The 229,580-nt window shown below is 66.4% G+C and carries 195 protein-coding genes, 6 tRNA genes, 4 pseudogenes and 1 riboswitch (1 of these 206 running past the window's edge); of the genes and pseudogenes, 148 read left to right on the top strand and 57 right to left on the bottom strand.

All coding sequences use genetic code 11. From position 1 onward, the window contains the following. Positions 1 to 393, top strand: partial view of a hypothetical protein gene (locus BLU04_RS16185; RefSeq protein WP_157895007.1) — the 3' portion only. It extends 87 nt beyond the left edge of the window; the window shows 393 of its 480 coding nt (coding positions 88-480); the start codon falls outside the window, past its left edge; it ends in the stop codon at positions 391 to 393. Here the strand turns inward: BLU04_RS16185 and thiD are convergent. Next, the gene (thiD, locus tag BLU04_RS00995) at positions 296 to 1,114 is read right to left on the bottom strand and encodes a bifunctional hydroxymethylpyrimidine kinase/phosphomethylpyrimidine kinase (protein ID WP_231964884.1); all 819 of its coding nucleotides are present in this window, start codon (positions 1,112 to 1,114) and stop codon (positions 296 to 298) included. The genes BLU04_RS16185 and thiD overlap by 98 nt on opposite strands. Positions 1,115 to 1,226: 112 nt before the next feature. On the opposite strand from thiD, the gene BLU04_RS00990 reads away from it, so the two are divergent. The 4 genes from BLU04_RS00990 to mnmE all read left to right on the top strand — a co-directional run bounded on the left by BLU04_RS00990 (position 1,227) and on the right by mnmE (position 4,843). Continuing rightward, positions 1,227 to 1,625 (top strand): ApaG domain, encoded by a 399-nt coding sequence (locus tag BLU04_RS00990; protein ID WP_157895006.1) that lies wholly within the window; start codon positions 1,227 to 1,229, stop codon positions 1,623 to 1,625. Between the two features lie 128 nt (positions 1,626 to 1,753). Next, complete coding sequence (locus BLU04_RS00985; protein WP_093281072.1) at positions 1,754 to 2,428, top strand: aquaporin; 675 nt, start codon at positions 1,754 to 1,756, stop codon at positions 2,426 to 2,428. Between the two features lie 198 nt (positions 2,429 to 2,626). Next, entirely contained in the window at positions 2,627 to 3,382 is a 756-nt protein-coding gene (locus BLU04_RS00980; RefSeq protein ID WP_093281071.1) for a hypothetical protein, read from the top strand. A 108-nt stretch (positions 3,383 to 3,490) separates the two neighbouring features. After that, a complete protein-coding gene (mnmE, locus tag BLU04_RS00975; RefSeq protein WP_093281068.1) occupies positions 3,491 to 4,843 on the top strand; it encodes a tRNA uridine-5-carboxymethylaminomethyl(34) synthesis GTPase MnmE in 1,353 nt (450 codons plus the stop codon). Between the two features lie 6 nt (positions 4,844 to 4,849). Here mnmE and BLU04_RS00970 read toward each other — a convergent pair whose 3' ends face one another. Next, positions 4,850 to 5,464: an HD domain-containing protein gene (locus BLU04_RS00970; protein WP_093281065.1), complete on the bottom strand. Its 615-nt coding sequence runs from the start codon at positions 5,462 to 5,464 to the stop codon at positions 4,850 to 4,852. Between the two features lie 260 nt (positions 5,465 to 5,724). On the opposite strand from BLU04_RS00970, the gene BLU04_RS00965 reads away from it, so the two are divergent. Then, positions 5,725 to 6,846, top strand: a complete 1,122-nt coding sequence (locus BLU04_RS00965) for a MotA/TolQ/ExbB proton channel family protein (RefSeq protein ID WP_093281062.1) — start codon at positions 5,725 to 5,727, stop codon at positions 6,844 to 6,846. Positions 6,847 to 7,004: 158 nt separating this feature from the next. Then, positions 7,005 to 7,142: a hypothetical protein gene (locus BLU04_RS00960; RefSeq protein ID WP_197672990.1), complete on the top strand. Its 138-nt coding sequence runs from the start codon at positions 7,005 to 7,007 to the stop codon at positions 7,140 to 7,142. Positions 7,143 to 7,952: 810 nt separating this feature from the next. Here BLU04_RS00960 and BLU04_RS00955 read toward each other — a convergent pair. Together BLU04_RS00955 and gyrB are read right to left on the bottom strand one after the other, a co-directional pair. Next, positions 7,953 to 8,282 (bottom strand): hypothetical protein, encoded by a 330-nt coding sequence (locus BLU04_RS00955; protein WP_093281060.1) that lies wholly within the window; start codon positions 8,280 to 8,282, stop codon positions 7,953 to 7,955. Positions 8,283 to 8,302: 20 nt separating this feature from the next. Next, positions 8,303 to 10,870 (bottom strand): DNA topoisomerase (ATP-hydrolyzing) subunit B, encoded by a 2,568-nt coding sequence (gyrB, locus tag BLU04_RS00950; protein WP_093281057.1) that lies wholly within the window; start codon positions 10,868 to 10,870, stop codon positions 8,303 to 8,305. Positions 10,871 to 11,325: 455 nt separating this feature from the next. On the opposite strand from gyrB, the gene BLU04_RS00945 reads away from it, so the two are divergent. Together BLU04_RS00945 and BLU04_RS00940 are read left to right on the top strand one after the other, a co-directional pair. Continuing rightward, positions 11,326 to 12,030, top strand: a complete 705-nt coding sequence (locus BLU04_RS00945; protein WP_093281055.1) for a response regulator transcription factor — start codon at positions 11,326 to 11,328, stop codon at positions 12,028 to 12,030. A gap of 55 nt (positions 12,031 to 12,085) precedes the next feature. Continuing rightward, positions 12,086 to 13,411, top strand: a complete 1,326-nt coding sequence (locus BLU04_RS00940) for an ATP-binding protein (protein ID WP_093281052.1) — start codon at positions 12,086 to 12,088, stop codon at positions 13,409 to 13,411. A 55-nt stretch (positions 13,412 to 13,466) separates the two neighbouring features. Here the strand turns inward: BLU04_RS00940 and BLU04_RS00935 are convergent, their stop codons facing one another. Next, positions 13,467 to 14,468 carry an HDOD domain-containing protein gene (locus BLU04_RS00935; protein ID WP_093281050.1) on the bottom strand — a complete coding sequence of 334 codons (1,002 nt, stop codon included), beginning with the start codon at positions 14,466 to 14,468 and terminating at the stop codon, positions 13,467 to 13,469. Positions 14,469 to 14,586: 118 nt separating this feature from the next. On the opposite strand from BLU04_RS00935, the gene BLU04_RS16180 reads away from it, so the two are divergent. The 4 genes from BLU04_RS16180 to BLU04_RS00920 are packed head-to-tail and all read left to right on the top strand — an operon-like array spanning position 14,587 to position 17,397. After that, positions 14,587 to 15,099 (top strand): hypothetical protein, encoded by a 513-nt coding sequence (locus BLU04_RS16180; protein WP_157895005.1) that lies wholly within the window; start codon positions 14,587 to 14,589, stop codon positions 15,097 to 15,099. Beyond that, entirely contained in the window at positions 15,036 to 15,755 is a 720-nt protein-coding gene (locus tag BLU04_RS00930; RefSeq protein ID WP_157895004.1) for a 4'-phosphopantetheinyl transferase superfamily protein, read from the top strand. The genes BLU04_RS16180 and BLU04_RS00930 overlap by 64 nt, the downstream gene beginning before the upstream one ends. Continuing rightward, positions 15,752 to 16,354: a methyltransferase domain-containing protein gene (locus BLU04_RS00925; RefSeq protein ID WP_093281045.1), complete on the top strand. Its 603-nt coding sequence runs from the start codon at positions 15,752 to 15,754 to the stop codon at positions 16,352 to 16,354. Before BLU04_RS00930 ends, BLU04_RS00925 begins: the two co-directional genes overlap by 4 nt. 47 nt (positions 16,355 to 16,401) lie before the next feature. Next, on the top strand, positions 16,402 to 17,397 hold the full coding sequence (locus tag BLU04_RS00920) for a methyltransferase (RefSeq protein ID WP_162274605.1): 996 nt from the start codon (positions 16,402 to 16,404) through the stop codon (positions 17,395 to 17,397). 322 nt (positions 17,398 to 17,719) lie between these two features. Here the strand turns inward: BLU04_RS00920 and carB are convergent, their stop codons facing one another. The 6 genes from carB to BLU04_RS00890 form a co-directional block, all read right to left on the bottom strand. Then, a complete protein-coding gene (gene carB / locus BLU04_RS00915; RefSeq protein ID WP_093281040.1) occupies positions 17,720 to 20,953 on the bottom strand; it encodes a carbamoyl-phosphate synthase large subunit in 3,234 nt (1,077 codons plus the stop codon). A 505-nt stretch (positions 20,954 to 21,458) separates the two neighbouring features. Beyond that, positions 21,459 to 22,019, bottom strand: a complete 561-nt coding sequence (gene frr, locus BLU04_RS00910; RefSeq protein ID WP_093281037.1) for a ribosome recycling factor — start codon at positions 22,017 to 22,019, stop codon at positions 21,459 to 21,461. 627 nt (positions 22,020 to 22,646) lie between these two features. After that, complete coding sequence (locus tag BLU04_RS00905) at positions 22,647 to 23,309, bottom strand: peptidylprolyl isomerase (protein WP_231964883.1); 663 nt, start codon at positions 23,307 to 23,309, stop codon at positions 22,647 to 22,649. Positions 23,310 to 23,319: 10 nt separating this feature from the next. Then, positions 23,320 to 25,059, bottom strand: a complete 1,740-nt coding sequence (locus tag BLU04_RS00900) for a hypothetical protein (protein WP_093281035.1) — start codon at positions 25,057 to 25,059, stop codon at positions 23,320 to 23,322. A gap of 362 nt (positions 25,060 to 25,421) precedes the next feature. Continuing rightward, entirely contained in the window at positions 25,422 to 26,000 is a 579-nt protein-coding gene (locus BLU04_RS00895) for a type II secretion system protein GspG (RefSeq protein ID WP_093288356.1), read from the bottom strand. Next, the gene (locus tag BLU04_RS00890) at positions 25,994 to 26,710 is read right to left on the bottom strand and encodes a type II secretion system protein (RefSeq protein ID WP_162274604.1); all 717 of its coding nucleotides are present in this window, start codon (positions 26,708 to 26,710) and stop codon (positions 25,994 to 25,996) included. The genes BLU04_RS00895 and BLU04_RS00890 overlap by 7 nt, the downstream gene beginning before the upstream one ends. 102 nt (positions 26,711 to 26,812) lie before the next feature. Here BLU04_RS00890 and BLU04_RS00885 point away from each other — a divergent pair, with 102 nt between their 5' ends. The 22 genes and pseudogenes from BLU04_RS00885 (at position 26,813) to BLU04_RS00775 (ending at position 62,912) form a co-directional block, all read left to right on the top strand. Then, a complete protein-coding gene (locus BLU04_RS00885) occupies positions 26,813 to 27,304 on the top strand; it encodes an adenylyltransferase/cytidyltransferase family protein (RefSeq protein ID WP_093281030.1) in 492 nt (163 codons plus the stop codon). 25 nt (positions 27,305 to 27,329) lie between these two features. After that, a complete protein-coding gene (purN, locus tag BLU04_RS00880) occupies positions 27,330 to 27,926 on the top strand; it encodes a phosphoribosylglycinamide formyltransferase (protein ID WP_173862559.1) in 597 nt (198 codons plus the stop codon). Positions 27,927 to 27,939: 13 nt separating this feature from the next. Continuing rightward, the gene (gene xseA / locus BLU04_RS00875) at positions 27,940 to 29,283 is read left to right on the top strand and encodes an exodeoxyribonuclease VII large subunit (RefSeq protein ID WP_093281027.1); all 1,344 of its coding nucleotides are present in this window, start codon (positions 27,940 to 27,942) and stop codon (positions 29,281 to 29,283) included. A gap of 1,004 nt (positions 29,284 to 30,287) precedes the next feature. Further along, positions 30,288 to 30,363, top strand: a tRNA-Thr gene (locus tag BLU04_RS00870). Between the two features lie 150 nt (positions 30,364 to 30,513). Further along, complete coding sequence (tuf, locus tag BLU04_RS00865; protein WP_093281025.1) at positions 30,514 to 31,698, top strand: elongation factor Tu; 1,185 nt, start codon at positions 30,514 to 30,516, stop codon at positions 31,696 to 31,698. A gap of 36 nt (positions 31,699 to 31,734) precedes the next feature. Beyond that, positions 31,735 to 31,807: transfer RNA gene (locus BLU04_RS00860), tRNA-Trp, on the top strand. Positions 31,808 to 31,847: 40 nt separating this feature from the next. Next, the gene (secE, locus tag BLU04_RS00855) at positions 31,848 to 32,156 is read left to right on the top strand and encodes a preprotein translocase subunit SecE (RefSeq protein WP_093281022.1); all 309 of its coding nucleotides are present in this window, start codon (positions 31,848 to 31,850) and stop codon (positions 32,154 to 32,156) included. A 35-nt stretch (positions 32,157 to 32,191) separates the two neighbouring features. After that, positions 32,192 to 32,800: a transcription termination/antitermination protein NusG gene (nusG, locus tag BLU04_RS00850; protein ID WP_093281019.1), complete on the top strand. Its 609-nt coding sequence runs from the start codon at positions 32,192 to 32,194 to the stop codon at positions 32,798 to 32,800. Between the two features lie 48 nt (positions 32,801 to 32,848). Further along, positions 32,849 to 33,274, top strand: coding sequence for a 50S ribosomal protein L11 (gene rplK, locus BLU04_RS00845; protein WP_093281017.1), 426 nt, complete (start codon positions 32,849 to 32,851; stop codon positions 33,272 to 33,274). A gap of 84 nt (positions 33,275 to 33,358) precedes the next feature. Next, on the top strand, positions 33,359 to 34,057 hold the full coding sequence (rplA, locus tag BLU04_RS00840) for a 50S ribosomal protein L1 (protein WP_093281014.1): 699 nt from the start codon (positions 33,359 to 33,361) through the stop codon (positions 34,055 to 34,057). A 17-nt stretch (positions 34,058 to 34,074) separates the two neighbouring features. After that, entirely contained in the window at positions 34,075 to 34,590 is a 516-nt protein-coding gene (gene rplJ, locus BLU04_RS00835) for a 50S ribosomal protein L10 (protein ID WP_093281012.1), read from the top strand. 183 nt (positions 34,591 to 34,773) lie between these two features. Continuing rightward, a complete protein-coding gene (rplL, locus tag BLU04_RS00830; RefSeq protein WP_093281009.1) occupies positions 34,774 to 35,157 on the top strand; it encodes a 50S ribosomal protein L7/L12 in 384 nt (127 codons plus the stop codon). A gap of 342 nt (positions 35,158 to 35,499) precedes the next feature. Then, positions 35,500 to 39,348, top strand: coding sequence for a DNA-directed RNA polymerase subunit beta (rpoB, locus tag BLU04_RS00825; protein ID WP_093281007.1), 3,849 nt, complete (start codon positions 35,500 to 35,502; stop codon positions 39,346 to 39,348). A 63-nt stretch (positions 39,349 to 39,411) separates the two neighbouring features. Continuing rightward, positions 39,412 to 43,596, top strand: coding sequence for a DNA-directed RNA polymerase subunit beta' (gene rpoC, locus BLU04_RS00820; protein WP_093281004.1), 4,185 nt, complete (start codon positions 39,412 to 39,414; stop codon positions 43,594 to 43,596). A gap of 452 nt (positions 43,597 to 44,048) precedes the next feature. Next, the gene (locus BLU04_RS00815) at positions 44,049 to 44,648 is read left to right on the top strand and encodes a hypothetical protein (RefSeq protein WP_093281002.1); all 600 of its coding nucleotides are present in this window, start codon (positions 44,049 to 44,051) and stop codon (positions 44,646 to 44,648) included. A 77-nt stretch (positions 44,649 to 44,725) separates the two neighbouring features. Further along, positions 44,726 to 46,417 carry a hypothetical protein gene (locus BLU04_RS00810; protein ID WP_093280999.1) on the top strand — a complete coding sequence of 564 codons (1,692 nt, stop codon included), beginning with the start codon at positions 44,726 to 44,728 and terminating at the stop codon, positions 46,415 to 46,417. A 27-nt stretch (positions 46,418 to 46,444) separates the two neighbouring features. After that, a riboswitch (TPP riboswitch) is annotated at positions 46,445 to 46,529 on the top strand. Between the two features lie 147 nt (positions 46,530 to 46,676). Then, positions 46,677 to 48,575 carry a phosphomethylpyrimidine synthase ThiC gene (gene thiC, locus BLU04_RS00805; RefSeq protein ID WP_197673075.1) on the top strand — a complete coding sequence of 633 codons (1,899 nt, stop codon included), beginning with the start codon at positions 46,677 to 46,679 and terminating at the stop codon, positions 48,573 to 48,575. Between the two features lie 233 nt (positions 48,576 to 48,808). Continuing rightward, positions 48,809 to 58,495: a filamentous hemagglutinin N-terminal domain-containing protein gene (locus BLU04_RS00800; RefSeq protein ID WP_162274603.1), complete on the top strand. Its 9,687-nt coding sequence runs from the start codon at positions 48,809 to 48,811 to the stop codon at positions 58,493 to 58,495. Between the two features lie 233 nt (positions 58,496 to 58,728). Beyond that, entirely contained in the window at positions 58,729 to 60,027 is a 1,299-nt protein-coding gene (locus tag BLU04_RS00795; RefSeq protein WP_093280992.1) for a CmpA/NrtA family ABC transporter substrate-binding protein, read from the top strand. A 7-nt stretch (positions 60,028 to 60,034) separates the two neighbouring features. Next, positions 60,035 to 60,832, top strand: coding sequence for a nitrate ABC transporter permease (gene ntrB, locus BLU04_RS00790; RefSeq protein ID WP_093280989.1), 798 nt, complete (start codon positions 60,035 to 60,037; stop codon positions 60,830 to 60,832). 2 nt (positions 60,833 to 60,834) lie between these two features. Further along, positions 60,835 to 62,560: pseudogene (locus BLU04_RS17205) on the top strand (nitrate ABC transporter ATP-binding protein). 46 nt (positions 62,561 to 62,606) lie between these two features. Next, entirely contained in the window at positions 62,607 to 62,912 is a 306-nt protein-coding gene (locus BLU04_RS00775) for a twin-arginine translocase TatA/TatE family subunit (RefSeq protein ID WP_197672988.1), read from the top strand. A gap of 234 nt (positions 62,913 to 63,146) precedes the next feature. Here the strand turns inward: BLU04_RS00775 and BLU04_RS00770 are convergent, their stop codons facing one another. The 6 genes from BLU04_RS00770 to trpS are packed head-to-tail and all read right to left on the bottom strand — an operon-like array spanning position 63,147 to position 69,611. Beyond that, entirely contained in the window at positions 63,147 to 64,148 is a 1,002-nt protein-coding gene (locus BLU04_RS00770; RefSeq protein ID WP_093280981.1) for a bile acid:sodium symporter family protein, read from the bottom strand. 19 nt (positions 64,149 to 64,167) lie between these two features. Then, entirely contained in the window at positions 64,168 to 65,763 is a 1,596-nt protein-coding gene (locus tag BLU04_RS00765) for a hypothetical protein (protein WP_093280979.1), read from the bottom strand. Positions 65,764 to 65,772: 9 nt separating this feature from the next. Beyond that, on the bottom strand, positions 65,773 to 66,723 hold the full coding sequence (locus tag BLU04_RS00760; protein WP_093280976.1) for a chorismate mutase: 951 nt from the start codon (positions 66,721 to 66,723) through the stop codon (positions 65,773 to 65,775). A 5-nt stretch (positions 66,724 to 66,728) separates the two neighbouring features. Next, on the bottom strand, positions 66,729 to 67,700 hold the full coding sequence (scpB, locus tag BLU04_RS00755; protein ID WP_093280974.1) for an SMC-Scp complex subunit ScpB: 972 nt from the start codon (positions 67,698 to 67,700) through the stop codon (positions 66,729 to 66,731). After that, positions 67,697 to 68,623 carry a segregation/condensation protein A gene (locus BLU04_RS00750; protein WP_093280972.1) on the bottom strand — a complete coding sequence of 309 codons (927 nt, stop codon included), beginning with the start codon at positions 68,621 to 68,623 and terminating at the stop codon, positions 67,697 to 67,699. The genes scpB and BLU04_RS00750 overlap by 4 nt, the downstream gene beginning before the upstream one ends. A 10-nt stretch (positions 68,624 to 68,633) precedes the next feature. Beyond that, positions 68,634 to 69,611 (bottom strand): tryptophan--tRNA ligase, encoded by a 978-nt coding sequence (trpS, locus tag BLU04_RS00745; RefSeq protein ID WP_093280969.1) that lies wholly within the window; start codon positions 69,609 to 69,611, stop codon positions 68,634 to 68,636. A 101-nt stretch (positions 69,612 to 69,712) separates the two neighbouring features. Here trpS and ndk point away from each other — a divergent pair, with 101 nt between their 5' ends. From ndk to BLU04_RS00680, 13 genes are all read left to right on the top strand, one after another. Beyond that, positions 69,713 to 70,141: a nucleoside-diphosphate kinase gene (gene ndk / locus BLU04_RS00740; RefSeq protein ID WP_093280965.1), complete on the top strand. Its 429-nt coding sequence runs from the start codon at positions 69,713 to 69,715 to the stop codon at positions 70,139 to 70,141. Between the two features lie 63 nt (positions 70,142 to 70,204). Then, a complete protein-coding gene (panD, locus tag BLU04_RS00735) occupies positions 70,205 to 70,564 on the top strand; it encodes an aspartate 1-decarboxylase (RefSeq protein WP_093280963.1) in 360 nt (119 codons plus the stop codon). Between the two features lie 520 nt (positions 70,565 to 71,084). Further along, entirely contained in the window at positions 71,085 to 73,388 is a 2,304-nt protein-coding gene (locus BLU04_RS00730) for a FecR domain-containing protein (protein WP_157895003.1), read from the top strand. A gap of 98 nt (positions 73,389 to 73,486) precedes the next feature. Further along, on the top strand, positions 73,487 to 75,433 hold the full coding sequence (locus tag BLU04_RS00725) for a hypothetical protein (RefSeq protein ID WP_157895002.1): 1,947 nt from the start codon (positions 73,487 to 73,489) through the stop codon (positions 75,431 to 75,433). Next, positions 75,423 to 76,643: an SLBB domain-containing protein gene (locus tag BLU04_RS00720; RefSeq protein ID WP_093280957.1), complete on the top strand. Its 1,221-nt coding sequence runs from the start codon at positions 75,423 to 75,425 to the stop codon at positions 76,641 to 76,643. Before BLU04_RS00725 ends, BLU04_RS00720 begins: the two co-directional genes overlap by 11 nt. Positions 76,644 to 76,650: 7 nt before the next feature. Further along, positions 76,651 to 78,864: a polysaccharide biosynthesis tyrosine autokinase gene (locus BLU04_RS00715; protein ID WP_093280954.1), complete on the top strand. Its 2,214-nt coding sequence runs from the start codon at positions 76,651 to 76,653 to the stop codon at positions 78,862 to 78,864. Continuing rightward, complete coding sequence (locus BLU04_RS00710; protein ID WP_093280952.1) at positions 78,861 to 79,754, top strand: ABC transporter permease; 894 nt, start codon at positions 78,861 to 78,863, stop codon at positions 79,752 to 79,754. Before BLU04_RS00715 ends, BLU04_RS00710 begins: the two co-directional genes overlap by 4 nt. Positions 79,755 to 79,768: 14 nt before the next feature. Further along, on the top strand, positions 79,769 to 81,058 hold the full coding sequence (locus BLU04_RS00705) for an ABC transporter ATP-binding protein (protein WP_093280949.1): 1,290 nt from the start codon (positions 79,769 to 79,771) through the stop codon (positions 81,056 to 81,058). Then, positions 81,055 to 82,008 carry a sulfotransferase gene (locus tag BLU04_RS00700; RefSeq protein WP_093280947.1) on the top strand — a complete coding sequence of 318 codons (954 nt, stop codon included), beginning with the start codon at positions 81,055 to 81,057 and terminating at the stop codon, positions 82,006 to 82,008. The genes BLU04_RS00705 and BLU04_RS00700 overlap by 4 nt, the downstream gene beginning before the upstream one ends. Positions 82,009 to 82,011: 3 nt before the next feature. After that, the gene (locus BLU04_RS00695; protein WP_157895001.1) at positions 82,012 to 83,037 is read left to right on the top strand and encodes a glycosyltransferase family 2 protein; all 1,026 of its coding nucleotides are present in this window, start codon (positions 82,012 to 82,014) and stop codon (positions 83,035 to 83,037) included. 96 nt (positions 83,038 to 83,133) lie between these two features. Continuing rightward, a complete protein-coding gene (locus tag BLU04_RS00690) occupies positions 83,134 to 84,177 on the top strand; it encodes a polysaccharide deacetylase family protein (RefSeq protein ID WP_093280942.1) in 1,044 nt (347 codons plus the stop codon). Positions 84,178 to 84,187: 10 nt separating this feature from the next. Beyond that, entirely contained in the window at positions 84,188 to 84,922 is a 735-nt protein-coding gene (locus BLU04_RS00685) for a methyltransferase domain-containing protein (RefSeq protein WP_093280939.1), read from the top strand. A gap of 28 nt (positions 84,923 to 84,950) precedes the next feature. Beyond that, positions 84,951 to 86,237 (top strand): glycosyltransferase, encoded by a 1,287-nt coding sequence (locus tag BLU04_RS00680; RefSeq protein WP_093280937.1) that lies wholly within the window; start codon positions 84,951 to 84,953, stop codon positions 86,235 to 86,237. Here BLU04_RS00680 and BLU04_RS00675 read toward each other — a convergent pair. Continuing rightward, positions 86,183 to 87,763, bottom strand: a complete 1,581-nt coding sequence (locus BLU04_RS00675) for a hypothetical protein (RefSeq protein WP_093280934.1) — start codon at positions 87,761 to 87,763, stop codon at positions 86,183 to 86,185. The genes BLU04_RS00680 and BLU04_RS00675 overlap by 55 nt on opposite strands. Positions 87,764 to 87,903: 140 nt before the next feature. On the opposite strand from BLU04_RS00675, the gene BLU04_RS00670 reads away from it, so the two are divergent. From BLU04_RS00670 to BLU04_RS00640, 8 genes are read left to right on the top strand one after another with little or no spacing between them, the layout of a single operon-like run. Next, entirely contained in the window at positions 87,904 to 88,785 is an 882-nt protein-coding gene (locus BLU04_RS00670) for a glycosyltransferase family A protein (protein WP_093280931.1), read from the top strand. Beyond that, on the top strand, positions 88,785 to 89,768 hold the full coding sequence (locus BLU04_RS00665; protein WP_093280929.1) for a hypothetical protein: 984 nt from the start codon (positions 88,785 to 88,787) through the stop codon (positions 89,766 to 89,768). The genes BLU04_RS00670 and BLU04_RS00665 overlap by 1 nt, the downstream gene beginning before the upstream one ends. Further along, positions 89,765 to 90,913 carry a glycosyltransferase family 9 protein gene (locus BLU04_RS00660; RefSeq protein ID WP_093280926.1) on the top strand — a complete coding sequence of 383 codons (1,149 nt, stop codon included), beginning with the start codon at positions 89,765 to 89,767 and terminating at the stop codon, positions 90,911 to 90,913. Before BLU04_RS00665 ends, BLU04_RS00660 begins: the two co-directional genes overlap by 4 nt. Position 90,914: 1 nt before the next feature. Continuing rightward, a complete protein-coding gene (locus BLU04_RS16175) occupies positions 90,915 to 92,051 on the top strand; it encodes a hypothetical protein (protein WP_157895000.1) in 1,137 nt (378 codons plus the stop codon). Next, the gene (locus BLU04_RS00655) at positions 92,048 to 93,085 is read left to right on the top strand and encodes a glycosyltransferase family 4 protein (protein WP_157894999.1); all 1,038 of its coding nucleotides are present in this window, start codon (positions 92,048 to 92,050) and stop codon (positions 93,083 to 93,085) included. Before BLU04_RS16175 ends, BLU04_RS00655 begins: the two co-directional genes overlap by 4 nt. After that, positions 93,082 to 94,308 (top strand): glycosyltransferase family 4 protein, encoded by a 1,227-nt coding sequence (locus BLU04_RS00650; protein WP_093280921.1) that lies wholly within the window; start codon positions 93,082 to 93,084, stop codon positions 94,306 to 94,308. The genes BLU04_RS00655 and BLU04_RS00650 overlap by 4 nt, the downstream gene beginning before the upstream one ends. A gap of 22 nt (positions 94,309 to 94,330) precedes the next feature. Beyond that, positions 94,331 to 95,350 carry a hypothetical protein gene (locus tag BLU04_RS00645; RefSeq protein WP_093280919.1) on the top strand — a complete coding sequence of 340 codons (1,020 nt, stop codon included), beginning with the start codon at positions 94,331 to 94,333 and terminating at the stop codon, positions 95,348 to 95,350. A gap of 28 nt (positions 95,351 to 95,378) precedes the next feature. After that, positions 95,379 to 96,326: an FkbM family methyltransferase gene (locus tag BLU04_RS00640; RefSeq protein ID WP_093280916.1), complete on the top strand. Its 948-nt coding sequence runs from the start codon at positions 95,379 to 95,381 to the stop codon at positions 96,324 to 96,326. A 15-nt stretch (positions 96,327 to 96,341) separates the two neighbouring features. On the opposite strand, the gene BLU04_RS00635 is transcribed toward BLU04_RS00640, so the two are convergent. Further along, entirely contained in the window at positions 96,342 to 97,901 is a 1,560-nt protein-coding gene (locus BLU04_RS00635) for a hypothetical protein (RefSeq protein ID WP_093280914.1), read from the bottom strand. A 110-nt stretch (positions 97,902 to 98,011) separates the two neighbouring features. Here BLU04_RS00635 and BLU04_RS16170 point away from each other — a divergent pair, with 110 nt between their 5' ends. Genes BLU04_RS16170 through BLU04_RS00580 form a run of 12 tightly spaced genes read left to right on the top strand, consistent with a single transcriptional unit; the run spans position 98,012 to position 111,093 of the window. Beyond that, positions 98,012 to 99,445, top strand: coding sequence for a hypothetical protein (locus BLU04_RS16170; RefSeq protein WP_157894998.1), 1,434 nt, complete (start codon positions 98,012 to 98,014; stop codon positions 99,443 to 99,445). Between the two features lie 8 nt (positions 99,446 to 99,453). Further along, positions 99,454 to 100,269, top strand: coding sequence for an FkbM family methyltransferase (locus BLU04_RS00630; protein ID WP_157894997.1), 816 nt, complete (start codon positions 99,454 to 99,456; stop codon positions 100,267 to 100,269). After that, on the top strand, positions 100,266 to 101,507 hold the full coding sequence (locus BLU04_RS00625; protein WP_162274602.1) for a glycosyltransferase family 1 protein: 1,242 nt from the start codon (positions 100,266 to 100,268) through the stop codon (positions 101,505 to 101,507). The genes BLU04_RS00630 and BLU04_RS00625 overlap by 4 nt, the downstream gene beginning before the upstream one ends. Then, positions 101,432 to 103,375, top strand: coding sequence for an asparagine synthase (glutamine-hydrolyzing) (gene asnB, locus BLU04_RS00620; RefSeq protein ID WP_093280909.1), 1,944 nt, complete (start codon positions 101,432 to 101,434; stop codon positions 103,373 to 103,375). The genes BLU04_RS00625 and asnB overlap by 76 nt, the downstream gene beginning before the upstream one ends. Before the next feature lie 18 nt (positions 103,376 to 103,393). Beyond that, positions 103,394 to 104,620: a glycosyltransferase gene (locus BLU04_RS00615; RefSeq protein WP_093280906.1), complete on the top strand. Its 1,227-nt coding sequence runs from the start codon at positions 103,394 to 103,396 to the stop codon at positions 104,618 to 104,620. 8 nt (positions 104,621 to 104,628) lie between these two features. Then, complete coding sequence (locus BLU04_RS00610) at positions 104,629 to 105,762, top strand: glycosyltransferase family 4 protein (protein WP_162274601.1); 1,134 nt, start codon at positions 104,629 to 104,631, stop codon at positions 105,760 to 105,762. Positions 105,763 to 105,797: 35 nt separating this feature from the next. Beyond that, complete coding sequence (locus BLU04_RS00605) at positions 105,798 to 107,465, top strand: hypothetical protein (protein WP_093280901.1); 1,668 nt, start codon at positions 105,798 to 105,800, stop codon at positions 107,463 to 107,465. Then, on the top strand, positions 107,462 to 108,016 hold the full coding sequence (locus tag BLU04_RS17135; RefSeq protein WP_093280899.1) for a DapH/DapD/GlmU-related protein: 555 nt from the start codon (positions 107,462 to 107,464) through the stop codon (positions 108,014 to 108,016). Before BLU04_RS00605 ends, BLU04_RS17135 begins: the two co-directional genes overlap by 4 nt. Beyond that, positions 108,013 to 108,834 carry a glycosyltransferase family 2 protein gene (locus BLU04_RS00595; protein WP_093280896.1) on the top strand — a complete coding sequence of 274 codons (822 nt, stop codon included), beginning with the start codon at positions 108,013 to 108,015 and terminating at the stop codon, positions 108,832 to 108,834. The genes BLU04_RS17135 and BLU04_RS00595 overlap by 4 nt, the downstream gene beginning before the upstream one ends. After that, entirely contained in the window at positions 108,831 to 110,087 is a 1,257-nt protein-coding gene (locus BLU04_RS00590) for a glycosyltransferase (protein WP_162274600.1), read from the top strand. The genes BLU04_RS00595 and BLU04_RS00590 overlap by 4 nt, the downstream gene beginning before the upstream one ends. A 23-nt stretch (positions 110,088 to 110,110) precedes the next feature. Next, positions 110,111 to 110,740, top strand: a complete 630-nt coding sequence (locus tag BLU04_RS00585) for a DUF2238 domain-containing protein (RefSeq protein WP_093280892.1) — start codon at positions 110,111 to 110,113, stop codon at positions 110,738 to 110,740. Further along, complete coding sequence (locus BLU04_RS00580; protein ID WP_093280889.1) at positions 110,740 to 111,093, top strand: diacylglycerol kinase family protein; 354 nt, start codon at positions 110,740 to 110,742, stop codon at positions 111,091 to 111,093. Before BLU04_RS00585 ends, BLU04_RS00580 begins: the two co-directional genes overlap by 1 nt. Positions 111,094 to 111,341: 248 nt before the next feature. Here the strand turns inward: BLU04_RS00580 and BLU04_RS00575 are convergent, their stop codons facing one another. Then, positions 111,342 to 112,355, bottom strand: a complete 1,014-nt coding sequence (locus tag BLU04_RS00575; RefSeq protein ID WP_093280886.1) for a DUF6268 family outer membrane beta-barrel protein — start codon at positions 112,353 to 112,355, stop codon at positions 111,342 to 111,344. Positions 112,356 to 112,542: 187 nt separating this feature from the next. Here BLU04_RS00575 and BLU04_RS00570 point away from each other — a divergent pair, with 187 nt between their 5' ends. After that, complete coding sequence (locus BLU04_RS00570) at positions 112,543 to 113,895, top strand: MBL fold metallo-hydrolase (protein ID WP_197672986.1); 1,353 nt, start codon at positions 112,543 to 112,545, stop codon at positions 113,893 to 113,895. Between the two features lie 474 nt (positions 113,896 to 114,369). On the opposite strand, the gene BLU04_RS00565 is transcribed toward BLU04_RS00570, so the two are convergent. Further along, positions 114,370 to 114,443 (bottom strand) — tRNA-Pro (locus BLU04_RS00565). A gap of 231 nt (positions 114,444 to 114,674) precedes the next feature. Between BLU04_RS00565 and sufC the strand changes: the two genes are divergently transcribed. From sufC to BLU04_RS00540, 5 genes are all read left to right on the top strand, one after another. Then, the gene (gene sufC, locus BLU04_RS00560) at positions 114,675 to 115,415 is read left to right on the top strand and encodes a Fe-S cluster assembly ATPase SufC (RefSeq protein ID WP_093280881.1); all 741 of its coding nucleotides are present in this window, start codon (positions 114,675 to 114,677) and stop codon (positions 115,413 to 115,415) included. A gap of 22 nt (positions 115,416 to 115,437) precedes the next feature. Continuing rightward, the gene (gene sufB / locus BLU04_RS00555; protein ID WP_093280879.1) at positions 115,438 to 116,865 is read left to right on the top strand and encodes a Fe-S cluster assembly protein SufB; all 1,428 of its coding nucleotides are present in this window, start codon (positions 115,438 to 115,440) and stop codon (positions 116,863 to 116,865) included. A gap of 30 nt (positions 116,866 to 116,895) precedes the next feature. Next, positions 116,896 to 118,266 carry a Fe-S cluster assembly protein SufD gene (sufD, locus tag BLU04_RS00550; protein WP_093280876.1) on the top strand — a complete coding sequence of 457 codons (1,371 nt, stop codon included), beginning with the start codon at positions 116,896 to 116,898 and terminating at the stop codon, positions 118,264 to 118,266. A 336-nt stretch (positions 118,267 to 118,602) separates the two neighbouring features. Further along, positions 118,603 to 119,157, top strand: a complete 555-nt coding sequence (gene sufT, locus BLU04_RS00545) for a putative Fe-S cluster assembly protein SufT (protein WP_093280874.1) — start codon at positions 118,603 to 118,605, stop codon at positions 119,155 to 119,157. A 17-nt stretch (positions 119,158 to 119,174) separates the two neighbouring features. Then, complete coding sequence (locus BLU04_RS00540) at positions 119,175 to 120,161, top strand: ATP-binding cassette domain-containing protein (RefSeq protein WP_231964882.1); 987 nt, start codon at positions 119,175 to 119,177, stop codon at positions 120,159 to 120,161. Between the two features lie 4 nt (positions 120,162 to 120,165). On the opposite strand, the gene BLU04_RS00535 is transcribed toward BLU04_RS00540, so the two are convergent. Continuing rightward, positions 120,166 to 120,918 carry an ion transporter gene (locus tag BLU04_RS00535; RefSeq protein WP_093280871.1) on the bottom strand — a complete coding sequence of 251 codons (753 nt, stop codon included), beginning with the start codon at positions 120,916 to 120,918 and terminating at the stop codon, positions 120,166 to 120,168. Positions 120,919 to 120,976: 58 nt separating this feature from the next. On the opposite strand from BLU04_RS00535, the gene BLU04_RS00530 reads away from it, so the two are divergent. After that, a complete protein-coding gene (locus BLU04_RS00530; RefSeq protein WP_157894996.1) occupies positions 120,977 to 121,906 on the top strand; it encodes a GYF domain-containing protein in 930 nt (309 codons plus the stop codon). A gap of 87 nt (positions 121,907 to 121,993) precedes the next feature. Here BLU04_RS00530 and BLU04_RS00525 read toward each other — a convergent pair whose 3' ends face one another. Then, positions 121,994 to 124,588, bottom strand: coding sequence for a PEGA domain-containing protein (locus BLU04_RS00525; RefSeq protein ID WP_093280866.1), 2,595 nt, complete (start codon positions 124,586 to 124,588; stop codon positions 121,994 to 121,996). Between the two features lie 125 nt (positions 124,589 to 124,713). Continuing rightward, on the bottom strand, positions 124,714 to 125,475 hold the full coding sequence (locus BLU04_RS00520) for a hypothetical protein (RefSeq protein WP_157894995.1): 762 nt from the start codon (positions 125,473 to 125,475) through the stop codon (positions 124,714 to 124,716). Positions 125,476 to 125,741: 266 nt separating this feature from the next. On the opposite strand from BLU04_RS00520, the gene BLU04_RS00515 reads away from it, so the two are divergent. Beyond that, positions 125,742 to 127,199: a response regulator gene (locus BLU04_RS00515; RefSeq protein ID WP_093280860.1), complete on the top strand. Its 1,458-nt coding sequence runs from the start codon at positions 125,742 to 125,744 to the stop codon at positions 127,197 to 127,199. 367 nt (positions 127,200 to 127,566) lie between these two features. Here BLU04_RS00515 and BLU04_RS00510 read toward each other — a convergent pair whose 3' ends face one another. The 4 genes from BLU04_RS00510 to BLU04_RS00495 all read right to left on the bottom strand — a co-directional run bounded on the left by BLU04_RS00510 (position 127,567) and on the right by BLU04_RS00495 (position 131,661). Beyond that, entirely contained in the window at positions 127,567 to 128,634 is a 1,068-nt protein-coding gene (locus tag BLU04_RS00510; RefSeq protein WP_093280858.1) for an NAD-dependent epimerase/dehydratase family protein, read from the bottom strand. A gap of 25 nt (positions 128,635 to 128,659) precedes the next feature. Next, positions 128,660 to 129,439, bottom strand: coding sequence for a glycosyltransferase family 2 protein (locus tag BLU04_RS00505; RefSeq protein WP_093280855.1), 780 nt, complete (start codon positions 129,437 to 129,439; stop codon positions 128,660 to 128,662). Between the two features lie 40 nt (positions 129,440 to 129,479). Further along, entirely contained in the window at positions 129,480 to 130,574 is a 1,095-nt protein-coding gene (locus BLU04_RS00500; protein ID WP_173862558.1) for an NAD-dependent epimerase/dehydratase family protein, read from the bottom strand. Between the two features lie 211 nt (positions 130,575 to 130,785). Beyond that, entirely contained in the window at positions 130,786 to 131,661 is an 876-nt protein-coding gene (locus BLU04_RS00495; RefSeq protein ID WP_093280850.1) for a helix-turn-helix domain-containing protein, read from the bottom strand. A 100-nt stretch (positions 131,662 to 131,761) separates the two neighbouring features. Here BLU04_RS00495 and BLU04_RS00490 point away from each other — a divergent pair, with 100 nt between their 5' ends. The 6 genes from BLU04_RS00490 to eda are packed head-to-tail and all read left to right on the top strand — an operon-like array spanning position 131,762 to position 137,750. After that, positions 131,762 to 132,571, top strand: coding sequence for a 3-ketoacyl-ACP reductase (locus BLU04_RS00490; RefSeq protein ID WP_173862557.1), 810 nt, complete (start codon positions 131,762 to 131,764; stop codon positions 132,569 to 132,571). 33 nt (positions 132,572 to 132,604) lie between these two features. After that, positions 132,605 to 133,990 carry a glycosyl hydrolase gene (locus BLU04_RS00485; protein ID WP_173862573.1) on the top strand — a complete coding sequence of 462 codons (1,386 nt, stop codon included), beginning with the start codon at positions 132,605 to 132,607 and terminating at the stop codon, positions 133,988 to 133,990. A 2-nt stretch (positions 133,991 to 133,992) separates the two neighbouring features. After that, entirely contained in the window at positions 133,993 to 134,835 is an 843-nt protein-coding gene (locus tag BLU04_RS00480; protein WP_093280843.1) for a sugar phosphate isomerase/epimerase family protein, read from the top strand. Positions 134,836 to 134,869: 34 nt separating this feature from the next. Beyond that, positions 134,870 to 136,027 (top strand): Gfo/Idh/MocA family oxidoreductase, encoded by a 1,158-nt coding sequence (locus BLU04_RS00475; RefSeq protein WP_093280840.1) that lies wholly within the window; start codon positions 134,870 to 134,872, stop codon positions 136,025 to 136,027. Between the two features lie 29 nt (positions 136,028 to 136,056). Continuing rightward, positions 136,057 to 137,070: a sugar kinase gene (locus tag BLU04_RS00470; RefSeq protein WP_093280838.1), complete on the top strand. Its 1,014-nt coding sequence runs from the start codon at positions 136,057 to 136,059 to the stop codon at positions 137,068 to 137,070. Positions 137,071 to 137,102: 32 nt separating this feature from the next. Next, positions 137,103 to 137,750, top strand: a complete 648-nt coding sequence (eda, locus tag BLU04_RS00465) for a bifunctional 4-hydroxy-2-oxoglutarate aldolase/2-dehydro-3-deoxy-phosphogluconate aldolase (protein ID WP_093280835.1) — start codon at positions 137,103 to 137,105, stop codon at positions 137,748 to 137,750. A 7-nt stretch (positions 137,751 to 137,757) separates the two neighbouring features. Here eda and BLU04_RS00460 read toward each other — a convergent pair whose 3' ends face one another. Then, entirely contained in the window at positions 137,758 to 138,432 is a 675-nt protein-coding gene (locus BLU04_RS00460) for a TetR family transcriptional regulator (RefSeq protein ID WP_093280833.1), read from the bottom strand. A 91-nt stretch (positions 138,433 to 138,523) separates the two neighbouring features. Between BLU04_RS00460 and BLU04_RS00455 the strand changes: the two genes are divergently transcribed. The 10 genes from BLU04_RS00455 to BLU04_RS00410 all read left to right on the top strand — a co-directional run bounded on the left by BLU04_RS00455 (position 138,524) and on the right by BLU04_RS00410 (position 151,246). Beyond that, entirely contained in the window at positions 138,524 to 139,645 is a 1,122-nt protein-coding gene (locus tag BLU04_RS00455; protein WP_093280830.1) for an NAD(P)/FAD-dependent oxidoreductase, read from the top strand. A gap of 248 nt (positions 139,646 to 139,893) precedes the next feature. Then, positions 139,894 to 140,364 (top strand): metallophosphoesterase family protein, encoded by a 471-nt coding sequence (locus BLU04_RS00450; RefSeq protein ID WP_093288341.1) that lies wholly within the window; start codon positions 139,894 to 139,896, stop codon positions 140,362 to 140,364. A gap of 81 nt (positions 140,365 to 140,445) precedes the next feature. Further along, positions 140,446 to 142,041, top strand: coding sequence for a Do family serine endopeptidase (locus tag BLU04_RS00445; protein WP_093280828.1), 1,596 nt, complete (start codon positions 140,446 to 140,448; stop codon positions 142,039 to 142,041). Between the two features lie 47 nt (positions 142,042 to 142,088). Continuing rightward, the gene (locus tag BLU04_RS00440) at positions 142,089 to 143,735 is read left to right on the top strand and encodes a hypothetical protein (protein ID WP_093280825.1); all 1,647 of its coding nucleotides are present in this window, start codon (positions 142,089 to 142,091) and stop codon (positions 143,733 to 143,735) included. A gap of 132 nt (positions 143,736 to 143,867) precedes the next feature. After that, positions 143,868 to 144,641, top strand: coding sequence for a DeoR/GlpR family DNA-binding transcription regulator (locus tag BLU04_RS00435; protein WP_162274599.1), 774 nt, complete (start codon positions 143,868 to 143,870; stop codon positions 144,639 to 144,641). An 11-nt stretch (positions 144,642 to 144,652) separates the two neighbouring features. After that, the gene (locus tag BLU04_RS00430) at positions 144,653 to 146,143 is read left to right on the top strand and encodes a rhamnulokinase family protein (protein ID WP_093280820.1); all 1,491 of its coding nucleotides are present in this window, start codon (positions 144,653 to 144,655) and stop codon (positions 146,141 to 146,143) included. 30 nt (positions 146,144 to 146,173) lie between these two features. Beyond that, a complete protein-coding gene (locus BLU04_RS00425) occupies positions 146,174 to 148,354 on the top strand; it encodes a bifunctional rhamnulose-1-phosphate aldolase/short-chain dehydrogenase (protein WP_093280818.1) in 2,181 nt (726 codons plus the stop codon). Between the two features lie 30 nt (positions 148,355 to 148,384). Continuing rightward, entirely contained in the window at positions 148,385 to 149,110 is a 726-nt protein-coding gene (locus tag BLU04_RS00420; RefSeq protein WP_093280816.1) for a (Fe-S)-binding protein, read from the top strand. A 4-nt stretch (positions 149,111 to 149,114) separates the two neighbouring features. Continuing rightward, a complete protein-coding gene (locus BLU04_RS00415) occupies positions 149,115 to 150,533 on the top strand; it encodes a LutB/LldF family L-lactate oxidation iron-sulfur protein (protein ID WP_093280814.1) in 1,419 nt (472 codons plus the stop codon). After that, positions 150,530 to 151,246: a lactate utilization protein gene (locus BLU04_RS00410; protein ID WP_093280812.1), complete on the top strand. Its 717-nt coding sequence runs from the start codon at positions 150,530 to 150,532 to the stop codon at positions 151,244 to 151,246. Before BLU04_RS00415 ends, BLU04_RS00410 begins: the two co-directional genes overlap by 4 nt. Positions 151,247 to 151,263: 17 nt before the next feature. Here the strand turns inward: BLU04_RS00410 and BLU04_RS00405 are convergent, their stop codons facing one another. After that, positions 151,264 to 151,794 (bottom strand): chemotaxis protein CheW, encoded by a 531-nt coding sequence (locus tag BLU04_RS00405; RefSeq protein WP_157894994.1) that lies wholly within the window; start codon positions 151,792 to 151,794, stop codon positions 151,264 to 151,266. Positions 151,795 to 152,094: 300 nt separating this feature from the next. Here BLU04_RS00405 and BLU04_RS00400 point away from each other — a divergent pair, with 300 nt between their 5' ends. The 7 genes from BLU04_RS00400 (at position 152,095) to BLU04_RS00370 (ending at position 161,818) form a co-directional block, all read left to right on the top strand. Next, positions 152,095 to 154,719 (top strand): circularly permuted type 2 ATP-grasp protein, encoded by a 2,625-nt coding sequence (locus BLU04_RS00400; RefSeq protein WP_093280808.1) that lies wholly within the window; start codon positions 152,095 to 152,097, stop codon positions 154,717 to 154,719. A gap of 12 nt (positions 154,720 to 154,731) precedes the next feature. After that, positions 154,732 to 155,733 carry a transglutaminase family protein gene (locus BLU04_RS00395; protein ID WP_093280806.1) on the top strand — a complete coding sequence of 334 codons (1,002 nt, stop codon included), beginning with the start codon at positions 154,732 to 154,734 and terminating at the stop codon, positions 155,731 to 155,733. After that, positions 155,730 to 158,078, top strand: a complete 2,349-nt coding sequence (locus BLU04_RS00390) for a transglutaminase family protein (protein ID WP_093280804.1) — start codon at positions 155,730 to 155,732, stop codon at positions 158,076 to 158,078. The genes BLU04_RS00395 and BLU04_RS00390 overlap by 4 nt, the downstream gene beginning before the upstream one ends. A 16-nt stretch (positions 158,079 to 158,094) precedes the next feature. Beyond that, positions 158,095 to 158,643, top strand: a complete 549-nt coding sequence (locus BLU04_RS00385; RefSeq protein WP_093280802.1) for an energy transducer TonB — start codon at positions 158,095 to 158,097, stop codon at positions 158,641 to 158,643. 211 nt (positions 158,644 to 158,854) lie between these two features. After that, positions 158,855 to 160,537, top strand: coding sequence for a methyl-accepting chemotaxis protein (locus tag BLU04_RS00380; protein ID WP_093280800.1), 1,683 nt, complete (start codon positions 158,855 to 158,857; stop codon positions 160,535 to 160,537). Between the two features lie 221 nt (positions 160,538 to 160,758). After that, positions 160,759 to 160,968 (top strand): hypothetical protein, encoded by a 210-nt coding sequence (locus tag BLU04_RS00375; protein WP_093280798.1) that lies wholly within the window; start codon positions 160,759 to 160,761, stop codon positions 160,966 to 160,968. A 64-nt stretch (positions 160,969 to 161,032) separates the two neighbouring features. Further along, positions 161,033 to 161,818 carry an RluA family pseudouridine synthase gene (locus tag BLU04_RS00370; RefSeq protein ID WP_231964881.1) on the top strand — a complete coding sequence of 262 codons (786 nt, stop codon included), beginning with the start codon at positions 161,033 to 161,035 and terminating at the stop codon, positions 161,816 to 161,818. Here BLU04_RS00370 and dinB read toward each other — a convergent pair. Beyond that, positions 161,790 to 162,911 carry a DNA polymerase IV gene (dinB, locus tag BLU04_RS00365; RefSeq protein ID WP_093280796.1) on the bottom strand — a complete coding sequence of 374 codons (1,122 nt, stop codon included), beginning with the start codon at positions 162,909 to 162,911 and terminating at the stop codon, positions 161,790 to 161,792. The genes BLU04_RS00370 and dinB overlap by 29 nt on opposite strands. Before the next feature lie 69 nt (positions 162,912 to 162,980). On the opposite strand from dinB, the gene bioA reads away from it, so the two are divergent. Together bioA and BLU04_RS00355 are read left to right on the top strand one after the other, a co-directional pair. Further along, the gene (gene bioA / locus BLU04_RS00360) at positions 162,981 to 164,384 is read left to right on the top strand and encodes an adenosylmethionine--8-amino-7-oxononanoate transaminase (protein WP_093280793.1); all 1,404 of its coding nucleotides are present in this window, start codon (positions 162,981 to 162,983) and stop codon (positions 164,382 to 164,384) included. A 6-nt stretch (positions 164,385 to 164,390) separates the two neighbouring features. Next, entirely contained in the window at positions 164,391 to 165,212 is an 822-nt protein-coding gene (locus BLU04_RS00355) for a hypothetical protein (RefSeq protein WP_093280791.1), read from the top strand. 15 nt (positions 165,213 to 165,227) lie between these two features. Here the strand turns inward: BLU04_RS00355 and pgl are convergent, their stop codons facing one another. The 3 genes from pgl to BLU04_RS00340 form a co-directional block, all read right to left on the bottom strand. After that, the gene (pgl, locus tag BLU04_RS00350) at positions 165,228 to 166,001 is read right to left on the bottom strand and encodes a 6-phosphogluconolactonase (RefSeq protein ID WP_157894993.1); all 774 of its coding nucleotides are present in this window, start codon (positions 165,999 to 166,001) and stop codon (positions 165,228 to 165,230) included. Between the two features lie 154 nt (positions 166,002 to 166,155). Further along, on the bottom strand, positions 166,156 to 166,842 hold the full coding sequence (locus BLU04_RS00345) for an acyloxyacyl hydrolase (RefSeq protein ID WP_093280786.1): 687 nt from the start codon (positions 166,840 to 166,842) through the stop codon (positions 166,156 to 166,158). Positions 166,843 to 167,142: 300 nt separating this feature from the next. Beyond that, positions 167,143 to 167,556 (bottom strand): polymer-forming cytoskeletal protein, encoded by a 414-nt coding sequence (locus BLU04_RS00340; protein ID WP_093280783.1) that lies wholly within the window; start codon positions 167,554 to 167,556, stop codon positions 167,143 to 167,145. A 256-nt stretch (positions 167,557 to 167,812) separates the two neighbouring features. Here BLU04_RS00340 and BLU04_RS00335 point away from each other — a divergent pair, with 256 nt between their 5' ends. Then, positions 167,813 to 168,793 carry a cyclic nucleotide-binding domain-containing protein gene (locus BLU04_RS00335; RefSeq protein ID WP_093280780.1) on the top strand — a complete coding sequence of 327 codons (981 nt, stop codon included), beginning with the start codon at positions 167,813 to 167,815 and terminating at the stop codon, positions 168,791 to 168,793. A 15-nt stretch (positions 168,794 to 168,808) separates the two neighbouring features. Here the strand turns inward: BLU04_RS00335 and upp are convergent, their stop codons facing one another. After that, on the bottom strand, positions 168,809 to 169,438 hold the full coding sequence (upp, locus tag BLU04_RS00330; protein WP_093280777.1) for a uracil phosphoribosyltransferase: 630 nt from the start codon (positions 169,436 to 169,438) through the stop codon (positions 168,809 to 168,811). A 10-nt stretch (positions 169,439 to 169,448) separates the two neighbouring features. Continuing rightward, positions 169,449 to 170,309 (bottom strand): hypothetical protein, encoded by an 861-nt coding sequence (locus BLU04_RS00325; protein WP_093280774.1) that lies wholly within the window; start codon positions 170,307 to 170,309, stop codon positions 169,449 to 169,451. A 153-nt stretch (positions 170,310 to 170,462) separates the two neighbouring features. Between BLU04_RS00325 and hemB the strand changes: the two genes are divergently transcribed. Beyond that, positions 170,463 to 171,482 carry a porphobilinogen synthase gene (hemB, locus tag BLU04_RS00320; RefSeq protein WP_093280771.1) on the top strand — a complete coding sequence of 340 codons (1,020 nt, stop codon included), beginning with the start codon at positions 170,463 to 170,465 and terminating at the stop codon, positions 171,480 to 171,482. Between the two features lie 21 nt (positions 171,483 to 171,503). After that, the gene (locus tag BLU04_RS00315; RefSeq protein WP_093280769.1) at positions 171,504 to 172,247 is read left to right on the top strand and encodes a sulfite exporter TauE/SafE family protein; all 744 of its coding nucleotides are present in this window, start codon (positions 171,504 to 171,506) and stop codon (positions 172,245 to 172,247) included. A gap of 267 nt (positions 172,248 to 172,514) precedes the next feature. On the opposite strand, the gene rnc is transcribed toward BLU04_RS00315, so the two are convergent. The 4 genes from rnc to BLU04_RS00295 all read right to left on the bottom strand — a co-directional run bounded on the left by rnc (position 172,515) and on the right by BLU04_RS00295 (position 175,981). Continuing rightward, on the bottom strand, positions 172,515 to 173,240 hold the full coding sequence (gene rnc / locus BLU04_RS00310; RefSeq protein WP_093280766.1) for a ribonuclease III: 726 nt from the start codon (positions 173,238 to 173,240) through the stop codon (positions 172,515 to 172,517). A 1-nt stretch (position 173,241) separates the two neighbouring features. Continuing rightward, positions 173,242 to 174,213 (bottom strand): tyrosine recombinase, encoded by a 972-nt coding sequence (locus BLU04_RS00305; RefSeq protein WP_093280764.1) that lies wholly within the window; start codon positions 174,211 to 174,213, stop codon positions 173,242 to 173,244. Positions 174,214 to 174,228: 15 nt separating this feature from the next. Continuing rightward, positions 174,229 to 174,972, bottom strand: coding sequence for a nucleotidyltransferase family protein (locus tag BLU04_RS00300; RefSeq protein ID WP_093280761.1), 744 nt, complete (start codon positions 174,970 to 174,972; stop codon positions 174,229 to 174,231). A gap of 97 nt (positions 174,973 to 175,069) precedes the next feature. Beyond that, positions 175,070 to 175,981 carry a LysR substrate-binding domain-containing protein gene (locus BLU04_RS00295; RefSeq protein ID WP_093280759.1) on the bottom strand — a complete coding sequence of 304 codons (912 nt, stop codon included), beginning with the start codon at positions 175,979 to 175,981 and terminating at the stop codon, positions 175,070 to 175,072. A gap of 84 nt (positions 175,982 to 176,065) precedes the next feature. On the opposite strand from BLU04_RS00295, the gene BLU04_RS00290 reads away from it, so the two are divergent. The 3 genes from BLU04_RS00290 to BLU04_RS00280 all read left to right on the top strand — a co-directional run bounded on the left by BLU04_RS00290 (position 176,066) and on the right by BLU04_RS00280 (position 178,762). Continuing rightward, entirely contained in the window at positions 176,066 to 176,809 is a 744-nt protein-coding gene (locus BLU04_RS00290) for a pirin family protein (RefSeq protein WP_093280756.1), read from the top strand. Between the two features lie 51 nt (positions 176,810 to 176,860). Further along, the gene (locus tag BLU04_RS00285) at positions 176,861 to 177,325 is read left to right on the top strand and encodes a DoxX family protein (protein WP_093280754.1); all 465 of its coding nucleotides are present in this window, start codon (positions 176,861 to 176,863) and stop codon (positions 177,323 to 177,325) included. A gap of 183 nt (positions 177,326 to 177,508) precedes the next feature. After that, entirely contained in the window at positions 177,509 to 178,762 is a 1,254-nt protein-coding gene (locus tag BLU04_RS00280) for an ATP-binding protein (protein ID WP_093280751.1), read from the top strand. 634 nt (positions 178,763 to 179,396) lie between these two features. On the opposite strand, the gene BLU04_RS00275 is transcribed toward BLU04_RS00280, so the two are convergent. From BLU04_RS00275 to BLU04_RS00255, 5 genes are all read right to left on the bottom strand, one after another. Next, a tRNA-Pro gene (locus tag BLU04_RS00275) sits at positions 179,397 to 179,470 on the bottom strand. Positions 179,471 to 179,537: 67 nt separating this feature from the next. Beyond that, on the bottom strand, positions 179,538 to 181,463 hold the full coding sequence (locus tag BLU04_RS00270) for a KUP/HAK/KT family potassium transporter (protein ID WP_197672982.1): 1,926 nt from the start codon (positions 181,461 to 181,463) through the stop codon (positions 179,538 to 179,540). An 83-nt stretch (positions 181,464 to 181,546) separates the two neighbouring features. After that, positions 181,547 to 181,618 (bottom strand) — tRNA-Met (locus tag BLU04_RS00265). A 373-nt stretch (positions 181,619 to 181,991) separates the two neighbouring features. Further along, the gene (locus tag BLU04_RS00260; RefSeq protein WP_093280748.1) at positions 181,992 to 182,333 is read right to left on the bottom strand and encodes a ferredoxin family protein; all 342 of its coding nucleotides are present in this window, start codon (positions 182,331 to 182,333) and stop codon (positions 181,992 to 181,994) included. Further along, entirely contained in the window at positions 182,330 to 183,973 is a 1,644-nt protein-coding gene (locus tag BLU04_RS00255; RefSeq protein WP_093280745.1) for an FAD-binding protein, read from the bottom strand. The genes BLU04_RS00260 and BLU04_RS00255 overlap by 4 nt, the downstream gene beginning before the upstream one ends. Before the next feature lie 220 nt (positions 183,974 to 184,193). Between BLU04_RS00255 and BLU04_RS00250 the strand changes: the two genes are divergently transcribed. The 4 genes from BLU04_RS00250 to BLU04_RS00235 all read left to right on the top strand — a co-directional run bounded on the left by BLU04_RS00250 (position 184,194) and on the right by BLU04_RS00235 (position 186,748). After that, positions 184,194 to 184,871 (top strand): MotA/TolQ/ExbB proton channel family protein, encoded by a 678-nt coding sequence (locus BLU04_RS00250; protein WP_093280743.1) that lies wholly within the window; start codon positions 184,194 to 184,196, stop codon positions 184,869 to 184,871. Next, complete coding sequence (locus BLU04_RS00245) at positions 184,843 to 185,274, top strand: biopolymer transporter ExbD (RefSeq protein ID WP_093280740.1); 432 nt, start codon at positions 184,843 to 184,845, stop codon at positions 185,272 to 185,274. The genes BLU04_RS00250 and BLU04_RS00245 overlap by 29 nt, the downstream gene beginning before the upstream one ends. Positions 185,275 to 185,301: 27 nt before the next feature. Then, positions 185,302 to 185,976: an energy transducer TonB gene (locus BLU04_RS00240; protein WP_093280738.1), complete on the top strand. Its 675-nt coding sequence runs from the start codon at positions 185,302 to 185,304 to the stop codon at positions 185,974 to 185,976. A 91-nt stretch (positions 185,977 to 186,067) separates the two neighbouring features. Next, positions 186,068 to 186,748, top strand: a complete 681-nt coding sequence (locus tag BLU04_RS00235; protein WP_157894992.1) for an energy transducer TonB — start codon at positions 186,068 to 186,070, stop codon at positions 186,746 to 186,748. Positions 186,749 to 186,788: 40 nt separating this feature from the next. Here the strand turns inward: BLU04_RS00235 and BLU04_RS00230 are convergent, their stop codons facing one another. The 3 genes from BLU04_RS00230 to BLU04_RS00220 are packed head-to-tail and all read right to left on the bottom strand — an operon-like array spanning position 186,789 to position 189,348. Further along, a complete protein-coding gene (locus BLU04_RS00230) occupies positions 186,789 to 187,607 on the bottom strand; it encodes a class I SAM-dependent methyltransferase (RefSeq protein ID WP_093280732.1) in 819 nt (272 codons plus the stop codon). Continuing rightward, positions 187,604 to 188,875 (bottom strand): bifunctional 3,4-dihydroxy-2-butanone-4-phosphate synthase/GTP cyclohydrolase II, encoded by a 1,272-nt coding sequence (locus BLU04_RS00225; protein ID WP_093280729.1) that lies wholly within the window; start codon positions 188,873 to 188,875, stop codon positions 187,604 to 187,606. The genes BLU04_RS00230 and BLU04_RS00225 overlap by 4 nt, the downstream gene beginning before the upstream one ends. Before the next feature lie 14 nt (positions 188,876 to 188,889). Next, positions 188,890 to 189,348: a DUF5069 domain-containing protein gene (locus BLU04_RS00220; RefSeq protein ID WP_093280726.1), complete on the bottom strand. Its 459-nt coding sequence runs from the start codon at positions 189,346 to 189,348 to the stop codon at positions 188,890 to 188,892. Positions 189,349 to 189,471: 123 nt separating this feature from the next. Between BLU04_RS00220 and BLU04_RS00215 the strand changes: the two genes are divergently transcribed. The 8 genes from BLU04_RS00215 to BLU04_RS00180 all read left to right on the top strand — a co-directional run bounded on the left by BLU04_RS00215 (position 189,472) and on the right by BLU04_RS00180 (position 198,881). Next, positions 189,472 to 190,812: an MFS transporter gene (locus BLU04_RS00215; protein WP_093280723.1), complete on the top strand. Its 1,341-nt coding sequence runs from the start codon at positions 189,472 to 189,474 to the stop codon at positions 190,810 to 190,812. Positions 190,813 to 190,831: 19 nt separating this feature from the next. Then, positions 190,832 to 192,670, top strand: coding sequence for an ABC transporter ATP-binding protein (locus BLU04_RS00210; protein WP_093280721.1), 1,839 nt, complete (start codon positions 190,832 to 190,834; stop codon positions 192,668 to 192,670). 82 nt (positions 192,671 to 192,752) lie between these two features. Next, complete coding sequence (locus BLU04_RS00205; RefSeq protein ID WP_093280718.1) at positions 192,753 to 193,997, top strand: acyl-CoA dehydrogenase family protein; 1,245 nt, start codon at positions 192,753 to 192,755, stop codon at positions 193,995 to 193,997. A gap of 11 nt (positions 193,998 to 194,008) precedes the next feature. Then, positions 194,009 to 194,857 carry an ABC transporter ATP-binding protein gene (locus BLU04_RS00200; RefSeq protein WP_093280716.1) on the top strand — a complete coding sequence of 283 codons (849 nt, stop codon included), beginning with the start codon at positions 194,009 to 194,011 and terminating at the stop codon, positions 194,855 to 194,857. Between the two features lie 29 nt (positions 194,858 to 194,886). Continuing rightward, positions 194,887 to 195,753 (top strand): ABC transporter permease, encoded by an 867-nt coding sequence (locus BLU04_RS00195; protein ID WP_197672980.1) that lies wholly within the window; start codon positions 194,887 to 194,889, stop codon positions 195,751 to 195,753. After that, positions 195,750 to 196,526: an ABC transporter permease subunit gene (locus tag BLU04_RS00190; RefSeq protein ID WP_093280710.1), complete on the top strand. Its 777-nt coding sequence runs from the start codon at positions 195,750 to 195,752 to the stop codon at positions 196,524 to 196,526. The genes BLU04_RS00195 and BLU04_RS00190 overlap by 4 nt, the downstream gene beginning before the upstream one ends. 38 nt (positions 196,527 to 196,564) lie before the next feature. Then, the gene (locus tag BLU04_RS00185) at positions 196,565 to 197,656 is read left to right on the top strand and encodes an ABC transporter substrate-binding protein (protein ID WP_093280707.1); all 1,092 of its coding nucleotides are present in this window, start codon (positions 196,565 to 196,567) and stop codon (positions 197,654 to 197,656) included. A gap of 127 nt (positions 197,657 to 197,783) precedes the next feature. After that, positions 197,784 to 198,881, top strand: a complete 1,098-nt coding sequence (locus BLU04_RS00180) for an ABC transporter substrate-binding protein (protein WP_093280704.1) — start codon at positions 197,784 to 197,786, stop codon at positions 198,879 to 198,881. A gap of 199 nt (positions 198,882 to 199,080) precedes the next feature. Here BLU04_RS00180 and BLU04_RS00175 read toward each other — a convergent pair whose 3' ends face one another. Then, positions 199,081 to 201,336 (bottom strand): TonB-dependent receptor, encoded by a 2,256-nt coding sequence (locus BLU04_RS00175; protein WP_093280701.1) that lies wholly within the window; start codon positions 201,334 to 201,336, stop codon positions 199,081 to 199,083. A gap of 233 nt (positions 201,337 to 201,569) precedes the next feature. Beyond that, positions 201,570 to 202,265: a TetR/AcrR family transcriptional regulator gene (locus tag BLU04_RS00170; protein ID WP_162274598.1), complete on the bottom strand. Its 696-nt coding sequence runs from the start codon at positions 202,263 to 202,265 to the stop codon at positions 201,570 to 201,572. A gap of 191 nt (positions 202,266 to 202,456) precedes the next feature. Here BLU04_RS00170 and BLU04_RS00165 point away from each other — a divergent pair, with 191 nt between their 5' ends. The 4 genes from BLU04_RS00165 (at position 202,457) to BLU04_RS16165 (ending at position 206,496) form a co-directional block, all read left to right on the top strand. Further along, the gene (locus BLU04_RS00165; protein WP_093280695.1) at positions 202,457 to 203,965 is read left to right on the top strand and encodes an NAD(P)/FAD-dependent oxidoreductase; all 1,509 of its coding nucleotides are present in this window, start codon (positions 202,457 to 202,459) and stop codon (positions 203,963 to 203,965) included. Between the two features lie 40 nt (positions 203,966 to 204,005). Further along, positions 204,006 to 205,118, top strand: coding sequence for an LLM class flavin-dependent oxidoreductase (locus tag BLU04_RS00160; protein WP_093280692.1), 1,113 nt, complete (start codon positions 204,006 to 204,008; stop codon positions 205,116 to 205,118). An 18-nt stretch (positions 205,119 to 205,136) separates the two neighbouring features. Beyond that, the gene (locus tag BLU04_RS00155) at positions 205,137 to 206,204 is read left to right on the top strand and encodes an amidohydrolase family protein (RefSeq protein WP_093280690.1); all 1,068 of its coding nucleotides are present in this window, start codon (positions 205,137 to 205,139) and stop codon (positions 206,202 to 206,204) included. 154 nt (positions 206,205 to 206,358) lie between these two features. Continuing rightward, positions 206,359 to 206,496 (top strand): hypothetical protein, encoded by a 138-nt coding sequence (locus BLU04_RS16165; protein ID WP_157894990.1) that lies wholly within the window; start codon positions 206,359 to 206,361, stop codon positions 206,494 to 206,496. Between the two features lie 21 nt (positions 206,497 to 206,517). On the opposite strand, the gene BLU04_RS00150 is transcribed toward BLU04_RS16165, so the two are convergent. Further along, a complete protein-coding gene (locus tag BLU04_RS00150; protein WP_093280687.1) occupies positions 206,518 to 207,384 on the bottom strand; it encodes a hypothetical protein in 867 nt (288 codons plus the stop codon). Between the two features lie 539 nt (positions 207,385 to 207,923). Between BLU04_RS00150 and BLU04_RS00145 the strand changes: the two genes are divergently transcribed. From BLU04_RS00145 to BLU04_RS00130, 4 genes are all read left to right on the top strand, one after another. Next, the gene (locus BLU04_RS00145; protein WP_093280684.1) at positions 207,924 to 209,270 is read left to right on the top strand and encodes a HAMP domain-containing sensor histidine kinase; all 1,347 of its coding nucleotides are present in this window, start codon (positions 207,924 to 207,926) and stop codon (positions 209,268 to 209,270) included. 132 nt (positions 209,271 to 209,402) lie between these two features. Then, on the top strand, positions 209,403 to 210,233 hold the full coding sequence (locus tag BLU04_RS00140) for a protein-glutamate O-methyltransferase CheR (protein ID WP_093280681.1): 831 nt from the start codon (positions 209,403 to 209,405) through the stop codon (positions 210,231 to 210,233). Positions 210,234 to 210,337: 104 nt separating this feature from the next. Further along, complete coding sequence (locus BLU04_RS00135) at positions 210,338 to 211,465, top strand: chemotaxis response regulator protein-glutamate methylesterase (protein WP_173862556.1); 1,128 nt, start codon at positions 210,338 to 210,340, stop codon at positions 211,463 to 211,465. A gap of 39 nt (positions 211,466 to 211,504) precedes the next feature. Next, complete coding sequence (locus BLU04_RS00130; protein WP_093280678.1) at positions 211,505 to 213,025, top strand: phytoene desaturase; 1,521 nt, start codon at positions 211,505 to 211,507, stop codon at positions 213,023 to 213,025. A gap of 258 nt (positions 213,026 to 213,283) precedes the next feature. Here the strand turns inward: BLU04_RS00130 and BLU04_RS00125 are convergent, their stop codons facing one another. The 3 genes from BLU04_RS00125 to BLU04_RS00115 are packed head-to-tail and all read right to left on the bottom strand — an operon-like array spanning position 213,284 to position 215,913. Beyond that, positions 213,284 to 213,781: a hypothetical protein gene (locus BLU04_RS00125; protein WP_093280675.1), complete on the bottom strand. Its 498-nt coding sequence runs from the start codon at positions 213,779 to 213,781 to the stop codon at positions 213,284 to 213,286. Between the two features lie 48 nt (positions 213,782 to 213,829). Continuing rightward, positions 213,830 to 215,512, bottom strand: a complete 1,683-nt coding sequence (locus tag BLU04_RS00120) for a DUF4019 domain-containing protein (protein WP_157894989.1) — start codon at positions 215,510 to 215,512, stop codon at positions 213,830 to 213,832. A gap of 11 nt (positions 215,513 to 215,523) precedes the next feature. After that, positions 215,524 to 215,913: a BlaI/MecI/CopY family transcriptional regulator gene (locus tag BLU04_RS00115; RefSeq protein WP_093280670.1), complete on the bottom strand. Its 390-nt coding sequence runs from the start codon at positions 215,911 to 215,913 to the stop codon at positions 215,524 to 215,526. Positions 215,914 to 216,080: 167 nt separating this feature from the next. On the opposite strand from BLU04_RS00115, the gene BLU04_RS00110 reads away from it, so the two are divergent. The 3 genes from BLU04_RS00110 (at position 216,081) to BLU04_RS00100 (ending at position 218,389) form a co-directional block, all read left to right on the top strand. Further along, complete coding sequence (locus BLU04_RS00110; protein WP_093280667.1) at positions 216,081 to 216,938, top strand: rhomboid family intramembrane serine protease; 858 nt, start codon at positions 216,081 to 216,083, stop codon at positions 216,936 to 216,938. Between the two features lie 79 nt (positions 216,939 to 217,017). After that, positions 217,018 to 217,094: transfer RNA gene (locus tag BLU04_RS00105), tRNA-Arg, on the top strand. A gap of 314 nt (positions 217,095 to 217,408) precedes the next feature. Then, positions 217,409 to 218,389 (top strand): hypothetical protein, encoded by a 981-nt coding sequence (locus BLU04_RS00100; protein WP_157894988.1) that lies wholly within the window; start codon positions 217,409 to 217,411, stop codon positions 218,387 to 218,389. An 83-nt stretch (positions 218,390 to 218,472) separates the two neighbouring features. Here BLU04_RS00100 and BLU04_RS00090 read toward each other — a convergent pair whose 3' ends face one another. The 3 genes from BLU04_RS00090 to BLU04_RS00085 form a co-directional block, all read right to left on the bottom strand. Then, positions 218,473 to 219,099 carry an ImmA/IrrE family metallo-endopeptidase gene (locus BLU04_RS00090; protein WP_093280661.1) on the bottom strand — a complete coding sequence of 209 codons (627 nt, stop codon included), beginning with the start codon at positions 219,097 to 219,099 and terminating at the stop codon, positions 218,473 to 218,475. Continuing rightward, positions 219,083 to 219,283, bottom strand: a complete 201-nt coding sequence (locus BLU04_RS16160; protein WP_157894987.1) for a hypothetical protein — start codon at positions 219,281 to 219,283, stop codon at positions 219,083 to 219,085. The genes BLU04_RS00090 and BLU04_RS16160 overlap by 17 nt, the downstream gene beginning before the upstream one ends. A gap of 151 nt (positions 219,284 to 219,434) precedes the next feature. Then, positions 219,435 to 219,917, bottom strand: a complete 483-nt coding sequence (locus BLU04_RS00085) for a hypothetical protein (protein ID WP_093280658.1) — start codon at positions 219,915 to 219,917, stop codon at positions 219,435 to 219,437. 782 nt (positions 219,918 to 220,699) lie between these two features. On the opposite strand from BLU04_RS00085, the gene BLU04_RS00075 reads away from it, so the two are divergent. The 18 genes and pseudogenes from BLU04_RS00075 to BLU04_RS00005 all read left to right on the top strand — a co-directional run. Continuing rightward, positions 220,700 to 220,909, top strand: a complete 210-nt coding sequence (locus tag BLU04_RS00075; RefSeq protein ID WP_093280650.1) for a hypothetical protein — start codon at positions 220,700 to 220,702, stop codon at positions 220,907 to 220,909. Further along, positions 220,902 to 221,144 carry a hypothetical protein gene (locus tag BLU04_RS00070; protein WP_093280647.1) on the top strand — a complete coding sequence of 81 codons (243 nt, stop codon included), beginning with the start codon at positions 220,902 to 220,904 and terminating at the stop codon, positions 221,142 to 221,144. The genes BLU04_RS00075 and BLU04_RS00070 overlap by 8 nt, the downstream gene beginning before the upstream one ends. After that, entirely contained in the window at positions 221,141 to 221,335 is a 195-nt protein-coding gene (locus tag BLU04_RS00065) for a hypothetical protein (protein WP_093280646.1), read from the top strand. Before BLU04_RS00070 ends, BLU04_RS00065 begins: the two co-directional genes overlap by 4 nt. After that, positions 221,332 to 221,508: a hypothetical protein gene (locus tag BLU04_RS16155; protein WP_157894986.1), complete on the top strand. Its 177-nt coding sequence runs from the start codon at positions 221,332 to 221,334 to the stop codon at positions 221,506 to 221,508. Before BLU04_RS00065 ends, BLU04_RS16155 begins: the two co-directional genes overlap by 4 nt. After that, complete coding sequence (locus BLU04_RS16150) at positions 221,505 to 221,648, top strand: hypothetical protein (protein WP_157894985.1); 144 nt, start codon at positions 221,505 to 221,507, stop codon at positions 221,646 to 221,648. The genes BLU04_RS16155 and BLU04_RS16150 overlap by 4 nt, the downstream gene beginning before the upstream one ends. 34 nt (positions 221,649 to 221,682) lie before the next feature. Beyond that, positions 221,683 to 222,813, top strand: coding sequence for a hypothetical protein (locus BLU04_RS00060; protein WP_093280631.1), 1,131 nt, complete (start codon positions 221,683 to 221,685; stop codon positions 222,811 to 222,813). Next, positions 222,813 to 223,262, top strand: coding sequence for a hypothetical protein (locus BLU04_RS00055; RefSeq protein ID WP_093280629.1), 450 nt, complete (start codon positions 222,813 to 222,815; stop codon positions 223,260 to 223,262). The genes BLU04_RS00060 and BLU04_RS00055 overlap by 1 nt, the downstream gene beginning before the upstream one ends. 118 nt (positions 223,263 to 223,380) lie before the next feature. Then, positions 223,381 to 224,412 (top strand): hypothetical protein, encoded by a 1,032-nt coding sequence (locus BLU04_RS00050; RefSeq protein ID WP_093280628.1) that lies wholly within the window; start codon positions 223,381 to 223,383, stop codon positions 224,410 to 224,412. Further along, complete coding sequence (locus BLU04_RS00045; RefSeq protein ID WP_093280622.1) at positions 224,412 to 225,317, top strand: PD-(D/E)XK nuclease-like domain-containing protein; 906 nt, start codon at positions 224,412 to 224,414, stop codon at positions 225,315 to 225,317. Before BLU04_RS00050 ends, BLU04_RS00045 begins: the two co-directional genes overlap by 1 nt. Next, positions 225,314 to 225,670, top strand: a complete 357-nt coding sequence (locus tag BLU04_RS00040; protein ID WP_093280620.1) for a hypothetical protein — start codon at positions 225,314 to 225,316, stop codon at positions 225,668 to 225,670. The genes BLU04_RS00045 and BLU04_RS00040 overlap by 4 nt, the downstream gene beginning before the upstream one ends. Before the next feature lie 18 nt (positions 225,671 to 225,688). After that, positions 225,689 to 225,862, top strand: coding sequence for a hypothetical protein (locus tag BLU04_RS16145; protein WP_157894984.1), 174 nt, complete (start codon positions 225,689 to 225,691; stop codon positions 225,860 to 225,862). Beyond that, entirely contained in the window at positions 225,859 to 226,182 is a 324-nt protein-coding gene (locus BLU04_RS00035; protein ID WP_093280618.1) for a hypothetical protein, read from the top strand. Before BLU04_RS16145 ends, BLU04_RS00035 begins: the two co-directional genes overlap by 4 nt. Next, positions 226,179 to 226,400, top strand: coding sequence for a hypothetical protein (locus BLU04_RS00030; protein WP_093280616.1), 222 nt, complete (start codon positions 226,179 to 226,181; stop codon positions 226,398 to 226,400). The genes BLU04_RS00035 and BLU04_RS00030 overlap by 4 nt, the downstream gene beginning before the upstream one ends. Positions 226,401 to 226,431: 31 nt before the next feature. Continuing rightward, positions 226,432 to 226,936: pseudogene (locus tag BLU04_RS17200) on the top strand (DNA cytosine methyltransferase); the annotation flags it as partial. 544 nt (positions 226,937 to 227,480) lie between these two features. Beyond that, positions 227,481 to 227,693 (top strand): annotated as a pseudogene (locus tag BLU04_RS17195) (DNA cytosine methyltransferase); the annotation flags it as partial. 41 nt (positions 227,694 to 227,734) lie between these two features. After that, a complete protein-coding gene (locus BLU04_RS16140; RefSeq protein ID WP_157894983.1) occupies positions 227,735 to 227,959 on the top strand; it encodes a hypothetical protein in 225 nt (74 codons plus the stop codon). Positions 227,960 to 228,245: 286 nt separating this feature from the next. Continuing rightward, positions 228,246 to 228,578 (top strand): hypothetical protein, encoded by a 333-nt coding sequence (locus BLU04_RS00010; protein WP_157894982.1) that lies wholly within the window; start codon positions 228,246 to 228,248, stop codon positions 228,576 to 228,578. A 660-nt stretch (positions 228,579 to 229,238) separates the two neighbouring features. Next, positions 229,239 to 229,580: pseudogene (locus tag BLU04_RS00005) on the top strand (hypothetical protein); the annotation flags it as partial.

The raw sequence follows: 229,580 nt of genomic DNA, 5'->3' as shown, positions 1-229,580 counted from the left end.
GCGATTCGCAACCTGAGGGAGGAGAAGGGTGAGACCAAGGCCCTGCAAGGCGAACTCGAAGGCTACCATCGCCTCCGTGTCGGGAGCTACAGGGTCATCTATCAATACGAGGTGGAAAACGGACGCCGCATCATCGGCTGCGTTTTCGCCGAACGCCGTTCCACGATCTACGACCTCTTCATCGACATGGTCTCCGACCGCCTCCGCGAGAAGCGAATGGGCGAGCCCGAGGTCGTCGACAAGGCCGCTCCAGCGAAGGGAAAGCCCTATCGGATTCCGCGTGCCCCGAAGGAAGCTACTCCGCCGAAGAAACGAAGTGGTTCAAAAGCTGATAAGGCTTCCCCGCCCCGTCCTGCCCGTACAAAAACCGCCCCCCGATCGCCCGGGAAATAAAGCGTTTCCCCGCCGCCACCGCCTCCGGTAGCGCGACGCCCCGCGCCAGTCCTGCGGCCACGGCGGCGGAGAACGTGCAGCCGGTGCCGTGCGGGTTCACCCCCGCAAGCATCGGCGCGAGATAATGGCGTTCCTCCGTGCCGTCATGGAGGATATCGATCGCCTCCTCGCCGCGCAGGTGACCCCCCTTCACGAGGAAGGGGACGCCGAAGCGGAGCGCCAGTTCCCGCGCCGCTTCGCGAAGCGATTCGGGATCGGTGATCTTTTTTCCCCCTCCGAGGAGGAGTTCCGCCTCGTCCCGGTTCGGCGTCACCAGCGCGGCGTGGGGGAGGAGGCGCGTCCTCAAGGTCTTGATCGCCTCGGGCTTCAGCAGCACGGCCCCGCTGCTGGCGACCATCACCGGATCGATCACGAGGGGGACGCGGGCGAGCTTGGCGGCGAGCGTCGCGGCGACCGTCTCGATGATCTCCGTCGAGTAGAGCATCCCCGTCTTCACCGCCGCGACGGGATAGGCCTCTGCCGTCAGCGCGATCTGCTCCGCGACCGAGGCGGGCGGCAGCGCGTCGATCCGCGAGACGCGGCCCGGATGCTCGGCGACGACGCAGGTCACCGCCGTCGTCCCGAAGAGGCCGAAGGCGGCGAACGTCTTGAGATCGGCCTGGAGGCCCGCGCCTCCGCTGTTGTCCGATCCGGCGATGGTGAGGGCGACGGGGGCGGGCAAGGCGGGACGATCTTCCAGCGCTGTCTGTAGGTAAATATGCTTTGCTGAAATCTGCATTGATGCGGACATGGTTTGTTTTGCCTTTTACGAAAATCCCGTTTTAAAATCCGACGTGCCGGTTGCCCTCCGAGAACTCCCCGAAGTGCGCGTCGCCCTCGACCGCCTTGAACTCAGCACCGTATTCGACGGGACCCCGGAACGTCCCTACGCCTTCATCTACCATATTACGATTCACAACGAATCGGAAGAAATTGTGACATTGAAGGGCCGGAAGTGGGTCGTCCGCGACACGCGCGACGAGGTCTCCATCCACGAAGGCGACGGCGTCGCCGGGGAATTCCCCCGCCTCGCCCCCGGAGAGAGCTTCCACTACAGCAGCTACCACCTCGTCTCCGGCAGCAGCAGCGCCGAGGGCGCCTACCTCGCCTCCGGCGAGCGGGGCGAGGGCTTCCTTATCCGGATTCCCCGGTTCATGATGGAAGTCCCCGGTGCCGTCCAGGTCCGCGCCTAGGCGCCCCCTTCCGGCCTCCCTGCGGGCCGTTTTCCCCTCCGCCGCCCGCCCTTTCCCCTGGGGAATGAGGGAAAATGGTCATTGCCACACCCTGGGATTCTCCCTAAAACTTAAGGTTCCTAAACTTGATGAAGGCTTACATTGCTGAAGCGATTGGCACCTTTGCTCTGACATTCGTCAGCATCGGGGCGATATCCAATCAGCCGTTTGGGGGCGACCTGCTATTGGTCTCCCTCGCATACGGGCTGACGGTCGCCGTATTTGTCTCCGCGACAGCAGCCATCTCAGGCGGGCAACTGAATCCAGCCATCACATTGGGCGTCTGGCTTGCGGGTAAGATCCGCGGCCCCGAAGCGCTCCGATACTGGATTGCCCAGCTTACGGGAGCCGTCCTTGCCGGCTTCGCCGCCAAATATCTTTTTGGCGACGTCGCGGTATTGAAGGGCACCCCCACGCTTCAGGTCACGTGGTTCCAGGGTTTTTTCCTGGAAGCCATAACGACGTTTTTCCTGGTCTTCGTCGTCTTCGGTACCGCAGTCGATTCCCGCGCCCCCCGTCTGGGTGGCTTGGCGATCGGCCTGACCGTGACGCTCGGCGTTCTTGCCGCCTTCCCCCTGACGGGCGCGGCGATGAACCCCGCGCGCGTCTTCGGTCCGGCCATCGCGTCGGGTTCCCTGCGCTCCTGGGCGGCGATCGTCGAACACTTCGTTTATTGGCTCGGACCACTGGCTGGAGGCGCTGCGGGAGGTTATCTCTACGGACGCTACCTGATTCAGCCGGAGGACACGAGACGGAGCAGCTAAACGAACGAGAACGAAACGACGCGTCGCGACTACCGACGACGCGAGAGAGAGCGCGGGGATTCCTCCCGTGCCGTCGCCCCTTCCGGGCGGACGGCCCTTCCCGCCTCGGTTTCCCGTTCCCCTCCTCCCCATCCTGACCTGCGGCTTGAGAGAGGGCTTTGAAAAAGGCCTTCATCCAACACAAGAAAACATAAGACAATGAGTTCCGATTATTCCCCCCGTTCCGGTGGTCGCCGGCGTCGTCGCGGCGGTCGCGGCAATCAGGCCGGTCAGGGCGCCCAGGGCGGCGGCCGTTCCCACAGCTTCAACAAGGACAGCGCCCCCCGCGAAGGCGGCAAGCGCGACGGTGCCAAGACCGGCGGCGGCCTCTGGTGCAAGATCAAGAGCCTCTTCGGCCTTGGCAAGAAGAAGGACGCCCGTTCCAGCGAGCCCCGCGCTCCCCGTTCCGAGCATCCCACCCTCCGCCGCGCCGAAGAGCAGAAGCAGCGCGAGCCCCGCGGTGAGCGTGGCGAACGTTCCGAACGCGGCCCCCGCCAGCCCCGCGAGGAGCGTGCCCCCCGCCAGCCGCGCGAAGAGCGCGAGCCGCGTGAGCCCCGCGCCCCCCGCAACGCCGAGCCGCAGAAGACCGAGCTGGAAGAAGCCAACCCCGATGCGGTGACGATTCCCCGCCTCTACATCGGCAACCTGGCCTACGAGACCGCCGAGAGCGACATCTTCGACCTCTTCTCCAAGGTCGGCAGCGTCCGCAACGTCGAGCTCGTCATGGACCGCCGCTCGAACCGCTCGAAGGGCTTCGGCTTCGTCGAGATGGCCGACCTCGAGGTCGCCAAGAAGGCCGTCGTTACCCTCCACCGTTCCGACTTCATGGGCCGCCAGCTCATCGTCAGCGGTGCCAAGTCCGAGCGCCGCATCGAGGCCGCCCCTGTCACCCAGGAGCTCCCCCCGATCGAGTAAGCCTTTCGGCGTCTCCACGCTGAATTCCAAAAACCGCGTCCCGCAAGGGGCGCGGTTTTTTCGTTTCCGGTTTGAAGCCGTCGGGAAACCGGAGGAGACTGGGAGGGAATGTCCCCCGACACGATCATCGCCCCCGCCACGCCGCCCGGCACCTCGGCCCTCGCCCTGATCCGCGTCTCGGGGCCGGAGGCCCGCGCCGTCGTCGGGACGCTGCTGCGGAAGCCGGTGCCGTGGCAGCCCCAGCGGGTTTATTACCGGGAGCTCTTCTCTCCCGCCGACGGCAGCCTCCTCGACGAAGTCGTCCTGACGTTCTGGCAGGCCCCCCATTCGTTCACGGGGGAAGACCTCGTCGAGGTCTCGTGCCACGGCAATCCCCTCCTCGTCTCGCGCCTCCTCGCGGCCTGCCTCGCCTTCGGGCCGGAGGTCCGTTCCGCCCGCGCCGGGGAATTCGCCCGCCGCGCCTTCCTCAACGGGAAGATCGACCTCACCCAGGCCGAGGCGATCGGCGACCTCCTCGCCGCCGGGACCGACCGTGAGATCGCCGGGGCCCAGGCAATGCGGGCGGGCCGCCTCGGGGAGCGGATCGGCGGCGTCCGGGAACGGATCATCGACCTCCTCGCGAACCTCGAGGCCTGGATCGATTTCCCCGACGAGGATATCTCCCCCGAGACCGGGGCCGCCTTCGCCGCCCGCGTCCGGGAGGCCGAGGCCGAGGTCGCCCGCCTGATCGCCACCGCCCCGCTGGGCCGCATCCTGCGGCAGGGCATCCCCACCGCCCTCGTCGGCGCGCCGAACGCGGGGAAATCGAGCCTCTTCAACGCCCTCCTCCGCGAGGACCGCGCCATCGTCTCCCCCATCCCGGGGACGACGCGCGACGTGATCGAGACCGAGGCCCGCGTCGGCTCCCTCCGCCTCCGCCTCCTCGACACGGCGGGCCACCGGGAGACCGGCGACGCCGTCGAGGCCGAGGGCGTCCGCCGCGCCCACCGCGCCGCCGAGGGGGCCGACCTCATCCTCCACCTCTTCGAGGCCTCGGTGCCGCGCGAGGCCCGCGACTTCCCGATGCCCGCCGAGGGCCTTCATCCCGGGCAGGTCATCCTCCCCGTCGCCACGAAGGCCGACCTCGGCATCGCGCCGGAGAACGAGGACTACCTCGCCGTCTCCGTCGTCACCGGCGCGGGCCTCGACCAGCTCGCCCGACGGATCGAAGTCCTCCTCCTCGGCGCGAATCTTTCGGAGAACGACGACCCGCTCACCGTCAACACGCGCCAGGAGGGTGCCCTGCGCGCGGCCCAGGCGGCCTTTGGGAAGGCTTTGGAGGGGCTCGGGGCCTCGCACCCGCCCGAGCTCACCAGCCTCGCCCTGCGCGAAGCGGCAGCGGCCTTGGCCGCCGTCGTCGGGGAGACGACGAACGAGGATGTGCTCGACGCGTTGTTCTTGAAGTTTTGTATCGGGAAGTAGGGGCCGTCACGCCAGCCATCCCTGCGCCTCCGCCCAATCGATCTGGCGCACGATTTCCTCCCACAGCCCCGGGAATGCCTTGCCGATCTTGGCGTTGCGTTCCAGCACCTGCGCCTTCGTCACGCCGTGCTCCCGCCAGGTGATTCCCTCGGTGTGGAGGTTCTGGAGGAGGGCCGCCATCCGGTCGAGGGCCTGGGCGGCTTTCGACTCGGCGCTCTCTCCGGCCTCGAACTCGTCCCACCACGCCCGCAGCTCGGCGGCCTGGTCGGCGGGGAGGAGGGGGAAGAGGCGGGCGGCGGCGGCGAGTTCCCGCTCGGCCTTCGAGGCGTTCCCCGCCGTGTCGTAGATGAAGGTGTCCCCGGCGTCGATCTCGATGATGTCGTGGACGAGGACCATTTTGACGATCTTCCCGAGATCGAGCGGGACGGGGGAATGCTCCGCCAGCACCACGGCGAGCATCGCGAGATGCCACGAGTGCTCGGCCGAGTTCTCCCGCCGCCCGATCGTGCCGTCCCGCGTCGTGACGACGCTCTGCCGGAGGATCTCCTTCAGCTTGTCGATCTCGGCGAGGAAGGCGATCTGGCGGACGAGGCGGGGGGAGGAGAAAACGGGTGAGGGCATGCGGGGACGGTAGGGTGAAGAGGAACTTTTGAAAAGAAGAGGGCCACTTCGGTTCCCTCATCTCTCCCCAGGCCATGGCATCCCATCGAGGTTAGATTCAGCGGAGTAGAGCGGGCTTATGGGAGACAGGCCTTTTGGGTTGCGCCTTACATGCACCAAGGCCTATCAGACCGGAGGGGAACTATCCGTCCTCGTGCTGGCGCATCGAAGCGGTTTCAACTCTTGTCCTGAATACGGATTCGACCTAAACAAAACTACCCGTGAGCGATCCTGCCGACACCCCGACTCTCAGCGCCCTCCTCCCCGCGCGGGAAACCTTCGGGGACCTCTGGCTTCACGCGGGGCCGACGGCGTGGATCTCCCTTCTCCTCCTCGCCGGGACGACGGCGCTGGCCGTCGAGTGCCTCCTCCGCTTCCGTTCCCGCAGCATCGTCCCGGAGGAGGAATGGAACCATCTGCGCGCCCTCCTGGCGGCCGGCTGCCACGAGGAGGCCCTCGCCTATTGCCGCCCCCGCAGCTCCTTCCTCTGCGCCGTCGCCGAGACGGTGATCGAGATGGAGGTCTCCCCCCGTCCCTCCGATCCCGCCGCGAAGGCGGAGCGGCTCGAGGAGGCGTGCCGCCGCCAGTCGTCCCTGGCCTGCCGCCCCCTCCTCCTCTTCTCCCTCATCGGCGTCCTCGCCCCCCTCATCGGCCTCACCGGCTCCGTCGTCGGGATCATGCGCGCCTTCGCGGGCTTCGCCGGGGCGGGCGAGGAATCGTCCCTCGTCCCGCTCGCCGGATCGATCGGCCCCGTCCTCACCTCGACGGCCTGCGGCCTCCTCGCCGCGATTCCCGCCTTCGTCGCCTACTACGTCTTCCGCGCGCGGGCCGACCGGGTGCTGATGACGGCGGAGGGCGCCGCCTTCGACCTCTTCCCCGCGCTCCCCCGCACCTACCGCGCCCAATCGCTGCGCCGCCGCTACGACGAGGACCGCGAGTTCGGCCTGCAGATCGCCCCCCTCATCGACCTCCTCTTTGTTCTCCTCCTCTTCTTCATGGTGATCGCGGCGGGCCGCGGCGCCGAATCGGAGCTCTCCCTCCGCCTCGCCGGGCCGGCCTCCGCGAGCGCGAAGGCGAAGCTCGCCGAGAACGCCGCGGCGGTCCGCATCGAGATCGACGCGACGGGACAGGTCTTCCTCAACCGCATGCCGATCGACGCGGCGACCGATCCCGCGCTCCCCGCGTTGAGAAAAAGATTGGGCGAAATTTTCGGCAAGAATTCGGACGCGCCGGTCGTCCTGATCCCGAACGCAAAAGCCAAGCAAAATCGTGTCATCGATGTCCTCCAAGCCTGTGAATCCGCGGGTGCGCGGCATATTGCCTTTGGCGTACCGGTTCAGTAGGATTGTGAACAAGTAGTGCCGCGGACGAACAGGCGGCGGACCGTAATTTCTCATCCGCTGCGATTAATCGCCGACCGAAGAAGTGAATTTAATAAAATAATTCTTGCCTATTTTATTCTCTTTTTCTTATATACCTGCCCATGGCTACCAAACCTGCTGTGAAGAAGACCGTTGCTAAGAAACCCGCCGTCAAGAAGGTCGTTAAGGCCGTCAAGAAGGTCGTCAAGAAAGTCGCCCCCGCGAAGAAGGCCCCTGCGAAGAAGGCCCCCGCGAAGAAGGTTGTTAAGAAGAAGTAAATCTTCTTTCTCTTCACTTCAGGACTCGTCCCCGGCTTGCCGGGGCGAGTCTGAAAAGTGGGTGGAATAAGATTCGTTTCTTTTTAATAAATTCTGGGATTGCCGGGGAAGCGGTCAGCGTTGCAAAACGCCGATTGCTGTTCTTGTCCAATCAAACCAAATTACCTCATTTGGGGTAGGGTGGGTGTCCGCTGGTTCTACCGGTCGGATATGATTGGTGTCTCGAAAAGAGTTTGTCCGGGATTCTTTTGAATCCCATTCGGGTTCCTTTCGGGTGTCGGCGGCTCATCGATTTTTGATCGATGGGCGTTCGGGTGACGCTACGGTTCGTTTTCGGGTTTCTCCTGAAACGCGAAAATGGACTTAAACGAGTGTCGCTCGCTTCAAATTCCCTTTTTTGACTCTCCGGGTTTCCCGGCTTCCGCTCATTGAGTTGAACGGCGTCTTCAGCTTTCTTCTTTTCCTCGATTTTCGAGGGGAAGAAGAAGCTCTCATTTTCCTCCCAGCCGCCTCTCCTTGAGGGGGCCGGGAACACTCCTCCCGCGCCTCTCCGCACCCAGTGCGTCGAGGGGAGCGGTCGAGCTCGTCCTTGCCGCTCTAAAAGGCGCTCCGGCTTCGTCCGCACTCGGACGCATTGTTCCTCCCAAGCGGACAAGGGATCTAGCGGACGATATCCAACGGGAAGCGATCTCCGCTCCGGGGCGCAATGAAATAACGGCTTCCTTCCGGTGGTACCACCGGCTACCGGCTGCGATCCCTCCGGGACCGGACCCTATAAGGAAGATCGGGCTCTCAAGCAGCGTAAGGCTTCTACGCCCCCTCGGCCGCCGGCGGAATCCCCTTCAGGATCTCTTCCGCCTGCGCGATCTGTTCCAGGATGTTCTCCTGTTCCCGCTCCAGGTCGGCATGGACCCGCTTCATCGCGGCGATGTAGACCCGGACGGCTTCCTCTTCGGAGCGGGGGATCGGGTCGATCCCCTTCACGAGGATCTTCTTGGCCACGAGGTTGCCGGGGAGGAAGACCCCCTCGGCCATGTGGACGATCTTCTCCGTCTGATGGAGGATGGGAATGGTCTTGATGGTGATGCGGCGACCCGCATCGCTGACCATATAAAGGACCTGGTTCCCTCCGTCAGGCATTGCCCTGGATGGTTGAGCGGTTAGACGTCGAGGTTCCGCACGTTGAGGGCGTTATCTTCGATGAACCGGCGACGCGGTTCGACCTCGTCCCCCATCAGCTTGGTGAAGATGTCCTCGGCCTCGATGGCGTCGGTGATGTCGACCTTGAGGAGACGGCGCTTGAGCGGGTCCATCGTCGTCTCGAAGAGCTGCTTCGGGTTCATTTCCCCGAGACCCTTGAATCGCTTGATCTCAAGGCCGTTCCGGCCGACTTCCTTGATCGAGTCGAGGATGTCGGCGATCGAGAAGAGGGCCTTGCGGCGCTGGTTCTCGCCGCTGCCTTCGAGGAGCTCGTAGAGGGGCTGGTCCTGCGCGGAGTAGTGCTCGATGTCGAGGCCCTTCAGCGAGAGGCGGTGGAGGATCTCGGCGACGGCCTTGCTCTCGTGCAGCTCGACGTGGATGAAGCGGCGGCGGGGCTTGTCCGATTTCTCGGCCTTTTCCGGCTTGGCGGCGGCGGCCTCCTCGCCCTCGGCGGGGACGACGGGGGCGGGCGCGCCGAAGATCTGGAGGTCGGCGTTCTCCTCGGCGAAGCGGGCGAGGTCGCCCTCGCCGTGGAAGTAGAGGACCGATTCCTCGTTCCCCGCCCGGATCTTTACCAGGTGCTTCGGGAGATCGACGTGGCTCCCGGTGTGGGTGCCGGCCTCGATGTAGGCGTTGAAGTCGCCGCCGTGGCGCTCGATCGCCTTCTTGAACTTGTCGAGCGACTCGAGGAGGTCGAGTACCTCGGTGAGGTGCTTCTCGCTGAATTCCTTATTCGCCTTGAGGTCGACGATCTTCACCTCGCCGGCGCCGAGGCCGATGAGCATCCGGTTCAGTTCCTGGTCGTTGTCGACGTACTGTTCCTTCTTCTTGCGGGTGACCTGGTAGAGGGGCGGCTGGGCGATGTAGATGAAGCCCTTGCGGACGAGCTCCGGCATCTGGCGGAAGAAGAACGTCAGCAGCAGCGTGCGGATGTGCGAGCCGTCGACGTCCGCGTCGGTCATGATGATGATCTTGTGGTATTTCAGCCGCTCGATCTGGAACGCGCCCTCGCCGTCGCCGTTGCCGATGCCGGTGCCGATCGCGGTGATCAGCGTCCGGATTTCGTCGTTCTGGAGGACCTTGTCGAGGCGGGCCTTCTCGACGTTGATGATCTTGCCCTTGATCGGGAGGATCGCCTGGTATTGCCGGTTGCGGCCCTGCTTCGCGGAGCCGCCTGCGGAATCGCCCTCGACGATGAAGACTTCGGAGTCTTCCGGGTTGCGGCTGGAGCAGTCGGCCAGCTTGCCGGGGAGGCCGCCGCCGGTGAGGGCCGACTTGCGGACGACCTCGCGGGCCTTGCGCGCGGCCTCGCGGGCGCGGGAGGCGGTGAGGCCCTTCTCGACGACTTTCTTCGCGACGGCCGGGTTGGCGTCGAAGAACGACATGAGGGCCTCGTAGATGCACGAGGCGACGACGCCCTCGACCTCGGTGTTGACGAGCTTCACCTTCGTCTGGGACTCGAAGCTCGGGTGGGGATGCTTCAGCGAGAGGACGCAGACGAGGCCCTCGCGGACGTCGTCGCCGGTGATGGCGGGATCCTTGTCCTTGATGAGGCCGTTCGACTTTGCGTACTGGTTGATCGAACGGGTCAGCGCGGTGCGGAAGCCGGAGAGGTGGGTGCCGCCGTCGGGGTTCGGGATCCCGTTCGTGTAGCAGAGGATCTGGTCGGTGAAGCCGTCGTTGTATTGAAGGACGCAGTCGAGGATGATCTCGTCCCGCTCCTTGGCGACGACGATCGGCTTCGGGTGGATCGGCTGGCGGTTCTTGGCGAACTCCTTGACGAATTCCTCGATGCCGTTCTTGAAGAGGAACCGCTCGAAGCGGCCCGCGCCCTCGGGGGCGATTTCGCCCTCGCCGTGGGAGCCGGGGATGGCGGCGGCCCGCTCGTCGCCGAGGATGATCTCGAGGCCGGGGTTGAGGAAGGCGAGCTCGCGGAGGCGGTTCGCCAGCAGCTCGAACTTGAATTCGAGGGTGATCGTGAAGATCTCGGCGTCGGGCTTGAAGGTGATCTGGGTGCCGGTGGTCTTCGACTTGCCGATGACCTCGAGCTTCTTCACCGTCTTGCCCTGGGCGAAGGTGATGAGGTAGACCTTCCCGTCGCGCGAGATCTCGCACTCGAACCACTCGGAGAGGGCGTTGACGCACTTCGCGCCGACGCCGTGGAGGCCGCCCGAATACTTGTACGCGCCCTGGCCGAACTTGCCGCCCGCGTGGAGGTTCGTCAGCACGAGCTCGACGGCGGGCATCTTGAACTCGGGCTTGATGTCGACCGGGATGCCGCGCCCGTCGTCGCGGATCGTGATCGAGCCGTCGACGTGGACGGTCACCTCGATCTTCTTGCAGAACCCGGCGAGGTGCTCGTCGATCGAGTTGTCGATGACCTCGAAGACGCAGTGGTGGAGGCCCCGTTCGTCGGTGTGGCCGATGTACATCCCGGGCCGCTTCCGGACGGCCTCCAGACCTTCGAGTTTGGTGATTTTCGACGCATCGTAGACGTCGCTGGGAGTGGTGAGAACAGGTTCGGCCATAGGGAAGGGGCAAGCTTGCCGAAAGGCCTTCCCGGCGACAACCGAAAACCACCCCAAACCCCTGAAAAAACACTGAAAAACCGGCCTGAAAACCGGGCCGGGCCGCCCCGGCCTCCTCTCTTTTGGGTTTCCCTGTAAAAAGGGGGAAATAGAGGGGGAAAAAGGAGGAAAACCGGGGTCTTGGTCTCTTTTTTTGAACGAAACGGGATTTGCGGCATCTATTCCTTCAGCATTGTTTGCTAGAGCGGGTGTCCGGTTTTCTCTGCCTACCCGAAGAGTCAGCGGCTTTCTGGCCTCTGTCTCTGTTTTCTCCTTCCGGACATCCGCTTTTTTATTTCCCGTTCCTTCTCTGTGCCGGTCCTCTCGCGATGCGGCTTCCCTCTTTAGGACTTGCCAGTCTCCAGAGGTAACGGGCATAAGTTGGTTCTCCAACCGGTTCGCCCTTTCCTCCCTACATGAGTAGCCCGAGTGCTAAAAAAATCTTGGTAGTCGATGACGAAGCCGATGTTCTCGATCTGGTTTGCATGAACCTGCGGGCCGCCGGATACGCCGTTTCCGCCGCCGAGAACGGCGCGATCGCCCTCCAGAAGGCCAAGGCGGAGAAGCCCGACCTCATCGTCCTCGACCTCATGCTGCCCGAGATGAGCGGCCTCGAGGTCTGCAAGGCGCTGAAGAAGGAAGACACCACCGCCGCCATCCCGATCATCATGGTCACGGCGAAGACCGAGGAGGTCGACCGCATCGTCGGCCTCGAGCTCGGCGCCGACGACTACGTCGCGAAGCCTTTCAGCCCCCGCGAGCTCGTCCTCCGGGTGAAGTCGGTCCTCCGCCGCGGCCAGGAGAAGCCCCCCGAGGAGGAGCCCCTCACCCTCGGCGACCTCTTCCTCGACCGCTCCCGTCACGAGGTGACGGTGAAGGGGAAGGCCATCGAGCTGACGGCGACCGAATTCAAGCTCCTCGCCGTCCTCATGGAACGGCGGGGCCGCGTCCAGGGCCGGGAACGGCTCCTGAACGACGTCTGGGGTTACGAGAGCGTGATCGACACCCGCACCGTCGACACCCATGTCCGCCGCCTCCGGGAGAAGCTCGGCCGCGCCGCCTCCTACATCGAGACGATCCGGGGCGTCGGCTACCGCATCCTCGGCGAGAGCGCCTCCTAGGGCTGGCTGACCGCCGGTCCATTCCAAGGCCAAGGCCGCAGCAAGGGATCCCCCCATGGACGCCGCCTCCTTCCTCGGTTATCTCCTTTTCACCCTCTGCGTCGGCGGGGTCGTCTGGTTCGGCGTCCACCGGCGCTGGATCGTCCCGGCCCGCCGCCTGGAGGCGACCCTCGTCGCCCTCGCCGAGGGGCGGAAGCCGGGGTCGCTCCGCCACGGCCATTCGTCTTCGGTGCCCCAGTCGTTCCTCCGGATCGCCAACGCGCTGGAGCAGCTGACCGACCGCTACCGCCACATCGCGGAGCAGGGGGCGCAGGAGGAGAAGAACCTCCGGGCGATCCTCCTCGGCATGGTCGAGGGGGTCCTTGTCATCGACGCCCACCACCGGATCCGCGAGGCGAACGCCGCCTTCTGCCGCCAGTTCGGCGTCCGGGGGAATCCCGCCGGGCGGAGCGTCCTCGAGGTGATCCGCGTCGCCGAGGTCCACACGCTGGTCGGGGAGACCCTCCAGACCGGCGAGCCCCGGGAACGGGAAATCGTCTTCCACTCCGCCGGGCCGGAGGAGCCGCCCCGGTTCTTCGACATCAGCGCCGTCCCCGTCGACCGGGGCGAGGGGCGCGAGGTCGTCGCCATCTTCCACGACATCTCCCGGCTGAAGCAGCTGGAGGAGGTCCGCCGGGAATTCGTAGCGAACGTCTCCCATGAGCTCCGCACCCCGCTCTCGATCTTCCGCGGGTACCTGGAGACCCTGATGGATCATCCCGACCTCCCGCGCAGCGAGGTCGACCGGGTCCTCGCCACGCTGATGCGCCACTCGACGCGGCTCAACGCCCTCGTCGACGACCTCCTGACCCTCGCCCGGCTCGAGTCGCGCCGCCTCGCCCTCGATCCCGTCTCCCTCCGCATCGGGCCGTTCCTCCAGAACGTCGTCGACGACTTCCAGGAGAAACTCGCCGACAAGAAGATGACCGCCGCGATCGTCCTCCCGGCGAACGCCGGTCCCGGCGAGGTGCCCGCCATCGAGTTCGATCCCTCCCGGCTGGAGCAGGTCTTCTTCAACCTCCTCGACAATGCGATCAAGTATTCGGGCGAGGGGAGCGCCATCACCCTCCGCGTCGTCGTCGAGCCGGAGCGGGAATGCCTCCGCATCGAGGTCGCCGACCGGGGGCCGGGCATCCCGCCCGCCGACCTGCCCCACATCTTCGAGCGTTTCTACCGCGTCGACAAGGCCCGCAGCCGCGACATGGGCGGGACGGGGTTGGGTCTTTCCATCGTGAAGCATATCGTGCAGATGCACGCGGGAGAGGTCTGGGCGGAGAGCAAGTATGGGGAGGGGACGACGATCGTGCTGCGGCTGCCGTTGTCGAGGGGGGAGGAGGGGTAGGGGAGTGCGGTTCGGCCAAGCGCACGCGTCCCATCGCGGGCGAAGCCGAAGCGGCTTACGCCAGGAACACCGCGCCGACCTGATACGCCCGATCCAACTCTTCCTCGGCGATGGCGCGGAACTCGGGCTTCTTTCCGTAGCGGTCGAGCCAGTCCCATTCGGGGCCGCTCAGGACTTCTTCCGGGGCGAGGCCGGTGCTGCGGCCGCCGATGGGGAGGGAGATGTCGTCGGCCAGGCGGTCGCAGAGGAAAAGGAGGACGGCGAGCAGGGTCTCGCTTTCCTCGGGCTTCTTCAGCGTGGCGGCGTCGGGAAGGGAAAGGGGATGGTGGTGGGCGGCGACGGCGTTGACGACCCGCGCGGGGAGGTGGGACTTCGCGCAGATCAGCGAGGAGGCGTCGGCGTGGCTGAAGGAGAAGACCTCCTTCTCCGCCTGCTCCAGCGGCACCTCGTTCGGGCTTTCCAGCACGGCGCGGAACTCGTCGGGGAAGAACGAGGCGAGCATCAGCCAGCCCGTGTCGTGGAGCATCCCGGCGAGGTATTCCGATCCCGTCGTCTTGAAATACTTCCCGGCGATCCGCTCGACGAACTGGGCGGAGAAGACGTTGCGGATCCAGAAATGTTCCCAACCGGGCGGCATCTCCATCTTGGAAAAGCGTTCGATGATCTGGGCGCTGAAGACGAACTGGCGGAGCCGCGCATAGCCGAACTGGAGGACGGCCTCCTTCGTCGTCGAGGAGGTGCCGCCGTACAGGGGGGAATTCGCGATGCGGAAGACGCGGGCCGTCAGCGCGGGATCGAGGGCGATCACCTCGGCGCATTCGTCGAGGGTGCTGTCGGGGGAACGGATCAGCTGCCAGAGGCGCCCGAGGGGGCTCGCCGCCGAGGGGAGGATCGCCTCCTCGCTCTCCATGAGGTCGAGGAAGCAGTCGCGGAAGAGCTGCTGCTGGGGCGAGGCGGCCCGGCCGGGAAGCTGGTAGGCGACGGTGACCGACGCGGCCTCGGATGGGAGCGAAGGCGCGGGCGGCGTCTGGGTGGGGTCCTCGGCGGGCATCGGCATTCAGCGTACCTCATCGGCCATGGGGGAAGGCGATTCTTTTTTGATTCTTTTTGGAGCTAAAATGTCACCCGCAACCGCTTGCCGGATCGGCCCGGCAATCGTAGGATGGCCCTCCCCCATGACCGCCTCCCGCCGTTCCGACCCGATTCCCGACGAACGCCCGCTGGCCTCCATCGCCATCGGCGGCACCCTCGATCCCGAGGCCCTCGCCGCCCTGCTGCGGGCCTGCGACCGGGCCGCGGCCTCCCTCCTCCCCGACGGCGCCATCCCCGACGAGATCGACATCATCGAGCTCCTCAGCCAGAAAAAAAAGGCGAGCCTCGTCCTCCACAGCCGCAAGGTGACCGGCGGCGGCGACCTCGCGACGCTGGAACGCTTCTGCCAGCGGGCCGACCTCACCTACCGCCGCGTCACCCGGGGCGGGGCGATGGCCGACACCACGGAATCGTTCTGGAAGCCGGGCATGATCCTGCCCCATAAATTCCAGATCAATGCCCGGACCGGCGATATCCTCTATCCGATGACCTTTCTCCTCGCCTTGCGGAACCAAAAGGTCAACCTGAACGAGTGGGTTCTCTCCTTCCAAGACAATTTTCCGACCGAGATCCCGCCCCTCGTCCTGACCTCCTGACGATCGCCAACGGGGAGCCCCTCGTCTGGGCCGTTCCGCTGCCGACGGCCGACGTCGAGAGCGTCGAGGTGGAGGAGGGGACCCTTTCCGGCGCCGAGCGGGAGCGGGCGTCCGCCTTCGCCGATCCGGCGGGGCGCGCCCGCTACGTCGTCACCCGCCTCGCCCTCCGCCGCCTCCTCGGCGGCCTCCTCGCCATCGGCCCCGCCCGGATCGCCCTCGGGACGGCCCCCGGCGGCAAGCCGATCCTCCTCTCCGAGACCGAACGCCGCATCGAATTCAACTACGGCCACACCGACGGCCTCGCCCTCATCGCCGTCGCCGAGGGGCTCCCCATCGGCATCGACGTGGAGCGCGCCGGACGGCGGCGGGGCGATTGCAAGGCGATCGCCACCCGGTTTTTTTCCAACGAGGAACGCCGGTTCTTCGAGCAGCTCCCCGACGAGGCGACCTTCCTCTCCCTCTGGACCCGGAAGGAGGCGGTGCTGAAGGCACTCGGCACCGGCCTGGCCGGGGGGCTCGACACCTTCTCCGTCGTCGGCGAGGGGCGGTGGCTCGACGAGGTCGAATGCGGCGGGAACTTCTACCGGATGCGGGCCCTCGCCGCGCCCGACGGTTACGAGGCGGCGCTGGCGAGCCGCACGGAACGGAGGCGATGAGTTCAAGCCCGAGTCCGACCGACTGGCAGGCGCGCTACGAGGCCGCCGACACGCCGTGGGACAAGGGCGTCGCCGCGCCCCCGCTCGTCGATTATCTGGCGCGGCATCCGATGTCGGGCTCGATCCTGGTGCCCGGCTGCGGGCGGGGGCACGAGGTCCGCGCCTTGGCCGCCGCGCCCGGGGCCCGGGTCACCGGGCTCGACCTCGCGCCGACGGCGGTCGAGCAGGCGCGGGGGGCCTCAGCGGGAATGACGGAGCGCCCCTGTTTCCTGGAGGGCGATTTCCTTCATCCGATGCCGGCAGAATGGGGCGGGCCGTTCGATTGGATCGTCGAGCATACGTGCTTTTGCGCCATCCTTCCCTCGGAGCGCCCCGCGTATGCGCGGGCGACGGCGGCGCTGCTGAGGCCGGGCGGCAAGCTGTTCGCGATTTTCTACATGACCCCCGGCCACGACGACGGGCCGCCCTTCGGAAGCGCCCCGGAGGAACTCGACGGGCTCTTCTCACCCGTTTTCCGCCTGCTTGAGGAATGGGTGCCGACGACGGCCTTCCCGGGGCGCGAGGGCCGGGAACGGGTCCGGATTCTCGAGCGGCAATGAGAGGCGCGGGCCTCGCTCCCGACTTTTAAGCTTTTCGTCCGGGGCGGGTGGTCTTCAATCGGCGGATGATCGCCATCGCCCTCGCCTACGCCCTGGAGCAAACCGCCGCCCCCCGCGGACGGACGCTGTGGCTCTACGGCGAGCCTCTGCCCGACTACGCCCCCGCCGATGTCTACCATCCCCGGAAGAACTTCGCCGAGGCCCTGCAGAAGAAGGGCCATCGCGTCGTTTCCGACGTCGCCGAGATCGGGCGCGATTACGACGCGGTCTTCGTCACCTGCCCCCAGCAGCACGAGGAGGTCGAGGGACTGCTGGCCCTGGCGCTCGACCGGTCCCGGGGCTTCGTCATGGCGGTCGCCCCGAACGATGCGGGCGGCACCCGGCTGCGCGGCATGCTGGAGGCGTTCGGCGTCCCGGTGGAGAGCGTCGGCAAGAGCCATTGCCGGGTCGCCTGGACCGGCGCCGCGCCCGAGGCCGACCGGCAGAAGGTGGAGGCCGCGCAGCTCCATCTCGCGTTGCGCCCCCTCGTTCTCGGCGGGCGGGAATGGTGGACCGTGCCGGGGATTTTCGGCTGGGACCAGCTCGATCCCGGAAGCCGCTTGTTGATGGATCATCTTCCCGACGACATCTCGGGGCGAGTCGCCGACTTCGGTTGCGGCTTCGGTTACCTTTCGGCGCGGCTGGCGCGGGATCATCAGGGAATCCGCCAGATCGACGCCTTTGACATCGATCAGCGCGCCGTCACCTGCTGCGCCCGAAACAACGGGGAGAAGGTCAACGCCGTGTGGGACGACCTGCGGAGCCGGAAGGTGGAGGCGATCTATAATACGGTCGTGATGAACCCGCCATTCCATTCCGGGAAGGGAACCGACCTCGGCCTCGGCCAACTCTTCATCCAGAAAGCCTGGGAAAGCCTGCGCCCGCGCGGCCGCCTCTTCCTGGTCGCCAATCAACATCTGGCCTACGAGAAAGTGGTCCCGGGCCTGACCCTCGTGAAACTGGGCGGGGCGTATAAGATCCTGACGACTCGGGCGGAGGGCTAAGGCGATAATGGAGAGACCTATTTCTTTGGTTCTTCTCCCCGTGCTCTCTCTCCCAATAGGAGTCTAGGCGTATTGGTACCGCTACCCCTTCAGTACGTACCCTCGGACGCTCGGGAAGCAGCGGATTTTAATCCAGTTAAGAGACAAGGCGCCGCCAAAGCGCGTCCGCCTAGTTCAGGCCCTTCGAGGGGGAGGTTCGAGGAGGGGCGAAGCCCCTCTTGGGCTATAAAGCGGGTTACATCCACCTGTACAGGGTCGACCCCGCCCGCCCCAAAGGGCGCTTTGAAAGACGGCGCTATCTCAAGCTCGCTTGTTTATCGGACTACTTTCTATCAGGAATCCCGTGATACTCTTGGATGGACTTCACCGTCAGCGGCTTCACCTGCAGCGTCTCAATCGCCAACGCCGCAGCCTGCGCGGCGGCAAGCGTCGTGATGACGGGGACCCGGGCGTTAAGTGACGTCGTGCGGATGCGGACTTCGTCGACCCGCGCCACCTTCCCCGCCGGGGTGTTGATGACGAGGGCGATCTCGCCGTTCTTCAGCATGTCGAGGACGTTGGGGCGGCCTTCGGAGACTTTATGGAGGCGGGTGCAGGTGACGCCCGCGTTCGCCAGGGCGTCGCCGGTGCCGCCGGTGGTGTAGACGGTGAAGCCCGATTTCACGAGGCTCCGGGCGACCTCGACGGCGGCGGGCTTGTCGGCGTCGCGGACGCTGACGAAGACGTTGCCCTTCTTCGGCAGGGTCGAGGAGGCGGCCATCTGGGTCTTGGCATAGGCGAGGGCGTAGTCGGCGTCGATGCCCATGACTTCGCCGGTCGATTTCATCTCGGGCCCGAGGAGGATGTCGACGCCGGGGAAGCGGTTGAAGGGAAGGACGGCTTCCTTCACCGAGTAGTGCGAGGGGATGACTTCCTTGAGGAAGCCGAGTTCCTTCAGCGTCTTCCCGGCCATGATCTGCGCGGCGAGCTTCGCCAGCGGGACGCCGATCGCCTTGCTGACGAAGGGGACGGTGCGGCTGGCGCGGGGATTGACCTCGAGGACGTAGACCTTCTCGTCCTTCACGGCGAACTGGACGTTCATCAGGCCGCGGACATTGAGCTCCTTCGCCATCGAGATGGTGGCCCGGCGGATCTCGGCGAGGACTCCCTCGGAGAGGTTCCGCGAGGGGATCATGCAGGCGCTGTCGCCGGAGTGGACGCCCGCCTGCTCGATGTGCTCCATGATCGCGCCGATGACGGCGTCGGTGCCGTCGGCGATGCAATCGACGTCGACCTCGGTGGCGTCGTTGAGGAAGCGGTCGATGAGGACCGGCTTCTCGGGAGAGGCGGCGACGGCGTTGCGCATGTAGTAGCGCAGCTCCTCGTCGCTGTAGACGATCTGCATGGCGCGGCCGCCGAGGACGAAGGAGGGACGGACGAGGACGGGGTAGCCGACCTTCGTGGCGCCCGCGATCGCCTCCTCCTCGTTCGAGGCGATGGCGCTCGGCGTCTGGAGGAGGCCGAGCTTGGTGAGCATCTCGGAGAAGAGCTTCCGGTCCTCGGCGCGGTCGATCGACTCGACCGAGGTGCCGATGATGTTGACGCCGTTGGCCTGGAGCCCGGCGGCGAGGTTCAGCGGCGTCTGGCCGCCGAACTGGACGATGACGCCCCAGACCTTCTCGCGCTCGTAGATGCTGAGGACGTCCTCGAGCGTGAGGGGCTCGAAGAAGAGCTTGTCGGAGGTGTCGTAGTCGGTCGAGACGGTCTCGGGGTTCGAGTTGACCATGAGGGTCTCGAAGCCGAGGTCCTTCAGCGAGAAGGCGGCGTGGACGCAGCAGTAGTCGAACTCGATGCCCTGGCCGATGCGGTTCGGCCCGCCGCCGAGGATCATGATCTTTTTCTTGTCGTCCTTGCCGACGCGGGCCTCGTCGTCGAGGCGGTCGTAGCTGGAGTAGAAGTAGGGGGTGTAGGCCTCGAACTCGGCGGCGCAGGTGTCGACGAGGCGGTAGGCGGCGACGAGGCCGATGCTCTTCCGGCGGGCGCGGATCTCGGCCTCGGTCTTGCCCCAGATCGCGGCGATCTGGCGGTCGGAGAAGCCGTTCTCCTTCGCGCTGGTCAGCGCGGCGTCGCTCTGGTCGGCGGCGAGGGCCTTCTCCTCGTCGACGATGGCCTGGAGGTGTTCGAGGAACCAGGGATCGATCTTCGTGACGGCGTGGATCTTCTCGACGCTCCAGCCCGCCAGGAAGGCGTAGCGGAGATAGAGGACGCGCTCGGCGTTCGGCGTGGCGAGCTTCGCCTGGATCTCGTCGACGGGGGGAATCGTGGTGCAGCCGAGCTTGCCGCCGCCGAAGCCCCATGCGCCGATTTCGAGGGAGCGGAGGGCCTTCTGGAACGATTCGCGGAAGGTGCGGCCGATGGCCATCGCCTCGCCGACGCTCTTCATCGCCGTGGTGAGGGTGACGTCGGTGCCGACGAATTTCTCGAAGGCGAAGCGGGGGATCTTCGTGACGACGTAATCGATCGTCGGCTCGAAGCAGGCGGGGGTCTCGCGGGTGATGTCGTTGCGGATCTCGTCGAGGGTGTAGCCGACGGCGAGCTTCGCCGCGATCTTGGCGATGGGGAAGCCGGTCGCCTTCGACGCGAGGGCCGAGGAGCGGGAGACGCGGGGATTCATCTCGATGACGATCATCCGGCCCGTGACGGGATCGACGCTGAACTGGATGTTCGAGCCGCCGGTCTCGACGCCGATCTCCCGGATCACGGCGAACGAGGCGTCCCGCATGATCTGGTATTCCTTGTCGGTGAGGGTCTGCGCGGGGGCGACGGTGATGCTGTCCCCGGTGTGGACCCCCATCGGGTCGAAGTTCTCGATGGAACAGATGATGACGCAGTTGTCGGCGCGGTCGCGCATGACTTCCATCTCGTATTCCTTCCAGCCGAGGAGCGATTCCTCGATCAGGATCTCGGAGACGGGGGAGAGGGCGATGCCGTTCGCGGCGATGGCCTCGAACTCCTCCTTGTTGTAGGCGATGCCGCCGCCCGTGCCGCCCATGGTGAAGGCGGGGCGGATGATGAGGGGATAGCGGCCGATCTTCTCCGTCGCGATCTTGCGGGCCTCCTCCATGTTGTGCGCCGTGCCGGAGAGGGGGACGTCGAGGCCGATCTTCAGCATCGCGTCCTTGAAGAGCTGCCGGTCCTCGCCCTTGCGGATCGCGTCGGCGTTCGCGCCGATCATCTCGACGTTGTATTTTTCGAGGACGCCGGAGTGGAAGAGGGACATCGCCGTGTTCAGCGCCGTCTGGCCGCCGAGCGTGGGGAGGAGGCAGTCGGGGCGCTCGCGCTCGATGATCTTCTCGACGATCTCGGGGGTGATCGGCTCGATGTAGGTCCGGTCGGCGAACTCGGGATCGGTCATGATCGTCGCCGGGTTGCTGTTCACCAGGATGACGCGATAGCCTTCCTCACGCAGGGCCTTGCAGGCCTGGACGCCGGAATAGTCGAATTCACAGGCTTGGCCGATGATGATGGGGCCGGAGCCGATCAGGAGGATCGACTTGATATCGGTGCGTTTGGGCATGGGAAAAACAGCTGAAAGTGGTGGTATTCTGAAAAAATCGCGAGTCCTATGGTACTAGGGGCCGCATTCCGGGCCTGCAAGGCTGAATCTGTGACGTTCTGGGTGCGATGTAAGGTGTTGATGGATAGATACAAAGAGGTGCTTTAAGAAGCGTCTCCTCTTCGCTTCCACAAGCCCTAGGACGCGTGATTCCTCCCAAGCGTTTCTCTCCCAATAGGAGTCAGGGCGTATTGGCCCCGTCTCTCCCTATAGTTCGTACCCTCGGACGCTCCGGGAAGCAGCAGATTTTAATCTAGTTCGGAGACGAGGCGCCGCCCAAGCGCGTCCGCCTAGTTCAGGCCTTCCGAAGGGGAGGTTCCAGGAGGGGCGAAGCCCCTCTTGGGCTATAAAGCGGATCGCCTCCAGCTGTACAGGGTTGACCGCGCAAGCCCCGAAGGGCGCTCCCCATTCCGCGACCCCTTTCCCCAAGCGCTCCCTCTCCCAAGCGCACAGGCCTCCCCCCACCCTACACCTTCATCAACTCGGCTTCCTTGCTTTCAAGAGCCTTGTCGATTTCGCCGTTATACTGGTCGGTCAGCTTCTGGACTTCCTTTTCGGCGTCCTTCAGGTCGTCCTCGGTGATGTCGCCGTCTTTCTGAAGCTTCTTCGCCTCGTCGATGGCGATGCGGCGGACGGCGCGGAGGGCGACGCGGCCTTCCTCGGCCATCTTGCGGATGGTCTTCACGAGGTCGTTGCGGCGCTCCTCGGAGAGGGCGGGGATCGGGAGGCGGATGATCTTGCCGTCGATGATGGGGGAGATGCCGAGCTTCGATTCCTCGATCGCCTTGCGGATGGCGTCGACGGTCCCGGCGTCCCACGGCTGGATCATGACCATGCGGGGATCGGGGGTCGTCACGGCGGCGACTTCCTTCAGCTTCATGTGGGAATCGTAGGCGACGACGGTGAGGTTGTTCACCAGGTCGGGCGAAGCCTTGCCGGTGCGGACGCCGCCGAATTCCGTCTTCAGGAATTCGAGCGCCTTGATCATCTTCTCTTCACCTTCCAAAAGCACGTCATCGAGAGCCATAGGGGGTTACTCTAATGGGGTTTTGGGGTGGTGACAACCTTCTAGAAAAGAGGCTTCGGTTTCGCGGCTTCGGGCGGCGGAAAGCGCACGGGGAAAGGGGTCGCGGAACGGGGGGCGCCCTCCGGGGCTTGCGGGGTCAACCCTGTACAGCTGGAGGCGACCCGCTTTAACGCCACAGAGGGGCTTTGCCCCTCCGTGACCTCCTGTTCTGAGGGCCTTACCTAGGCGGACGCGTTTCCCCCTGCGCCTCGTCTTCTCACTGGATTAAAATCGGATGGTTCCAGTACGCCCGAGGATACGTACTGAAGGGGGAGCGGTACCCATACGCCCTGACTCCTATCGTATGGGAGAGATATCTTCAGGGGTTCAGCACCGAGGAGATAGGGCTGCTCCTTGGATGCTCCTTCCCATGGCTCGGCTCTCAAGGAGGTTAGATCCAGCGGAGTAGAGCGGGCTTATGGAAGATAGGCCTCTTGGGTCGCGCTTTATCTACACCACGGCCTATCAGAGGGGGAGGTGCAGGAGGGGCGCAGCCCCCTCTTGCATCTCTAAACGCGCGTCCGGCATCCAGCTGTACAGGGAGATGTACCCCGTCCCGAAGGGCCGCCCCACTCCTGCGATCCCCCCTTATTTAATCGGCGACGGCGCGGGCGCGGGCACCGGGGCCATCGTCGGAGCGGGGGCGGCGCTCACCGGAGCCGTCTCGTTCTTCACGTCGGCGGCGACGCGGAGGCGGACGATCTTGTCCGGGTTGGCAGGGGGCTCGCCACGGGTGATGTTGTCGACGAATTCCATCCCCTGGACGACCTGGCCCCAGAGGGTGTACTGGCTGTCGAGGAAGAAGGAGGGCTTGAAGCAGATGAACCACTGGCTGTCGGCGCTGTCGGGGCTCGCCGAGCGGGCCATGCCGACGGCGCCGCGAATGAAGGGCTTGCTGGAGAACTCGGCCGGGATCCGGGTGCCGCTCCCGCCGCTGCCGGTGCCGGTCGGGTCGCCGGTCTGGGCCATGAAGCTCTCGATCACGCGGTGGAAGACGATGCCGTCGTAGAAGCCTTTCCGCACCAGTTCCTTGATCCGGGCGACGTGCTTCGGGGCGAGGTCGGGATACATCGCGATGACGACCCGTCCGTCCTTCAGGTCGAGGTAAAGGGTGTTCTCCAGATCGAGGGGCTTCGTCTCGGCGTGGGCCGAGGAGACGAGGGCCGCCCCGATGCCGGTGAAGATGAAACAGCAACCGAGACCCGCGGCGAAAATCGCCGACTTCACCCGCTCCGAAAGGAAACGCATCATATAAGTAGTTCTACTTGGTCCCCTCGATTTCGCCAGCAAAATCCCCAATCGATTTGTTGGGGCAATAGCGGCGGAACAGACGGAACAGGCTCCAGACGAGGCCGCCGATCAGGACCCCCGCCGCCAGGAGGCCGATGAGCTGGGCGATGAGCTGGCCGCCGTCCCATTGGTTGCCGCCGAAGAGCGGGCCGAGGACCCCGGTCACGCCCTGGTCGCTCCAGCCGCCTTCTTCCGCCGTCGGGCTGACGAGGGTCGCATACTGGTTGAGAGTCCCCTCGGCGCCGTCGTTGACGAGGTTCCGCAGGGCGCCGTCCTTCACCAGCGAATGGAGGCCGCCCCAGCCCTGGCCGTAGCTGCCGTCGGCGAAGAGGCCGACCGCCAGCACGCCCCACGCGCCGCCGAGGCCGTGGACGGCGACCGTTCCCGCGGCGACGTCGCCGCCGAGGACCTGCCGGAGCTTCTTCCACGCCGCCGAGGCGAGGAACCCCGAGACGAGGCCGATCAGGACCGCGCCGGGCGCATTGACGAAGGCCGCCGAGGCTGCCGCCGCCGCGAAACCGGCGAGGACCCCCGAGGCAATCCGCACGGGCGAGGGTTCCCCCTTGTGGAGGCTGATGAAATAGAGCGCCGCCCCGGCCGCGCCCGCGGCGCCGCTCAGGAGGGTGTTCACGGCGACGACCGAGAGGCGGAGGTCGTTCCCGGAGAACGTCGCCCCCGCCGTGAGGGCGATCCAGCCGACGACGGTCACCGCCGCCCCGCCGAGGATCAGCGGCATCGAGGAATAGATCGAATAGGAGGAAATCCCCTCTCCCTCCTTCCCCCGCGTGCCGAGGACGAGCGCGCCGACCCCCGCGACGATGCCGCCCAGGAGATGGATCACCGCCCCGCCGCCGAAGTCGACGAAGCCGTGGCCGACGCCGTAATTGACGCCGAGCTGGGCCAGCCAGCCGCCGCCCCAGACCCAGTTCCCGAAGAGGGCGTAGGGCAGGACGAAGCCGAAGGCGAAGACGACGCCCCGCCGGAGGCCCCAGCGGCCCGTCGCCGTCAGCGTCCCGACGGGGATCGCCGCCGCGAGGGCGAGCGCCGCCGCCTGGAAGAAGAAGAGGGTGAAGACCGCCGTGTCGTAGGTCGCCGCAAGGCCGAAGCCGCGATAGCCCCAGAGCCCGAAGGGATGGCCGATCCACGTCGCCAAGGTCCGGGGGGTGAACTCCCGGTTCAGGAGATCGACGCCCTGCCCGACGGCGGGCTGCCAGCCGATCGCCGCGGGAAGCGCCCCGTAGCCGCCGAAGAGGAGCGCGAAGCCGAACGCCCAGAAGGCGAGGACCGCCCACAGCGGCCCGAGGAAGCCGAGGAGGGCCTTTTCGGTCCCCCGCTCGCCGCCCGCGAGGCCGATCTGGAAGGCGACCAGCCCGATCGGGGCGAGGAGCGCGAGAAGGCCGCAGAGGATCGTCCAGACCGCGTTGAGGGAGACCTGGGCATGGGCCAGATTCGCGACCCCTTCGTCATGGGTGACGACGCCCTTGCCCTCGTCATTGACCCCGGGAGAATCGACCGGGACCGGCCAGCGGAGATCGGCCGAAGAGCCTTGATTGGCCCCCGTCCCCGTGGGATCGGAGACCAGGGGCGAAGTGGCTCCCATCCCTTCGGTCGAGGCCGCCGCCTCGGTGGAACTGGGGCTTTCTGCACGGAGAGGAAGGACGACCGTGGTCGCGAGAAAGAGGAGGGGAAAAATGAAGCGCGGGGGGACCATAGGGGTAATTTACTCTAGAGTAGGGCGCTCGTCCATGGGGGAGAGAGACGCAGAGGGGAAGGGATTTCGGAGGAGGGGCGGCCCTTCGGGGCTGGCGCGGTCAACCCTGTAGAGCTGGAGGCGATCCGCTTTATAGCCACAGAGGGGCTTTGCCCCTCCGTGACCTCCCCTTCTGAGGGCCTGAACTAGGCGGACGCGCTTGGGCGGCGCCTTGTCTCCGAACTGGATTAAAATCGGCTGCTTCCTGGAGCGCCCGAGGGTACGTACCGCAGGGGTAGATGGTACCCATACGCCCAGACTCCTATTGGGAGACGGCTCTATGGGAGAGGAGCGCTTGGAAAAATAGCCGCCCCGCCCCCCCCCTACTGCTTCCAATTCGTCGCCCACTGCAACACATTCGTCTTCGAGCCCTGGCCGTCCTGGCCGGAGGTGCTCCAGAGGTCGACGAAGCCGGTGTTGAAGAAGGCGTTGGAGTCGGTCGTGAAGCCGTAGGGATGGCCGAAGGGATCGGCGACGAAGCTCTTCCCGCTCGTGTTCTTGGAGACCATGTTCGCCCGGAACTCGAAGTAGACGGGGCTCGTCGGGACGCCGACGTCGTTGAAGTTCTCCTTCCCGCCGGAGAGGGAGCTGAAGAGGACCTCGGCGTTGTCCTTGTAGACGGTGTCGGGATCGGCGGTGCCGGTGTAGCCGTCGCCGCCGGTGTTGATCAGCTCGGTCTCGGGATAGATGCCGTTGTCGATCTTGTACCGCTCCAGCGCGGTGGCGAGGGCCTGGATTTCCCCCTGGGCGCGGGAGATCTTCGCCTTTTTCTGGGCGTAGGTCGCCCCGCCGAGGGTGAGGGCGGCCAGGATCCCGATGATCGTCATCACGATCAGAAGCTCGACGAGGGTAAAGCTCTGCCGACGAAGGCGGAGAGCACGGAGGAAGCGCGGGGTTACCATGTCCGGATGATATTCTTGGAATCGGAGATCGGGTTGATCGACCAGCCGCCCTGGCGGACGGGCTCGGTCGGCGCGGGGGCGTCGGCGGCATCGGAGCCCGAGGCGGAGCTCTCCGCGCTGCTGGCGGCGGGGTCGGCGGCGGCATCGGAGCCCGAGGCGGCGGAGGGCGACGGGGGGGCGTCCATGCGGACGTTGTCGGCCAGCTTCGTCCGCTTCGGCGGACCCGGATCCCAGACGGCGACGCTCGCGGTGATCTGGCCCGGGGTGGCGCCCGCGAGGTCGATCTCGTTGTCGTAATTGAAGTCGACGAGGACGTGGTAGTTCTGGGCGGAGCTCTTCACGCCGCGATACCACGGATCGACGTACATCGAGGGGCTGTCGGGGATGTCGAGGTCGTTCGCCTTGAATTCCATGTAGGCGATCCCCCGGGGGTTGTTCTCGTTATCCTTGCCGATGAGGATTTTGTAGAGCGTCCGGTTGTCGATCTCCTGCTGCTGGGGCTGGGTCGGGTAATAACCGTAATCGGTGTAGAAGTTGTAGACCGAGGTCTTCAACTGGTTGGCCATCGAGGAGGCCTGGGCTTTCTTCGCCGCCGTCATCGCCTGATTGAAGGCGGGGAAGGCGATCCCGGCCAGGATGCCGATGATGGTGATGACGAAAAGGAGTTCGACCAGGGTGAACCCCCGCCGGCCGCGTGCGAAAGAGCGCAATTGCATTCTTAATAAGCTAAACGAGTAGGAGGGTGTGGCGAGTAAAAAATAGGTAGTAAAATAGGTTGTACCGGGGAGGGCGCGGCTGTTAATCCTGGGAACATGCCTGAGAGCCTCGAATCGGGAAAAATCGTCCCCCTGGATGAAGCGGCGGCGTTCCGGGCCGCCCTGAAAAAGGAGGGCCGCCGCGTCGTGGCGACCAACGGCTGCTTCGACCTCCTCCACGTCGGCCACCTCCGTTACCTGACCCAGGCCCGCGAGCGGGGCGATTTCCTCTGGCTCGGCCTCAATGCCGACGCCTCGGTCCGCGAATTGAAGGGGCCGACCCGCCCCGTGAACAACGAGGCCGACCGGGCCGAGATCCTCGCCGCCCTCCGCGTCGTCGACGCCGTCACCATCTTCCCCGAAATGCGGGCGACCCGCTTCCTCCGGGCCGTCGCCCCCGACCTCTACGTGAAGGGCGGCGATTACAAGCCGGAGACCCTCGACGCCGACGAGCGGGCCGCCGTCGCCGCCGGGGGCGGGACCATCGAGATCCTCCCCCTCGTCCCGGGCAAGTCGACCACGGCGACGCTGAAGCGGATCCAGAGCTAGTCCTCCCTCCTTTCTTCCATTTTCCATGCTGAAACTCGCCGTCCTCGGCTCCGGTAAGGGGAGCAACTTCGTCGCCATCCAGAACGCGATCGTCTCGTCCGGCGGCATCCTCGCCGACAAGGCCCGCGTCGTCCTCGTCGCCTCGGACAACGCCGGGGCGGGGATCCTCGACCACGCCCGCGCCTTCGGCCTCCCCGCCGAGGCCCTGCCGAAGGGGGCCTTCAAGACGAAGCTCGAGCCCGAGATCGAGCAGACCCTCGCCTCCCTCATCCGCCGCTCCGGGGCCGACCTCGTCGTCCTCGCCGGATACATGCGGGTCGTGAAGGCCCCCCTGCTCGACGCCTTCCCCGAGCGGATCATCAACATCCATCCCTCGATCCTCCCCGCCTTCAAGGGCCTCGAAGCCTGGAAGCAGGCCCTCGCCGCCGGCGTCGCCGAGACCGGCTGCACTGTCCACTGGGTCAACGCCGAGATCGACGGTGGCGACGTCCTCGGTCAGGAACGGGTCCCCATCCTTCCCGGCGACACCGCCGAGACCCTCCACGCCCGCATCCACGAGGCCGAACACCGCCTCTACCCTGCCGTCATCGCGCGGCTGGCCGTCGAGCTCGGAAAGGCTTAGGGTTCCTTTCGTTATGGCGAAATCCGGAACCCTCGACTTGTGGACCGGGGGAGGGGAGGAGGAGCCCGAATCCTCTCTTGCCGCCCGCCCCGAGGCGGCTCCCGTCGTCGCCCTCACCGTTGGCCAGATCACGAAGCGCATCCGCAGCCTCCTCGAGCAGGAACTCGGCGAAGTCTGGGTCCGGGGGGAAATCTCCAACCTGAAGCTCCCCCCCTCGGGCCACGTCTACTTCACCCTGAAGGATGCCGACGGCGTCCTCAACGCCGTCATGTTTCGCAACGCGGCGATGCGCCTCTCCGCCCCCCTGCGGGACGGTCAGGCCGTCCTCCTCCGGGGCCGGATCACCGTCTACGAGGCGCGGGGCCAATACCAGATCCTCGTCGAGGAAGTCCGTGCGGAAGGCCTCGGCACCTTGCAGGAACGGTTCGAGGCGCTGAAGCGGAAGCTGATGGCCGAGGGCCTCTTCGAGATCGAGCGGAAGCGCGACCTCCCCGTCTTCCCCGAGCGCGTCGGCATCGTCACCTCCCTCCAGGGCGCGGTCATCCAGGACTTCTGCCGCGTCCTCGGGCGGCGCGCCCCCGGGATCGGGATCCAGGTCCGGGGCGTCCGCGTCCAGGGCGTCGGCGCGGCGGAAGAGATCGCCGAGGCCGTCGCCGCCTTCTCCCGCGAGGGAGGGGTCGATCTGATCGTCGTCGCGCGGGGCGGCGGAAGCCTCGAGGATCTCTGGGCCTTCAACGAGGAAGTCGTCGCCCGGGCCTTGGCCGCCTCCCTCATTCCGACCGTTTCCGCCGTCGGGCACGAAACCGATTTCACCATCGCCGACTTCGTCGCCGACCTCCGCGCCCCGACGCCGAGCGCCGCCGCCGAGCTGATTTCCCGGGACTGGGAAGAGTGGCGCGGCGAAGTCGCCGCCCTGAAGGAACGCCTCCGCCGCGAAGTGCGGGCGAAGGTCGAGTGGGAACGGGAGCGCCTCACCCGGTTGCGCAACAGCCCCGTCTTCCGCGAACCCCGCCGCTACGTCGAACGGATGAGCCAGCGCGTCGACGATCTCGCCTCCGGCCTCGGCCGGGGCCTCCGCCACGCCGTCGCCGTCCGGCGCGGGACGTGGGAGGGATTGCGCGGGCGGCTGGCTGCCCCCTCCGCCGATCCCCGCACCCGGATCGCCCGGTTGCGCGAAGCCGTCGGCCATTGGGAAGCCCGCCTGCGGACCCTCGGCCCCGAGGGAACCTTGGCGCGGGGGTACGCGCTGGTGCTCGACGGAGAGGGGAAGCTGGTGCGGAAAGCCGGAGAAGTGAAGCCCGGGCAAGGGCTGAAAATCCGATTCGGAGACGGGGACGTCGGCGCGAAAGCGGTTTGAGGAGAGAGGGCGCTTCGGTTCTGCCCGCGCTAGGGCGCGTGATTCTCCCGATGGGAGTTTGGGCGTATTGGCCCCGTCTCTCCTTATAGCTCGTACCCTCGGGCGCTCCAGGAAGCAGCCGATTTTAATCCAGTGAGAAGACGAGGCGCCGCCCAAGCGCGTCCGCCTAGTTCAGGCCCTCCGAGGGGGAGGTTCGAGGAGGGGCGAAGCCCCTCTTGGGCTATAAAGCGGATCGCCTCCAGCTGTACAGGGTTGACCGCGCAAGTCCCGAAGGGCGGTCCCCGTTCCGCGATCCCTTTCCCCGTGCGCCTTGTCTCCCAAGCGTTCCTCTCCCATGCGCTTGGGAGACGGAGCGCTTGAAATGAGGCGTATGGGAAATGAGGCGTATGGGAGACCCACGCTGGGAAGTGCCACGAAGCGGGGCAGCCCTTCGGGACCTGCGCGGTCAACCCTGTACAGCTGGATGTAACCCGCTTTAACGCCACAGAGGGGCTTCGCCCCTCCGTGACCTCCCCTTCGGAGAGCCTGAACTAGGCGGACGCGCTTTGGCGGCGCCCCGTCTCCTAACTGTTTTAAAATCCGCTGCTTCCCTGAACGCCCGAGGGTACGGGCGATAGGGAGAGACAGGGCCAATACGCCCAGACTCCTCCAATACGCCCAGACTCCTATCGGGGGAGGCCCCTCGGACGCGTTGCATTCCCCCCTAAAACTGGTACACTCTCTGCTGGAGAGTTTTTTCATGCCATATTTTGGCTTTTTTGCGGAAAAACACTAAATTCAGGTTGACTCCCCCGCTGAATTTGCTGAACTCCTAAGCTCCCCTGAATCCATGAGTGCGGTAGCGTCGAAAGACGGGGCCGAGATATCATGGAGGCGGGCTCGTCGTCTTTTGACGTCTTTTCCTCATCTAGGGGTCGGGACGGTGAAAAGAGGGCGATGCCTCGAAAAGGGGTGGCGGAAGGTCGGGGAAACCAGGGACGACCATCCGGGGCGGAATGACAAACGCCCACATAGCTCAGTTGGTAGAGCACGTCCTTGGTAAGGACGAGGTCACCGGTTCAAGCCCGGTTGTGGGCTCCACCGCAAGGTGGAAGGGGTTCCGCAGCAGTGTCAGTAACGATTTTGATAGTTAGTTGAATGCTTTTTCCCGCGGTAGCGGGAGGAAAAAAAGAAGAAGAAACAAGAGTAGTGCCTGGTCAACAGGCGAAACAACCACATACGAGGAGTATCATGGCTAAAGAAGCCTTTGCACGTAACAAGCCGCACGTCAACGTCGGCACGATCGGCCACGTTGACCACGGTAAGACCACCCTGACCGCCGCTATCACCAGCGTCCTGGCCAAGAAGGGTTTTGCCGAAAAGAAAGCCTACGACCAGATCGACGCCGCCCCCGAAGAAAAGGAGCGCGGTATCACGATCAACACCGCCCACGTCGAATACCAGACGGACAAGCGCCACTACGCGCACGTTGACTGCCCCGGCCACGCCGACTACGTCAAGAACATGATCACCGGCGCCGCCCAGATGGACGGTGCGATCCTCGTTGTTTCCGCCGCCGACGGTCCGATGCCCCAGACCCGTGAGCACATCCTGCTCGCCCGTCAGGTCGGCGTTCCCTCCCTCGTGGTCTTCATGAACAAGGTCGACATGGTTGACGACAAGGAACTCCTCGACCTCGTCGAGCTCGAAGTTCGCGAACTCCTCTCCCAGTACGAATTCCCCGGCGACAAGATCCCGATCGTCCGCGGCTCGGCCCTCAAGGCCCTCGAAGGCGACGCCGAGCATGAAGCCAACATCGTCGCCCTCATGGACGCCGTTGACAGCTACATCCCGCTTCCCGAGCGTCCGAAGGATCAGCCCTTCCTGATGTCCGTCGAAGACGTGTTCAACATCGAAGGTCGCGGCACCGTCGCCACCGGCCGTGTCGAACGTGGCGTCCTCAAGAAGATGGAAGAAGTCGAGATCGTCGGCATCAAGGCCACCGTCAAGACGACCTGCACCGACATCGAAATGTTCCGCAAGCTCCTCGACACCGCCGAAGCCGGCGACAACGTCGGTCTCCTCCTCCGCGGCGTGAAGAAGGAAGACGTCGAGCGCGGCCAGGTCATCGCGAAGGTCGGCTCGATCAAGCCCCACACCAAGTTCAAGGCCCAGGTCTACGTCCTGAGCAAGGAAGAAGGCGGCCGTCACACGCCCTTCTTCACGAACTATCGTCCCCAGTTCTACTTCCGCACGACCGACGTCACCGGAAGTGTGAAGCTGAACGAAGGCGTGGAAATGGTCATGCCGGGCGACAACGTCGAGGTCGAAGTCGAGCTCCAGGCTCCGATCGCGATGGAAAAGTCCCTCCGCTTCGCCATCCGCGAAGGCGGGCGCACGGTCGGTGCCGGCCGCGTTGCCGACATCATCGCCTAGTTCGTTCAAGTCACTTTTAGGAAGGAAACAAAGTTTAGGGCAATAGCTCAATTGGTAGAGTACCGGTCTCCAAAACCGAGGGTTGTGGGTTCGAGTCCCTCTTGCCCTGTACTTTGCTCTCCTTCCTTAAGTCACATTCTTTTTTTCCCATGAGTCCCGCCACCGCACACATCGTTCAGCAGTCGCTTTATTGGGCCGGATGGATCGCCTTCGCGGCGTTCGTCCTCTGGCTCCTCTATCGCAACGGTGCGAAGGTGTCGGGATTCTTCGGGGAAACGGTCGCCGAACTGAAGAAATGCACGTGGCCTTGGAATCCCGCGGAATCCGATTTCCGCAAGAAATACAAGGAACTCATCGACTCGACGCTCGTCGTCGCCGTCTTTTCCATTCTTCTGGCTGCCTTCATCACCTCCTCCGACTTCCTGCTTGTCCAGGTCATCGGATTTTTCACCCGCTAACCCCCAGCGGTTCCCAATTTTAAATTAACCTTTCCATGAGCGATACGGAGACCCCGAATTCCGAAGCCGTCGGTTCTGCCTCGGCAGCCCACCCGAACGTGCAGTGGTACGCCCTGCACACCCTCTCGGGGCAGGAAAACAAGGTTAAGAAGAACATCGAGCAGCGGATCAAGACCGAGGAGATCGGCGATCTGCTCTTCGAGGTCGTCATCCCCATCGAGCGCGTCTCCGAAGTGCGCCGCGGCAAGAAGGTCGAGACCGAGCGGAAGCTCTATCCCGGTTACGTCTTCCTCGCCATGCTCCTCCGCGGCGAAGACGGGAAGCTGATCGACCGCTCCTGGTACTTCGTCCGGGAGACCCCCGGCATCATCGGCTTTGCCGACGGTGACAACCCCCTTCCCATGCCCGGCGAACAGATCGAGGCCATGCTCCGCCAGATGCGCGAGCGCGAGGAGAAGGTTTCCCCCAAGGTCGCCTTCGCCGTGGGAGACAAGGTCAAGGTCGGAGACGGCCCCTTCCTCAATTCGGAAGGCGTCATCGAAGAAATCGATCCCGAGCGCGGCAAGCTCCGCGTTTCCGTCAGCATGTTCGGCCGCTCGACCCCCGTCGAGCTCGAGTACTGGCAGGTGGAGAAGTCGGTCTAATCCGAGAGCTTATCGTTTTTTAAGAAAGCAAAGAAATACAGCAAGTTTATGGCTAAAGAAGTTCAGGCAATCGTCCGTCTCCAAATCCCCGCCGGTCAGGCGAATCCCGCGCCCCCCGTCGGTCCCGCCCTCGGTCAGCACGGCGTCAACATCATGGGCTTCTGCAAGGAGTTCAACGCCGCGACCCAGAAGGAAGCCGGCAACATCCTTCCCGTCGTCATCTCGATCTACAAGGACAAGTCCTTCACCTTCATCACGAAGTCGCCGCCCGCCGCGATCCTCCTGAAGAAGTTTGCCGGCATCGCCTCGGGCTCCAAGGAACCGAACCGCATCAAGGTCGGCAAGGTCACCAAGAAGCAGGTCGAGGAGATCATCAAGATCAAGCGCAAGGATCTCAATGCCGGCAGCGACGAAGCCGCCTTCCGCCTCATCGCGGGAACGGCCCGCAACATGGGCATCGAAATCGTCGACTAGTCCCAATTTTAGCAAAACAACACGTGGGAGGGCCCGTTTCCCAAGGAAACGCCAGGGTCCGCCAACACCACCAGGAGAAAACATATGGCGCGTAAGCCCAGCAAACGGTATCGCAATGCGGCCAAATTGGTCGATGCGGTGAAGCTCTATCCGCTCAACGACGCGGTGAAGCTCCTCAAGGAACTCCCGAAGGGGAAGAGCGACGAGACGGTCGACCTCTCCTTCCGCCTCGGCGTCGACCCGAAGCAGAGCGACCAGATGGTGCGCGGCACCGTCGCCCTGCCCCACGGCTCCGGCAAGAACGTCCGCGTTCTCGTCTTCGCCAAGGGTGCCGCCGCCGAAGCCGCCACCGCGGCCGGCGCCGACATCGTCGGCTATGAGGATCTCGTGAAGAAGGTCTCCGAAGGCTTCCAGGACTTCGACGTCGCCGTCGCCACTCCCGACGCCATGGCCGAAGTCCGCAAGCTCGGCAAGGTCCTCGGGCCCCGTGGCCTCATGCCGAACCCCCGCACCGGAACCGTCACCGAAGACACCGCCAAGGCCGTCCGCGAGTGCAAGGCCGGCCGCGTCGAGTTCAAGCTCGACAAGTCGGGCAACATCGCCGTCGTCGCCGGCAAGGCCTCCTTCTCCCCCGAGTTCCTCGAGGCGAACGCCAAGGCCGTCATCGACGCCATCGTCAAGGCGCGTCCCGCCACCGCGAAGGGCCGCTTCGTCCAGTCCGCCACCCTCTCCTCGACCTACTCCCCCGGGATCAAGCTCGATGTGTCCGCGGCCAACCGATAACCGAAGGAAATAATCCCATGAGAGCCGAGAAAAAATTCATCGTTGATGAGATCAAGGGCCGCGTCGAAGGCGCCCCCTACCTCATCGTTATCGACTACACCGGCCTGAAGGTCGCCCAGTTCAGCGAGCTGCGGAAGCGCCTCCGCGACGGCGGGTCCGAGACCCGCGTCGTGAAGAACACCTTCCTGGCCCGCGTGCTGAAGGACGCCGGCCTTCCCGAGATCGACGCCGCCCTCAAGGGGCAGACGGCGATCGTCTTCGGGGACAAGGACGTCGCCGCCGCCGCCAAGCTGCTGAAGACCTTCACCGCCGAGTTCAAGCTGCCGACCATCAAGATCGGCATCCTCGACAACGCCGTCCTCAGCCAGAAGGAAGTCCTGGCCGTCGCCGACCTGCCCTCCCGCGAAGTGCTTCTCGCGAAGCTCCTCGGGGTGCTGCAGGCTCCCGCCTCCCAGCTCGTCCGTCTCCTCAACACGCCCGCCGGCCAGATCGCTCAGGTCATCAAGGCGAACTCGGAAAAGGCCTCGGCCTAATCCGCAGGGGACCAGGAAAGAAAAGATTTTGGAGGGACGCGGGACGGGCTTCGGCCCTTCCCCGTCCGTCCATAAGGGCAATAAAAAGATCCTGCTCCTAGCTCCGAAGCCCTTCGGAGTTAATCGTCACGCGGGTGCGTGGTGCTAGGCAGGGCAAAAGCAGAAAAAAGAAAGTAGAATATTATGGCAGATCTCTCCGCAATCGTTGAACAGCTCAGTGGCCTCACCGTTCTTGAAGCCGCCGACCTCGTGAAGCAGCTCGAAACCAAGTGGGGCGTCAGCGCCGCGGCCCCCGTCGCCGCCGCCGCTCCCGCCGCCGCCGGTGGTGCCGCCGCCCCCGCCGCCGAAGCGCAGACCGCCTTCGACGTCGTCCTCGTCGACGCCGGCGCCAACAAGATTGGCGTCATCAAGGAAGTCCGCGCGGTTGCCGCCGGCCTCGGCCTCGCCGAAGCCAAGGCCCTCGTCGAGAGCGCCCCGAAGACCGTCAAGGAAGGCGTCACCAAGGAAGAAGCCGCCGAGATCAAGAAGAAGCTCGAGGCCGCCGGCGCCAAGGTCGAAGTCAAGTAGTCCTCGGACTGCTTCGTTTCCGGAAACCCTCCGCTCCGCGTTCCCCCTCGAAAGGGGAGGATGCCGGGGCGGAGGTTTTCTCCGGTAAAGGGTACGCCTTCCCGAGGGAAGGGGTTTCCTGGAAAAAGGGGTTCGGGTTGGATAGCCGCACGGGCGGACGATTTTTGATAAGTTAAGAAGGGCTTGCGGGAAGGGGATTCCCGGGAGACGCGGTTCGGTTCCGAAATGGGCGAGATTCGGTATCGGGTGGCGTATAGCAGACCTCGCAGCAGTTGGAGTAAGAGAACAAGGCTCAAAAGGCAAAAGGCTTAAAAAGCATCTCAGAATAAGGCTAAGGCACATATGACAAAAAAAGCTGTGGAACGGATCAACTTCGGCAAGATCAACGAGACCATCGAGGTTCCGAATCTCATCGAGCATCAGCTCAAGTCCTACTCGGATTTCCTCCAGACCGAAGTCCCCCCCTCGAAGCGCCGCGCCGAAGGTCTCCACGCCGTCTTCTCCGAAGTCTTCCCCATCGAGAGCTACGACGGTAAGATCAAGCTCGAGTTCGGCTCCTACGAGATCGGCGAAGCCAAGACCCACTTCGTTGAGTGCATCAAGGAAGGCCAGACCTACGCCGCTCCCCTCTACCTCACCTTCCGCCTCCGCGAGGAAAGCTCGACCAAGGAAGAGCGCGTCTACATGGGCGAACTGCCCATGATGACCCCCCAGGGCAACTTCGTCATCAACGGCGCCGAGCGCGTCATCGTCTCCCAGCTCCACCGCTCCCCCGGCATCTGCTTCGAGGCCAGCGTCCACACCAACGGGAAGCTCCTCCACTCCTACCGCATCATCCCCGATCGCGGCACCTGGATGGAAGTCACCTTCGACACCACCGACCTCCTCTACGTCCATCTCGACCGTCGGAAGCGCCGCCGGAAGTTCCTCATCACCACCCTGCTCCGCGCCCTCGGCTACGGTACCGACGAGGAAATCATCCAGCTCTTCTACCCGATCGAAGACCTGAAGCTCTCCGCCGACCTCGACGACTCCCGCATCGGCACGAAGGTGCTGATCGCCGAGCTCCGCGACACGGCCAACCAGGACCAGGTCGTCGCCCGCGCCTTCGAGCCGCTCACCAAGAGCGTCATCCGCCAGATCCTCGACCTCGGCATCAAGACCGTCCGCGTCGTCGACATCAAGGACGACGACACGATCATCAAGTGCCTCAAGAAGGACAGCGCCAAGGACACCGACGAGGCGTTGAAGGAAATCTACCGCCGCCTCCGCCCCGGCGATCCGCCGACCGTCCCGAACGCGAAGATCCTCCTCAAGCGCCTCTTCTTCGACAACAAGCGCTACGATCTCTCCCGCGTCGGCCGCTACAAGATCAACCAGAAGCTCGGCATCAACGTCGAGCTCGACACCCGCGTCCTCGACAACCAGGACGTCATCGCCGCCACGCAGTACATCATCGGCCTGCGCCGCGGTGAAGGCTCCACCGACGACATCGACCACCTCGGCAGCCGCCGCGTCCGCACGGTGGGCGAACTCCTCGCGAACCAGTGCCGCACCGGCCTGGCCCGCACGGAGCGCCTCGTCAAGGAGCGCATGACGCTCTTCGACGTGAACACCGAGGGCATGACGCCCCAGAAGCTCATCAACCCGAAGGCCCTCTCGGCCACCATCCGCGACTTCTTCTCCCGGAGCCAGCTCTCGCAGCTCATGGACCAGACGAATCCGCTCTCGGAGCTGACGCACAAGCGGCGCCTCTCCGCCCTCGGGCCGGGGGGTCTCTCCCGCGACCGCGCTGGGTTCGAGGTTCGCGACGTCCACACCTCCCACTACGGCCGCATCTGCCCGATCGAGACGCCGGAAGGCCCGAACATCGGCCTGATCGCGTCGATGTCGTGCTTCGCCCGCGTCAACGAGTTCGGCTTCATCGAGACCCCCTACCGCCGGGTCACCGACGGCAAGGTCACCGCGTTCGTCGACTACCTCGCCGCCGACCAGGAAGAGGCCTACATCGTCTCGATGGCGAATTCGCCCATCGACGACAAGGGCAACTTCCTCGAAAAGAAGGTCTCCGTCCGCTTCAAGGGCGAGTTCCTCGAAGTCGAGCCCGAGCGCGTCAACTACATGGACGTCTCGCCGAAGCAGCTCGTCTCCGTCGCCGCCGGCCTCATTCCCTTCCTCGAACATGACGACGCGAACCGCGCGCTCATGGGCTCGAACATGCAGCGCCAGGGCGTCCCCCTGATCGTCACCGACGCCCCGATCGTCGGCACCGGCATGGAAGGCAAGGTCGCCCGCGACACGCAGGCCGTCATCGTCTCCGACATCGCCGGCAAGGTCGCCTCCGTCTCGGCCAACCGCATCATCGTCACCCCCGACGGCGAAGTGAACGAGAAGAAGAAGCTGAAGCACGACCCCGAAGGCGGCGTCTGCGTCTACGACCTCCGCAAGTTCATGCGCTCCAACGCGGGCACCTGCGTCAACCAGCGCCCCATCGTCCACCGCGGCGACAAGGTGGCGAAGGGCCAGGTCCTCGCCGACGGTCCCTGCACCGACAAGGGCGAGCTCGCCCTCGGCCGCAACGTCCTCGTGGCGTTCATGCCGTGGAACGGCTACAACTTCGAGGACGCCATCCTGATCTCCGAGAAGGTGGTCAAGGAAGACGGCTACACCAGCATCCACATCGACGAGTTCGAGATCAGCGCCCGCGACACGAAGCTCGGGCCGGAAGAAATCACCCGGGACATCCCGAACGTCGGCGACGAGGCGTTGAAGAACCTCGGGCCCGACGGCGTCATCCGCATCGGCGCCGAGGTCAAGCCCGGCGACATCCTCGTCGGCAAGATCACGCCGAAGAGCGAGACCGAACTCGCCCCCGAAGAGCGGCTCCTCCGAGCCATCTTCGGCGACAAGGCCGCCGACGTGAAGGACTCCTCCCTCCGCGTTCCCTCGGGCACCTACGGTATCATCATGGATATCAAGGTCACGAGCGGCAACGTCACCGTCCAGCGCCAGAAGATGACGCCGACGGAGGCGAAGCAGAAGTCGAAGGAAATCGAGACCCGCTACACCACGAAGGAAGCCGAGCTTCTCGAAGAGCTGACGCAGGCCCTCTCGAACATCCTCCTCAACGAGAAGATCCCCCTCGACGTCGTCAACGCCGAGACGGGCGAGATCATCATCCCCGCCAACCGGAAAATCACCAAGACCCTGCTCCGCAAGCTCGCCTCGGTCTACGATCACATCGAGATCGACCCGAGCCCGATCCGGATCAAGATCATGGAGATCATCCAGTCCTTCGAGAGCAAGTTCGAGCAGCTCAAGAACGACAAGGACCTCGAGCTCGACCAGGTCGAGAGCGGCGACGACGTCGATCCCGGCATCATCAAGCAGGTCAAGGTCTACGTCGCCAGCAAGCGTAAGATCTCCGTCGGCGACAAGATGGCGGGCCGCCACGGCAACAAGGGCGTCGTCGCCCGGATCGTGCCGGAAGAGGACATGCCGTTCCTCCCGGACGGCACCCCGGTCGAGATCGTCCTGAACCCCCTCGGCGTTCCTTCCCGAATGAACGTCGGGCAGGTTCTCGAAACCCACCTCGGCATCGCCGCCCGGGCCCTCGGCTTCAAGGTCGCGACGCCCGTCTTCGACGGCATCAAGGAAAAGCAGATCCGAGCCTACCTCAAGGAAGCCAACATGGACGAGGACGGCAAGTCCTACCTCTATGACGGCCGGACCGGGGAACGCTTCGATCAGCGCGTCGTCGTCGGCATCATCTACATGCTGAAGCTCGGCCACATGGTCGCCGACAAGATCCACGCCCGCGCCGTCGGGCCGTATTCCCTCGTCACCCAGCAGCCGCTGGGCGGCAAGGCCCAATACGGCGGCCAGCGTTTCGGCGAAATGGAAGTCTGGGCGATGGAAGCCTACGGCGCGGCCTACACGCTGCAGGAACTCCTCACCGTCAAGTCGGACGACGTCACGGGCCGCACCCGGATCTACGAGAGCATCGTCAAGGGGGACAACACCCTCGAAGCCGGCACTCCCGAGTCGTTCAACGTCCTCATCAAGGAAATGCAGAGCCTCTGCCTCGACGTGAAGGTCGGCGACCGTTCGGTCCGCCCCGGCACCGAGCAGCACGATCCGCGCCCGGCCACCCTGCCGATCCTCGACATGACGACCCCGGCTGCCGCCTAAGGCACGAAGGCCAACGCTTACTGACCGCACAGACACGTAACGTCCGCACCAACATATAGACACATGAGCAAGGAAACCGTCGCAGCACGCGAAGTCCTCGGCCTCGAACGCGCCATCGGGTTCGATCAGGTCGGCATCTCCATCGCCTCCCCGGAGACGATCTCGGCCTGGAGCCGGGGCGAGGTGAAGAACCCCGAAACGATCAACTACCGCACCTTCAAGCCGGAAAAGGGCGGCCTCTTCTGCGAGCGCATCTTCGGTCCCACGAAGGACTACGAGTGTGCTTGCGGCAAGTACAAGCGGATCAAGTACAAGGGCGTCATCTGCGACCGTTGCGGCGTCGAGGTCACCCTCGTCCGCGTCCGCCGCGAGCGGATGGGCCACATCGAGCTCGCCGTCCCCGTCTCCCACATCTGGTTCTTCAAGTGCATGCCGAGCCGCCTCGGCCTCGTCATGGACATGACGGCCCGCGAGCTCGAGCGCGTCATCTACTACGAGGACTACCTCGTCGTCGATCCCGGCAGCACCCCCCTCGAGCTGAAGCAGCTCCTCTCCGAACAGCAGTTCCGCGAGGCGGTCCAGCAGTACGGTGAAGGCTCCTTCGCCGCCCGCATGGGCGCCGAGGCGATCCGCGACGTCCTCAAGAGCATCGACCTCCCGAAGGTCGTCGAGGAACTCGCCGAGTCCCTGACCACCACGAAGAGCAAGCAGACCCGGAAGAAGCTGGCCAAGCGCCTGAAGCTCCTCCAGGGCTTCATCAGCTCCGGCGCCCGTCCCGAGTGGATGGTCCTCGAAGTCCTCCCCGTCATCCCCCCGGACCTCCGCCCGCTCGTCCCCCTCGAAGGCGGCCGCTTCGCCACCTCCGATCTGAACGACCTCTACCGTCGCGTCATCAACCGGAACAACCGTCTCCGCAACCTCCTCCAGCTGAAGACGCCCGACGTCATCATCCGGAACGAGAAGCGGATGCTCCAGGAAGCCGTCGACGCTCTCTTCGACAACGGCCGCCACGGCCGCGCCGTCACCGGCGCGGGCAACCGCCCGCTGAAGTCGCTCTCCGACATGCTGAAGGGCAAGACCGGCCGCTTCCGCATGAACTTGCTCGGCAAGCGCGTCGACTACTCCGGCCGTTCCGTCATCGTCATCGGGCCCGACCTCAAGCTCTCCCAGTGCGGTCTCCCGAAGAAGATGGCCCTCGTCCTCTTCGAGCCCTTCATCATCCGCCGCCTCCGTGAGCTCGGCTACGTCCACACCGTCCGTAGCGCGAAGAAGATGATCGAGCGCCAGGAAGCCGTCGTCTGGGACATCCTGGAAGACGTCACCAAGGGCCACTCGGTCCTCCTGAACCGCGCCCCCACGCTCCACCGTCTCTCGATCCAGGGCTTCGAGCCGAAGCTCATCGAAGGCGAGGCGATCCGCGTCCACCCCCTCGTCTGCACGGCCTACAACGCCGACTTCGACGGGGACCAGATGGCCGTCCACGTCCCGCTCTCGGTCGAGTCCCAGCTGGAGGCCCGCCTCCTCATGCTGGCGACGAACAACATCTTCTCGCCCTCCAGCGGCCGGGCGATCACCACGCCCTCCCAGGACATCACCCTCGGTTGCTACTACCTCACCCAGGGGCCCCGCCGCATCCCGGGCGAGGCGGTCGAAAAGAAGCGCCTGCCGATCTTCGGCGACCTCGACGAGGTGCTCTACGCCCATGCCGACAAGGCGATCGGGACGCATGAGCTGATCCTCTACAGGAACCCCGACTTCGGCGTCTCCGGCACCGTCTTCGGCGACAAGGAAAAGAAGATGATCGAGACCACCGCCGGTCGCGTCCTCTTCAACCAGATCTGGCCCCAGGGGGTCGGCTTCGTCAACAAGACCTGCGGCAAGAAGCAGCTCTCCGAGCTCATCCTCCGCGCCTACCAGGTCGGCGGCCGCGACGCCACCGTCGAGAGCCTCGACAAGCTCAAGGCCCTCGGCTTCCAGGAAGCGACCAAGGCCGGCATCTCCATCGGTATCGATGACATGATCATCCCCGAGGAGAAGAACAAGGTCATCAGCCGCGCCTACGAGAGCATCGCCGTCGTCGAGAAGCAGTATCGCTCCGGTGCCATCACCGACGGCGAACGCTACAACAAGATCGTCGACATCTGGACCCAGGCCACCGACGAAATCGCGTCGGTCATGTTCCGCACCCTCGACAACAACCTCGGCCGCCGCGAGTACAACCCGCTCTACCTCATGGTCGACTCGGGCGCCCGCGGTAACCGCCAGCAGGTCCGCCAGCTCGCCGGTATCCGCGGCCTCATGGCGAAGCCGTCCGGCGACATCATCGAGCGGCCGATCGTCTCGAACTTCCGCGAAGGCCTCACGGTGCTCGAGTACTTCATCTCGACGCACGGCGCCCGCAAGGGCCTCGCCGACACCGCGCTGAAGACCGCCGACGCCGGTTACATGACCCGCAAGCTCCACGACGTGGCGCAGGACGTCATCGTCACCGAGCCGGATTGCGGCACCGTCAACGGCATCTGGGTCAAGGCGATCTACGAAGGCGACGAGGAAATCGTCAAGCTGGCCGACCGTATCTACGGCCGCGTCTCGTGCGACGACATCAATGATCCCGTCGCCCGCAAGCCGATCGTCCGCGCCAACGAGCTGATCGACGAAGCCAAGGCCAACCAGATCGAGAAGATCGGCACCGAGCGGGTCAAGATCCGCTCCGTCCTCACCTGTGAGACGAAGGCCGGCATCTGCTCGAACTGCTACGGCCTCAACCTGGCCACCAGCAAGCACTCGAAGCTCGGCGAAGCGGTCGGCGTCATCGCCGCCCAGTCGATCGGCGAGCCCGGAACGCAGCTCACCATGCGCACGTTCCACATCGGCGGCACGGCCTCGCAGATCTTCAAGCAGCCCCAGATCAAGGCGAAGAACGACGGCACCGTCCGCTTCAACGACATCCGCGTCGTGAAGTCGACCGAAGGCCAGTATATCGCCCTCACGAAGAACGGCACCGTCAGCCTCCACGACGACGACGGCCGCGAGCTCGAAAGCTACACCATCGTCATCGGCTCCGTCATCTCGGTCGCCGAGGGGACGAAGGTGAAGAAGAACCAGCTCTTCGTGCAGTGGGATCCGTATAACGTCCCGATCCTCACGGAGAAGGCCGGTATCATCGACTTCCGCGACATCATCGAGGGCGTCACCATGAAGCGCGAGCTCGACGAAGCCACGAAGCAGATCGGCACCGTCATCATCGATCACAAGGAAGACCTCCATCCCCAGATCGTCCTCCTCGACGAGAAGACGAAGGAAGTCCTCGCCTCCTACTCGATTCCCTCCGGCGCCCACGTCGAGGTCAAGTCGGGCCAGAAGGCCGAGGCCGGCCAGCGTCTCGCGAAGACCCCCCGGAAACTCGCCAAGACGAAGGACATCACCGGCGGTCTCCCCCGCGTCGCCGAGCTCTTCGAGGCCCGTCGCCCGAAGGACGCGGCCGAAATCGCGAAGATCGACGGCGTCATCGAGGACGCCGGCATCGCCCGCGGCAAGAAGCGCCTCATCATCCGCGATCCCCAGACTAACATCGAGGAAGAGCACCTCATCCCGCTCTCGAAGCACCTCATCGTCTACAAGGGCGACTCGGTCAAGAAGGGCCAGCAGCTCACCGAAGGTCCCGTGGTTCCGCACGAGATCCTCGAGGTCTGCGGACCGCAGGAGCTCCAGGAATACCTCCTCAACGAGGTCCAGGAGGTCTACCGTCTGCAGGGCGTCGAGATCAACGACAAGCACATCGAGATCATCGTCCGCCAGATGCTCCGCAAGGTGAAGATCACCGATCCGGGCGACACCCAGTTCCTCTGGGGCGAACAGATCGACCGTCTCGCCTTCGAGGCCGAGAACCGCGACATCGAGGAGAAGGGCGGCAAGCCCGCCGAGGCCTCGCCCGTCCTCCTCGGCATCACGAAGGCGTCGCTGGAAACGGAGAGCTTCATCTCCGCCGCCAGCTTCCAGGATACCACCCGCGTCCTCACCGAGGCGGCGACCCTGGGCAAGATCGACAACCTCCGCGGCTTCAAGGAAAACATCATCATGGGTCACCTGATCCCTGCGGGTACGGGCTTCATCACCCACCGCTCCCTCCGGCTCATCGAGCTGGGCGAGCCGGTCGGCGAGCCCGTCATCAACCGGGAAAAGCGCGAAGGCCGCGACGGCGAAGACGCCGAGCGGTCGAAGATCGAACTGGCCCAGGCCCTGGGCTAAGTCGAGCGACCTCCAGAAAACGCGTCCCCGAAAGGGGACGCGTTTTTTGTTTGGAGGGGAGAGGATCTCTCCCAATAGGAGTCAGGGCGTATGGGTACAGCTCCCCCTTCAGTACGTACCCTCGGGCGTACCGGAACCATCCGATTTTAATCCAGTGAGGAGACGAAGCGCAGGGGAGCGTCCGCCTAGCTAAGGCCCTAAGAACAGGACTGCCTGCGCGATAGCGCAACACCTCGTAAAGGGGAAACTAACTGGCAGGGTCGGGAGACAAGTTCCAGGAGGGGCGAAGCCCCTCTTGGGCTATAAAGCGGATCGCCTCCAGCTGTACAGGGTCGACCGCGCAAGCCCCGAAGGGCACCTCCCCCCACCCTCCTTTTCCGTTTAATTTTTAAACAATATTTTCATTTTTTCTAAGTGACACTCCCCGCCCCCGGAATCTAATTTGTAGCCCCATGCGGCCCGGCCTCAATTTCTCCGAAGACCTCGAAGCCGACGAGATCGTACTGTGGGAAGGCCGTCCCGCGGTGCTTGCCCATTTCGCTTCCGCTTTCTTCTTCTTCCTCCTCTCCTTCGGCTGGGCCATCCTCGATTTTCATCATGGCTCGAAGCTCTTCTCGCTGTTCTATGCCCGCTTCCAGGGAGTGACTTGGTTCCGTCCCTTCTTCACCGCGCTCCACCTGACGGGGCCGAGTGTGGTCGCCCTGGGCGTCCTCGCCCATCGCCTCCGCCTTTACTCGCAGACCGGCTATGCGGTGACCTCCCGCCGGATCTTCTTCCGGAAAGGCGAGACGTGGCATGCGCTCTGGGGCGGGGAGGTGACGGCGCTCGATGTCGTCTCCCGGTCGTGGGAGTCGATGGCCGATATCGGGACCGTCCGCTGTTTCGACGGAGCCCGCGAACGGTGCGGCCAGCTCATCGCCCATTCCCTTCATTCGATCCACGCGCCCTACGAGGTCTACGACCGGATCGAGGGGATCGCTCCGCAGGCGAAGGGAATCCTCGGCGCGGTCGGCCTGTGGAAGGGGCCGGAGAAGGCAAAGAGCCTGCGGTGATTCCCGCTCCCGCTTCGCCGGGCCATTTCCTCTCTTTCCTCTTTGTGCCTCCCGGGGCGGCATTGTAGAGTCCGGGCATGATCGGCACGGCCTACGGCGGCGGCAGTTTTTGGACGAAGAACCCCGGCCTCTTCACGCTCGCGTTGCTGGCCGGATTTTTCCTGACGCTCTGGCTCGCCCTCGACATCACCGAAGGGCGGCTCCGGGTTTCGGAGCCGGGGGTCGAACTCGAATTCCAACGCGGCGAGCGCGAGATCGCCCCGGGCCGGGTGATCCCGATACCGGGCTTGAGTTCGTCATTGGGCGAAGGGACCCGGAAGGGAGAAATCCACTCGCTCGCCCTCTTCGGCTGGGTCGACGGGAACCCCGGGATCTCGAGCACCCTCTTCCGCTTCCGGCTGACCTACGATGGCGTCCCCGGAGCGAAGGAATACAAGGTCGACGGCAATTTCTGGAATAGCCGCCGGAGCCGGATCGGCGATCGGCCGGTGCGGATCGGCTGGTTCGACTTGTTGACGATGGAGCGCGACTGCCGGGAACTCGGCATCGTGATCTCGAACGTCGCGCCCGAAAGCCCGGAGACGGGCCGGATCTGGCTGGGCCGCGCGGCCTGGACCCGGGACGGCGGGACGCCGCAGTGGGTCCGGGCGTTCCGCCGGATCGCCGCCGAGGGGACGCTCTTCTTCGGAGGCTGCTGGCTCGCGGCGGCGGCGGTCGCCTCGCTTTCGTTCCGCAACGGGGAGTTCGGACGCCTCGCGCTCCTCGTCCCCGCCGCGCTGATCGGCTGGCGGCTGATGTTCCACCGGGGAACGCTGGAGCCGCTCGTCCTCGGCTCCTATTCGGTCATGTCGTGGGACCTCGACGGCGTGCCGCGGGCGGCGACGGAATCGGAATCGCCGCTCTTCCCGTGGCTGATCCGGCTTTCGGAGATCCGGTGGGACTCCGATTTCACGATCGCGGCGACGGTCCTTTCCCTCCTCGTCTTTTTCACCGTCGGCTGGACGATCCTGCGGGAGACGCGGCTCCGCCCCGGCTGGGCCGAGGTGGTGGCGCTCGTCGGCATCCTGGGGAGCCCGCTCTTCTTCGGCCTGCCGGGCTGCTCCGGCCTGCTGAAGAAGCCGGGCTTCGCCGACGGGACGGCGATCTTCTTCGCCTCGCTGGCGCTCTGGCACGGGCGTTCCGGGGTCCGCTTCCCGGCGGCATTCCTCGCCATGCTCGGCCACGGGCCGCTGACGGTGGGGATGCTGCTGACGGGCGGCCTCGCCCGCGTGGCATCGAGCGACGATCGCGGGCGCGCGACGTGGCGTCTCCTCTCCCTCCTGCCGGCCCTCGCGGCGGGGCAGCTCTTCTTCTGGGGCTGGTACCACGCCGTCGGCTTCGCGGGGGCCGAGGGGCAGCGGCTCGCCTTCGCCCAAGGCTGGGGCCTGTGGGGGATGGTCCAGCATATCGCCGAGCACAAGGCCCTCTTCTTCGGCGGCCTCCACGCCTGGCTCTGGCCCTTCGTCCTCCTCCTCGGCGCGGCGCTGTGGCGGGTGAACCGCCCGGTCTTCTGGGCGCTCCTCGCGGGGCAGGGGATCGCCCTCGGGCTCCAGTTCCTGGCGACCGACTGGCACCGGGTCTTCGAGGCGGTCCAATGGCCCGGCCTCGTCATCGCGGCGGGGGTCGCCTTCCGCCAGGCGGGGAGGGGATGGCGGGTCGCCCTCTGGGCGTCGCTGGCTTTCTCGGCGGCCGGGATGCTCGTGGCGGTGGGGGTTCTGCGGTTGCAATAATCGGGGGGCGGCGTATGCTTCCGGGGACGGGGAGTCCCAAGGAGGGACTGAGAGGTCGCCATCGAGAGGCGACGACCCGATGAACCTGATCCAGATCATGCTGGCGTAGGGAGGAAGCCGAAGCGGCGCGTGCGCGTGAGACGCCCGCCGTTCGCACCCCTCCTCCGCCTGTGCCTTGCGGAAAAACACATTTATGAGCGAAACGACTTCGACGAACGGTACGAACGGAACGGGCCCCGCCCTCAAAAAGGCTCCCGACATGCCCGATTCCTCCCACTACGCCTCCCTCTTCCCGAACTCGAAGAAGGTCCATGTCGCGGGGAACCAGGCCGGCGTCCGCGTCCCGCTCCGCGAGGTCTCCCTCTCGCCGACCCGCAATTTCAAGAACGAGCTGGAGCCGAACGCCGCCGTCCGCCTCTACGACACCTCCGGCCCCTACACCGACCCCACGGTGAAGATCGACGTCCGCAAGGGCCTCGCCGCCCTCCGCGCGGAATGGATCGCCGCCCGCAACGATACCGAGCTCTACTCCGGCCGTCCCGTCCAGCCGCGCGACAACGGCTACCTCTCCGAGGTCCACGCCGAGGGGGCGAAACTGAAGGAAAAGAACCGCCTCGAGATCTTCCAGGGGAAGCGCGAGCCGCTCCGCGCCAAGGCCGGGGCCAACGTCTCCCAGATGCACTACGCCCGCAAGGGGATCATCACGCCGGAGATGGAATACATCGCGATCCGGGAGAACCTCGGCCGCCAGTTCGAGGCCCAGGAGGCGACCCGCAGCGGCGACCGCCGCTCCCTGAACCTCCAGCACGCGGGCGAAGGCTGGGGCGCGAGGATCCCGAAGCTCATCACCCCCGAGTTCGTTCGCGACGAGGTCGCCTGCGGCCGCGCCATCATCCCGGCGAACATCAACCACCCGGAGAGCGAGCCGATGATCATCGGCCGCAACTTCCGCGTGAAGATCAACGCGAACATCGGCAACTCCGCCCTCGGCAGCTCCATCGAGGAAGAGGTCGAGAAGCTGACCTGGGGCATCCTCTGGGGCGCCGACACCACGATGGATCTCTCCACCGGGAAGAACATCCACGAGACGCGCGAGTGGATCCTCCGCAACAGCCCCGTCCCCATCGGCACCGTCCCGATCTACCAGGCGCTGGAGAAGGTCGGCGGCAAGGCCGAGGACCTGACCTGGGAGATCTACCGCGACACCCTCATCGAGCAGGCCGAGCAGGGCGTCGACTACTTCACCATCCACGCAGGCGTCCTCCTCCGCTACATCCCGATGACGGCCCGCCGCCAGTGCGGCATCGTCAGCCGCGGCGGCTCGATCCTCGCGAAGTGGTGCCTCTCCCACCACAAGGAGAACTTCCTCTACACCCACTTCGAGGAGATCTGCGAGATCATGAAGGCCTACGACGTCTCCTTCTCCCTCGGCGACGGCCTCCGCCCCGGCGCCGGTGCCGACGCGAACGACGATGCCCAGCTCGGCGAGCTGGAGACCCTCGGCGAGCTCACCCAGATCGCCTGGAAGCACGACGTCCAGACCATGATCGAAGGCCCCGGCCACGTCCCCATGCAGCTCATCAAGGAGAACATGGACCTCCAGCTGAAGCATTGCGGCGAGGCCCCCTTCTACACCCTCGGGCCGCTGACCACCGACGTCGCCCCCGGCTACGACCACATCACCAGCGCCATCGGCGCGGCGATGATCGGCTGGTTCGGCTGCGCGATGCTCTGCTACGTCACGCCGAAGGAACACCTCGGCCTTCCGAACAAGAAGGACGTGAAGGACGGCGTCATCGCCTACAAGATCGCGGCCCACGCCGCCGACCTGGCGAAGGGCTTCCCCGGCGCCGCCGAGTGGGACAACGCCCTCTCCAAGGCCCGGTTCGAATTCCGCTGGGACGACCAGTTCAACCTCGCCATGGACCCGCCGACCGCGCGGGAGTTCCACGACGAGACCCTCCCCCAGGAAGGAGCGAAGCAGTCCCACTTCTGCTCCATGTGCGGACCCCAGTTCTGCTCGATGAAGATCACCGAGGACGTCCGCCGCTACGCGGAGGAAAAGGGCTACTCCGCCGACGAGGCGCTGAAGGAAGGGATGGCCGAAAAGGCCGCCGAATTCCATCAGACCGGGGCCGAGGTCTACGCCAAGGCGTAGGCCTCTCCCTCGGTTTCCCTATTTCAGCTTTTCGCACTCTGGAAAGATGGGTATTACTACTCATTCTCCAGAGTGCGATGATCTGCTTGGGTACGTGTGAAACGCGATTCACTTCAAACGAGACTAACTGCCTGATTTAAAAAGAGATACCGACATATATGATGGGGAATAAAGGGGCCCGTGTCGGGCAAAACCAGCGGGGACGGCTGGCCGGTATCTTTTTGTTGGGGATCATGGTGGGCCTCAGCGTGACCCCGTGGGAACTGCGAGCGAACCCCACCGGGGGCGACGTCGTCAGTGGCACGGCCAACATCAGCAGCAGCGGCAACACATTGACCGTCGTCAACAGCAACGGAGCCGTCATCAACTGGCAAGACTTCAGCATCGGGGCTGGGGAATTGACCAAATTCATCCAGAGCGACGCCAACAGCACCGTCCTCAACCGCGTCGTCGGGACCAACCTCTCCCAGATCTACGGCACGTTGAGTTCCAACGGCAAAGTCTTCCTCATCAACCCCAACGGCGTCATGATCGGCGCCACCGGCATCGTCAACACCGCCGGGTTCATGGCGAGCACCCTCGACATCAACAACGCCGACTTCATCGCCAACAACGGGAGCGGCGCGATGCACTTCGTCGGCAATAGCACCGCCGCCATCACCAACCTCGGCACCATCAACGCCGTCGGTGGAGATGTTTACCTCATCGCCAAACACATCGACAACCAGGGCACCGTCAACGCCAGCGAAGTCGCGGGCAAAGGCGGCCTCGTCGGCGTCTACGCAACCGACGAACTTTATCTGACCACCGGCGTCCCCGAAGGCGGCCTCGTCCGCGTCGGGAGCGGCAGCCTCAGCAGCGGAGCCGGCACCGGCATCAACAACAGCGGCCTCATCAACGCCGTCCAGGCCGACCTCAAAGCCACCGGCAACCTCTACAGCCTCGCCATCAACAACACCGGCGTCGTCCGCGCCACCGGAGCCACGGCCAAGAACGGCGTCATCCACCTCAGCGCCGCGGGAGGCACCCTCAGCAGCAGCGGCACCCTCGCCGCCAAGAACGCCGACGGCAGCGGCGGCACCATCAAAGTCCAGAGCGGATCGGGCGGCACCACCCTCGTCAACGGCACCGTCGACGCCAGCGCCACCAGCGGCAAAGGCGGCCTCGTCGAACTGAGCGGCGACTACGTCGCCCTCTACGGCACCGGGAGCGTCACCGCGAGCGGCCCTGCGGGCGGCGGCGTCATCCACATCGGCGGCAGCCCCCACGGGACCGGCGACAGCACCGTCTACAACGCCATCAGCACCTACGTCGGGAGCGACACCACGATCAGCGCCGACGCCCTCGTCCTTGGCGACGGCGGCCAGGTCACCGTCTGGGCCAACGACACCACCCGCTTCTACGGGAACATCACCGCGAAGGGTGCGGGCGGCGGCAGCGGCGGCTGGGTCGAGACCAGCGGCCACACGCTCTATGCCGATGGCCACGTCGACACGAACGGCGGCACCTGGCTCCTCGATCCGCAGGACGTTTACATCGGCAGCTACTCGACCACCGGCTCGAGTTCGAGCGGGTCGGGGTTCTGGGTCTTCAGCTCGGGCGGGGGGACGGGCGGCATCAACGACGCGACTCTTTTCACCGCCCTGAGCACGAACGACGTCATCGTCTCCGCGAGCGGGAACATCATCGTCAACGGCTCCAACCAGACGGCGCTCATGCCTTACAGCCACAAGCTGACCCTCGCCGCCGACCTCGACATCACCTTCACCTCGGTCGACTGGGAAATCTCCCACTCGGGCAGCTACGGGACGCTGAGCCTCGTCCTGACCTCCTTCGCCAACGGCACCAACGGCAACGGCGGCACGGCGACCGGCGGCTCGGTCTACCTCTACGGCGCGACGATCGTCACCGACGGCGGCTCGATCGTCATCGGCAGCGGGAGCGGCGGCACCGGCTCGGCGCTCGGCGTCGCCTCGGTCAACAATTACAACTACACGCAGTTCACGAGCGTCAACGGCGTCTCCCTCACCTCCGGCTCGACCCTCGATGCGGGGGCGGGTGCCATCACGATCAGGGGGGCGGGAGCCTCGGGCGTCGGCCTGGTCGCCGACGGCGTCTCCATCAGCGGCTCCACGGTGACGGCGACGACGGGGAACATCCTGATCAACGGTACGGGCGGTTCCACCTCGGCCGGGGAGGCTTACGGCATCTACCTGAACAACGGGACGGTGAAGGCGACCAGCGCCGGGACGGTGACCCTCAACGGTACGGGCGGCACGGCGGGGACGAACGGCTCGATCGGCATCCAGCTCGTCAACGCCGTCGTCCAGGCGACGGGCGGGCAATTGCAGCTCGCCGGGGCGGGCGCCGATTACGGCCTCTACCTCGCGGGCGGCTCCCTGATCAAGCAGGCCGGCGTCGGCAACCTCGTCATCTCCGGCAGCGGCACCAGCGGTCTCGGCCTCTACGCGAACACCGCGACGATCAGCAACTCGGGCGGCTCGACGACCCTCAGCGGCTACAGCGCGGCGAGCGGCACCCCGAACGGTCTGAACATCACGAACTCCTCGGTCAACCTCGGCAGCGGGGCCGTGACGCTGACGGCCAACGGCCAGGTCACCCTCACCGGGAACACCACCTTCCTCGGCACCGGCGTCCTGACGCTGAAGCAATTCGGCGGCGGCAACATCAACCTCGGTTCCTCCGGCGCGGCGACGACCTCGACGGTCTACGTCAGCAGCGGCAGCCTCGCCTCGGTCTACAACGCCGGCTTCACCGGCCTGAACGTCGTCTCGACCTCGGGGAACATCAGCTACACCGATGCCGTCTCGATCCGGCTCGGCGGCGGCTCGTTCAGCGCCACCTCGGGCTCGGTCTCGATCATCTCCACCGCGGGCGGCGTCGCCCTCTCCGGCTTCTCGGTGAGCGCCGGGAGCGGGGTGACGATCAACGGGACGGCCTCGGCCTCCGCCTCGACCGACACGTACGGCGTCTCCCTCAGCGGCTCGACGGTCACGACGGCGGCCGGGACCATTTCGATCTCCGGCACGGGCGCGGCGGCGACCGGCCACGCCTCCTACGGCATCGGCATCGCCGGGGGCAGCGTGCTCCAGGCGAGCGGGACGGGCTCGATCACCCTTTCGGGCTCCGGCCAGTCGGGGAACAATTCCTACGGCGTCTCGCTCTCCTCCTCGACGGTGACGCTGGTCGACGGGACCCTTTCGATCACCGGCACGGCCGGCACGGCTTCCGATCTGACGAGCGCGGGCGTCTACACGACGACGGGCTCGATCACCGCGACGGGGAGCGGTGCCATCTCGATCCACGGCACCGGCGGGCAGGCGACCGGCAGCAATACCATCAGCTACGGCGTCCAGCTCATGGACGGCACGCAGGTCAGCACCAGCACGGGGAGCCTGGGGATCTCGGGCTCGGGCGGCAGCTCCAACTACTCGATCTACGGCACGGAGATCAGCTACTCGTTCATTTCGACCTCGGCGGGAACGGTGAGCCTCGACGGCACGAGCCACGACGGGGCCTACGCGATGGGCCTTTACCTGAGCGGAAGCACGGTCACGGCGACCGGGACCGGCACGGTGCTTCTGACCGGGACGGGCAATAGCGCCTCCTTCTCCTACGGCGTCTTCCTCAACGGGTCGACGGTGCGGACCAACAGCGGCGACTTGGGGATCATCGGCATCGGCGGCCAATCGGGAATCAACGCCTCCATCGGTGTCTCCGTCAGTTCCTCGACGGCGGAGACGACCTCGGGCTGGCTCACGATCAGCGGCACGGGCGGCCTCTCAGCCGCCGGCGGCAGCTCCTACGGCGTGAAGCTTTACGACTCGATCGTCTCTAACATCGGCTCGGGCCCCACGGTCATCACCGGTTACGGCGGCTTCGGCGGCACGACGACGGGTTCCTCGGTCGGCGTCTCCATCGAATCGGCGACGACGATCTCGAACACCACCTCGACGATCACGATCAACGGCTCGGGCGGCGCGACGAGCGGCAATTCCAAAAACTCCATCGGCGTCTCGATCTCTGGCAGCACCGTCGCGACGACGGGATCGGCCGCGATCCATCTCTCGGGCACGGGCGGCGATACTTCCGGCACCCTCTCCGGATCGATCGGCGTCGACCTGGAACCCGGGGCGATGGTGAATCTGGTCGACGGCTACCTGACGCTGACCGGCACCGGCGGGTACGCGACGGTCACTTCCGCCGGCATCGTGGGCAACGGCGCGCAGATCACGCTTTCCGGCGGGGGCCACGGCCAGATCACCGGCAACGCCGGGAGCGGCGACCTGTCCTACGGCATTGAGATGGATACGACCACTCTTTTGGGCAACACCAATGCCATCGAGCTTCAGGGCTACGGCAACCAGGCCTCCGACTCCTCCATCGGCATCCATTTCAACGGCACCGCGATCACCCATTCCGGCGGGATCTACTTCTCGGGTTCGGGCGGATCGGCGGCGGGCACCGCCTCCTACGGCATCGAGGTCGACGGGGCGACCTTCACCGGCCTGGCCTTCGCGGGCGGCGTCGAGTTCGACGGCACGGGCGGCCAGAGCGTCCGCAGCTACGGCGTCTCGATCTCCAACGCGACGTTCTCGATGGTCACGACGACGACGGCCTTCTCGGCCTCGGGGACGGCTTCCCTCGGGTCTTCCGAATCCTTCGGGGTCAGGCTCGACACCGTCTCGATCTCGGCGTCCGGGGACATCACGGTGTCCGGCACGGGCGGGGCGACCTCCTCGGGGATCTCCTACGGGGTTTCGATGAGCGGCGTCACCGCGACCTCGTCGAGCGGGAACATCCACGTCGACGGAACGGCCGATGCCAGCGCGACGAGCCGTTACGATATCCTCCTCTCCTCCACCTCCCTGGCGGCCACGATGGGGAACCTGTCCCTGATCGGCAACGCCGCCGGATCGATCAACGCCGACGGGACGAGCTCCCTCACGGCGGGCGGAACGCTGACGGTCGACAGCTCGGGCGACCTCAATTTCGCCACCGGCAGTTCCGCGACCGGCTACGGCGTCAACATCTCCGCCTCGGGAACCCAGGTCAACGGGGCGACGATCACCGTGACCGGATCCCCTGTCGTCGTCCAGTATGCCTATCCGGGCTCCGATGTCTCGATTTCGGGGGGAAGCGGCGACCTGAACTACGACGGCGCCGGAACCGTGGGGAACGGCCTCCTTTCCGGCGCCCTCGGCACCGATGCGGGCGGCGTGACGATCTCCGGCGACAATATCTACTGGACCGGCTCCTTCACCTTCGCCTCGGGCGGCAGCCGCAACGTGACGTTCAGCGCGGTGCACGACATCAAGCTCGGCATCGACAGCGGCGGGACGACGGTCGGCCTCAGCGTCGACAACACGACCGCCGCGGCGGCCTCGCTCACCTTCCTCGCGGGCGGCAACATCTACGCCGACACCTTCCTGGTGAATCGGAACGGCGGGACCCAGACGATCGACCTGACCTTCAACGCGGCGGCGGTCTCGATCCAGAACTCCTTCTTCGCGGGCAACGGCTCAATCTCGGTGACCGCGACGGCGGGCGGCCTCGCCATCTCCAACTCGACCCTCGCAGCGGGCACCGGGGTGACGCTGAACGGGACGATTCCCTCCGTCGGCTATGTCGATACCTTCGCGGTGAGCCTCAGCAACAGCACCGTGACGACGACGGGGGGCGACATCGTGATCACCGGCACCGGGACGGCCATCTCGAACGGGGGCACCGCCTACGGCAATTACGGCATCTACGGCATCGCCGCGATCATCGAGAACACCGGCACGGGCGACGTCACGCTCAATGGTACCGGGGCGGGCAATGCGGCCAATCCGAGCGGCATCTCGGCCGGCATCAGCCTCAACAGCGGCTCGACGCTCACCACCGCCAGCGGCAACATCATCCTCAACGGCACCGGCGGTCAGGCCAGCAACGCCACCTACGGGGTCAATTTCGACTCGACTTCGACGGGAAGCGCGGCAGGCACGGGCGGCATCACGATCACCGGCACGACCGCGACCGACAGCTCCGGCATCTATTCCTTCGGCATCAACATCGAATACAACTCGGGCGCCGTCAGCCTCCAGACCGCCGCCGGTTCGATCGCGCTCTACGGCACCGGCGGCGCGTCGACCTACTCCGTCGGCGTCCGCCTCCCCAGCGTGAAGATTCAGAGCGGCGGTGGCGACATCACGATCTCGGGAACCGGCGGTGTGTCGACGGGGGCCCCCGTCTATGCGACGACGGGCATCGACATGTTCTCGGCCGGAACCGGCAGCACGATCTCGACCACCGGGACCGGCTCGATCCACATCGACGGCACGACCCAGGAGGCGACGAACCTGACCACCGGCGTCAATGTCGACTCCACCTCCTTCTCGGTCGTCGACGGCCTCCTCTCGATCTCCGGCGCCGGCGGCACGGCGGTCAACGGGTCCGTGGGCGTCGCCCTCCTCTCCGCCACCCTCACCGCCTCGGGGAGCGGCGCCGTCGTCGTGAACGGGACGGGCGGCTCGATCTCGAGCGGCACCTCCTACGGCGTCTCGATCTCCGGCTCGACGCTCACGGCGACGACGGGCGACCTCTCCGTGACGGCCGTGACGAGCGGGATCCTGTCCATCGACGGAACGTCGGCGCTGGCGGCGGGCGGGGCGTTGGCGGTCCACGGCGCCACCGACATCAACCTCGCCTCGGGAACCCGCCTGACCGGCCGGACGGTCGATCTCAATGCCGCGGGGAGCCTGCACGACCTCGGGGCCATCATCACCGTGACGGGGAACAACCTCTCCTTCTCCGGGACGAGCGGCGACGCCAGCGACGACGGCCACGGCAACCTCGGCAACGGCGCGCTTTCCGACTCCTTCTCCACGAGCACCGGCGGCGTCACGATCTCGGCCGACAACATCTACTGGACCGGCTCCTTCGTCTTCGCCTCGGGCGGCAGCCACAGCGTGACGTTCAGCGCGACGAATAACATCAGCCTCGGCATCAACAGCGGCGGGACGACGGTCGGCCTCAACGTCGACAACACGACCGGGACGGCGGCCTCGCTGACCTTCAACGCCGGGGGCAACATCTACGCCGACACCTTCATGGTGAACCACAACGGAGGAGGGAACACCGCGATCAACCTCGCCTTCACCGCCGCCAGCGGGATCGTCTCGATCAAGAACTCGATCCTGAACAGCAATGGAACCATCTCGATGATCGCGAACGCGGGCGGCGTCCTGATCGACAACGCGAGCGTCCTGGCGCAGGGCGGGGTGACGATCCACGGCACCGCCCTGACCTCGACCCTGGGCGACACGGCCGGCGTTCTGATCAACAACTCGGCGGTCTCGACCGACACCGGGGACATCGAGATCGTCGGCAACGGCGCGCTGGCCACAGGCCACGACTCCTACGGCGTCCGTATCTCGGGAAGCTCGCTCAACGCCTCCGGGACGGCCACCCTCCATCTCACCGGCCACGCGGGGACGGGCGACAACTCCTACGGCGTCTCGGTCGACAGCGACTCGACCCTCTACACGGTCGACGGCCAGGTCATCGTCAGCGGCACCGGTTCCGACGCGGTGAACGGCGATTCCTACGGCATCTCCTTCAGCGACAGCACGGCGCAGGGCGACGGGGCGGGCGGCTTCTCGTTCATCGGCACGGGCGGCACCGGAGGCAGTTCCACCGGCGTCTACCTCGGCATGGGCATGTACGAGAGCAGCGCGACGGTCCTGCTGAATGCCGGGACGCTCCACATCGAGGGAACGGGCGCGACGGCCACGAACAACGAGTCGAACGGCGTCGTCCTCTCCAACGCGTCGGCGACGGTGGGCGGCAGCATCTCGATCAGCGGCACGGGCGGGACGGCGACCAACGGCTATTCCAACGGCGTCTCGCTCTCCGACGGGACGTTGGGAACCACGGGGACCGGAACGATCACGATCACCGGCGTCAGCCACGCCGCCCAGTATTCCTACGGCGTCTACATCGACTCGATGATCATCACGGCAGCCTCGAACAACCTGACGATCAACGGCACGGGCGGGATCACCTCGGGCGGCTCCTCGATCGGCGTCTATGTCTATGCGGACTCGTCGACGTTCACGGCGGGCGGCATCGGCAACCTGCAGGTCATCGGCGTGGGCGGAAGCGGAGACGACTCGACCGGCATCTGGATCGATTCGGGGACGACCCTCCAGTGCGACAGCGGATCGATCACCCTCACCGGCACCGGCGGGGCGGCCTCGGTCGGCGACACGGTCGGCGTCGTTCTTTCCAGCATGCAGGTCGCGTCGAACGGGGCGGGAATCACGATTTCGGGAACGGGCGACACGGCGATGAGCGGCAATTCCTACGGCATCGAACTCGTCTCCAGCACGGTCCAGGTCGGCGGGCCCGGGGCGCTGACCCTGAACGGGCGTGCAGGTTCGGGAACCAACGCCACGGGCGTCTTCGCCGATTCCTACACGCACCTCACGGCGGCGGGAAGCGGCTCGATCTTCGTGAGCGGCACGGGCGGAACCTCGCTGCCCGGCCAAAACTACGCTAATTACGGTATCTACTTCACCGGCACCCAGGTCACGGCCACCACCGGCAACATTATCCTCTCGGGAACGGGCGGGCCGACCGGGACGCTGGTTTCGACGCTCGGCGTCGGTACCTTCAACGGCGATGCCGGGATGACGCAGATTAGCACGGGCGGCACAGGCTCGATCACCATCTCGGGGATCGGTGGGGTCTCCTCCGACGCGACGAGCCTCACCGTCGTCGACGGGAACATCGCCGTGACGGCGCTGAACGGAGGGACGTTCAGCGTCCTGCACACGACCTGGAATGCCACCGGCACCGGCTCCATCGCCGCGACGGCCGCCACCATCAACGGCGGTGGCCTGATCGCCATGACGGCGTCGGGGAACCAGACCTACACGGCAACGGGCGGTGGCATCACCCTCGGTTACTACAACCAGGAGACCCAGTTCTCCACCATGGGCGGGGCGCTCCTGTTCAACGGCAACTTCACTCTCAATGCCAACGCGTCCGTCTACCTCGGCGGGACGGTGACGGGGAACCTGACCGTGACCTCCGGGGGCTTGGTCAGCCAGAGCAGCGCCCTCGTCGTGGGGGGGGACCTCAACGTGACCGCGGGTTCCGGCTACTCGATCGCCCTGACCAACACGGGGAACCTCTTCGCCGGAAGCATCACCATCCACAGCGTGAGCACGATCACCTCTCCCTCGGTCCAGCTCGCCTACCGGAGCGCCGCGACGCAGACCGGCGGGAGCGCCTACTCGATCTCGGGGCCGAACGGGACGCTCTCCACCAGCCTCTCCACGGGCGCGACGAGCGGGATGAACACCTTCGCCGCCGGGAACGCGACGATCACCGTCTCGGGCTCCGGGACGGCGACGACAGTGACCTCGACGATCACCGAAGGCTCGGCCTCCCTCACCATCGCTGCGGGCCTCGGCGCTCCCAGCGTCCCGGCGGCAACGAGCGCCGCCGCGAGCACCAGCGCCGCCTCGGCCGCCGTGATCGTCCAGGTCGTCACGAAGGCGGCCGACGCGACGACCACCGCCACGAGCACGACGACGACGGTGACCTCGACCCCCGTCGTCAAGACGAGCGACACGACGCCCGACGCCGTCTCGGGTAACGACGATTCGAGCAAGAAGACGACCGCCGACGGCAAGACCGACAACGGCAAGAAGAGCAGCACCATGGGCAACACCTCGACGACGACCACCACCACGACGGCGAACGGCAAGGAAACCGTCATGGGTCCCGGCACGGTCGCCGCGATCGGCGGCCTGCCCGGCGGCGGCGGCGCTCCCCCGCCGCCCGCGCTCGGCCTCTCGGTGAGCCCGCAGGTGAAGGCCGACCTGAGCGCCGCGATCTTCGGCCGCTAGTCCTTCGATCTCTCCGAAATCGAACCGCCCGCCTTTCCCTCATCGGAAAGGCGGGTTTTTCTTGCTCCCGAGCCTCATGAGCAAAATTCATGATAGAGCCCGAAATAATGAGTCCCTTATTTGGCCCGGAAAAAATGCCGTGGCACCGCGACTGCTTTCCCCAGATCAACGACATCCTTTACCGCCGACCTCCGAATCCTCACCCAACCCCAGCACGAACGAATCCCCCCCCGATGAAAAAAGAAACCCCCGCCTCCCTTCCTTCCGTCGCCGCCGGTTCCGTCAGCCGCCGCCAGTTCTTCCGCCTCGCGGGAGGCGGCCTCACCGCCTCGGCCCTCCTTTCGGGCCTGCCGTTCGGCTGGGTCGGCTCCGCCTATGCCTCCGACGCGCCGGAGGTCGCCGACCTCCGCTTCGGCATCATCGCCCTCACCGATTGCTCCCCCCTCGTCATCGCCCTGGAGAAGGGCTTCTTCAAGAAGTACGGCATCAACGCCACCATCGCGAAGGGGGCCAGCTGGCCCGCCATCCGCGATTCCCTCTCGACCGGCGACCTCCAGGCGACCCACATGCTGATCGGCATGCCGCTCTCCTCCTCGATGGAGATCGGCGGCGCGCCGAAGGTTCCGATGGTCATCCCGTGGCTTCTCAACCGGAACGGCCAGTCGATCAGCCTCTCCAATACCTTCAAGGGGAAGGTCGCCGGGGACCCGAAGGCGCTGAAGGCCCTGGCCGACGCCGCGAAGGCCTCCGGCACCCCGCTCACCTTCGCCATGACCTACCCGACCGGGACCCACGCCATGTGGATGCGCTACTACCTCGGCGCGGGCGGGATCAATCCCGACAAGGACGTCAGCCTCATCGCCGTCCCCCCCGCGCAGATGGTCGCGAACATGAAGATCGGCAAGATGGACGGCTTCTGCGTCGGCGAGCCGTGGAACCAGAAGGTCATCGCCGACGGGATCGGCTACACCTCGGTCACCACCCAGGACCTCTGGAAGGACCACCCCGAGAAGGTCTGCGCCTTCACCGCCGACTTCGCCGCGAAGAACCCGAAGACCGTGAAGGCCGTCCTGAAGGCGGTCCACGAGGCGAGCGTCTGGCTCGACACCATGGCGAACCGCGCCGAGGCCTGCCAGATCGTCAGCGCGCCGAGCTACGTCAACTGCCCCGCCGACGTCATCCTGAAGCGGATGAAGGGCGAGCTCGACTACGGCGACGGGCGCAAGGTGACCGACACCGAGCACTGCATGTATTTCAGCAGGAACAACTGCAACTACCCGCAGCCGAAGTACGCGAAGTGGTTCCTCTCCCAGTATCAGCGTTGGGGCCTCGTCGGCGGGACGCCCGATTACGAGGGCGTGGCGAAGCAGGTCATGCGGCCCGATATCTACGAGGAGGCGATGAAGGAGATTGGCTACGCCCACGGCGGCCTCGACAACAAGCCGGAGACCCTCTTCGACGGCGTCACCTTCGATCCCGCGAAGCCCGAGGCCTACGCGAAGGGCTTCGCCGTGAACTCGCTGAAGGGCTAGCCATTCCATGAGTCCCAAGCTGAAGAATCTGAAGGCGGAGGCGGTCATCCTCCCCGTGCTCGGCCTCCTCGCCGCGCTGTTGTTCTGGTATCTGCTGAGCGTCACCGTCTCCCCCGCGCTGCCGAACCCGGCGGCGACGTGGCAGGAGTCGAAGCTCTACGTCCTGGAGCCGCTCACGAAGCGGGGCGAGGTCGACCAGGGGATCCTCCTCCTGACGTGGTACTCTCTCGTCATGGTGGCGAAGGGCTACGCGCTCGCCCTCGTCGTCGGGACGCCGATCGGGTTCTGCCTCGGCCTCTCCCGGCGGTTCGCCCAGGCCTTCGACCCGATCATCCAGATCCTCCGGCCCGTCTCGCCGCTGGCGTGGCTCCCGCTCGGGATGGTCCTCTTCCTCTCGACGGGGCGGATGGCCCTCGAATGGGGGGCGCTTTTCACCATCGCCATCTGCGCCATGTGGCCGACGGTGCTGAACACCGCCGTCGGCGTCCGGGCCGTCCCGGTCGATTACCTCAACGTGGCGAAGGTGCTGAAGCTCTCCCCCTCGAAGACCCTCTTCAAGGTCCTGATCCCGGCGACCCTTCCCTACATGTTCACCGGCTTCCGCCTCAGCCTCGGCATCGCGTGGCTCGTCATCGTCGCCGCCGAGATGCTGACCGGGCGGCCCGGCATCGGGAACTTCCTCTGGCAGGAATACAACGCGCCGAACTACGCCCACATCATCCTCTCGATCCTCACCATCGGCCTCGTCGGCTTCATCCTCGACCGGATCATGAGCGTCATCGAGCGGCGCTTCAAGACCATCTAGCCATGCCCCCCCTCCTCGAACTCCGCAACGTCTCCAAGGGCTTCGGCGGCCGCCCCGTCCTGCGGGACATCGACCTCGCCGTCGAGGACGGGGAATTCCTCGCCATCGTCGGCTACTCCGGCGCGGGGAAGACGACCCTCATCTCCCTCCTCGCCGGGCTCCTCCTCCCCGACACCGGGACGGCCGAGATGAACGGCCGGGCGATCACCGAGCCCGGCCCCGAGCGGGGCATCGTCTTCCAGAACTATTCCCTCCTCCCGTGGCTCACCGTCTCGGAGAACATCGCCCTCGCCGTCGACCAGGTCTTCCCGCAGAAGACGGCGGAAGAGCGGGCCGCCCACGTGGAGAAGTACGTGAGGATGGTCGGCCTCTCCCCCGCGCGGGAACGGCGTCCGGCCGAACTCTCCGGCGGGATGCGCCAGCGGGTCTCCGTCGCCCGCGCGCTGGCGATGAACCCGCAGATCCTCCTCCTCGACGAGCCCCTCTCCGCCCTCGACGCCCTGACCCGGGCGACCCTCCAGGACGAGATCGAGAAGATCTGGGAGCACGACAAGAAGACCGTCGTCCTCATCACGAACTCGGTCGACGAGGGGATCCTCCTCGCCGACCGGATCATCCCGCTCACCGCCGGGCCGGGCGCGACCCTCGGCCCCGCCGTGAAGGTCGATATCGAGCGCCCGCGCGATCGCAAGGCCCTCAACAACGATCCCCGCTTCAAGGCGATCCGCCAGGAAGTGATCGAATACCTCCTCGGTCCCGGAGGCCGCCCGAAGGTGACCCTGGAGAAGAAACTCATCCTTCCGAACATCGAGCCCGAAGACCTCTCCCTGCCCCGGAAGCCGTTCACCTTCGGCCGCCAGCCGAAGCGGCCCGACGAGAAGAAGGTCGAGAAAATCGAAACCTCCGCCTGATTTCCCCATGATGATCGACGACGCCTATCTCGACCTTTCCCAGATCACGAAAATCTACCCCACGCCGAAGGGCGAGGCCGTGATCGTGAAAGACTTCAACATGACGATCCGGAAGGGGGAATTCGTCTGCCTCATCGGCCATTCCGGCTGCGGCAAGTCGACGATCCTCTCGATGGTCGCCGGGCTCAACGAGCCGACGGCGGGCGGGATGATCCTGGCGGGCCGCGAGCTCGTCGGCCCCGGCCCCGACCGGGGGATCGTCTTCCAGTCCCCCTGCCTCCTCCCGTGGCTCACGGCGCGGGAGAACGTCCTCCTCGGCGTCGACCAGGTCTTCTACACCGCCAGCCGGGAGGAGCGGCATCAGATCGCCGAGTATTACCTCACCCTCGTCGGCCTCGGCGAGGCGATGGACCAGCGCCCCGCCGCCCTCTCCCAGGGGATGCGGCAGCGGGTCGGCATCGCGCGGGCCTTCGCCCTCTCGCCGAAGATGCTCCTGCTCGACGAGCCCTTCGGGATGCTCGACGGCCTGACGAAGTTCGAGCTCCAGCAGGTCCTCATCGAGTTGTGGCGGAAGGACAGGAAGACCGCCCTCATGGTGACCCACGATGTCGACGAGGCCCTATTCCTCGCCGACCGGATCGTGATGATGACGAACGGCCCCGCCGCCGAGGTCGGCGAGGTGATGGAAGTCCCGTTTCCCCGGCCCCGCGACCGGAAGGCCGTGATGGAACACCCCGATTACTACACCCTCCGGATGCAGCTCATCACCTTCCTGGAAGAGAGGGCCTATCGGGGGCAAAAACCGTCGGACCATTAGAAAACGCCGTCTTGTTCTTCCCCCTCGAGTAAGCTAGCTTTCCTTCATGCACACGACGCTGCCCTTTTTCGCCCTGCTTCCCCACGGCATGGAGTTCTTCTGGATCTTCATCCTGTTCGTTCTCCTCTTCGGCGCGAAGAAGCTTCCCGAACTGGCCCGCGGCCTCGGCAAGAGCCTCGGCGAATTCAAGAAAGCGAAGGACGAGTTCGATCGCGAAGTGAAGACCTCGATCCATGAGACCCCGGCGACCCCCGTCACCCCGGCCACCTCGGCGGTGCCTCCGGCCCTCCCGACGCAGCAGACGATCCAGCCTCCGGCGACCCCTGCCGAAGTGAAGAAGGACGCGCACTAACCGCTGCGGTTCCCTGGCACAGGGACGCGTGATTCCTCCCAGGCGCGTTAGAAACAGCTGAGTACCGCCTTCCGAAGGGGCATCGCCTTTTAGATCGAAGTCACAGTTCCTCCTACCGCCTCTGACGGGAGAGGTTCAAGGAGGGGCGAAGCCCGCTCCTTGGCGTTAAAGCGGGTTGCCTCCAGCTGTACAGGGAAGCGAAGCGATTCTACCCTGCCCCGAAGGGGATGCCCCTCAACTTCGCGCCCCCTTCGACAACTGATTGGCCAGAATCCCGTTCACGATCAGCTGGAGCGGGTGATAGAGCATGATCGGCAGGAGGATCAGGGAGAGATCGGGCCGCGCGCCGAAGATCAGCGCGGCCAGCGGGACGCCCATCGCCAGGGTCTTCTTCACCGAGCAGAAGTAGGCCGCGATCGTGTCGGCGCGGTCGAATCGCAACGCCTTGCAGAGTCCCCATGCAAGGAACGAGATCCCGGCGAAGAGCGCGATCACGACGGCGATGATCTGCACGGTGAGGAGGGAGCTGTACTTGCTCCAGATCCGTTCCGCCACCGAGTCGCAGAAGGCCGTGTAGACGATGCAGAGGATGACGGCGTTGCTGATCCGGGCGGCCCACGCCTTGCGCGGGTCGAACCATTCGCGCAGCCGGGGCCGGAGGGCGGCGCCCAGGCTGAAGGGGATCAGCGTGAGGAGGGTGATCTTCAGCAGCAGCGGGCCGAAGGGCGGCATCGCCCCGTGCCCCGCGCTCTGCATCAGCCAGTGGACGAGGACGGGGGTGGCGAAGACGCCGAGGAGGTTCGAGAAGGCGGCGTTGAAGAGCGCCCCGGCGGTGTTCCCTCCCGCCGTGGTGGTGAAGACGACCGAGGTGGAGACGACGGAGGGAAGGACGCAGAGGTAGAGGAAGCCGCTGCGGATCGCCATCGGCTCCGAGGTCCAGAGGCGGGGAAGGAGGGCGTCGAGCAGCAGGCCGACGAGGGGGAAGAGGACGAAGGTGAAGCCCTGGATGACGAGGTGGAGCCGCCATTGGCCGAGGCTGTTCCTGATTTTCTCGAACGGAAGGGAGAGGCCCTGGAGGAAGAGGATCAGGGCGACGCCGACGTTGTTCAGGATCTCGGGATGGAGGAGGCCGTCGCGGGAGCCGGGGCCAGGCACGAGGAAGGCGACGACGACGGCGAGGCCGAGTCCCAGGACGAAGCCGTTGCTGCGCACCCAGTGGACTTTGGCCTCGGCCATAGCGGCTTTATTTGGAAGCCTATTTGATCAGGTCGAGGGCCGGAACGAAGGCCCCGGGCTTCAGCACGAGGCTGAGGCGCTGGTATTCCTTGATCGTGAAGGGGACGACGGCCCAGTAGGGCTGGTCGTCCTTCTTCAATTCGACCCACAGGAGATAGTTGCCGGGAGGGAACTGGGCATTGGCCTCGAGGTGTTCCCAGCGGAAGCGGCCCCGGTGGTCGACGGGGAGGGATTGGATGAGGTTCCGCTTCGGGATGTCCTGGAGCTGGGCGACGTAGGAGGCGCGCTGGTCGACGATTCGGGTGCGGGCTCCCTCCGTCTCGACCTTCGCGTTGGCGAGCTCGTCCCGCAGGGGGGCGGCGTCGGCCTCGGCGGCGGCGACGTCGGCGGCCGCCTTGTCGACCCGGACGCGGATCTCGTCCATCTTCGGGGAGACGGCCTTGCGGATCGCGGCGGCCTGCGCCTTGATCGCCGTGCGGCGCTCGTCATAGCCCTTCTCGTAGACGTGCCATTCGGCGAGCTGCTTCTCCAGCCACTCGCGCTCTGCCACCGGCTTGATCGGCGCGGGGGGATTGTAGAGGGCGAGGCGGAAGGCGTTCGCCCAGACGTCGGGGGAGCGGAGGGGGTTGGCGTCGGGATTGAGCGTGAAGGGGAGCTTGATCGCGGCGGCCCGGTCGACGAGGGATTGGATGAAGGCGTCGGTCTTCGCCTGGTATTCGGCGTCGAGGGCCCCGCCGGTGTTCTTCCAGACGGCGTCGGCCTCGTTCCGCGCCCGGTCGAGGATGGCGGCGACCTCGGCATTGGCCGCGTCGGCTTCCTGCTGGTAGAGCTTCTTCCGCTGCTCGACGACGGCGAGGTCGCTCGCGATCCGCTTGAGGTTCAGCTCCTTCTCGGCGAGGTCGCGCTCGAAGGGGGCGCGGGCGGAGCGGAACTCGACCCGCAGGGCCGAGATGTCCCCGGAGAAGTCGCGGATGATGGCGACTTTTTCCGGCAGGAGATAATCGGGGGCGACGATGATGCCCTGCATCTGGGTCTGCCGCAGGTAATAGACCGCCCCGTAGGCGAGGCCCCCGATCAGCGCGATGGCGAGGATCCAGCCGAGGATGCGGGAGACGATCGGGGGGATCCGCTTCTTTTTCTTCGGCGCGGAGGCGGGCGTGACGGGAGCCGGGGAGACCGGGACTTCGGCGGTCGAAAGGCCCGGGGTCGGAACCGGGGTCGACGGGCCGGCGGGGATCGATGCGGCGGTTTCCCGCGTCGTGCGGCTCCGGGAGAGAAGGGGGAGGGGAAGCCGGGACTTGGGCGGCGCGGGCGAGACCGCGGCGGGAGGAGCCGGGGCAGGCTTCACGGGCTCGGGCTTCACGGGCTCGGGCTTCACAGGCTCGGGCTTCGCGAGCGCCGCCGGAGGGGGCGTGGGGAGGGGCGGAGGGACGGCCTTCGTGGGAGGCGGCGTCAGCGAGATCGGCGCGGGGGTCGACGGGACGGCGGCGCGGGGAGGGAGGGAAGGGGGCGGCGCGAGGGGGGAGGGCAACGTCGGCTTCGGCGCGGAGGTCGGGGGAGGGGTGACGGGAGCCGGTTTGATCGGCTGGGGGGTGGGCTGGTCGGGCGTGGACATCGTGGGGGCCTAGGCGGGGGTGACCGTCTCTTCGGCGAGGTAGGCGCCCAGGAGGAGGAGGCGCGGGGCGTTGCTTTTCTTGGAGGAAAGAGGGGAGCCAACCAGGGCGGCGCGGAGGCTTTCCTCGAGCTGCGGGAGGGGCGCGGGAGCGGCGCCCTTGGTTCCGATCTCGAGGGAGACGAGGGCCGCTCCGTTCTTTTGGATCAGGAGGCGCGCGCGGCGGGCGCGGCACCAGGCCGCGAGTTTCGCCGTCGAGGTCTTGGCCTGCCCCAGCCGGGTGGCGAGGAAGAGGAGGCGGGTGCCGGGAAGGAGGGCGGTCGAGGCGGGTTCCGATTCGCGGCGGGTGAGGAGGAAGAAGGGAAGTTCGGCCTTCTGCGTCTTGGCGTCGGCCTTGCCTTTGCCCTTCCCTTTGCCCAGCGGGATGGCGGGGCTCAGGACGATCTCGCCGCAGACGTAGAGGTCCTTGGCGATGGCCTCGCCCGAGGCGAGGAGGCTCTCGGGGCAGAACAGGGAGAGGGTGAGGCGGCCGGAGGCGGTCTCGCGGATCAGGGCCTGCGGGCGGGGGACGGCGCGGTAGTGCTCCTCGACGCCGAAGCGGGAGCAGGCGGCGAGGAGGGGGGTGTGGTGGTCGCACTCGTCATGGGTGCCGTCGCCGTCGAGGTAGCCGATGGTGAGGGGCGATTGGCGGGCGCGGGAGCTGGAGAAGATTTCCCGGTAGATGGCGCGGAGGCTGGCGGCGGAGAGGGGGCCGGGGTTCTCTCCGATGAGGAGCCGGAGGAGGCTCTCCTCGCGGTTCGCGTCGAAGGAGTGGTTGTGGGTCTTCTGCTCCCGTTTCATCGCGCCGATCCGGGTCGAGACCTCGAGGCGCTTGTTGAGGAGGGCGACGATGCGGCGGTCGAGCGTTTCGATCTCCTTGCGCAGGGGGGTGAGGACGGCGGGGTTGGCGGACGGGGCGGGCATGGGGCCTAGGCGGAAGGATGGGTCTCGTCGGTTCCGGTCGGGACTTCGGGCGCGATTTCAACGACGGTCTCGCTGATCTCGGCGCTTTCGGTCTCGGGATCGATGACGGTCTCGGTGATGGTTTCGGTCGCCGTCTCGGGTGTCAGGTCGGGTTGGACTTCGGTGGCGGCGGCGGTTTCCGCCTCGGGCTTCGCCTCGCTCTCGCTTTCACTTTCACTCTTGGCGGGAGTCTGGACGGGGAGGGGGATTCGGCGGAGCTCGTCGGCGTTCGGCAGCTCGTCGAGGGCCTTCAGGCCGAAGGTTTCGAGGAACTCGGGGGTCGTCTCGTAGAGCAGGGGGCGGCCCGGAGCCTCGGAGCGCCCGGCGAGCTTGATGAGGCGGCGCTCGAGGAGGGTCGAGACGACGCCGTCGATGGCGACGCCGCGGACGGCCTCGACATCGGCGCGGGAGATGGGTTGGCGGTAGGCGATGATGGAAAGAGTCTCCAATGCAGGCTGACTCAGCTTCGCGGGCCGGGTTTCATCGAAAAGCTGGCGGACCCAGGTGGCGGTCTCGGGCCGGGTGCCGAAGCGGAAGCCCCCAGCGATCTGCTGGAGGTGGAGGCCCCGGGAAGGGACGGCGGTGGCGTACTCCTCCTTCAGCTGGACGATGACGTCGAGGATCTGGTCCTCGGTGACTTCCTTGAAGAGATGGAAGTCGGCGCCGTGGGTCTCGTTGCTCCGGGTGAGGATGTTCAGGAGCTGCCGGGCGGTGAGGGCCTTCGACGAGGCGAAGATCAGCGCCTCGACGACCTGGCGGAGGTCGGCGGGAACGGGGCCGGAGGGGGTGAACGTCTCGGACGAGAGGGGCAGGGAGCCGGGATCGGGCGTCGACGCGGCATCGGCCCCGTCGCTCTCGGGAGCCGCGGCGTCGATATCGAGGACGGTATCGGTATTGGCAGGGATGTCGGATTCGGGAGGGAGGACGTCGTCGGTCATGGCGCTTCGGCTTCGGGTGGAACGGAATCGGGGACGGAGGAATCGGGAACAGGGTCGGGAATCTCGTCCTCGGCGGAAGCGGGAGTCGGCTCAACCTCGACGGCGTCCACCCCCGGCTCTTCCTCGGACGGAGTGGGAGTCTCGTACACCGGGGCGGCTTTGACGAGTTGAATCTCGCCGAAGACCTCGTCCTGGACGGCGGTGATCTGATGGAGGCGGATGAGCTCCAGCAGGGCGAGGAAGGTGACGACGATCTCCGTCCGCCCGGCGTCCTCGGGGAAGAGGTCGCGGAAGAGGATGCGCTCCCGCTGGGAGAGGAGCTGCTGGACGTGGATGATCTTGTCGCTGACGGTGAATCGCTCCTCCATCACCGTGTAGCTCTCCTGCTTCGGCTGGAGGCGGGCGAGGACTTTCTGGAAGGCGGTGATCAGGTCGAAGATCCCGGCCTCGACGCCCTTCGCCCCGGCGGCCTGGAGCTGCTCGTTGAGGCTCTTCGGGTTGAAGGCGGGCTGGAAGATCTTCTCCTGCGTCGCGTTCTGGATCTCGAGCTGGTGGGCGGCGTCCTTGAACTTCTTGTATTCGACGAGCTGCCGGATGAGTTCCCAGCGGGGATCCTCCTCCTCGTCCTCCTCCAGCGGCGGCTGCTGGTCCTGCGGGAGGAGCATCCGGCTCTTGATGTGGAGGAGCGTCGCCGCCATGACGAGGAATTCCCCGGCGACCTCGAGGTCGAGGAGCTGCATCAGGCGGAGCGTGTCGAGGTACTGCTGGGTGATCTTCTCGATCGGGATCTGGTAGATGTCGATCTCCTCCTTGCGGATGAGATAGAGGAGGAGGTCGAGGGGCCCCTCGAAGACGGGAAGGCGGACCTTGAGGTCGAGCTCGGCCTGGACGGGGGCGGCGGCGATGTCGGGCGTCTCGGACATGGCGATGGGATCAGAGGATGCCGACGGCCCGGCGGGCCTTGGCCAGGGTTCCCTCGGCCAGGGCGCGGGCGCGGCGCGCGCCGTCGGCGAGGACGTCGTCGATGATCTGCGGATCGCGGGCCAGCTCGGCGTGCTTCTCCCGGATCGGGGCGAAGCGGGCGTCGAGCTTCGCCAGCAGCTCCTTCTTGTAGTCGCCGTAGCCCCGTCCGCCCTTCTGCATGTCGGCGATGTAGTTCCCGGTCTCCTCCTTCGTCGAGACGAGGGCGTGGAGGGCGACGAGGGTCGAACCCTCGGTCGGCTTCGGGTCGGCGACGGCGGTCGAGTCGGTCTTGATCCCCATGACGGCCTTGGAGAACGCCTTCGCGTCGCCGAAGAGGTCGAGGGTGTTCTTGTAGGACTTCGACATCTTCTGCCCGTCGGTCCCGGGGACGACGGCGACGGTCTCGGCGATGTCGGGCTCGGGGATCGTGAAGACGGGATCGCTCTTCGAGCCGTACTGCTCGTTGAACTTCATCGCGATGTCCCGCGCCACCTCGATATGCTGCTTCTGGTCCTTGCCGACGGGGACGGTGTTCGCCTGGTAGAGGAGGATATCGGCGGCCATGAGGACGGGGTAGGCGAAGAGGCCGTGCGAGGCGGCGAGGCCACGGGCCGTCTTATCCTTGTAGCTGTGGCACCGCTCCAGCAGCCCCATCGGGGTGACGCAGGAGAGGAGCCACGCGAGCTCGTGGACCTCGGGGACGGCGCTCTGGCGGAAGAAGATCGATTTCTTCGGGTCGAGGCCGCAGGCGAGGAAGGCGAGGGTCACCTCGCGGACGCTCTGCCGGAGGGCGGCGGGGTCGGAGACGCTGGTGAGGGCGTGGTAATCGGCGACGAAATAGATCGGTTCCGACGCCTTCGCCTGCCAGGCGATGGCCCGCTCGATCATCCCGAAGTAGTTGCCCAGATGGAGCGCCCCCGAGGGTTGGACTCCCGAAAAAACACGCATCGGGGGAGAATGCGAGAGGAGGCGGGGCTTGTCGAGTTTTGACGCGTTTTTAAGAAAAAGGCTTTTGTGGCGCGGGAATCCCGCTATCGTCCTTTTCTCCTATGGAAACCACGTTGATTTTGTTGAAGCCCGATTGCATTACCAAAGGGCGCGCCGGTGAAGTGATCAAACGCTTCGAGGCGGCCGGTCTCAAGATCCGCGGCGTGAAGATGATCGCCCTGAGCGAGGTCGTCCTGAAGGAGCACTACGCCCACATCGCGTCGAAGCCTTTCTTCCCTGAAGTCCAGTCGTTCATGCAGGGGAGCCCGGTGATCGCCCTCGCCCTCGAAGGCGAGAACGCCATCGGCCAGGTCCGCGACCTCCTCGGGCCGACCGACTCGAAGAAGGCCGCCCCCGGCACGATCCGCGGCGACTTCGGCGTCGACGTCATGGTGAACGTCGTCCACGCTTCCGATTCGCCCGAGAACGCGAAGCTCGAGCTCGCCCGCTTCTTCAAGGACGGCGAAATCTTCGACTACGCCCGCGTCTAGTTCGGACGCTCAACCTGGCGGCTTGCGCGAAACGATAGTTGTTTTACACTATTTAGCTTTCCCATGTTGGTTACCCTCCTCAAATCGAAGCTTCATCGCGCCGCCGTCACGGGGGCGAGCCTTCATTATGAGGGGAGCCTGACGATCTCGGCCGATCTGGCGGAGAAAGCCGGATTCCGCGAATACGAGCGGATCCTCGTCGGGAACATGGCCAACGGGGAACGCTTCGAGACCTACGTCATCCTCGGCGCGGTCGGCGAGGGGCGGATCGAGCTCAACGGTGCGACCGCCCACCTCGGCAAGATCGGCGACCGCCTCACGATCATGGCCTTCGCCCAGGTCGACGAAGCCGATGCCCCGACGCATAAGCCGAAGGTCCTCGTCCTCGACGAGAAGAACGCCATCGTCCGTTCGGAAAAGTAGCGCGTCTGCTCTGAATCGACGTTCAGGGAGGGGACCCGGGTTGGCGGTGAATGCTCCTTCGGGACCGGGCAGAGACCCTGTACAGGTGGATGTAACCCGCACGTATTAGACGACGCAAGAGGGGCTTTGCCCCTCCTGGACCTCCCTGTCTGATAGGCCTGAACTGTTCGGAGCGGCACCGCATTAGGCCGCCCGCTTCGGATAGAAAGGGTCCGCTAGTTCCCCTGTCCGCTTGGGAGGAACTATGCCTTGGAGTGCTGGCGGAGCTTTCTTTTCCCTGATTTCCCCCTTCACTTTCCCTTCATTCTGCCGAAAAGAGTGTGGGGAGGGGAGGGCTCCGTCGTGTTTCCGGTGGGTTGGGACTTGCCAAGTCGAGAGGACTTGCGCACTCTCTCTGAGTCGGAGACAAGGGGATCGGTTAAAAAATACGTAGAATTACGTAAAAATGCAAAAACAAGGGCAACATCGGATGAATCGGGGTTGGACGCTTTCCTTGCGGGAAGTGGCCCTTCGTCTTTTAATGGTCGGCCTCGCCGCCTCCTTCGCCGGCCCGCTCCCGCTCCAGGCGCAATCGACCGTTCCGCCCCCGACCCAGCTTCCCCAGACCCCCCAACAGGCCGCCCAGGTGCCGCCCCGCGGCCAGATGTCCCAGGGCCATCTCTATCCGAAGAACCTCGCCCAGCAGCTCCTCGGCACCCGCATCCGGGTGAACCAGTCGGCGGGCCTCCGGATGATCAACGGCTTCCCCCCTCCGGCGACGGCGGCAGGGACCCTCGACGTCTCCTCCCTCCTCACCTCGAGCTTCGACGGCCTCGAGCTGGCCCCCGGCTTCCACAGCATCACGATCACCCTCGCGAAGCCGATGCCGGTGAACCGCGTCGCCTTCGTCAACATGGAGGCGACCGGCACCTTCAACGTCCTCATCGGCGCCTCCGACCCCCAGCTCCAGCCGACGCCCCCCACGAAGCAGGAGAACGCCCTGGCGGGACCGAGCATGGTGAACTACGCCGTCTTCCAGCCCCAGATGGCGAAGTTCATCCAGATCGAGTTCCGCGTCGTCCGCCCCGGCCGCATCGCCCGCCTCGGCGTCTACGGCCTCGCCTCGGCGCTCGACTTCGCGGTCCGCGTCGGCGACGAGAAGAAGGACGGCCCCGCCGTTCCGCCCGCCCCCGGCGGCCTCGCCGCGACGCCGAAGAGCGGCGCCCCCGGCGGCACCCCCGCGCTGCCGCCGACGAAGGAAGTCTCCGTCGACATGGCGAACATCTCCTCCGGCACCCGGGTCTCCCGCGTCAGCTCCGGCGCGAAGGGCTCCGAGCCGAACCAGATGATCGCCGACGCCCTCGGCTCCAGCTACACCTTCAACGCCGCCGACCCCGCGCCGACGGTCGACCTCGACTTCAAGGGGAAGCGGAAAGTCTCCAGCGCCTCCATCGTCATGGCGGGGCCGCCTGCCCGCGTCGAGCTGATCCGGGCCTCCCCGCCGCCGCCGGTCACCCCCTCCTCCGGCATCGCGACCGTGACGCGCGTCAGCGGCGTTGTCGAGACCCTCTCGATCGACGGCACCGGCCAGTCCCCCGCGAAGCCGGGCGACGTCCTCCTCCCGGGCCGCGTCCTGCGGACCAGCTTCAACTCCTCCGCCGAGCTCGACATTGACGGGAAGTCCCTCCTCCGCGTCGGGCCGAACAGCAGCGTCACCCTCCGCATCGGCACCGCCGCCGGGGCCGAGGTCAGCGTCCTCCGCGGCACCGTCCTCTGGCAGGTCTTCACGCCGGGCGGCGGCGGCCGCCTCATCACGCCGTCGTCGGTCGCCACGATCACCGGCACGACGATCATCGCCGAGGTGAAGCTCAACGGCGCCAGCACGATCAGCCTCCTCGAGACGAGCCGCGCCGACGGCGTCCAGGTGAACTCGACGACGACGGGCGAGACCTACACCCTCCACCCCGGCGAATCGACCTCGATCGGCTCGGGCGGCGCGGCGGGTGCGGGCGGCTCGAACCTCGCCGTCCAGCCCTTCGTCATCCAGAAGGCGTGGGATCAGAGCCCCGTCGGGGCCGGGGCCGGTCCGCTCCGCAACGGCGTCGACCAGGTCTTCGTCCCCGGCGGCATCGTCCCCACCCCGCCCGATGAGGGCGAGGTCCTCGCGACGACGACGACGAAGGGAGGCTTCTCCGAGGCCAAGCTCGACTTCGCCGGGCAATCGCTCGACGGCGTCCGCGTCCGCATCACCCCGCTTCCCGGCGGTCCCGCTGACACCCCCATCACCGTCGTCAGCGTCGGCGTTTCCGGCCAATACCAGGTGCAGGATCTCGACTACGCCTACCAGGGCCGCAGCGTCGCGACGCTCGCCGCCGCGGAGACCGCAGCCGGTCTCAACAACCCGAATGCGAATCCCGCGGGGAACCCGGCTCTCGCGGCGAACGCTCCCGGAGCCACGGGAACGCCCGCAGCGCCGGGCGCGAACGGAGCGCCCTCGACGCCCGGGAATACGGCCAACTCGGCGGCAGGGACTTCCGCTTCCGCGGCGGTGGTCGCCTCGGCGGGAGCGGGGACGCCCGGCTTTGCCGCGGTTCCCGGCCCCACGGGCGCGGGTGCCGACTCGACTGCCGGAGGCAGCGACGACGGGCGGACCGTCGCGCAGGTGGCCGAGCAGGGCGGGGTCGATGGGACGGCCGGAGAGCCGGTCCTGAAGGGCGAAATGATCCCGCAATCGTCGGTCTATCACGATCCTTATTCCCTCTATAGCGCGTGGGAAGACCCCACCCAGGCGTCCCTTATTCTGCCTGTCAACCTTCCCACCGTGCCGTCGGCGGTCAGTAATTGAGAAATAGTTAATGCGTTTAAGTCATTGACAGGGGATTTATTTCTTACACTATTCACCGTAAAATCCCGCTTTTCGCCGTGTACCCGTTTCGGATTTCCATGCCGCTTTCACGCGTTCGCCCCTCTCATCGGGTGTGGTGCGGGGTCGTCGGGATTTTCTTTTTGGGTGCCTTCCCGAATGGCAAGGCCCGGGCGCAGGAACTGACTGATCATCTCCCCGCCCCCCAGGTCCTGATTCCGCGGACCAATCTCGTTCCCGCCGACGCCAATTACACGGCGGTGACGCCCCGGATGATGAATCCCAACGTCCCGCTGCGCGGCGACGGGAATGTCGCCGCTCCCTCGGTCTCCCCCTCCGGCGGCTCGTCGGCGACGGCGACCGCGAAAAAGCCGAAACGCGATTCGATGTCCTCCGTCTACGACGCTCCGCCCGTGGCGGCCTCCCCCTCGGTCGGCAGCACCGGCTCGACGCCCGGGAACGCGGCGGGTACCGATCCCGCCACGGCCCGGCCCGGCACGACCTCGACCGCCGCCAATGGAGCCACCGGCACCAACGGGGTCAAAAAAGCCGCCGGAACGACGCCGAAGACCAATTCCAACGTCGCCTCCGCCCCCTCGGGTGCCTCGCCTGCCGACAATGCGCTCCCGGGCGCCTCCGACGCGGCGTTGATGGATTCGATGGGGACCGACCTCCACCTCGAAGGCCCCGGCCCGCTCGTCATCACCGATACCGATAGCCCCCCCTCCGCCAGCCCGAAGACCGCGACGCTCGGCGGCAAGGCCCCGGCAACGAACGACGACGCCCCCCGGATGCGGGCGGCGGTTCCCCAGGTCGCGGGGGCGCAGCCCAATTTCCGCTCCACGATGCCCCCGCTGCGCGCCCCCCGCCCGCCCGACCAGGAGTATTACAACATCAAGGCGGGGCCCGCCCTCGTCCGCCTCAACGCGGGCATCCGGGCCGAGTTCAACGACAACATCGCCCTCTCCAACACCGACAAGAAGGCCGACTTCGGCATCACGCCCGGGACGACTCTCAACCTCAAGATCCCGCTCACCGTCGTGAACGGCGTGACGACGAACCAGATCAACCTCGACCTCGGCATCGCCTACACCTACTGGCTGAAGAACGGTGGCTCGTTCTCCCCGCTCTCGACGCTGAACATGAGCCCCGGATCGAGCCTCTCCTTCAGCATCCTCGCGGGAGACGACGTGGTCATCACCCTCTTCGACAACTTCGGCTTCCAGTCGGCCCCGATCAACGTCGTCGACGTCCAGGGGGTGAACGCCTTCGAGGTCTTCGAGAACACGATGGGCCTCAACGCGGCGTGGGACCTCGGCTACATGACCCTCAACGCCGGGTACGGCTACGGCCTCTCCATCCATCCCCAGCAGGAATTCGGCGGCCTCGACAACCAGAGCCACAACTTCTCCCTCGCCGGGACCTTCGTCCTCTCGGAGTCGACGACGGCGGGCGTCTCCGCGACCCTCAACCGGACCGAGTTCACCGACACCTCCGACCCGAATTCGACCATCGGGATGGGCAAGGACAATTTCTGGAACATGTCGCTCGGGCCGTTCATCACTCACCGGATCTCCGATTTCATGTCGATCTCGGCCACGGCCGGTTTCAGCCAATACATCTTCGACACGCAGCCCGACCCCGGCACCAGCCTCTACTACTCGGTGATCTTCCAGCACAAGCTCAACTCGGTCGTCTCCTACACCGTCCAGGCGGGCCGGAGCACCCAGCTCGGCACGTCGAGCGACCTCCTCGACACCACGACGGTCGCCTTCCGTCCCAGCTACCAGTTCCTCCCGAACTGGACCATCGGGAGCGACTTCTTCTACCAGAACGCCCACGCGGTCGGCGGCTCCAACAGCGGGGAAGACATCGACCGTTACGGCCTCGGCGTCGGCGTCACCCACGCCTTCGGCGACCGCCTCTCCGGCTCGGCCACCTACCGCTACACGTGGAAGGACTCGACCATTCAGTCGAACGAGTATCAGCAGAATCTGCTCACGTTCAGCGTCGATTATGCGTTTTAAGCGGAGCCGGAAATCCGGGGGAGGGGAGGGCGCGGGAGTCCTGCCCGCGATCGTTCTCCTCGGTTTCCTCTGGCTGGAAGCGGGCGGCCTCTCCCTCCGGGCCGCCGATCCGGCTTCCCCCGCTCCCGCCCCGGCCCCGGCCCCCTCTTCTCCGGCCGCCCCGTCCTCCTCTCCCTCCCCGGCGGCTTCCTCGACCCCGCCCCCGGCGATCTCCCCCCTTCTGCCGACGATGCCGTCGAACCGGCCCTCGCTCCCCTCGGGCCGGTTGAACTTCGGCGCGCTCCGCGATCCTTCCTCGCCCCTTTCCCTGATCCCGATCCCGACCGTCGGCGGCGACGGCACCCTCACCCGCATCCCGCTGCCGAAGGACGCCGAAGCCAAGGCCCAGCTCGACGCGCTCGACGACAAGACGAGCCTCGGCGCGGGCGACCAGTTCACCTACCAGGTGATCGAGGACCGCGATCCGCCGAAGCGGCTGACCGTGAACGAGCTCGGCGAGGTCGACGTCCCCTACCTCGGCCGCGTCAACATCTACGGCAAGACGCCCCGCCAGCTCGCGCTGAGCCTCAAGGCCTCGCTCGAAAAGGAGCTCTATTTCCGCGCCACCCCCCTCATCCTGATCGACGACATCGCGCAGAGCCGGGGGGCCTTCTACATCTACGGTCAGATCCGCAATCCCGGCCAGCAGAGCATCGCGCCGAAGACCGGCACCCGGATCAGCCGCGCGATCCTCAACGCGGGCGGCCTGACCGACACCGCCGACAAGACCCGGGTCACCATCCTCCGCAAGGAAATCGACGACCAGGAAAAGACGATCACCCTCGACATCACCGACATCCTCGACCAGCCCAACGGCCCCTCCGACATCCTCCTCCGCCCCCAGGACGTCGTGACGATCCCCGTCCTCGCCGACGCGAAGCGGGCCCGCATCCTCGTCCTCGGCCGGGTCAACTCCCCCGGCGAGCAGATCCTCCCCCCCGCCAACGCCGATCCGCTCAACGTGAGCCGGGCCATCCTCCAGGCGGGCGGCTTCGCCCCCTTCGCCGACCGGCACAAGGTCCGCATCCTCCGCCAGAAGGAGGGAAGCGTCGACCGCGAGGAGATTTTCGTCGATGTCCTTGAAATTCTCGAGAAAGGGCGGGACGATCTCGACATCCCCCTGCAGGCCAACGATCGGGTGATCGTAACCCAGAAGGTCTTCAATTTCTAAAGCGGCCATGGAACCGATCCCTCCCTCCGCTCCCGGCACGCCCGGCGGTTTCCCCCCGCCCCAGGCCCCGTCGTCCCCGATGACGGCGGCGATGTCGCAGGCCGGGGGACGCGTCCCCGGGACCTTCATGTCCCGCCTCCACCGGTACAAGCTGCTGGTCAAAAAGTTCTGGTGGATCCTTCTTTTCTGCACCGCCGTCGGCATCGCCATCCAGGCCTACAAGATCGCCCACGAGGTCCCGAACTACGCCTCGACCGCGCGGCTGATGATCAACACTAAGATCAACGTCACCGAGAGCTCCGTCAGCACCACCGAGGTCGGCAACTACATGGAAACGCAGATCGCCCTCATGACCAGCCAGAAGGTCTACACGGCGGCGATCAACGCGCTGAAGGCGAAGAACCCCGGCTTCGTCGAGTCCGACGTCCGCATCGACGTCCACCCCCTCGGCAGCACGCCGATCCTCATCATCCGGGCGATGAGCTCCGACGCCCAGTTCGCCAAGGACTTCCTCCAGGCCGACATCGACGCCTACATCGCCCTCCAGCACGACATCAAGGTCGACGACAAGGACCGGGCGATCAAGGACATCACCGACGAGTTGACCAAGGCCGAGGCGACCCTCCAGACCGACGAGGACGACGTCCTCGGCTTCCAGAAGGCGAACAACATCGTCTTCCTCCAGGAACAGGGGAGCAGCCTCGGGAGCCATCTGGCCCAGCTGAACAACCAGCTCGTCGATCGGAGGAACGAGTACGATCTCCTCGTGAAGCTGACGGCGAAGCAGGGCGACCTCCAGGGCCTCCCCGTCGTCGCCGGGGCGAGCAACAGCCAGCAGGAGAGCCGGATGCGCCTTGCGGCGGCGACGACCGAGTTCTTCAAGGCCCAGCAGAAGGCGCAGGAGCGGATCACCGAACTCGAGACCCAGATGAAGGAGGAAGAGGAATACCTCCGCCCGGCCCATCCGAAGCGGGTCGCCCTGGCCGCCCAGATCGCCGACCTGAAGCGATCCATCACCCTCTCCAAGGAACAGAACATCGAGGAGGCGAACGTCCGCCGCGAGACCCTCGCCCTCGAGATCCAGCACCTCGAGGCGATGGTGAAGGAGTACGAGCCGAAGGCGATCTCCCTCGGGGCGAAGCTCGCCGAGTTCGAGCGCCTCAAGAGCAAGCGGAGCATGGACCAGAGCCTCTACGAGAGCCTCCTCCAGAGCGTCCAGAAGATCGACCTCAACCGCCGCCTCGACGAGCAGCGGTTCACCCTCATGGAGCCGCCCTCCGACGCCACCTCGATCAAGGACCAATACCAGGTCCGCCTCCTCTCGGCGGGCCTCGGCGGCCTCATCGTCGGCATGGCGATCCTCTTCATCATCGACCGCTTCGACGACCGGATCAACTCGACGACCGAGCTGCGCGATTACTTCTCCGAGCGGATCCTCGGCCAGATGCCCTTCGAGGTCTCCCTCGGCGACCGCTCGAACCGCCGCCTCATCCAGCCGGGGGATGATCGGCACACCTACAGCGAATCGTTCCGAAACCTGCGGTCGGCCCTCATGTTCATGGAGGTCGACGGGGCGAGGCCGCGGACGATCCTCTTCACCAGCGCGAGCCCGGACGAAGGCAAGACCACGGTGGCGACCAACTTCGCCATCACCCTCGCCATGCTCGAGGGGCGGGTCCTCCTCGTCGACGCCGACTTGCGCCGAGGCGGCCTCAACCGCCTCCTCGACATCGACGCCCCCCTCGGCTTCACCGACGTCCTCCTCCACGGCGCCGATTGGCGGAAGGCCGTCGTCCCCTCGAAGCACAAGAACCTCTCCGTCATGGTCTGCGGCAAGTACACCTCGCAGGGGGCCGAGCTCTTCCTCTCCCCGATCACCGACGGGATCCTCCGGGAGATGTACAACGAGTTCGATTACATCATCTTCGACACCTCGCCCGTCATGGCCGCCGACGACGCGACCAGCCTCGCGCCGAAGATCGACGGCACCATCTTCGTGCTCCGCGCCAGCATGACCTCGGCCCGCGCCGCCCGCAACGCCCTCGACCAGCTCTACCATCGCCAGGTCAACGTCCTCGGCCTCGTTCTGAACTCGGTCAACGCGCTCCTCCCCGATTACTACTATTATTACCGTTACTACGAGTATTACCGCCCGAAGGACGAGGTGATCGAGGGTGCCCCCGGCACGCCGCGTCGCGGCAAGGACGGCTCCAAGCTATGACGGCCCAGAAGAGCTCTGACTCGAGCTCTGATCCGAGCTCCGTCCCGCATGAGATCCGGATCGAGCGGAAGGACGGCATCCGCTGGCTCGACTGGCGGGAGTTCGTCGAATACCGGGACCTGCTCTGGACCCTCGTCCGGCGCGATTTCGTCGCCCGCTACAAGCAGACGATCCTCGGCCCCGTCTGGTTCCTCTTCCAGCCGCTCGTCACGATCCTCGTCTTCGGCGTCGTCTTCGGCAGCGTGGTGAAGATCCCGACCGACGGCGTGCCGCCCCCGCTCTTCTACATGGCCGGGCTCCTCGGATGGAATTTCTTCCTCAGCATCTTCCAGACGACGAGCGTGACGCTGACGTCGAACGCCCAGCTCTTCGGCAAGGTCTACTTCCCCCGCCTCATCGTCCCGCTGGCCGCCGTCTTCGGCAACCTGCTGAACTACTTCCTCCAGCTCCTCCTCTTCGGGGCGCTCTTCCTCTACTACAAGGTCCGCCTCGGGGCGGGGATGTCGATCGGGATGCCGCTCCTCGGCCTCCCCCTCCTCCTCGCCTCGATCGCGGCGGTCATGATGATCGGGCTCGGCATGGGGCTGCTGGTCTGCGGGATGACGGTCCGCTTCCGCGACCTCCACCACCTCATCCCGCTCTTCTCCCAGCTCCTCTTCTACGTCACTCCGATCGTCTATCCCCTCACGCAGGCGCCCGAGAAATGGCGGTGGCTCTTCGCCCTCAACCCGATGAGCGGCGTCGTCGAGCTGGGCCGCTACAGCCTCCTCGGCACCGGCCACCTTGCGGCGGGGACGGTGCTGCTCGTCTTCGCCGAGGCGGTCGTCCTGCTGGCGGCGGGGATTCTGTGCTTTGAACGGGTCCAGCGTTCCTATATTGATACGGTCTAGCCTTCCCTATCGCCATGTCCCAGCCCGTCATCGAAGTTGAGAACCTCTCGAAGCGTTATTTCCTCGGCGAGATGCGGGCGCAGTCGATCCGCGAGACGCTCGAGCTCTGGTGGGGCCGCGGCGGCAAGGGCCGGGAGGCCCGCGAGAAGCGCGAGCTGTGGGCCCTCCGCGACGTTTCCTTCCAGGTGAAGCAGGGGGAGATCCTCGGCGTCATCGGGGCGAACGGGGCGGGGAAATCGACCCTCCTGAAGATCCTCTCCCGGATCACCGAGCCCGAGTCGGGCGTCGCGGTGATGCGGGGCCGGGTCGCCTCGCTCCTCGAGGTCGGCACCGGCTTCCATCCCGACCTGACGGGCCGCGAGAACATCTTCCTCAACGGCGCGATCCTCGGCCTGAAGCGGAGCGAGATCGTCGCCCGGTTCGACGAGATCGTCGCCTTCTCCAGCATCGAGAAATTCGTCGATACGCCGGTGAAGCGTTATTCCTCCGGCATGTACGTCCGCCTCGCCTTCGCGGTGGCGGCCCACCTGGAGCCCGACATCCTGATCATCGACGAGGTCCTCGCCGTCGGAGACAGCTCCTTCCAGAAGAAGTGCCTCGGCAAGCTCGAGGAGGCGAGCCGCAGCGGCCGGACGATCCTCTTTGTCAGCCACAACATGGTGGCCGTCCGCAGCTTCTGCTCCCGCGCCCTCTGGATGGAGCAGGGCCGGGTGGCCGGGGACGGCGCGCCGGGCGAGGTGATCAACCGCTACCTCGTGCGGCCCGACGCCCGCGCCGTCTCCCGCCGCTGGACGGCGGCCGAGGCCCCGGGCGCGGGCGGGGCGAAGATCCGCTCGATCCGGGTGGAGAACAGCGATCCCGCCGAGGGGTTCGACGGGATCGCCGTCGAGCGGCCCGTTCGGGTGACGATCGAGGTCGAGACGTCGCGCTCCTTCGAGCGGCTCGACACCACGCTCCACTTCTTCAACGAGGAGGGGATCCTCGCCTTCGGCACGGGGACGGCCGACGACCACGTCGCGGGCTTCGACCGGATCGAGGCCGGGCTATATCGCTCGACCCTCGTCATCCCCGCCCGCTTCCTCAACATCGACCTCTACGCGGCGAACCTCCTGATCGTCGAGAACTCGACCGAGATCATCCATCTCCAGGAGGGGATCTTCTCTTTCCGCGTCGAGGAGACCGAGCCCCGCGCCGGGGGCTGGCACGGCCCGCGCGTCGGCGTCGTCCGCCCGCAGATGCCGTGGCGGGTCGAGCGATTGGAGCGGCCGGAACCTTCAACCGACCTCGAAATCCGACTCTCATGAGCCTCCTGGAAGAAAAGCAGTTCATCTTCGTCGTCGGCTCCCCCCGGAGCGGGACGACATGGTTCCAATACCTCATCGGTTCCCATCCGCAGGTGGCGTCGACCTTCGAGCTCACGATGTTCGAGAGCTACCTCAACTCCTGGCGCTATCACTGGAAGGAAGAGCAGGAGCAGGGCGTCGTCTCCTCGATCAGCCGGGGCCTCGCCCACCTGTGGCGGGAGGAGCAGTTCGACGCCTTCCTGCGGGAGTTCCTGGAGCGGTGCTACGCCTCGGTCCTCGAGGGGAAGCCCGCCGCCTCGGCGATCCTCGACAAGAGCCCCGACAACGCCCTCCACATGCCGATGATCGCCCACTTCCTCCCGAAGGCGAAGTTCATCCACATCATCCGCGACGGGCGCGACGTCGTCTCCTCCATGGTGGCGGCGAACCGCTCCATGCACTTCGGCGCGGGGACGGTGCCGCAGGCGGCCGCCGAGTGGGTCCGCTACGTCCGGGCCTGCCGCGAGGCCGGGGCCCGTCCCGAGATCGCCCCCCGCTACGCCGAGGTCCGCTACGAGGCGCTCCTCCGCGACGGGGCCGGGGAACTGCGCCGCGTCTTCGACTTCCTCGGCCTGCCGACGACCGACGCCGAGATCGCCGCCTTCCTCGAGGCGAACCGGATCGACTCCCTGCGGAAGAAGGCGACCGACTCCAAGGCGGCCTACCCGGCCCAGCACTACCGCCGGGGGAAGGCCGAGGGGTGGCGCGACGATTTCAACATCTTCCGGCGGGGCCAGATCGACGCGGCGGCGGGCGGCCTCCTGTGCGAGCTCGGCTACGCCGCGCCCGGCTGGTGGGGGAACGCCCTTTCCCGCTGCGCGGTTTCCCTGGCGGTCCGGCTCAAGCTCCGCCTCCGCAAGGAGGCCCTCCACATGGGCTACCGGTTCATGAATCTTTCCTCGAAGCTGTAAGTTGTGACAGCCGTGACTCCCGTGAGCGGTGCCGCGCCCAAGGTGACCGTGATGATGATGACCTCGCCGGGGTTCGCTCCCTATTTCCGGCAGGCCATCGAGAGCGTCCTGATGCAGCGCACCTCCTTCGAGTTCGAGGTCGTCGTCGGCGACGACAATTCCAAGGACGGGACGCGGGAGATGATCTCCGAATACGCCGAGCGGTACCCGGGCCGGGTCCGGCCCGTCTTCCACGTGGAGCGGTGCGGCAACTGCGTGCGGAACTTCGCGGCGACGTTCCCCCATTGCCGGGGGGAATACGTCGCCCGCCTCGACGGGGACGACTACTACACCGATCCGGCGAAGCTCCAGAAGCAGGTCGACCTCCTCGACGCCCATCCCGAACTCGCCTTCTGCGCCCATTGGACGGCGCTCTTTTCCGACGACGGCGGCATCCTCACGGAACGCTACGGCCCGGCCCACTACCGGCCCGTCTACGGCCTCGACGATTTCCTCGAGGACGGACCCTTCCTGCCGACCTCGGCGGTGATGTTCCGCCGGGCGGGGCTGGCCCCGCTCCCCGCCTGGTTTCCGAAGCTTCCCCACGAGGACCTCGCCTCGTGGCTCCTTCTCTGCCGGAGCGGCGCGTGCGGTTTCCTCGACGAGGTGATGTCGGCCTACCGTTCCCGTCCCGAGGGCTTCTACCAGGGATCGGGCGAGCTGGAGATGTGGGAGTCCCAGGTGGAGTGCCTGACGCAGCTGAGGCGGAACTTCGGCGAAGTCGTCCAAGGACCGGTCTACCGCCGGGGGATGGCCCGCCTCTGGGGCGCGCTGGCGCAGGAACGCCGCCGCTCCGGCCTCCGCTGGAGCGCCCTCGCGGCGACGTTCCGCGAGGCCCTCTGCCGCGTGGGCGAGCCTGCGCGGTGGAAGGACTTCCTCCGGGTCGCCCTCTTCCTCCATCTTCCCTTTCTCTACCGCGTGACGGGGTTCCTCGGGAGGGGCCGGAAACCGGTTCCCCCCTCGAAGGGGAACTCGGTCATGCATCGCTAACAGGCTCTAAAGCCTCTTCGATCCCGGATTGCTAACGCCCCCCGATTGCCCTCTACTGGTGGGCACCCTTCCCGTCGGCGGGATCAAAGTAAAAGCATGAGTTGGCGCGATCTCCTACGTCCCCTCCTTCCCCGTTTCGGGAAGGCCTTGTGGCACCGTCTCCAGGGCGATGCGGTGATCCTGGCCTACCATCGGGTGACGACGCTTCCCCCGGGCAGCGATCCCTACCGCCTCGCCGTCACCCCGGCGACGTTCGACGCGCAGATGGAGATCCTCCGGAGGAAATTCCGTCCCGTTTCCCTTTACCAGATCGCCGACTCCCTCCTCGGCGGCGCGCCGCTTCCCCGCCGCGCCGTGGCGGTGACCTTCGACGACGGCTATGCCGACAACGCCCTGGAGGCCGCCCCGATCCTCATCCGGCACGGGGTCCCCGCCGCCTTCTTCGTGACCTCGGGGATGATCGAGAACCGGGACGAATTCTGGTGGGACGATCTCGAGCGGCTCGTCCTCGCCCCGGTGAGGCTGCCCGACCGGTTCGCGCCCGCCTGGGCGGAGCCGTTCGTCTGGGAGGCCAATGACGCGGGGCGCGAGGATCTTCCCGCCGAGGGGGCGGTCTTCCCGCGCGGGATCTCCAAGGGACGGCGCGAGCTCTTCCTCCGGCTCTCCCGGATGCTGAAGCAGCTCCCCCGCGAGGAGCAGATCGCGCGGCTCGACGCCGTCGCGGAATGGTCCGACTTCGGCCTCGTCCGCGAGGTCCGCTCCAACCGGCGCACCATGACCGCGACCGAGCTCCTGAACCTTTCCCGGAATCCGCTCTTCACCATCGGGGCCCACACGATGACCCATCCCCGGCTCGCCGCGCTTCCCCCCGCCGCCCAGCGGGAGGAGATCGAGGGGAGCAAGCGGGACCTCGAGGCGCTTCTGGGCCGCTCGGTCGGGATGATCGCCTATCCCTACGGCGATCCGGCCTCGGTCGGCGAGGCCGCCCCCCGGGCCGCCCGGGAAGCCGGGGTCACGTGCGGCTTCACCGCCTCGGGCGGCTACGTCCGGCGCGGGACCGATCCGTTCTCCGTTCCCCGCTTCTTCGCCTACGAGTGGAGCCAGAAAGAATTTCTGTACGAACTGAACCGCCTTCTTTAAAAGGGAACCCATGCGCATCACCGAGGATGAGGGCCGTCCCGCCGTCGACAGTCCCGGCATCCGGCTCCGGAACCGGCTGGCGCGCTTCCGCTTCCGGCCCTGGGTGAGGCTCCTCTTCGGCTTCGGCACCCGCCCGCTCGATGGCTTCTGGGGCTGGGGCCGGGGGACGCCGATCCACCGCTGGTACCTCGACCGCTTCATCGAGGAGCATGCCGCCGACATCGGCGGCCACGTGCTCGAGTTCTCCGAGGACCGCTATGCCACCCGCCACGGCGGGGCGCGGGTGACGAAGCTCGACATCGTCGACCTCGAGGCGACGAACCGGGCCGCGACGATCGTCGCCGACCTCACGAAGCCGAACGCCGTCCCCTCGGCCGCGTTCGACTGCATCCTCTGCACCCATGTCCTCCACCTCGTCGGCGATTATCCGGCGATGCTCGCCGAGTTCCACCGGATGCTGAAGCCGGGCGGCGTCCTCCTCGTCGCCGTCCCGCAGATGTCGATGGCGGCGGCGAAGGACATGCCGTGGATCGAGTTCTGGCGCTTCACGCCGGTCGGCCTCGGCCTGGCGCTGGAGAAGGACTTCGGCCCCGGCGCGGCGGCGATCCGGGGATACGGCAATTCCCTCACCTCGGCGGCCGAGATCCGGGGCCTCGCCGCGGAAGACATGACGGAACGGGAACTCCTCGTCGACGACAATCGCTTCGCCGTCGAGGTCTGCGGCCGCGTCGTGCGGCGGGCGTGAGGACCGGGAAAACCGAAAGGGAACGGCGATGCCCCGCACCCGCCTGAACATCGCCTTCGTCAACACCTGCTACCGCCTCGGCGGGGCCGAGACGGTGACGGCCCAGCTGCGGCGCGGCATGGAGGAGCGGGGCCACCGGACCCGCCTCTTCGTCGGCCTGCAGAAGACTTATCCCCTCGGTGACGGCGTCCGCCCGCTCTATCCGCGCGCGCTCAGCTACCTGCGGAACAGCCGCCTCGGCGCCCGGGTCGAGGCCCTCGCCCCCGTCCTCCCGTGGAGCGACCGGGCCTTCCGCCGCCTCGCCTCGTCCGATTTCGACGTCGTCCACCTCCACAGCTTCCACGGCGAGTATGCGACGCTGGAGAGCCTCGCCTGGCTCGCCCGCCGGAAGCCGGTCTGCTGGACGATCCACAGCCACTGGCCGGTGACGGGCGGCTGCGCCCACCCCCTCGGCTGCGAACGCTACCAGGACGCCTGCGGGGAGTGCCCCCACCTCGACCAATGGCCGATGAACGGCGTCGACATCACGGCGGAGCAGCTCGCGGCGAAGCGGCGCTGGCTCTCCGACGCCCCGATCCACGCCGTCGCCGTCTCGGACCATTCGCTGAAGCTCATCGGGCGGAGCCCCGTCTCGGCGCGGTGGGCGGTGACCCGCATCCACAACGGCATCGGGATGGACTGGGCGCAGGGGGGCGATCGACGCCGCGATGCCGCGTTCCGCGCTTCCCTGGGTCTGAGCGTCGATCCCGCCGTACGGACGATCCTCATGGTGAATCGCGACTACCGGAACCGCGACAAGGGCTTCCCCGAGATGGCCGAGGCCCTCCGCTCCATCGACCCGCGCGGGATCCAGGTCGTCCTCGTCGGCGGCGCGGCGGCGTGGGCGCGGGGGGAGCTTCCTCCCGGTCTCGATTGCGTCGAGGTCGGTTACGCCGTCGGAGAGCGGCTCCAGGATTTCTACCGGGCCGCCGATTATTTCCTCTTCGCCTCGGCGGGGGAGAACTTCCCCTGCGTGATCCTCGAGGCGATGGCGGCGGGCTGCGCCATCGTCGCCACGCCGACGCAGGGGGTGACGGAGCAGATCGTCCCCGGCGTCAACGGCTGGCTGGCCGGGGAAATCACGGGGAAGGCCCTCGGTCTCGCGTTGCAGAAGGCTCTCGATGGCGGGGACGATCTGCGGGAGTCGATCTCCCGGGCGGGGCGGGAGTGGGCCGTCACCCATTTCTCCGAGGAGACGATGGTCGACCGCTATGAGTCTCTTTACGGCGCGCTGGCCGGGGGCGGAGTCGGGACTGCCGGAGTCGTCGGCACCTGAGCGGGGGTCGCGGTCGGGACCTTTATGAAGAGTGCACCGCTCGCCGAGCTATAGGCGGGCTCGGGCGCGAAGCCGAGGGCGGCGAGGCGCGCCACCGTCTCCTCCCGCTTCCCTTCCTCGGCCGTGACGACGGCGGCGGCGATCCGTTCGGGCCCCGTCGCCTGGTAGGTCGCCTCGAAGGCCCGGCTCCCCGCCATCCCCCCGTCCATCAGGGCGCGGCGGTGGGAGTAATAGGGGAGAGAGGGATCGTAATCGTATCCGAGGTAGAGGACGAAGTTCTCGGCGGGGACATGCTCCTCGATCGCGGCGGCGAGGGCGAGGGCGTCGGTATCGGTCCGGTTCTGGAGCGGAAGGAACTGGGTCCGGTAGCCGTTCAGCATGAGGAGGGCGACGGCGAGGAGGACGGCGCGCATCAGCCACGGGGAACTCAACCGGCGGAGGACGAAGGCGAGGAGGGCGCCGAGGGGGAGGAAGAGGTAGAGGGCGTTCTCGGTCCAGTAATATTCGTGGACGAAGAAGAGGTTCAGGAAGACGAGGGGCCCGGCGAGGAAGCCGAGGCCGAGGAGCCCCAGCCGGAGGGGCATCCGGGGGAGGGCGACGAAGAGCGGCACGAAGAGGACGAGGGTGTATTTCATCCCGAAGATCGCCGGGAGGGCGCGGTCGAACGAATGGCGGTACGTGGCCGGGGAGAGGTATTGGGCGGAGGTGCCGAAGTTCCAGGAGACGAGGCTCTTCGACGAGAGGATGGCCGAGGCGAGGGGATTCGCCGCTTTCACGACGTCGGTGTAATGGACCCACGCGTAGGAGGCGGCGACGGCTCCCGCGAGGGCGAGGAAGGGGTGGGCGACCGGCGTGAGGCTGCCGCGCCGGAAGGCGGTCTCGACGAGGAGGGCGGCGGCGGGGGCGCAGGCGATGAGGAGGACGGTGACCTTCGTGAGCCCGGCGAGGGTGCCGAGGAGGAACGCGGCCCCGGCCCAGAGGAGGCGCCGCCCGGGGACCGAGGGATGGGACTCGGCGCTGCGGAGGAGCGCCTCGAGGAAGAAGAGCGAGAGGGCGAGGGCCGTCGTCTCGATCAGGAAGGCGCGGGAGTAGAAAATGTAGAGGGGCGAGAGGAAGAGGAGGCCGAGGGCGATCCAGGGCGCCTCGGGGCCGAGGACCGGGACGAAGCGCCGCATCAGGACCGCCGCCGCCGCCGCCGCCGCGAGGAAGCCGAAGAGCGAGAGGCCCCGTCCGGCGGCGTCGAGCGGCCAGCCGCCGAGGCGGGAGATCGAGGAGGCGAGGGCGGCATAGAGGGGGAACTCGAGCGGGGCGGCGGCGGGCGCGCCGAAGATCGGCGTGCTGTAGGCGGGCCGGTAGCCGTCGATCGGGAGGTAGGCGGCGGTGATCGCCGTCTGGGTTTGCCGCCATGCGTAGTGGTCGAGGAGGGGGCGGTTCCATCCGATCAGCGCGAGGCCGAGGTGGGCGAGGAGCGCCGCGAGGCAAAAGATCCGGGCATCGCGGAGGAAGGGAGAACGCTTCGATGCCATCTACCCGGAGGCTACCGAAAGCGGAGCGTCGAGGGCAAGACAAGGAAGGGGGAAGGCCTCCCTCCGGCGGCGAAAGAAGGGAAAAATGGGGAGGATTGGAGGGTTGCGCGGCGAAAGCCGCTTCTTCATGATGGCGCGGAATGAACCCGACCGTTCCGACCGCTTCCGCGCCCCTGCTGACCCGGATCGTGACGGTCTATCGGCAATGGGATTGCATCGCCCGCTGGATCGACGATCCGGCGCTCGCCGATCCCCGCGTGGAGTGGATCTTCGTCAACGACGCGGAGGGCGATCCGGCACCCGCCGCGCTGCGCCAAACGGCGGTGGGGCGGCAGGCCCGCTTCGTCGAGGAGGGGATCAACCGGGGCCGCTCCGGCGCCCGGAACCACGGGGCGGCCCTCGCCTCGGCCCCCTTCCTGGCCCACGTCGACGGGGACGATCTCCCGCTTCCCCTTCCGCCGACGTTCGCGCCGCCCGAGGCCGACCTCCTTTTCCTTCCCTTCGCCTGCGAGGGCAAGGGAGACGGGGAGTCGTGGAGCGAGAACCGGATCGACACGGCGGTCTTCGGGGAACTCTTCCGCGCCCTCGGCGTCGCCGGGGACGTCGATTGGCGTCCGGCGGCGCTGGTGTGGCGGCGGGAGGCCTTCGGGCGGATCGGCGGCTACGACGGCCGCTTCGAGGGGGCCGAGGACGCCCACGTCGTCTGGAAGGCGCTCCGTCCGGGGCTCGGCTTCCGGACGGCCCGGGGGGAGCGGGCCCTCGTCGCGGTCGCCTCGGGCGGGGCGCGATCCGGGTTGGTCTACCTGACCTCGGGACGGCTCCGGTTCTGGGAGGAAGTCGAGCGCACGGGCGGGACCCTCGGGGCGATCGGGCACCGGGCGCGGTCGGTCCAGCTGCGCGTCGTCTTCTGGACGATCCGCAACGCGCTGATCGCCGACGGCGGCCCCTTCGCGGGCGTGGGCGAGGGATTGAAGATGGGCTGGAACACGATCCGGCATAAGATGATTTCCAGGAAAGCGTGATGGACCTCCCTTCCCATTCCTCCCCCTCCTCCTTGGGCCGGACGATTGTCGCGACCCTCTGCGAGGGCGATTACTGGTGCGGCGCGTCGGCGCTGGCGAATTCCCTCGCCGCCTCGGGTTTCCGCGGGGTCTTCCGCATCGGCTACCGGGGGCAGGCCCCGATGTGGGCGCAGCGGGCCGACGGGCGCTCCGAGGGCGGCTTCGCCTTCTCGCTCTTCGAGGTCGAGACCGATTACCACCTCACCCATTACAAGCCCGAGTTCCTCCTCCGCGTGGCCGGGGAGGAGATGGAGCCGTTCGACCGGATCGCGCTGATCGACGTCGACGCGATGGTCGACGCGCCCTGGTCCGAATTCGACGCCTGGATCGACCGGGCGATCGCGGTCTGCGAGGACGTGAACGGGAGGCTCCCCTTCGACGCGCCGAAGCGCGAGGGCTGGCGGCGGTTCTTCCAGAACGAGGCGGAGCGGGGGAGCGGCTACGCCTTCCCCGGGCCGACGGGCGCGGCGCGGGAGGGGCTCTACGCGAACGGCGGCTTCATCGGCCTCCGTCGGGAGCGGCTCGGCTTCCTCACCCTGTGGCGCGACCTGGTCGAGGCGATCGCCCCCTCGGTCGGTGGGCTGCAACGCTGGTGCGCCGCCGAGCCGGGGCCGTTCCACGCCGCCGACCAGGATTCGCTCAACGTCGCCCTGATGCTGACGGAGGAGCCCGTCGAGTTCGCCCCCGCCTCGGCGATGGGCTTCGCGCCGGGACGGATGATCCTTCCCCACACCCTCGGCCCTCGCAAGCCGTGGCGGCGGCCTTTCCTCTGGCCCTCGCTGCTCGGCCGGGAAGTCGGCGCGGCCGAGATGGCCTATTGGAAGATGGCGCCGGGCCGCGGTCCGTTCGGCGAGGGGGTCCCCTTCTGGGCCTCCCTGCGCGAGGCCGACCTGGCGCTGGGCCGGGTGGTCTCCTCCCTTCGCAAAAAGGGGTTGGGCCGATGATCGGCTCCGCCGCGGCGAAGCGGGCGATCCTGGCGGTCGCGGCAGGCCGGAAGGGAGACCGTTCCCCGGCCGACGCGACCGGCCCGCGCCGGGTCTTCGTCCACCGGTGCAACGACCTCGGCGACCTCCTCGTCGTGACGCCGCTCTTCGAGGCCCTGCGCCGCCTGTGGCCGCACGCCGAGATCGTCGCCGGGGTCGGCGCGTGGGCCGTCCCGCTCCTCGAGGGGAACCCCCATCTCAGCCGCGTCGAGACGATGCGGACCCCCTGGCACAACAAGGTCGAGCCCGATCCGGGCGTCGCCGGGAAACTCCGCTATCTGTGGGATTCGCCCGACCTGCGCCGGGTCCGGGCGGAGCGGTACGACGTCGGGATCGACGTGACGGGGACGTTCTACGGCGCGCTCTTCCTCAGCCGGGCGGCGATCCCCCGGCGCGTCGGCGTCGAGGGCTACGCGGGCGGCGACGGCGGCTACGGCCCGGGCCTCGCCCTCCGGTACGACGGGGCGAAGCATGTCGGCGCGGCGGCGCTCGAACTGGCGGGACTCCTCGGCCTCCCCCGGGCCGATTTCCCCGAGAACCGGCCCCAGCTTTTCCTGACGCGGGAGGAGTGTGCGGCGGCGGAGGCGCGGTGGCAGTTTCTCGCCCTCGCGGAGGTCCCAAGGCGCGGCCTCCGCCTCGTCGTCGCCCCCGGCGCGGGCTTCCCGGCGAAGGCGTGGCCCGCCGCCCATTACCGGGATTTGGCCCGCCGCCTCGTCGCCGACGGGGCGACCCTCGCCGTGATCGGCGGGAAGGGGGACGAGGCGGCGGGGGAGGAGATCGCCGCCGCGGCCGGGGCCCAGGGATCCCGATCCAACCTCGCGGGAAAACTCTCCCTCCGGGAAACCCTCGCGCTGATCGCGGGGAGCGATTTTGTCTTCTGCAATTCGAGCATGGCGATGCACGCCGCCGCCGCCTTCCGCCGTCCGGCCCTCGTCCTCCTCGGGGAGACCTACCCCTCGGCGCGGGACCACCTGCGGCAATGGGGCTATCCGGGCTGGAGCCACGTGATGGGCCGCGAGGAAGGGGAGGGGAAGCCGCTCCCGGGGCCGGAAGCCGTCTACGCCCGCTACCGGGAATTGTTCCCCGCCGGGGAGGAGGCGCAATAGCATGAGCCTCCGGGTCTGCCATATCGTCCCCCAGCTGCCGCCGGTGCGGGAAGGGGTCGGCCTCTACGCGATGAACCTCGCCGAGGAACTGCGGCGCAACGAGCGGATCGAGAGCGTCTTCCTCGTCGCCGCGCCGGGCTGGCGCGCCGGGGAGGGGACGCCGCCGGGGACGGTCGCCCTCGGCAGTGAAGACGGGGCCCGTACCGCCGAGGGCCTGCGCGAGGCGATCGACCGGTGCGGTCCTGTCGACCGGGTCCTGCTCCATTACGTCGGCTACGGCTATGACCGGGAAGGGTTGCCGTTCTGGCTGGCCCGGGCGGTCGGGGCCTTGCGCGAGGCGGAGATTCCGTTCGTCATCGTCTATCACGAGATGTGGGCGACGGGGCCGTTCTGGAAAAAGGCCTTCTATACCGCGCCGTTCCAGAAACGGATCGCCCGGGACCTGCTCCGCACGGCGACGGCGGCCTACACGACGGTCGGCTGCTACGACCGGCTCCTGCGGGGCCTCCAGACGAGAGGGGTCGCGAAGGTTTCCGGCCCCATATCGGGCTTCGGCCTCCGTCCCGCCGCCGGGATGACGCGCCCGGCGCGGGAGGAGGACGAGCCTCTTCGGCTCCTGCTCTACGGCCTCCCGTTCACCCGGCTCCTCGCCCTCCGCGCCCATCGGGGGCTGCTGCGGCGCTGGAACGCGGCGGGGAAGATCGGGAAGGTGATCGTGATGGGACGGGCTGCCGTCGCTGCCGATGGCGAGGCGGAGGCGGCGGCCTTGCGCCAATGCGGGATCGACGCCGCGCGGGTCGAGCGGCGGCACGATCTCCCCGAGGCCGAGATCGCCCCGGTTCTGGCGGGGGCCGACCTTTACCTGACCGGCTACCGCGCCTGCCTGATCGGCAAGTCGACGACCGTCCTGAGCGCGATGGCTGCGGGCTGCCCCGTCCTGGCCGCCGATGCGGAGGACGCCGCGCCGCTCCTCGCCGGATTCCACTTTTTCTCCCCGGACGAATTCGACGCGGCCCCGCCGACCCGCCGCCGTCTTGCCGAAGTGGGAGCGGCGGGCCGCCGGTGGTGGGAGGGCGAGGGCGCGCCCGAGCGGATCGCGTCGAAGGTCGCGGCCTTGCTGCGGAGGGGCGGGTTATGACCGAGACGGCCACGATGAGGTTGCTGGTCTCCTCGCACGCCTTCGCTCCGTCCCGGGGCGGCCTCGAAACGGCGACGCGGCTGCTGGCGGAGGAGTTCACCCGGCGCGGCCACGCGGTGACCGTCCTCACGCAGACCGGGGCGGAAGCGGGCGGCGAAGCGTTCCCCTACGAGGTGATCCGCCGTCCCTCGGCCTCGACCTTGTTCCGGGAGATCGGCCGGGCCGACCTCGTCTGGCACAATCATCTCAGCCTGCGGACGGGCTGGCCGCAGCTCCTTCCGTTCGCCTCCCCCAAACCGTGGGTGATCACCCATCAGACGTGGCTGTCCCAAGGAGGGCTCTCCCTCTCGTCGAGGCTGAAGCGGATCGCCCTCGGGAAGGCCTTCTCCATCGCGATCAGCGAGCCGATCGCCGCCGCCCTCCCCGTCCCTTCGGAGCGGATCCCGAATCCCTATGACGATCGGATCTTCCATTCCGTTCCGGGAACGACCCGGGACGGCGAGGTGATCGCGGTGGGGCGGCTGGTTTCGGACAAGGGGTTCGACCTCCTGTTCCGCGCCTTGGGCAAGCTGCGGCGGGAGGGGCGCGCGATCGGTTTGACGGTCGTCGGATCGGGGCCGGAGGAGGGGGCGTTGAGGGACCTCGCCGCGGCGGAAGGGATCGCCGGGCAGGTCGCGTTCGCCGGGTCCCAGCCGCCCGAGGCGGTGGCGGCGCTCCTCCGTCGCCACCGGGTGCTGGCCGTCCCCTCGCGCTGGGCGGAGCCGTTCGGGATCGTCGCGCTCGAGGGGATCGCCTGCGGGTGCGTCGCCGTCGCCTCGCGGGGCGGCGGATTGCCCGAGGCGGTGGGGCCGTGCGGATTCCTTTTCGAGAACGGCGATGTCGACGGCTTGGCCGCGGCCTTGGTTCGCGGCCTCGACGCGGCGACGGCCCCCGATCCGCAGCGGTGGCGGGATCATGCCGCCCGCTTCACGCGGGAGCGGATCGGCGACGCCTACCTGGCCTGCTTCCGCCAACGGCTGGAGGAACGGCGATGATCGTCATGGGCCATCCGACGGGGAACGCGAACAGCCGCCACGCCGCCCGGGCGCTCTGCGAGGCCGGGCTCCTTTCCGAGTTCCATACCGCGATCGCGTGGCGCGGGGACCGGTTCCCCGCCCCCCTCGTCCCCGCCCCGCTGCGGCGGGAGCTGGAGCGGCGGGCGTGGCCGGAACTCCCCCCCGCGCTGGTGCGGACCTCGCCCTGGCGGGAAATGGCGCGGCTCCTCCACGGCAGGATGGGGCGGCGCGCGCCCGCCTGGTGCGATGTCGACGCCGTCTACGGCGCGCTCGATCGAAAGATGGCGGCGGCTCTCGCCCGGCCCGGCATCCGCGCGGTCTACGCCTACGAGGACGGGGCGCTCGCCTCGTTCCGTGTCGCCCGCCGCCGGGGCCTGCGGACTCTCTACGACCTCCCCATCGCCTACTGGAAGCCGCTCCACCACCTCTCCGCCGAGGAGCGGGAGCGGGAGCCCGCCTGGGCCGCGACGTTGACGGCCCTCGGCGACGGGCCGGAGAAGCTCGCGCGGAAGGCGGAGGAACTGAGCCTCGCCGACCGGGTCTTCGTCGCCAGTTCCTACACGGCGGAGACCTTGCGGGGAGAAATCGCGCCGGAGAAGGTCTCGGTGATCCCCTACGGGAGCGGGAGCGACGATGCCCCGGTGCCGCGCCGCACGGCGTGGAGCGCCGCTCCGGAACCGCTCCGGGTCCTCTACGTCGGCTCCCTCAGCCAGCGGAAGGGCCTTTCCTATCTTTTCTCCGCGCTGGAGCAGGCGGGGGCCGGATGCGCCCTGACGGTCATCGGGAGGAAGGTGACGGACCGGCCCTGTCCCGCCCTCGACGCCGCCCTGTCCCGCCCCGGCTGCCGCTGGATCCCGAGCCTTCCCCATGCGGGGGTGCTGGCCGAGATGGAGCGGCACGACGTCCTGGTCTTCCCCTCGCTCTTCGAGGGCTTCGGCCTCGTCATTCCCGAGGCGATGAGCCGGGGCATGGCGGTGATCGCGACGCCCCACACGGCGGCCCCCGACCTGATCGAGGACGGACGCGACGGGTTCCTCGTCCCGATCCGCTCGGCGGAGGCGATCGCGGCGCGCCTCGACCTCCTCCGTTCCGACCGGGACCGCCTGCGGGCCGTCGGCGCGGCGGCCCAGGCGCGGGCGGCGGCGCTCCGGTGGGAAGCCTATTGCTCCCGCCTCGTCGCCGGAGTAAGGGAGATGCTATGACGGCGGAGGCGATGGGAAAACGATGAAAAAAAAGACCCTCCTGCTCGACGCCCGGAACGGCGGCTTCGGCGATGTCTGGATGCGGCTGGCCGGGCTCCACGCGGCGGCGGCGCTCCTCCCCGAGTTGCGGATCGAGGCGGCCTTCGCGCCGGAGATCACCCCCCTCGCGCGGGTCGCCTTCGCAGGCCGGATCGACTACGTCGAGATGGAGGGCGAGGCTCCCCCCGCCGCCTGGGTCTACGTGAACCGGGGCTTCCGCGAGCTCCTGCCCGGCGTCCTCCGGGGACGGCGTTACGTGGCCCCGCTCCATCGCGTCGTCTCCTCCCTTTCCCGGCGGGGGCCGGTGAAGGAGGCGATCAACCGGCTGGCCTTCTCCCTCCTCGACGCGGCGGGACGGGTTTCCATCGCCCCGGCGGACGACACGGGGCGCTACTTCGGGCGGCTCGAGACCTCGGCGGTCCCGGCGCTCCGCGCGATCCCGCCCGGGGAACTCCTGCGCCAGATCGTCGCCGATTTTTCCGGGGTGCGGGAGAGGCTGCGGCAGCTTCCCGCGACGCTTCCGCCGGGGGAGCCGGGACGGACCCTCGTCTTTCCTTCGGGGAAGGGGCACCAATACATGCCGGTCGCGTGGGCGGCGGCCCATCTGCCGGAGGCCGACTTCGCCTTCCATGCCGCCGACCGGGGCGGGGCCGACTTCGGGGCCCGGGGGCTCCGCGTCGTCCGCTTCGCGCGGCCCGAGGAGATCCTCTTCCTCGCCCGGGGCCGCCGCCGGGTGGTGACGACCGACAGCTTCCCCTCCCATCTCCTCCAATACGGGTGCGACGACGGCGTCCTGGCGCTCCTCCTGACGCTGACCCGGCCGGAGTCGGTCGTCACGCCCGCCTTTCCCGGAACGGTCTTCCCTTCCTCGGCCCCCTGCTGCCCCTGCCCGCATCGGGAGCGGGGCCTCTTCCCGCTCTGCGCCGAGGGCCATCCGGCCTGCCTGACCTGGGGCGACGCGGAGCGAAGCCGCCGGATTGAGTCTTTTGCCCGTTTGGCGTAATATCGCGTCGGACGACCCTTCTTTCCCTATGTCCCACCCTCTGCCCCGACTTTCCCCGCTGGCCGCCGGTTTTTGCGCGGCGACCCGGTTCTGGCCCTCCGAACGGGGGAAATCGTTCCTCCTCCGCACGCTCGACCGCCTCGACCCGCCCCGGCCCGAGGCGGTCGAGATCGGCTTGGAGAACGGACTCCGCCTCGAGGTGTTCTGGAACGACGTGCCGAGCCGGACGACGGCGCTCTTCGGCGAGAACGACGCCGATCTCTGGCGGTTCCTTTCCTTCCTCTATGACCGCGCCGCGCGGGCGAAGGCGGTGTCGCCCCGCTTCGTCGACGCGGGGGCCAACCTCGGCCTCTATTCGCTCCGGCTCGCTCGGCGCGGCGTCCGGTGCGAGGCGTTCGAGCCCCAGGCCCGGATGGTCGGGCTGCTCTCGCGGAACGCGGCCCGGAACGGCCTGGCCGAGCGGCTCACCGTCCATCCCGTCGCCCTCGGCGCGGCGGAGGGCGAGGTCTTCCTCGAGGCGATGGAGGAGAACTCGTGCATCGCCCGCGTCGGCGACGGGACGAAGGGCGTCCCGGTCCCGCTCCGCCGCCTCGACGGGGAGATCTCCCCCGAGCGGTGGCGCGAGGTCGTTGCGATGAAGGTCGACGTCGAGGGCTTCGAGATCGATGTCTTCCGGGGGGCGAGCGCCCTCTTCTCCCTCCACCGCCCGCCCCTCGTCTTCGAGCTCAACATGGTCGAATGCGAGGCGCGGAACCATCCGCCGAAGCTCTTCCGCGAGGTGCTGGAAGGATTCGGCTACCGCCATTTCTACGCCCTCGACCGGCGCCTCTATCCGATCGGCAACGGGGTCTTCGTCGTCCCGAACATCGTCGCCCTGGCTCCCGGGGACGAGGGGTTGCGGGACGCCTTCGGCTTCGATCCGGCGTTCCGTCCGGTTCCCCGTCCCGAATGGCCGGTGTACGACATCGAGTTTTAGGCCGCCGAACTTAAGCTACCAGACCGATCCGTCCGGCTTCGTCGGGACAAAAAAGATCGCGTTCCGATTCGCCGCCGTCCTCGGAATCTCGCGGCCGAAGAGCTGGATCGGGACGGCCAAGTGGGGGGCATAGCGCCGATCGCCGTCCGGGAACCCGGCATAGAGAGTCTTTTGCGGCGAGAAGAGGGCGAAGGCGGGAGCGATTCTCTCCGATTCCGGCCCCGGCGCGAGCGGCGGATGGGTCCAGACGATTTCCCACGTGGCATCCCGCGCGCCGGAGGGAAGCCGGAAGTCGAAGATCACGCGGGCGCTCACCGGGTCGACGAGGAAGGGGGCGCCCGGGGCTTGGGCGAGCCGGGCGTCGGCCTCCGTCCTGAGGCGGGCGATCTCCCCGGCATCGGGCCGCGCGACGGAGGCCCATTCGACGAGGCCCCGGCCATAGGAGACCACGAAGAAAAGGACGGCGACGACCGCCAGGGCCGGGGGAATCCACCGTGCCGGGATCGCTTTCCCCTCCCGCAGGCCGAGCGCCGCGATCCACGCGAAGAGGACCGTTCCCGCCGCGCATTGCAGGCCGAGGAAGCGGACCGACGAGACTGACCGCGTCAGGAAGACGAGGGAAAGGACGACGAGCAGGACCAGCAGGGAGGCCGTCCGCGCGAGGGCGCGGCGTTCTTTCTTCGCCACCGCGCGACGCCATTTCCCCCCCAGCACCACGGCACCCGAGCCGAGGAAGCAGAGGGGAAGGAGGAGGGTGCGGAGGAGGTAGGCGGGGGAGTGCCACGTGTCGGCGTAGAAGGCGCGGTTGGCGAAGGAGTGGTTCGCCTGGCAGACGGCGAGGTCGTGGAGGAAGGCGGGGAGGCGGAAGCCGATGGCCCACAGGAAGAGAAAGACGTTGAGCGTGAAGGCGAGGCCGAAGCGGGCGATCAGGTCGCCTCGCCCGCCGTCCGGGGTCGTCAGGAAGCGCCAGAGGAAGAAGAGGGAGGCCCAGACGACGAGGAATGGCAGGGTCTGGACCGAGGCGACGAGGAGGAGCGGCCCGAGGAAACGGAGCGGGATCCGGAAGCGCGGGAAGGGAAGCGCCGCCTCGGTCTCGATCCACGCCCCGAGGGCGAAGAGGGCGAGGGCGCAGACATCGGGCCGGAGGCCGGAGAGGGCGACGAGGGTCGCGAGGAGGAGGTTCCCGGCGAGGCAGGGCCAGAGGAGGGGAGGCCGGCCTTCGATCCGCCGCAGGAACGCCAGGCCGACGATCGCGGCGAGGAAGGCGGCGCAGGCCTGGAAGGCGAGGAGGGAGAGGGTGCCGACGCCGAAGCCCTTCAGCCATCCGGCCAGGAGGGGGAAGTAGAGGGGAGGGTAGACGAGGAAGCGGTGGCCGACCGGATCGAGGACCCCGAGCCAGGGATTGACGAGGCCCTCCCCGGCGGCGAGGTGGACGGCCGGTCCGGCGTAGAAGAGATCGTCGATCGTCGGCGCGGGGAACCCCGACAGGGCGAGGGCGATCCATCCCGCCAGCAGGAAGGCGGGGAGAAGCCACGGCCTTTTCCTCTCGGTCGGCAGGGCAGGGGAGGCGCTCATGGTCGGGCGATGGGAACGAAGGTCGCTTGGCTTGGATCGCTTCAGAACGGGCTCCAAAGGCAGTGTGGAATGATTAGACGCGCCCCCTCCGGTTCGCTAGCCTTTATTTCATGATTGGCAGCGGTGTTTCCCCGGCTTCGGGCGGAGCTATTCTCGGTGACGACTTCCGGGAAAAGACCAAGGGGGTGCGGTTCCTGATCTGGGTCTATATCGTCCTGTGGATCATCGAGGGGGCGCTGCGGAAGTGGGTCGTCCCCAGCGGCATCTCGACCTACCTCCTCTTCGTCCGGGAGCCGGTGCTGATCGGCATCTATGCCCTGGCGGTGGGGCGGGGCGTCTTTCCCCTGAACGGCTTCATCGTCGGCCTCGGCGCCCTCTCGCTGCTCGGGTTCCTGTTCAGCCTGATGCAGTCGGGGGTCAACCTGATTGTCATCCTTTACGGGGCGCGTTCCTACTTCCTCCACTTTCCCCTCATCTTCCTGATCGGCGGGGTGATGAACCGCCGGGACGTCGAGGCGATCGGCCACTTCTTCCTCTACACCGTGATCCCGATGTCGGCCCTGATGGTCATGCAATTCCTCGCGCCCCCGATCTCGAGCTGGAACAACGGATCGGGCGGCCAGATGGGCGGCCAGATGATCGGGGCGCTCGGCCATGCGCGGCCTTCGGGGACGTTCTCCTTCTCGAACGGGGTCCCCCCCTATCTTTCGCTCGTGACGGCCTTCATCATCTACGGATACATCCGCGGCACCCTCTACCCGAAGTGGCTCCTCTGGAGCGGCCTCTTCTCGGTCTTCATGGGGACGGTGATCAGCGTCAGCCGCAACGCCGTCGTCTCGGTCATCCTCGTGGTCCTCGCCTTCGTCCTGATGGGGCTCTTTTATCCGAAGTATTTCCGGAAGTTCCTGGGCCTCGGGCTGCTCATGATCTGCGCGGGGGCGCTGATGAGCCTCCTGCCGGTCTTCGCCTCGGGCCTCGACAGCCTCCAGTCGCGCTTCCAGGACGGCGGCGCGATCACCACCTCCATCGGCGGCCGCTTCATGGGGGACATCCTCATGCCGTGGCAGAACTTCCTCGACGTCGACATGCTCGGCATCGGCCTCGGCCGCGCGACGAACGCCGCGCAGCTCTACACCGGCGACTCGACGATGATCATCGAGAACGAATGGCTGCGGACGCTCTGGGAAATGGGCTGGATCATCGGCTCCGCCTTCCTCGTCCTCCGCGTCTCCATCTCCTGCTGGCTGCTGTGGCGGGCCCACCTCGACTTGAGCCGGGGAAGCGCGCTGGCCGGGCTGATCCTCTCCTCCTGCTTCATCAACATCTTCATGACCCCCCTCGGCCTCACGACGGGGCAGGGCTTCATCATGATCGCGGGCGGGCTCTGCCTGGCCGTGGAGAACTCCTCCGAGGGAGACGAGGGCGGGCTGCCGCGGCCGACGGGGCTCCCGGGGAGGCCGAGGCCCCGGGGCCGTTCCCTCTACGCGGAGCAGTTGCACGGGAACTCTCAAATTTCTGGTACTGGCCCCGCTTCCGGGGCATAGTCGCGGCCATGATCGGGAAGTTGCGCCACCTCGTCCGCCTGCTCCGCCGCCGCCGCGAGGCCCGGCGCTGGGGCGTCCCCTTCGCCCGCGTCCGCGATTTCTCCCTGCCGGATCGTCTGGTGATCGACGCCGGCGGCAAGGCGATGCCGCTCTCCTTCCCTCCCGGCCCCGAGGTCGTCACCGCCTTCGTCGCCCTCCTGCTCGACGACGAGTACGGCCTGACTGCGATCCCCGAGGGGACCGGGACCCCGGTGCGAACGATCCTCGACATCGGCGGCAACGTCGGCCTCTTTTCGGTCGCGGCCCGCCGCCGCTTTCCCTCCGCCCTCATCCACGTCTACGAGCCGAACGCGGCGCTCCTCCTCCACCTCCGGGTACAGGCGGCGGGGATCGGCGCGGCGGTCTTCCCCGAGGCGGCCGGGGCGCGCGACGGCGAAATCACCTTTTTCCCCACCTCCGACTCGATGACCGGGACGGTCGAGCCGACGTCCGAAAACGGGACCGGCGTCACCGTTCCCCAGACCTCCCTTGCGAGCGCCCTCGACCGGCTGGCGGGGCCGGGCGGGACCGTCGACCTGGTGAAGATGGATTGCGAGGGGGCCGAATGGGCGATGCTCGAAGACCGGGCCTCTCTCTCCCGGATCGGGCGGCTCCTGCTCGAATACCATCCGCGCTCGATCGCGGGGGTCGAGTGCGATCCGGCGGCGCTCCCCGCCCTGCTGGCCGCCGGGGGGCTCCGCATCGAGAGGCAGATCGCCACCGCCGGGGGATGCGGGGTGATCTGGGCTTCCCGAAACGGGAAAGAAGGCGGAGCACCGCGATGACGATCGTCCTCGTCGGGAACTATGCGCCGGACCAGCAGGAGAGCATGCGGCGGTTCGGGCTGGCGTTGAAGGCGGGATATGCGCGGCACCGGATCGAGGTCGTCGAGATGACGCCCGGCCCCCTCTTCCGCCGGGGATCGTGGGCCGAGAGCCGCTTCGGAAAGTGGCTCGGGTATGTCGACAAGTACATGATCTTCCCCTGGCGCCTCCGCGCCCGCCTCGACGCGCTGAAGCGGGAGGGGAAGGAGGTGGTCCTCCACATCTGCGACCATTCCAACGCGATCTACCTCCTCTTCACCCACCAGGTCCCCTCCCTGGTGACCTGCCACGACGTCCTCGCCATCACGGCGGCGATGGGCGACTACCCCCTCCGTCCGACGCAGTGGAGCGGGCGGATCCTCCAACGGGCGATCCTCGCCGGGTTGAACCGGGCCGATCACGTCGTCTGCGTTTCCCAGCGGACGGCCTCCTCCCTCCGGACCCTTTCCCTCCTCGGCTGGGACCAGATCTCGGTCATCTACGGGGGGTGGATCCACGAATGCGCGCCCGCCTCGGCGGAGGACTGCCGGTCGGTCCGGGAGCGGTACGGGCTGCCCGAACGCTACCTCCTCCACATCGGCGGCAACGCCTGGTACAAGAACCGCCCCGGCGTCATCGACATCTACGCCGCCCTCCTCCGTCGCCGCCCCGACGCGCCCCCGCTGGTCCTCGCGGGGAAGGTTCCCGACGCGGGGATGAACGAGGCTTTGCAGCGGAACCGGGACGTCTTCGGTCCAGGCGGCAAGGATCGTCCCGAGCGGATCATCTACGTGACCGATTTCCCCGACGAGATCCTCTCCGCCCTCTACACCGGGGCCGAGGCCCTTCTCTTCCCCTCGCTGGAAGAGGGCTTCGGCGTTCCGCTGACCGAGGCCCTCGCCTGCGGCTGTCCCATCGTCACCTCGAATCGCCCGCCGATGAGCACCGTGACCGGCGGGAACGCCCTGCTCGGCAATCCCGACGATTTCGTCGAGATGGCGGGCCTGCTCGAGGTCCTCCTCGACGAGCCGCCCGAGGCGCGGCGGCAGCGGATCGCCGCCGGGCTCGATTATTTCCGGCACTCCCTCGACGGGACCGGATCGGTCGAACTTTATTTCGAGCTGTGCCGGCGGCTGCTCCACGGATGGCAGGCCCATCCCCGCCCCCCGGCCGCATCGGAGGCCGGCTCGGCATCGGCCTTGGCGGAGGAGAGGGCCTGATGTGCGGCTTCCTCGTTGATTTCCGGAGCATGGGGAAGGCCGAGGCGCTCGACTGCGCCGAGATCGCCCATCGCGGCCCCGACGCGCGGGGCGTGTGGACCTCCCCCGACGGGACGGTCTGGATGGGCCACGTCCGCCTCTCGATCCTCGATCTCTCCCCCGCCGGGGCGCAGCCGATGGTCGGCGGGAGCGACGGTTTCTGGGGGAAGGGGGCGCTCGTCTTCAACGGCGAGATCTACAACCATCAGGCCCTGCGCGCGGAACTGGCGGCGGGCTATCCCGACGCCGGGATCACGTGGCGCGGCACCTCCGACACGGAGACCCTCCTCGTCGGCCTCTCGCTCGAGGGGGAGGCCTTCGTCCCCCGGCTGCGCGGGATGTTCGCCTTCGTCTGGCACGTGCCGGAGGAGCGCTACCTCCTCGCGGCGCGGGACGCCCTCGGGATCAAGCCGCTCTATTATTCCCGCCGCCCGGAGGGCCTCGCCTTCGCCTCCGAGGTCCGCCCGCTCAAGGACCGCTACGGCACCCCGCCCTCCCGGGGGGAGTTCTCCGCCTACCTCCAATGGGGGGCCTGCCCCGAGACGATGATCCTCTTCCCCTCGGTGACGGCGCTGCCGCCCGCCCACGTGCTGAAAGCCGGTCCCGGGGCCGGGGTGGAGATCCGCCGCTACTGGAAGCCGGGCCGCCTGCCGCGCGTGGCGGAGGAATCGGAGAACCCCGTGCGGCGGGTCCGCGCCCTCCTCGAAAAGGCGGTCCGCGAGCACCTCCTCTCCGACGTCCCCGTCGCCAGCTTCCTGAGCAGCGGCCTCGACTCGAGCCTCATCACCGCCCTCGCCGCGCGGAACTCCCCGAAGGGGCTGGAGACCTTCACCGTCGGCTTCGACGCTGCGGCGGGGAGCGACGAGACCGCGATGGCGGCGGAGTTCTCCGCCCATTGCGGCGCCCGGCACCACGTGGTCCGGCTCACGAAGGCCGAGACCCTTCAGTGCGTCGAGGAGGCGGTCGAGAAAATGGACCTTCCCTCGGTCGACGCGATTAACATGTACATCGTCTGCCGGGCCGTCCGGGGGTTCGACCTGAAGGTCGCCCTCTCCGGCCTCGGCGCCGACGAGATCTTCGGCGGCTATCCGAGTTTCCGGGACGCCCCGCTCCTCTCCCTCCTGGCGCGGGTCCCCCGGCCCCTGCGCCACCTCGCCGGGCTCTTTTCCGAGCCGGGCCGCCGCCTCGCCGACCTGCCCGATGCGTCGATGCGGACGGTCAGCCTCTTCCGCCGCCGCTTCTGGACCGACCACATGCTCCGCCTCTCCGGCCTGCCGACCCGCGACTTCCTGCCGAAGGAGGAGGCCGAGACCCAGGTGCCGCTGCGGGACGCCTTCGCGCAGGTGAGCTGGGCCGAGTCCTCCGGCTACATGCGGAACATGCTCCTGCGCGACGCCGACCAGATGAGCATGGCGGTCTCGATCGAGCTGCGGGTCCCCTTCCTCGACCTCGACCTCTTCGATTACGTCCTCTCCCTCCCGGCCCACGAGAAGACCCGCTACGACCGCACGAAGGGCCTCCTCGTCGAGGCCTGCCGCGACCTCCTGCCGGAGCGTTTCCTCACGGCCCGCAAGCAGGGCTTCTCCCTCCCCATGCGGGAGTGGATGGAGGGGTCGCTCCGGCCCTACGTCCGCCGGGGCCTCGACGAGGTGGTGGCGAGCGACGTGGGGGCGCTCCCCGAGCGGTTCATCCACCGCCTCGAGGCCGACTTCGCGGCGGGGCGGCTCCACTGGACGCGGCTCTGGTCGCTCGTCGTCCTCGGCCATTACCTGAAACGGAACCGGGTCCCCTCGGCGCGGGACCCCTTCCTGGCCCGCGGCCACGCCTGATTTTTCCGACCCTTGGCGATGAAGATCCTCCGCGTCATCGAATCGGTCGACCCCGCCACGGGCGGCCCCGCGGAGGGCGTGCGGCAGATCACCCCCTATCTCACGCGCGCCGGGTGCCGGACGACGGTGCTTTGCTTCGACGCCCCGGACGCCGCCTTCCCTCTCATCGGGGAGGAGACGGTCCGCCTCGGCGGCGGGTTCCGCCTCGGCCCCTTCCGCCCCGCCCTGGCCCGCTGGCTCCGGAGCGAGATCGGCCGCTTCGACTGCGTCATCGTCCACGGCCTCTGGCAATCGGCCTCGACCGTCGCCGCCGCCGCCGACCGGGCGGGCGTCCCCTTCTTCGTCTTTCCCCACGGGATGCTCGACCCGTGGTTCCGCAAGGCCTATCCGCTGAAGCATTGGAAGAAGCAGCTCTACTGGACCGCCTTCGAGCATCGCGCCCTCCTCCGCGCCCGCGCCGTCCTCTTCACGGCGGCGACCGAGCTCGCCCTCGCCCGGGAGACCTTCCATCCGTGGGACCTCCAGAGCCGCGCCCGGATCGTCCCCTACGGCATCCGGCCTCCCGCGTCCGCCGCCGCCCATACCGATATCGATACCGAGGCCGACCCGGAGGCGGGAGCCCGCCGCCTGGCCGCCCGGTTCCCCGAGCTGGAGGGAAAGGCCCTCCTCCTCTTCCTCGCCCGGCTCCATCGGAAGAAGGGGTGGGATCTCGCCCTCTCCGCGCTGGAGCGGATGATCGGGGAGGGGATGGGCGACGTCGGCGGGCGGCCGATCCACCTCCTCCTCGCCGGTCCCGACGAGGGCGGGGAACGGACGCGGATCGCCGCCCACCTCGCCGACCTGCCCGAGGCGGTCCGCCGCCGCGTCACCCTGTCCGGGCCCCTCTACGGCGCGGAGAAGCAGGGAGCCCTCGCCCTCGCCGACGCCTTTTTCCTGCCCTCGCACCAGGAGAACTTCGGCATCGCCGTCGTCGAGGCGCTGGCGGCGGGCGTCCCCGCCCTGATCTCGAACCGGGTGAACATCGACCGCGAGATCGTCGCCGACCACGCCGGCTTCGCCGAGCCCGACACGGCGAAGGGGGCCTTCCGCCTCCTCTCCCGCTGGCGGACGGCGGGCGGGACCGACGCCGCGTTCCGCGAGCGGGCGCGCGCCTGCTTCGAGGCCCGCTTCAACCTGGAGCGGAACGCCCCGCTCTTCCTCGAAGCCCTCCGTCGCCTCGGCGTGGGAACGGTCGCGGAGCAATGAAAGCGAAGATGAGGATCACCATCGCCCAGGGGGCCTTCTTCCCCGTTCCCCCGGTCGAGGGCGGGGCGGTGGAGCGGGCGTGGTTCGGCCTCGGGAAGGCCTTTGCCGCGGCGGGCCACGAGGTCGTCCATCTCTCCAAGGCCGACGCCCGGTTCCCCGTGGAGGAATCGATCGGCGGCGTCCGCCACCGCCGCGTTCCCGGCTTCGCCACCCCGCGCTCCCTCTTCCTGCTGAAGGCCCTCGACCTGCTCTATTCCCTCCGCCTCCTCCGCCACCTTCCCGAGGCCGATATCCTGGTGACGAACACCTTTTGGCTCCCCTTCCTCGTCCGCTGGCGGAAGCGGGGGGCGCTCTACGTCCATGTCGGCCGCTATCCGAAGGGACAGCTCCGGCTCTACCGCCACGCCGCCCGGTGGCAGACCGTCTCCGCGCCGATCGGGCAGGCGATCCGCGACCAGGAACCGGGACGGGAGCGGCTCGTCTCGGTCATTCCCTACCCGCTCGACGAGGAGAGCTTCGCCGGGGACGCCGCGTCCCCGGTGCCCGCCCGGGAGAAAGTCGTCCTCTACGTCGGGCGGATCCATCCCGAGAAGGGAATCGGCCTCCTCCTCGACGGCTGGCGCCGCGCGGCCCTCGACCGCCAGGGCTGGCGGCTCCGCATCGTCGGCCCGTGGAAGACCGGGCAGGGCGGGGGAGGGGAGGACTACGCCCATGTGCTTCGGGAAAAGGGCGTCGAGGGCGTCGAGTGGGTCGGGCCGGTCTTCGAGCGGGCCGCGCTCGCCGCCGCCTTTCGCCACGCCTCCCTCTTTGTCTATCCCTCCCTCGCCGAGCAGGGGGAGACCTTCGGCCTCGCCCCGCTCGAGGCGATGGCCCAGGGCTGTCCCGCCCTGGTCTCCCACCTCGATTGCTTCGGCGATTTCATCGAGGAGGGGGTCACCGGCTGGCGCTTCGACCATCGCGTCGGCGACCCTGCCGGGATGCTCGCGGCGGCGCTCCAGCGGATCGCCTCCGACGAGGCCGAACGGCAGGCCGTCGCCCTCCGGGCGCGGGCGCGGGCCGACGACTTCCGGATCGAAAGGATCGCCCGTCTCTACCTCGCCGATTTTGAACGCGCCCTGACCCCGCCCGAGGTCAGGTCGTAAACCCCGTTTCCCTTGTCCCTTCCATCAATCCTCCCGTGAACGCCAGCCTCGCCCTTCTCCTCGCCGTCGCGGTGCCGCTCTGGTTCTTCCTCGTCGGGCTGCCGTGGTTCCGGGCGGCGACGCCCCGCCGCTGGCTCGGGCCGCTCCTCGGCTGCTTCGTCACCGGCTGGGCGGCGGAGATGGGCCTCGTCCTCGGCATCGGGGCCGACCGGGTGATGGCCTGCCTCGCGGGGGCGACCCTCGCCATCGTCATCGGGCTCGTCCGGCGCGGCGGCGGGGCGCAGGTGATCGCCCCGCTCCGCGATTACCTCCTGCTCTACCTCGCTGTCTTCCCCGCCGTGGCGTGGATGCTCTTTCCCTCGATGTGGCATTGGACCGGGGACTGGACCGGGACGTGGCGGATGGGGAACGCGGTGGCGCAGGGCGCGTGGTCGTTTGAGTTCCTCTCCCGCACCCCCCTCCATGGCGCGGCGGCGGTCCCGGTCCTCCTCGCCTTTCCCGGCGTGGGGATCGTCCCCTTCCAGATCGTCTCGGCGGCGGTCGCGGCGGCGGCCCTCATGCCGCTCGTCTACGGGGCCGGGCTCGCCGGGCGGCGGCTGCCGATGCGGTTCTTCCTCGTCCTCGCCCTCTCCCCGCTCGTTCTTCTCCACACGGCGGCGATGTGGGCGAAGCTCCTGGCGGCGGGGTGCCTCGTCGCCTCGGTCGCCGAGGCCTGGCGCGGGGGTGGTGATCGAGGGAATTGGCGTCCCCTCGTCTGGTTCTGGTGGGCGGCGGCGGTGGCGGTCCATTCGTCGAGCCTCATCTACCTCCCCCTCCTGGCGGCGCTCCTCTGGCGGCGCGGGGAGCGGGGCCGCCTCGCCATCGCGACCCACGCGCTCTGGGCCGCGCTCTTTTTCCTCCTTCTCGTCGTCCCCTACGAGGCGTGGGTCATCGTCCGGGAGGGATGGGCGTCGAAGATGGCGAACAACCCGGCGGTCTATTACCGGCAATACCGTCCCGACGCCTCGTTCCTCGGCAACGCCCTCGCCGTCCTCGTCTCGACGGTGACCGGCTGGGCCCCTCTCGCCGTCGTCCATGAAGTGCGTTCGCAGGCGCCGATCGAGGGGGGAGGAAGCACCGCCCTCCTCGCCGTCGGCTACGCGGCGGTCGCCGAGTGGGTCGCGACCTTGGCGTCGAGCCTCGTCGGGATCTTCCTCCTCTTCGGCGCGGCGGCCTGCGCGCGATGCCGGGAGAGCGGCTGGCGCTGGCGGGCGATTCTGCCGCAGAAAGAGGGAGGCTTGGTTCTCGCCGCCGTCTTCCTCCTCATCGTCCTCCACACGGCCCTTTCCCCCTATCCCTCCGCGCACGGGATGGCGCAGAACGGGCTCCTTCCTTTTTGTCTGCTCCTTTTCCTGCGGATCGCTATGGTGGGCGGCGTGGATCGACGCATGCTTTCGCTCTGGCTCGGGCTGACGGTGCTCTGCGGGACGCTGCCCTACGTGGCGGCGAACGGCGGGCTCCTGGCCCTCCTGGCCCACGGCGGCCCCCACGCGACCCTCGTCCTGGAGCGGTTCCGGGACCGGATTCCCGACATCCGGTTCTTCCTCGACAACGGCTGGCAGTCGTTCGCCACGCTGACCTTCCCCGTCGTCCCGCTCCTCTCCCTCGCCGGGGTGGCGTGGCTGGCGTGGTGGAATCCCGAACTCGGAGAGAAATCGAAATGAGCGCAAACCCCGCCCGCCGCACCTATGAAACCGGCAGTGCCTACGCCTCGCCCTGGACCGGGCGGGAGCGGGTCGCGATGCTGCTCTGGCACCTCGCCTGGACCCTCCTCTGCGGCTGGACGCCGAAGCCGCTCAACCCGTGGCGGCTCCTCGTCGCCCGTGCCTTCGGCGCGCGGCTGACCGGCGTTCCCTTCATCCATTCCCGCGCCCGGATCGCCGTGCCGTGGCGGCTGACGATGGGGGATCGCGCCTGCCTCGGCGACGGCGCGCAGGCCTACACCCTCGGCGAGGTGACCGTCGAGGCGCGGGCCACCGTCGCCCAGGAGGCCTTCCTCTGCACGGGGACCCATGATTTCGCCAAGGAAACGCTTCCCCTCGTCACCGCGCCGATCAGGATCGGCGCGGGGGCCTTCGTCGGGGCGCGGGCCTTCGTCCTCCCGGGGGTGACGATCGGGGCCGGGGCGGTGATCGGGGCCTGCGCGGTCGTCACGAAGGACGTCCCCGCCGGGGCGACGGCGGCGGGCAATCCGGCCCGCCTTCTCAAGACATGATCTCGACCGTCATCCTGACGAAGAACGAGGCGCAGGACCTGCCGGCCTGCCTGGAGAGCCTCTGCTGGTGCGACGACTGCCACGTCCTCGACTCGGGCAGCGACGACCTCACCCGGGCCATCGCCGACGCGGCGGGCGCGCAGGTCGCCCTCCATCCCTTTGAGGGATTCGGACGGCAGCGGAACCACGCCCTCGACGCCCTGCCGTTCGCCCATCCGTGGGTCCTCTTCCTCGACGCCGACGAGCGGACGACCCCGGAGTTCGTCGCGACGATGAAGCAGGCGGTCGCCGGGGCGGGCGGGGAAACGGCGGGATTCTACTGCTGCCCGAAGCTCCTCCTCGACGGCCAGTGGCTCCGGTTCAGTGACTCGTTTCCGAAGTGGCAGTTCCGCCTCCTCCGCCGGGGCCGCGCCCGCTTCGTGAACTACGGCCACGGACAGAAGGAGACCGAGGTGACCGGGAAAATCGGCTTCATCCGGGAGCCCTACCTTCACTACGGCTTCAGCAAGGGGTGGGAAACGTGGCGCGCCCGCCATCGGCGCTACGCCGCCGAGGAGGCCGCGGAACGGCTCGCCGGGTTCTCCCGCGGCGTCGTCTCGTGGCGCGATCTCTTCCGGGGCCGCTCCCTGCGGAACAAGGCGCTGAAGCCCCTCGTCAGCCGGATTCCGGGGTGGCCCCTCCTCCGCTTCCTCCACGCCTATCTCTTCTCCGGCGGCTTCCTCGACGGGAAGGCGGGCTTCACCTACTGTCTCGCGCTGGCGCGGTACGAGGGATGGATCGTCCGCGAGATGCACGCCCTGAGAAAGGAACGCCGATGAAGAAAGCAAAACCGCTGAAGGTCGCCGTCTGGAGCGTCAACTACGCGCCCGAGGAGGTCGGCATCGGGCCGCACACCACCGCCCTCTGCGAGGCCCTGACCGGGGCGGGCCACGAGGCCTGGGCCGTCACCACCTTTTCCTATTACCCCTCGTGGCGGAAGCGTCCCGAAGACGCGGGCCGCCTCTACCGGACCGAGACGATCCGGGGCGTCCGCGTCCTCCGCTGCTGGCACTACGTCCCCGCCCGCCCTTCGGCGCTGAAGCGGATCGTCCACGAGGCGACCTTTGTCCTCGCCTCCTTCGTCCGGCAGCTCTTCGCCCCCGCTCCCGACGTCTACTTCGTCATCTCCCCGCCGCTCCTCCTCGGCGCGGCGGCATGGCTCCTCGGCCTCATCCGGCGGCGTCCCTTCGTCTTCCACGTCCAGGATCTCCAGCCCGACGCGGCGCGGAGCCTCGGCATGCTCCCCCCCGGCCCCCTCATGCGGCTCCTCTACGGGCTGGAGAAGATCGCCTACCGGAAGGCGGCCCTCGTCGGCGGGATCAGCCACGGGATGCTCGACGTCTTCCGCGCGAAGGGCGTCCCCGCCGCGCGGACTCTCTTCTTCCCGAACACCGTCGCCCTCCCGCCCGAGGGCGAGATCGCGGCGGGCGGCGACGGCTCCTTCCGCCGCGCCCACGACATCCCGGAGGGAACCCTCCTCCTCGTCTACTCCGGCAACATGGGGAAGAAGCAGGGCCTCGCCGTCCTCCTCGAGGTCGCCGCCCTCCTCCCCGACCTCGATTGCGCCTTCGTCCTCTGCGGCGACGGGGCCGAGGCCGAGCGGCTCCGCGCCGAGGTCGCCGCCCTCCCGCCGGAGACCGCCCCCGTCTACGTCCTCCCCCTCCAGCCCGAGGGGATGTACCGGAAGATGCTCCTCGACGCCGACCTCTGCATCGTCAGCGAGCAGAGCGGCGTCCTCGCCTGCTTCCTCCCCTCGAAGCTCCTCTCCATCCTCGCCCTCGCCCGCCCCGCCCTCCTCCTCGCCGGGGCCGAGAGCGAGATGGTGCGGCTGAACGAGGGCGGCGGCTTCGGCCTCGCCGTCCCCTCCCGCGATCCGGCCGAGATCGCCGCGGCGCTGAGGCAGATCGACGCGAACCCGAACCGCCTCCGCTCCATGGGCCACGCGGGCCGGGCCTTCGTCTCCCGCTACGAGCGGGGCGCCGTCTTCCCGAGGATCATCGGGGAACTCGAAGAACGGTTCCGCCGGGAGTAACGCCGCGTCACCCCCCTCCCTCCTTGAAAACCCACGCCCTCACGCCGTTCCTCCTACTCCTCCTCCTGATCCCGCTCGGCGTCTGGTCGTGGACCGCCCCGTACGACCGGCTGACCTGGTGGCTCGAGGTGTTCCCCGCGATCGTCGGCCTCCTCGTCCTCGTCTGGACGTTCCCGACCTTCCCGCTGACGAAGCTCGTCTATTGCCTCATCGCCCTCCACATGGCGGTCCTCCTCGTCGGCGGCCACTACACCTATGCGCGTGAGCCCTTCTTCGAGTCGCTGAAGGAGACCTTCGGCTGGCAGCGGAACCATTACGACCGCCTCGGCCACTTCGTCCAGGGCTTCGTCCCGGCGCTGATCGCGCGGGAGATCCTCATCCGCCGGGGCGTCGTGAGGTCGGTCGGCTGGCTCTACTTCCTCGTCGTCTGCATCTGCTTCTCGATCAGCGCGGCCTACGAGCTGATCGAGTGGGCGACGGCGCTCGCCGAGGGGACGAAGGCCGACGACTTCCTCGGCACCCAGGGCGATCCGTGGGACACGCAGGAAGACATGTTCTGCGCCCTCGTCGGGGCGAACGTCTCCCTCGTCTTCCTCTCCGGCCTCCACAACCGCCAACTGCTCGCCATGGCTCCGCCGCGACGGCTGTCGTGATGCTGAAATTCCTCCAAGGCTTCGTCCACGCGCTGCGCGGAGGCTTCACCCTCCTGCGGACCCAGCGCCACGCCCGCATCCATGCGGTGGCGACCGTCGTCGTGATCGCGCTCGCCGCCTCGATGTGGCCGGGGCTGGAACGGTGGGAATGGGCCGCCTTGGCGCTCGCCGTCGGCCTCGTCTGGACGGCCGAAGCCTTGAACACCGCCGTCGAGTTCCTCGCCGACCGCGTCACGCGGGACGAAGACCCGCTGATCAAGAAGGCGAAAGACGTCGCCGCCTTCGGCGTCCTGGCCGCCGCCCTAGCGGCAGCGAGCATTGGAGGCCTTGTCTTCCTCCCCCATCTATTTTAACCGTTTCGGTTCCGCCAGCACGCGGACGCGTGGTTCCTTCCAAGCGGACAAGGGATCTAGCGGACGCTCTCTACCCGAAGCGGACAGCCTAATGCGGTGCCGCTCCAAACAGTTCAGGCCTATCAGACGGGGAGGTCCAGGAGGGGCGAAGCCCCTCTTGCGTCTCAAAACCCGTGCGGGTTACATCCAGCTGTACAGGGCTTCTGCCCGGTCCCGAAGGAGCACCCACCGCCTCCCTTCGCGACCCCTTAGAACCCGAGCTTCAACCCGATCTGCGCGTAAGGCGCCGGATCGGCCTGGGGGCTATACCCGCCGTCCTTGAAATCAAACTTCCGGTAGGCGATCACGCCCCCGGTCAGATCGAGGCTCAGGTTCGGCAGGAACGCATAGCTCGCCCCGCTGCCGACGCGGACCTCGGTGTATTGGAGCTTCTTGTCGTTCAGTCCGGGCTGGCCGAAGGCATTGCCGTAGGTCTTGCTCGTGTGGAACGTCCCGCCGTCGAAGCCGACCATGACGGGAATCAACTTCAGCTTCGGGAGGATCTGGTAGCTGAGGGCCGTCCGGGGGATGCCGAGGTCGAGGGTCCAATCCTTCGCGAAGACCCAATGGACGCCGACGAGGGGCATCACCGGCAGATCCTCGTTCCCCGGATTGATGCCGAGGCCCATCGTGAAGACGAGGTCGCGGTTCACGATATAGACCGCGCCGACGGCCCCGCCGAACTGGACCTCCTGGGAGTTGATCCGGTCCCAGCCGTCGATCAGGCTGAGGCGCGGGGCGATCGCGCCGAAGGCGGCCCAATGGTCGTCGATCTTGTATTGCGCGCCGAGGCTCAGTGTCGTCGTCTGCAGATTCTGGGGGAGGGGGGAACCGCCCGGGCGGCCGAAGTCGATGCGGCTCTCGGCGATGCCGAAGCGGGTCGTCCATTTCGCATCGAGCGGGACGGTCAGGTTATAGGCGAAGTGGCTCGACTGTTCCTGGAGGGAGCCGCTCGCCCCCGATTTCTTCAGGTCCGATCCGGCCGCGTAGCCGTAATCGAGGGAGAGTTCCTGGCGGATCCCGCTCTTCGGGGGGAGGAAGGCGATCCCCTTGCTGTCCTGGCTTTTCTTCGACGGCTCTTTCTCCGGGTCGAGCGCGGCGGCCTCGGCGGCGGCGGGAACCGGCGTCGTCGAGATGTCTTCGAGGTTCGACTGGGCGCGGAGGAGCGGCGCGGCGGCGACGAGGGTGAATAAGGCGAGCGCGGAGAGGGTGGGCGTCTTCATGGCAGGCGAGGCTTTTGCGATTTGGGGTCCCACGCTAACGGTTTTGATTCACGAGTCAATTTGTTAATTCTAGTTGATTATGTAGTTTCTACCTTATGTTCCCGAGGTGGGAGACCTCCCCGGATTGAATGTCTCGACACTTCCGCAAAGTCTATGCTTTGCTCCTCCCCCTGTGCGTTTTACTAACATGACCCGCTCCAATGAGATTGGAGCCAATTCTTACCTCGCTGACTTCGGAGACGACGGCTGCGTGATCCTCGATGCGGGTATGCATCCCCGCCTCGACGGCAATCGCGGAACCCCGAATTTCGCCCCTTCCCGGGGTAAGAACATCAAGGGCATCTTCCTCACCCACTCCCACCATGATCACGTCGGGGCCCTCCCCCTGGCCATGCGGGAGCACTCCGACGTCCCCGTCTTCATGAGCGAGGGGAGCTACTTCCTTGCCGATCCCCTCCTCCATAACTCGGTCGAGGTCATGATCAAGCAGCGGGACGAGTATAACATTCCCGAATACCCCCTCTTCACCCACGGGGAACTCGCCCAACTCGTCCAGCGGTGGCGTTCCTGTGGCCTGGAGAAGCCCTACTCCTTCCACGGCCAGGCCAAGCCGAAGAACGATCCGCTCACCTTCGCCTTCTACGACGCGGGCCACATCCTCGGCTCCGTCGGCGTCCTCCTGAACCACCGCGGCCGCCGCATCTTCTACACCGGCGACATCAACTTCACCGACCAGACCCTGATGAAGGCCGCCTCCTTCCCCACGGAGAAGATCGACGTCCTCATCACCGAGACCACGAAGGGCGCCTCCCCGAAGAAGGAAGACCGCTCCGTCGTCATCGAGAAGCTCGTGAAGGAGATCGAGGAAACCTTCGAGAACGGCGGCTCCGTCCTCATCCCGATCTTCGCGATGGGCAAGACCCAGGAATTCCTCGCCGAAGTCTACCTCCAGCTCCAGAAGGGCCGCATCGGCAAGCGCCCCATCTTCATCGGCGGCCTCGGGAAGAACTTCTCCGCGATCTACGACAAGCTCGCGAAACGCTCCACCCGCTTCCACCCCGACCTGAAGCTCCTGAACCACGGCATGCCCGAGGTCATGGACGGCAAGCGCGTCCGCAACTTCAAGCCCCGCAAGGGCGACCTCTACCTCATCTCCTCCGGGATGATGACCGAGAAGACCCTCTCCAACACCCTCGGCCAGAAGTTCCTCGAGAACGAGAAGAACTCGATCTTCTTCGTCGGCTACTGCGACACGGAGTCCCCCGCCGGACGCCTCCTCGCCACGCCGAAGGGCGACTACGTCGTCCTCGAATCCCTCGCGGGCGAGCAGCAGGTGAACTGCAAGGTGAAGCACTTCGACCTCACCTCCCACGCCCTCCGCGAAGACATCCTCGACTACATCCTCCGGGTCAACCCCCGCGTCTGCATGCTCGTCCACGGAGACCCCGAAGCCCTCGCCTGGTTCAAGGGCCAGATCAACACCCTCCGCCCCGAGATCCAGGTCGTCATCCCCCCCGCCGGGGAAACGATCGAGGTTTGATCGGTTGGAGGTTTCGCAAAAAAAGCCGCGCCCCGAGAGGGGCGCGGCTTTTTGTTTGGGGGGATGGCCGCTTCGGTTCCGTCGGCATGCGGACGCGTAATTTCTCCCAAGCGGATAGGGGATCTAGCGGACACTCTCTCCCCGAAGCGGACGGCCTAATGCGGTATCACTTCCAACAGTTCGGGCCGATCAGACGGGGACTGCGTCGCGGTAGCGACACTTGTTCGTCAGGGGAAACTGCAGGGCCGGGAGGCGAGTCCAGGAGGGGCGAAGCCCCTCTTGCGTCGTCTAATACGTGCGGGTTACATCCAGCTGTACAGGGTCTGTGTCCAGTCCCGAAGGGCATTACCCATAACTTCGCGAGTCCTTGGTACCGCCCGGAGCGACAGGATTGCGGCCCCGTGGACCCCTCCGCCATCCGAATTGGGCCTCCGGCGGGATGAGCTTTTCGCTTCTAGCCCCGTCGGTCGGGCGTCGGAGCGACAGGATTCGAACCTGCGACATCTAGCTCCCAAAGCTAGCACTCTACCAGACTGAGCTACGCTCCGTTACGCCCCATCGGGGAATGGGATGATGGGGGGGGGCGGACAGGGAGGCAATGTTTTATCGGTCCCCCCTTTGAAGCAAGGCTGGGATACGGCCAAAGAAAGACCGTAAACCGCAAGAAAGAGACAAAAGCCACCAAAAGAAGTTGCCAAAAGAACCGGAGTTCTTGATCCTCATGTGGATAGAGCGATTGCGCTCCCTCCCCCGGTGGGGTAGGATAGACCACTTTCAATATGAGTTTGATCATTAAAGACTTGCACGCCTCGATCGGGGATCGGGAAATCCTTCGCGGCCTGAACCTCGAAGTCCCCAAGGGCGAGGTCCACGCCATCATGGGGCCGAACGGCGCGGGCAAGAGCACCCTGGCGAAAATCATCGCCGGCCATCCCGATTACACCGTCACCGGCGGCGAGGTCCTCCTCGACGGCGAGAACATCCTCGAACTCGAGCCCGACGTCCGCGCCCGGAAGGGCCTCTTCATGGCCTTCCAGTATCCGAGCGAGATCGCCGGGGTCTCCATCGCGACCTTCATCCGCGCCGCCCTCCAGGCCCGCCTCCCCGAGGGCGAGGACATCGACGCCGTCGCGTTTTACAAGAAGATCCGCGAGAAGATGGCCCTCCTCGAGATGCCGAAGGATCTCACCGCCCGCAACGTGAACGAAGGGTTCTCCGGCGGCGAGAAGAAGAAGAACGAGATCCTCCAGATGGCGATGCTCGAACCGGCCTACGCGATCCTCGACGAGACCGACTCCGGCCTCGACATCGACGCCCTCCGCATCGTCTCCAACGGCGTCAACGCACTCCGCGGCCCCAGCCTCGGCATCCTCGTCATCACCCACTACCAGCGCCTGCTCGATTACATCGTGCCGGACAAGGTCCACATCCTCGCGGGCGGCCGCATCGTCCAGACGGGCGACAAGGAACTCGCGAAGAAGCTCGAAAAAGAAGGCTACGGCGAACTCGCCGCGGTCTAATTCCCTCCACCGAACCACCCCCATGGCCACCGAAACTGAAGAACTCAAACCCGAAGTCGATTTCGATCTCGGGCGGGGCGTCGGCGATTTCCATTACAAGATGGATTACGCCTTCGACGCGGGGGTCGGCCTTTCCGAGAAGACCGTCGACTACATCTCCGACGTGAAGGGCGATCCCGACTGGATCCGCGAATTCCGCAAGAAGGCGCTGAAGACCTTCCAGGAGATGCCGATGCCGACCCATTGGGCGACGAAGGACCTCGAGGCGATCGACTTCGACAAGATCCGCTACTACCTCTCCCAGGGCCAGCAGCCGAAGCGGTCGTGGGAAGACGTCCCCGACGACATCAAGAACACCTTCGAGCGCCTCGGCATCCCCGAGCAGGAGCGGAAGTTCCTCGCCGGCGTCGAGGCCCAGTTCGACAGCGAGGCCGCCTATTCCAACATCAAGGCCGCCGTCGGCGAGCAGGGCGTCATCTTCGTCGGCAGCACCGAGGGCCTCCAGAAGCACCCCGAGATCTTCAAGAAGTGGTTCGGCAAGGTCATCCCGACCGGCGACAACAAGTTCGCCGCGCTGAACAGCGCCGTCTTCAGCGGCGGCTCCTTCATCTACGTCCCCCCGGGCGTGAAGGTCAGCCACCCGCTCCAGGCCTACTTCCGCATCAACGCGGAGAACTTCGGCCAGTTCGAGCGGACCCTCATCATCGCCGACGAGGGGGCCGAGGTCGTCTACATGGAGGGCTGCACCGCCCCGAAGTTCGAGACCGCGACGCTCCACAGCGCCGTCGTCGAGCTCGTCGCGCTGAAGGGCGCGAAGATCCAGTACATCACCGTCCAGAACTGGAGCGCCAACGTCTTCAACCTCGTCACCAAGCGCGGCATCGCGATGGAGGACGCCGAGGTGAAGTGGATCGACTGCAACATCGGTTCCCGCCTCACGATGAAGTACCCCGGCGTCGTCATGAAGGGGAAGCGCGCCCGCGGCGAGGTCATCAGCATCGCCCTGGCCAACGACGGCCAGCACCAGGACACCGGCGCGAAGATGATCCACCAGGCCGACGACACCACCAGCTCCATCGTCGCGAAGAGCATCAGCGTCGGCAAGGGCCGCTCCAGCTACCGGGGCCAGGTCCACATGCCCTCGCACCTCAAGGGTTGCAAGAACAACACCGAGTGCGACGCCCTCCTGATCAACACCAACTCCCGGACCGACACCTACCCCGCGATCACCATCAAGGGCGACGGCAACTCCGTCCAGCACGAGGCGAGCGTCAGCAAGGTCAACGCCGAGCAGATCTTCTACATGCAGCAGCGAGGCCTCTCCGAGGCGGCCGCGATGAGCCTTGCCGTGAACGGCTTCGTCAACGACCTCGTCCAGCAGTTCCCGCTCGAATACAGCGTCGAGCTGAAGCGCCTCATCGAACTCGAAATGGAAGGTTCCGTCGGCTAAGTTCCGCCTGTCCTTCCTCTTCCCTTCCCCATGTCCCAGACTGTCTCAGAACCGTGCGATAGCGCAGTGCAAGCCTTCCCCTCCGCCCCCCAGCCGATCACGACCGCCCCCGACTTCGAAGCCGCCACCGTGGCGGGCCTTCCCCAGTGGTGGCGCGTCGGCCAGCAGGAGGCGTGGAACCGCTTCGCCGCCCTCCCCATGCCGAAGCGGAAGGACGAGGCGTGGCGCTTCACCGACACGACGAAGCTGACCCTCGACGGCTACACCGCCGGGGTCCCCCTCTCCGCCGCCGCCCGCCAGGAGGCGAAAGACCGCCTCCTCGCCCGCGCCGCCAAGTCGAAGGCCGTCGCCGCCCTCGCCTTCGCCAATGACGAGCAGCTCTTCTTCCGCGCCCTCCCGGGCGAGCTCCTCTCCCAGGGCGTGATCTTCCTCCCCTTCTCCGAGGCCCTGAAGACCCACTCGGCCCTCGTCGAGAAGTACTTCATGACCCACGCCACGACGCTGGGCGGGGCGAAGTTCGAGGCCCTCCACCGCGCCTACTGCCGCGCCGGGGCCTTCCTCTACATCCCCAAGGGGGTCGAGATCGCCGCCCCCGTCGAGGTCCACCACTGGATCGGCGAGTCGGGCGCCGCCATCTTCCCCCACACCCTCGTCGTCGCCGAGGCGAACAGCAAGGCCGAGATCGTCGTCCACTACGGCTCCCTAACCGCGGCCAAGGGCGGCTTCAGCGTCGGCTCCGTCGACCTCCATGCCGCGACCGGCGCGAAGATCCGCTCCATCGCCATCCAGAACTTCGACGAGGCCGTCCGCTCCTTCCAGACCGGCTCGACCGCCGTCGAGCGGGACGGCTCGGCCCTCAGCTTCGCCCTCAACCTCGGCGGGGCCTACTCCCGCGTCGAGAACAAGAGCCGGATGCTCGGCGCCGGAAGCCGGAGCGACATGCTCTCCCTCACCGCCGCCACCGGGACGCAGATCTTCGACCAGCGGACCTACCAGGAACACGTCGCCGACCACACCACCAGCGACCTCCTCTACAAGAACGCCTTGGCCGACACCGCGAAGACCGTCTTCGCCGGGATGATCGCCGTCGACCCCGGCGCGCAGCAGACCGATGCCTACCAGAGCAATCCGAACCTCCTCCTGAGCGAGGGGGCCGAGGCGAATTCGCTTCCCGGCTTGCAGATCGAGGCGAACGACGTCCGCTGCACCCACGGCTCGACGGGCGGGCCGATCCGGGGGGAGGAAGTCTTCTACATGGCCCAGCGTGGGATTCCGCTTTCCATCGCGCGTCGTTTGTTCGTTCTTGGGTTCTTCGATGAGGTATTGCACCGCCTTGGCGATGCGGCGCTCTCGGAGGAACTGCACGAGTTGATCGAGAAGAAGTACGATCGGGCGGCTTGATCTGGCAGGCGGGGCGCTTCCCTGAATGCGGGGGGGGAGCGGGGCGGCCCTTCGGGGCTGGCGCGGTCAACCCTGTACAGCTGGAGGCGACCCGCTTTATAGCCCAAGAGGGGCTTTGCCCCTCCTGGAACCTCCCCCTCTGAGGGCCTGAACTAGGCGGACGCGCTTTGGCGGCGCCTCGTCTTCTCACTGGATTAAAATCGGATGGTTCCGGTACGCCCGAGGATACGAGCGATAGGGAGAGACGGGGCCAATACGCCCAGACTCCTATTGGGAGAGCGTATCGCCTCTTCGGTGTTTGCCACCCGCTCTATCCCGCGTTATCCTTCTCCCCTCATGAGCGAAGAAAAGATCATCCTGTCCCGCGCCGTCCGCGCGGTGAAGATCCCCAGTGGCGACCCGATGGAACTGCCCGCGGGCGGCTCTGTCGTCATCACCCAGTCGCTCGGCGGCTCCTACACCGTCCTCTTCGCCGACGCCTACCTCGTCCGCATCGACGCGAAGGACGGCGACGCCCTCGGGAAGGAAGTCCCCGCCGCCGCCGCCGAGAGTGGCGAGCCCTGCGTCATCGACGAGGAGACCGTCTTCAAGCAGCTCCGCCTCGTCTTCGATCCCGAGATCCCCGTCAACATCGTCGACCTCGGCCTCGTCTACGATTGCAAGATCGAGAAGCTCTCCGAAGGGGCCGACGAAGGGAAGCACAAGGTCGTCATCCAGATGACCCTCACCGCCCCTGGCTGCGGCATGGGCCCCGTCATCGCGGGCGACGCCCGGCAGAAGATCCTCGATCTTCCCGGCATCGCCAACGCCCAGGTCGACCTCGTCTGGAGCCCGCCGTGGAACCAGGGGATGATCAGCGAAGTCGGCAAAATGCAGCTTGGCCTGATCTGACGATCAGAGTCCCGCCCATGCCCCCCATCATCGAGGTCAGCGGCCTCACGAAGGTCTACCGCACCTACCACAAGGAGCCCGGCTTCCTCGGGGCCTTGCGCGGCCTCTACCGGCGCCGCTTCGAGGAAACCCGCGCCGCCGACACCGTCACCTTCAACATCGAGGAAGGGGAACTCGTCGGCTTCCTCGGCCCCAACGGCGCGGGGAAGACCACCGTGCTGAAGATGCTCTCCGGCCTCCTCCATCCCACCTCGGGCGAGGCCCGCATCCTCGGCTACCGCCCGTGGGAACGGAAGGACGCCTTCCGCCGCCAGTTCGCCCTCGTCATGGGGCAGAAGAACCAGCTCTGGTGGGACCTCCCCGCCCTCGAATCGCTCAACCTGAACCGGTCCCTCTACGGCCTCGATCCCGTCCGCTCGAAGCGGGTCCTCGACGAGCTGGTCGACTGGCTCGGCGTGAAGGAAAAGCTCCACGTCATGGTCCGGGAGCTCTCCCTCGGGGAACGGATGAAATTCGAGATCGTCGCCGCCCTCCTCCACGAGCCCCGCGTCCTCTTCCTCGACGAGCCGACCATCGGCCTCGACGTCGTCTCCCACCAGAAAGTCCGCGACTTCCTCGGGGCCTACGCGAAGGAAAAGAAAGTCACCACCGTCCTCACCTCCCACTACATGCGGGATATCGAGGAGCTCTGCCGCCGCGTCCTCATTATCGACCACGGCAAGCTCTTCTACGACGGCGACCTCAGCGGCATCACCGACCGCTTCGCCTCCCACAAGATCGTCGGCCTCCGCTGGAACGGCACCCCCGCGCTCCCCGCCGACCTCTCCGCCTACGGCGAAGTCCTGGAGCAGGAGCCGACCCAGCTCCGCCTCCGCGTCCCCCGCGCCGAACTGACCACCATCACCCCCCGCATCCTCACCGACCTCCGCCCCGACGACATCACGATCGAGGAAGTCCCCGTCGAGGAAGTCATCCGCCGGGTGTTCACGGAGCAGGCGGTTTAGTTTCTCATCCCTTCTGTTGCTTCTGCGCCTTCAGTTCTTCCAGGAGCTGGCGGATCTCCACTAATTGTTCCTCGATTTCGGCGGGAACTTTTTTCGGGGTGCGGATGAACATCGAGGAGACGACGGCGGTGAAGGTCCCGAAGATGCCCGCGCCCGCGACCATGAGGAGCACGGCGACGATCCGTCCTTCCAGCGAAACGGGATAGTGATCCCCGTAGCCGACCGTGGTGATCGTCGTCATCGTCCACCACAAGGCATCGCCCGCGCTCCGAATATTCGATCCCGGGGAATCCCGCTCGAAGGAAAGAACGGCGATCGAGGAGAAGAGGATGAGGAAAAACGTGACGATGATCAGCGAGGTCAGCGTGCCTTGCGGGACGTTCTTGAAAAGATGGCTGATGAGGGATTGGAACGAGCGATAGGCGCGGATCAACCTCAGGAGGCGGAAAATGCGGAGCGCCCGGCCGACGAAGAAGCCGTTCCAGGCCGGGATGCTCGACACCAGATCGATCCATCCCCAGCGCATGAACTTCAGCTTGTTGGGGGCCTTGATGAAGCGGAGGGCAAAGTCGTAGAGAAAGATCAGGCAGACGGCGAAATCGATTTTCTGGAGCAGCTTCAAAAGTTCCCGGTCGAGGTCGAGAAGACTTTCGGCGACCAACTCGGCAATGACATAGAGCGAGAGGAGGAAAACAAAAAGATCGAAGAAGCCGATGCCTTCCCTGGTCAACTCGGACTTATTCGCTTGATGGATCATAATTGTACTCCATACATTATCTCTGTTTGTGCTGCCAGCGTGAAACTCCAACCTCCTTATGAAAGAATATTTTTACTGTCTAGACGGACAAACGGTCGACGGGCCTCATTCCGAAAGGGAGATGAAAGAACTCCTGCTTTCGCAAAAGCTGGCTCCCGAAACGCAGGTTTGTCCCGCGGGGGAAAAGGATTGGATCCCGTTGGGGAGTGTCCGGTTTTCGGAGGAGACGGTGGAGATGACGACGGCGGCGATCCCCGAACTGCCTCCTGTCGATGAAGAACGTCCGGTCGATCATCAGGCCATCGCCGAAGCGGGGAGCGACGACGACGGCGAGGCGGAGGAAGAGGGCGAAAAGGATCTCAGCAAATATCAGCTGCTCAAGGTCATCCGCGCCGACCTCGACTTGCTCTGGAAAGCCCAGCGGGAGTCGTTGATCAGCCAAATCAGGGCGATCGATCTCGATCCCGCCTATGAGACGACCCGCAAGCAGGCCAAGCTGATCAAGGCGCGGGTGAATGAATCGATTTTGGCTTATTGGCAGAAGGATCGAACCTACGACCAGTGGATACGGGCCCTGGTGTGGAAGGATTGCGACATTCAGCGGAAGCTCAGGGGAAGCAACTGCGACGAGAAGTATGCCGATGCCAAGCAATGGCTCACCGAAGCGAAGCTCATCGACGAGGCGGGCTGCTATTGTTTCAAGGCGAACAAGAAGTACCTCTACATCGGCAAGGCGGGCGGGGGAGAGTCGAATCTGGGACGGCGTCTGAACGAGCATCGGCACAAGGTCTGGCTGGAGGAGGCGACCCATCTGCGGATCATCATCCCGCGGCATCGTTCCTGGATCAGCAAGCTCGAGCGGCTGCTGTTGATGAATTACCCCCAGACTCGCTACAACACGGCGACGCCGGCGAAGGGAAACAACGCTGCCGACCACATCCTCGATCTGCTTGAAAAGGAGATGAACGATCTGCTTTCCGACGGGTAAGATCGACCGGGGCAAACCCCTCGGAAGCTTGAAGCGCCTCTCCGTCTTCCCCTGATGCAGGGGAGGCATCCCCGTCCCGAAGGCCTCCTACTTTTGCTCGGGCAGGTCCTGCGGCTGCGGCATCTGTTGCGGGATGGGGCCGTCGTTGGCGGGCTTGGCTTCTTCCTTGGCCTTCTTGATGCGGCGCAGGACGAGGTCGAAGGTCTGGGGCTCGCCGTTCTTCGGGACGAGGGGGATGTAGTATTTCTCGAAGCCTTCCATCTCGACGGTGATGCTGTGCTCGATGGGGGAGTAGCTGCCGTCGTAGGGGGTGAAGCCGACGCGGTTGCCGTCGACGGAGACGACGGCGCCGGTGGGCTGGCTGGCGATGTGGAGCTTGGTGAAGTGGAAGTCGGGGCTGTAGGTGGTGACGGTCTTCGCGGTGACGTCGAGGGGGAGGTTGTAGCGGACGTCCTTCTGGACGAAGGTGACGTCGTAGCGGCCGGGGCGGAGGTTGAGGTTGGCGGCGTCGTCGGCGGCGAGGGTGGCGGAGGAGAGGAGCCGTTCCTGGCTGGAGCGGCGGATCTCGTAGGTGTAGCCGCCGGGGGCGGGTTCCAGCCGGAGGTAGCCGCTGATCGGATTGAGGAAGATGGGGGCGTGCTCGAGGTGCTGGGAGCGCTTCACGAGGAGGTCCTCGTGGTAGGGCTCGTAGTTCGGCGCGGTGATGTCGAGGGCGTAGGCCCCGGCGTGGAGGCCGATGAACTTGGCGTCGAAGGCGGTGACGGAGTCCTTGCCGAAGGAGACGGTCGGCGTCGGATCGTCGGGATCGACCTGCTTCACCGGGATGTGGACGGTGGCGAGGCTGAGCTTCACCGTGTAGGAGACGATGGCGAAGAGGCCGCCGATGACGGCGGCGAGGCCGACGAAGATGACGATGACGAGGATGCGCGCGGTGCGGAGCGCATTGTCGTAGAGTTCGGAGAGTTCGGCGATCCGCTCCCGGAGGCGCTTGAGGGGGCCCTGGGCGTCCTCGTGGAAATCGGTCCCGGCGAAGCTTTTCAGCGTGTTGGCTTCCTCGTCGGCGGTCTTCTTGGCGGAGGCGAGGAGGTCGCGGACGGTGCTGAAGTTCCCGAAGGTGGTCCAGATGCGCTTGAGGATGCCGTCGAGGAGGCGGCGGGCTTCCTCGATGGGGGCGTTGAGCCGTTTCTCGAGCGATTCGAGCTCGCTCTTCCACGGCTTCGCCTCGGCCTCGAAGGCGTTGTAGTTGAGGTCGGAGAAGATGGCGTCGGTCTGCTTGACGAATTTCTCGGCCTTCTTGTAGTTGCCTTCCTTGGCGAGGCTCTTCGACTTGTCGATGAGGCGGACGTGCTGGGCGTGGGCGTCGAGCCATTCCTTGCACCGGGCCTCGTCCTTCTTCAGCTCGCTGACCTGGGCCTTGCGGAGGCGGCAATCGAGGTCGTCGTCGAGGTACATCAGGACGTCGCGGACCTGGATGTTGTGGATCGGATCGGTCGGATGGAGGAGGGTGGCGACGGCGTAGACCTCGGGCCGGAGGTCCGATTCCTTCCGCCAGCTGCCGGAGGGGAGGAGGCGGCGGGTGACGGAGATGTCGTTCGGGATCTGCTTCAGCGCCTCGGCGATCCGCTCGAGGGTCTCCTTCAGCCATTCGATCGAGAGGCCGTTGGCCGGGGGGGCCTGGAGGACGGGCCGCCATTCGGGGATCTCCGTGGCGATCTCGTGGGCGCTGACGAGGATGCGGCTTAGCTGGGTGATCTGCTGGCTGAAGTGCTGGAGGGGATCGTCGGGGACGGTCCCGGCGGCGAGGTGGGAATTCGCGAAGGCGTCGAGTTCCTGGTCGAGGTTGTCGACGTTCTCGAAGATGTCCTGGGCCTCGAATTGGTCGGAGCCCTGCCGCAGGAAGGCGAGCTTCGACTGCAGCATCTGGAGGTTGAAGATCTGGTCCTCGTTCTGGATCCAGACGCTCTTCATCCGCATCCAGTCGACGGAGGCGTCGTCGACGAGGTCGGTGAGGCGGCGGCGGTATTCCTCCTGCACCGTGTCGAGCTCGTAGCCGGCGCGGTGGAGGGAGTTGTTCAGCTGGTGGAGGTGGACTTTCTGCGCCGTGGAGGGGGGCGATTTCCGGGCGTCGGAGAGCTCGGCGGTGAGGCCGTCGAGGCGCTTCTGGAGCTCGTTGGCCCGTTGGCGGACTTGGACGAATTCCCGGTAGCCGGGGAAGGCGCGGCCGGTCTCCGATTCCTGCTGGGCGGCGCTGGGGGCGCGGAAGAGGGGGATCGGGGCCTGGTAGGCGGCGACGGAGGAGATCGGCGCGGCGATCGGCGTCGAGGCCGCGATGGGGGTGACGGGGGCGGAGGGGGCGATCGGAGAGACCGGGGCGATCGGCGAGACGGGAGCGCCGGTGCCCGACCCGGCGGCCCGGGCCAGGGGGGAGATCGGCGAGGCGGGCGGGCTGATCGGGGAGATGGGGGACGCCGGGGCCGCGCCGGAAAGGGGATTGATGGGACTGACCGGGCTGAGCGGACTTAAGGGACTTACAGGACTAATGGGGCTGACCGGGCTGACGGGCCGCAGGGGGCTGACGGGAGAGAGGGGGGAAATGGGAATCGACGCCGTCGGCGCACCGGCGATCGGGGAGATCGGAGAGATCGGTGCCGGGGGTGGGGTTTTGACGGGTTCGTCGGCCATTGCTTGAGCGGGACTGGCCAAGTTTTATCGGAAGTCGCGTTTTTAGGCAAGGGAATCGCTCGGGGAATGATTCAGGTGGAACTACTTAATTCTGTTTTGACCGGTTTTTATGGAAAAATCGATACTCAGAGGATCAAAAGGTAGGCGAGGCGGCAATTGGGGGCGTCGGGCAGGGCGGTGGTGAGGAGGGAGAGGGTGGTGGCGGTGGTCTGGGAGGAGACCATGACCGCGCCAAAGGTGTTCTCGCTCCCCGTCGCGGCGACGAAGCCGAAGAGGGCGCCCCGCGGCGAGGCGGGGAGAGCCAGGGCGGTGAGGTCGACGGTGTAAGTGCGGAGGCCGACGGTGAGGTCGACGATCCCTCCGAGGCTGCTCGGGAGGTACCGGGCGTCGCTCTCTCCCGCGGTGTAGTAGCCGGGGGTCGCGGGAGCGGGGGCCCCTTCGGTGTCCTTGATGAGGTCGTTGGCGACGAGGGCGGTGAAGGTACGCGTGCTTCCCTTCCGCCCCGAGGGGAGGGTCCACGCGATCTCCCCCATGAGGGAAACCTGGGGGAGGTCGCCCGCCCCCTCGGGGTCGAGGAGGGTGTCGAGCGAGGCGGAGCGGAAGTCGGGGCAGAGGCCGTAGGCGGTGGCCTCCCCGGCGGGCGCGGTCCAGGCATCGGTGTAGACGAGGAAGGCCCCGCTGTATTGGCCCTGCGCCTTCAGGCCGAATTTGAACGCCGTCCCCGTCGGGAGGACGACGGGGAGATAGCCGCCGTCGGCCTGCCCCTGGAGGAAGGTGACGGCGAGGGCGGCGGTGTCCCCCCGCTTGAAGGCGAGCTGGGTGACGACAGCACTGTTCGACGGGCCGGAGACGAGGACGGAACGGTCGAGATCGATGTAAAGATTCATGATGGGGGGGAGGGGGCCTGGGACGGGGAGGGGAACGAGGGTTACCGCGGTGGTGGCCATTTCTTTATCCGATGGCGGGCACGCTGTCCGTGTCGCGGGGAATGCGGGGAATGGGGAGATTGGGAACAAAGACGCCCTCAATCCGGTCATGTCGTTTAACGTCCTTGGAGCGTTTTTGGGTAGGTAATTCCACCAATGGCGATTTAAAGATTTGAAGTCTGGAAGGGGGGTGATTTTAATGGCCCCGTGGTTTTCAACGTCATCCAATGAACCCGTTTTTCGCTGCATCTCATGGGCTGACGGGGGCCGGATTATCCCTGGTAATCGCGCTGGCGATCCTCGCTTTTTTACTCTGGAAACTCCGCCGCCTGGCCCGGGACGCGCGGAAGGCGGAGGCGCTCGCCGAGGCGAATGCGCGGCAGGCTGAGGAAGTGACGAGGCTCCGGGCCGAGGCCCTGCGCCTCGCCTCCCTCGTCGAGGGAATGGAGATCCAGGCCCGCAGCTACGAGGAGCAGCTCCGGCGCGGACAATGGATGGAGAACATCGGTGCCCTCGCGGCGGGGGTCGCCCACGATCTCAACAACGCCCTCACGCCGGTCCTCATCGGCCTCCAGCTGCTGGAGGATACGAATGACGAGAAGGAGCGGAAGGCGCTCCTCGAGACGGTCGATTCCTCGGCGCAGCGCGGCGCGGCGATGGTGAAGCAGATCCTGACCTTCGTCCGGGGCAAGCGCGGCGAGGACGGCCCCCTTCGCCTGCGGACCCTGATCGACGACATGGCGAAGATCGTCCGGGACACGTTCCCCCATTGCATCTCGATCGAGACCAACGTCGAGAAAGGGCTGTGGAACGTCTTCGGCAACGCGACGGAGATGCACCAGATCCTCCTCAACCTCTGCGTGAACGCGCGGGACGCGATGATGCCGGTCGGCGGCCACCTGACGGTGAAGGCCGTCAACGTGATCCTCGACGAGCGGATGGTGGCGAAGCGCCAGGGGATCGCCCCGGGGCCGTTCGTCGTCCTCTCCGTCGGCGATTCCGGCTGCGGCATCCCGAACGACGTGATCGCGCGGATCTTCGAGCCCCTCTTCACGACGAAGGAGCCGGGCAAGGGGACCGGCCTCGGGCTCTCCACCGTGATCGGCATCGTGAAGCGCCTCGGCGGCTTCGTGAGCGTCGAGAGCGAGGTGGGGAAGGGGACCCAGTTCCTCCTCCACTTCCCGGCCCTCTCCGTCGGGCAATCGGAGGGAGGCTCCAGCGACACCCTGCCGGTGCGGAGCGACATCCCGCTGGGCCAGGGCAAGCGGGTCCTCTTCATCGACGACGACAACGTCGTCCGCCGCGTCTCGAAGGCGATGCTGGAGCACTACGGCTACCACGTCACCACGGCGGCCAACGGCGTCGAGGCCGTCTCCCTGGTCGGCAGCCAGAAGGAGGGGGAGAAATTCGACCTCGTCGTCTCCGACGTCGACATGCCCTACATGGACGGCTTCGAGGTCCTGCTGGCGATCCGGGGCGAGGAGCCGAACAAGCCCTTCATCTTCATCAGCGGCACCGAACTCGACGACCATTACCTGATCGAGATCAAGCGGGCAGGGCTCGATTTCCTCCCGAAGCCCTTCACCGTCGAGCAACTCCTCCAGGCCTCGGCCCGGCAGCTCGGCCTGACGGTCTCGCCGCAGCCCCAGTCCGAGTTGATGCTGGAAGGCGACGTGCGGCGGTAGATAGGGTACGTCCCGGTCTCTGACCTGCGGACGCGTGGTTTCTCCCAAGCGATCCTCTTCCCTGGATGCCAGGAAAGCGGGGCAGCCCTTCGGGACCTGCGCGGTCAACCCTGTACAGATGGAGGCGATCCGCTTTATAGCCACAGAGGGGCTTCGCCCCTCCGTGACCTCCCCTTCGGAGGGCCTGAACTTGGCGGACGCGCTTTGGCGGCGCCGTGTCTCCGAACTGTTTTAAAATCCGCTGCTTCCCTGAGCGCCCGAGGGTACGAGCGATAGGGATAGACAGGGCCAATACGCCCAGACTCCTATTGGGAGAGGGGCGTATGGGAGAGAGACGCTTCGGGAAGGTCCCCCCTTTCGAGCCGCCCTACCCCTTCGCGATCTCTGCCTTCGTATGGTCGTGGATCTCCTGCAGGATCCCGCGGATGTCGTACCGGTACTTCCACTCCGGATAGTGTGACTGGAACTTCCGGACGTCGCTGACGTACCAGATGTGGTCGCCGATGCGGTTGTCCTCGACGTACGTGTGGGGGAGCTTGTTCCCGCTGATCTCCTCGCAGAGGGCGATCGCCTCCTTCATCGAGCAGTTCGAGTGGCGGCTGCCGCCGATGTTGTAGACCTCGGCGACGCGGGGCTTCTTGAAGAACTGCCAGAAGGCCTCGATGAGGTCGACGGAGTGGATGTTGTCCCGGACCTGCTTCCCCTTGTAGCCGAAGACCCGGTATTCCTTGCCGATGACGGTGCACTTCATCAGGTAGGCGAGGAAGCCGTGGAGCTCGGTGCCGGAGTGGGCGGGGCCGGTGAGGCAGCCGCCGCGGAAGATAGCCGTCCGCATCCCGAAGTAGCGGCCGTATTCCTGGACGAGGACGTCGGCGGCCACCTTGCTCGCCCCGAAGAGGGAGTGCTTCGACTGGTCGATGGAGAGGTGTTCGTCGATGCCGATGGTGTAGGGGTGGGAGGGATCGATTTCCCAGCGGGTCTCGAGTTCCCGGAGGGGGAGGAGGTTCGGCGCGTCGCCGTAGACCTTGTTCGTGCTGGTGAAGATGAAGACGGCGTCGGGGGCGTGGAGCCGGGTCGCCTCGAGGAGGTGGAGGGTGCCGGTGGCGTTGACGCCGAAGTCGGTGAGGGGCTCGCGGGCCGCCCAGTCGTGGGAGGGCTGGGCGGCGGTGTGGACGACGACGGCGATTTCCTTGCCGAGGCTCTGGAAGAGGGCGTTCACCGCGTCGAAGTCCCGGATGTCGAGGGCGTGGTGGCGGTAGTTCTTGAGGGCGCTTTCCAGGCTCTTCCGGTTCCCCTCGTTCGAGGCGTTCTCGCCGAAGAAGCGGGCGCGCATGTTGTTGTCGATGCCGACGACGTCGAATCCTTCGGCGTGGAAACGCTTGCAGGTTTCCGATCCGATGAGGCCGGCGGAGCCGGTGACCAGGGCGATGCTCATTGTATTTGTTTGAAGGGGGAAAGGATTAGGAGGTCTTGGGACGGCGGTAGTCGCCCCGGCTGAGGGCGCGCTCGAGCCAGATGTAGGCGCAGATGAAGAGGTAGCGGGAGCCCATTTCCTTGATCTTCAGCTTGGCCTCGCCGGTGCGGCGGTTGCGCCAGGTGATCGGCATCGTCGTCCAGGAGTAGCCCCGGACGATCGCCTTCAGCGGGAGCTCGACGGTGAGGTTGAAGTGGGGTGAGATGAGGGGGCGGCAGCCGTCGATGACGGTGCGGCGGTAGGCCTTGAAGGCGTTCGTCGTGTCGTTGATCGGGATGCCGAAGAGGCACTTCACGAAGAAATTCGCCATCCGGTTCAGGATGTACTTGATCCGGGGGTAGTCGATGACGCCGCCGCCGCGCATGAAGCGGCTGCCGAAGACGCACTCGTAGCCCTTGTTCAGTTCCTTCCAGTAGCGGACGACGTCGCGGGAGTCGTCGGACTCGTCGGCCATCATGATGGTGACGGCATCGCCGGTGCTGTGGTCGAGGCCGTAGATGATGGCGCAGCCGAAGCCGTGGCGGCCGGCGTTCTGGACCGGCTTCAGCTCGGGGAGGCGGGTGCGGAGGTCTTCGAGGATCGCCCAGGTGCGGTCCCGGCTGCCGTCGTCGACGACGACGATCTCGTGCGGGACGCCGTGGAGGCGGAGCTCCAGGTGGAGGTGCTCCACCGTCGAGGCGATGCATCCCTCCTCGTCCCGCGCGGGGATGACGATGGAGAGGAGCTGGAGGGGCGGGAGGCCTTCGGTGGGGGGCGGGGAGATCATGGAGGGTGGCGGTCTCGGGTCTATTTGCGGTCGACTGGGATTAGGCTTCGGCGAGGCAGGTCTCGATCCAGCGGGGATGGTTCTGCCCGTGGTGGGCGATCTCGGCGAAGATGGAGTCGAGGGAGCGTTTCGGCGTCCAGTCCCAGCGGGCGCGGGCCTCGCCGGCGTCGAGAACCATCCAGGGGATGTCGAAGGGGCGGGTCTGGGGGACGCTCTCGACGGCGTGGGGGCCGAGGTGTTCCTCGCACCACGCGCTGAGGTTTTTGAGGGAGACGGATCGCTCGTTGCCGCCGGAGACGTTCTGGAGGGAGGGGGCGGTGCCGGGGTTCTCGATCTGCTTCACCAGGAGGTCGGCCAAATCGTCGGGATGGAGGCAGTCGCGGACCTGGTGGCCCTGGCCGTCGAAGCCGATGTATTTCAGCGTCTTCTTCTGGAGCCACGCGTTGATCCAGTAGGCGAAGATTCCCTGGTCGATCCGGCCGAACTGGCCCGCCCCGGCGAGGTTCCCGCAGCGGTTGATGACGGCGGGGAAGCCGAAGGCGTGGGCGTATTCGAGGGCGAGGAGTTCCGAGGCGAGCTTCGTCGTCCCGTAGAGGGAGACGGGGGGCTTTGTCGAGAAGTGGGTCGAGACGCCTTCCTTGGTCAGCCCGGAGGGCCAGGCGTCGAGCTGGAAGGGATCGGGAGCGAAGGCGCCGTTGTCGACCTGGACGGGGATCGCGGCGAGCTCGGGGATCGAGTAGACGCGGCTGGTCGAGAGGAGGAGGAACCCGGCCTTGTGGCGCTTGCAGTATTCGAGGAGGTCGATCGTCCCGCCGAGGTTGTGCTCGATGAGCTGGCGGCTCCCGTTGTCCCCGTCGAGCCCGGCGAGGACGCTGGCGTTGGCGGCGGCGTCGATCAGCCAGTCGGCTTTCGGTAGGGAATCGATGTCGCTGCGGACGCGGAGATCGGCGTGGCGGAAGGGGATCCCCGCTTCCTTCAGGCGGGAGCGGTTCCCCTCGCTGCCCGGGCGGATGAGGTTGTCGACGCAGAGGAGTTCCCACTCCGGACGAAGACGACGGAAGGCCAGGGCGAGGGTGGTTCCGACGAACCCGGCGCCGCCGGTCACGATGACTTTCTTTTTAAGAGAGGAACTCAAGATGATCAACTTAGAACCCTATTCCTAGGTTAGACAAGCCCGCGTTGCTTCAAAAAGGCTCTCCATCAAGGCGCGAGCGACGCGGTGTGGCCGATGCGCCACTGCGCCCCTTCCCGGGTGTTCCGCGCGGCCTAGCAGGCCATTCAGGCCTGCGGCGTTACGCGCGCCTACGGGAAGGGGGCGCAGCCCCTCCGGCGCGGGCTTGTCTAACCTAGGAATAGGGTTCGAGGTTAAATGATTGCGGGGAATCCAGTTTCGACTTTCTCCATTGCGAAGGGGGGAGGCCGGTCTGTTTTCGGAACCAGCGGGTGAAGTAATTGGCGTCGGCCCAGCCGGTCTCGGCGGCCGCCTTGCGGACGGGGCTTCCCTTCGCCAACGCCTTCTTCGCCTCCTCGAGGCGTCGGGCGTCGCGGAGCTGGCCGAGGGTCGTCCCGGCGGCCCGCTGGAGGAGGCGGTTGAGGTAGTCCTGCTGGTAGCCGAGGCGGCGGGCCAGCTCCGGGTTCGAGATGCGGGGACCGGTCCGGCTGGCGAGGAGCTGGCGGGTGCGCCGGACGAGGGCGCCCTCGCCCCCCTCGGGCTGGAACCGGGGCATCCAGCCCCCGGCGGGGAGGACCTTCTCGAGGATCGAGAGGACGAGGGCGGCCTCGCGGAGGCGGATGGCGGCGCGGTCGGCGTCCTTCAGCCGGACGAGGGCGGAGAGGGAGCGGCCGATCTCGGCCCGTTCCGATTGGGGGAGGAGGCCGATCCAGGGGGCGAACTTCCCCGCGCCCCGGAAATCGAAATCGACGACGAGGCAGAGGGGCCGCCGCGCCCCGCCGGGGGCGAAGGAGTGGGCGGCGTGGGGCGGGAAGAGGGCGGCGGTGCCGCTGTGGACGGCGGTGGGGGGGCGGTCGACGCAGCGTTGTTCCCCCTGGCCGGTGACGTAGATGAGGAGCTGGGAGTAGGGATGCTCGTGCAGGGCGACGACCGAGGTTTCCTCGATGTGGCGGTTCAGCCGGAGCCGGTGGACCCGGATCGGCCCCGCCTGGAGGTGGAGCGATTCGAGGAGGAGGGGTTGGTATCCCTTTTTCGTAACCCGGGTCAGCATGGGGAAATCGACATTAGCATTAAAATAAGGTCGTTTTAATGCTAGAATGTAAGGCCTTGTCCTCTATCCGGCGAGAACGAAATCGGCCACCATGGCGTTCATGGGTAATGTCACTTTTTCCGTTCCTCCCGTGGCCCTCGTCACCGGATCGAGCCGCGGCCTGGGCCGGGGCGTCGCCGAAGTCCTCGCCGAGGCGGGTTACAGCGTCGCCATCCACTACGCCCGCAACAAGGAGGCCGCCGCGGAGGCCGCCTCCGCCTGCGCCGCGAAGGCCGTGAACCCAGCGCAGAAGTTCATCCCCGTCAGCGGCGACCTCGGCTCCTCCTCCGACCGGACGGCGCTCCTCGACCAGGTCCTCCAGGCTTACGACGGCCAGCTCGACGCCCTCGTGAACAACGCCGGGATGGCCCCGCGCGTCCGCGCCGACGTCACGGCGACGACCGAGGAGAGCTTCGACGAGCTGATCGGCGTCAACCTCAAGGGCCCCTACTTCCTCACCCAGCTCGTCGCGAATCATTGGCTGAAGAATCCGACGCCCTCGGCCATCCCTTCGGGCCGGAAGGTCGCCTTCGTCAGCTCGGTCTCGGCGAACACGGCCTCGATCGGACGCGGCGAGTATTGCATCTCCAAGGCGGGCCTCGCGATGGCGAGCTCCCTGTGGGCGACCCGCCTCGCTCCCGAGGGCATCCAGGTCATCGAGTTCCGTCCCGGCATCATGATGACCGACATGACGACGGTCGTTAAGGACAAGTACGACGCCCTCATCGCCGACGGCCTCGTCCCGCAGCGCCGCTGGGGCAATCCCGGCGACGTCGGCCGGGCGGTCCGCGCCTTCCTCGACGGCGACCTCTCGTTCTCCTCCGGCGCCGTCATCGACATCGACGGCGGCCTCCAGATCCGCCGCCTCTAATTATCCAACGTTCACGATTCTATTATCATGGCCATCCAGATTGACTCCTCCCTGACCCCTGCGGCCCTCCTGCCGCAGATCGACCACCTCTTCGCCCTCTCCGGGCAGAAGATCAACGCGCTGCAAGGCCGCTGGAACGCCGCCGACGGCACGCCGGTCTTCACCGTCGCGGGGAAATACGGCTCGCGCGGCTGGACCGAGTGGACCCAGGGCTTCCAGTTCGGCTCCGCCATCCTCCAGTTCGACGCGACGGGCGACGCCTCGTTCCTCGAGCTGGGCCGCAAGGCGACGGTCGACTTCATGGCCCCCCACGTCAGCCACACGGGCGTCCATGACCACGGCTTCAACAACGTCAGCACCTACGGTAACCTCCTCCGCCTCCAGAACGAGGGCCGCATCCCGGCGAACCAGGCCGAGAAGGACTTCTACGTCCTCGCGCTGAAGATCTCCGGCGCGGTCCAGGCTTCCCGCTGGACGAAGATCGGCCACGGCGCGGGCTATATCTATTCCTTCAACGGGCCCCACTCCCTCTTCGCCGACACGATCCGCTCCCTCCGCTCGCTCGCTGTCAGCCACCTCCTCGGCCACAAGTTCATGGCCGAAGGGGACAAGCAGGTCGACCTGATCGGCCGCCTCCTCCAGCACGCCGAGACGACGGCCAAATACGCCGTCTACTACGGCAAGGGCCGCGACTCCTACGACACGCCCGAGCTCCGGGGCCGCACCGCCCACGAATCGATCTTCAACACGAACGACGGCCAATACCGCTGCCCGAACAGCCAGCAGGGCTACTGTCCCTTCACGACGTGGACGCGCGGCCTCGCCTGGATCCTCGCGGGCTACCCCGAGGAGATCGAATTCTTCGAGACTCTCTCCGACGACGAGCTCGCGCCCTATGGCGGCAAGGCGAAGATCCTCGCGGGGTTCCGCGAAGTGGCCGAGGCGGTCGCCGATTTCTACCTCTCCCAGACCCCGACGTGCGGCGTTCCCTATTGGGACACCGGCGCTCCCGGCCTCGTCCACCTCGGCGATTACCTGAACCGCCCCGCCGAGCCCTTCAACGCCCACGAGCCGGTCGACAGCTCCGCCGCCGCCATCGCCGCGCAGGGTCTCTACCGCCTCGGCCTCTACCTCCAGCGGATCGGCGAGAAGGAGAAGGGCCTCCGTTACGAGAAGGCCGCCCTCACGGTCGCGAAGACCCTCTTCGCCGCGCCTTACCTCTCCGAGGACCCGAAGCACGAAGGCCTCCTCCTCCACTCCGTCTACCACCGTCCGAACGGCTGGGATCACGTCCCCGCCGGACAGTCGGTGCCCTGTGGTGAATCGTCCATGTGGGGCGATTACCACGCCCGCGAGCTGGCCCTCCTCCTCCGGCGCCAGGCGAAGGGGCAGCCCTACCTCACCTTCTTCTCCAAGTAATCATGAGCGCCTCCGAGATCAAGGACCTCTCCCGCCTCGCGATCCACACGATCACGACGAAGGGGTGGACCCTCGAACAGTGTGTCGAGAACTTCTCCGCCGCCGGCGTGAAGGGGATCACCGTCTGGCGTCAGGCCCTCGAAGGCCGGAGCGACGCCGCCATCGCCGAGGCCGGGAAGCGGATCAGGGACTCGGGGCTCTCCACCGTCGCGCTCTGCCGGGGCGGCTTCTTCCCCGGGAAGACCGAGGCCGACCGGAACAAGGCCCTCGACGACAACCGCCGCGCCATCGCCGAGGCCGCCGCCCTCGGCGCCCCCCTCATCGTCCTCGTCTGCGGTGCCGTCCCCGGCATCCCGCTCGAGGATGCCCGGAAGCAGATCGCCGACGGCATCGCCGCCGTCCTCCCCGAGGCCTCGGCCGCGAAGGTGAAGCTCTCCATCGAGCCGCTCCATCCGATGTACGCCGGGGATCGCTCCGCCGTGAACACCCTCGGCCAGGCCAACGACCTCGTCGAGCAGCTCGGCTCCCCGTGGGTCGGCGTCGCCGCCGATGTCTTCCACCTCTGGTGGGACCCGGCGCTCGAGGCCGAGATCGCCCGCTGCGCGAAGCTCGGCGCGCTCGACGCCTTCCACATCTGCGACTGGCTCTCCCCGATGGCCGACATGCTGAACGACCGCGGCCTGATGGGCGAGGGCTGCATCCCGATCAAGAAGATCCGCGGCTGGGTCGAGGCGGCGGGCTTCAACGGCTTCAACGAAGTCGAGGTCTTCAGCCACCGCCACTGGGCCCGCGACCCGAAGGATTTCCTCGCGGACATCGTCTCCTCCTATCTGAAGTACTCCTAAACCCACCTTCCGAATCCTTAAAAAACCAAAACACATGAGCAAAGTACACACGATCGGCATCATCATGAACGGCGTCACGGGACGCATGGGCACGAACCAGCACCTCATCCGCTCGATCCTCGCGATCCGCAAGCAGGGCGGCGTGAAGATCTCCGCCTCGGAGGCGATCATGCCCGATCCGATCCTCATCGGCCGCAACGAGGACAAGCTCCGCGAGCTGGCCCAGGCCCACGGCGTCGAACGCTACTCGACCGACCTCGACAAGGCGATGGCCGATCCCTTCAACCAGATCTACTTCGACTCCCAGACCACCGACCGCCGCGCCGAGGGCGTCCGCAAGGCGATCGCCGCGAAGAAGGCGATCTACTGCGAGAAGCCGACCGCCGTCTCGACCGCCGAGGCCCTCGCCCTCTACCACGAGGCGACCGCCGCCGGGGTGAAGAACGGTGTCGTCCAGGACAAGCTCTGGCTCCCCGGCCTCCTCAAGCTGAAGCGCCTCATCGACTCGGGCTTCTTCGGGAAGATCCTCTCCGTCCGCGGCGAGTTCGGCTACTGGGTCTTCGAGGGGGGCAACGACTGGCAGCCCGCCCAGCGCCCCTCGTGGAACTACCGGAAGGAAGACGGCGGCGGCATCATCGTCGACATGCTCTGCCACTGGCGCTACGTCATCGATAATCTCTTCGGCAGCGTGAAGTCTCTCTCCTGCCTCGGCGCGATCCACATCCCGGAGCGGTTCGACGAGCAGGGCAAGCCCTACAAGTGCACCGCCGACGACTCGGCCTACGCCACCTTCGAGCTCGATAACGGCGTCATCGCCCACTTCAACTCGTCGTGGACCGTCCGCGTGAAGCGCGAAGACCTCCTCACCCTCCAGGTCGACGGGACCCACGGCTCCGCCGTCGCCGGGCTCCGCGACTGCTGGACCCAGCACCGCGTCAACACCCCGAAGCCGGTCTGGAATCCCGACATCGAGAATCCCTTCGCCTTCAACGACCAGTGGGAGAACGTCCCCGCGAACGCGATCTACGACAACGCCTTCAAGGTCCAGTGGGAGATGTTCCTCCGCCACGTCGTGAAGGACGAGCCCTTCCGCTGGTCCCTCCTCGAGGGCGCGAAGGGCGTCCAGATGGCCGAGCTCGGCCTCGAGTCTTGGGAGAAGCGCGCCTGGGTCGACGTGAAGCCGCTCGCCTAAGCGTCCCCCGGCTGCTAACCTGAGAACGTATGGGCCGCTTCGTCTCCTTCGGTGAAATCATGCTGCGGCTGTCCGCCCCCGGGCAGCAGCGCTTCACGCAGGCCTCCTCGCTGGAGATGAACTTCGGCGGGGGCGAGGCGAACGTCGCCGTCGCCCTCGCGCAGTTCGGCCACGCCGCCGCGTTCGTCACCCGCCTGCCGGGGAACGACCTCGGCGAGGCGTGCGTCCGCGACCTCCGGGGCGTCGGCGTCGACACCTCGGAGATCGTCCGGGGCGGCGAACGCCTCGGCCTCTACTTCCTCGAGAACGGCGCGAGCCAGCGTCCCGCCCAGGTCATCTACGACCGGGCCGGGAGCGCCTTCGCGAAGCTCGATCCCGCCGAGTTCGACTGGGAGAGGATCCTCGACGGAGCCGAGTGGTTCCACTTCAGCGGGATCACCCCCGCCGTCTCCGAGAGCGCGGCCCAGGCCGTCGCGACCGGCGCGGCGCTGGCCCGCAGGAAGGGGATCCCCGTCAGCTGCGACGTCAACTACCGGGCGAAGCTCTGGGGGATGGTCGAGGCGAAGCGGGTGATGACGGCCCTCATGGCCCACGTCGACTACTGCATCGCCAACGAGGGCCACACCGACTCGATCCTCGGCATCGTCCCGCCCGGCCCGGAGAAGACGACCGACCTCGACCGCTACCTCGACATCGCCGAGAAGCTGGTGGCGAAGTTCGGCTTCAAGGGCGTCGTGCTGACCCTCCGGGAGACGCACTCGGCCCTCCGGAACACCTTCGGCGGCGTCTACTGCACCGGCGGGCAGGTCTTCCGCAGCCGCAGCTACAACCTCGAGATCGTCGACCGCATCGGCGGCGGCGACGCCTTCGCGGCGGGCTTCGTCCACGGCCTCATGGAAAAGCGCGATCCCCAATACGTCGTCGAATTCGCCACCGCGGCGGGCTGCCTGAAGCACTCCGTCCCCGGCGATTACCACGTCGGCACCCGCGCCGAGATCGAGACGCTGATGAGCGGCGACGGCTCCCCCCGCGTCCAACGTTAGTCGCTTTCCTTCCTCTCCCTTATTTTGATCCCATGAAAAAAGAGCAGATCCTCCAGAACCTCCGCAACCCCGGCATCGTCGCCATCATCCGGGCCGACGACTCGAGCCAGCTGATCGACGCCACCCAGGCGCTGCTCGACGGCGGCATCCGGGCGATCGAACTGACGATGACGACCCCCAACGCCATCGGCGTCATCGAGAAGGCCGCGGCGAAGTTCGGCGACCAGGTCCTCCTCGGCCTCGGCTCGGTCCTCGACGAGACCACCGCCCGCCTCGGCATCCTCGCCGGGGCGAAGTTCATCGTGACGCCCGTCTTCCGCCCCGCCGTCATCACCGCCTGCCAGCGTTACGGCATCCCGATCGCCTCCGGCGCCTACACGCCGACCGAGGCCCTCACCGCCCACGAGGCGGGCGCCGACTTCGTGAAGATCTTCCCCGCCGACGGCCTCGGAGCCGGATACATCAAGGCGATCAAGGGGCCGCTCCCCCAGCTCGAGATCATCCCGACCGGCGGGGTGAACCTGAAGACCGTGAAGGAATTCCTCGATGCCGGATGCGCCGCCCTCGCCGTCGGCAGCAACCTCGTCTCGAAGGAGATCCTGGCCAGCCGCGATTGGGCGAAACTCCGCGAGACCGCCGCCGCGTACGTCGCGGCGGTGAAGGCGGCGAAGGGCTTGTAAGAAAGTATCAGCGACCCTTGGACTCAATCCCGCGGAGGATGAAGTCGATCCCGTCGAGGAAATCGATTCGATCGTCGTGGGAGGGCAACTTTTCGGCGATGCTGCGCGTGAAGGGGTACGCGTGCGGATCGAGCTGGGACCACACTCTCGCCAAGTCCTCCAGGAAGTCCGACCGGCCGCGCTGCGTCAGGGCGAGCTGGCCGTTGGCTGCATTCTGCCCGCCGACGCCCAGGATATAGCTCAACAAAGCGGAGACCGCCGCCCACTCTTTCTCTTTCGGTACGCGAAGGGCGCGAATCTGCTGGCCGATCCGTTCGAGAATGCGGACGATCGGCGACTGTCCCATCGCCAGTGTGAGTGCCGAGCCGACCCACGGATGGGCGTTGATCGCGTCGAACATCCCGAGGGCTAGGGTTCGAATCGCTGCCTTGGGCGTCGTGCCGACGGCGCACGCTTCCAGCGTGCGGGCGACGACGGTGTCGCATGCGGCGATCAGCAGGTCGTTCTTGTCGGCGACGTGCCAGTAAATCGCCCCCGATCCGGTGGCGAGCCGCTCCGAGAGGGCCCGGAAGGTGAGTCCGCTCTCGCCGCTTTGATCGAGGATCGCGATCGCCGTCTCGATGATCTGTTCTCGCGAGAGCGATTCTTCCCGCCGTTGCTTGCCGATGGTGTTTTTGGCCACACCTCATCTTGACATGAATGGAATGTTGTTCCAATGTTATTCATGGAACGCTGTTCCATTAATGGGCTTTCCTCACGAAATGAAAAACAAAATGAACACTCCCGTTACGATCATCGGCGCGGGCCTGGGCGGCCTAATGCTTGCCCGCGTCCTCCATCTTCACGGTATCCCGGCGACGATCCACGAGGCGGAAGTCTCGGCGACCGCGCGCGGGCAGGGGGGGGTGCTCGATATCCACGATTACAGCGGCCAGCTTGCGCTCAAGGATGCCGGTCTTTTCGACGCGTTCCTCAAGATCATCCTCCCCGGCGAACAGGCCAAGCGGATCCTCGACAAGGAAGGGAGCGTTCTTTTCGAACGCCCCGACGACGGCAGCGGCGGTCGTCCCGAGGTCCCGCGGGGAGAACTGCGCCGGATCTTGATGGACTCCCTTCCTGCCGGGACGATCCGCTGGGGCCACAAGCTCGCGGCGGCGGTTCCGCTCGGAGGCGGGCGGCATGAGGTGACCTTTGCGAATGGCTCCACGGCGACGACCGGCCTTCTCGTGGGGGCCGACGGCGCTTGGTCGAAAGTGCGTCCTCTTCTTTCGGAGGCGAAACCGGCCTACGCCGGAACTTCCTTTATCGAAACGTACCTCTTCGACGGCGATAACCGCCACCCGGCAAGCGCGGAAGCGGTGGGCCCGGGGACGCTGATGGCCGTCGCGCCGGGCAAAGGCATTCTCGCGCATCGGGAGTCCGATGGCACGCTCCACACGTATGTGTCGCTGAACAGACCGGAGGAGTGGTTTGCCCGGGTCGATTTCTCCGATGCGGCGGCGGCCCTGTCCCGGATCGCCGGGGAGTTCGACGGCTGGGCGCCGGAGTTGACCGCTCTTATTACCAAGAGTGACACCGCGCCCATGCTCCGCCCCATTCACGCGCTTCCGGTCGGGCACCGATGGGATCGCGTTCCCGGAGTAACGCTGCTCGGCGACGCCGCGCACCTGATGTCGCCCTTCTCCGGCGAGGGCGCCAACCTTGCCCTCTACGACGGCGCCGAACTCGGAAAGGCCCTTGCGGCCCATCCCGACGACGTCGAGGCGGCGCTTGCCTCTTATGAAAGGGATCTCTTTCCCCGTAGCGCCTCCGCCGCCGTGGAGGCCGACCGGAACCTGAAGCTCTTTTTCAACGAACGCTCCCCTCAAAGCCTGCTCGACCTCTTTGCGCGCTAGAGCTTGTTATGCACTTAGGGCGGCCCGCGCCGGAAGGGCTGCGCTTGTCTCCCCCGGCCCTGCCAGTTTTACGGGGAGTTGCGCCGCCGCAGACCTGAATGGCCTGTAAGGAAGCGCGGAACGACGAGAAGGGGCGTAGGCAACGAGGTTCGTTGAAAGTGAAGGACAGGCTCTAGGTCTTCCCAAAGGCTGCCCTGCTTTTTTAGGGCTTTTCCGAAAATGCGTTCTCAGGAATGCTGATCGCGCCCATGGAAGCGACACCGGACACCTATCGCATCGGCCTCATCGCCGATACGCACGGTCGTTTCCATCCGAAGATTCCGGCCCTCTTCGCCCCGGTCGACGAGATCTGGCACCTCGGCGACGTCTGCGAGGAGGCGATCCTCGACGAGCTCCGCCAGATCAATCCGAACCTCCTCGTCGTCCGGGGGAACAACGACTGGGACCTCGACGCCTACCCCCTGACCCTCGACCTCGAGCGGGGAGGGGAGGCTTTCCACCTCGTCCACATCCCTCCCGGCCAGCGGACGATGCCCCAGGGCGCGGGGTGGGTCCTTCACGGCCACACCCATGTCCCCCGGGACGAGCGGAATCCGGGGGGACGCCGGGTCTACAACCCGGGCAGCGCCGGACTGGCCAATAAGGGAGCCCCCCTCAGCCTCGCCATCCTGGAGAAGGCCCCCGGCGACTTCTTCCGGCCCCATCTGATTAAGTTATAATCCTCTTAATCTGTATACTAGTAGCGAGAATGGGGCTTGAATTTTGACCGTTTTAAGGCAGGTTACTCACTCCTTCACATCATGAAAAAGAAGCGCATCTCACTTTGGCAGACCGGTCTTTGCGGTATCGTGTTGAGTGGTTTGGTTCTCCCTGTTCACGCGGGGCTTTTTTCCAAGGATGATCCGGCGAAGACCTCCGACGCCGCCTCGACCCCGGTCGCCGTCGTCGATCCGACGGCGGGGAAGACCGTCGCCCTCCTCGGGACGACCAGCTTTTCCCCGATCGTCAAGAAGGTCGCCCCCGCCGTCGTCACGATCTTCACGACGAAGAACGTGAAGGAGGCCCCCGCGCAGATGAATCCCTTCGCGAACGATCCCTTCTTCCGTCAGTTCTTCGGCAACCAGAATCCGGGCGGCGAGGGCCAGCCGGGCGGGCCGCAGGCGAAGGTGCGGAAACAGAAGGGCCTCGGTTCCGGCGTCATCGTCTCGACCGACGGCTACATCGTCACGAATTTCCACGTCGTCGGCGTCGCCGACGAGATCAAGGTCGCCCTCGGCGAGGACACGAAGAAAGAGTACGACGCGAAGGTGATCGGCAAGGACGAGGCGACCGACATCGCCCTCATCAAGATCGACGCGAAGAACCTTCCCGTCGCCGACCTGGCCGACAGCGACAAGGTCGAGGTCGGCGATATCGCCCTCGCCATCGGCAATCCCTTCGGCGTCGGCAAGACCGTCACCATGGGGATCGTCAGCGCCATCGGGCGCGACCTCAGCCGCATTGACGGCGGGAACCATCTTGAGGACTTCATCCAGACCGACGCCTCGATCAATCCCGGCAACTCGGGCGGCCCCCTCGTCGACCTCCAGGGCCGGATGATCGGCCTGAACACCGCCATCGTCAGCGGCGGCGGCGGGAACGTCGGCATCGGCTTCGCCATCCCCAGCAACATCGTCGCCACCGTCCGGGACAGCCTGCTGAAGCAGGGCCACGTCACCCGCGGCTTCCTCGGCGTCGAGACGAACGAGCTGACCCCCGAGGTCGCGAAGAAGCTCAGCATCGAGGACCGGAGCGGCGTCATCGTCGCCAGCATCAGCCCGAACTCGGCCGCCGAGGAGGCGAAGATCGTCCCCGGCGACGTGATCGTCGAGTTCGACGGGCGGAAGGTCTCCGACTTCCGCTCCCTCCGCCTCGCCGTCACCGGGACGCCCCCGGGCAAGAAGGTCTCGATGAAGGTCCTCCGGGACGGGAAGGAGAAATCGCTCACCGTCGTCCTCAAGGAGCAGAAGCCGACCGCCTCGAACGACAGGCCCGACAACGGCGGCGGAAGCGACGCCGCGCCCGCCGCCACGCAGAAGTTCTTCGCCGGGGTCGAGATCGACGACTTCGACGACGACGCCCGCCGGAACTTTTCTGCGATCCATTACCCCGACACCATCAAGAACGGCGCCATCGTCGTCTCCGTCGCCGACGACTCCCCCGCCGCCCCCAGCGACGGCAAGCAGGGCCTCGTCCCCGGCGACGTCATCCTCCAGGTCGAGAAGAAGGACGTCCGCTCCGCCAGGGAGGCGATCGAGGCCGCGAAGTCGGCCAAGGGCTCGAAGGACGGCGTCCTCCTCCGCGTCTGGTCCCGCGGCATTCCCAAATACCTTGTCCTGAAGGCCGGGGATCAATAATCTCCGCTCCCCCCGTTTTTACTACCCCACCCCGCCCCAACGAATCCATGAGCAGCAGCCCCGCATTCAGCACCCCGCGCAACTTCACCCCCGGCTCGACCCGCGAAGAGCAGTTCAAGATGGAGAAGGACGCGCTCGACGTCATCCACGACATCTACCGCTACGCCCACACCGGCTTCAACACGATCAACGAGGACGACTTCAACCGCTTCAAGTGGTACGGCTTCTACCGCCAGAAGCCGAAGGACAGCGGCTATTTCATGCTCCGCCTCCGGCTCCCCGCGGGCCGCGTCAACGCCGAGCAGCTCGACGCCATCGCCGCCCTCGCGGAGGACTACGGCCACGGCTTCGCCGACGTCACCACCAGGCAGACCTTCCAGTACCACTGGCTCAAGATCGAGCAGATCCCCGACATCATCGCCCGCCTCGACGCGGTGAAGATCAGCACCGTCGGCGCCTGCGGCGACATCGCCCGCAACGTCGTCGGCTGCCCCGTCGCCGGGATCGTGAAGGACGAGATCCTCGACGCCACGCCCCAGCTCTGGGAGGTGAACAACCACCTCTTCAACAACCGCGAGTTCTCCAACCTCCCCCGGAAGTACAAGATCAGCGTCTCCGGCTGCCGCATCCATTGCGCCCAGCCCGACATCAACTGCCTCGGCTTCTTCGGCCTGGAGCGGAAGGTGAACGGGAAGCTGGAGGCGGGCTACGGCGTGAAGATCGGCGGCGGCCTCTCCTCCTCGCCCCACCTCGCGCAGACCCTCCCCGTCTTCCTCCGGCCCGACCAGGTCCTCCCGCTCGCCCACTACGCCTCGGTCCTCTACCGTGACCACGGCTACCGGGAAAAGCGGAGCCGCGCGCGGCTGAAGTTCCTCATCGCCGACCTCGGCGCCGACCAGACGATCGCGAAGATCGAGGAGCTCGGGAACCTGAAGTTCGACCGCCACAGCGAGTTCCACTTCCCCGTCGATCCCGAGACCGACCACCTCGGCATCGTCGAGCAGAAGCAGCCCGGCCTCTACTTCGTCGGCATCAGCTTCGCCGGCGGCCGCGTCCGCGCCCACGACCTGCGGAACCTCGCCGCCCTCTCGCGGAAGTACGCCGCCCCTGGCCAGGACCGGATCGGCTGCACGAACAAGCAGAACCTCATCCTCCTCAACATCCCCGAGAAGAACCTCGAGGCGCTGAAGAAGGAACTCGACGAGCTCCAGCTCGTCTGGAACCCGACGAACTTCCGCCAGGGCTGCGTCTCCTGCACCGGGATCGAGTTCTGCAACCTCGCCATCGCCGAGACGAAGAACCGGATGATCGAGCTCGTCAGCGAGCTGGAGAAGGAGTGCTCCTTCTACAAGGACAAGATCCGCATCCACTTCAGCGGCTGCACCAGCTCCTGCGGCCAGCACCAGATCGCCGACATCGGCTTCCGGGGCGCGATGACGAAGGTCAACGGCGTCCAGATCGAGGCCTTCGACATGTTCATCGGCGGCAAGCTGGGCGACCAGGCCCGCTTCAACGAGCTGATCAAGGGGAAGATCCCCGCGAGCGACGTGAACATCACCATCGGCCGCCTCCTCCGCTTCTTCGAGGCGAACAAGACCGAGGGCGAGCTCTTCGCCGACTTCGCGAAGCGCCTCCCCAAGGACGACATCAAGAAGGCCCTGGAGCCCGAGGCTCCGCCTGTCGTCGCCGCCTGACCGCAGGCGTTCGCGATCCGCGACTGAAAAAAGCCGTCCTCCGCAAGGGGGACGGCTTTTTGCGTCGGCCTCTCTTTTATTATATGATTGACTCTAATCATATAATTCAGCCATGATTCCCTTCCTGTGAGAGTGGCAAAACACTTGGTCGAAGCGCGGCGGGATCGCGTGGCGCAGTTGTTGCGGCAGCACCGCTACCTGCCGCTCCAGGAGCTGTGCGACCAGCTCTCGATCTCCGAGGCGACGGCCCGGCGCGATCTGGCGGCCCTCGCCGACGCGAAGAAGGTGACCCGCACCTACGGCGGCGCCCTCTCCGATTACAACGAGACCTTCACCTCGTTCTCCGAGCGGCGGAACCTCTCCCGCGCGGCGAAGAAGCAGATCGCCGCCTCCGCCGTCGCCCTCCTCAAGCCGGGGATGACCTGCTACCTCGACGCCGGGACCACGATGCTCTTTTTCGCCGAGGCCCTCCGGGAGCGCCCGGTCCATCCGCTGAAGATCGTGACGAACAACCTCCTCGTCGCCGAGACCCTCGCCGGAGTCCCGGAGCTGGAGGTCCACCTCCTCGGCGGGCTGCTGCTGCGCCGCCAGTCGGTTCTCCTCGGGGAGCAGGCGCGGAAGAACGTGGCGGCGTGGCGCTTCGATGTCGTCTTCCTCGGGGCCGAGGGGATGACGGGAGAGGGGGTCTTCAATTCCCAGAAGGATGTCGTCGAATTCCAGAAGGCCGTCGCCGCCCGGGCGAAGCGCGTCGTCCTTTGCCTCGACGGGGCGAAACTCGGACGCCAGGCCGCCGCCTTCCTCCTCCCGTGGAGCGGCGTCGACCGCCTCCTGACCGACGCCGCCCCCGCCGCCCTCCGCAAGCACGGCATCGCGCCGAAGGCCGTGGCGTCGCCCTCCTCCTCTTGAATCCACAGACCATGCACCATTATCTGGCACTCGACTTCGGAGCCGAAAGCGGCCGCGTCATGCTCGGCACCCTCGACGGCGGCCTTCTCCGCCTGGAGGAGGTCCACCGCTTCCCCACGGGATCGCTCGCGATCTCGGGGACGCTCCGCTGGGACGTCCTCCGGTTCTACGACGAGGTCCGCACCGGCCTGCTGAAGGTCGCCAAGCGGGGCCTGGCCATCGAGGGGATCAGCACCGATTCGTGGGGCGTCGACTACGTCCTGGTGAAGGGGGACGAGCCGCTGCTCACCGTCCCCTACCATTACCGCGACGTCCGGACGAAGGAGGGCTTCGAGCGGGCCTTCGCGGTCGTCTCCAAGGAGGAGATCTACGCGCGGACCGGGATCCAGTTCATGACGTTGAACACGCTCTACCAGTTCCACGCCGACGTGATCGACCGCCCCGAGATCCTCGCCCAGGCCGACCGCTTCATCCTCATCGGCGATTACTTCAACTACCTCCTCTCCGGCCGCGCCGTCGCCGAGGCCTCCCTCGCCTCGACCACCCAGCTCTACAACCCGGAAAAGCAGGCCTGGGACGAGGCGCTGATCGGGAAGCTCGGCATTCCGGCCCGGCTCTTCCCCGAGGTCGTCCCCTCGGCGACGGTCCTCGGGCCGCTCCTTTCCGGCATCGTTCCCGAAGGATCGACCGGATTCGATGCGACGCAGATCATCGCCACCTGTTCCCACGACACCGCCGCCGCCGTCGCCGGGACGCCGGGGAGCGGGGCCGAGTGGGCCTACCTCAGCTGCGGCACCTGGTCCCTCCTCGGGATCGAGGCGTCGGGGCCTTACCTCACGAAGGAAGCCCTCGCCGAGAACTTCACCAACGAGGTCGGCCACGGCGGGACGATCCGCTTCCTGCGGAACATCGTCGGCCTCTGGGTCCTCCAGGAATGCCGCCGGGAGTGGGTCGCGGGCGGCAAGGCCTCTTCCTACGCCGAACTCTGCGACGAGGCGGCCGCCCCGGAGGTCGTCCCGCTCCGCAGCCTCATCCATCCCGCCTCGGCCCGCTTCGCCGAGCCGGGGTCGATGCCGAAGAAGGTCGCCGACTATTGCCGCGAGACCGGCCAGCCGGTCCCGGAGACCCCGGGCCAGATCGTCCGCTGCGTCATCGAGAGCCTCGCCCTTCTCTACGGACGGACGATGGACGACCTCGAGCGGGTCACCGGCCAGAAGATCACCCGGCTGAACGCCGTCGGCGGCGGCATCCAGAACACCCTCCTCATGCAGGCGGCGGCCGACGCCTCGGGTCGCATCGTCCTGGCCGGCCCCGCCGAGGCGACGGCGGCGGGGAACATCCTCCTCCAGGGGATCGCCCTCGGCCATGTCTCCTCCCTCGTCGCCCTGCGGCAGATCGTCCGCGCCTCGTTCCAGATCGAGTCGTATCAACCCAACCCCGAGACGTCCGCCGCCTGGAAGGAAGCGCGCGTCCGTTTCGCCGCGCTCCCCGTCCTCGACTAACCCCCCGCTTTAAAAACACCCCAACCGACCATGAAAACCTACCGCCACGTCAGCTATCTCTGGGACGACGCCCAGGCCTCGAAACTCGATCCCGTCGCCCGCCTCGTCTACCGCTCGAACCTCCTCGGCACCGACCAGCGGATCACGAACACCGGCGGCGGCAACACCTCGGCGAAGCTGATCGAGAAGGACCCGCTCACGGGCGAGGACGTCGAGGTCCTCTGGGTGAAGGGCTCCGGCGGCGACCTCCGCACGGCGAAGCGGGAGAACTTCTCCTCCCTCTACCAGGAGAAGCTGATCGCCCTCCAGGCCTATTACAACAAGGCGAACCCGAAGGGGGCCAAGACCGCCGTCGAGGACGAGATGGTCGCCCTCTACAACCACACCACTTTCAACCTCAACCCGCGCCCCTCGTCGATCGACACGCCGCTCCACTCCTTCCTCCCGGGCAAGCACGTCGACCACACCCATCCCAACGCCGTCATCGCCATCGCCGCCTCGGCGAACGGCGCGAAGCTGACGCAGGAGATCTACGGCGACGAGGTGATCTGGACCGATTGGCAGCGTCCCGGCTTCGATCTCGGCCTCATCCTCCAGGAGGTCGCCAAGAAGCACCCGAAGGCGAAGGGCATCGTCATGGGCCAGCACGGCCTCATCAACTGGGCTGACGACGACAAGGCCTGCTACGAGCTCTCCCTCGACCTCATCGAGAAGGCCGCCGAATACATCGCCCAGCGCGACAAGGGGGCGAAGACCTTCGGCGGCGAGAAGTACAAGGCGCTCGACGAGGCCCCGCGCCGCGAGCTTCTCTCCAAGCTCCTCCCGTGGCTCCGCGGCAAGGTCTCGACCCCGCTCCGCCTCATCGGGACGGTGCAGGACGACGCCGAGACGCTCCGCTTCGTGAACAGCGCCGACGCGCCCCGCCTCGCCGAGCTCGGCACCTCGTGCCCCGACCATTTCCTGCGGACCAAGATCAAGCCCCTCTACATCGAGTGGAACGGCCAGAGCGAGGACCTCGCCGCCCTCCAGGCGAAGCTCGTCGCCGGGATCGAGGCCTACCGCAAGGACTACGCCGCCTACTACGAGCGGTGCAAGCACGCGAACTCCCCGGCCATCCGCAACGCCAACCCAAGCGTCATCCTCATCCCCGGCCTCGGCCTCATCGCGTGGGGCAAGGACAAGAGCGAGTCCCGCGTCACCGCCGAGTTCTACGGCTGCGCCATCCAGGTCATGAAGGGGGCCGAGGCGGTCGACAAGTATATCGCCCTCCCGCAGCAGGAGGCCTTCGACATCGAGTATTGGCTCCTTGAGGAGGCGAAGCTCCAGCGGATGCCCGCCGAAAAGGAACTGGCCCGCCAGGTCATCGTCGTCATCGGGGCCGGGAGCGGCATCGGCAAGGAAGTGGCCCACCGCATCGCGAAGGAAGGGGCCCACATCGTCGCCGTCGACCTCCGCGAGGAGGCCGCCGCCGCGACGGCGAAGGAGATCACCGACAAGTGCGGCCTCGGCATCGGCGTCGCCGGGACCGGTCTTTCGAACTGCGGCCCGGCCATCGGCCTCGCCGCCGACATCACGAAGCGCGAGAGCGTGGCGAAGCTGATCGACCAGGTCGCCCTCGCCTACGGCGGCTTCGACAGCATCGCGGTGACGGCGGGGATCTTCGTCCCGCCCGACCAGACCGGCCACATCCCCGACGACAAGTGGGCGCTCACCTTCGCCCTCAACGTCACCGGCAGCTACATCGTCGCCGACGAGGCGAAGAAGACTTGGGACATCCAGGGCCTGCGCGGCAACCTCGTCCTCACCACCAGCGCCAACGCGGCGGTGGCGAAGAAGGGGAGCGTCGCCTACGACACCAGCAAGGCGGCGGCGAACCACCTCGTCCGCGAGCTGGCGATCGAGCTCTCCCCCCTCGTCCGGGTCAACGGCGTCGCCCCGGCGACGGTCATCCAGGGGAGCGGCATGTTCCCCCGGGACCGCGTCGTCGCCTCGCTGGCGAAGTACAACATCCCCTTCGCCGAGGACGAGGCCGACGCCTCGCTCACGACGAAGCTGGCTCAGTTCTACGCCGACCGGACGCTGACCAAGGCCCCGATCACTCCCGCCGACCAGGCGGAGGCGTTCTTCCTCCTCCTCTCCCAGCGGTTGAGCAAGACGACGGGCCAGGTCATCACCGTCGACGGCGGATTGCACGAGGCTTTCCTTCGCTAGAGATTCGCTGATAGAGTCGCCCCCTCGCGCATGAAGGTCTCCCTCTTCGTTCCCTGCTTCGTCAACCAGCTCTATCCCCATGCGGCGATGGCGGCGGCGCAGGTGATCGAGGGGCTCGGCCACGCCGTCGCCGTGCCGGAGGGGCAGACCTGCTGCGGGCAGCCCGCGTTCAACTCCGGCTACTGGGACGAGGCTCGCCCCGTCGGGCTCCAGATGCTGAAGGCGTTCCGCGACGCCGACGTCGTCGTCGGCATCGGGGGCTCGTGCTCGGCGATGGCGAAGAAATTCATGCCGGAGCTCTTCCACGGCACCCCGCACGAGGCCGAGGCGGTCGCCCTCTCGGAGAAGACGTGGGAGTTCTCCGAGTTCCTCGTCCGGAAGCTCGGCGTCGACGACGTCGGCGCCCGCTTCGAGGGGAAGGTGACCTTCCACGACGGCTGCCACGGCCTCCGCGAGCTCGACCTGAAGGCCCCGCCCCGGGTCCTCCTCGGCAAGGTGCGCGGCCTCGAGCTCGTCGAGATGAAGGAGGCCGAGACCTGCTGCGGCTTCGGCGGCGCCTTCGCCGTGAAATTCGCCGCGATCTCGACCGCGATGGCCGAGGTGAAGTGCGAGTCGATCCTCGAGTTGAAGGCCGAGGGCATCCGGGGCGTTGTCTCGAACGACCTCAGCTGCCTCATGCAGATTACCGGCTGGCTCGAGAAACAGGGGAAGCCGGTCCGCGGGATGCACCTCGCCGAGGTCCTGGCTTCCCGGTAATCCCATGACCGGCTTCGAGAAAATCTTCCGGCACGACATCCGCGAGACGACCGCCGACGTCCCGCGCCGGACCTTCGTCCGCCGGGCGCTCTCCGGCTACTTCGCGAAACGCTACCTGATCCAGGACGCCTACGCCGACTGGCAGGCGGCCCGGAGCGTCGCCTCGGCGGTGAAGTTCAACGCCGTCAACCACCTCGCCGAACACCTCGAGACGTTCACGAAGCAGGCCGAGGCGCGGGGGACGAAGGTCTTCTTCGCCTCCAACGGGAAGCAGGCCCGGGACTACGTCTCGGCCCTCTGCCGCGAGAAGGGGGTCCGCTCGATCGTGAAGGCGAAGACGATGACCGGCGAGGAGATCCACCTCAACGAGGCGCTGGAACACGAGGGCTACCGCGTCGTCGAGTCCGACCTCGGCGAGTTCATCGTCCAACTCCGCAAGGAGGCTCCCTACCACTTCGTCTTCCCCTGCATGCACCTGAAGCGGGAGGAGATCCGCGAGACCTTCGAGAAATCGATCGGCGGGATCACCAGCGACGAGCCCGAGGCCCTCACGATGGTCGCCCGGCGCGTCCTGCGTCAGGAATTCGTCAAGGCCGACCTCGGCATCAGCGGCGGGAACTTCCTCGTCGCCGAGACGGGCCAGGTCTCGATCACCGAGAACGAGGGGAACGCCCGCCTCACCTGCGCCCTCCCGCGCATCCACGTCGCCCTCGTCGGGATCGAGAAGGTGGTGCCCCGGTTCGAGGATCTGGCCCTCTTCCTCCCGATGCTCGGCACCGCCGGGGCGGGGCAGAACCTCACCGGGTACAACACCCTCTACTCCGGCCCCCGCCAGCCCGGGGAGACCGACGGGCCGGAGGAATTCCACGTCATCCTCCTCGACAACCACCGGACCCGCCTCCTCGCCGACCCCGAGCAGCGCGACGCGCTCCACTGCATCCGTTGCGGGGCCTGCCTCAACGTCTGCCCGATCTTCAAGAACATCGGCGGCCACGCCTACGGGACGACCTACCAGGGGCCGATCGGCTCCGTCATCACGCCCCACCTGCGCGGCCTCCAGGACTGGAAGCACCTCTCCTCGGCCTCCTCCCTCTGCGGGGCCTGCACTGAGACCTGCCCGGTGAAGATCGACCTCCACCACCACCTCCTCCGCAACCGCCGCAACGCCGTGAAGGAACAAGGCACGTGGTGGGAGCGGCTCCTCTTCCGGGGCTTCGGCTTCGCCGCCTCCCATGCGGGGCTCTTCCGCCTCGGCTCGGCCCTCGCCGTCCCGGCGCTGAAGGTGCAGGCGCTCTTCTCGGGGAAATGGTTCGACCCCGCCGCCCTCTGGACGAAGAGCCGGACCCTCCCGCCTCCGCCGTCGAAGACGTTCCAGCAGCTCTGGGCCGAGCGTGAGGCACAAAAACAGAAGGAGAGGAAATGAGCCTCCCTCCCTCCGATAAGGACGCCGTCCTCGCCCGCGTCCGCGAGGCCCTCCGCCTCCCGGCCCGCATCCCCCACGTCGAGGGATCGGTCTCCGACACCATTCCGCTCCTCCCCTCGAAGAGGGAAGTGACCCGCTGGCTCCCCGCCGTGGGACCGACCTTCGAGGAGCGGTTCGCCCTCTTCGCGGCGCAGGCCGCGGCGTTGAAGGCCGAGGTGATCCGGGTCGCCACGCCCGACGACGTTCCCCTCTGCCTCGCCCAGCTGGCGAAGGACGAGGGATGGGAGACGTCGAAGCCCGGGGCGATTGCGGCCCATCCCGGCCTCCATTCCCAGGCCGTCGTCGAGAAGGCGGGCTTCATCCCCTTCCTCGTCGTTTCCGGCTACGACAAGGCGGCGCTGGAGGGATGCGTGGCGGGCGTCACGGCGTGCGAGGCCCTCGTCGCGCAGACGGGATCGGTCCTGGTGACGTCGAAAGAATCGGGGGGCCGGGCCCTGACCGTCCTTCCTCCCCATCACGTCGTCGTGGCGACGGCGGCCCAGTTGGTTCCCGACCTCCCCGCCGCGTTCGAGCGGCTGCGCGAAGTCCACGGGAAAGCCCTCCCGAGCATGATCTCCTTCATCACCGGCCCGAGCCGGACCGGCGATATCGAGCGGATCCTCGTCCTCGGCGCGCATGGCCCGAAGAGGCTGACGATTCTCTTCGTCGGTTAGCCTAGGCGGGGACAGGCTCAGCTCAGCAACGTATTGATGTCCTTCCGCGTGAGAAGCGCATTCACGTTGATCAACGTGATCGTCTTCTTCTCCCGGCCTTCGCCGATGCGGGAGATGCCGGCGAATTCCCCCGGCAGGCCGTTCCGCAGGGTGTAGGGGGTCTCGAGGATCGTCTCGTGGGGGAGGATGAGGACATCGTCGATCCCGTCGATCAGGAAGCCCGCCGCGAGGGTCCGCCCGTCGGGGGGGGTGATGTGGGCGATGAGGACCGAGCTGCGGTGGTCGTTCTTCTTTTCCCGGACGTTGAGGCGGCGGCGGAGGTCGATGACGGGGAGGAAATTCCCGCGGACCTCGAGGATGCCGAGGGCGTAGGAGGGCATCGGCCCGACGGTGATGATGTTCTCGACGAGGGCGATCTCCTGGATCTTCTGGAGGAGGATGCCGTAGAACTCCCCGGCGAGCTCGAAGACCAGATATTTTCCGGCGAGGGAGGAGGAGGGTGCCGAGCCGAAGGAATTTTCGTTCTGACGATTTCCAAAGAGTTTCATAAGCGGGGCAGGTGGAGGTTTCCTAACGCTTCGAGCCTTTTTTGGTTTTTTCGGGCTTTCAGCGACGTTTTCCATCATGCGCCCAAACGGCTTTTTTGTGAATGGAGTCATCTACTCGCGCCTTTCCCGGGCTCCTACCTGCGGGCTCTTACTCAGAGAGAACTGAGCAGGAGAGGGGATTCATCGCACTTGCCCCGGGGGAGGGCTCGCCTTACACTTTTATCGACTTGTTCCGCTTCCGCCGTGAAAACGGCAAGCCACCCAGAGGGGAGGGGAACCGGTCGCAACCCTTCCGACGCCATGTCCTCCCTCCTCTTTGAATCCTACCGCGCGACCGAGGAGGCGCGCGACGAGTGGAAGGGCGGCGTCCCCGGCGTCGAGCAGGCCTACGGCCACATCGAGAACGTCCTGTCGAACCGCTCCCCCGCCGAGATCGAGCGGCTGACCCGTCGCGCCCACGAGTTCATGCGGGAGCACGGCATCACCTTCAACGTCTACAACGACAAGACGAGCACTGAGCGGATCCTCCCCTTCGACCTCTTCCCCCTCACGATCCCCGCCAACGAGTGGGGGCAGCTCCAGGCCGGCATCTCCCAGCGGATCCGGGCGTGGAACCTCTTCCTCCGCGACCTCTACGGCCCGCAGGAGATCCTCCGCGCGGGCGTCCTCCCCTACGAGATCATCTACAGCGATCCCCGCTACCTCCGGGAATGCGTCGGCGTGAAGGTGATCAAGGACATCTACATCCACGTCGCCGCCGTCGACCTCTTCCGCAATTCCCTCGGCCAGTGGCTCGTCTTCGAGGACCATCTCTCCAACGCCACCGGGGCGAGCTACGCGCTGCAGAACCGCCGCGCGCTCAGCCAGCTCTGCCCGGAGCTGCTGGAGGGGCAGAACGTCACGCCGCTCCACAACTACGGGACCCAGCTCCTCGAGACGCTTCTCTCGGTCACCCCGACGGGGCGGTCGAACTCCCGCGCCGTCCTCCTCTCCCCCGGCACGTTCAACGAGGCCTATTACGACCACTCGACCCTCGCGCGGCAGATGGGCATCCCCCTCGTCCAGGGCGGCGACCTCATCGTCCTCGACAACCACCTCTACCTGAAGACGATCGCCGGGCTCGAGCGGGTCGAGGTCATCTATCGCCGCCTCGACAGCGATTTCATCGACCCGATCACCTTCCGCTCGAACAGCATCCTCGGCGTCCCCGGCCTCGTCTCGTGCGTCCGCAAGGGGACGGTGACGATCGCCAACGCGCTGGGCGCCGACATCGCCGACAACCGCGCCCTCCACGCCTACATCCCCGGCATCATCGAGTTCTACCTCAACGAGCGGATGCTCCTCCCCTCCGTCGCCACGTGGGTCTGCCGCGACGTCGACGTCCGGGAGCAGGTCTACGGGAACTGGGACCGCCACGTCATCAAGGAGGTCGTCAACCGCTCCCCGAAGAGCGTCTGGGTCGGCAAGGACCTCGACGAGAAGGGCCGCGAGGAGCTGAAGGCGAAGATCGAGGCCGATCCCGGCGGCTACATCGCCCAGCCCCTCATCCAGTTCTCGACCGCGCCGACGTGGACCGGCTCCTCGCTGGAGCCCCGGCACGTCGGCATCCGCGCCTTCGTCCTGAACAACGGGACGCCGCTCGTCACCCCCTGCGTCCTCACCCGCTACGCGAACTCGGCCGACTCCCTCGTCATCTCCTCCGGCGCGGGCGGCGGGAGCAAGGACACCTGGATCCTCCGCGGCGCGAACCGCGAGGGGGAATCGGCCGCCGTCGTCGCCTCCCTCCGGGACCGGGACGATGCCGAGCGGATGCCCCTCGGCAGCCGCTCCGCCGACAGCCTCTACTGGATCGGCCGCTACACGGAGAGGGCGGAAGGGACCACCCGGCTCCTCCGGGTCATCCAGCAGCTCCGCCTCGAGGGGGAGGCCTTCCAGGACCCCCGTTCCTGGCAACCCTTGTGGGAGGCCCTCGCCACCGCCACGGGCCATCCGACGAGCTTCTTCAAGAAGGCGACGATCCAGAAGAACGCCGCCCTCGCCCAATACGTCCTCCTCGACGAGGAGAATCCGGCCTCGACCTTTTCCTGTCTCCGGTTCTGCCGCCAGAACGCCTACCAGATCCGCGAGGCGCTGCCGCCCGAGGTCTGGGCGACGCTCAACGGCCTCTGCCTCGACCTCTTCCAGTCGGCGGAGCAGAAGAACACCCCGGCCATCGTCGAGCGGCTCCAGTCCCTCCAGCTCCAGGACGGCCTGCTGACCCAGCTCGACGAGCTCAGCGGCTGCGTCGAGAAGCACATGCTCCACAACGAGGCGTGGCATTTCTGGCAGATCGGCCGCTACCTGGAGCGGGGCCTCCTCACCGCCCTCGCCCTGCGCCAGCTCTTCATGAAGGGGGCCGACGAATCGCGCCTCGCCTCCGCTTCGAACGCCTCGTCGGCGGGCGGCGAGGATTACCTCGACGCCCTCCTCCGCATGCTGGCCGGGCAGTACGCCTACCGGAGCTTCTACCGCCGCCGCCCCGTCGCCTCCCACGTGGCCCGGCTCCTCATCCAGGACGGGGAATTCCCCCGCTCCATTGTCTTCTGCCTCGATTCCCTCCAGACCTCCCTCCAGGCCGTCTTCGGGGACAAGAAGGGCCAGGCCCGCGCCGACACGCCCCTCCATTACTGCCACCACCTCGTCAGCGAGCTGATGTTCGCCGATGTCGCCGCCTACTTCCCGGCCCCCGTCGTCGGCGAGGACGGCGTCGAGCGGGTCATCTCCGATTCCCAGGCCCGGGCCACCGCCCGGAACCGCGCGAAGGCCTTCGACGAGTGGATCCAGAACATCATCAAGCGGCTCTTCAACCTCGGCACCCTCGTCTCCGACCACTACCTGAACCACCAGGCGGCGACCCCGATCCGCTCCCACCTGCTGGCGCCCTAGTTTTTTCCCGCAATGAAGTTCCGCATCGTCCACAGCACCGAATACGAGTACTCGGCCCCCGCCATCGAGTGTTACAGCGAGCTCCGCGTCCGCCCTCGGAACACGATGCGGCAGGTCATCACCGACCAGGTCACCGAGGTCTCCCCCCGCGTGCCGCTCGAGGTCTTCACCGACTACTGGGGCAACGCGGCCGAATCGCTCTCCGTCCCCTTCCGGCACAAGCGCCTCATCGTCACCTCCCGCTGCACCGTCCAGACCCGCCCCGTCGGGAACCCGATCGCGGGCCTCGACCTCTCCGTCAGCGAGGCCGTCCACCTCTATCATCCCCGGCGTCGGGAACTCTACGACTTCCTGATGCCCTCCCACCACGTCCCGATCACGAAGGAGATCCGGGACTTCGCCCGCGCCCACGTCGATCCGCGCGAGTCGTTCACCCCGGCCCTCCTCCGTCTCAACGAGACGATCTTCAGGACCTTCAAATACCAGCCCGGCGCGACGACGATCAGCACCCCGCTCAACGAGGTCATCGCGACGAAGAAGGGGGTCTGCCAGGACTTCGCCCACCTCCTCATCGGCATTCTCCGCGCCTCGGGGATACCGGCCCGCTACGTCAGCGGCTATATCGAGACCGATTCCCAGGCCGCCGCCTCCCTCGGGGGCGGCCATGCCAACGGCCACGGCAATGGCCATGCCCATCGGGGAGGGGACCTGCTCGGTGCCTCGTCCCGGCTCTCCGGCCTTGCCCATCCGAAGGAGACGCCGGGCGACCACGATCCCCTGATCGGCGCGACGGCGAGCCACGCGTGGGTCGAGGTCTGCGCGCCGAACGGCATCTGGGTCGGCCTCGATCCGACGAACAACCAGATCGAGGGGGAGCGCCACGTCCAGATCGGCATCGGCCGGGACTACGCCGACGTGCCGCCCCTGCGGGGCGTCTTCAAGGGGGCCCAGAAGCAGGTCCTCTCGGTCAAGGTCACCGTCGCCCGGACGCCGGGCGGAGAGGGCGCGGAATGACGCGGAAGACGCAGCAGCCGAATCCGACTTCCTCCAAGCGCGGTTCCCTGGCCCAGGCGGGAATCGCCGTCGACCGGAAGCTCGCCGCCCTCGGCGTCGCCCTCACCGTCGGCGGGGAGCCGACCTTCGTCGCCGTCGATCACGAGCATCCGGAGTGGAACTTCGCCGCCCTCGGGCCGACCAAGCGGGCCTTCGGCCGCCGCCTCGCCGCCAATCTCCGCCGCCGCCTCGATACCGCCGGTTCCGGCTGCCTCGTCACCCACACGATGGGGAAGCAATATCCCGGCGAGGTCCTCCCCCGCTGGCTCATCGGCCTCCACTGGCGCGAGGGCGCGCCGGGCCGCCCTGCGGAGCCCTTCGGCGTCGCCTCGGGCGACGATTTCTTCCGCTTCGATTCGGAGCCGGTCCAGAAGCCCGCCGCGGCGGAGAAGCTCGCCCGCGCCCTCCCCGCCGTCCTCGGCCTCCGGGGGGTCGCGATGCGGCCCGCCTTCGAGGACCCCGTCGAGATCCTCCGCCAGGCCGGCGAAGAAAAGGGCCGCCGCTGCGCCCCCCTCTTCAGCCCCGGCGCGAAACGCTTCCTCCCCGCGAAGGGCGGCCTCTCGCCCGAGATCCTCGAGCGCCTCACCCGCCCTTCGGGCTGGGTCCTCCCGCTCGACGGCGGGAAGGGAAAGTGGACCTCGCCCCGGTGGGCGTTGCCGGAACCCGGCGATATCGTCCTCTGGCCCGGCCAGAGCCCGCTCGGCCTCCGCCTCCCGCTGAACCTCCTTCCCCCGGACGCGCCCCGCCGCGCGCTCACCGTCGAGGTCCGCGAGGGGGAACTCAGCATCTTCCTCCCGCCCGTCGAGACTTTCGCCGACTACCTCGACCTCCTCGCCGCCGTCGAGGGCTGCGTGAAGCGGCTGAAGCTCGGCCCCGTCGTGATCGAGGGCTACACCCCGCCGAACGACGAGACCCTCACCCGCCTCAACGTCATCGCCGACCCCGGCGTCCTCGAGATCAACCTCCCTCCGCGTGCCGACTTCCCCGGCTACGCGCGGCTGGTCGAGACCCTCTATGCGGCGGCGGAGGAGAGCGGCCTCCGCGCCTCCCGCTACCAATACACGGGCCGGAAGGTCGGCACCGGCGGCGGCGCCCACATCCTCCTCGGCGGGCCGACGTACGACCGGAGCCCCTTCTTCCTGAAGCCGACGCTCCTCTCCAGCTTCGTCCGCTACTTCCAGCACCATCCCTCCCTCTCCTACCTCTTCACCGGCCTCTTCACCGGCCCCTCCTCGCAGGCCCCCCGGATCGACGAGTCGGCCTACGAGGTCCCCTACGAGATGGAGATCGCCCTGCGCGGCGTCGAGCGGATGGGGAGCCCGGCCAATCGCCACCTGCTCGACCTGATGCTCCGCAATCTCCTCATGGACACCGTGGGGAACACCCACCGGGCCGAGATCAGCATCGACAAGCTCTGGAACCCCTACGCGCCGAACGGCTGCCTCGGCCTCGTCGAGTTCCGCGCCTTCGAGATGCCGCCCGCCCCGGCGATGCTCGCCGCCTCGGTCGCCCTCCTGCGGGGCCTCGCCGCCGTCTTCCTGGAGCATCCCTACACCGAGCCTCTGAAACGGTGGGGCGTCGAGCTCCACGACCGCTACGCCATGCCCCACTTCCTCCGGGAAGACTTCGCCGGGGTCCTCGCCTTCCTCAACGGCCACGGCATCCCGCTGGAGATGGCCCACTTCGACGGCTGGTTCGCCTTCCGCTTCCCCGTCGTCGGCGAGGTGGCGTTCCGGGACGCTCGCGATCCGCAGGCCAAGGCCAAAGCCAAAATCGAGCACCGGATCGAGCTCCGGCAGGCCATCGAGCCGTGGCCGGTCCTCGGGGAAGCCCCCTCGGGCGGCGGCACCTCGCGGAGCGTCGATTCGTCGACCGACCGCCTCCAGGTCACCATCCCCGATCCCGACGGCGATTGGGCCTCGAGGTATTGCTTCCTCGCCGCCGGCGTCCCACTCTCTTTCTGCCCGACGGTGATCGACGGGCGGAAGATGCTCCTCGGGGCGGTCCGCTACCGGATGTTCTACCGCGTCCCCGGCCTCCAGCCCCATATCTCCTCCCACTCGCCGCTCGATTTCGAGGTCGTCGACCTTGCCGACTTCCGCGTCGTCGCCGCCGCCCGGCTCCTGAACTGGAAGCCCGACAACCAGAACTACGCCGGGCTCCCCCAGACCGAGGAGGAGGCCCGCGTCCGCGTCGCCGAGCGTTTCCGCCGGACCGACGGCACCGTCGGCGAGCTCCGCTACCTCCCGAAGCGGGAGAAGCCCTTCGAGTCCCTCTACACCACCGACCTCCGTTTCGCCGGATAAGGAAGGAGGCACGGGTTTGAGGCGCGAGACCCTGTTCTTCCTTCTCTCCGCGGCGATCCACGCGGTCGTCCTGCTCGTCGTCGGATGCACGTGGAGCCGCCTCCACCGGCGCGAGTCGGTCGGCGTCGTTCCCGGAGTCAGCTCGCTCCGGGTCGTCACCGTGCGGGCGCAGCCCGCGGCGACCCTCCCGCCGCCACCCGACGCGCCGAGCCCCCGGCCCGCCTCCCGCCAGGCCGTGCCCGAGGAAAAGAGGCCGACGCCGCCCTCCTCGCCGCAGAACGGAGCGATCACCCCCTCCCGGCCCGATGCCCTCCACAACGCCCCGCCGCCCTATCCCGAGGCGGCACGGGCGCGCGGTATCGAGGGGACGGCGATGGTCCTCGTCCGCGTCGGGCGCGACGGCGCGGCGCGGGAGGTGACCCTGGCCTCCAGCAGCGGGTCGGCGCTCCTCGACGCGGCGGCCGTGGAGGCCGTCCGTCTGTGGCGCTTCCGCCCGGCCTCGCTCGGCGGCCTCGCCGTCGAGTCGCTCGTCGAGATTCCGGTCTGCTTCCGCCTGAATCGTTAGGTCCTTCCCTGGGCGGAGCCGGGAAGAAGGGGGAAATGTCATCGTTTCTCCTACGCCGGGGTTATCTTTTTTCCCACGCGCGAATGCGCCGTCCTCCGATAGCGGCGTCTCGTCCTCCTGATAGGTTGGTATCCGTCGCGGGGCTGAATTCCCGCTTTCAAGTTTCCAACGCTCACAAGGCTCAACAACGCATCACGAAAGAAAACGAACTATGAAAAACTGGACTATCGGCCGTCGCATCATCGTCGGCTTCGGCATTCTCATCGCGATCATCGCGGTCATGGGCACCCTCATCGGCCAGGGCGTCCTCGACATCCGCAAGAACCTGAAGGTGGTCGTGCAGGAGGCGATTCCGAGGGTCGATCTCCTCATGGAGTTCCGCTCCGACACCGTTTCGGCCCACCGCGCGCTCTTCCGCATGGCGATCGCCGACAACACGGCCGAGGTCCCCGAGCTGGCCGCGAAGCTGGCCGACGCGCGGGCCACCGCCGAGACGGCTTGGGCCCGCTACCGGAAGGATTTCGTCGTTTCCGGCGAGGCGGAGGAGCCGCTTGCCAAGACGAGCGACCTCGCCTGGCAAACCTATGAGGGGCAGCTCGATGTCGCCCTGGACCTCGCCCAAAAGGGCGAATTCAAGGAAATCCAGCTGATGCTCCGCGGCGGGACGCTGACCCAGGCCTTCAATCGTCTTTATTCGAGCCTGCAGGAGGAAATCGCCTTCAATAAGACCGTCACGAAGCAGGACACCAGCGCCTGCATCGCCATCTCGGAGCGGACGCTCGTCGTGACGCTCGTCTGCCTCGGGCTCGCGATGGGGGCGGCGATCGGGACGGCCGTCATCATCGTCCAGGGCGTCACCCGCTCCCTGCGGCAGATCGGCGACGTGCTGGAGATCAGCTCCGATTGCCTCTCCAATGTGGCCAGCGAGGTTGCCGGGAACAGCCAGAACCTCGCCGACGGCGCGAGCCGCCAGGCGGCCAGCCTCGAGGAAACCTCGGCCAGCCTGGAGGAGATCTCCAGCATGACTTCGCGCAATGTCGACGGAGCGGGCCAGGCCAAGGAAACCTCGACGAAGACCCGCGACGCCGCCGAGGTCGGCCTCGTCCGGACCCGCGAAATGCGGGAGGCGATGGCCACGGTCGAGAGTTCGAGCCATGAGATGCTCGAGGCCCTCGACGGCATCCGCAAGTCGGGCGACGAGGTCTCGAAGATCATCAAAACCATCGACGAGATCGCGTTCCAGACGAACATCCTCGCCCTGAACGCCGCCGTCGAGGCCGCCCGCGCCGGGGAAGCCGGGGCCGGATTCGCCGTCGTCGCCGAGGAAGTCCGCTCCCTCGCCCAGCGGAGCGCCGACGCCGCCAAGGAGACGGCCCGGATCATCGAGATCTCCCTCGGCCAGGGGAACCGGACCATCGAGGTGAACCAGCGGGTGCAGGACGGCATCGCCTCCGCCTCCCGGACCTCGGAGTCGGTCGGCGAGAGCCTGGGCCGGATCGTCGAGCTGGTGCGCGATGTCGACGGCCTCGTCTCCTCGATCACCGTCGCCTCCTCCGAGCAGAAGCAGGGTCTCCAGCAGGTGACGACGGCGATGAGCCACATCGACGGCATCACCCAGACCACCGCCGCCGGGGCCGAAGAGGCCGCCGCCGTCGCCGCCGAGCTGAGCAACCAGACCGGCGAGCTCCGCAAGGCGATCGGAGGCCTCCTCCTCCTCATCGGCTGGAACGACCGCAACCGGCGGAAAGTCGAGGTCGCCATCGCCCCCGGCACCGACAAGCGGCGCTTCGCCGCCCTCCGTCCGTCGAACCGCTCCCTCGCTGCGAGCCAGCGCGGGACGGCCGCCCTGATCGGCGCCCGGCGCGTGAGCCCGATGAAGGTGGCGGCTCACTAGGACGCGTCCCACGCCTCCCGGAAAATAACGTAAAACCGAATGTCATCCTTTATCCCACACCCGAATGTCCCGACCGCCGATAGGCGGCGGGCGGCGGGGCGGTAGGATCGAGGGATCGATGGAAGAGCGCCCCATGACGATTTTGATCACGAAGAAAGCACAAGCCACCCCAAGCCTCGAAAGCACCGAAACCCACGCCGACGCCAACCCGGAGAAACACGATGAACTTCAACGACGGATTCGAACTGAACGCGAAAGAAACGCCCTGCCCGCCGCAAGGCCAGCCCGCCGCGAGCGCCGAAATCGCGCAGCCCTGGTGGATGTCGGGGATGGAGGAGTGGATCGAGCTGAACGACGAGCCGCTCCGGGCCGACATGGCGTGGGAAGCCGAGCCCCCGAGCCTTTTCTCGAGGAAACTCTGGCTGCGCTGAGGGCCTTCGTCCTCGGCTCGGGGCGGTCCTTGCCCTAGGCGGGGATTCGCCCTACCGTTGGCGGGTGAGTATTCCGATCACGCCCGGCCTTCTGCTTCCCGAGGATTGCCCCACCCCGGCGATCCTCGACGAGAACGACGACTTCCTCGTCGTCGACAAGCCGGCGAACCTCCTCTCCCATCCGACCCGCCTCGACGGCCAGCCCTCCCTCATCACCTGGCTCCGGGCGATCCGGCCCGACGCCTACCTGACCCTCCTCCATCGCCTCGACCGGGAGACGAGCGGGGTCATCCTGGTGGCGAAGCATCCGGCGACGGTCAACGCGATCAGCCGCCTCATGGAAGGCCGCCAGATCGAGAAGGAATACGAGGCGGTCTGCTGGGGCGCGATGGGGATGGACTACGTCGAGATCGATGCCCGCCTCGGCTTCGTCGGCATCTCCGAGGCGAACCCGGTGAAGATCAAGCAGGGCGTCGTCCTTGAGCCCGAGGGTGCGGCGGCCCACACGAAGGTCTGGCGGGTCGCCTCCGGAGGCGGTTTCTCTCATCTCCGCATCCAGCCGAAGACGGGACGTCTCCACCAGATCCGGGTCCATCTCTCCCTGGTCTCCCTGCCGGTCGTCGGGGACAAGATCTACGGGCCCGACGCGCAGCATTTCCTCACCTTCATCGATACCGGCTGGACGCCCGAGCTGGAACGGGCGCTCCTCCTCCCGCGCCACGCGCTCCATGCCTGCCGCCTCCGGTTCCGCTGGGGGGCGCGGGATTACGAGGTGAAGGCCCCGCTCCCCGCCGATCTCCGCGCGTTCATCGCGGCGCGGATCACGACGCCGGTTTCTCCCGCTGCATGAAGGGGAAGACGGCCTGCGTCGACGGCGGCACCAGCCCCGAGACGGCGAGTCCCAGCAGCCGCAGGGGCCGGTTCACCAGCCGGTGTTTCGCGAGGATGAGGCAGGCGATGCGGTAGAGTTCCCCCGCCTCGGCAATCGGATCGGGGAGGCTCAGCTGGCGGGTCAGGGTGGTGAAGTCGCCATAGCGGATCTTCACTTGGACGGTCTTTGCCGCCATCGCCTCGTTCGCCAGCGATCCGGCGATTTCCTCGGCCTGTTCCCGGAGGGTGCGGCGGAGGAGGGGACGGTCGTCGCTGTCGCGCTCGAAGGTGGTCTCGCTCCCGATGCTCCGCATGAGCGTCTCGCGGTCGAGGGGCCGGTCGTCCTCGCCGAAGGCGTAGGCGGCAAGGGTCGCCGCATAGGAGCCGACGAGAGCGCGGAGGTCGCCCGGGGCCTCGGTGACGTAATCCTGGATGTCGCCGACGGTGCGGAGGCCGCTCGACTCGAGGACCTCGGCGGTCGCCCGCCCGACGCCGTGGAGGACGCCGGCTTTCAGGGGGCGGAGGAAGGCCGCCTTTTCCCTTTCCGGGACGAGGAGGAGGCCGTCGGGCTTGCCCGAATCGCTCGCGATCTTCGCGATCAGCTTGTTCCCGCCGACGCCGATGGTGGCGGCGAGGCCCCGTTCCTCCCGGATCCGTTCCTTCATCTTCCGGGCGATGGGGAGGGCGGCGGCGAGGGCCTCGTCGTGGCCCATCCCGCTCCCCTCGAAGCGGGGGGAGAGATCGAGGTAGGCCTCGTCGACCGAGACCTGCTCGACGATGGCGACCTCGTCGACCGAGGCGAGGATCTCCATGATCCGGTGCGATTCGTCCCGGTAGGCCTCCATCCGGGGGCGGACGAAGATCCCCTCGGGACAGAGCCGGGCCGCCGTCCGGGAGGGCATCGCCGAACGGACGCCGAAGGGGCGGGCCTCGTAGCTGGCGGCGCAGACGACGCCCCGGCGGTCGGGCGGCGCGCCGACGATCACCGGCTTGCCGCGCAGTTCTGGGTGGTCCCGCTGCTCCACGGAGGCGTAGAACGCATCCATGTCGAGGTGGAAGATGACCCGGGGCATTCCGTTATTTTAACCCAAGCCGGGGCGGGTGCAGCTTGAAAAAGTTATACATCGGGATAAAACTCTGAAATGGATCTGGATGCCGCCTCCCAAGATCGCCGTCATGTCTGGCATCCCTTTACCCCGTTGGACGAATGGGAGGCGGAAGGATTCCATCCTGTCGTCATCGCCGAGGGGAGGGGGGCGGTCCTGATCGACGAGGCGGGGACCGAATACCTCGACGGCAATTCCTCCATCTGGACGAACCTTCACGGGCACAGCCATCCGAAGCTCGTCGCCGCCGTCCAGGCCCAGGCGGCGAAGCTGGCCCACGCCTCCTACCTCGGCCTCGCCCACGCCCCGGGGGCGGCGCTGGGCGCGGCGCTCTGCCGCCATTTCGATTTCGAGGACGGACGGGTCTTCTATAGCGACGACGGCTCGACGGCGATCGAGGCGGCGCTGAAGATCGCGTTCCAGTATTTCCGCCAGAACGGCGCGCCGGAGCGGACCCGGTTCATCGGCCTCGGCGGCGGCTACCATGGCGACACGGTCGGGGCGATGAGCCTCGGCCAGTCGGCCTCGTTCCACGAGACCTTCGGGCCCCTCCTCTTCGCGCGGGAGACGGTCCCTTCCCCCGCCTGCTATCGCTGCCCCTTCAACCGGGCCGAGCCGGAGAAGCAGGACGCCCGGCTTTACGCGAAGTGCCGCCGCGAATGCATCGCGGCGGTCGGACGGAAGCTCGACGAGGTCGGAGCGGAGACGGCGGCCTTCGTGATCGAGCCCCTCGTCCAGGGCGCGGCGGGGATGACGATGCACCCGCACGGCTACCTGGAGCAGGTCGCCCCCCTCGTCCGCGCGGCGGGGGCGAAGCTGATCGCCGACGAGGTGCTGACCGGCTTCGGGCGCACGGGGACGATGCTCGCCTGCGAGTCCGAGTGGGTCCGGCCCGACCTCGTCGCGCTGGCGAAGGGCCTGACGGGCGGGATGCTCCCGATGGGGGCGACGCTGGTGCGGGAGGAGATCGTCGACGGCTTCCGGGGGGAGGCCTTCGGCCGGACGGGGTTCGAGCGGACGTTCTTCCACGGCCACAGCTACACCGGCAATCCCCTCGGCTGCGCGGCGGCTTTGGCGAACCTGGCGATCTTCGACGAGGAAAAGACGCTCGAAAAGATCGCCGCCGACGGGGCGGTCCTCGAATCGGCCTCCGCCGCGTTCTGGGACCTGCCCCAGACGGGCGACGTCCGCCGGGAGGGGATGATCCTCGCCGTCGAGCTGGTCCGCAACCGGGCGACGCGGGAGCCCTTTGCGCCCGGGGAACGGATCGCCCACCGGATCGGGGAGATCGCGCGCCGGAAGGGCTTGCTCACCCGGGGGCTCGGCGGCACCCTCTTCCTGCTTCCGCCCTACTGCAGTTCCCCGAGAGAGATCGTCCGCATGGTGACGCTCCTCCGGGAAGCGACCGAAGAATTTTTCCAAACCGACGACGCCAAATAAGAGTTCATGCCTGCCTGGTTCCCCCTCTGGATCGAGATTGTCGATGCCTTCCCCGTCATCCTGACCCTGGTGCTGATCGAGGGGCTCCTCTCGGTCGACAACGCCCTCGTCATCGCCTCCCTCGCCTCGCGCCTTCCCGTGGCCCAGCGGCAGCGGGCGCTCCGGTACGGCATCATCGGCGCCTATCTCTTCCGGGGCCTCGCCCTCGCCCTCGCCTCGTGGATCATCTCGAACCCGTGGGTGAAGGCCTTCGGGGCGCTCTACCTCGTCTGGCTGATGTGCTCCCACCTCAGCGGCGACCACGGCGGGGAGGAGAAGGAGACCAAGGTGAAGCACGGCTTCTGGAACGTCTTCTTCACCATCCAGCTGATCGACCTGAGCCTGAGCCTCGACAACGTCGTCGCCGCCGTCGCCCTGAGCCCGAAGCTCTGGGTCGTCTGCACCGGCGTCTTCATCGGGATCCTCGCGCTCCGCTTCCTCTCCGGCGTCTGCATCGACCTGATCAGGAAATTCCCCGTCCTCACTCCGGCCGCCTTCCTCCTCGTCGGCTATGTCGGCATTCTCCTGCTGGCCGAGGTTGTCTTCCACCTCCATGTCGGCGAGGCGGTCAAATTCGGCGGGATCGGCGGCATCCTGGCGCTCTCCCTCCTCTGGGGGAGTTCGGCGCGGGCGCGTCGCCTCCTCGGCCCCGTGGTGAAGGCGGGGAGCGTGGCGCTCAAGATCGGCGACCGCATCGGCGGGATCGTGACCTGGCCGATCGCCGTCCTTTTCCAGGCCTCCCGCGTGGCGTGGAAGCGCCTGGCCGTGGCCAAGGGCCGGAAGGGATAAGCTGGGGGCGCCTTTTTAGGCGCTCTTTTCCGCGGGCGGGGCGAGCTTCGCCGCCGCCGCCGCATCGAGGTACCATTCGAGCGCGCCCGCCTTCGGCTTCACCGCCTGGACGGGGAAGGCCTCCGGCGCGCCGGGGACGAGGATCGTCTCGAGCCGCTCGGCCTTGTCGGCTCCCGTCACCAGGAGGAGGACCTTTTCGGCGGCGTTGAGCAGGGGATAGGTGAAGGTGACCCGGTCGGTCGCCAACTGGGGGACGTGATTCGCGATCACCCACTTCTTCTTTTCCTCCAGCCCCGTCGTCCCCGGGAAAAGGGAGGCGGTGTGGCCGTCGGGGCCCATGCCGAGGAAGATGAGGTCGAAGGCCGGGACGGCCTCGTCGCTCCCGCCGAAGGAGGCGGCGATCGTGTTCTGGTAGCGGCTGGCCGCGTCGGCGGTGTCGGTCAACTCCCCGTGGACCCGGTGGATGTTCGCCGCCGGGATCGGGAGCTGGGAGAAAAGGCCCTGTTTCGCCGTGTTGTAATTGCTGTCGGCGTGGTCGGGCGGGACGTGGCGCTCGTCGCTGAAGAAGAAGTGGATCTTTCCCCACGGCATGGCGTCCCGGAACTCGGGGCGGGAGGCGAGGATCGTGTAGAGGCGCTTCGGGGTCGAGCCGCCCGAGAGGGCGACGCGGAACGGCTTCTGGGCCTCGACGGCGGCGAGGGCGAGCTCGAGGAAGGTCTGGGCCGCGGCGGCGGCGCACGCATCGGCATCGGGGAAAACGCGGACGGCAGGGGAAAGGGGGATGGCCATAGAGAAAGGGGAGAGAATCATGGAAGATCGGTCCCGGTTTGTAAATAGCCCGGTGAGGCGATCGGGGAGCGATGGAAGCTCTTCCGCGGCAACAAAAAACGCGACCTTTTCAGGTCGCGTTTTTGAGATTCCCCCCTTGAGAGAATCGGTGGCGTCAGAAGCGGCGGCCGACCGAGACTTCGGGCCCGAAGGCGTCGATGGCGCGGTTGCTGTTCTGGGGCTCGGAGAGGCCCGCGTTGGAGACGTGGGTGTAGGCGAGCGTCAGCCGGGTGAACCAGTCGTCGTTGATGTCGTAGCGGACACCGCTGGCGACGCCGAAGGTGAAGTTGAAGTCCTGGCCGAGGCCGTGCTCGATCTGCGAGGTGGCGGTCGGGATGTGCTGCTGGTTCGAGTCGGCGAAGTAGAAGCCGACGAGGCCTTCGACGAAGGGAACGAGCTTCCAGCCGGGCTGGACGAAGTTGTAGCGGGGGCCGAAGTTCGCGCCGATCAGGCGGGACTCGCGGCCCGAGGTGATCGCGTAGCCGGAACCCTGGAAGACGAATTCGGTGTTGCCGCGGAGGATGCCGCCCAGGGGCTCGTCGAGGGAGACGTCGTCGATCTTCAGGGAGGCGGTCACGAAGGCGGGGACCATGGTGTAGTTGTCGAGGGTCGAGGAGCGGATGTTCGAGAACTGGGCGCCGCTGCCGACTTCGATCGACCAGTCGCGGTCGGTCGGCTTCTCCGTCTTGACGATGGCGATTTCCTTCGGGCTTTCGGTGCCGGCGTGGGCGGACGAAGCGAACGAGGTGAGGGCGACGGCGGTAAGGGCCAAGGCAATGTGGGTGAGAGGAGAGAGCTTCATAACGTTGATGGGAGACAAGCTATTGTGATGCCAGATTTTTGCAACGGAAAAAAAGAATAAAACAGGATGAAAGCCGCTCCTCTTTTTACCTGATCTCTTCCATCGAAATTTTGCCGAACACGAGCGGGCAAAAGAGAAAAAACGAGAAAGGCCGTCCTCCGAGAGAGAGGACGGCCTTCGGTTCCGCCCGCCGGATAGGGCGGGCGGAGACAAACCCGGTGAGGGCCGGGGAGGGAAAACTCCCCGGCATATTGCACGACGCCAATGGCGTTTCAGTGCAATATGCGATTGCTGCTGGGACTACTCCTCGATGCTCGAGAAGGTCCGGGGAGCCGCGGGGGGAACGGGAGCCTTCGGGAGGGTTTCGCGCTTGGCGCGGATCTTCTCGTCGGTGACTTCCATCTCGACCTGGCCCTTGAGGAGCGCGCCGTCGTTGATGACCACGCGGGGGGCCTTGATGTCGCCCACCATGATGCCGGCGGGAAGGATCTCGACCTTCTCCGTCGCGGTGATGTTGCCGGAGACGGCGCCTTCGATGGTGATGCTGCGGGAGCTAATGTCGGCATTGACGACGCCGCTCTCCTTGACGTGGATCGTGCTGTCGAGCTGGATCTTGCCTTCGACTTTGCCTTCGATCGTCAGCGGCTCATCGCCCTGGATGTCGCCTTTGATGGTGATCGTTTTGCCGATAACGGTCTGCGTGGTTTCTGCCATAGGATTTCTCTCGTCTGCGGGTTTGCCGGTTGGGTTCTAAAGATAGGGAAAACGGTCGCACCGCGCACGCTTTCCGGGGCGATGGTGTACAAGGCTTTTGCACAAGTCAACGTCGGAAAAGCGGGAAGAGGCCTTTTCGTCGTTTTTCCGCGAGGGGGGCGGCTCGGAGCGGTTTGCGCCGGCGGGCAAGCCGTGAACGGGTAGGCGAACTTAAGCCTAGCGCGATCGGCGGCCACCCGGTAACGTTTCCCGCGTTATGGCTGAAGCGGCAATCTGGGAGTTCAAGGGCGGGGATGTGCTTTTTCGTGAAGGCGATCCGTGGGACGGGCTTTATCTGATCAAGTCGGGGAACGTCGAAATCTTCCGCGAACGCGGGGGGAAGACGATCCAGCTCGGCCTCCAGGGGCCGAACGAGTTCCTCGGCACCGCGACGATCTTCACCCGGGAACCCCGGACGGCGGGCGCGCGGGCGCTGAGCGATCTCTCGGTCCAGTTCTTCGACTCGGAGTTCATCCACCAGAACTTCGGCTTCTCCAATCCCGCCGTCGCCCTCCTGATGAAGGACGTGATCGGGCGGCTGAAGTTCGTGAACCAGCAGCTGACCGAGGCGCGCCTCCAGCAGGCGAACGACACGCCCCCCTGGCACATCACCCTCCGCCACATCCGCCAGCTAATCAACCTCCTGATCGTGCTGCTCCGGAGCCTGACGTTCGAGTTCGAGGGGAAGACCTACTTCCAGACCTCCAACCTCGGGACGCTGCTCCAGGACGTCCTCCGGTTCCGCAGCGATTACGCCGACAATCTCTTCGGCCTCCTCACCCGCTCCGGCGTGCTGACGGCGGCGGAGACCGAGGCCTACGGCCTCTGCCTCGTCAATCCGTCGATCTCGAAGCTCCAGGCCTTCCTCGAGTTCAGCGAGAAGACCGAGCGGCTCGAGATCCTGACGCCGAACGCGCAGGAGACCGAGGCGCTGCCCGCCCTGCGGCTCCTCGTCCAGCTGATGGACCTCCCCGGCTACGGCGACGTCATCCCGATCGACCGCCTCGCCCCCTTCCTGGAAAAGCTCTGGACCGAGGTCCCCGGCATCGAGAGCGCGATGGTGCTGGCGAACATGGGCTTCGTCTCGATCCTCGACGACGGCCGGGTCCGGCTCGATTGCCCGAAGATTCTCCAGTACACCTATTTCAACCAGATCCTGATCGGGCTCCACACGCTGACCCCGTTCCTCCTCGATTAGCGGGAGCGATTGGCCCTAGCATCCGAACTGCCGGTCCCCCGCGTCGCCGAGGCCGGGGAGGATATACCCGTGGCCGTTCAGGTGACGGTCGATGGCGGCCGTGACGATCGTCACGTCGGGCCGGACGGCGTGGACGGCGGCGATCCCCTCCGGAGCGGCGAGGACCGAGACGAGGGTGATCCATCGCGCCCCCTTCGACATCAGGCGGTCGATCGCCGCCAGGGCGCTGTGGCCGGTCGCGAGCATCGGGTCGAGGAGGAAGACGGCGGTCGACGGGGGGATGTCGGCGGGAATCTTGTCGAGGTAGATCACCGGATGAAGGGTCTTCTCGTCCCGCGCCGCGCCGAAGAAGGCGATCCGCGCCTCGGGGAGGAGATGCTCGAAACCGCGCAGGAGTCCCATCCCGGCCCGCAGGATCGGGACGAGGAGGATCGGATCGCTCAACTGGGCGGCGGCGGTTTTTTCCAGCGGCGTGGTGACGGTGACCGTCGCGAGGCGGAGGTGGTCGGTCGCCTTCGCGGCGAGGAGGTAGGAAAGATGCTCCAAGGCCCGGACGAAATCGGCCTGCGGCGTCTCCCTGTCGCGGAGGATGCGGAGGCGGTCGGCGACGAGGGGATGGTCGGCAAGGGTGTGGAGGGAGGCCATGACGGGGTCCTTATTTCTTGGCTTTGGATTTCACCTTGGTCGGCGTGGACGGAGGCGGGAGCGGGGGAAGCTTGGCCGTGAGGGTGGTGGAGACGGCCTCGGCGGCGAGGTCGCGCGCGGCGAGGGTGCCGTCGGGCGCGATCAGGAGGAGATTGGGGCGGCCGAAGGGGGGGTAGTAGCCGGAGAGCTTGGGCGGTTCCCCGTCGCCGAGGGTCCAGGGAATCCGGTTTTTCATCCCGTCGCCCCGGATCTCCGGGAGGGAGGGCTGGTCGCGGCTCTCGCTGGCGACGTGGAGGCTGAGGAGGACGAAGTCGGGCCGCTTGCCGAAGGCCGCGTCGGCGGCGCGGAGCGCGGGCACCTGCGGCGGCCCCTTCTCATCGAGCATGAAGTTGTAGAAATGGACGAGGACCCACTTGCCCCGGTATTCGGAGAGGCGATGGTCGACCCCGTCGGGGGTGCGGAAGTTGTATTCGGGCGCGATCGTGCCGACCTTGATCGGCGTGAAGACGTGCCAGGAAAGGGGGCCGGTGACGAAGGGGCTCCGTCCGTGGGAGGGGATCGTGAAGGAACGGATCGCGCCGTGGGCGGCGGGATCGCCGTCCTTGTCCCGCATGGCGGCGTCGAGCCGGTAGGTGCCGGGCGGGACGTGCCGGAAGATGAACGTTCCGTCGGGGGAGAGGCGGGCCTGGAAGAGATCGCGCTCGGTCGCGGTACCGAGGAAGACGCTCGATTGGGCCGGATCGAAGGGGGCGTAGAGGCCGAGGTTCCCCTTCACGGTGACCGGGCCGAAATGGAGGGGGCCGAATTGGTAGAGGAAAAAGGCCCCGGCCAATCCCAACGCGATCACGAAAAGAAGGGAGAATTTTTTCATGCGGCGTCTCCCAGTATCGGAAAGGAAAGGGGGAAAAGACAGCCAATTCCTCGGCGCGACCCAGGTTGACCGAGGCGGGATGATTGCAGGGAGCGAAGCGCGATCTTGTCCTGGCTTGTCGTGAAGGAATGGGGCGCTTACCCTGATCGGCCTATGCCCGATCCTTTCCCTCTCCCCCTTGCCCGTCGACCCCGGCGTCTCCGCCAGAATGCGGCGATCCGCGCCTTCGCGGCGGAGACGGAACTGACGCCGGGACGGCTCGTCGCGCCGCTCTTCATCCGCGACGTGGGGGCGATCCCGGAGACGATCTCCTCGATGCCCGGCGTGAAGCGGCACCTGGAGGATTCGCTCCTGTTCGAGGTCGAGGCGCTCCACAAGCTCGGCATCGGGATGGTGGCGCTCTTCCCCTCCCTCGGGGGGGTGGAGAAGGACGACGCCGGTTCGGCGGCCCTCGATCCGACGGGGCTGATCCCCTGGACTGTCGCGCGGCTGAAGAAGGAGTTCCCCGACATGGCGATCATGACCGACCTCGCCCTCGATCCTTTCACGACCCATGGCCACGACGGCATCTGGGACCCGAAGCGCGGCGACCTCGACAACGACGCCACCGTGGCGGTGCTGGCGCAGATGGGGGTGATCCACGCCCAGGCGGGGGCCGATTTCGTCGCCCCTTCCGACATGATGGACGGGCGGGTCGGGGCGATCCGCTCCGCCCTCGACGAGGCGGGGCTGATCCATTCCGGCATCGTCGCCTACTCGGCGAAATTCGCCTCGGCCTACTACGGTCCCTTCCGCGAGGCGGTGGGGAGCGGGGCCTCGACCGGGGGGACCTACCTCGACAAGCGGACCTACCAGTTGAACCCGGCGAACCGCCGCGAGGCGGTGCTGGAGGCCCTCCTCGACGAGGAGGAGGGGGCCGACGTGGTGATGGTGAAGCCCGCCGGACCTTACCTCGACATCGTCCGCGAGGTGCGCGAGGCGGTCCACGTCCCCGTTGCCGCCTATCAGGTCTCGGGCGAGTACGCGCAGATCGTGGCGGCGGGACAGGCCGGGTGGATCGACCTCAGGAAGACGCGGGACGAATCGCTCCTCGGGATCCGCCGCGCCGGGGCCGACCTGATCCTCACCTACTTCGCCCGGGAGTGGGCGGAGGACTTCGCTCGGCGGAGCTAGAGTCGGCTGGGGCGTACCGCCATGGAATACGGGCACGTTCCGGCCTTTCTGCTTCTCTCGGTCCTCGGCCTCCTGGCGGGGACGTTCAGCGGGATCGTCGGCACCGGCTCGTCCCTGGTCCTGATGCCGGTGCTCGTCCTCCTCTTCGGCCCGCAACGGGCGGTGCCGGTCATGGCGGTCGCGGCGATCCTCGGGAACGCGGCCCGCATCGCGGCATGGTGGCGAGAGGTCGATTGGCGGGCGTGGACGGCCTACTCGATCACGGCGATCCCCGCCGCCGCGCTGGGGGCCCGGACGCTCCTCGCGCTGCCGCCCCGGCTCGTCGAGGGCGGGCTCGGGATCTTCTTCCTCCTCATGATCCCGGCGACGCGGTGGCTCACGGCGCGGAAGCTGCGGTTGAAGACCTGGCACCTCGTCGCCAGCGGGGCCTTCATCGGGTTCCTCACCGGGATCGTCGTCACCACGGGGCCGATTAACGTCCCCCTCTTCCTGGCGTGCGGCTTGGTGAAGGGGGCCTTCCTCTCGACCGAGGCGGCCTGTTCCCTCGGCGTCTACCTCAGCAAGGCGATTGCCTTTCGCAGCTTCAACGCCCTGCCGGTCGAGGCGGTGTTGAAGGGTTGCTTCGTCGGCCTTTTCCTCATGCTGGGTCAGTTCCTTGCGAAACGGTTTGTTCACCGGATGAAGGCGGAGACGTTCCGGGGGACGGTCGATGCGATGCTGGTGCTTTCGGGCGTGACGCTGCTTTGGGCGGCGTGGCGGGGGTAGGGGCGGGGCGGCCCTTTGGGGCTGGCGGGGTCGACGCTGTACAGCTGGAGGCGATCCGCTTTATAGCCCAAGAGGGGATTCGCCCCTCCTGGAACCTCCTGTTCTGAGGGCCTTAGCTAGGCGGACGCGCTTGGGCGGCGCCTCGTCTCCGAACTGGATTAAAATCGGATGGTTCCTGGAGCGTCCGAGGGTGCGAGCGATAGCGGGAGACGGGACCAATACGCCCTGATTCCTATTGGGAGCGGAAACTCGTTTCCTCGCTTCAGCTTATTTCTTTGCCAAACTTTTCAATGCCTCGGCGGCGGCGGCGAACTCGGCCTCGTGTTTGCTCTTTCCTGTTCCCCGCGCGAGTTCGAGGCCTTTCCATGTGACGAGGACTTCGTAGAAGCGGTCGTGCGAGGCGCCTTCCTCCTTGAGGCAGAGGTAGCGGGGGGCTTCCTTGCCCTCGCGTTGGAGGAGTTCCTGCAGCTCGCCCTTGGCGTTGATGGCGGCGGCTTCCTGGGGGGCGGCGTGGAGGTGGGCGATCTCGGTGTCGAGGAGGTGGAGGATGACCTTGCGGGCGGCTTCCCAACCGGCGTCGCGGAAGACGGCCCCGAAGACGGCCTCCATCGCGTTCGCGAGGATCGATTGCCGGGTGCGGCCCCCGTTCCGTTCCTCGCCCCGGCTCATGGAAAGGAGATCGCCGAGGCCGAGGCGGGTGGCGAGGTCGGCCATCCGGGCGCGGCTGACGAGGCTGGCCCGCCACGGGGTGAGCTGTCCCTCCGGAGCCTCGGGGAAGAGGGCGTAGAGGCGCTCCGTGACGGCGAGCTGGAGGACGGCGTCGCCGAGGAATTCGAGCCGCTCGTTGTCGGGCGCGGCGGCTTTCCTCTCCTTCCCCTGCGCGGTGGAGGGGTGGGTGAGGGCTTCGAGGAGGATCTGCGGATCGGCGAAGCGGTGGGCGAGGCGCTCTTCGAGGGTGCGGAGCGGGGGGGGAAGGGGGGAGGACGGTTCCATGTCAGGCGGAGGGGAGGCGCGAGCGCGGGTGGTGGCTGCGGTGGACGTCGCGGAGGCGGGCGGCGTCGACGTGGGTGTAGATCTGCGTGGTGGCGATGCTGGCATGGCCGAGGAGTTCCTGGATGACCCGGAGGTCGGCCCCGTTCTCGAGGAGGTGGGTGGCGAAGGAGTGACGCAGGAGGTGGGGGAAGACGTTCTTCGCGAAACCGGCCCGGAGGGCGCACGCCTTCACGATCTGCCAGACCCGGGCGCGCGTCAGGGCCGTGCCGTTTCGGCCGAGGAAGATCTCTCCGCCGCTCTTCCCGGTGGCGAGGTAGAGGCGGGCGTTGTCGAGGTAGGCGTCGAGGGCGGCGAGGGCCTTGCTGCCGAGGGGGACGACCCGCTCCTTGTTTCCCTTGCCGATGATGCGGAGGAGGGCCATTCCCTTGCCTCCGCCGTTGTCCTCCGGCTCGCGGATCACCGATTCGATGCGGAGGGTGGTCAGCTCGGCGAGGCGGAGGCCGGAGCCGTAGAAGATCTCGAGGATGGCGCGGTCCCGCAGGCCGAGGTGGCCCTCCGGGAAGGGGACGGAGAGGAGCTTCCCCACGTCGTCCTCGCTGAGGCATTCGGGGAGGAAGCGGCCGATCTTCGGGATGTCGAGGGTCTCGGTCGGGTCGCGCGGGATGCGGCCCGAGGCGTGGAGGCGGCGGAAGAAGTGGCGGAGGGCGACGACGTGGACCTTGATCGAGGCGGGGGAGAGCTCCCGGGCGAGGCGCTCCTCGCGGAGGAAGCGGACGACGGTCTCGACATCGACCGCCTCGGGGCCGACCTCGCCGAGGTTCCGCCGCATCCACGCGCCGAAGGCGAGGAGGGCCGTGTGATTGATGAGCTGGGAGTTCGTCGCGTGGTTCCTCTCGGTCGCGAGGAAGGCGAGGCAATCCTCGATCTCGAGTTCCCAGAGGGGAGGAAGGGCGGGGGCGACGGGGGTTCCCATGGGGGTGGAGCGATCCTAAGAAGTCCCGTTGAGCTGGGCGAGGACGCCGGGGTCGCGGACATCGACCCATTTCTCGCTGAGGAAGACTCCCTTCAGTTTCCCTCCGGCGGCGAGGCCGCGGAGGGCGTCGGTCAGCTCGTACTCGCCCCGGGGCGATTTCCGGAGCGTGGCGGTGTGGGTGAAGATCCCGGGGGTGAGGATGTAGAGGCCGCTGTTGTAGTAGGCGTTCGCGGGAATCGCGTCGGGGGCCGCCTTCTCGACGATCTCGATGACGCGCCGTCCGGCGTCGAGGACGATGGCCCCGCCCTTCGTGAGGTCCTGGCCGTCGATGAGGCCGATGACGCCGCCGACGGGTTCTTCATTGAAGCCGTCGACGAGGGTGCGGTAATCGCGCGCGGGGACGAGGATGTCCCCGTAGGAGAGGAAGAAGGGGGCGTCGCCGATCCACTCCCGCGCCAGCTCGGGGGCCTTGCCGGTGCCGTCCTGGACCTCCTGCACGAGGTAGGTGATCTTCAGGCCGTGGGCGGAGCCGTCGCCGAAGTGGTCCCGGATGATGTGGGCCTGCCAGCCGACGATGATGCAGACCTCGGTGATTCCCGCCTCGTCGCGCAGGCCGGAGAGGATCGTCTCGAGGATCGGTCGGAGGGGGGCGTCGGGAGCGGCCCCGGGCGGACGGGCGGCGACCATCGGCTTCGGAAGGGCTTCGGTCAGGGCACCCATGCGGGTGCCGCGTCCGGCGGCGAGGAGGAGGGCTTTCATGCGGGGAAAAGGGGGAGTTCTCCTGAAAAGCTAGCAGAAGAGAGGGCCGATGTACACGACGGAATGCGGGTCGGACCGCATCGGCCCGGCCTTCGATTCAGCGCCCGATCTTGCCCGAACAGGTCGAGCAGGCCGCGATGAACTCGCCGAGGGCCTTCCCCGCCTCTTCCTTCCGCCATGCCAGGCCGACCGAGGCGGGCGCGGGGGCGGGGACGAGGGGGAAGAGGACGAGGCGCGGGCCGACCATGTCGACGATGCTCTCCGGCAGCAGGGCGAGGCCCCGGCCCGACTCGACCGAGGCGAGGAGGCTGGTGACGCCGTCGTGCTCCTCGGCGATGCGGGGCTTCCGCGCGAGGGGGGCGAAGGTCCGGTCGATCAGGTCGTGGTAGTCGGGGTAGTCCTTCCGCGTATAGGCGACGAGGGGCTCCTGCGCGGCGCGGGCGATGGGGAGCGATTTCTTTTTGCCCATCTCGGCGACGAGGGGGTGGCCGGGGGCGACGGCGGCGCAGAGGGCGTAGCGGGCGATCTCGGTGTAATTCAGGCGGCGCAGCGCCCCGCCGGTCGGCTTCGGCAGGAGGGCGGCCTGGAGCTTCCCCTCGAGGAGGCCGAAGAGCATCTCCTCGGTCGAGAGGTCGTGGAGGGCGACGCGGACGTTCGGCATCTTTTCCTGGAAGGCCCGGAGCGCCTTCGGGAGGATCTGGAAGGTGAGGGAAGGGGCGTAGCCGACGGCGATCTCGCTGCCCGAGCCGAGGGCGACGGCGCGCGCCTTCGTGACGGCCTCCCCGGCGCGGCGGATCACTTCCCACGATTCGGGGAGGAAGACCCGCCCGGCCTCGGTGAGGCGGAGGGACTTGGCGTCCCGCTCGAAGAGGGCGAAGCCGATCTCGTCCTCCAGGTCGCGGATCTGGCGGCTGAGGGCGGGCTGGGAAACGTGGAGCTTCAGCGCGGCCCGGCTGACGTTTTCCTCTTCGGCGACGGCGACGAAGTAGCGGAGGTGACGGAGTTCCATGTCCGTTCACTATGCATTTTGATTATGCTAACGCAAGAAACACGGTCTTTGGGATTCCGGCGAAAACGTCGTATCACTATTCCCATGACAACGACCACGACCAAGAGTCCGAGCCAGAGCCCCGCCGCCTCCGGCCTCGTCCTTCGCAAGGCGAGCGAACGGGGCCATGCCAACCACGGCTGGCTCGACAGCTATCACTCCTTCAGCTTCGCCGACTACTACGATCCCGCCTGGATGGGCTTCCGCTCCCTCCGTGTGATCAACGACGACCTCGTCCTTCCCGGCGCGGGCTTCGGCACCCATCCCCACCGGGACATGGAGATCCTGACCTACGTCCTCCACGGCTCCGTCGCCCACAAGGACTCGATGGGCAACGGCCGCACCCTCACGGCGGGCGAGATGCAATACATGTCGGCCGGTTCCGGCGTCCAGCACAGCGAGTTCAATCCCTCCTCGACCGAGGCGGGCCGTTTCCTCCAGATCTGGATCGTCCCCGACGAGAAGGGCGCGAAGCCCCGCTACGCCGAGAAATCGCTCCGCTCCGCGAAGACCGGCCGCTTCCATCTGCTGGCCAGCAAGGCGGGCCGCGACGATTCCCTCGCGATCCGGCAGGACGCCGACCTCTGGCTGGCGAAGCTCGACGCCGGGCAGGCCGTTTCCCGGACGATCCCGGCGGGCCGCCACGGCTGGCTCCAGGTCGCCGAGGGCGAGGTGACCGTGAACGGCCTCGCCCTGGCCACCGGCGACGCCCTCGCGATCACCGGGGAGACCGCACTCTCCCTCACCGCCTCCGCCGCGACCCAGGTTCTTTTATTCGACCTCAACTGATAACCACCCAACCGCACCCCTCAACCCCAGACCCCCCAGAAAACCATCCCCATGAAAGCACTCCGCGCCCTCCTCAACACCAGCTCCTCCTCCTCCCTCCTCATCGCCCGCCTCACCCTCGGCCTCGTCATGTTCCCCCACGGGGCGCAGAAGGCCCTCGGCTGGTTCGGCGGCTACGGCTTCGACGCCACGATGGGCTTCTTCACCGGAACGATGCACGTCCCCGCGCTCTTCGCCTTCCTCGCCATCGCGGCCGAATTCGCCGGATCCCTCGGCCTGATCTTCGGCGCGGTCAGCCGCGTCGCGGCCTTCGGCATCGCCTCGAACATGGTCGTCGCCATCCTGACCGTCCACGGTGCCAACGGCTTCTTCATGAACTGGAATGGCGACCAGAAGGGCGAGGGCTTTGAATACCATCTCCTCGCCCTCGGTCTCGCGTTGATCGTGATCCTGAAGGGCGCGGGCAAGGCTTCCGTCGACGGCGCGCTTGCCCGGAAAATCGAGACCCAGGGCTAAGCCGCCGAGCCCCGACGTTTCCCCGGCCCCCGGCCCCGATCGAGAGATCGGGGTGCGGGGGCCTTTTTTTACCGTTTTACCGTGTCGGCGTACTCCTACATGAAAATCGGGGATCGGCTGATACCGGGTTAACCGCCTTTCCCCCATCCTCACGTTTAGCAAACAGCAAAAGGAGCCGTTGTTATGGATAATTTACTGGTACGAAACCTTCGCAATCGGCCGACGCCGGAAGCAGGGCCGCAGGGAGCGCCGCTGCCCAAGATCGCTCCCGCGCCCGCCGGCGACGACGCGAACCGGGTGAAGATCCTCGTCGTCGACGACGACGCGGCCAACCTCTTCGCCCTCACGGCGGTCCTCGATTGCCTCGGCCAGGAGATCGTCACCGCGCAGTCGGGCGAGGAAGCCCTCGGCTACCTGCTGCGGGACGAATTCGCCGTCATCCTCCTCGACGGACACATGCCCGGTCTCGACGGCTTCGAGACGGCGGAGATGATCCGCGAGCGGCCCCGCTCCCGCCACATCCCCATCATCTTCGTCACCGGCTCCTTCATCTCCGACGAGATGATGTTCAAGGGCTACGCCCACGGCGCCGTCGATTACATCATCAAGCCGGTCGTCCCCGGCATCCTCCGCGCCAAGGTCGAGGCCTTCATCGAGCTCGCCCGCATCCGCAAGCAGCTGGAGGCCGAGATCGAGGGCAAGATCCGCATCGCCGCGAAGGTCAGCAAGCTCAACTTCGAGCTCGAAAAGAAGAACCGGGAGCTGAAGACGGCGAACGCCAGCCTCGAGGCCTTCAGCTACTCCGTCGCCCACGACCTCCGCGCCCCCCTCTCGCACATCTTCGGTTACCTCGGCCTCGTCGAGGTCCTCCAGCCCAACCTCAGCGGCGAGATGGCCGAGTGCCTCGAGAAGGTCTCCAAATCGGCGACCCGCATGGCCGAGCTGATCAGCGACATGCTCGAATTCGCCCGCGCGGGGCATGCCGAGCTGAACCTCCAGCCCGTCGACCTCGACTCCCTCATCGCCGAGATCCGGGAGCAGGACCTCCACACCGAGGGCCGCGACATCGAATGGCAGGTCGCGAAGCTCCCCGAGGTGCGGGGAGACCGCTCCCTCCTCCGCCAGGTCTTCAGCAATTTCCTCTCGAACGCCGTGAAATACAGCTCCCAGCGGAGCCGCGCCAAGATCGAGATCGGCTGGAGCGGGAGCGAGAAGGAACGGATCTTCTTCGTCCGGGACAACGGCGCCGGATTCGACATGAAGAACGCCGGGAAACTCTTCGGCGTCTTCCAGCGCCTCCATTCCAGCGCCGAGTTCGAGGGAACCGGCGTCGGCCTCTCCACCGTCCGCAGTATCGTCGAGAAACACGGCGGTCGGACCTGGGCCGAGGGAAAAGTCGGCGAGGGAAGCGTCTTCTACTTCTCCCTGCCGAAGTAGGGCCGGGCGGGATCTTCCCACAGAGTGCCCAAGGGAAGAATGGATGGACTTTTAGCTCTTAGTGAAGGTCCGGAATGCGTGCGGACTTAAGCTCGCATATTCACTCTTCCCCATATCCCACCCCATTTTTTAGGGAGAAAAAGGCGAGGAAGAAAATACCAATACACGGAAGCGATTGGACCGTAGATCCAGTACGTTGGGAAAAGTAGTTGAAATAACGTGTAATTATTAAATGAGCTCAAAAAATCCGTGTACCATGATCCAAATAGAAGTGAAAAAATAAGTAACGGGAAGTCCAATATGATAAGAGGAGTCCACGCCATTTGAGCTTCGCCATCCGAAGATCTAATTACGTATGAAAGTATGATTAAAAATAAGAATCCATGGATGATGGACAAAATGATCCCTAATCTTTTTGCGATCATATTAATTATTTCCTAAAACACCGTTAAAGAGGGGGGCTGGCTGTTCTTGACGGAATTCAACCATTCCTTCGACTATCCTCCAATGGGGTTCTTCCTGGCGAGGGTCAACGTAGTCTTCGACGACCGCGATGGAATAACGATAGCAGTGTGCTACCAAAGTGGGATCCCTTAGATGGCGATCTTCTTTATCATGTTGATGATGAAGAAAATCGGGCTGCAGGGATTCGAACCCTGGACCTCTTGTACCCGAAACAAGCGCGCTACCAGACTGCGCTACAACCCGTAAACTAAGGAGGGACGAGCGTGCCTGATCTCCCGGAGGGGCGCAAGTTCTCTTTTGCGAAATAGAGCTAGAGCTGGACGGGGAGCCCCATCTCGATGATCTGGTTCGGCGGGATGCCGAAGTAGTCCCGGGCGGGGCGGGCGTTCTGGCTGAGGACGCGGTAGAGTTCCTTCTGCCACGGCCACATGCGGGCCTTGCCGCCGGGGATGATGGTCTCCCGGTTGAAGAAGTAGGTGGTGGCCCGGGGGTTGATCTCGATGCCGTGCGCGGCGAGCTGGGCGAGGAGGGTGGGGCCGTTCGGCGTGTCCATGTAGCCGTAGCGGGCGATGACGCGCCAGAGGCCCCCGCCGAGGTCTTCGACGTGGACCGATTCCTCCTTCGGGATGCGGGGGACGCCTTCGACGGAGAGGGTGAGGAGGAGGACGGTCTTGTGGAGGCAGCGGTTGGCCTTCAGGTGGTGGAGGAGGGCGATGGGGGTCCCCTTCGGGACGGCCGACATGAAGACGGCGCAGCCGGCGACGCGGTGGATGTTTTCCTGCTCGATTTCGCTGACGATGAGGGAGACGTCGATGTCCTGCTTCAGGATGTGGCGGAGGATCTCGGCCCGGCCCCGCTTCCAGGTGACCATGATGGTGAGGATGAAGCCGCCGATGAGGAGGGGGAGCCAGCCGCCTTCCTGGAACTTCGGCAGGTTGGCGCCGAAGAAGGTGAGGTCGACGAGGAGGAAGGTGACGCAGAGGGGGACGGCGGCGACGCGGGGCCATTCCCAGCGGTAGCGGGTGGTGCGGTAGAAGGCGAGGGAGGTGGCGGCCATGGTCCCGGTGACGGCGATGCCGTAGGCGGCGGCGAGGGCGCCGCTCGACTTGAAGCCGAGGACGAGGCAGATGGAGCCGAGGCCGAGCATCCAGTTCAGGAAGGGGAGGTAGATGTGGCCCTCGTGTTCTGCGCTGGTGTGGATGACGCCGAGGCGGGGGAAGTAGCCGAGGGAGATGGCCTGCCGCGTGAGGGAGAAGGTTCCGGTGATGAGGGCCTGGCAGGCGATGATGGTGGCGGCGAGGGAGAGGAGGACGAGGAGGATGCCGTAGTGTCCCTGCGGCCCGATTGCGGTGAAGGGGTTCGTGAGGTCGTCGGGATGGCGGACGACGTAGGCGGCCTGGCCGAGGTAGTTCAGCGCGAGGCCGGGGAGGGCGATCCCATACCAGCCCCGGGCGATGGCGGGACGGCCGAAGTGGCCCATGTCGGCATAGAGGGCCTCGGCCCCCGTGACGGCGAGGACGACGGAGCCGAGGATGCCGACGAAGGCGACGGGATGGGACTTCAGCAGGGCGAGGCCGGAGAGGGGGTTCAGGGCGTGGAGGATGGCCGGGGTCTGGACGATCTGGATGGCGCCGAGGACGGCGAGGGTGGCGAACCAGAGGACCATGACGGGACCGAAGATGCCGCCGATCTTCGCCGTTCCCTTTTTCTGGAACCAGAAGAGGGCGAAGAGGATGGTGCAGGCAAGGGGGAGGACCCACGGCGTGAAGATCGGATTGACGCTCTTCAGCCCCTCGGCGGCGGAGAGGACCGAGATGGCAGGGGTGATCAGGCCGTCCCCGTAGAGGAGGGAGGCCCCGGCGAGGATGAAGAGGATGGGGGCGCAGAGGAGGGTCTCCGACTTCGGACGGAGGGCGAGGAGGGCGAAGATGCCGCCTTCCCCTTGGTTGTCGGCCCGGCTGACGAAGAGGACGTACTTGATCGTGACGACGAAGATGAGGGACCAGAAGATGAGGGAGGCGCAGCCGAGGGCGGCGACGGCGCGGCTGCCGGGGGTGTTGATCAGGCACTCGTTGAGCGCGTAGAGGGGGCTGGTGCCGATGTCGCCGTAGACGACCCCGACGGCGGCGAGGACGATCGGCCAATGGGCCTTGGCTTTCCCGTTCCCATTGGAACCGTGGGGGCTCTGCGTCAGGTCGGTGCCGAGCGCGGGGGCGGCGGGGGCGGAATGGGACACGCCCCAAACGCTAACGAGGAACGGGGGAAAGGGAAGAGGAAAGCGGGGGGGTCTTTCCGCTCTCGCCGTCCGAAAAAAAGGGGTACCAAGGGCCGGATTTGAACCGGCGACCAAGGGCTTATGAGTCCCCTGCTCTACCACTGAGCTACCCTGGCATTCCCTCTGACGAATCAGATTCCTCTCTTGCGCTTTCTACAGTCATCTTCTGCAGCGGAGTTGTGACGTCTACTGCCAAAGCACCTTCCGGAGTCTGGGAAAAGACTGCCGTTCAATGCCTTCTGCGGAACCGCGCGAGCGGGAAGTACTACGCGAGATTCCCTGTTTCCGGCAAGCAAAAATGGGTCTCTCTGGGTGCCGCCGTTTTCACCGCGGCGAAGCTCCGACTGGAGGATGAGGTTGACGCTGTAGAAAAACAGCGGGCTGCACCTAAAAACGTCGATTCGGCCAAGGCGCCGATCGCCGTGAGTCTAACGACGAAGTCCGGCCGGACCGATCTCCAAATGAAGGAGCTGGGGGGAGGGGGGCCGATCAAAAGGGCGACTCGAGCTTGGTTCGCAGGTCGTTGAGCTCGGCCATCAGCGTGGCGGTGTTCTTGTTTCCCTTTCCCCAACCGAGGCTGCGGCGGTAGCTGCCGAGGCGGTTCGTGGCGATCAGCTCGGCCTCGTTCACGGCGACGTCGATATGGGCTTCGGGAGCGACGTAGAGGGCGTCGGCGGGGCAGTGGGCCTCGCAGAGGAAGCAGGTTTGGCAGTCCTCCTTCCGCGCGACGACGGGCGGGCCGTCGGGGACGGCTTCAAAGACATCGGTGGGACAGACGGAGACGCAGATGTCGCAGGAGATGCAGCGGTCCTGGCTGACGAGCTCGATCATACGTGGACCCCGGCTTCGGGCCTGGCCGGTTCGGGGACGACTTCCTCGGCGACGGGGACGGGGCGGGTCCAGAGCGTGTCGAGCCCGCCGACGGCGAGGTAATGGCGTTGGGCCGGATCGAGTTTGGGGTAATCGAGCCGCTTGTGCATGCCTCGGGTTTCCTTGCGTTCCAGTCCGGCGAAGTAGGCCCAGCGTGCCGCGGCGAGGATGGCGACGGCCTCGCGGGACCGGATGAGCTGGTGCGGGTTTTCCTGCGCGGGGATGCCCTGGGCTTCCTTCCAAAGCTGATTGAGCTTGGCGAGGGATTCGAGGAGGGTTTCCTCGGTCCGGAAGATATTTCGCTCGAAGGGGAGGAATTCGTCCTGGGTCCCCTTCACGATGGCCGCCGCGTCGATAGGGGTCGTGTTCCCTTCGGCGGGGACGAGGCCCGCCTTGCCGGTGGCGTGGTAGACCCGATTCAGGGCTTTGCTTCCGAGGGCAAGCGCATGGACGGCGGCTCCGGCCCCGGCGATGTTGCCGCTCCCGATGGCCCAGGTCATGTTCGGTCCCGCGCCGCCGGTGAATCCGCCGCAGTTGAGCTCCCGCGTGGCCGCGTCGCCCGCCGCATAGAGGCCGCGAACGGTGGTGCCGCAATCGTCGTCGGCGATCCGGATGCCGCCGACGCCGCGGACGGTTCCTTCGAGGACGAGGGTGATCTCGAACCAGTCGGTGAAGGGGTTGATGTTGGCGCGGTCGAAGGCGGCCATGAAGTTCGGCTGCACCATGCGGAGCATCTTCTGGTACTCGGGATCGGAGGTGCCCCGGTCGAAACGGACGAAGACGGGACCCTTCATCAATTCCTTCGCGATGGCGGAGGTCGAGCGGTGGCCGTTCTTCGTGAGGCCCTCGAGGATGTTGCCGTCCTTGTCGGCGAAGGAGGCGTAGCGGTAGTAGGCGTTTTTCGTCACCGAGGCGTGCTTCGGCGCGGGGGCGTAGTGGGCGGAGAACTCCATGCCGGAGAGCTCGGCCCCGGCTTCGACGGCCATCAGGAGGCCTTCGCCCGTGTTCGTGTTGCAGCCGAGCGCCTTGCTCAGCCAGGCGCACCCGCCCGAGGCGATGACGACGGCCCCCGCCGTGACCGTCCAGGAGCGCCGTGCGTGGCGCTGGAAGCCGCGCGCTCCGGCGACGGCCCCCTCCTCGTCGACGAGGAGTTCGAGCGCGGGGCTCTGGTCGAGGATCTGGACGCCGACCTTCTTCAACTGGCGCCGCATGATCCGCATGGTCTCGGGGCCTTGAAGTCCTCGGAAGGGGGTGCCGTCCAGGACCGGTGCCTCATAACCGCCCCATTCATAGATCTTCGGGGCTTTCTCGAAGGTGACGTCGAGGATGCGGTCCCACCAGGCATGGACGGAAAGATGGCCGCCGAGGGCGTAGCGCTCGAACTTGACGCGGTCACGGAGTTCTTTCAACGGCGGGATGACCTTGGCACCCGAGGTGCTGGCGGCGAAGGCCCCGCTGGTGCCGAGGTAACCCTTGTCCGCGATGATGACGCGCGCGCCCCGCTCGGCGGCGGCAATGGCGGCCCAGGCAGCCGCGGGACCGCCGCCGATGACGAGGACGTCGGAGTGAAGTTGGAGTCCGGGTTCGTTCAATTTGCTCATGGGAGGACGTTGGAGGGTTGAGAGCGCTTTCGGAGAAGCGTTAATAAATCTATTAATTTGATCTACTATATGAAAATGTCTTTATCAACATAAATTCATTAATTTGTAAGTTACGAACCATGAATGATAAAAAAAACTTGCCAAACTATAGTATATAATCTATTGGTCTAATATACTAATTAATTTTTAAGCAACACTCCAAGCAAGCAACTCATCTTTTATGGCAAACATTGTGGTCGATACATTCGTGAAGGGGGGCCCTGTCATGTGGCCGATCCTGGTGACTTCGCTCACAGCGGCTTCGGTCGTCGCGGAGCGGGCGATCTGGTGGATCGGGACCGGCGCAAAACGGGAATCGAAGCGCCTCGAGCAGGTCTATGCGGCGCTCGAGCAAGGGGACCTGGAGAAAGCCTCGCGGCAGGCCCGGGATACGAAGGATCCGGTCCTTCAGGTTGTCTGGCACGGGCTGAATCACCACCACACGTCGCTCCAGAACGCGTTGCAGGTCTCGGCCGGCGTCCAGATCGAGAGCGCGGGCCGCTTCCTCGGCGTCCTCGACACGATCATCACCCTCGCCCCGCTCCTCGGCCTCCTCGGGACGGTGACGGGAATCATGGAGGCGTTCCGCTTCGTGGGGAGCGAGGACCTTCAGGCGATCAAGGTGAGCGGCGGCGTCGCCGAGGCCCTCATCGCGACGTCGGCCGGTCTGGCCATCGCGATCTTCACGCTCATTCCCTATAATTACTTCTCCTCCCGCGTGGCGAAGCTCACCTTCGAGATCCAGACTGCGGCGACGAACGTCGAGGTCCTGCTCGAGGCCGGGAAAAAGAATCGCGAGGCGAACCGCAACACGAACTCCATCCCCGCTCATGAAGCTGCTCTCTCCCATTCCTCATAAGAAGGCCCGGCTGGAGATCATCCCGCTGATCGACATCATGTTCTTCCTGCTGGCGACGATGATGCTCGTCAGCCTGAACATGGTGCAGCTCAAGACGCTCCGCCTCAACCTGCCCACGGCCCAGAAGGCGACGCAGGAGAACAAGAGCGACTTCTCCACCCTCGCCGTGAAGCAGGACGGCACGATCTGGCTCGACCGGCAGGAGATCGCCAAGGGCGACCTCGTCTCCGCGCTGAAGAAGCTCAAGGAGAGCAAGCCCGAGGTCCGTGTCCTCATCTCGGGCGATGCCGCCTCGGCGCACGGCGACGTCATCGCCGTCCTCGATCGCGTCCGCGCGGCCGGAATCGAGAAGGTCGCCTTCCAGACGAAGGCCGACGGAGCCTCCGCTCCGGCCTCAAACTAGAAACTAATTCCAAACTCCGAGATCCTCATGAGTACCTTGATCCTTGATGCGCCCGCCGCCGGGTCCGCGTTCCGCGCGCCTGCGGCCCCTGTTCCTCCCGTCCCCCGGCCCGCCCTCCTTGTGGGCGTGCTGCCCCAGAGCGGGCTGAAGAAGCCGCTCCTCATCGCGGTCAGCCTTCATGTCGTCCTCATCGGCCTCGGCTTCCTGAGCCGCCACGACACGCTTCTCGACCTCATCAACAAGGGGGAGGTCGAGTCCGTGGCGGCGAGCGATCCCGTTTCGCAGCCGCCCATCGAGATCGTCGATCTCGTTCCCCCGCCCCCGTCCGTCGACAATCCCGAGTTCGTCGTCCCGAAGGAGGTTCGGATCGAGCTGCCGAAGCCCGAGGAGAAGCCCCAGCCGAAGCCGACTCCCGTCGCGGCGGCTCCGGCCTACGCTTTCCAGAAGCCCGTCGTCGGCGATCCGAATTTTCCCAAGCCTCCCTATCCCTACGCCGCGAAGGCGAAGCACCAGCAGGGGACGGTGACGCTTGCCCTGAGCGTTGCGGAAGGGCAGGTCGTCGATGTCCAGGTGAGCGAGTCGTCGGGCTATGTCGTCCTCGATTCCTCGGCTGTGGCGTGGATCCGCCAGAAGTGGCGTTTCCCCGCGACGATGACCCGGAACTTCACTCAGCCGATTTCCTTCCAGCTGGCCAACGGATAGGAAGGGGGGGGCGATGTCGGGCGGCGGGGCCGTGGAGGCCATTCAAACCGGTCTTCGGTTGCCGGGTCGCGAGGCGGAGGATCCTTCCGTCTTGCCCCGCGCCGTCGGCGCGGCGGTGGTCCTCCACCTGCTTCTGATCGGGCTCGGATTCGCCAGCCGCCAGGACACCCTCCTCGACCTGATTGACCGGGGGCAAAGGGAGGCCGTGATCGGGGGCTCCCAAGCCGAAGTGCCGGTGACGACTGTCGAGCTTCTGGCCTTCGCCGAGGAGCCTCCTGCGCCTCTCGACACCCCCGCCTTCGTCGTGCCGAGGGAAGCGGTCGAGCCGCCGCTCCCGAAGCCCGAGGCGGCGGTGGAGGAGGAGTCCAGCGAGGAGTTGAGGGAGGAGGCGGTGGCCGTCGTCGCCAAGCAAGAGCCTCCCGCGCCGGAACCCTCATCGGCAATGGCGACGGCGGCGGCATCCGAGATGGTGTCTTCTCCGGTTGCCATTCCCGCCCCGATCTTCGCGCAGCAGGAGGTCGTGATCGGGAACAAGGACTTTCCGAAGCCTCCCTATCCGTATGCAGCGAAGCGGAACCGATACGAGGGGACGGTCACGCTCAACCTGAGCGTCGCTGACGGGCGCATCGTCGAGGTCGAGGTCGCCCGCTCCTCCGGCCACGCGATTCTCGACAGCTCGGCCGCCGCCTGGATCCGGCAGCGTTGGCGGTTCGCTCCCGGCATCTCGAGGACGCTCTCCCAGGCCGTCACGTTCCAGCTTTCGGACGGTTGACGACCCCGATCCGCATCGAGCGCGTCTGCGTTCACCCGGCTTAGGCGGGAGGCAGTACCTCAAAGATCTGAAGGCGGATGTCGTGGGCGATGTCGAAGCAGGGGGCGGCGGTTTCCTCAAGGAGGATGCGATGCTCGCGATCGAACTTCGCCGTCTCCTCGAGGGAGAGTGCCGCCCCGATCCACCGCGACGCCCGGATCCGGCCCCGCCACGAGGCCGAGGTAAAGGGAAGGGTGGTCCGGTGGGATTGGAAGGTGCGGAGGCGGAAATGCTTTTTCGACCACTCGGGAACCAGATCGACATCGCCGCCCGCCCGGGGCTGGGTCCGGAAGGCGGGATTGTGGCGTCGGATGAGTTCGTTCGTCCGGGCGGCGATGAGGTCGCCCTCGTCCGTCCAGATGAGGGAAGCGATGACGAGGAGGCCTCCCGGGCGGAGAAGGCGCAGGATTTCGGGGATGACCTTCTTTTTGTCGAAATAGCCCCAGCACATGCTGGCGGTGATGGCATCGAAGCCGTGGTCGGGAAGGCCGGTCCTTTCCGCCGAGGCGACTTGGAAGTTGATCCGGATGTCGGCGCGGCGGGCGGCCTCCTGCGCGGCCGCGATCTGCTCCTCGGAAAGATCGATGCCCGTGACGTGGGCCCCGCGCAGGGCCAGGGGAACGGCGAGGGCTCCGGTTCCGCAGCCGAGGTCGAGGAGGGCCTGCTTCGGCACGCCGACGCCGAGGAGGCGGAGAAGGTCGAAAAAGGGGCGCGGGTAGGTGGGACGGTACTCGAGGTAGTCGGTCGAAATATGGGACCAGTGGAGTTGGCGACCGTGCCTGACGGCTTCCTTTTCGCTGGCGTTGGCGGTGCGGCTCATAGGAGGTGGCCCAGTTTGCGGCGTTTGGTTTCGAGGTAGGTGCGGTTGTGTTTGTTGGCGGAGATGCGGATCGGGACCCGCCCGGCGATTTCGAGGCCGTACCCGGCCAGGCCGACAATCTTCTTCGGGTTGTTCGTCAGCAGCCGGATGCGGGAGAGCCCGAGGTCGGCCAGGATCTGGGCTCCGAGGCCGTACTCGCGGAGGTCGCTCCCATAGCCGAGCCGGAGGTTGGCCTCGACGGTATCGAGGCCCTCTTCCTGGAGTTTGTAGGCGCGGATCTTGCCCCGCAGCCCGATGCCCCGCCCCTCCTGGCGCATGTAGAGGAGGACGCCGCGCCCGGCCCGCGCGATCGCGGCCAGCGCGGTGTCGAGCTGCGAGCCGCAATCGCACCGGTTCGAGCCGAAGACATCCCCGGTGAGGCATTCGCTGTGGACGCGGACGAGGACCGGTTCCCCTTGATGGGCGGGGTCCGGGAGATCGCCCCGGACGAGGGCGATGTGCTCGGCCCCGTCGAGGTCCGAGGCGTAGAGGTGGAGGGTGAAGGGGCCGTGGTCGGTCGGCAGGGAGATGCTCTCGATCCGTCGGACGAGGCGCTCCGTTCGCCGCCGGTACTCGATGAGGGCGCCGATGGTGCAGCGCTTCAGCCCGTGGCGGGCGGCGAAGCGGCGCAGGGCGGGGAGGCGGGCCATCGCGCCGTCCTCGCCGAGGATCTCGCAGATGACGGCGGAGGGGTCGAGCCCGGCGAGGCGCATGAGATCGACGGCCGCCTCGGTGTGTCCGGCCCGCTGGAGGACGCCCCCCGGCTTCGCCTGGAGGGGGAAGATGTGGCCGGGCTGGACGAGGTCGGCCTTCGTCGCGCGGGGATCGGCGAGGAGGCCGATGGTCCGGGCGCGATCGGCCGCGCTGATGCCGGTGGTGATTCCCCGGGCGGCGTCGATGGAGACGGTGAAGTCGGTCTTCATGCTCTCCCGGTTCTCGGCGACCATCCGGGGGATGCCGAGGAGGGCGGCCCGCTCCCGGGTGATCGGCGCGCAGATCAGGCCTCGGCCGTGGCGGGCCATGAAGTTGATCGTCTCGGCCGTGACGCCCTGGGCGGCGGCGACGAGATCGCCTTCGTTTTCGCGGTTCTCGTCGTCGCTGACGACCACGATCTTCCCCCGGCGCAGCGCGTCTAGGATGTCGGGAATCGAATCCGGGGCGGGACCGGAGCCCGGCTTTTTAGCCTTGGCCGGTGCCTTTCTCCGGCGGGAGGCGAGGGGGAGGTGCATGGCCTGAGGGGATGTTAGGCCTTGCCGCCGAAGGTGACGTGGTCGTCGAGATCGAGGAGGTCGAAACGGGTGAGGAGATCGGACCGGTTCGCGTTGAGCCGCTTCGTCTCGTTGAGGATCCGTTCCTTCGACTGGACGGTATCGAAGGTCCGGGTCTCGACGAAGGAGGCCCATTGGTCGATCTCCCACGGCGTCGGCTTCCGCTTCGCGTTGGCGAGGATCCATTCGAGGATCTCCCAATCCCCCTTGCCCTTCTTGATCTCCTTGAGGACGGCCCCGCCGTCGACCTGGACGAAGTCGAAGAAGGACTGGTCGAGCGGGCAATTGTAATGGTACTCGCCCGCCTTGCCCGCCGCCTTGGCGCGGCCCTTGTCGAGAGCGCGGGGGAGGATCGGGAAGCCTCCGAGGCGGACACGGGGGCTGCGGGGAGGGCGTTGGCTGAGGTCGGGGGCGGGAATGGAGGTCTTGCTCATGGGGATAATTTCGATTCTATACGTTTGTTATTTAAAAAACACTTGTTCAAAGTATACTAAATATATAGTTTATTCGTCTCAACACGACAAACAAGAAAAAATGAAGGCGTCGAACGATCGGGGATGGTGCGGTGCGGAGTGGGTGCGGTGAACATTGAAGCTCCCGACGCCGTCCCGGTTGCCATGCCGGCTCTGCCTTCCTCCCCTCCGGACCGCGACCCCTATCTCGCGTTCCGGCACCGCTCCTATCGCCTTTTCTTCGGTGGCCGGCTCCTTTTTCAGGTGGGGAATCAGATGCAGGTGGCCGCCATCGGCTGGCTCGTCTACGAGCGGTTCGGAACGACGATGGCCTTGGCCTACGTCGGCCTCGTCCAGGTGATTCCCGTCTTCTTCGGGGTCCTCCCGGCGGGCCACCTCGCCGACCGGCTCGACCGGAGGAAAATCCTCCTCGTTTCGCAGTCGATCTTCTTCTGCTGTTCCCTCGCGCTCGGGCTCCTCTCGCTCCTCGGCGGGCCTCCCGTCTGGATGTACCCGATTCTCTTCGTCATGGCCCTGGGAAGGGTCTTCGCCCTCCCGGCGGTTTCCTCGCTCGTCCCGCTCCTCATCCCGCGCGAGAGCCTGGCCAACGCGACGACGTGGACGAGCACCCTGATCGAGCTGAGCGGCCTCATCGGACCGGCGCTCGGCGGCGCGATCATCGCCTTCAGCGGCTCGGCGACGCCGGTTTTCTTCCTCACCACCGGATGCGCCCTCCTTTGCATCCCGCTCTTCGCCTCGCTCCCGTTGCGGGAGCAGCCCGGGTTGACCGCGGGAGGGGTGGCCGGAGTCTCCTGGGAGTGGGACGATCTTCTCAGCGGCTTCCGCTTTATCCTCAAGAACCGCCTCCTTCTCGCGGCGGCCTGCCTCGATCTTTTCGCGACTCTTTTCGGTGGCGTCATGGCCCTTCTTCCCGTCGTGGCGAAGGACCTCCTCCATGCGGGTCCCGAGGGCTTCGGCTGGCTCCGGGCGGCGCCCTCCTTCGGTGCCGTGGCGATGGCGGTCGTGACGACCCACCTCCCTCCGTGGCGGCGCTCGGGCCGGGTCCTCTTCTTTGCCGTCGTCGGGTTCGGGCTCGCCGTGATCGTCTTTGGCTTCTCGACCTCGTTCTGGCTTTCCTTTGCCATGCTCGTCCTCACCGGCGTCTTCGACAACATCAATGTCGTCATCCGGCAGACGTTGATCCAATACATCACTCCCGAGGTGATGCGGGGGCGGATCATGGCGATCAACTTCTTCTGCGTCGGCACCTCGAATGAACTCGGCGCATTCGAGTCGGGCCTCGCGGCACGCCTCTTCGGAACGGTTCCCTCGATCGTCCTGGGGGGCGTGGGAACCTTCCTTGCCGTCGCCGCCGTGATGCGGCTCTCCCCGGGGCTCCGCCGCCTCGGCCCCCTGCACGAGGTGAAGGCGATCCCCCACCTCTGACGCTCTTTCCTTCCTTCTCATGCCCCATTCCACCGATGCCCTCCTCCGCAGTCCCGAGGCCCCCGAGCTGCCCGTCGATCCCTTCCGCTTCCTCCTCCGTTTCGTCAAGCGCTACCGGGGCTGGTATGTGGCCATCTGCGCGCTCGAGACCGGGGCGGCCGTCGGGGCGATCTTCGCCGCGGCGACGATCGGGCAGGTCGTCAAGGCATTGGGACACGCTGCGGGCGGGGAGGGGTTCGGCGTGCTCCTTGGGCCGTGCCTTGCCTTCGCCGGATACAATGCCGCCGAGGTCGTCCTGACCCGTGTGGCCGGTGCCTGTCGGATGAGGTCGATGCCTTACCTGCGGACCAGCGTCACCCGGGAGCTCTACGCCTACCTCCAGTGCCACTCCCACCGTTTCCTTAATGACAACTTCGCCGGGGCCCTCGCCCACCGGATCGCCGAGACCTCCCAGGGCACCGGCATGGCGATGGGGATGATCCTCTTCGACTTTCTCCCCATCGTGGTGAAGATCGCCGTCTCCGTCGTCCTCCTCTCCTTTGCCTCGGGCCTTCTGGCGACCTTTCTCGGCGTCTGGGCGGTCCTGTTCCTCGGCCTTTCGTGGATCTTCGCCCGGAAGTGCCGTCTCCTGGCCCGCCGCCATGCCGCGGCCCGGAGCGAGATGACGGGGAAGCTCGTCGACTCGGTGACGAACCTCTCCAGCGTCCGCCTCTTCGCCCGGCTCGGTTTCGAGCGGACCTATCTCGACGGCTACCTCGACGCCGAGGTGGCGGCGGGCCGGAAGGCCTTCGGTTACATGGAGCGCGTCCTCTGGTTCCAGTACGCCGCCTCCTTCGTCCTCAAGGCGGGGCTCCTCTTCCTCGCCGCCTTCCTGTGGCGCACGGGGCGGATCGACGTGGCCTGCTTCGTCGGCGCCGTCAGCATGGCCCTCCTGATCATCGGGGAGTTGCGGAACCTCGCCCGCCGCCTCATGGAATTCTTCGAGTTCCTCGGGAACATCGCCAACGGCGTCCAGTCGATCGTCCGCTCCCACGAGGTCGTCGACCGCGAGGGGGCCCCGGCCCTCCGCGTCACGCGGGGCGGGATCGTCTTCCGCGACGTCGGCTTCTCCTATGGCGGGGAAAAGGGCGGGCGGCGCGTTTTCGACGGCCTCAACCTGGTCATCGAGCCTCGTCAGCGGGTCGGCCTCGTCGGCTTCTCCGGCTCGGGCAAGTCGTCTCTCCTCAACCTCGTCCTCCGCCTCTACGATCCCCAGGAGGGGGCCGTCCTGATCGACGGGAAGGACATCCGCGAGGTTTCCCAGTCGTCGCTCCACTCCCAGATCGGCTTCATCCCCCAGGATCCCGGTCTCTTCCATCGGACCCTTCGGGAAAACATCGGCTACGGCAGCCCCGGGATCGGCGAGGAGGCCATCCGGCGTGCCGCCGTGCTGGCCCATGCCGACGGCTTCATCGAAGGGATGCGGGACGAGTACGATTCCCTGGTCGGCGAGCGGGGCGTGAAGCTCTCCGGAGGGCAGCGGCAGCGGATCGCCATTGCCCGGGTCGTGGCGAAGGACGCTCCCATCCTCATCATGGACGAGGCGACCTCGAGCCTCGATTCCCTCACCGAACGGGCGATCCAGGAGAGCCTCGACGCCATGATGAAGGATCGCACCGTCCTCGTCGTCGCCCACCGCCTCTCGACCATCGCCCATCTCGACCGAATCCTCGTCTTCGATTCGGGCCGAATCGTCGAGGACGGCGGCCATCGGGAGCTTTTGGCCAGGGACGGTGCTTACGCCCGGCTTTGGAACAGCCAGATCAACGGGTTCCTTCCCGAAGAGGACGAGAAGGCCGTCTCTCTGGAAGCGGTTTAGCGGTCTAAGAGGAAATAATTACAAACAAAAGTTGACTAAATCATATTTTGATAGTCAAGTAAGTCTACAGTTTTAGTATTTTATGTCGCTTTCCGCCTCTATCCCGACTCCGGCCAAGAACCCCGGCGTCCCTCTTCCGGTTCTCCCTTCTCGCCCGACCAAGGATTGGATCGATCTCGCCCGGGAGCTTTCCGCCGAGTGGAGGCAAACTGCCGTCCAGCGTGAGCGGAAGGGACGGCTGCCCGTTGCCGAGCTGCGGCAGCTTCGCGAGACGGGGCTGGTCAATCTGCTCATTCCCAAGCGATTCGGCGGCCTCGGCGCGACCTTCGGCGAGGCGGCCCGCGTCGTGGTCGAACTCAGCAAGGGCGATCCCGGCCTCGGGGCGCTGCTCGCCTTCCACCTCTATGCCTCCTCCGTCCCCCGGCTCTACGATCCCGAGGGCGGCGCGGAGCGGATCGAGCGGGCCTCGGCCGAGAACCGCTGGCTCTGGGGCAACGCGCACCAGCCCTCCCGGGTCAAGGACTTCACCGCCGCCCCGCTGCCGAACGGAAGCTTCGTCCTCAACGGGCGCAAGGAATGGTCGACCGGCTTCTCCCTCGCCGACGTGAGCACCGTCCTCGCCCGGCGGACCGACCGGAACGAGCTCCTCTGGGCCCTCGTCCCGCCGACCCGCGAGGGGCTCCTCTTTCACGACGATTGGGACCATCTCGGCCTCCGCCTCGCCGAGACGCAGACGATCGACTTCGATCACGTCGAGGTGAAGCCCCACGAGGTCATCCCGTCGACGCTCGGCGAACCCGTCCTCGGCTTCCCGCCTCTCTACGTCGCGCTGACCTCCCTCTTCTGGGGGGCGAACCATATCGGGGCGGCCCTCGGGGCGCTCGAGCAGGCGCGCGAGTACACGCTCTCCACCACGCGCGCCCGGCGGGGTTCGGGTTCCGACAGCGCGGCAAAGGACCCCTACATCCTCGCCGACTACGGCGATTTTTGGATTCAGCTCGAAGCGGCCCAGGCCCTCCTCGAGAAAACCGCCGCCGGAATCCAGGACGCCTTCGATCGTCGCGGCTCCGTCAGCGTGCGGGAAGTCGGCGAGGTCGGCGTCCGCGCCTCGGCGCTGCGGGCCTTCGCGACCCAGGCCGGCCTCGACGTCACCTCCCGGATCTACGACGTCACTGGGGCGCGAGCCACGGCCAACCGCCACGGTTTCGACCGCTACTGGCGGGACATCCGGACCCTGAGCCTCCACAACCCCGTGATCTACCTCGTGAAGGGGGTCGGCGACTATGCCCTCAACGGCGTCGTCGGTGGGACGGGGTCGTTTCTCTAAGGAGAGCCGCGATGGGGAATATTTCGCAAGTCCTGACCGACCCTTCCTCCGCGCCCGCGCGCGAGAAGGGAGGATCCCTCGAGTTGCGCGGCGTCGGCAAGAGCTACCGGGTCGATGGGGCCGACCTCGAAGTCCTCCGCGGCATCGATCTCACCGTGGGCCGCGGCGAGTTCGTCACTTTCGTCGGGGCGTCGGGCTGCGGCAAGTCGACCATCCTCCGGCTCATCGTCGGCCTCGACGACGACTACGACGGGGAGATCCTCCTCGACGACCGTCCCATCGCGGGGCCCGGCCTCGAACGGAGTCTCGTCTTCCAGGAACACCGGCTCCTGCCGTGGCTCACCGTCGAGGAGAACGTCGCGCTGGCCCTCGATGCCTTCCCCATTCCGGAGAAGGAGAAGGCGCGGACCGTCCAGGAGCACATCGCCCTCGTCGGCCTCGCCGGGTTCGAGCGGGCCTACCCGCGCCAGCTCTCCGGCGGCATGTCCCAGCGGGCCGCCATCGCCCGGGGGCTCGTCGCGCAGCCCGAACTCCTCCTCCTCGACGAGCCCCTCGGCGCGCTCGATTCCCTCACCCGAACCTACCTCCAGAACGAGCTTCTCCGCATCTGGCGGCAGGAGCGGGTGACGATGGTCATGGTGACCCACGACGTCGAGGAGGCCGTTTTCCTGAGCGACAAGATCGTCATCCTCGCCCCCCGGCCCGGACGCATCGAGCGGGTGATCCCCGTCGATCTCCCCCATCCCCGGAACCGGATCGATTCGGCCTTTGCCGAGATCCGCCATCGCGTCCTCGCGGAGTTGCTCCACCTCACGCGGACGCCGCAACCCCCGCCCGCGAAGGGCATTTACCAAATTTGAGGAGACCGAGGGCCATGCACGCTCCCGCCTTGGAACAGACCCTGACAAAGCCGCGGCAGCCCGAGCCCGTTCGTCTCGGTCCCGCCCCGACGACGGCTTCCCGTCCCCGGAGGAGGCGGAAGGCGGATCGGTGGGAGCGCATCGCCTCCGCGCCGGGCCTCGGTTTTCTCGTCCCGCTCCTCGTCCTCGGGATCTGGTCCTTGGCGTCGGCCCGGGAATGGCTTCCCCCGAACATCCTCCCGTCCCCCGTCGCCGTCGCCCACAGCTTCGCCGACCTCATCTCCGGCGGCGATCTCCTCTCGAATCTCGGCACGAGCCTCCTCCGCGTCCTCAAGGGCTTCCTGCTCGGCGGGAGCATCGGCCTCGTCCTCGGCTGCGCCATGGGATTTTCTCCGGTGGTCGAAAGCTGGATCGGCCCCCTTTTCCGGGCCATCGCGCAGATCCCCTCGATCGCGCTCATCCCGCTCCTCATCCAGTTCCTCGGCATCGACGAGGCCCTCAAGCTCTTCATCATGGCGAAGTCCTGCGCCATCCCGATCACCTTCACCTCGTCGGACGGCATCCGGAACATCCCCGTCCAATACATCGAGGTGGGGAAGGTCCTCCGCCTCCGCCGCCGGACGATCCTGCGCCGGGTGATCCTCCCCGGGGCTCTTCCCTCCCTCTTTACCGGCATCCGGCAGGGGCTTTCCCATGTCTGGGTCTCCCTGGTCGCCGTCGAGATCCTCGCCTCGACGGAGGGAATCGGTTACCTCATGTCGTGGGGGAGGCAGATCTTCCAGCTTGACCAGGTATTCGTCTGCATCGTCGTCATCGGCCTCGTCGGATTCCTGTTCGATTTCGGCCTCCGTCGGGCCGAGGCCCGGCTCCTTCGCTGGAAGGGGGAGGCAGCATGAGCCCCGCCGCCGCCCTGCGCCATCCGTTCGTTCGCGGTCTTGTTCCCGTGGCGCTCCTGCTCGGCCTCTGGCAGGTCTCCGTTGCTCTCGGATGGGTCGGCCCGCTCGTCCTCGTTTCCTTCCCCGCTCTCTTCCGGGCGGCCGCCGACCCCGCCATCGGCGGGGCACTTCTCGACGGCCTTGCCGCCAGCGGACTGCGCCTCGCCGAAGGGGCCTCCATCGGGATCGCCGGAGGGCTTTTCTTCGGCGTCGGCCTCGGTGTCTCCCGTCTCACCGACCGAGTCTTCGGCCCCGGCTTTCACGCCTTCCGGCAGGTCGCCATCTTTGCGTGGATCCCTCTCCTCACCGCTTGGTTCGGCAACGGCGATCTCTCGAAGATCGTTTTCGTCGCCTTGGCCGCCTTCGGCCCCGTGGCGATGGGGGCCTTCGAGGGGGTGAAGAACGTCCCCTCGTCCTATGTCGAGGTTGGCCGGGTTCTCTGCTTCTCCCGGGGACGCCTCCTATGGCGGATCGTTCTGCCCGCCGCCGCTCCGGCGATCTTCACCGGCCTCCAGCTCGCCCTCATTTTTTCGTGGTTCGCCACCGTGGGCGCCGAGTACCTCATCGGCGGCCTCACCACGGGCATCGGCACCCTTGTCATGAAGGGGCGGGAGGAGATGCGGACCGACGTGGTCCTCCTCGGCATCATCGCCATTGCCCTCACGGGCCTCGGGGTGAACGGCCTCCTTCGGCTTCTTTCCCGAAGACTTTTCGCCGGACGGGTCTCGGCCTGATCTTCATCCACCTCTTTTCACCAACCCCAACCCACCCTATGAAAGCCCTTTTTTCCTCAACCCTTCTCCTTCTTGCCGCCGCGGCTCTTCCGGTCTTTGCCGAGGATCTTCCCCAAACCATCCGCTTCGGCGAAATGGCGATTCCCTTCGTCAAGGAGCCCGAGGGGAAGCTGAGCGGGACCAGCCTCGTCGCCTTGGCGGGGCAGCTCGGCTACTGGGACGAGGAGTTCGGCCCGCAGGGACCGAAGATCGTCCAGACCTTCTATGCCGGAACGGGCATCGCCGAAAACGAGGCCCTGGCCCAGGGCGACCTCGATTTCGCCAACTGCGGCGGTATCCCGATCGTCATCGGCCTCACCGGCAAGGTTCCGGCCAAGATCGTCCTCGTGAAGCGCTCCGTCGGCGCGGGGAACGTCACCGACATCGCCGTCCGTCCCGATTCCCCGATCAAGACCGTCGACGACCTGCGCGGCAAGCGGATCGCCATCCACAAGGGGACGAATTACTACCAGATCCTCATCCTTGTCCTGAAGCGGCACGGCATCGAGGAGAAGGACGTCACCATCGCGAATCTTTCGACCCCCGAAGCTCTCGCCGCCTTCAACGCCGGGGCCGTCGATGCCGTCTTCGGCGGGGTGAACATCCTCGCCCTCGAGGCCCAGGGCAAGGCCCGCCTCCTCGAGAGTCCCGACGATCACAAGCAGGAGGCGAGCACCTGGGGCACCCTCGTCACTGACCGCTTCGAGAAGGCCCATCCCGAGACGACCGGGCGTGTCATCAAGGTCCTCGTCAAGACCGCCGCGTGGGCTTCCCGCGAGGAGAACCGCGCCCCCCTCCTCGCTTTCCTCCAGGCCCGCAGCGCCGGTGCGGCGTTCGTGCCCCGGGAGTTCGAGGGGCCGCTCAAGGAACGCTTCAACCCGCTCCTCGATGACCTCTCCCTCCAGACGTTCCGCGACGGCATTGCCTTCGCCGCCGAGCACAAATTGGTCAAAGCCAAGGTTGACGAGGCGGTCTTGCGGACTTGGTTCATCAAGCCCGACTATCAAAGGCAGGCGATCAAGGACCTCGGTCTCGACGGCTATTGGACGCTGGTCGGAGAGGGTCAATCGGCCTCTCTCGGTAAAAACTAAATATTTGTACACTTTTAATACAAAGTATTGACAAGTCTCTGGACGAATTTTAATATATGAAATCTATAGATTACAATGAATAAGATGTAATCAACAGAAAACCAACAAGTAACAAAAGGATCATCCCATGAGCATTGCTCTTGCCGAAGCCCCCAAATCGACTTCCGTGCCCGCGAAGTCCAATTCCCAGCCCCAGTCCCTGACCGAGGCCTATTACACGATCTGCCCTGTCTTCACGGCGTCGAATATCGCCGTCGAGCTCGGCTGGTTCGATGAAGAATTCGCCCGTGCCGGAGCCCAGGCGATCTACCTCCGTTCCCTCAAGAACAACCACGGCTTCCTGCCCCACTTCACCCACAGCCTCCCGAACCTCTTTCGCGATGGCGGCGCGATCCCGCCGCTCCAGGCGAAGGCCGACCTCTCCGACACCACCCTCGTCGGCCTCACCTGGGGTCAGCGCGGCGGCGTCATCGTCGTGAAGAGCGCTTCCCGCATCCGCCGCATCGCCGATCTCAAGGGCCGCCGCATCGGCCTCTTCCGCAGCCTGAACAGCGGCAAGGTCGACTTCCATCGCGCCACTTCCCACCGGGGCATTCTCCTGGCCCTCGAGCTGGCGGACCTCTCGGCGAAGGACGCCGAACTCGTCGACCTCGACGAGGCGGACGCCTTCAATCTGCCGGTCGCGAACAAGCCGTCCGAGGTCTGGCCGGTTCGCCGCCGCCAGAACCCCGTTCTGGAAGACAAGGAAGTCCTCGCCCTGCGCGACGGCAAGATCGACGCCCTCTACGTCAACGCGGCGCGCGCCGAAGTCCTCGTCAACACGGGTGAATACACCGTGATCGAGGACCTCTCCCGCCGTCCCGACTGGACACTCCAGGTGGCCAACGGGCCGTATCCGATCACCGTCAGCACGCCCTTCGCCAAGGAACATCCCGAGGTCGTCGTCGCGTTCCTCCGCGCCTCGATCCGCGCCGGACGCTGGGCCAACTCCCATCGCTCCGCCGCGGCCGAGATCTTCACCCGCGTCACCGCGAGCGAGAACCCGGCGCTGATCGAGCAGCTCATCGCCGATATCGACTTCGTCCCGTCGCTCTCGCCGCTGAACCTGGCCGCGATCGGCCTCCAGCAGGACTTCCTCCGCGAGCACGGCTACCAGAAGGGCAATGTCGACATCGCCAAGTGGGCCGACTCGAGCTACCTCGAGAAGGCGCACCGTTCCTTCTAAGCTGAAGTAGCGCAGCGAAAGCCCGGACTCCCGAGAGGGGGTCCGGGCTTTTTTGTCGGAAGGGTGGGGGGCGCTCTTCGGGTGGAGGCTGGGAGAGAAGGAGTTCAGCCGCGTAACAAGGCGATGGCCCCCTCTCTCCCTGAACGAAAAACCCCGCACCGGTTTCCCGGTGCGGGGTGCGAGGGTAGTCCGTCCGTCTTTAGAAGGAGAACGAGAAACCGCCGGTGACGTTGCGGCCCGCGCCGGGGGCGTAGAGGGCGCTGTCAATGCCCTTGGCGTTCGGGATCGGCGAGGTGACGGAAACGTAGGTCTTGTCGGTCAGGTTGTCGGCCTGGAAGAAGATCTCCCATTTCTGGCCGGGGGGAGTGTAACCCGCCCGAAGGCCGTAGATGGTATAGGCCGGAGCGAAGACCGTGTTGGCGAAGTCCCCCGCGTAGTGGACGAAGGTCGACTCGACGGTCGGGCCGACATGGAACCCGCTCCAATGCTCATACCGCAATTCGGCCTGATAGACGTGGACCGGAATGCCCGCGATCGACTTGCTCTGGTAGACCGGATCGTTGTCGAAGTAGAAGTGGTTGTAGGTATAGGCCTGCTGGAGGATCAGCCGGTGCGGGGCGCGGTGGTCGTCAGGCTGCTCCGCCCAGAGGGAGGAGGGCTTGTCTTCCTGCGGCTGCGGGCCGCTCTTCGGATCGCGGTCCCGGGCACCCTTGCCCTTGGCGGGCGCGTCCTCGTGCCAGAGGATCGTGCCGAGGCCGAATTCGACGCCCTCGTGGATCGTCTGGTTCCCGTTGAGCGTCGCCGTGGCCGTGTTCGTCGTGCCGGGGGCGACGAGGAAGGTGAGCAGTTCGTGCTCGATCCACGACCGGTAGAGGGCGACGTCCCATTGGAAGATCCCCTCGCTCCCCTTCGTCCCGAGTTCGAGCGTGTCGGAGACCTGTTCCTTCGGGTAGAGAGCGTTGTTCGGTGTCGAGGTGACGCCCGTCGTCTGGATGAAGGCGCCCTGGTAGGGGGCCTCGACGGTCCGCCCCGCGTTGAGGTAGACCTGGCTCTGGGGGGTGAACTCGTAGCGGAGGCCGAGGTTCGGGGCGAAGTCGAAGTAATCCCGGTTCACGTTGATGCGGCCGCTGGTCGACATCACGTCGGCGTGGGCGCCGCGATGGGAGTAGAGGCCGGCGATCCCGGGGGTGATCCAGAAGCTCGGCAGCACCTGCAAGTCCTCGTTGAGGACCACGGCGGCATCGTTGCCGGAGTAGTAGGTCTTCGAGGTCGTCACCCCGGCCGAGTTCATGTAGCGGACGTCGGAGGGGAGGACGTTGTTGTTGATGACGGTGAGCGTCGAGTGGCTCTCCAGGTCGCCGAAGAGGAGGTCGGTCCGCTTGTAGTGGGCGTTGCCGTTGGCGGCATACTGGTCGAACTCGCTCGAATTCGTCGGCGTGCCGGGATTGTTGTTCGGCGTCTTCTGCAGGAGGCCGCCCCAGGAGAGCGTCGAATCGTTGTCGATCCGCAGCGTCGAATTGCTGATGACCTGGACTCCCTCGGGGTCCTTCCGCAGGGGGACGTAGGTGGGCGTCGCGCTCTGCTGGGGATTCCGCGTCAGCTGGTTCAGCGTCAGGTTGCCCGGATTCTGCTGGACCTCCTGGCTCCACTCGACGTTGAGGCGGGTGGAGAAGTCGGGCGTGACCTGCCAGCCGACGTTGGCGATGGCCCGCGTCGTCGAGTTGCGCGAGTGGTCGCGATAGCCGTCGTAGTCGAGGTGAGAGGTGCTGACGTAGTAGTCGAACGGGCCGCTCACCAGGCCGGAGCTGGCCTGTTCCTTGAAGTAGCCGTCGCTGCCGACTTCGGAGCGGACGGCGAAGGGCGAGGCATCATAGCCGGTCTTCGTCACGAAGTTGATCGCGCCGCCGACCGTCAGGGGGCCGTACTCGGCGAAGGCGCTCTGGCCCCGGTAGACCTCGACGTAGTTCATCGCCCAAGCCTCGAGGGGGGCCGTGATCGGGTAGCCGGTGGCGCTCTTCACGGTCTGGCCGCTGATGAGGTACTGGATGCCCTGGGGGACCATCGAGGGGCCGCGGGAAATGCCGGAGCCGCGGATCGAGAGGCGCGTCTGCTCGCCGCCGTTGTTCGACTGGGCGAGGACGCCGGGTTGGAGCCGGAGCGTGTCGGCAAGGTTCGAGGTGCGGCCCTTGAGTGTATCCTCCTGCCGGATGAGGCTGGTGGCCCCGGGCGTGGCCAGGAGATCGTGGGCGGCGACATCGACGGGGGTGAGGTCGCTGTCGACGATGACGACGGTATCGAGCTTCGTGGAGTCTTTCTTCTTTTCGCCGGCGCTATCGGCGCTCGTCGAGGGGGGCTGGGCGGGGGCGGCAGGCGCGGTTTGGCCGTATGCCTGGCCGTGCATGCAGAGGAGGGCCGACAGGCCGACCGCTGCGAGGGTCTTCAATCTGGGCTTCATGTTTCTTCTAGGATTGCTGGAGGCCGGGACGTGGTGAGGCCGAGGTTTGTTCAATAAGGTGGTGGTTCAATACAAATAGATCTTTATAAACAAAAATTCAGTTTGAATGGCTTATCGGTTTCGCTCAGGATGTCAACGCATAATCTTTAAAATATATAGAAATTATAGAATATATGGATGGATGCGATGCATCCAAGGAGGGGGGACGACGGAGCGACGGGCGGAGAGCCCGTTTAGATCATGCCCGATTCGTCGGTGTAGGCGTACTGAAGGCCCAGGGCGGGAAGGATGCGGTCACTCTGCGCGGGGGGCCGCGGCGAGACGCGTCCGAGGAGGGGCTCCATGCGGAGCAGGAGGGCGGGAAGCATCTTCCTGACGAACGTATTGGCCGGGATGGGTTCGTGCTCCCGGTTCCAGCGGTGCCACTGGATCGCGGAGCCGCAGATCATCCAGCTTAACGTCGAGGCCTCGATCGCGGCGTCGAAGCCGCCTTGGGGATGATGGCGGAACCAGCCGGCGATGACGTTGTGGACGATCGGCTTGATCGCCGCTTCGACGCGCGGGTTCGCCTGGACGGTGCGGAGCTTCGTGCAGCGGGCGAGATGGCCGAAGAAGTCGCAGAGAGCGAGGAGAAGGAGTTCGAGGTTCCGCTCGCCCGCCACCGCGTTGGGCGCCAGGCGCTCGTGGAGGATCCGCTCGAAGAGGGTGCTGAGGGTGAAGTGAAGGAGGGTGTCCTTGTCCTCGAAGTGGGCGTAGAACGTCGCCCGGTTCACGGTCGAGCGTTCGAGAATGTCCTGGATCGTGATGTCCTCGAAGCACCCTTCTCCCAAGAGGCCGGTGAGGGCCTGCGAGAGAAGTTGCTTGGTCCGGACGATGCGCGGGTCAGTTTTCTTGGGCTTGACTTCAGGCAGTTCGCTATTTTCCGACATTTGGGTGAACAATGACCTCCATCTGCCAGGAAATCCACTCAAAAAGCGAGTAGACGACATTCTTTTGATTGTCATTTCTAACGACAGAGCTTGCTTTTGGCATCTCTCGCTCTCTTTACATTCGTATTTTAATAAATATATGTTTACAAAATTAAGTAATCTACTTAAAAGATAGTTTAAATACTAACTTTATGACCGCCCTGCCTGGCATCGATATTGAATTTCATCCCCGCAACCCTGATATCGGAGCTCGTCGGGCCCTGAAAGTCCTGGGGGCCGATCCTCAGAACTGGGTCCTTCCCGCCGCCGGGCTCGATCATGATGTCCTCATCATCGGGGGAGGGCAGGTCGGCATCGCCACGGCCTTCGCCCTCCGTCGCTCGGGCGTGCCGAACGTCAGCGTGATCGACGAGGCCGAGGAAGGCGGTGCCGGGGTCTGGCTGACCCGGGCGCGGATGGTGACGCTCCGCACGCCGAAGACCGCGCCGGGACCCGAACTCGGCATTCCCGAGCTGAGTTTTCAATATTGGTACGAGGCGCTTCACGGCGAGGCGGCCTTCGCCGCCATCGGCCGGATCGCCCGGACCGATTGGGCGGAGTACCTCAAATGGTACCAGAAGATCGTCGCCGTTCCCGTCCGGCACCGCGTCCGGCTCCTGAAGATCGAATCGGGCGAGCCCTTCCTACGCGTCCGTCTCCTCGACAACGGCGTCGAGAAGGTCGAGACCGCCCGGAAGATCGTCTTCGCCACGGGAATGAGCGGGACCGGCGGACCTTATGTCCCGCCGATCATTTCCCGAAACCTGCCGCGCAGCCTCTACGCCCACACGGCCGATGAGATCGATTTCGAGGCGTTGCGGGGGAAGTACGTCGCCGTTCTCGGCGCGGCCACCTCGGCCCTCGATGTCGCCGCCACGGCCCTGGAGGCCGGTGCCGCCGAGGTCCATCTCTTCTATCGACGGGCCGACCTGGCCGGCACGCTGAAGGGCGGCGCGGCGCGCGGCCTGCGGACGGCCCCGGGCGTGGTCGACAACTACCAATATCTCCCTGACCGGGACCGGTGGCATCTCCATTTCGAGCAGACGAGCGGCGGTGCCGTCACGCCGTTCGATTCGGTCCTCCGGGCGGCGAAATTTCCGAACTTCCGCCTCCACTTCAACGCCCCTTGGAACTCGGTCCGCGAGGAGGGCGGAAAAGTCGCCATCGAAGCCGGGGACGGCTCCTTCCTCTTCGATTTCGCCATCGCGGGCACCGGCTACCAATACGATCCGGCCACCCGGCCGGAGTTCGAGCCCATCGCCAAGGACATCGCCCTCTGGCGCGATGTCTATCGGCCCCCGGTTCACGAGGCTTCCGAGAACATGGGCTCGTTCCCCTACCTCGGCCCCGCCTATGAGCTGACGGAAAAGGAGCCGGGCAAGGCTCCCTACCTCCGGAACATCCATACCCCGAGCGGCGCGGCGCGGCTCAGCTTCGGCCGGCCCGTGGGCGATGTCCCCGGCCTTCGCCACGAGATTCCGCGCCTCGTCTCGGCCCTCGTCCGCGATCTCTTCTTCAGCGATTACCGGAACCAGTTCCAGGTCCTCGACGCGAAACCCTCGTCGAAGGGCCCGACCGAATTCGACCGCTCGAAGTACGAGCACGCGATCTGGCGTCATCCGGCAGTCGAGGCCGAGGCCGCCGCGCCCCTGCCTGTTTGACTTCCATTCATCCCCCACTCCACCCCTTCATCCATCCATTATGAGCAGCAGAAGACTTCCCCGTTTCGGCATCTGGGCACCCCACTCCGGCGATTGGGTCTACGGTCCCGGCGAGCGCCGCGAGGCCCGTTTCGAGCTTTCCAAACAGGTCGTCCTCCATGCCGAGAAACTGGGCTTCGAGTCGGTTCTCTTCGCGCAGCACACCATCGGCGCCTCGGGCAACCACGAGAGCGAGGTCCTCGAAGCCTGGACGGCCTGCGCGGCCGCGGCGGCGGTCACCTCGAAGATCGAGATCATCGCGGCCATCAAACCCCTCCTCTACCATCCCTGCGTCCTGGCGAAGATGGCCCTCGGCATCGAGGACATCAGCAACGGACGCTTCGCCCTCAATTTCATCAACGGCTGGTCGAAGCCCGAGCTCGTCAACTCCGGCATCGGCTTCCTCGAGCACGGTGTCCGGCACTCCTACGGCGGCGAGTGGCTCCGCATCGTCCGAGACCTCATGGAGGGAAAGACCGTCAATTACCAGAGCGAGAGCTTCAACGTCACCGACTACACGCTGCGTCCCGCCGGGATTCACCGGAAGCGGCCCTACATCTACATGGGCGGCGAATCGGAGCCCTCGCGCGATCTCGCCGCCGAGCTCGTCGACACCCATCTCACCCGCGGCCGTCCGCTCGAGGAGGCCGCCGAGCTGGTGCGGGATATCGCCCGGCGTCCCCGCAGCAGCGGAAGGCCGCTCGACTTCGGCATCGCCGGTTTCGTCGGCGCGCGGCCCACGGACAAGGAGGCGAAGGAATTCGTCGCCTCGCTCGAGGCGCGCCTCGGGACCGTCGATCTCGTCGAGGAGACCCGTCGCCGGGAACTCATCGACCCGAAAGCCCAGCACGTTGCCAAGCGTCCCAAGGAGGGCGACGCCCGACGCCTCGGAGCCGGGGGCGGCACCGCCGCCGGTTTCATCGGCAGCTACGACTACGTGGCGCAGCGCATCGTCGATTTCTACGACGTCGGCCTCACCACGTTCCTCCATTCCTTCTCCCCTCTCTTCGAGGAGCAGGAGCGGTTCATCCACGAAGTCGTCCCCCGCGTCCATTCGATCCTCAAGAAGCGAAGCGACATCTCCTATCGGGAACTCGAGGCCGCTTCGGCCTGATCGGGGAAGGAGCGTCGCATGGCCGGCATCGTCGATTGGCACAATCACTGGTTCTCCCCGCGCGTCGTGGAGCTCTTCTCCCGCCGTACGCGCGTGCCGCGTATCGTGGAGAACGAGAAGGGGGAGAAGTTCTTCCTCTCGCGCGAGGGCGGCATCGGGCTGGCGCAGCTTCCCATCGCCCTCGGCTTCCTCTCCGTCGAAGAAAGGCTGCGGCGCCTCGACGCCTCGGGCGTCGAGCGGCAGGTGATCTCGTGGCCGACGACGCTGGGGACCGACGCCCTCCTTTCCGCCGAGGAAGCGAAACCCCTGTGGAAAGCCTACAACGAGGATCTTTCCGCCCTCGTCGAGGCGCATCCCGACCGCCTCCTCGGCCTCGCCATCCTTCCGACTTCCGATATCGAATGGGCCGCCGTCGAACTGGAGCGGGCCCATCGGGAGCTCGGCCTCCTCGGAGCCACGCTTCCCGTCGGCGCCTTCTTTACGCTGGAAGGCGCGCGAAAGCTCGCCCCCATCTTTGAAGTGGCGCAGCGGTGCCGCAGCCATCTCTACCTCCACACCGGCCCTGCGAGCCCTGCGATCCCGGGACAGCTTCGATTCCCCGATGCGGGGCTCGAGGAGCCGGGGCGGCAGCGCTGGCTTCTCGACTCTTACACGCAATTCGCGGGAGCGATCTTTACCCTGACGCTCACTGGGTTTCTGAAGCCCTACCCCGACGTGACCATCCAGATCGCCATGCTCGGCGGATCTATTTCCTTCCTGGTCGAGGGAATCGAGGACTACGCCCATCGCAGCGGCCAAGGTCCTGCCGACCCCCGCTCGGCGCTTCGGCGCGTCTACCTCGATACGGGCGTCGTCGGGCGCGGCCCCCGGGCGCTCGCCCTGGCCGCCGAGACCTTCGGTGCCGATCGGCTCCTCTTCGGCAGCGACTACCCGCTCGTCGATATCGCGCCGAACCTGCGCGCCGTCGAGGAGGCCGACCTTAGCTCCCACGAACGGCGTCAAATCCTCGTCGGTAATGGCGAGGCCCTTCTCGCTTCCAAAGTGCGCGCCGCGTCCAAAAAACCTGGAACCGCAGTTCTACTCTGAGATCAGTAAGCCGCGACTGGGGCGCGGCGGGAATCGATGCGGCCCTCCATCGGAGCCGGAGGGGGTCCCTTTCTTTCGGCGCGGACGCCCTCTTTCCTTGGGGCCACGATTGGAATGTCGCGGCGTCGTTCCGCCAGGGGGAATCCTTCGCCCGGTGGGTGCGAAGCTTCCCGAAGTCCGGCTCTCCAACAGCATCGAGATTCCCTACGCCAACGCCGACGGGGCGGAGGTCCCTCCCGATGCCTGCCGCGCCTTCGGCGCCGATCTGGCCCGGGCTTGGCCGCACGGCTAATCGAGATTCGTCGTCTCCGTCTCAGGCCGCGATCGAGCGGGCTCGCTCGAGGGAGCGCCGTCCCAGGACGGTGAGGAAGAGGAGGCCGCCGAGGCCGAGGAGGAGGTTCGTCCCCGGCTCCGGGACGGCGGCGAGGACGATGTTGTCGATGGCGTAGCCGCTCTGGGAGGAGCTGCCGTTGAACTCGACCAGGCCGAGGGCGGAGCCGTTGGGATCGCCCTGGAAATAGCTGATGTTGCTGATGACCGTCGGCGTGCTCGATCCCTCGAGGAGGTAGGAAATGGTGTAGCGGGAGGCCCCGTAGGTGTTCGAGAACGACCCGGTGATCGTGAAGTCGTAGGCGTTGAGGGTCGTGAAGGTGTTGGTGCCGGTATTGAAGGTCGAGGACTGGAGTGTCCCGATGGTTTGCCATGAACCGTTGTAGGTCTGCAACTGGAGCGTTCCCGGCGTGCTGGTCCCGATCACCTTCAGGTTGATGAACGTGGCACTGAGGCTGCCGCTTTGGCTGATGTTGGTATCCTGGGGGCCGAGCGCGAGGTTGAAGCTGCGGTTGCCGTTACCCGGATCGGTGGCGGCGACGACGAAGCTGAGCGAGAAATTGGTGAGGCTGGAGGACGAGTCCTGCGACATCGCGCTCCCGACCGGGAGGTAGGCAGCCGAGGTCGAACCCGAGGTCAGGCCCGCGATCTGGATCGGCGTGGCCGTTGTGCCGACGCCGACCGTCCCGTTGGGGACAGTGGCGGTGGTCCAGCCGGTCGGGGTGGTCGCCCAGGTTTCGAGGGTGCCATTGGTGACCTGGGCTTCGGCCGAGGATGCGCCGACGAGGAGGGTGCCTCCCAGCAGGAGGAGGGCCGAGGCGAGCAGGCGATGGCGGGAGAGGGGGATCATGGGTTCCTTTGGGGTTGGATTCTCCGGGGGTTCGATGCGGTTGCTATAAAACCGATTCTAGTATTCAACGTTCGCCCTTTCTTGTAAATCTTTTTATAAACAAAGTTGATAATCAATTCTCAAGCAAAAACCCGGCGAACCTGCCGTTGCCGGAAGGAGGCCGGGCTGGGGATCGGGTGAAATCCGGAGCAGAGGTCGGGAGAGCCTGAAAACGGGAAGCTGCCAGTTCCAGGCGACGGCCCCGAGCCGGAGCGCGGCGACGACGAGGAAGCCGATGCCGAAGGCGGCCGACCGCCTCATGCCGAGCCGCTGGAGGAGGAGGTAGACCGCGATCCCGGCGAGGGCGGCGGTGGCATAGATGTCCTGCCGCAGGAGGAGGGGGGAGCGAGTCTAAAAAGCGCGGCCTCACCGTCTCCGCCGTGATCCTCCGGGATCGGGGGAAGGGGAGGCAAACAGGTAGAAACACCCCCCGCGGGGTAGTCGATATTTTGCGCCGCAAAACTTTACCGGCAAAGGGGATCGGGCTATTCCTGTAATACGTGATTTTCATCGAGCGACTCATCCCCCCCTGCCTCCTGGCCGATCCGGAATCGGCCCGCAAGGCGCGGATGATCGTCCGTTTCGGCTTCTGGGGAGCCGGGTTCGGGGTGACCTATGTGGCGTTCTACCTCGGGATCGGCCATCTCTGGGGGGCGCTGATCGTCGCGCTCTGCAGCCTCGCCTTCGCGCTGGTTCCCTTCGGGCTGCGGCGGACGCTGCGGCTTTCCTATTCGGCGAACGCGTTCTGCGCCATCCTGATCCTCGGTTTTTCGGCCCTCTCGGCGATCGAGGGGGGGATCCAGGGCCATGCCGTCGCCTGGCTCGTCAGCATCCCGCTCTGCGCCCTCCTCCTCGGGACCGAACGGGCGGCCCTCGTCTGGTCGTTCCTCTGCCTCGTGGCGGCGGGGATCTTCGCGGCGATCGATATCGCGGGCGTCGCGGTTCCCCGCTTTTACGACCCGAAGTGGGAGGGGATCGTCACCGGGGCGGGGTACCTCGCGCTGATCCTCTTCATGGCGGGCCTCGGCCTGATCTTCGAGCGGGGCCGGGAGCGGGCGATGCGGGCGATGCGGGAATCGAACGAGGAGCTCCTCCGCCTGAACCGCGAGAAGACCGAGTTCCTCGGCATCGCGGCCCACGACCTGAAGAACCCCCTGAGCATCGTCATCGGCTACGCGGAGCTGATCGAGGGGGAGCTGGTGAAGGAGAGTCCCCGCACCGCCGCGCTGGCGCAGAAGATCGTCGAGGCCTCGGAACGGATGCGCCGCCTCGTCGGCGATCTCCTCGACGTGAACGCGATCGAGGAGGGGAAGATCCGCTACGAGCTCGGCCCGTGCGGTCTGGCCCACATCGTCTCCGGCGTCGTCGACACCTACCGCTCCTCCGCCGCGGCGAAGCGGATCGACCTGGTGTGGGAGCCGTACGCCGCGGGGCTCCCCCTCGTCCGGGTGCTGGCCGACGAGCGGTTCCTCGTCCAGCTCGTCGACAATCTCCTCTCCAACGCGATCAAGTATTCCCCCCCCGGCCGCCCCGTCACCCTCCGCATCCGCTCGGCGGAGGTCGTCGCGGCGAACGTGAAGGCATCGACCCCCAGCATCCGCGAGGGCTGGGCCCTCGACGTGATCGACCGGGGTCCCGGCTTGAGCCCGGCGGACCAGATGAGGCTCTTCGGAAAGTTCGAGCGCCTCACCCCGCAGCCGACCGGCGGGGAAAGCTCGAACGGCCTCGGCCTATCGATCGTCCGCCGGATCGCGCGGGAAATGGGGGGCGACGTCGCCTGCCGGAGCGAGCTCGGCGTCGGCTCGACATTCAGCGTGATCCTGACGAAGTGGCTGGGGGACGAATAAACCGGGGCCGATCTCGGGACCGACCGCATCCCCCCCCAGGCGGAAATGAGTAATATCCGATTTGCGTGAAAGCACCAAAGGCTTTGACCGTCCCCGCGGGGTCTCTTACCGTGGGATTCCCCCTTTAATCACATGCAACTCAGCGATCAGGAATACGAGCGGATCCGCAAGCTCGTCTACGAATACAGCCGGATCGACCTCGGGCCGAACAAGCGCGAACTGGTCACGGCCCGCCTCGGCAAGCGGCTCCGGGCGACGAAGATCGAGAGCTTTTCCGCCTACATCGCCTTCCTCGACAGCCGCAACGGGCAAGAGGAGCTGACCCACCTCATCGACGCGATCTCGACGAACCACACCTTCTTCTTCCGGGAGATCAAGCACTTCGAGTTCATGGAGCAGACCGTCCTGCCGTGGGCCTTGGCCGAAGGGGCGAAGCACGGGAAGAAGAGCTTCCGCGTCTGGAGCGCCGCCTCGTCGTCGGGGGAGGAGCCCTACTCGGTCGCGATCCATCTCACCGATTACTTCCGCCGCAATCCCGGATGGACGTGGAAGGTCGAGGCGACCGACATCTCGACGAAGATCCTGGCGCAGGCCCGCGAGGCGGTCTACGCCGAGGAGCGGCTCCGCGACGTCCGGCCCGACTGGATGAAGACCTACTTCCAGCGCGGGATCGACGAGTGGACCGGCTACTACCGCGTCCGCGAGGAGGCCCGGAAGCAGGTCAACTTCACCCACATCAACCTCCTCCAGCCGAAGTACCCCTTCACCGAGCCCTTCCAGCTCATCTGGTGCCGCAACGTCATGATCTACTTCGACCGCCCGACGCAGGAGCAGCTCGTGGCGAAGCTCTCCGAGGTCCTCGTCCCCGGCGGCTACCTCTTCATCGGCCATTCCGAGAGCCTCACCGGGATCAAGCACGGCCTGAAGGCGATCCGTCCCGCCATCTACCAGAAGCCGCTTTAGGGCCGCCTCCCGCAACGGGTCGGCCGAAACGGGTTTTTAAGTGGACGAAAGGTTCTGGAAACGGGGCTGAAAGTCCGATACGGTTTTTACTTCCCCCTCCTCGCATGTTCGCCGACCGCAAAATCAAAGTCCTCGTCGTCGACGATTCGGTCATCGTCCGCCGCCTCCTCACCGACCAGCTGGGGAAGGACTCCGGCATCGAGGTCGTCGGCACCGCCGTCGATCCCTACGTCGCCCGGGACAAGATCCTGGAGCTCAATCCCGATGTCCTGACCCTTGACATCGAAATGCCGCGGATGGACGGCCTCACCTTCCTCAAGATCCTGATGAAGCATCATCCGATGCCGATCATCATCTTCAGCTCCCTCTCGCAGAAGGGCTCCGCCGCGGCGATGCAGGCGCTCCAGTCGGGGGCCGTCGACGTCCTGGGGAAGCCTGACGGCTCCTCCTCCGTCGGCCACATGGGGACGCAGCTCATCGAGAAGGTGAAGGCGGCCGCCCGCGCGAAGGTCCGGAACCTCCCCCAGGCCCCCGCCCCCATCGCCACCCGCGCCGCCGCGGCCCGGACGACGGCGCCCGCCCCCTCCCTCATCCCCGGGCGGCCCGCCGGGACGCCCCAGTGGCATCCCCGGCAGCTCCTCCTCCTCGGCGCCTCGACGGGCGGGACCGAGGCGCTGCGGGAGGTCCTCGTCCGCATGCCCCGGGAGGTTCCCGGGATCTGCATCGTCCAGCACATCCCCCCCTATTTCAGCAAGGCCTTCGCCGACCGCCTGAATTCCCTCTGCGACCTCGACGTCCGCGAGGCGATCGACGGCGACGTCGTCGAGCCCGGCCTCGCCCTCGTCGCCCCCGGCGATTACCACATGGTCCTCCACTGGATCGGGCAGCGCTACCGGGTCTCCCTCACGAAGACCGAGCCGGTCTGGCACCAGCGCCCGGCGGTCGACGTCCTCTTCTCCTCCGCCGTCGAGGCGGGCGCGGCCCCCTACGCCGTCGGCGGCCTCTTCACCGGCATGGGCAAGGACGGGGCCGAAGGCCTCCTGAAGTTGAGGCAGAAAGGTTCGATCACCTACGCGCAGAACGAGGAGACGTGCGTCGTCTTCGGGATGCCCCGCGCGGCGATGGAGCTCGGCGCCGCCGAGCAGATGCTCCCCCTCGGGGACTTCCCCCAGGCGCTGATGAATGCCGCCGTCCGGCAGGCGCGGAAGGCCGCGCCCTCCGGCGGCGCCTAGACAGGCTCCAGCCGGCCCCTTGCGATTCCCGCGTCTCCCATGAAGCCCGCCCTCGTCGTCGGCTCCGGCTTCGGGGGGATCGCCGCCGCCATCCGGCTCCAGGCCCGGGGCTATCGGACGACGCTCCTCGAGGCGCGGGACCAGCCCGGAGGCCGGGCCTACGTCTGGCGGCAGGACGGCTTCACCTTCGACGCCGGGCCGACGATCCTCACCGCCCCCTTCCTGATCGACGAGCTCTTCGCCCTCGCCGGGAAGAAGACCGCCGATCACCTCCGCATCGTCCCCTGCCATCCCTTCTACCGCATCCTCTTCCCCGACGGGAAACGGTTCGATTACACCGGGGACGGCGAGGAGATCGCCGCCGAGGTCGGCCGCTTCAGCCCCGCCGACGTGGCGGGCTACCGCCGCTTCGCCGAACGGAGCGAGGCGATCCTGAAGCGGGCTTTCCTCGACCTCGCCGACCAGCCGTTCTCGACCTTCGCCGACATGGTCCGCGTCGCCCCCGACCTGATCCGGCTCCGCTCCTTCGAGTCGGTCCATGCGCTGGTGGCGCGGCATATCGGCGATCCGCAGCTGCGGCAGGTCTTCAGCTTCCATCCCCTCCTCGTCGGGGGGAATCCCTACGCCGTCTCGTCGATCTATTCGATGATCCACGCGCTCGAGAAACGGTGGGGCGTCCACTTCGCGATCGGCGGGACGGGAGCCCTGGTCACCGCGCTGATCGACCTCTTCGAGGGAATGGGCGGCGAGGTCCGTCTCAACGCGCCGGTCGAGGAGATCCTCGTTCGCCAGGGGATCGGAAGGAAGCGGCCCGTCGTCGAGGGAGTCCGGTTGCGGGGGGGCGGGAACCTCCACGGGGAGCGGCTCGGCGCGCGCGTCGTCGTCTCCAACGCCGACACGGCGACGACCTACCGGAAGCTCCTCCCCGCCTGGGCGCGGAAGCGGTGGACCGGCGCGCGGCTCGACGGGATGCGCTACTCGATGGGCCTCTTCGTCCTCTACTTCGGGACGAACCGGACCTACCCCGACCTGGCCCACCACACGATCCTCCTCACGGAGCGGTATCGGGAACTCCTCGCCGACATCTTCGAGCGGAAGATCCTCGCCGACGATTTTTCCCTCTACCTCCACGCGCCGACGCGGACCGATCCCTCGCTCGCGCCCCCGGGGCATGAGGCGTTCTATGTCCTCTCCCCGGTGCCGAACCGGCTCGGGCAGATCGATTGGGAAAACAAGAAGGAGGCCTATGCCGAGGCGATCCTGAAGGTGGTCGAGGAGCGTTGCTGCCCCGGCCTCCGCGCCCATGTCGTCACGCGCCGGATCTCGACGCCCGCCGACCTCGAGCGGGAGCAGCAGGTCCACCTCGGCGCGGCATTCCAGTTCGAGCCGACGCTGACGCAGAGCGCCTGGTTCCGCCCGCACAATGTCTCCGAGGACGTCGACGGCCTCTACCTCGTGGGAGCGGGAACCCACCCCGGGGCGGGCGTCCCGGGGGTGCTGTCGTCGGCAAAGGTCCTCGACCGGGTGATCCCGCCGCCGGACGAGGTGTACGGGGTTTAGCGGCTTCGATCCCCCCCCCAGCCTAAGGACGCGTGGTTCCTCCCAAGCGGACAAGGGAACTAGCGGACATTCTCTAGCCGAAGTGGACGGCCTAATGCGGTAGGGCCAGAACAGTTCAGGCCTATCAGACGGGGAGGTCCAGGAGGGACGAAGCCCCTCTTGCGTCTTACAACACGTGCGGATCGCCTCCAGCTGTACAGGGTTTGTATCCAGTCCCGAAGGGCATTCACCGCCCCCTTCGCGAACCCTTTCCCCCTCCTACCCCAGCTTCAGCCGCGGGTCGCTGTTCAGGATCGCGTCGAGATCGGCCCAATCGACTCCTTCGATCTCGTTGAAAGTGCGGAGGTAGATCGAAACCGTCTTCGCGTCGTATTTCGCCAGGACGACGTCGAGGGCGGCGTTCAGCTTTTCCTTCGACGGGGCGGGGGGGAAGGTCTCGACGACGCCCTTGCCGTCGTGGGCGATGCCGAGGGCGTCGAGCCAGCTGATGAGGAGGGGGCTCTGCTTTTCGATCAGCCAGTGGCAGAGGAAGTTGAAGCCGAGGGGTTCCAGCTGCGGGTGGGCCAGCAGCTCGGCCCAGGCGGCGTGGCGCTCCGTCTTCGGCATCTCCAGGACGTGGTTCGGGCGCTTCCCCATGTACTTGGAAAGCGTCTCGACGGCGGTCTTGTAGAGCTTCTTCTGCGACTCCTGCGCGGTCAGGAAAATCTCGTGCGCTTGCTCGGGAGCCAGGGCTCCCCAAATCGGATAAACGGGCATCGGGACAATTTCGCGGCTTTCCAGGCGGGGTAAAGCCCAAAAGAGGGGCTAATCGGTCGGCTTGAAGTAATAGGCCGCGGCCCGCCAGACCCCGTCGGACTCCCTCACGAAGACGACGGTCTCGATCGTCGACGCGGCGTTCTTGAACGAGGACCGGTATTTGGCGGTGACCTGGGGGCCGTCGGCATCCGTCCCGATCGCCGCCGACATCAGTGTCCGGGAAAGGCAGGGTCCGAGGTTGACGTTGCGGGTCGCCTCGAGCCATTTGTCGAGCGTGCAGCTTTTCCTGAAGGAGGCGGAGGCCTCTTTCCATTGGGCGGCGTAGTCCCCGGTGTCGCCTTTCTTCAGCCATGGGGCCATCGCGGCGAGGGCCTTTTTCTTGTCGGGATCGTCGGGGGTCGCGCCGTCGGCGGTATTGGCCGGCTTGACGTAGTACCCCGCCGCCCGCCAGACCCCGTCGGCGTCCTTTTGGAAGGTGACCGTCTCGACGGCATCGGCGGCGCCGTCGAAGGCGGTGTGGAACTGGGCGATGACCAGGGGATTGGCGAGGGGAGGGGAGTTCGTCTCGACGACTCCCTGCTCCAGCATCGTCGAGGCGAGCGTGCGGCGCAGGGTATGGCCGACGGAGTCGTGGACGAACTTGCTGGCGGCGATCCACTGATCCTGCGTGACGTTCTCCCGGAAGTAGGCGGAGGCGGCTTTCCACGAGCCGACGTGGTCGCCCGCGTCTTCCTGCTTCAGCCACGGTTCCATGGCCGCGACCGCCGCTTTCTTCGCCGCCTCGATCTCGGCTGCGGGGACCGTGATCGGCGCGGGCGCGGGGGCGGCGTAGGCGGGATGGAGGGTGACGGTCAAGGTGACGAGTCCGGCCAGGAGGACGGTCAGGAGGACGCAGGGGAACGTGTTCTTGGGGGAAGGCGGGGTGACGATCATCCGGAGTCTCTGCTTGAGGGTTGCGTGCGATTCGGCGATGGCGAGGGCGCCGTGGGGGTGGAAGGGGGTTTCGTTCTGGCGCTTGACGAGGCGGAGGAGGAGGTCGCCGTAGAAGCGGGGGGCGTCGTTCTCCGTCTCGGCGAGGAGGGAGAGCGTCGCCGCGTCGGCGGCCTCTTCCCGGGCGATCCGCCAGCGCCGGTAGGCGAGGTGGGCGAAGGGGTTGAACCACTGGACGGCGCGGGCGAGGGAGAAAATCCAGTCGCCGGGGATGTCGAGGGCGCGGAAGTGGGCGAGTTCGTGGAGGAGGACGGCCTCCAGCTCCTCCCGGCTCCACGTCGCGGCGAGGTCGGCGGGGAGGAGGATGCGGGGACGGAGCCAGCCGAGGAGGGCGGGACCGGAAAGCTCCCCTTCCGGGGCGACGACGAGGCCGATGGGGGCGGTGACCCCCGCCTTCGCCTTGCAATCCTCGAGGAGCGCGGGGAGCGGCCCCTCGGCGACGAGGCGGCGGCGGTTCCAGCGGCGGGCGGTGAGCCACGTCTGTCCCGCGAGGCGGAGGAGGAGGAAGGCTGTCCCGGCCGCCCACGCGACGCAGAGCGCAAGGACGGGGAAGGGAAGAGCGGCGGTCGCGAAAATCGGGAAGAGCGGCAGGAGGAAGGCCCCGGCGGAGGCGATCCACCAAAGCCGCCGCCAGCCGGGCCGGGCGCGGAAGAACGGAACGGCCTCGGCGAGGAGGATCAGGAGGGTGGCCGCCCCGCCGCGGAGCGCGACCTCGACGGGAAGGAGGAGGGAGGGATTCATCGGAAGGGAGATCACTTCGTTTTCCGGTGGGTGCCGAGGATCGTCTCCAATTCGGCGATTTCCCGCTCGCTCAATTTCTTCGAGGCGACGAAGTGGGCGAGGAGCGGGCTGAGGGAGCCGTCGAAGATCCGGGCGAGGAACGAATCGGCCTCGGCGGCGCGGCATTCGGCCTCGGTCAGCAGGGGGCGGTAAAGGTAGGCGCGGCCGAGGGCGGCGTTCCGCTCCGCCTTCAGGAGGCGCTTGCGAAAGAGGCGGTTCAGGAGGGTCTTTACCGTCGCCTCCTGCCATCCCTTGCCGGGGAAGAGCGCCTCGTGGACCTGCTGGGCCGTCGCCCCGCCCGTCCGCCAGACGATCTTCATCACTTCCCATTCGGCCTCGGAAATCTTCGGGGTCGCTTTCATTTGTTTTTTCTCCGGTTTGATGACTACAAACGTAATCGCATATGCGATTACATTTGTAAATTTATTTTTCGCGCCGGGGCCTGTCATGGGGACGCCTCCCTCTTTTGGCGACGGCGGAAAAAAATGGATTTGCCGCAAATAACGTTTCGGCGCAGATTCGGGGGGCCATGGCAGCCTGGATCCGTACTTCCGACGACGACCCCCTCTTTCACGTGGGAGGGAAGCCCTTCCGCGTTGCCGAAACCCTCGTCGCCATCTACGTCGGCGCCTGGGTCGCCCTCGCCCTCGCGAAGGCCGCCGGGGTCGGCGACATCTGGGTCCACCTCTTCGCCCTCTCCACCGCCCAGGTTCTCCAGCACGGCTGGGTCTGGCAGCTCGTCACCTATCCCTTCGTCAACGCCCTCGACCCCTGGTTCGTCTTCGTCGCCCTCATCCTCTTCTTCTTCGGCCGCACGCTGGAGCGCGCCGTCGGCCGCCGCTCCTTCCTCGTCCTCTACGCCGGTCTCACCATCGTCCCCGCCCTCCTCCTCTGCGGCGTCGCCTTCCTGACCCATACGCCGAACTTCTACGCCGGGGCGACGAACATCAACCTCGCCTTCTTCATGGCCTTCGCCCTGATCTTCCCCGAGGCCCCGATGTTCTTCTTCGGCATCCCGGCGAAGTGGATGGCGATCGCGTGGACCGCCGTCCTCACCCTCATCTACATCGCGGCCCACGAATGGACCTACCTCATGGTCATGTGGGTCTCGATCGGCGTCGCCTTCGCCGTCCTCCGCTTCCCCTTCCTCGGCGAGTGGCTCCAGGCATTGAAGGAGCGGCAGGAAGAGGCCAGGCTGGCCCGGCAGCGCGCCAAGGCCGCCGCCCTCCAGGCCGAGAAGAAAGCCGCCGAGGAAGTCCGCCACCAGTCGATCGACCAGATCCTCGAAAAGATCTCCAAGACCGGCATGCAAAGCCTGACCCGCGACGAGCGGGCCGTCCTCGAGGAAGCCCGCAAGGAACTCCTCCGCCGCGACGCAGCCAAGTAACCCCGGGCGCGGGGAACGGCCCGCCTTCGGGGCGGCGTTTCCCCGGCTTTCTTCCTCTTTTCGTCCTCTTTGGTCTTTTGGTCCCGTAGCTCAGATGGATAGAGCGGCCCTTTCCTAAAGGGTAGGTCAGCGGTTCGACTCCGCTCGGGACCACCAGTTTATAATATGGTCTTCGGCTTGATTTTAAGCTGATAGAATGGCAGTATAAGCCAGATAACCCACGGACGTTAGATACCATAACAGACCAAGTTGGACGATTTAAAGAGCCAATAAAAGCCACTATGCCGCGAATTTCCGCCATCACCATCCAGAAAGCCGGGGATCGCTTCATTGTTGTGATCCCTCCTCTATTTTCCGAAACCGGCAAGCGAAAGCGCCTTTTCTTCTCTTCGCAAACCAAGGCCAAGGAGGAGGCCAAAGCCCGCAGGGACGCTTTCTTTTCCGGCAAGCGAGCTAATCCCACCACCGACGTGGACGAGGCCGTTCTCCTTCTTGCTAAGGAGCGCGGACTCACTCCACAGCAAATGGCCGATGCGATCCGATCCTATTCCCCCGCCCCTGTCGCCAGCACCTCCACCCTCCGCCAGCGGATCGACGAGTTCATAGACCATCAGCGCGATGTCATGAAGCGGGCCGACCGGACCATCAAGAACCTCCGATGGAAGCTGGGGCCCTTCGCCCGCGCCTCCGGCGGACTCCCCGCGGCACTGGTTCGGCCGGAAGACCTTCTCGCCGTTCTGGAGGCGATTCCCGACATGGAAACCCGCCGGAGCCACTACCTTGGAGCAACGGTCTTTTTCGGATGGCTGACCCGGCGGGGCTTCGTTTCGGTGAATCCCATGCGCGTCCCGGGCCGCCACATCGAGCCCATCGAGGTTCCGTACAAGGCTCCGATCATCTTGACCCTTGAGGAAGAGAAGGCGCTTCTGGATGCCTCCTCCGGCGAAACCCGGGCACTGCTCGCCTTGAAGTGTTTTGCGGGAATACGGTCCATCGAGCTATTTTCCGAATCCTGGGGGAGGCCCCGCCTCCAGTGGGAGGATTTCGATTGGAAAGAGGGAGTCATCCACATTCGCCGAGAGGTGGCAAAGGGAACCCGGAAGAAGGACAATGAGCGCTGGGTTCCGATCAACGATGCGCTGCGGGCCTGGATACCGGCGGCAGATCGAAAGAAGGCCGGGCCGGTTGCCTCGCGGACCCAAAAGTACATCTTCGACGATTTCCGGGCCCTCCTCATCAAGGCGAATGAAAAGCTCGAAAAGAAGCTGCGGGAGTGGCCCGACAACGGCCCCCGCCACTCGTTCGCTTCCTACTTCCTGGCCGCCTATCCCGAACGCGGAGCGGCGGAGCTGGCGCGGATCATGGGGAACTCGGAGACGGTCGCCTTGGGGAGCTACGTGAAGTCGATCAAACGCCAGACCGGGGGGGCGTGGTTCGCGTTGCGGCCTTGATCTGAAGGTGAAGAAGTAGAGAGATGCTTGTCGAGGTTGAACTGACAACCATCGGTTTGCAAAACTGGTGCTCTACCGCCGAGCTAAAGCGGCATTGGAGAGAGTTGCCCGTATGCCTTTTTCCGCGAGGCCTGATAATCGGACGACAGAACGAATTCAACGGCCTTCTGCGGGACGCGAAGCCATTTCGCGAGATCAAGAGTAGTTTGTCCAGCAGCCAGGCGAGCGAGGCATTCGGCATTGAACTGCCACGGGATCATCAGTTCGTAAGCCACGTAAATGGCGTATCTTTCTGACTCGAACGGCTGACTGCCGTCGACCTGCAGTGGCGCTTTGTTGATGAGCTCTTGAACAAGGCGAATCGGATCAGTTGTGAAGCGACTGGGATCGGTGTCGATGATCAGATGGGCCAATTCCTTCGCCATGATGAAGCGACGCCAGCACCCATTATTGATTCCGGGATAGATAACCCGGGCGCGGTCTTTATATCGCAGGAGCATCCCGATGAGGGCCTCCGGAGTCCAGGTGTTCTCCTCGAAATGGATCTTGAAAGCAACACCCACCGATAGGCGTTTTTCGATGGCCTCTCGGACATCCCCCATGATGTTAATGGGGGGCTGAAGGTTCGGAATGCTGGCCAACACCTCAAGGACTGACTGGCAGACTTCGAGGAAGGTGATGGCGGGGTGCGGACTAGACGGCTCCGACATGGGCCGCCTTGGGGGAGAGTGCCTTGTTTGCCTCCTCCAGGAAGCCTTCGACCGTCGTGTTCTCGACGCCGGTAGCGAAGAACTTGATATCAACCAATCCGTTAGCCTTTTCCTTCTCGCACCATTCTAGGAATTGACGAGTGGCGGGACCAACGGGGGCGGAGGTGGTCGTGGTAGCGTTCATTGGTTTTATTGAGCGGTCCTATATATCCGAACCTATCGTGATGTCAACAAATATTTGTCTTCAACCCCTTGATTCAGAGTAACTCATAATCGGCTTAATGCAACACGCTTTACTTACACAGTGTAACGCGCATGCCTGTCATATCATCGGCTTATTCCTGGTACTTCTGTAGCCGAAACTTCAGAGCGTGGGCCTTCTGCCGGGCCGTTCGGCCCTTCCACGCTACAACTTCGTGAACTTCGTTCCAGAGCTTCGGGTCATTGATCTTGCGGATCTGTCGTATGATCTCCCCTAGCTCGGCCTCGGCGCTGGCGCTAGCCCAGGGCTCAGCCCTCTCTCGGGCCTCCTTCGCTAGTTCTGCCAGCATCTCGGCCATGCGGTGATTGCGCGAGCCCCCGGGGGCCTCTGGTTCATCGTACTCGGGAAGATCCTCGGATATCTGAATGCCCTCCTCGCGAAGAGCGCGGAGCGATACGTCCAGGAGCCACCCGGAGAGGTCGAAACCCTGCCTCTGGGCGTTGTGAATAAGTACGGCTTTAAATTCCGTTGAACAGCGGAAGCTAATATTTACGGCCTTCTTCGCGTCTAACGAAGTTAGACGCCGACTCGGTCGACTCCCGTTTGTGGTGCTCATAATATGGATGGAATGAAGATCGTTTCCTTAATGCAGAACGCGTGCCGGTGGAGTATCTACTTCGGCCAGCTACTCGCCTTTTTCCTTGCGTGGGGGCTGTGGCGGGCGCGGCTTCTGGGATGCGATCTTCGCCTTTTTGCTCGCCTCCTGCTCAATCGTTTCCCTGTCTACCTCGCGCTTCAAAAGATTAGCGATGTACTGAGAAAACGATAGCCCCAGGCTTCGCGCCTTCTTCTGCCCCGCATTCTTAAGTGATGGGCTGATAGCTATGTTTTGTCGTACGCGTTTTTCTCCTTCTCCGTCAATAGGTATTTGTCCCATAGCATAAAGATTGCGCAATAATTGCTGTAGACTCAAGTTTTACTTTTTCATTGCGCAAAGGTTGTGTAATGATGGGTGAATGGCAAATCGAAAGACGAATCATCCCAAAGTTCGGACGAACTTAGCGCTAGACCCGGTCCTGAAAAAATCGTCATCCCGGTTGGCGTTTAAACGCGGGATTAGCTTCTCCCGTTATGTGTCCGACCTTCTCGCAAGAGATCTGGAGGCCTCCAAATGACCTCCCCCTCCTCTATTGACCCTGTTTGGGAGGGCATCGCATGGGTGTCCGAATATACCGGACTTCATCCGCGCCGGATTAGGCGCATGGCCTCCCACAAGCCCAAGGCGCTTATCCCTGCCCATCGTCGAGAGGGAATGCGCGATTGGCGCTTCAAGACCTCGGAGATCAAGGTGTGGTGGGCCGCCGCCTATAACGGCGCTGCGCTGCCGAAGGGGGGCGCGTGAACCTCTCCTCCATTCTCAAGGACGCCCATGGGGGCGAGATGACGCAGGCGAATTTCCGCATGCCCCGCACCACGAAAAAGCGGATGGATGCCATCTGCAAGGCGCATGGCGTTTCGGCCTCGCTCGCGATTCGTCGGTTGGTCATGGGTTTCGTCGACAGCTACGACGCCCAGGCCCCGAAGCGGAAAGGAGTGCGCCGTGGCTGATATCTACGCCGCCGTCCACGTCCGCGTCACCTGCAAGCCCGATGACATCGCCGACGTGAAAGCCGCCGAGGCTGCCGTCCTGCGCTTCGTCGAGATCGGTCTCGACCATGTCCGGGACACCCACCCCCTCGTCCTGGACGCCCGAGTGCGCGGCGTGGAGGTCGAAGAGGACCGGTCGGACTTCGACAAGGTCGATCGCCACCCCCAGGGAACTGAGCCGGAGAATCGCCGATGAGCCTCCGCACTGAGTTCTTCTATTCCGGGTATGAGGCGGGCTTCGCGTATGGCGACTCGGGAGCTATTCCCAACGCAGCCATCATCGAGGCGATGTCTCCCGAGAACCGGGAAGATTTCCACGCCGGGTTCCGACAGGGAACCGAGGCGGCCCGCATTGCGGGCGCTGAGGTGGCGAGGGGGATGCGATGAGCCTCCTCCGCTTCTTCCGCAGGAAGGCGTCCGCACCCTCGATGATCGACGTTCGCGGCCTTCGGATTGCCACTCCGCGCCGGGTTCGTCCCGCGCCCAGCGTGAACCTCGACGTGCCGACGTTTCAGCGTCAAGGCAAGTCGGTACAGGCCGCCCGGAGGATCATCGAATGAGCCGCTTCACGAAGGACATCCCGGACATGTGGCCGCCCCTGTGGGGGATGATCGCGGTTCTAGTCATCGCGGGAATCGTCTTCATCACCGCCCTCATCCTCGCGGTCGACTCCGTTATCCGACTTTTTTCCACCCCGTAATTCAGTCCCAAAAAACACCAACCACGCACCAACCATGCTCAAAAATATCGTTAAAAAGAAAATCACCGCGAAGGCCAAGAAGCCCTCCGCGCCCGCCGTCTCCGACAAAACCGTCCTCGTCCTCCGTTCCTGCACGGCGGAGATGCGCGGACCCCACGGAAGCTCCTTCACGTGGCCCAAGGAGGGCCCCGTTGAATGCCCCGACTGGAATGCCGCCGCCCACTGCGGCAACGGCCTTCACGGCTGGCTCTGGGGCCAGGGCAATCTCGGCATGAAGGTCAACGACCCCAAGGCGGTCTGGCTCGTCGTCGAAGTCGCCGAAAAGGACATCGTCGACCTCGACGGAAAGGTGAAGTTCCCTCGCGGCAACGTCATCTATTCCGGGAACTGGTGGCAGGCTTTCGAGATCATCCGTTCCCGCCGCCCCGCGGCGGAAAAATTTGAGAAAATCGCGACCGGCAACTCCGGCCACGCGGCGGCGACCGGCAACTCCGGCCACGCGGCGGCGACCGGCTACTCCGGCCACGCGGCGGCGACCGGCTACTCCGGCCACGCGGCGGCGACCGGCGACTCCGGCCACGCGGCGGCGACCGGCAACTCCGGCCACGCGGCGGCGACCGGCAACTCCGGCCACGCGGCGGCGACCGGCAACTCCGGCCACGCGGCGGCGACCGGCTACTCCGGCCACGCGGCGGCGACCGGCTACTCCGGCCACGCGGCGGCGACCGGCTACTCCGGCCACGCGGCGGCGACCGGCAACTCCGGCCACGCGGCGGCGACCGGCTACTCCGGCCACGCGGCGGCGACCGGCAACTCCGGCCACGCGGCGGCGACCGGCGACTACGGCCACGCGGCGGCGACCGGCTACTACGGCCACGCGGCGGCGACCGGCAACTACGGCCACGCGGCGGCGACCGGCGACTACGGCCACGCGGCGGCGACCGGCTACTACGGCCACGCGGCGGCGACCGGCAACTACGGGATTGCTGTTGCGCTCGGAAAAAATGGGCGGGCTAAAGCCGGGAAGGACGGCCTCGTCGTTCTCCGCTACCAGGACGACACCGCGGATCGCCCTCGGGTGGTGGTCGGTTATGTCGGCGAGGACGGCGTGAAGGCTGACACGTGGTACGTCGTCCGGGACGGCAAGCTCTCGGAGGTCAAGTAATGAAGCACATCCAAGGGGATCTCCTCGCCATTGAGCGCGGCATTCTTGTTCATCAAGTGAACTGCATCGGAGCCATGGGCGGCCTCGCGGGTCAGGTCCGTGAGAAGTGGCCCTTGCTGGGTCGTGAGTACCGAGGCCTCTGCGCGGCGGACAAGCTGCGCCCGGGTATGGTTACGTTCTTCCGGGCTGCCCCGGAACTCATCATCGCCAACTTGGCGGGCCAGTTGGGCGTCGGTCGCGCAGCCACCGATTACGACGCCTACGAGGTGGCTCTCCCGGCCATTAAATCAATGTCCGCCGTTACGGGCCTTCCGATCTTCTTCCCCCACAAAATCGGTTGCGGCTTGGGCGGCGGGGATTGGGACCGGATGTTTTTGATCCTGAAGAACCACTGCCCGGACGCGACGCTCGTTGAGTTCCTTCCCGACCTGGAGGAGATCGAAGCGTGAAGCCTGCTGAACCTCCTAAACCCCACCTCTACGTCCTTCGCCGTCGCAGAAAGCTCTTCACCACCCGCCGGAAATTCTGGCGGACGATGAAATCGAACTAACCCCACTCCATACCTTTATGTCCGAAACCACTCCCACTGAATCCAATCAAGCGCTCATTACCAAGCCCGCTGTCTCCCGCGAAATCCGCGTCGTCCATGACGACGGCCCGAATGCCTTCCTTCTCGACACCGCCCGATACGAGCACATCTGGCGAATCGCCACGTCGATGGCGGCCGCGTCGCTCATCCCCAAGCACCTCAAAGGAAACACGGCGGAGCAGGCCCGGGCGAACTGCTTCCTCGTCGTCAACCAGGCCCTCCGGTGGGGCATGGACCCTTTCGCAGTAGCGCCGGAAACGTACGAGGTTGGAGGCAAGCTTGCCTTCCAAGGGAAGCTCGTCGCCGCAGTCATCAACGCCCGGGCGGGATTGGCGAAGCGCCTTTGCTACGCCTTCACCGGCAAGGGGGATGCCATGACGATCACCGTCTCCGGCACGCTGCTGGGCGAGTCCGAGCCTCGAACCATCACCCTGTCCGTCGGCGACGCGAAGACGGAAAACAAGATGTGGAAGAACGATCCCGAGCAGAAGCTCGTCTACTCCGGGGCTTTGAAATGGGCTCGCCGCCACGCGCCGGAGATCATCCTTGGTGTCTATTCCGAGGACGACGTGGATCGCATCCAGGAGGAACGCGCCGTTCCTTCGCGCTCCTTCGCTGAGGCGATCTCGGTCGGTAGTGAGATTCAGCCTCGCGAGATCAGAGTTTGCGAGGACGGCGTGAGCAAGACAGCCAAGGTCATGATGACCGAGCCTGTCCCGGAAGAGGAACCCCGGCGCGGACGGTCGGCGCCCCGTCCCGTCCCGGCTGATCCTGCTGACGATGTACCGATGGGGGACGCGCCTGCTTCCGCCACTCATCTCCAATCGCTTCTGGAAGAGGCTGCGAAGTGGGGAAAGGCCGAGATGGTGGAACAAGCCGAAGTCCTCGCCGCCGCCTCGACGCGCTGGTCGGGATTCAAGGGCTATAAGCGGTACGCCGATCTCCCGGTCGACCTCCAGACGGACCTTAAGCGGGGCTTCGAGATCCTCATGACCGAGGGGGGGAAGTAATGAATCCCGGAATTTACTACGGGCTCCCCGCCGACGAGTACCACGCCGCTCCCGGCGTCTCGGCCTCGATGCTCAAGGCTATGCGTCGCTCTCCCGCCCACATGCGGGCCGAGATGGCGAACCGGAAGGAAACGGAGGCGATGCGTTTCGGAACGCTCCTCCACCTCCGCCTCCTGGAGCCGGAACGGTACAAGGCCGAATGCGTTATCATTCCCCCCGACGCGCCGGATCGCCCCACCAAGGCACAGCTCGCCGCCGCCAAGCCCGCGCCGAAGACGGTCGAGCAAATCGCGTGGTGGGCGAAGTTCGACGCCGAGACGGTCGGGAAGACGGTTATCGACCAGGAGGAAGCCTTCACGATCGAGCGCATCGCCCGGAACGTCTTCGCCCATCCCATCGCCCGCGAGCTATTGACCGGAGAGGGACAGAACGAGGTATCCATCTTCGCCGTCGATCCCGTGACCGGACTGCCTCTCCGGTGCCGCGTGGACCGGATTAAAGGCCGGGTTTTCGTGGACATCAAGAAGACCGTCAACGCCGCGGATTGGGAGTTCTCGAAGACCGTCGCCGACATGGGGTATCACCTCCAGGGGGCCCTCTACCTCCGCGTGGGTGCGTTGGCCCAGCTCGCCCCGGAATACTTCGTCCTCATCGCCATCGAGCCGCTTCCTCCCTATGCCGTGAACTGCTTCGCGTTGGGCGTGAAATCCCTCAGCCGGGGCGATGAGGAATGCGCTGCGCTCCTCGCCCAATACAAGGAGTGCGAGGCGTCCGGGATCTGGCCCGCCTACAAGCAGACGCTCCGCACCTTGGAAATCCCCCGGTACGCGCTCATGCGCCCCGAGGACGCCGAGGTTGTGTTCGATCCCGCGGAGTCCACCGCCGACGAGGAAGGAGTCGCATGAACTCCCCCATGACCCAAGAGGAGGCGACCGGGCTTCAGACCATCTTCAAGACGCAGTCCCTCCGTGCCTCATGCGTGGCGATTGCAGTCGCCGCCAAGGCGGGGGAGTTCTGGCCGGATGAGGTTGACCTCTCACTCCCGAAGGCGGACCGCAACTGCATCGGCAACGCGTACAAGCTCATGAAAGACACGTTGGGCGTTATCGCCCTGGCGGAGCCCCACGTCGTTCGCCGATCGAAGAGCGGGCCGAGTCGAGGCCACCTCATCCGCAAGTACCGAACCGTTGATTTCCGCCTGGCCCGGACGATTGCCCGCCTCGCGCCGTCGGACCAGCTCGACCTCATTTCCAACTAACCATCACTCCATCCAAACATGTTTTTCAAACCCAAAACCAAGAAGGCCCTCGAGGCTGAAATCGCAAAATTGCAGGCCATCTATAACGAGGTGGATCGCCGCGGAGGCGGGGCGGTCTACTTCTCCGAACAGGTGAAACGCGCCGGGCGCATTGCCGAACTCAAGTCCCACCTCAACCACGCCATCCTGTGAGCAGCGCACTCGAAAAACAGTTCCTATTCCGCTGGAAGCTGGCCGGAGGGCCGAAGCTGACGCCAGAGCATCAGTTCCATGGTGCGCGGTTGTGGCGCTTCGACTTCGCCTTGCCGGAGATGAAGATCGCCTTTGAGATCGAGGGGGGGATCTGGGTTAAGGGCCGTCATGTGCGGGGCTCCGGCATGGTGGAGGACTGTCACAAATATTTGGCCGCCGCCTTGCTTGGCTGGCAGGTGATCCGCCTCGTTGAGCCTCAACTCAATCTCGATACGGTCCGGGACATCGTCGCGTACGTCAAGGGAAGGGGGAGGGCGTGAGCGAGTTCATTGCGGAACGCGGCCCGCACAAGGCCCGGGATGTGGCGCGGGATCTATCGTCGGGCGGAATCCCGCGTTTCTGGACCGATAGTGAGACGATGGCGAACCAGATCTGCGACCGGCTCCGAGAGTCGGGATTCACTGGAAAACGCCGCTGGGACAAGCACGCCCTGGCCTTCGTGGTGACGTGCGAGGGGAAAAGAGAGGTGGCGTTGTGATCTTCCTCCTCTTGATCATCCTGGGGGTGCGGTGAATGCACGCGCCTACTACAACGAGGTCGACCCCTACGTCGCGCAGTACCTCCGCAACCTCATCGGAGCAGGGCTTATTGCCCTGGAGATGTCGACGAACGAAGCATCGTCGACGTTCGGCCAGACGATCTCCGAAACTACACTCAATGCCATTTCTTCGCCGGAGAAGGCGTCTGGAGTGGAGCCCTGCGTCGCGCCGGATGGCCTGACGACCGCCCCGTCTGGACCGGCTCTTGCCCCTGCCAGCCGTTCTCGGACGCTGGCAAGGGAAAGGGTTCGACGACGAAAGACATCTTTGGCCCGCCTTCTTCGCCCTTATCGCCGAGCGCCGCCCTGTCGTTTGCTTTGGCGAGCAGGTTGCGAGTAAGGACGCTCTCGCTTGGCTCGACGTTGTACAATCTGACCTGGAAGCTACGGACTACGCCGTCGGGACGACTGATTTTTGCTCTGCGAGCGTCGGCGCTCCGCACATCCGACAGCGCCTCTACTGGGTGGCCGACGCCGGACGCCTCGATAGCTCAGGACGGGGAGAGCTTCGAGACGTGGGAAGCCCGACGCTTGGCGACCAAGGAGCGGGTGGGGAACGGGAACGGCTTCGGGATGCCGCTGACGATTGCGGCCTTGCCCTCGGCTTGGCCGACACCTCAAGCCCACGACACCAACGGGCGATCCAAGACGCAGAAGGAGAAGCACGGAACGAAGCACGGATGTTCCTGTCTGGTTCGGAGTGCGGACCTCGCGGGGTGGCCCACACCGAACACGACGAACCAACGGGAAAGGGGGAAGATCCGGGGGCGAAGGAACGCAGAGGATTGAACCCCGGATTAAATCCTGCGGACGCGGCGGCTCTGGCGGGATGGGCGACGCCAGTGGCGAGCACAATCGCAAGTCCTCACGGGCGATGACGCGAGCACAAACAACGGGCGTCGGAGTGGGGGAGGACAGAGCTCGCCTCCGGGGCTGGAGCAGGAAGCGGAACTGGCGGCTGGGATCATCGCGGAGGATGTGAGGCAGTCCGGCTTGCCGGAGACATGGGCCGAAGTGGAGCGGCCCGGCCCGGTTAATGGCTTCTGGGGAGCTTCTGATTGGCTTCCGATGCCGGGATGAGCGGTGGCGGCCAGTTGACCCGGCACATTCCCGTTGGCTCATGGGGCTCCCGCCCGAGTGGGACGCCTGCGCACCCACGGAAACGCGATCAACCTTATCCAAGCGTCGGAGTTCATCTCTGCCTACCGGTTCGTCCGAGGGGAGATCGTCTAGCCATTCACCTAAAAATCTATGATCCCATCCATTCCATTGATTTGGAAATCACTAAAACGGCAAACGAGATCCACGGCCTGAAGGCTGATCTCGAGCGAAAGACCAACTACATCGGCCGACTCAACAGGGCGAAGGCCGCGCTCTCCGATCTCGATGAGGAGGGGGGCGTGCCTAAAAACACCCGCCGCCGCTCCTGCGAAGGCGAAGACCGCTCGTCAGGAGAATGCTGCCCTCGATTCGTCCCTTATCCGCGACAAGATCCTTGAGGTGCTTCTGGAAACGGGAACACCCATGCGCAGCGTCGATATTGCAGAGCACCTGCACGTCGTACTAACGCACGATCAGCGCGGCGGACTCGATCTGCGAGGGTTCAAGAGTCGGATTTCGTCGTTGCTCTACAAGCTCGGCCACCACGGAATCGATAAGGACATTGTTGCGACGGGCCGATCGTGGACGTTATGGCCTGGCTGAGTGGAAGGGGAAGGGGGCGTTGTGAAGATCGGCACGAAAAGCATCCTGTTCGGGGTTCACGCCTTCTGGTTGCACCCCATCTTGATCGCTATCGGGTGGTGGCGGCTGTACGGATTCCCGCTCGACCTCCGGCTTTGGGTGGCGTTCTTCGTTCACGACCTAGGCTATTTCGGGAAGCCGAACATGGACGGTCCGGAGGGGGAGATCCATCCCGAGTTCGGTGCCGCCATCATGCGGAGGCTCTTCGGCGACGAGTGGGGCGACTTCTGCCTCCTCCACTCCCGCTACTACGCCAAGCGCGTCGGGCGGCCCGTCTCGGCCCTCTGCACGCGACAAGATGGTGATTATCCTCGAACCCTCGTGGCTCTACATCCCGAGGTGTTGGCTCTCCGGGGAGCTTCAGGAGTTCATTGACGTCGCCCGCCGGCGGTCGGCGACGAGAACCGGCCCGAGCGACAACCTGAGCGACGCCGAGCGCGAAGGCCTGGGTTCGGGGAATCCCTGGCGGTGGCATCGCGCCCTCAAATCCTACATGCGCCGATGGATCGCCGCCCAAAGGACGGCGCGACGGATACCTGGACGCGGGTCCGCAACGTCGAGCAGGAGCACATCAATGGCCGGTGACTGGATCAAGTGGACCAAGGGGCTCACCCGGAAGAGCGAGGTGCTCCGCATCGCCGCCGCCTTGAACATGGAGCCTGCCCAGGTCGCCGGGCATCTCATGGAGTTTTGGGAATGGTGCGACAACAACGCCGAGGTCGGCGACGACGGTGACGCTCTTGTAACGCTCGGAGCGTTACAGCATGTAACGGTCGACCGCATCGTTCACGTAACGGGCTTCGCCGACGCACTCCTATCGGTTGGGTGGATGATCTCGGAAAAAGGCATCCTCCGGCTCTCGAACTTCGGCCGCCATAATGGGCAAACCGCTAAGACACGGGCACTTGGGAAGAATCGGGTGGACCGGTCTCGTAACGGTGAGAGCGTTACATCTGTAACGGTAAAAGCGTTACCAGAGAAGAGAAGTAAAGAGAAGAGTACTAATACCCCCCAACCCCCGCAAGCGGGGAGAAGGTGGAGCTTCCTTTTTCGTCGGCTCGCTTCGCGGCGGCGTGGGGGGACTGGCGGAAGCACCGGACCCAGATCCGCAAGCCGCTCCGTCCGCTTCAGGAGCAGAAGCAGCTCGAGGAGATGACGGCCCTCGGCGAGGTCGAAGCCATCCGCCGCATCGAGCAGAGTATCCGGCAGGGCTGGCAGGGTCTCTTCGAGATCAAGGACGCCCAGGGGATGCCCGTCGCGCCCCGACCGGTCGAGAAGCCCGCCAAGCCGGTCCCGGACTGGGTGGTCGAACTCGACGCGTGCCGGGGATCATACAGCGAGAGGCTTTACGCCAAGGTGGCCGATCCGGCGGCGGAC

It is taken from the genome of Verrucomicrobium sp. GAS474, assembly GCF_900105685.1.
In the GTDB taxonomy this organism is placed as follows: domain Bacteria; phylum Verrucomicrobiota; class Verrucomicrobiia; order Methylacidiphilales; family GAS474; genus GAS474.
This window is presented reverse-complemented; position numbering and strand designations above follow the sequence as displayed.

Coding starts and splice junctions, on each gene's coding strand:
- BLU04_RS00725 (WP_157895002.1), top strand. CDS start 73,487: ATGCCGCTTTCACGCGTTCGCCCCTCTCATCGGGTGTGGTGCGGGGTC.
- BLU04_RS00315 (WP_093280769.1), top strand. CDS start 171,504: ATGGAATACGGGCACGTTCCGGCCTTTCTGCTTCTCTCGGTCCTCGGC.
- sufC (WP_093280881.1), top strand. CDS start 114,675: ATGAGTTTGATCATTAAAGACTTGCACGCCTCGATCGGGGATCGGGAA.
- BLU04_RS00815 (WP_093281002.1), top strand. CDS start 44,049: ATGCGGCCCGGCCTCAATTTCTCCGAAGACCTCGAAGCCGACGAGATC.
- BLU04_RS00420 (WP_093280816.1), top strand. CDS start 148,385: ATGAAGGTCTCCCTCTTCGTTCCCTGCTTCGTCAACCAGCTCTATCCC.
- sufD (WP_093280876.1), top strand. CDS start 116,896: ATGTCCCAGACTGTCTCAGAACCGTGCGATAGCGCAGTGCAAGCCTTC.
- eda (WP_093280835.1), top strand. CDS start 137,103: ATGAAAAAAGAGCAGATCCTCCAGAACCTCCGCAACCCCGGCATCGTC.
- BLU04_RS00040 (WP_093280620.1), top strand. CDS start 225,314: ATGAACTCCCCCATGACCCAAGAGGAGGCGACCGGGCTTCAGACCATC.
- BLU04_RS00440 (WP_093280825.1), top strand. CDS start 142,089: ATGAGCAGCAGCCCCGCATTCAGCACCCCGCGCAACTTCACCCCCGGC.
- BLU04_RS00055 (WP_093280629.1), top strand. CDS start 222,813: ATGAAGCACATCCAAGGGGATCTCCTCGCCATTGAGCGCGGCATTCTT.
- BLU04_RS00715 (WP_093280954.1), top strand. CDS start 76,651: ATGGAACCGATCCCTCCCTCCGCTCCCGGCACGCCCGGCGGTTTCCCC.
- frr (WP_093281037.1), bottom strand. CDS start 22,019: ATGGCTCTCGATGACGTGCTTTTGGAAGGTGAAGAGAAGATGATCAAG.
- BLU04_RS00690 (WP_093280942.1), top strand. CDS start 83,134: ATGAGTTGGCGCGATCTCCTACGTCCCCTCCTTCCCCGTTTCGGGAAG.
- BLU04_RS00900 (WP_093281035.1), bottom strand. CDS start 25,059: ATGGTCCCCCCGCGCTTCATTTTTCCCCTCCTCTTTCTCGCGACCACG.
- BLU04_RS00940 (WP_093281052.1), top strand. CDS start 12,086: ATGGACGCCGCCTCCTTCCTCGGTTATCTCCTTTTCACCCTCTGCGTC.
- panD (WP_093280963.1), top strand. CDS start 70,205: ATGTTGGTTACCCTCCTCAAATCGAAGCTTCATCGCGCCGCCGTCACG.
- BLU04_RS00245 (WP_093280740.1), top strand. CDS start 184,843: ATGAAGCTGCTCTCTCCCATTCCTCATAAGAAGGCCCGGCTGGAGATC.
- BLU04_RS00765 (WP_093280979.1), bottom strand. CDS start 65,763: ATGTCCACGCCCGACCAGCCCACCCCCCAGCCGATCAAACCGGCTCCC.
- BLU04_RS00625 (WP_162274602.1), top strand. CDS start 100,266: ATGACGATCGTCCTCGTCGGGAACTATGCGCCGGACCAGCAGGAGAGC.
- BLU04_RS00685 (WP_093280939.1), top strand. CDS start 84,188: ATGCGCATCACCGAGGATGAGGGCCGTCCCGCCGTCGACAGTCCCGGC.
- nusG (WP_093281019.1), top strand. CDS start 32,192: ATGAGCGATACGGAGACCCCGAATTCCGAAGCCGTCGGTTCTGCCTCG.
- bioA (WP_093280793.1), top strand. CDS start 162,981: ATGGATCTGGATGCCGCCTCCCAAGATCGCCGTCATGTCTGGCATCCC.
- BLU04_RS00260 (WP_093280748.1), bottom strand. CDS start 182,333: ATGATCGAGCTCGTCAGCCAGGACCGCTGCATCTCCTGCGACATCTGC.
- BLU04_RS00165 (WP_093280695.1), top strand. CDS start 202,457: ATGACCGCCCTGCCTGGCATCGATATTGAATTTCATCCCCGCAACCCT.
- rplL (WP_093281009.1), top strand. CDS start 34,774: ATGGCAGATCTCTCCGCAATCGTTGAACAGCTCAGTGGCCTCACCGTT.
- BLU04_RS00640 (WP_093280916.1), top strand. CDS start 95,379: ATGTCCCACCCTCTGCCCCGACTTTCCCCGCTGGCCGCCGGTTTTTGC.
- BLU04_RS00125 (WP_093280675.1), bottom strand. CDS start 213,781: ATGCCCGTTTATCCGATTTGGGGAGCCCTGGCTCCCGAGCAAGCGCAC.
- BLU04_RS00660 (WP_093280926.1), top strand. CDS start 89,765: ATGATCGGCTCCGCCGCGGCGAAGCGGGCGATCCTGGCGGTCGCGGCA.
- BLU04_RS00190 (WP_093280710.1), top strand. CDS start 195,750: ATGAGCCCCGCCGCCGCCCTGCGCCATCCGTTCGTTCGCGGTCTTGTT.
- BLU04_RS00450 (WP_093288341.1), top strand. CDS start 139,894: ATGGAAGCGACACCGGACACCTATCGCATCGGCCTCATCGCCGATACG.
- BLU04_RS00700 (WP_093280947.1), top strand. CDS start 81,055: ATGAGCCTCCTGGAAGAAAAGCAGTTCATCTTCGTCGTCGGCTCCCCC.
- rplA (WP_093281014.1), top strand. CDS start 33,359: ATGGCGCGTAAGCCCAGCAAACGGTATCGCAATGCGGCCAAATTGGTC.
- ndk (WP_093280965.1), top strand. CDS start 69,713: ATGGAAACCACGTTGATTTTGTTGAAGCCCGATTGCATTACCAAAGGG.
- rnc (WP_093280766.1), bottom strand. CDS start 173,240: ATGGAACCGTCCTCCCCCCTTCCCCCCCCGCTCCGCACCCTCGAAGAG.
- BLU04_RS00415 (WP_093280814.1), top strand. CDS start 149,115: ATGACCGGCTTCGAGAAAATCTTCCGGCACGACATCCGCGAGACGACC.
- asnB (WP_093280909.1), top strand. CDS start 101,432: ATGGCAGGCCCATCCCCGCCCCCCGGCCGCATCGGAGGCCGGCTCGGC.
- BLU04_RS00760 (WP_093280976.1), bottom strand. CDS start 66,723: ATGCCCGCCCCGTCCGCCAACCCCGCCGTCCTCACCCCCCTGCGCAAG.
- BLU04_RS00390 (WP_093280804.1), top strand. CDS start 155,730: ATGACGCGGAAGACGCAGCAGCCGAATCCGACTTCCTCCAAGCGCGGT.
- BLU04_RS00220 (WP_093280726.1), bottom strand. CDS start 189,348: ATGAGCAAGACCTCCATTCCCGCCCCCGACCTCAGCCAACGCCCTCCC.
- xseA (WP_093281027.1), top strand. CDS start 27,940: ATGGCGAAATCCGGAACCCTCGACTTGTGGACCGGGGGAGGGGAGGAG.
- BLU04_RS00520 (WP_157894995.1), bottom strand. CDS start 125,475: ATGAATCTTTACATCGATCTCGACCGTTCCGTCCTCGTCTCCGGCCCG.
- BLU04_RS00240 (WP_093280738.1), top strand. CDS start 185,302: ATGAGTACCTTGATCCTTGATGCGCCCGCCGCCGGGTCCGCGTTCCGC.
- BLU04_RS00140 (WP_093280681.1), top strand. CDS start 209,403: ATGCAACTCAGCGATCAGGAATACGAGCGGATCCGCAAGCTCGTCTAC.
- BLU04_RS00645 (WP_093280919.1), top strand. CDS start 94,331: ATGAAAAAAAAGACCCTCCTGCTCGACGCCCGGAACGGCGGCTTCGGC.
- BLU04_RS00130 (WP_093280678.1), top strand. CDS start 211,505: ATGAAGCCCGCCCTCGTCGTCGGCTCCGGCTTCGGGGGGATCGCCGCC.
- BLU04_RS00590 (WP_162274600.1), top strand. CDS start 108,831: ATGAAGAAAGCAAAACCGCTGAAGGTCGCCGTCTGGAGCGTCAACTAC.
- BLU04_RS00655 (WP_157894999.1), top strand. CDS start 92,048: ATGACCGAGACGGCCACGATGAGGTTGCTGGTCTCCTCGCACGCCTTC.
- BLU04_RS00060 (WP_093280631.1), top strand. CDS start 221,683: ATGCTCAAAAATATCGTTAAAAAGAAAATCACCGCGAAGGCCAAGAAG.
- secE (WP_093281022.1), top strand. CDS start 31,848: ATGAGTCCCGCCACCGCACACATCGTTCAGCAGTCGCTTTATTGGGCC.
- thiC (WP_197673075.1), top strand. CDS start 46,677: ATGCCCGATTCCTCCCACTACGCCTCCCTCTTCCCGAACTCGAAGAAG.
- BLU04_RS00710 (WP_093280952.1), top strand. CDS start 78,861: ATGACGGCCCAGAAGAGCTCTGACTCGAGCTCTGATCCGAGCTCCGTC.
- BLU04_RS00120 (WP_157894989.1), bottom strand. CDS start 215,512: ATGAATCCCTCCCTCCTCCTTCCCGTCGAGGTCGCGCTCCGCGGCGGG.
- BLU04_RS00395 (WP_093280806.1), top strand. CDS start 154,732: ATGAAGTTCCGCATCGTCCACAGCACCGAATACGAGTACTCGGCCCCC.
- BLU04_RS00225 (WP_093280729.1), bottom strand. CDS start 188,875: ATGCACCTCCCCCTCGCCTCCCGCCGGAGAAAGGCACCGGCCAAGGCT.
- BLU04_RS00380 (WP_093280800.1), top strand. CDS start 158,855: ATGAAAAACTGGACTATCGGCCGTCGCATCATCGTCGGCTTCGGCATT.
- BLU04_RS00595 (WP_093280896.1), top strand. CDS start 108,013: ATGATCTCGACCGTCATCCTGACGAAGAACGAGGCGCAGGACCTGCCG.
- BLU04_RS00530 (WP_157894996.1), top strand. CDS start 120,977: ATGAAAGAATATTTTTACTGTCTAGACGGACAAACGGTCGACGGGCCT.
- BLU04_RS00470 (WP_093280838.1), top strand. CDS start 136,057: ATGGGCCGCTTCGTCTCCTTCGGTGAAATCATGCTGCGGCTGTCCGCC.
- BLU04_RS00200 (WP_093280716.1), top strand. CDS start 194,009: ATGGGGAATATTTCGCAAGTCCTGACCGACCCTTCCTCCGCGCCCGCG.
- BLU04_RS00110 (WP_093280667.1), top strand. CDS start 216,081: ATGGCAGCCTGGATCCGTACTTCCGACGACGACCCCCTCTTTCACGTG.
- BLU04_RS16155 (WP_157894986.1), top strand. CDS start 221,332: ATGAGCCTCCTCCGCTTCTTCCGCAGGAAGGCGTCCGCACCCTCGATG.
- BLU04_RS00335 (WP_093280780.1), top strand. CDS start 167,813: ATGGCTGAAGCGGCAATCTGGGAGTTCAAGGGCGGGGATGTGCTTTTT.
- BLU04_RS00065 (WP_093280646.1), top strand. CDS start 221,141: ATGAGCCTCCGCACTGAGTTCTTCTATTCCGGGTATGAGGCGGGCTTC.
- BLU04_RS00810 (WP_093280999.1), top strand. CDS start 44,726: ATGATCGGCACGGCCTACGGCGGCGGCAGTTTTTGGACGAAGAACCCC.
- scpB (WP_093280974.1), bottom strand. CDS start 67,700: ATGACCGACGACGTCCTCCCTCCCGAATCCGACATCCCTGCCAATACC.
- BLU04_RS00720 (WP_093280957.1), top strand. CDS start 75,423: ATGCGTTTTAAGCGGAGCCGGAAATCCGGGGGAGGGGAGGGCGCGGGA.
- BLU04_RS00515 (WP_093280860.1), top strand. CDS start 125,742: ATGAACCCGTTTTTCGCTGCATCTCATGGGCTGACGGGGGCCGGATTA.
- BLU04_RS00405 (WP_157894994.1), bottom strand. CDS start 151,794: ATGAAACTCTTTGGAAATCGTCAGAACGAAAATTCCTTCGGCTCGGCA.
- BLU04_RS00675 (WP_093280934.1), bottom strand. CDS start 87,763: ATGGCATCGAAGCGTTCTCCCTTCCTCCGCGATGCCCGGATCTTTTGC.
- BLU04_RS00945 (WP_093281055.1), top strand. CDS start 11,326: ATGAGTAGCCCGAGTGCTAAAAAAATCTTGGTAGTCGATGACGAAGCC.
- BLU04_RS00795 (WP_093280992.1), top strand. CDS start 58,729: ATGAAAAAAGAAACCCCCGCCTCCCTTCCTTCCGTCGCCGCCGGTTCC.
- pgl (WP_157894993.1), bottom strand. CDS start 166,001: ATGGCCATCCCCCTTTCCCCTGCCGTCCGCGTTTTCCCCGATGCCGAT.
- BLU04_RS00175 (WP_093280701.1), bottom strand. CDS start 201,336: ATGAAGCCCAGATTGAAGACCCTCGCAGCGGTCGGCCTGTCGGCCCTC.
- BLU04_RS16160 (WP_157894987.1), bottom strand. CDS start 219,283: ATGAACGCTACCACGACCACCTCCGCCCCCGTTGGTCCCGCCACTCGT.
- BLU04_RS00345 (WP_093280786.1), bottom strand. CDS start 166,842: ATGAAGCTCTCTCCTCTCACCCACATTGCCTTGGCCCTTACCGCCGTC.
- carB (WP_093281040.1), bottom strand. CDS start 20,953: ATGCCCAAACGCACCGATATCAAGTCGATCCTCCTGATCGGCTCCGGC.
- BLU04_RS00800 (WP_162274603.1), top strand. CDS start 48,809: ATGGTGGGCCTCAGCGTGACCCCGTGGGAACTGCGAGCGAACCCCACC.
- trpS (WP_093280969.1), bottom strand. CDS start 69,611: ATGCGTGTTTTTTCGGGAGTCCAACCCTCGGGGGCGCTCCATCTGGGC.
- BLU04_RS16180 (WP_157895005.1), top strand. CDS start 14,587: ATGACCGCCTCCCGCCGTTCCGACCCGATTCCCGACGAACGCCCGCTG.
- BLU04_RS00680 (WP_093280937.1), top strand. CDS start 84,951: ATGCCCCGCACCCGCCTGAACATCGCCTTCGTCAACACCTGCTACCGC.
- BLU04_RS00955 (WP_093281060.1), bottom strand. CDS start 8,282: ATGCCTGACGGAGGGAACCAGGTCCTTTATATGGTCAGCGATGCGGGT.
- BLU04_RS16145 (WP_157894984.1), top strand. CDS start 225,689: ATGTTTTTCAAACCCAAAACCAAGAAGGCCCTCGAGGCTGAAATCGCA.
- BLU04_RS00155 (WP_093280690.1), top strand. CDS start 205,137: ATGGCCGGCATCGTCGATTGGCACAATCACTGGTTCTCCCCGCGCGTC.
- BLU04_RS00285 (WP_093280754.1), top strand. CDS start 176,861: ATGAAAGCACTCCGCGCCCTCCTCAACACCAGCTCCTCCTCCTCCCTC.
- BLU04_RS00925 (WP_093281045.1), top strand. CDS start 15,752: ATGAGTTCAAGCCCGAGTCCGACCGACTGGCAGGCGCGCTACGAGGCC.
- BLU04_RS16175 (WP_157895000.1), top strand. CDS start 90,915: ATGAGCCTCCGGGTCTGCCATATCGTCCCCCAGCTGCCGCCGGTGCGG.
- BLU04_RS00970 (WP_093281065.1), bottom strand. CDS start 5,464: ATGCCCTCACCCGTTTTCTCCTCCCCCCGCCTCGTCCGCCAGATCGCC.
- BLU04_RS00635 (WP_093280914.1), bottom strand. CDS start 97,901: ATGAGCGCCTCCCCTGCCCTGCCGACCGAGAGGAAAAGGCCGTGGCTT.
- sufB (WP_093280879.1), top strand. CDS start 115,438: ATGGCCACCGAAACTGAAGAACTCAAACCCGAAGTCGATTTCGATCTC.
- BLU04_RS00085 (WP_093280658.1), bottom strand. CDS start 219,917: ATGAGCACCACAAACGGGAGTCGACCGAGTCGGCGTCTAACTTCGTTA.
- BLU04_RS00400 (WP_093280808.1), top strand. CDS start 152,095: ATGTCCTCCCTCCTCTTTGAATCCTACCGCGCGACCGAGGAGGCGCGC.
- BLU04_RS00150 (WP_093280687.1), bottom strand. CDS start 207,384: ATGATCCCCCTCTCCCGCCATCGCCTGCTCGCCTCGGCCCTCCTCCTG.
- sufT (WP_093280874.1), top strand. CDS start 118,603: ATGAGCGAAGAAAAGATCATCCTGTCCCGCGCCGTCCGCGCGGTGAAG.
- BLU04_RS00665 (WP_093280929.1), top strand. CDS start 88,785: ATGGACCTCCCTTCCCATTCCTCCCCCTCCTCCTTGGGCCGGACGATT.
- BLU04_RS00230 (WP_093280732.1), bottom strand. CDS start 187,607: ATGAGCCGCACCGCCAACGCCAGCGAAAAGGAAGCCGTCAGGCACGGT.
- BLU04_RS00160 (WP_093280692.1), top strand. CDS start 204,006: ATGAGCAGCAGAAGACTTCCCCGTTTCGGCATCTGGGCACCCCACTCC.
- BLU04_RS00425 (WP_093280818.1), top strand. CDS start 146,174: ATGAAAACCTACCGCCACGTCAGCTATCTCTGGGACGACGCCCAGGCC.
- rpoC (WP_093281004.1), top strand. CDS start 39,412: ATGAGCAAGGAAACCGTCGCAGCACGCGAAGTCCTCGGCCTCGAACGC.
- BLU04_RS00885 (WP_093281030.1), top strand. CDS start 26,813: ATGCCTGAGAGCCTCGAATCGGGAAAAATCGTCCCCCTGGATGAAGCG.
- BLU04_RS00670 (WP_093280931.1), top strand. CDS start 87,904: ATGAACCCGACCGTTCCGACCGCTTCCGCGCCCCTGCTGACCCGGATC.
- BLU04_RS00255 (WP_093280745.1), bottom strand. CDS start 183,973: ATGAGCAAATTGAACGAACCCGGACTCCAACTTCACTCCGACGTCCTC.
- gyrB (WP_093281057.1), bottom strand. CDS start 10,870: ATGGCCGAACCTGTTCTCACCACTCCCAGCGACGTCTACGATGCGTCG.
- BLU04_RS00180 (WP_093280704.1), top strand. CDS start 197,784: ATGAGCATTGCTCTTGCCGAAGCCCCCAAATCGACTTCCGTGCCCGCG.
- BLU04_RS00215 (WP_093280723.1), top strand. CDS start 189,472: ATGGTGCGGTGCGGAGTGGGTGCGGTGAACATTGAAGCTCCCGACGCC.
- dinB (WP_093280796.1), bottom strand. CDS start 162,911: ATGCCCCGGGTCATCTTCCACCTCGACATGGATGCGTTCTACGCCTCC.
- BLU04_RS00290 (WP_093280756.1), top strand. CDS start 176,066: ATGACAACGACCACGACCAAGAGTCCGAGCCAGAGCCCCGCCGCCTCC.
- BLU04_RS00650 (WP_093280921.1), top strand. CDS start 93,082: ATGATCGTCATGGGCCATCCGACGGGGAACGCGAACAGCCGCCACGCC.
- BLU04_RS00210 (WP_093280721.1), top strand. CDS start 190,832: ATGCCCCATTCCACCGATGCCCTCCTCCGCAGTCCCGAGGCCCCCGAG.
- BLU04_RS00775 (WP_197672988.1), top strand. CDS start 62,607: ATGCACACGACGCTGCCCTTTTTCGCCCTGCTTCCCCACGGCATGGAG.
- BLU04_RS00525 (WP_093280866.1), bottom strand. CDS start 124,588: ATGGCCGACGAACCCGTCAAAACCCCACCCCCGGCACCGATCTCTCCG.
- rpoB (WP_093281007.1), top strand. CDS start 35,500: ATGACAAAAAAAGCTGTGGAACGGATCAACTTCGGCAAGATCAACGAG.
- BLU04_RS00570 (WP_197672986.1), top strand. CDS start 112,543: ATGACCCGCTCCAATGAGATTGGAGCCAATTCTTACCTCGCTGACTTC.
- BLU04_RS00430 (WP_093280820.1), top strand. CDS start 144,653: ATGCACCATTATCTGGCACTCGACTTCGGAGCCGAAAGCGGCCGCGTC.
- BLU04_RS00050 (WP_093280628.1), top strand. CDS start 223,381: ATGTCCGAAACCACTCCCACTGAATCCAATCAAGCGCTCATTACCAAG.
- BLU04_RS00630 (WP_157894997.1), top strand. CDS start 99,454: ATGATCGGGAAGTTGCGCCACCTCGTCCGCCTGCTCCGCCGCCGCCGC.
- BLU04_RS00480 (WP_093280843.1), top strand. CDS start 133,993: ATGAGCGCCTCCGAGATCAAGGACCTCTCCCGCCTCGCGATCCACACG.
- BLU04_RS00170 (WP_162274598.1), bottom strand. CDS start 202,265: ATGTCGGAAAATAGCGAACTGCCTGAAGTCAAGCCCAAGAAAACTGAC.
- BLU04_RS00750 (WP_093280972.1), bottom strand. CDS start 68,623: ATGTCCGAGACGCCCGACATCGCCGCCGCCCCCGTCCAGGCCGAGCTC.
- ntrB (WP_093280989.1), top strand. CDS start 60,035: ATGAGTCCCAAGCTGAAGAATCTGAAGGCGGAGGCGGTCATCCTCCCC.
- BLU04_RS17135 (WP_093280899.1), top strand. CDS start 107,462: ATGAGCGCAAACCCCGCCCGCCGCACCTATGAAACCGGCAGTGCCTAC.
- BLU04_RS00355 (WP_093280791.1), top strand. CDS start 164,391: ATGCCTGCCTGGTTCCCCCTCTGGATCGAGATTGTCGATGCCTTCCCC.
- BLU04_RS00490 (WP_173862557.1), top strand. CDS start 131,762: ATGGGTAATGTCACTTTTTCCGTTCCTCCCGTGGCCCTCGTCACCGGA.
- BLU04_RS00300 (WP_093280761.1), bottom strand. CDS start 174,972: ATGAAAGCCCTCCTCCTCGCCGCCGGACGCGGCACCCGCATGGGTGCC.
- BLU04_RS00980 (WP_093281071.1), top strand. CDS start 2,627: ATGAGTTCCGATTATTCCCCCCGTTCCGGTGGTCGCCGGCGTCGTCGC.
- BLU04_RS00580 (WP_093280889.1), top strand. CDS start 110,740: ATGCTGAAATTCCTCCAAGGCTTCGTCCACGCGCTGCGCGGAGGCTTC.
- BLU04_RS00495 (WP_093280850.1), bottom strand. CDS start 131,661: ATGCTGACCCGGGTTACGAAAAAGGGATACCAACCCCTCCTCCTCGAA.
- BLU04_RS00340 (WP_093280783.1), bottom strand. CDS start 167,556: ATGGCAGAAACCACGCAGACCGTTATCGGCAAAACGATCACCATCAAA.
- purN (WP_173862559.1), top strand. CDS start 27,330: ATGCTGAAACTCGCCGTCCTCGGCTCCGGTAAGGGGAGCAACTTCGTC.
- BLU04_RS00615 (WP_093280906.1), top strand. CDS start 103,394: ATGAAGATCCTCCGCGTCATCGAATCGGTCGACCCCGCCACGGGCGGC.
- BLU04_RS00205 (WP_093280718.1), top strand. CDS start 192,753: ATGTCGCTTTCCGCCTCTATCCCGACTCCGGCCAAGAACCCCGGCGTC.
- BLU04_RS00575 (WP_093280886.1), bottom strand. CDS start 112,355: ATGAAGACGCCCACCCTCTCCGCGCTCGCCTTATTCACCCTCGTCGCC.
- BLU04_RS00895 (WP_093288356.1), bottom strand. CDS start 26,000: ATGGTAACCCCGCGCTTCCTCCGTGCTCTCCGCCTTCGTCGGCAGAGC.
- BLU04_RS00510 (WP_093280858.1), bottom strand. CDS start 128,634: ATGAGCATCGCCCTGGTCACCGGCTCCGCCGGCCTCATCGGATCGGAA.
- BLU04_RS16170 (WP_157894998.1), top strand. CDS start 98,012: ATGATTGGCAGCGGTGTTTCCCCGGCTTCGGGCGGAGCTATTCTCGGT.
- BLU04_RS00770 (WP_093280981.1), bottom strand. CDS start 64,148: ATGGCCGAGGCCAAAGTCCACTGGGTGCGCAGCAACGGCTTCGTCCTG.
- BLU04_RS00410 (WP_093280812.1), top strand. CDS start 150,530: ATGAGCCTCCCTCCCTCCGATAAGGACGCCGTCCTCGCCCGCGTCCGC.
- BLU04_RS00475 (WP_093280840.1), top strand. CDS start 134,870: ATGAGCAAAGTACACACGATCGGCATCATCATGAACGGCGTCACGGGA.
- BLU04_RS00185 (WP_093280707.1), top strand. CDS start 196,565: ATGAAAGCCCTTTTTTCCTCAACCCTTCTCCTTCTTGCCGCCGCGGCT.
- BLU04_RS00135 (WP_173862556.1), top strand. CDS start 210,338: ATGTTCGCCGACCGCAAAATCAAAGTCCTCGTCGTCGACGATTCGGTC.
- BLU04_RS00295 (WP_093280759.1), bottom strand. CDS start 175,981: ATGGAACTCCGTCACCTCCGCTACTTCGTCGCCGTCGCCGAAGAGGAA.
- BLU04_RS00115 (WP_093280670.1), bottom strand. CDS start 215,913: ATGAAAGCGACCCCGAAGATTTCCGAGGCCGAATGGGAAGTGATGAAG.
- BLU04_RS00540 (WP_231964882.1), top strand. CDS start 119,175: ATGCCCCCCATCATCGAGGTCAGCGGCCTCACGAAGGTCTACCGCACC.
- BLU04_RS00090 (WP_093280661.1), bottom strand. CDS start 219,099: ATGTCGGAGCCGTCTAGTCCGCACCCCGCCATCACCTTCCTCGAAGTC.
- rplK (WP_093281017.1), top strand. CDS start 32,849: ATGGCTAAAGAAGTTCAGGCAATCGTCCGTCTCCAAATCCCCGCCGGT.
- rplJ (WP_093281012.1), top strand. CDS start 34,075: ATGAGAGCCGAGAAAAAATTCATCGTTGATGAGATCAAGGGCCGCGTC.
- BLU04_RS00280 (WP_093280751.1), top strand. CDS start 177,509: ATGGATAATTTACTGGTACGAAACCTTCGCAATCGGCCGACGCCGGAA.
- BLU04_RS00305 (WP_093280764.1), bottom strand. CDS start 174,213: ATGGGAACCCCCGTCGCCCCCGCCCTTCCTCCCCTCTGGGAACTCGAG.
- BLU04_RS00045 (WP_093280622.1), top strand. CDS start 224,412: ATGAATCCCGGAATTTACTACGGGCTCCCCGCCGACGAGTACCACGCC.
- BLU04_RS16150 (WP_157894985.1), top strand. CDS start 221,505: ATGAGCCGCTTCACGAAGGACATCCCGGACATGTGGCCGCCCCTGTGG.
- BLU04_RS00505 (WP_093280855.1), bottom strand. CDS start 129,439: ATGATCTCCCCGCCCCCCACCGAAGGCCTCCCGCCCCTCCAGCTCCTC.
- BLU04_RS00705 (WP_093280949.1), top strand. CDS start 79,769: ATGTCCCAGCCCGTCATCGAAGTTGAGAACCTCTCGAAGCGTTATTTC.
- mnmE (WP_093281068.1), top strand. CDS start 3,491: ATGTCCCCCGACACGATCATCGCCCCCGCCACGCCGCCCGGCACCTCG.
- BLU04_RS00250 (WP_093280743.1), top strand. CDS start 184,194: ATGGCAAACATTGTGGTCGATACATTCGTGAAGGGGGGCCCTGTCATG.
- BLU04_RS00325 (WP_093280774.1), bottom strand. CDS start 170,309: ATGAAAAAATTCTCCCTTCTTTTCGTGATCGCGTTGGGATTGGCCGGG.
- BLU04_RS00610 (WP_162274601.1), top strand. CDS start 104,629: ATGAGGATCACCATCGCCCAGGGGGCCTTCTTCCCCGTTCCCCCGGTC.
- BLU04_RS00445 (WP_093280828.1), top strand. CDS start 140,446: ATGAAAAAGAAGCGCATCTCACTTTGGCAGACCGGTCTTTGCGGTATC.
- BLU04_RS00985 (WP_093281072.1), top strand. CDS start 1,754: ATGAAGGCTTACATTGCTGAAGCGATTGGCACCTTTGCTCTGACATTC.
- hemB (WP_093280771.1), top strand. CDS start 170,463: ATGCCCGATCCTTTCCCTCTCCCCCTTGCCCGTCGACCCCGGCGTCTC.
- upp (WP_093280777.1), bottom strand. CDS start 169,438: ATGGCCTCCCTCCACACCCTTGCCGACCATCCCCTCGTCGCCGACCGC.
- BLU04_RS00905 (WP_231964883.1), bottom strand. CDS start 23,309: ATGATGCGTTTCCTTTCGGAGCGGGTGAAGTCGGCGATTTTCGCCGCG.
- BLU04_RS00455 (WP_093280830.1), top strand. CDS start 138,524: ATGAACACTCCCGTTACGATCATCGGCGCGGGCCTGGGCGGCCTAATG.
- BLU04_RS00535 (WP_093280871.1), bottom strand. CDS start 120,918: ATGATCCATCAAGCGAATAAGTCCGAGTTGACCAGGGAAGGCATCGGC.
- BLU04_RS00375 (WP_093280798.1), top strand. CDS start 160,759: ATGAACTTCAACGACGGATTCGAACTGAACGCGAAAGAAACGCCCTGC.
- BLU04_RS00730 (WP_157895003.1), top strand. CDS start 71,085: ATGGTCGGCCTCGCCGCCTCCTTCGCCGGCCCGCTCCCGCTCCAGGCG.
- tuf (WP_093281025.1), top strand. CDS start 30,514: ATGGCTAAAGAAGCCTTTGCACGTAACAAGCCGCACGTCAACGTCGGC.
- BLU04_RS00935 (WP_093281050.1), bottom strand. CDS start 14,468: ATGCCGATGCCCGCCGAGGACCCCACCCAGACGCCGCCCGCGCCTTCG.